Source organism: Oceanococcus atlanticus (assembly GCF_002088235.1).
In the GTDB taxonomy this organism is placed as follows: domain Bacteria; phylum Pseudomonadota; class Gammaproteobacteria; order Nevskiales; family Oceanococcaceae; genus Oceanococcus; species Oceanococcus atlanticus.
Genome location: NZ_AQQV01000001.1, coordinates 1,318,454 through 1,549,139 on the forward strand (window position 1 = coordinate 1,318,454; position 230,686 = coordinate 1,549,139).

At 59.6% G+C, this 230,686-nt stretch carries 203 protein-coding genes and 1 tRNA gene (2 of these 204 cut by a window edge); 89 read left to right on the top strand and 115 right to left on the bottom strand.

Annotated features, from left to right (window positions below; all coding sequences use genetic code 11):
• Nucleotides 1-526, bottom strand: partial view of a uroporphyrinogen-III synthase gene (locus ATO7_RS06205; RefSeq protein ID WP_083560538.1) — the 5' portion only. 290 nt of this gene lie to the left of the window's left edge; the window shows 526 of its 816 coding nt (coding positions 1-526); it begins with the start codon at nucleotides 524-526; its stop codon lies off the left edge, out of view.
• A 21-nt stretch (nucleotides 527-547) separates the two neighbouring features.
• On the bottom strand, nucleotides 548-1,639 hold the full coding sequence (locus ATO7_RS06210; protein WP_083560539.1) for an OmpA family protein: 1,092 nt from the start codon (nucleotides 1,637-1,639) through the stop codon (nucleotides 548-550).
• Nucleotides 1,640-1,813: 174 nt separating this feature from the next.
• Between ATO7_RS06210 and ATO7_RS06215 the strand changes: the two genes are divergently transcribed.
• The 10 genes from ATO7_RS06215 to ATO7_RS06245 all read left to right on the top strand — a co-directional run bounded on the left by ATO7_RS06215 (nucleotide 1,814) and on the right by ATO7_RS06245 (nucleotide 11,339).
• Nucleotides 1,814-2,680 carry a YifB family Mg chelatase-like AAA ATPase gene (locus tag ATO7_RS06215; RefSeq protein WP_083560541.1) on the top strand — a complete coding sequence of 289 codons (867 nt, stop codon included), beginning with the start codon at nucleotides 1,814-1,816 and terminating at the stop codon, nucleotides 2,678-2,680.
• 325 nt (nucleotides 2,681-3,005) lie between these two features.
• Entirely contained in the window at nucleotides 3,006-4,832 is a 1,827-nt protein-coding gene (locus tag ATO7_RS16750; protein ID WP_146680167.1) for a hypothetical protein, read from the top strand.
• 536 nt (nucleotides 4,833-5,368) lie between these two features.
• The gene (locus ATO7_RS06225; RefSeq protein ID WP_146680168.1) at nucleotides 5,369-6,340 is read left to right on the top strand and encodes a hypothetical protein; all 972 of its coding nucleotides are present in this window, start codon (nucleotides 5,369-5,371) and stop codon (nucleotides 6,338-6,340) included.
• Between the two features lie 827 nt (nucleotides 6,341-7,167).
• On the top strand, nucleotides 7,168-7,419 hold the full coding sequence (locus tag ATO7_RS16755; protein ID WP_146680169.1) for a hypothetical protein: 252 nt from the start codon (nucleotides 7,168-7,170) through the stop codon (nucleotides 7,417-7,419).
• On the top strand, nucleotides 7,409-7,555 hold the full coding sequence (locus ATO7_RS16925; RefSeq protein WP_158523072.1) for a hypothetical protein: 147 nt from the start codon (nucleotides 7,409-7,411) through the stop codon (nucleotides 7,553-7,555). The genes ATO7_RS16755 and ATO7_RS16925 overlap by 11 nt, the downstream gene beginning before the upstream one ends.
• A gap of 223 nt (nucleotides 7,556-7,778) precedes the next feature.
• A complete protein-coding gene (locus ATO7_RS06230) occupies nucleotides 7,779-8,312 on the top strand; it encodes a hypothetical protein (RefSeq protein ID WP_083560546.1) in 534 nt (177 codons plus the stop codon).
• A 15-nt stretch (nucleotides 8,313-8,327) separates the two neighbouring features.
• Entirely contained in the window at nucleotides 8,328-9,113 is a 786-nt protein-coding gene (locus ATO7_RS06235) for a hypothetical protein (RefSeq protein ID WP_083560548.1), read from the top strand.
• Between the two features lie 147 nt (nucleotides 9,114-9,260).
• Complete coding sequence (locus ATO7_RS06240; RefSeq protein WP_083560549.1) at nucleotides 9,261-10,013, top strand: hypothetical protein; 753 nt, start codon at nucleotides 9,261-9,263, stop codon at nucleotides 10,011-10,013.
• On the top strand, nucleotides 10,006-10,758 hold the full coding sequence (locus tag ATO7_RS16760; RefSeq protein WP_146680170.1) for a caspase family protein: 753 nt from the start codon (nucleotides 10,006-10,008) through the stop codon (nucleotides 10,756-10,758). The genes ATO7_RS06240 and ATO7_RS16760 overlap by 8 nt, the downstream gene beginning before the upstream one ends.
• Before the next feature lie 329 nt (nucleotides 10,759-11,087).
• Nucleotides 11,088-11,339: a hypothetical protein gene (locus tag ATO7_RS06245; protein WP_083560551.1), complete on the top strand. Its 252-nt coding sequence runs from the start codon at nucleotides 11,088-11,090 to the stop codon at nucleotides 11,337-11,339.
• A 664-nt stretch (nucleotides 11,340-12,003) separates the two neighbouring features.
• Here the strand turns inward: ATO7_RS06245 and ATO7_RS06250 are convergent.
• The 4 genes from ATO7_RS06250 to ATO7_RS06265 all read right to left on the bottom strand — a co-directional run bounded on the left by ATO7_RS06250 (nucleotide 12,004) and on the right by ATO7_RS06265 (nucleotide 23,690).
• Nucleotides 12,004-12,297, bottom strand: coding sequence for a hypothetical protein (locus ATO7_RS06250; protein ID WP_083560553.1), 294 nt, complete (start codon nucleotides 12,295-12,297; stop codon nucleotides 12,004-12,006).
• Nucleotides 12,287-21,166 (bottom strand): RHS repeat-associated core domain-containing protein, encoded by an 8,880-nt coding sequence (locus tag ATO7_RS06255; RefSeq protein WP_083560555.1) that lies wholly within the window; start codon nucleotides 21,164-21,166, stop codon nucleotides 12,287-12,289. Before ATO7_RS06255 ends, ATO7_RS06250 begins: the two co-directional genes overlap by 11 nt.
• A gap of 780 nt (nucleotides 21,167-21,946) precedes the next feature.
• Nucleotides 21,947-23,233: a Y-family DNA polymerase gene (locus ATO7_RS06260; RefSeq protein WP_083560556.1), complete on the bottom strand. Its 1,287-nt coding sequence runs from the start codon at nucleotides 23,231-23,233 to the stop codon at nucleotides 21,947-21,949.
• The gene (locus ATO7_RS06265) at nucleotides 23,211-23,690 is read right to left on the bottom strand and encodes a LexA family protein (protein ID WP_158523074.1); all 480 of its coding nucleotides are present in this window, start codon (nucleotides 23,688-23,690) and stop codon (nucleotides 23,211-23,213) included. The genes ATO7_RS06260 and ATO7_RS06265 overlap by 23 nt, the downstream gene beginning before the upstream one ends.
• A 52-nt stretch (nucleotides 23,691-23,742) precedes the next feature.
• Between ATO7_RS06265 and ATO7_RS06270 the strand changes: the two genes are divergently transcribed.
• The 12 genes from ATO7_RS06270 (at nucleotide 23,743) to ATO7_RS06320 (ending at nucleotide 34,021) form a co-directional block, all read left to right on the top strand.
• A complete protein-coding gene (locus ATO7_RS06270) occupies nucleotides 23,743-24,744 on the top strand; it encodes an SOS response-associated peptidase family protein (RefSeq protein ID WP_206044802.1) in 1,002 nt (333 codons plus the stop codon).
• A gap of 61 nt (nucleotides 24,745-24,805) precedes the next feature.
• A complete protein-coding gene (locus tag ATO7_RS06275) occupies nucleotides 24,806-25,066 on the top strand; it encodes a hypothetical protein (RefSeq protein ID WP_083560562.1) in 261 nt (86 codons plus the stop codon).
• A gap of 439 nt (nucleotides 25,067-25,505) precedes the next feature.
• Nucleotides 25,506-26,333 carry an AbiJ-NTD4 domain-containing protein gene (locus tag ATO7_RS06280; RefSeq protein ID WP_158523075.1) on the top strand — a complete coding sequence of 276 codons (828 nt, stop codon included), beginning with the start codon at nucleotides 25,506-25,508 and terminating at the stop codon, nucleotides 26,331-26,333.
• A gap of 111 nt (nucleotides 26,334-26,444) precedes the next feature.
• A complete protein-coding gene (locus ATO7_RS17005; protein ID WP_206044803.1) occupies nucleotides 26,445-27,122 on the top strand; it encodes a hypothetical protein in 678 nt (225 codons plus the stop codon).
• Nucleotides 27,115-27,768, top strand: a complete 654-nt coding sequence (locus ATO7_RS06285; RefSeq protein ID WP_146680171.1) for a hypothetical protein — start codon at nucleotides 27,115-27,117, stop codon at nucleotides 27,766-27,768. The genes ATO7_RS17005 and ATO7_RS06285 overlap by 8 nt, the downstream gene beginning before the upstream one ends.
• Nucleotides 27,769-27,895: 127 nt before the next feature.
• Complete coding sequence (locus ATO7_RS06290) at nucleotides 27,896-29,137, top strand: GmrSD restriction endonuclease domain-containing protein (protein WP_146680172.1); 1,242 nt, start codon at nucleotides 27,896-27,898, stop codon at nucleotides 29,135-29,137.
• Between the two features lie 326 nt (nucleotides 29,138-29,463).
• Nucleotides 29,464-29,931 (top strand): hypothetical protein, encoded by a 468-nt coding sequence (locus ATO7_RS16935; RefSeq protein ID WP_083560567.1) that lies wholly within the window; start codon nucleotides 29,464-29,466, stop codon nucleotides 29,929-29,931.
• A 118-nt stretch (nucleotides 29,932-30,049) separates the two neighbouring features.
• Entirely contained in the window at nucleotides 30,050-30,379 is a 330-nt protein-coding gene (locus ATO7_RS06300) for a hypothetical protein (protein WP_146680173.1), read from the top strand.
• 63 nt (nucleotides 30,380-30,442) lie between these two features.
• Nucleotides 30,443-30,697, top strand: coding sequence for a hypothetical protein (locus ATO7_RS06305; RefSeq protein ID WP_083560570.1), 255 nt, complete (start codon nucleotides 30,443-30,445; stop codon nucleotides 30,695-30,697).
• 38 nt (nucleotides 30,698-30,735) lie between these two features.
• Nucleotides 30,736-31,104, top strand: coding sequence for a hypothetical protein (locus ATO7_RS06310; RefSeq protein WP_083560572.1), 369 nt, complete (start codon nucleotides 30,736-30,738; stop codon nucleotides 31,102-31,104).
• Nucleotides 31,105-31,430: 326 nt separating this feature from the next.
• Nucleotides 31,431-32,543 (top strand): hypothetical protein, encoded by a 1,113-nt coding sequence (locus tag ATO7_RS06315; protein ID WP_146680174.1) that lies wholly within the window; start codon nucleotides 31,431-31,433, stop codon nucleotides 32,541-32,543.
• Between the two features lie 182 nt (nucleotides 32,544-32,725).
• A complete protein-coding gene (locus tag ATO7_RS06320) occupies nucleotides 32,726-34,021 on the top strand; it encodes a hypothetical protein (RefSeq protein WP_083560577.1) in 1,296 nt (431 codons plus the stop codon).
• Between the two features lie 651 nt (nucleotides 34,022-34,672).
• On the opposite strand, the gene ATO7_RS16765 is transcribed toward ATO7_RS06320, so the two are convergent.
• The 6 genes from ATO7_RS16765 to ATO7_RS16770 form a co-directional block, all read right to left on the bottom strand.
• Nucleotides 34,673-35,620 carry a hypothetical protein gene (locus ATO7_RS16765; RefSeq protein WP_146680175.1) on the bottom strand — a complete coding sequence of 316 codons (948 nt, stop codon included), beginning with the start codon at nucleotides 35,618-35,620 and terminating at the stop codon, nucleotides 34,673-34,675.
• Nucleotides 35,613-38,132 carry a hypothetical protein gene (locus tag ATO7_RS06335; protein ID WP_083560583.1) on the bottom strand — a complete coding sequence of 840 codons (2,520 nt, stop codon included), beginning with the start codon at nucleotides 38,130-38,132 and terminating at the stop codon, nucleotides 35,613-35,615. Before ATO7_RS06335 ends, ATO7_RS16765 begins: the two co-directional genes overlap by 8 nt.
• Nucleotides 38,133-38,223: 91 nt before the next feature.
• On the bottom strand, nucleotides 38,224-39,297 hold the full coding sequence (locus ATO7_RS06340; RefSeq protein ID WP_083560585.1) for a hypothetical protein: 1,074 nt from the start codon (nucleotides 39,295-39,297) through the stop codon (nucleotides 38,224-38,226).
• On the bottom strand, nucleotides 39,294-39,968 hold the full coding sequence (locus ATO7_RS06345) for a hypothetical protein (RefSeq protein ID WP_146680176.1): 675 nt from the start codon (nucleotides 39,966-39,968) through the stop codon (nucleotides 39,294-39,296). Before ATO7_RS06345 ends, ATO7_RS06340 begins: the two co-directional genes overlap by 4 nt.
• Nucleotides 39,969-39,976: 8 nt before the next feature.
• Nucleotides 39,977-41,023 (bottom strand): hypothetical protein, encoded by a 1,047-nt coding sequence (locus tag ATO7_RS06350; protein WP_083560590.1) that lies wholly within the window; start codon nucleotides 41,021-41,023, stop codon nucleotides 39,977-39,979.
• Nucleotides 41,024-41,062: 39 nt separating this feature from the next.
• Nucleotides 41,063-42,103, bottom strand: a complete 1,041-nt coding sequence (locus ATO7_RS16770) for a hypothetical protein (RefSeq protein WP_146680177.1) — start codon at nucleotides 42,101-42,103, stop codon at nucleotides 41,063-41,065.
• A gap of 558 nt (nucleotides 42,104-42,661) precedes the next feature.
• Here ATO7_RS16770 and ATO7_RS06365 point away from each other — a divergent pair.
• Genes ATO7_RS06365 through ATO7_RS06375 form a run of 3 tightly spaced genes read left to right on the top strand, consistent with a single transcriptional unit; the run spans nucleotide 42,662 to nucleotide 46,688 of the window.
• On the top strand, nucleotides 42,662-42,952 hold the full coding sequence (locus tag ATO7_RS06365) for a helix-turn-helix domain-containing protein (protein WP_083560596.1): 291 nt from the start codon (nucleotides 42,662-42,664) through the stop codon (nucleotides 42,950-42,952).
• Nucleotides 42,949-45,933 carry an HsdM family class I SAM-dependent methyltransferase gene (locus ATO7_RS06370; protein ID WP_083560601.1) on the top strand — a complete coding sequence of 995 codons (2,985 nt, stop codon included), beginning with the start codon at nucleotides 42,949-42,951 and terminating at the stop codon, nucleotides 45,931-45,933. Before ATO7_RS06365 ends, ATO7_RS06370 begins: the two co-directional genes overlap by 4 nt.
• Before the next feature lie 2 nt (nucleotides 45,934-45,935).
• Complete coding sequence (locus ATO7_RS06375) at nucleotides 45,936-46,688, top strand: hypothetical protein (protein ID WP_158523076.1); 753 nt, start codon at nucleotides 45,936-45,938, stop codon at nucleotides 46,686-46,688.
• A 217-nt stretch (nucleotides 46,689-46,905) separates the two neighbouring features.
• Here the strand turns inward: ATO7_RS06375 and ATO7_RS06380 are convergent, their stop codons facing one another.
• Both ATO7_RS06380 and ATO7_RS06385 read right to left on the bottom strand, forming a co-directional pair.
• A complete protein-coding gene (locus ATO7_RS06380; protein WP_083560604.1) occupies nucleotides 46,906-47,112 on the bottom strand; it encodes a hypothetical protein in 207 nt (68 codons plus the stop codon).
• 241 nt (nucleotides 47,113-47,353) lie between these two features.
• Entirely contained in the window at nucleotides 47,354-48,313 is a 960-nt protein-coding gene (locus ATO7_RS06385) for a hypothetical protein (protein WP_083560606.1), read from the bottom strand.
• A gap of 246 nt (nucleotides 48,314-48,559) precedes the next feature.
• On the opposite strand from ATO7_RS06385, the gene ATO7_RS16775 reads away from it, so the two are divergent.
• The gene (locus ATO7_RS16775) at nucleotides 48,560-49,084 is read left to right on the top strand and encodes a hypothetical protein (protein ID WP_146680178.1); all 525 of its coding nucleotides are present in this window, start codon (nucleotides 48,560-48,562) and stop codon (nucleotides 49,082-49,084) included.
• A 192-nt stretch (nucleotides 49,085-49,276) separates the two neighbouring features.
• On the opposite strand, the gene ATO7_RS17235 is transcribed toward ATO7_RS16775, so the two are convergent.
• From ATO7_RS17235 to ATO7_RS06405, 4 genes are read right to left on the bottom strand one after another with little or no spacing between them, the layout of a single operon-like run.
• Nucleotides 49,277-50,338 carry a TniQ family protein gene (locus tag ATO7_RS17235; RefSeq protein WP_083560608.1) on the bottom strand — a complete coding sequence of 354 codons (1,062 nt, stop codon included), beginning with the start codon at nucleotides 50,336-50,338 and terminating at the stop codon, nucleotides 49,277-49,279.
• Nucleotides 50,339-51,247 (bottom strand): TniB family NTP-binding protein, encoded by a 909-nt coding sequence (locus ATO7_RS06395; RefSeq protein WP_083560610.1) that lies wholly within the window; start codon nucleotides 51,245-51,247, stop codon nucleotides 50,339-50,341.
• Nucleotides 51,240-53,129, bottom strand: a complete 1,890-nt coding sequence (locus tag ATO7_RS06400; RefSeq protein WP_083560612.1) for a Mu transposase C-terminal domain-containing protein — start codon at nucleotides 53,127-53,129, stop codon at nucleotides 51,240-51,242. The genes ATO7_RS06395 and ATO7_RS06400 overlap by 8 nt, the downstream gene beginning before the upstream one ends.
• On the bottom strand, nucleotides 53,126-53,704 hold the full coding sequence (locus ATO7_RS06405; protein ID WP_158523077.1) for a TnsA endonuclease N-terminal domain-containing protein: 579 nt from the start codon (nucleotides 53,702-53,704) through the stop codon (nucleotides 53,126-53,128). Before ATO7_RS06405 ends, ATO7_RS06400 begins: the two co-directional genes overlap by 4 nt.
• A 135-nt stretch (nucleotides 53,705-53,839) precedes the next feature.
• On the opposite strand from ATO7_RS06405, the gene ATO7_RS06410 reads away from it, so the two are divergent.
• Complete coding sequence (locus ATO7_RS06410) at nucleotides 53,840-54,571, top strand: ATP-binding protein (protein WP_083560616.1); 732 nt, start codon at nucleotides 53,840-53,842, stop codon at nucleotides 54,569-54,571.
• 60 nt (nucleotides 54,572-54,631) lie between these two features.
• On the opposite strand, the gene ATO7_RS06415 is transcribed toward ATO7_RS06410, so the two are convergent.
• From ATO7_RS06415 to ATO7_RS06505, 19 genes are all read right to left on the bottom strand, one after another.
• The gene (locus ATO7_RS06415) at nucleotides 54,632-55,345 is read right to left on the bottom strand and encodes a TorF family putative porin (RefSeq protein WP_083560618.1); all 714 of its coding nucleotides are present in this window, start codon (nucleotides 55,343-55,345) and stop codon (nucleotides 54,632-54,634) included.
• A gap of 38 nt (nucleotides 55,346-55,383) precedes the next feature.
• A complete protein-coding gene (locus tag ATO7_RS06420; RefSeq protein ID WP_083560620.1) occupies nucleotides 55,384-56,358 on the bottom strand; it encodes an ABC transporter ATP-binding protein in 975 nt (324 codons plus the stop codon).
• Nucleotides 56,355-57,332, bottom strand: a complete 978-nt coding sequence (locus ATO7_RS06425) for an oligopeptide/dipeptide ABC transporter ATP-binding protein (protein ID WP_083560622.1) — start codon at nucleotides 57,330-57,332, stop codon at nucleotides 56,355-56,357. Before ATO7_RS06425 ends, ATO7_RS06420 begins: the two co-directional genes overlap by 4 nt.
• Nucleotides 57,329-58,231: an oligopeptide ABC transporter permease OppC gene (oppC, locus tag ATO7_RS06430; RefSeq protein WP_083560624.1), complete on the bottom strand. Its 903-nt coding sequence runs from the start codon at nucleotides 58,229-58,231 to the stop codon at nucleotides 57,329-57,331. The genes ATO7_RS06425 and oppC overlap by 4 nt, the downstream gene beginning before the upstream one ends.
• Complete coding sequence (oppB, locus tag ATO7_RS06435; protein ID WP_083560626.1) at nucleotides 58,224-59,147, bottom strand: oligopeptide ABC transporter permease OppB; 924 nt, start codon at nucleotides 59,145-59,147, stop codon at nucleotides 58,224-58,226. The genes oppC and oppB overlap by 8 nt, the downstream gene beginning before the upstream one ends.
• Nucleotides 59,148-59,160: 13 nt before the next feature.
• Entirely contained in the window at nucleotides 59,161-60,717 is a 1,557-nt protein-coding gene (locus ATO7_RS06440; protein ID WP_206044804.1) for a peptide ABC transporter substrate-binding protein, read from the bottom strand.
• A gap of 32 nt (nucleotides 60,718-60,749) precedes the next feature.
• A complete protein-coding gene (locus tag ATO7_RS06445) occupies nucleotides 60,750-62,642 on the bottom strand; it encodes a DUF885 domain-containing protein (protein ID WP_083560630.1) in 1,893 nt (630 codons plus the stop codon).
• A 10-nt stretch (nucleotides 62,643-62,652) separates the two neighbouring features.
• On the bottom strand, nucleotides 62,653-63,291 hold the full coding sequence (locus ATO7_RS06450) for a MarC family protein (RefSeq protein ID WP_083561031.1): 639 nt from the start codon (nucleotides 63,289-63,291) through the stop codon (nucleotides 62,653-62,655).
• A 35-nt stretch (nucleotides 63,292-63,326) separates the two neighbouring features.
• Complete coding sequence (locus ATO7_RS06455; protein WP_083560632.1) at nucleotides 63,327-64,538, bottom strand: tetratricopeptide repeat protein; 1,212 nt, start codon at nucleotides 64,536-64,538, stop codon at nucleotides 63,327-63,329.
• Entirely contained in the window at nucleotides 64,538-65,170 is a 633-nt protein-coding gene (locus ATO7_RS06460; protein ID WP_083560635.1) for an energy transducer TonB, read from the bottom strand. The genes ATO7_RS06455 and ATO7_RS06460 overlap by 1 nt, the downstream gene beginning before the upstream one ends.
• A 6-nt stretch (nucleotides 65,171-65,176) precedes the next feature.
• Complete coding sequence (locus ATO7_RS06465; RefSeq protein ID WP_083560637.1) at nucleotides 65,177-65,578, bottom strand: ExbD/TolR family protein; 402 nt, start codon at nucleotides 65,576-65,578, stop codon at nucleotides 65,177-65,179.
• Between the two features lie 3 nt (nucleotides 65,579-65,581).
• Nucleotides 65,582-66,103, bottom strand: coding sequence for a MotA/TolQ/ExbB proton channel family protein (locus ATO7_RS06470; protein WP_083560639.1), 522 nt, complete (start codon nucleotides 66,101-66,103; stop codon nucleotides 65,582-65,584).
• A complete protein-coding gene (locus ATO7_RS06475; RefSeq protein ID WP_206044805.1) occupies nucleotides 66,103-67,449 on the bottom strand; it encodes a DUF3450 family protein in 1,347 nt (448 codons plus the stop codon). Before ATO7_RS06475 ends, ATO7_RS06470 begins: the two co-directional genes overlap by 1 nt.
• 17 nt (nucleotides 67,450-67,466) lie before the next feature.
• On the bottom strand, nucleotides 67,467-68,228 hold the full coding sequence (locus tag ATO7_RS06480; RefSeq protein WP_083560643.1) for a DUF3450 domain-containing protein: 762 nt from the start codon (nucleotides 68,226-68,228) through the stop codon (nucleotides 67,467-67,469).
• A gap of 188 nt (nucleotides 68,229-68,416) precedes the next feature.
• The gene (locus ATO7_RS06485) at nucleotides 68,417-69,139 is read right to left on the bottom strand and encodes a TorF family putative porin (RefSeq protein ID WP_083560644.1); all 723 of its coding nucleotides are present in this window, start codon (nucleotides 69,137-69,139) and stop codon (nucleotides 68,417-68,419) included.
• Nucleotides 69,140-69,296: 157 nt separating this feature from the next.
• Nucleotides 69,297-69,788, bottom strand: coding sequence for a c-type cytochrome (locus ATO7_RS06490; protein ID WP_083560646.1), 492 nt, complete (start codon nucleotides 69,786-69,788; stop codon nucleotides 69,297-69,299).
• Nucleotides 69,789-69,859: 71 nt separating this feature from the next.
• Nucleotides 69,860-69,936: transfer RNA gene (locus ATO7_RS06495), tRNA-Arg, on the bottom strand.
• A gap of 106 nt (nucleotides 69,937-70,042) precedes the next feature.
• Nucleotides 70,043-71,734 carry a GMC family oxidoreductase gene (locus tag ATO7_RS06500; RefSeq protein WP_083560647.1) on the bottom strand — a complete coding sequence of 564 codons (1,692 nt, stop codon included), beginning with the start codon at nucleotides 71,732-71,734 and terminating at the stop codon, nucleotides 70,043-70,045.
• A 110-nt stretch (nucleotides 71,735-71,844) separates the two neighbouring features.
• Complete coding sequence (locus ATO7_RS06505; protein ID WP_083560649.1) at nucleotides 71,845-74,562, bottom strand: LuxR C-terminal-related transcriptional regulator; 2,718 nt, start codon at nucleotides 74,560-74,562, stop codon at nucleotides 71,845-71,847.
• A gap of 216 nt (nucleotides 74,563-74,778) precedes the next feature.
• Between ATO7_RS06505 and ATO7_RS06510 the strand changes: the two genes are divergently transcribed.
• Nucleotides 74,779-76,218 (top strand): coniferyl aldehyde dehydrogenase, encoded by a 1,440-nt coding sequence (locus ATO7_RS06510; RefSeq protein WP_083560651.1) that lies wholly within the window; start codon nucleotides 74,779-74,781, stop codon nucleotides 76,216-76,218.
• A 124-nt stretch (nucleotides 76,219-76,342) separates the two neighbouring features.
• On the top strand, nucleotides 76,343-77,248 hold the full coding sequence (locus ATO7_RS06515) for a LysR family transcriptional regulator (protein WP_083560653.1): 906 nt from the start codon (nucleotides 76,343-76,345) through the stop codon (nucleotides 77,246-77,248).
• A 3-nt stretch (nucleotides 77,249-77,251) separates the two neighbouring features.
• Here ATO7_RS06515 and alr read toward each other — a convergent pair whose 3' ends face one another.
• Nucleotides 77,252-78,316 carry an alanine racemase gene (gene alr / locus ATO7_RS06520; RefSeq protein ID WP_206044806.1) on the bottom strand — a complete coding sequence of 355 codons (1,065 nt, stop codon included), beginning with the start codon at nucleotides 78,314-78,316 and terminating at the stop codon, nucleotides 77,252-77,254.
• Between the two features lie 65 nt (nucleotides 78,317-78,381).
• On the opposite strand from alr, the gene mnmD reads away from it, so the two are divergent.
• Nucleotides 78,382-80,211: a tRNA (5-methylaminomethyl-2-thiouridine)(34)-methyltransferase MnmD gene (gene mnmD, locus ATO7_RS06525; RefSeq protein ID WP_146680179.1), complete on the top strand. Its 1,830-nt coding sequence runs from the start codon at nucleotides 78,382-78,384 to the stop codon at nucleotides 80,209-80,211.
• On the opposite strand, the gene ATO7_RS06530 is transcribed toward mnmD, so the two are convergent.
• From ATO7_RS06530 to ATO7_RS06540, 3 genes are all read right to left on the bottom strand, one after another.
• Nucleotides 80,159-82,144 (bottom strand): SDR family oxidoreductase, encoded by a 1,986-nt coding sequence (locus tag ATO7_RS06530; RefSeq protein ID WP_083561033.1) that lies wholly within the window; start codon nucleotides 82,142-82,144, stop codon nucleotides 80,159-80,161. The genes mnmD and ATO7_RS06530 overlap by 53 nt on opposite strands.
• A 104-nt stretch (nucleotides 82,145-82,248) precedes the next feature.
• Complete coding sequence (locus ATO7_RS06535) at nucleotides 82,249-83,058, bottom strand: helix-turn-helix domain-containing protein (RefSeq protein ID WP_083560657.1); 810 nt, start codon at nucleotides 83,056-83,058, stop codon at nucleotides 82,249-82,251.
• Nucleotides 83,059-83,064: 6 nt separating this feature from the next.
• Entirely contained in the window at nucleotides 83,065-83,709 is a 645-nt protein-coding gene (locus tag ATO7_RS06540; RefSeq protein WP_083560659.1) for a TetR family transcriptional regulator, read from the bottom strand.
• Between the two features lie 251 nt (nucleotides 83,710-83,960).
• Here ATO7_RS06540 and ATO7_RS06545 point away from each other — a divergent pair, with 251 nt between their 5' ends.
• Nucleotides 83,961-85,181 (top strand): esterase/lipase family protein, encoded by a 1,221-nt coding sequence (locus ATO7_RS06545; RefSeq protein ID WP_158523078.1) that lies wholly within the window; start codon nucleotides 83,961-83,963, stop codon nucleotides 85,179-85,181.
• A 15-nt stretch (nucleotides 85,182-85,196) separates the two neighbouring features.
• Here ATO7_RS06545 and ATO7_RS06550 read toward each other — a convergent pair whose 3' ends face one another.
• The gene (locus ATO7_RS06550; RefSeq protein ID WP_083560664.1) at nucleotides 85,197-87,971 is read right to left on the bottom strand and encodes a bifunctional diguanylate cyclase/phosphodiesterase; all 2,775 of its coding nucleotides are present in this window, start codon (nucleotides 87,969-87,971) and stop codon (nucleotides 85,197-85,199) included.
• Between the two features lie 58 nt (nucleotides 87,972-88,029).
• Nucleotides 88,030-88,272, bottom strand: coding sequence for an accessory factor UbiK family protein (locus ATO7_RS06555; protein ID WP_083560667.1), 243 nt, complete (start codon nucleotides 88,270-88,272; stop codon nucleotides 88,030-88,032).
• A gap of 200 nt (nucleotides 88,273-88,472) precedes the next feature.
• On the opposite strand from ATO7_RS06555, the gene glnK reads away from it, so the two are divergent.
• From glnK to ATO7_RS06610, 11 genes are all read left to right on the top strand, one after another.
• Nucleotides 88,473-88,811, top strand: coding sequence for a P-II family nitrogen regulator (glnK, locus tag ATO7_RS06560; protein ID WP_083560669.1), 339 nt, complete (start codon nucleotides 88,473-88,475; stop codon nucleotides 88,809-88,811).
• Nucleotides 88,812-88,843: 32 nt separating this feature from the next.
• Entirely contained in the window at nucleotides 88,844-90,109 is a 1,266-nt protein-coding gene (locus ATO7_RS06565) for an ammonium transporter (protein WP_083560671.1), read from the top strand.
• A 235-nt stretch (nucleotides 90,110-90,344) separates the two neighbouring features.
• Nucleotides 90,345-91,694: a Na(+)-translocating NADH-quinone reductase subunit A gene (locus tag ATO7_RS06570; RefSeq protein ID WP_083560673.1), complete on the top strand. Its 1,350-nt coding sequence runs from the start codon at nucleotides 90,345-90,347 to the stop codon at nucleotides 91,692-91,694.
• Nucleotides 91,694-92,932: an NADH:ubiquinone reductase (Na(+)-transporting) subunit B gene (locus ATO7_RS06575; RefSeq protein ID WP_083560675.1), complete on the top strand. Its 1,239-nt coding sequence runs from the start codon at nucleotides 91,694-91,696 to the stop codon at nucleotides 92,930-92,932. The genes ATO7_RS06570 and ATO7_RS06575 overlap by 1 nt, the downstream gene beginning before the upstream one ends.
• Before the next feature lies 1 nt (nucleotide 92,933).
• Nucleotides 92,934-93,722, top strand: coding sequence for a Na(+)-translocating NADH-quinone reductase subunit C (locus ATO7_RS06580; protein ID WP_083560677.1), 789 nt, complete (start codon nucleotides 92,934-92,936; stop codon nucleotides 93,720-93,722).
• Entirely contained in the window at nucleotides 93,722-94,381 is a 660-nt protein-coding gene (locus ATO7_RS06585) for an NADH:ubiquinone reductase (Na(+)-transporting) subunit D (protein WP_083560679.1), read from the top strand. The genes ATO7_RS06580 and ATO7_RS06585 overlap by 1 nt, the downstream gene beginning before the upstream one ends.
• Nucleotides 94,381-94,989 (top strand): NADH:ubiquinone reductase (Na(+)-transporting) subunit E, encoded by a 609-nt coding sequence (gene nqrE, locus ATO7_RS06590; RefSeq protein WP_083560682.1) that lies wholly within the window; start codon nucleotides 94,381-94,383, stop codon nucleotides 94,987-94,989. Before ATO7_RS06585 ends, nqrE begins: the two co-directional genes overlap by 1 nt.
• 18 nt (nucleotides 94,990-95,007) lie before the next feature.
• Nucleotides 95,008-96,228 (top strand): NADH:ubiquinone reductase (Na(+)-transporting) subunit F, encoded by a 1,221-nt coding sequence (gene nqrF, locus ATO7_RS06595; protein ID WP_083560684.1) that lies wholly within the window; start codon nucleotides 95,008-95,010, stop codon nucleotides 96,226-96,228.
• 97 nt (nucleotides 96,229-96,325) lie between these two features.
• The gene (gene nqrM, locus ATO7_RS06600) at nucleotides 96,326-96,517 is read left to right on the top strand and encodes a (Na+)-NQR maturation NqrM (protein ID WP_146680181.1); all 192 of its coding nucleotides are present in this window, start codon (nucleotides 96,326-96,328) and stop codon (nucleotides 96,515-96,517) included.
• A 29-nt stretch (nucleotides 96,518-96,546) separates the two neighbouring features.
• A complete protein-coding gene (locus ATO7_RS06605) occupies nucleotides 96,547-96,948 on the top strand; it encodes a CBS domain-containing protein (protein WP_083560686.1) in 402 nt (133 codons plus the stop codon).
• A gap of 38 nt (nucleotides 96,949-96,986) precedes the next feature.
• The gene (locus tag ATO7_RS06610; RefSeq protein ID WP_083561035.1) at nucleotides 96,987-98,789 is read left to right on the top strand and encodes an ABCB family ABC transporter ATP-binding protein/permease; all 1,803 of its coding nucleotides are present in this window, start codon (nucleotides 96,987-96,989) and stop codon (nucleotides 98,787-98,789) included.
• Nucleotides 98,790-98,791: 2 nt separating this feature from the next.
• On the opposite strand, the gene ATO7_RS06615 is transcribed toward ATO7_RS06610, so the two are convergent.
• Nucleotides 98,792-99,445, bottom strand: coding sequence for an outer membrane beta-barrel protein (locus ATO7_RS06615; RefSeq protein WP_158523079.1), 654 nt, complete (start codon nucleotides 99,443-99,445; stop codon nucleotides 98,792-98,794).
• A gap of 188 nt (nucleotides 99,446-99,633) precedes the next feature.
• Here ATO7_RS06615 and ATO7_RS06620 point away from each other — a divergent pair, with 188 nt between their 5' ends.
• A complete protein-coding gene (locus ATO7_RS06620) occupies nucleotides 99,634-100,767 on the top strand; it encodes a glycosyltransferase family protein (protein ID WP_083560690.1) in 1,134 nt (377 codons plus the stop codon).
• A gap of 15 nt (nucleotides 100,768-100,782) precedes the next feature.
• On the opposite strand, the gene ATO7_RS06625 is transcribed toward ATO7_RS06620, so the two are convergent.
• A complete protein-coding gene (locus tag ATO7_RS06625) occupies nucleotides 100,783-101,553 on the bottom strand; it encodes an NRDE family protein (RefSeq protein WP_083560692.1) in 771 nt (256 codons plus the stop codon).
• A 49-nt stretch (nucleotides 101,554-101,602) separates the two neighbouring features.
• Between ATO7_RS06625 and ATO7_RS06630 the strand changes: the two genes are divergently transcribed.
• Entirely contained in the window at nucleotides 101,603-102,928 is a 1,326-nt protein-coding gene (locus ATO7_RS06630) for an NAD(P)/FAD-dependent oxidoreductase (protein WP_083560694.1), read from the top strand.
• Nucleotides 102,929-102,948: 20 nt separating this feature from the next.
• Here the strand turns inward: ATO7_RS06630 and glnG are convergent, their stop codons facing one another.
• From glnG to glnA, 3 genes are all read right to left on the bottom strand, one after another.
• Nucleotides 102,949-104,409 carry a nitrogen regulation protein NR(I) gene (glnG, locus tag ATO7_RS06635; RefSeq protein WP_083560696.1) on the bottom strand — a complete coding sequence of 487 codons (1,461 nt, stop codon included), beginning with the start codon at nucleotides 104,407-104,409 and terminating at the stop codon, nucleotides 102,949-102,951.
• Nucleotides 104,399-105,472 (bottom strand): nitrogen regulation protein NR(II), encoded by a 1,074-nt coding sequence (glnL, locus tag ATO7_RS06640; protein ID WP_146680183.1) that lies wholly within the window; start codon nucleotides 105,470-105,472, stop codon nucleotides 104,399-104,401. Before glnL ends, glnG begins: the two co-directional genes overlap by 11 nt.
• Nucleotides 105,473-105,622: 150 nt before the next feature.
• The gene (gene glnA, locus ATO7_RS06645; RefSeq protein ID WP_083560700.1) at nucleotides 105,623-107,032 is read right to left on the bottom strand and encodes a glutamate--ammonia ligase; all 1,410 of its coding nucleotides are present in this window, start codon (nucleotides 107,030-107,032) and stop codon (nucleotides 105,623-105,625) included.
• Between the two features lie 347 nt (nucleotides 107,033-107,379).
• On the opposite strand from glnA, the gene glyQ reads away from it, so the two are divergent.
• Together glyQ and glyS are read left to right on the top strand one after the other, a co-directional pair.
• The gene (glyQ, locus tag ATO7_RS06650) at nucleotides 107,380-108,285 is read left to right on the top strand and encodes a glycine--tRNA ligase subunit alpha (RefSeq protein WP_083560702.1); all 906 of its coding nucleotides are present in this window, start codon (nucleotides 107,380-107,382) and stop codon (nucleotides 108,283-108,285) included.
• On the top strand, nucleotides 108,282-110,345 hold the full coding sequence (gene glyS / locus ATO7_RS06655; protein ID WP_083560704.1) for a glycine--tRNA ligase subunit beta: 2,064 nt from the start codon (nucleotides 108,282-108,284) through the stop codon (nucleotides 110,343-110,345). Before glyQ ends, glyS begins: the two co-directional genes overlap by 4 nt.
• A 146-nt stretch (nucleotides 110,346-110,491) precedes the next feature.
• Here glyS and ATO7_RS06660 read toward each other — a convergent pair whose 3' ends face one another.
• The 3 genes from ATO7_RS06660 to ATO7_RS06670 are packed head-to-tail and all read right to left on the bottom strand — an operon-like array spanning nucleotide 110,492 to nucleotide 112,280.
• Nucleotides 110,492-111,229 (bottom strand): nitroreductase family protein, encoded by a 738-nt coding sequence (locus ATO7_RS06660; RefSeq protein WP_083560706.1) that lies wholly within the window; start codon nucleotides 111,227-111,229, stop codon nucleotides 110,492-110,494.
• Nucleotides 111,226-111,981, bottom strand: coding sequence for an enoyl-CoA hydratase/isomerase family protein (locus ATO7_RS06665; protein WP_206044807.1), 756 nt, complete (start codon nucleotides 111,979-111,981; stop codon nucleotides 111,226-111,228). Before ATO7_RS06665 ends, ATO7_RS06660 begins: the two co-directional genes overlap by 4 nt.
• A 41-nt stretch (nucleotides 111,982-112,022) precedes the next feature.
• Entirely contained in the window at nucleotides 112,023-112,280 is a 258-nt protein-coding gene (locus tag ATO7_RS06670) for a ComEA family DNA-binding protein (RefSeq protein WP_083560708.1), read from the bottom strand.
• 163 nt (nucleotides 112,281-112,443) lie between these two features.
• Here ATO7_RS06670 and ATO7_RS06675 point away from each other — a divergent pair, with 163 nt between their 5' ends.
• From ATO7_RS06675 to ATO7_RS06685, 3 genes are all read left to right on the top strand, one after another.
• The gene (locus tag ATO7_RS06675) at nucleotides 112,444-113,763 is read left to right on the top strand and encodes an acyl-CoA dehydrogenase family protein (protein ID WP_083560710.1); all 1,320 of its coding nucleotides are present in this window, start codon (nucleotides 112,444-112,446) and stop codon (nucleotides 113,761-113,763) included.
• Complete coding sequence (locus ATO7_RS06680; RefSeq protein WP_083560712.1) at nucleotides 113,760-114,968, top strand: acyl-CoA dehydrogenase family protein; 1,209 nt, start codon at nucleotides 113,760-113,762, stop codon at nucleotides 114,966-114,968. Before ATO7_RS06675 ends, ATO7_RS06680 begins: the two co-directional genes overlap by 4 nt.
• Nucleotides 114,969-115,144: 176 nt before the next feature.
• Nucleotides 115,145-116,506: a 3-oxoacyl-ACP reductase gene (locus tag ATO7_RS06685; protein ID WP_083560713.1), complete on the top strand. Its 1,362-nt coding sequence runs from the start codon at nucleotides 115,145-115,147 to the stop codon at nucleotides 116,504-116,506.
• A gap of 68 nt (nucleotides 116,507-116,574) precedes the next feature.
• On the opposite strand, the gene ATO7_RS06690 is transcribed toward ATO7_RS06685, so the two are convergent.
• The 4 genes from ATO7_RS06690 to ATO7_RS06705 all read right to left on the bottom strand — a co-directional run bounded on the left by ATO7_RS06690 (nucleotide 116,575) and on the right by ATO7_RS06705 (nucleotide 120,559).
• A complete protein-coding gene (locus ATO7_RS06690; RefSeq protein WP_240499440.1) occupies nucleotides 116,575-117,399 on the bottom strand; it encodes an ion transporter in 825 nt (274 codons plus the stop codon).
• Between the two features lie 137 nt (nucleotides 117,400-117,536).
• On the bottom strand, nucleotides 117,537-119,123 hold the full coding sequence (gene ahpF, locus ATO7_RS06695) for an alkyl hydroperoxide reductase subunit F (protein WP_083560717.1): 1,587 nt from the start codon (nucleotides 119,121-119,123) through the stop codon (nucleotides 117,537-117,539).
• Nucleotides 119,124-119,221: 98 nt separating this feature from the next.
• A complete protein-coding gene (gene ahpC, locus ATO7_RS06700) occupies nucleotides 119,222-119,785 on the bottom strand; it encodes an alkyl hydroperoxide reductase subunit C (protein ID WP_083560720.1) in 564 nt (187 codons plus the stop codon).
• Between the two features lie 246 nt (nucleotides 119,786-120,031).
• Nucleotides 120,032-120,559: a DUF1643 domain-containing protein gene (locus ATO7_RS06705; protein ID WP_206044808.1), complete on the bottom strand. Its 528-nt coding sequence runs from the start codon at nucleotides 120,557-120,559 to the stop codon at nucleotides 120,032-120,034.
• 86 nt (nucleotides 120,560-120,645) lie between these two features.
• Here ATO7_RS06705 and ATO7_RS06710 point away from each other — a divergent pair, with 86 nt between their 5' ends.
• Nucleotides 120,646-120,924 carry an acyl-CoA-binding protein gene (locus ATO7_RS06710; RefSeq protein WP_083560722.1) on the top strand — a complete coding sequence of 93 codons (279 nt, stop codon included), beginning with the start codon at nucleotides 120,646-120,648 and terminating at the stop codon, nucleotides 120,922-120,924.
• Nucleotides 120,921-121,796 (top strand): alpha/beta fold hydrolase, encoded by an 876-nt coding sequence (locus tag ATO7_RS06715; RefSeq protein ID WP_083560724.1) that lies wholly within the window; start codon nucleotides 120,921-120,923, stop codon nucleotides 121,794-121,796. Before ATO7_RS06710 ends, ATO7_RS06715 begins: the two co-directional genes overlap by 4 nt.
• Here the strand turns inward: ATO7_RS06715 and sbcB are convergent.
• The gene (sbcB, locus tag ATO7_RS06720; RefSeq protein ID WP_083560726.1) at nucleotides 121,793-123,220 is read right to left on the bottom strand and encodes an exodeoxyribonuclease I; all 1,428 of its coding nucleotides are present in this window, start codon (nucleotides 123,218-123,220) and stop codon (nucleotides 121,793-121,795) included. The two genes, ATO7_RS06715 and sbcB, sit on opposite strands and share 4 nt — an antisense overlap.
• A gap of 58 nt (nucleotides 123,221-123,278) precedes the next feature.
• Between sbcB and pap the strand changes: the two genes are divergently transcribed.
• The 11 genes from pap (at nucleotide 123,279) to ATO7_RS06775 (ending at nucleotide 134,252) form a co-directional block, all read left to right on the top strand.
• On the top strand, nucleotides 123,279-124,757 hold the full coding sequence (gene pap / locus ATO7_RS06725; RefSeq protein WP_206044809.1) for a polyphosphate:AMP phosphotransferase: 1,479 nt from the start codon (nucleotides 123,279-123,281) through the stop codon (nucleotides 124,755-124,757).
• Nucleotides 124,758-124,784: 27 nt separating this feature from the next.
• Nucleotides 124,785-125,444, top strand: a complete 660-nt coding sequence (locus ATO7_RS06730; protein WP_083560728.1) for a fumarylacetoacetate hydrolase family protein — start codon at nucleotides 124,785-124,787, stop codon at nucleotides 125,442-125,444.
• Nucleotides 125,441-125,647 carry a cold-shock protein gene (locus ATO7_RS06735; RefSeq protein WP_083560730.1) on the top strand — a complete coding sequence of 69 codons (207 nt, stop codon included), beginning with the start codon at nucleotides 125,441-125,443 and terminating at the stop codon, nucleotides 125,645-125,647. The genes ATO7_RS06730 and ATO7_RS06735 overlap by 4 nt, the downstream gene beginning before the upstream one ends.
• Nucleotides 125,644-126,150 (top strand): molybdenum cofactor biosynthesis protein B, encoded by a 507-nt coding sequence (gene moaB / locus ATO7_RS06740; RefSeq protein ID WP_083560732.1) that lies wholly within the window; start codon nucleotides 125,644-125,646, stop codon nucleotides 126,148-126,150. The genes ATO7_RS06735 and moaB overlap by 4 nt, the downstream gene beginning before the upstream one ends.
• Entirely contained in the window at nucleotides 126,150-127,571 is a 1,422-nt protein-coding gene (gene pyk / locus ATO7_RS06745; protein ID WP_083561039.1) for a pyruvate kinase, read from the top strand. Before moaB ends, pyk begins: the two co-directional genes overlap by 1 nt.
• A gap of 186 nt (nucleotides 127,572-127,757) precedes the next feature.
• Nucleotides 127,758-129,359, top strand: a complete 1,602-nt coding sequence (locus ATO7_RS06750) for an electron transfer flavoprotein-ubiquinone oxidoreductase (RefSeq protein WP_083560734.1) — start codon at nucleotides 127,758-127,760, stop codon at nucleotides 129,357-129,359.
• Between the two features lie 84 nt (nucleotides 129,360-129,443).
• On the top strand, nucleotides 129,444-130,187 hold the full coding sequence (locus ATO7_RS06755) for an electron transfer flavoprotein subunit beta/FixA family protein (RefSeq protein WP_083560735.1): 744 nt from the start codon (nucleotides 129,444-129,446) through the stop codon (nucleotides 130,185-130,187).
• Nucleotides 130,187-131,122, top strand: coding sequence for an electron transfer flavoprotein subunit alpha/FixB family protein (locus ATO7_RS06760; RefSeq protein WP_083560737.1), 936 nt, complete (start codon nucleotides 130,187-130,189; stop codon nucleotides 131,120-131,122). The genes ATO7_RS06755 and ATO7_RS06760 overlap by 1 nt, the downstream gene beginning before the upstream one ends.
• A gap of 87 nt (nucleotides 131,123-131,209) precedes the next feature.
• Complete coding sequence (djlA, locus tag ATO7_RS06765; RefSeq protein ID WP_083560739.1) at nucleotides 131,210-131,989, top strand: co-chaperone DjlA; 780 nt, start codon at nucleotides 131,210-131,212, stop codon at nucleotides 131,987-131,989.
• A gap of 114 nt (nucleotides 131,990-132,103) precedes the next feature.
• A complete protein-coding gene (locus ATO7_RS06770; protein WP_158523080.1) occupies nucleotides 132,104-133,192 on the top strand; it encodes a tetratricopeptide repeat protein in 1,089 nt (362 codons plus the stop codon).
• Nucleotides 133,179-134,252: a L,D-transpeptidase family protein gene (locus tag ATO7_RS06775; protein WP_083560742.1), complete on the top strand. Its 1,074-nt coding sequence runs from the start codon at nucleotides 133,179-133,181 to the stop codon at nucleotides 134,250-134,252. The genes ATO7_RS06770 and ATO7_RS06775 overlap by 14 nt, the downstream gene beginning before the upstream one ends.
• A 153-nt stretch (nucleotides 134,253-134,405) precedes the next feature.
• Here the strand turns inward: ATO7_RS06775 and lpdA are convergent, their stop codons facing one another.
• From lpdA to rpmH, 9 genes are all read right to left on the bottom strand, one after another.
• A complete protein-coding gene (lpdA, locus tag ATO7_RS06780) occupies nucleotides 134,406-136,151 on the bottom strand; it encodes a dihydrolipoyl dehydrogenase (RefSeq protein WP_083560745.1) in 1,746 nt (581 codons plus the stop codon).
• Nucleotides 136,152-136,168: 17 nt separating this feature from the next.
• Complete coding sequence (locus ATO7_RS06785) at nucleotides 136,169-137,521, bottom strand: DUF1329 domain-containing protein (protein WP_206044810.1); 1,353 nt, start codon at nucleotides 137,519-137,521, stop codon at nucleotides 136,169-136,171.
• A 98-nt stretch (nucleotides 137,522-137,619) separates the two neighbouring features.
• Entirely contained in the window at nucleotides 137,620-138,918 is a 1,299-nt protein-coding gene (gene aceF, locus ATO7_RS06790) for a dihydrolipoyllysine-residue acetyltransferase (protein ID WP_083560748.1), read from the bottom strand.
• Between the two features lie 5 nt (nucleotides 138,919-138,923).
• Nucleotides 138,924-141,596, bottom strand: coding sequence for a pyruvate dehydrogenase (acetyl-transferring), homodimeric type (gene aceE, locus ATO7_RS06795; RefSeq protein WP_083561040.1), 2,673 nt, complete (start codon nucleotides 141,594-141,596; stop codon nucleotides 138,924-138,926).
• A 125-nt stretch (nucleotides 141,597-141,721) separates the two neighbouring features.
• Nucleotides 141,722-143,032, bottom strand: coding sequence for a tRNA uridine-5-carboxymethylaminomethyl(34) synthesis GTPase MnmE (mnmE, locus tag ATO7_RS06800; RefSeq protein WP_083560750.1), 1,311 nt, complete (start codon nucleotides 143,030-143,032; stop codon nucleotides 141,722-141,724).
• A gap of 6 nt (nucleotides 143,033-143,038) precedes the next feature.
• Nucleotides 143,039-144,808 (bottom strand): membrane protein insertase YidC, encoded by a 1,770-nt coding sequence (gene yidC, locus ATO7_RS06805; protein ID WP_330395401.1) that lies wholly within the window; start codon nucleotides 144,806-144,808, stop codon nucleotides 143,039-143,041.
• Nucleotides 144,789-145,022, bottom strand: a complete 234-nt coding sequence (yidD, locus tag ATO7_RS06810) for a membrane protein insertion efficiency factor YidD (protein ID WP_083560756.1) — start codon at nucleotides 145,020-145,022, stop codon at nucleotides 144,789-144,791. The genes yidC and yidD overlap by 20 nt, the downstream gene beginning before the upstream one ends.
• The gene (gene rnpA / locus ATO7_RS17240; RefSeq protein ID WP_206044812.1) at nucleotides 144,998-145,312 is read right to left on the bottom strand and encodes a ribonuclease P protein component; all 315 of its coding nucleotides are present in this window, start codon (nucleotides 145,310-145,312) and stop codon (nucleotides 144,998-145,000) included. Before rnpA ends, yidD begins: the two co-directional genes overlap by 25 nt.
• A gap of 52 nt (nucleotides 145,313-145,364) precedes the next feature.
• Nucleotides 145,365-145,499 (bottom strand): 50S ribosomal protein L34, encoded by a 135-nt coding sequence (gene rpmH, locus ATO7_RS06820; RefSeq protein WP_083560759.1) that lies wholly within the window; start codon nucleotides 145,497-145,499, stop codon nucleotides 145,365-145,367.
• A gap of 136 nt (nucleotides 145,500-145,635) precedes the next feature.
• On the opposite strand from rpmH, the gene dnaA reads away from it, so the two are divergent.
• The 4 genes from dnaA to gyrB all read left to right on the top strand — a co-directional run bounded on the left by dnaA (nucleotide 145,636) and on the right by gyrB (nucleotide 151,846).
• Nucleotides 145,636-146,946 (top strand): chromosomal replication initiator protein DnaA, encoded by a 1,311-nt coding sequence (gene dnaA, locus ATO7_RS06825; RefSeq protein ID WP_146680184.1) that lies wholly within the window; start codon nucleotides 145,636-145,638, stop codon nucleotides 146,944-146,946.
• A gap of 242 nt (nucleotides 146,947-147,188) precedes the next feature.
• Entirely contained in the window at nucleotides 147,189-148,289 is a 1,101-nt protein-coding gene (gene dnaN, locus ATO7_RS06830) for a DNA polymerase III subunit beta (protein WP_083560764.1), read from the top strand.
• Entirely contained in the window at nucleotides 148,256-149,392 is a 1,137-nt protein-coding gene (recF, locus tag ATO7_RS06835; protein WP_083560767.1) for a DNA replication/repair protein RecF, read from the top strand. The genes dnaN and recF overlap by 34 nt, the downstream gene beginning before the upstream one ends.
• A gap of 27 nt (nucleotides 149,393-149,419) precedes the next feature.
• Nucleotides 149,420-151,846: a DNA topoisomerase (ATP-hydrolyzing) subunit B gene (gyrB, locus tag ATO7_RS06840; RefSeq protein ID WP_083560769.1), complete on the top strand. Its 2,427-nt coding sequence runs from the start codon at nucleotides 149,420-149,422 to the stop codon at nucleotides 151,844-151,846.
• A 204-nt stretch (nucleotides 151,847-152,050) separates the two neighbouring features.
• On the opposite strand, the gene polA is transcribed toward gyrB, so the two are convergent.
• The 8 genes from polA to ATO7_RS06875 all read right to left on the bottom strand — a co-directional run bounded on the left by polA (nucleotide 152,051) and on the right by ATO7_RS06875 (nucleotide 163,534).
• On the bottom strand, nucleotides 152,051-154,744 hold the full coding sequence (gene polA / locus ATO7_RS06845; protein ID WP_083560772.1) for a DNA polymerase I: 2,694 nt from the start codon (nucleotides 154,742-154,744) through the stop codon (nucleotides 152,051-152,053).
• Nucleotides 154,741-155,991, bottom strand: a complete 1,251-nt coding sequence (gene lysA / locus ATO7_RS06850; RefSeq protein WP_083560775.1) for a diaminopimelate decarboxylase — start codon at nucleotides 155,989-155,991, stop codon at nucleotides 154,741-154,743. The genes polA and lysA overlap by 4 nt, the downstream gene beginning before the upstream one ends.
• Nucleotides 155,991-156,116: an LPS translocon maturation chaperone LptM gene (lptM, locus tag ATO7_RS17245; protein ID WP_146680185.1), complete on the bottom strand. Its 126-nt coding sequence runs from the start codon at nucleotides 156,114-156,116 to the stop codon at nucleotides 155,991-155,993. Before lptM ends, lysA begins: the two co-directional genes overlap by 1 nt.
• Nucleotides 156,117-156,185: 69 nt before the next feature.
• Complete coding sequence (locus ATO7_RS06855; RefSeq protein WP_083560776.1) at nucleotides 156,186-159,599, bottom strand: translocation/assembly module TamB domain-containing protein; 3,414 nt, start codon at nucleotides 159,597-159,599, stop codon at nucleotides 156,186-156,188.
• A complete protein-coding gene (locus ATO7_RS06860; protein WP_083560778.1) occupies nucleotides 159,596-161,320 on the bottom strand; it encodes an autotransporter assembly complex protein TamA in 1,725 nt (574 codons plus the stop codon). Before ATO7_RS06860 ends, ATO7_RS06855 begins: the two co-directional genes overlap by 4 nt.
• Complete coding sequence (locus tag ATO7_RS06865) at nucleotides 161,320-162,216, bottom strand: M14 family murein peptide amidase A (protein ID WP_083560781.1); 897 nt, start codon at nucleotides 162,214-162,216, stop codon at nucleotides 161,320-161,322. Before ATO7_RS06865 ends, ATO7_RS06860 begins: the two co-directional genes overlap by 1 nt.
• Before the next feature lie 9 nt (nucleotides 162,217-162,225).
• Nucleotides 162,226-162,864 carry a thiol:disulfide interchange protein DsbA/DsbL gene (locus ATO7_RS06870; RefSeq protein ID WP_083560782.1) on the bottom strand — a complete coding sequence of 213 codons (639 nt, stop codon included), beginning with the start codon at nucleotides 162,862-162,864 and terminating at the stop codon, nucleotides 162,226-162,228.
• A gap of 37 nt (nucleotides 162,865-162,901) precedes the next feature.
• Entirely contained in the window at nucleotides 162,902-163,534 is a 633-nt protein-coding gene (locus tag ATO7_RS06875; protein WP_083560783.1) for a c-type cytochrome, read from the bottom strand.
• 83 nt (nucleotides 163,535-163,617) lie between these two features.
• On the opposite strand from ATO7_RS06875, the gene yihA reads away from it, so the two are divergent.
• Genes yihA through ATO7_RS17185 form a run of 3 tightly spaced genes read left to right on the top strand, consistent with a single transcriptional unit; the run spans nucleotide 163,618 to nucleotide 166,619 of the window.
• On the top strand, nucleotides 163,618-164,253 hold the full coding sequence (gene yihA / locus ATO7_RS06880) for a ribosome biogenesis GTP-binding protein YihA/YsxC (RefSeq protein ID WP_083560786.1): 636 nt from the start codon (nucleotides 163,618-163,620) through the stop codon (nucleotides 164,251-164,253).
• On the top strand, nucleotides 164,250-165,590 hold the full coding sequence (locus tag ATO7_RS06885; RefSeq protein WP_206044814.1) for an MATE family efflux transporter: 1,341 nt from the start codon (nucleotides 164,250-164,252) through the stop codon (nucleotides 165,588-165,590). Before yihA ends, ATO7_RS06885 begins: the two co-directional genes overlap by 4 nt.
• Nucleotides 165,591-165,629: 39 nt before the next feature.
• Nucleotides 165,630-166,619, top strand: a complete 990-nt coding sequence (locus tag ATO7_RS17185; RefSeq protein WP_083560788.1) for a sensor domain-containing diguanylate cyclase — start codon at nucleotides 165,630-165,632, stop codon at nucleotides 166,617-166,619.
• 4 nt (nucleotides 166,620-166,623) lie between these two features.
• Here ATO7_RS17185 and ATO7_RS06895 read toward each other — a convergent pair whose 3' ends face one another.
• Nucleotides 166,624-167,811, bottom strand: a complete 1,188-nt coding sequence (locus tag ATO7_RS06895; RefSeq protein ID WP_206044815.1) for an acyl-CoA desaturase — start codon at nucleotides 167,809-167,811, stop codon at nucleotides 166,624-166,626.
• A 111-nt stretch (nucleotides 167,812-167,922) separates the two neighbouring features.
• Between ATO7_RS06895 and ATO7_RS06900 the strand changes: the two genes are divergently transcribed.
• Entirely contained in the window at nucleotides 167,923-168,342 is a 420-nt protein-coding gene (locus ATO7_RS06900; RefSeq protein ID WP_083560793.1) for a PaaI family thioesterase, read from the top strand.
• Here the strand turns inward: ATO7_RS06900 and ATO7_RS06905 are convergent.
• The 5 genes from ATO7_RS06905 to ATO7_RS06925 all read right to left on the bottom strand — a co-directional run bounded on the left by ATO7_RS06905 (nucleotide 168,339) and on the right by ATO7_RS06925 (nucleotide 172,760).
• Complete coding sequence (locus ATO7_RS06905) at nucleotides 168,339-169,922, bottom strand: peptide chain release factor 3 (RefSeq protein ID WP_083560795.1); 1,584 nt, start codon at nucleotides 169,920-169,922, stop codon at nucleotides 168,339-168,341. The two genes, ATO7_RS06900 and ATO7_RS06905, sit on opposite strands and share 4 nt — an antisense overlap.
• 73 nt (nucleotides 169,923-169,995) lie before the next feature.
• Nucleotides 169,996-170,625 (bottom strand): LysE family translocator, encoded by a 630-nt coding sequence (locus ATO7_RS06910; protein WP_083560797.1) that lies wholly within the window; start codon nucleotides 170,623-170,625, stop codon nucleotides 169,996-169,998.
• A 58-nt stretch (nucleotides 170,626-170,683) separates the two neighbouring features.
• On the bottom strand, nucleotides 170,684-171,235 hold the full coding sequence (locus ATO7_RS06915; RefSeq protein ID WP_083560799.1) for a GNAT family N-acetyltransferase: 552 nt from the start codon (nucleotides 171,233-171,235) through the stop codon (nucleotides 170,684-170,686).
• On the bottom strand, nucleotides 171,214-172,074 hold the full coding sequence (gene ttcA, locus ATO7_RS06920; RefSeq protein ID WP_083560801.1) for a tRNA 2-thiocytidine(32) synthetase TtcA: 861 nt from the start codon (nucleotides 172,072-172,074) through the stop codon (nucleotides 171,214-171,216). Before ttcA ends, ATO7_RS06915 begins: the two co-directional genes overlap by 22 nt.
• A 68-nt stretch (nucleotides 172,075-172,142) precedes the next feature.
• Entirely contained in the window at nucleotides 172,143-172,760 is a 618-nt protein-coding gene (locus ATO7_RS06925) for a LysE family translocator (RefSeq protein WP_083560803.1), read from the bottom strand.
• Nucleotides 172,761-172,831: 71 nt separating this feature from the next.
• Between ATO7_RS06925 and ATO7_RS06930 the strand changes: the two genes are divergently transcribed.
• A complete protein-coding gene (locus ATO7_RS06930) occupies nucleotides 172,832-174,292 on the top strand; it encodes an aminotransferase-like domain-containing protein (protein WP_083560805.1) in 1,461 nt (486 codons plus the stop codon).
• On the opposite strand, the gene ATO7_RS06935 is transcribed toward ATO7_RS06930, so the two are convergent.
• The 9 genes from ATO7_RS06935 to ATO7_RS06980 all read right to left on the bottom strand — a co-directional run bounded on the left by ATO7_RS06935 (nucleotide 174,268) and on the right by ATO7_RS06980 (nucleotide 186,140).
• Nucleotides 174,268-176,163, bottom strand: coding sequence for a hypothetical protein (locus ATO7_RS06935; RefSeq protein WP_158523081.1), 1,896 nt, complete (start codon nucleotides 176,161-176,163; stop codon nucleotides 174,268-174,270). The two genes, ATO7_RS06930 and ATO7_RS06935, sit on opposite strands and share 25 nt — an antisense overlap.
• A gap of 15 nt (nucleotides 176,164-176,178) precedes the next feature.
• Nucleotides 176,179-176,979 carry a glutaminyl-peptide cyclotransferase gene (locus tag ATO7_RS06945; RefSeq protein WP_083560809.1) on the bottom strand — a complete coding sequence of 267 codons (801 nt, stop codon included), beginning with the start codon at nucleotides 176,977-176,979 and terminating at the stop codon, nucleotides 176,179-176,181.
• Nucleotides 176,980-176,983: 4 nt separating this feature from the next.
• Nucleotides 176,984-177,484: a DUF2505 domain-containing protein gene (locus ATO7_RS06950; protein WP_083560811.1), complete on the bottom strand. Its 501-nt coding sequence runs from the start codon at nucleotides 177,482-177,484 to the stop codon at nucleotides 176,984-176,986.
• Nucleotides 177,471-177,806, bottom strand: coding sequence for a DUF2834 domain-containing protein (locus ATO7_RS06955; protein ID WP_083560813.1), 336 nt, complete (start codon nucleotides 177,804-177,806; stop codon nucleotides 177,471-177,473). The genes ATO7_RS06950 and ATO7_RS06955 overlap by 14 nt, the downstream gene beginning before the upstream one ends.
• 60 nt (nucleotides 177,807-177,866) lie before the next feature.
• Nucleotides 177,867-179,753, bottom strand: coding sequence for a tRNA uridine-5-carboxymethylaminomethyl(34) synthesis enzyme MnmG (mnmG, locus tag ATO7_RS06960; RefSeq protein WP_083560816.1), 1,887 nt, complete (start codon nucleotides 179,751-179,753; stop codon nucleotides 177,867-177,869).
• Nucleotides 179,754-179,816: 63 nt separating this feature from the next.
• Nucleotides 179,817-181,214 (bottom strand): pyridoxal-phosphate dependent enzyme, encoded by a 1,398-nt coding sequence (locus ATO7_RS06965; RefSeq protein ID WP_083560818.1) that lies wholly within the window; start codon nucleotides 181,212-181,214, stop codon nucleotides 179,817-179,819.
• 54 nt (nucleotides 181,215-181,268) lie between these two features.
• A complete protein-coding gene (locus ATO7_RS06970) occupies nucleotides 181,269-184,451 on the bottom strand; it encodes a DEAD/DEAH box helicase (RefSeq protein ID WP_083560820.1) in 3,183 nt (1,060 codons plus the stop codon).
• 124 nt (nucleotides 184,452-184,575) lie between these two features.
• On the bottom strand, nucleotides 184,576-185,901 hold the full coding sequence (locus tag ATO7_RS06975; protein WP_158523082.1) for a hypothetical protein: 1,326 nt from the start codon (nucleotides 185,899-185,901) through the stop codon (nucleotides 184,576-184,578).
• Complete coding sequence (locus ATO7_RS06980; RefSeq protein ID WP_083560824.1) at nucleotides 185,835-186,140, bottom strand: DUF962 domain-containing protein; 306 nt, start codon at nucleotides 186,138-186,140, stop codon at nucleotides 185,835-185,837. The genes ATO7_RS06975 and ATO7_RS06980 overlap by 67 nt, the downstream gene beginning before the upstream one ends.
• Before the next feature lie 84 nt (nucleotides 186,141-186,224).
• Between ATO7_RS06980 and ATO7_RS06985 the strand changes: the two genes are divergently transcribed.
• From ATO7_RS06985 to ATO7_RS06995, 3 genes are read left to right on the top strand one after another with little or no spacing between them, the layout of a single operon-like run.
• Complete coding sequence (locus ATO7_RS06985; protein WP_407938455.1) at nucleotides 186,225-186,632, top strand: ATP-dependent zinc protease family protein; 408 nt, start codon at nucleotides 186,225-186,227, stop codon at nucleotides 186,630-186,632.
• An 8-nt stretch (nucleotides 186,633-186,640) separates the two neighbouring features.
• Entirely contained in the window at nucleotides 186,641-187,546 is a 906-nt protein-coding gene (rimK, locus tag ATO7_RS06990; protein ID WP_083560828.1) for a 30S ribosomal protein S6--L-glutamate ligase, read from the top strand.
• Nucleotides 187,543-188,565, top strand: a complete 1,023-nt coding sequence (locus ATO7_RS06995) for a succinylglutamate desuccinylase/aspartoacylase family protein (RefSeq protein ID WP_083560830.1) — start codon at nucleotides 187,543-187,545, stop codon at nucleotides 188,563-188,565. Before rimK ends, ATO7_RS06995 begins: the two co-directional genes overlap by 4 nt.
• A gap of 6 nt (nucleotides 188,566-188,571) precedes the next feature.
• On the opposite strand, the gene ATO7_RS07000 is transcribed toward ATO7_RS06995, so the two are convergent.
• From ATO7_RS07000 to ATO7_RS07030, 7 genes are all read right to left on the bottom strand, one after another.
• The gene (locus ATO7_RS07000; protein WP_083560832.1) at nucleotides 188,572-189,339 is read right to left on the bottom strand and encodes an NAD-dependent epimerase/dehydratase family protein; all 768 of its coding nucleotides are present in this window, start codon (nucleotides 189,337-189,339) and stop codon (nucleotides 188,572-188,574) included.
• Nucleotides 189,340-189,401: 62 nt separating this feature from the next.
• Entirely contained in the window at nucleotides 189,402-190,640 is a 1,239-nt protein-coding gene (locus ATO7_RS07005) for a heme biosynthesis HemY N-terminal domain-containing protein (protein ID WP_083560834.1), read from the bottom strand.
• A complete protein-coding gene (locus tag ATO7_RS07010; RefSeq protein ID WP_158523083.1) occupies nucleotides 190,637-191,857 on the bottom strand; it encodes a uroporphyrinogen-III C-methyltransferase in 1,221 nt (406 codons plus the stop codon). The genes ATO7_RS07005 and ATO7_RS07010 overlap by 4 nt, the downstream gene beginning before the upstream one ends.
• Nucleotides 191,844-192,584, bottom strand: a complete 741-nt coding sequence (locus ATO7_RS07015; RefSeq protein ID WP_158523084.1) for a uroporphyrinogen-III synthase — start codon at nucleotides 192,582-192,584, stop codon at nucleotides 191,844-191,846. Before ATO7_RS07015 ends, ATO7_RS07010 begins: the two co-directional genes overlap by 14 nt.
• 4 nt (nucleotides 192,585-192,588) lie before the next feature.
• Nucleotides 192,589-193,506 carry a hydroxymethylbilane synthase gene (hemC, locus tag ATO7_RS07020; protein ID WP_083560840.1) on the bottom strand — a complete coding sequence of 306 codons (918 nt, stop codon included), beginning with the start codon at nucleotides 193,504-193,506 and terminating at the stop codon, nucleotides 192,589-192,591.
• The gene (locus ATO7_RS07025; protein WP_083560841.1) at nucleotides 193,506-194,264 is read right to left on the bottom strand and encodes a LytR/AlgR family response regulator transcription factor; all 759 of its coding nucleotides are present in this window, start codon (nucleotides 194,262-194,264) and stop codon (nucleotides 193,506-193,508) included. Before ATO7_RS07025 ends, hemC begins: the two co-directional genes overlap by 1 nt.
• A complete protein-coding gene (locus ATO7_RS07030) occupies nucleotides 194,261-195,295 on the bottom strand; it encodes a sensor histidine kinase (RefSeq protein ID WP_083560844.1) in 1,035 nt (344 codons plus the stop codon). The genes ATO7_RS07025 and ATO7_RS07030 overlap by 4 nt, the downstream gene beginning before the upstream one ends.
• 123 nt (nucleotides 195,296-195,418) lie before the next feature.
• Between ATO7_RS07030 and argH the strand changes: the two genes are divergently transcribed.
• Nucleotides 195,419-196,804: an argininosuccinate lyase gene (argH, locus tag ATO7_RS07035; RefSeq protein ID WP_083561042.1), complete on the top strand. Its 1,386-nt coding sequence runs from the start codon at nucleotides 195,419-195,421 to the stop codon at nucleotides 196,802-196,804.
• Nucleotides 196,805-197,071: 267 nt separating this feature from the next.
• Nucleotides 197,072-198,253, top strand: coding sequence for a formate-dependent phosphoribosylglycinamide formyltransferase (gene purT, locus ATO7_RS07040; protein WP_083560846.1), 1,182 nt, complete (start codon nucleotides 197,072-197,074; stop codon nucleotides 198,251-198,253).
• 7 nt (nucleotides 198,254-198,260) lie between these two features.
• Here purT and ATO7_RS07045 read toward each other — a convergent pair whose 3' ends face one another.
• The gene (locus ATO7_RS07045) at nucleotides 198,261-198,890 is read right to left on the bottom strand and encodes a TetR/AcrR family transcriptional regulator (RefSeq protein WP_083560847.1); all 630 of its coding nucleotides are present in this window, start codon (nucleotides 198,888-198,890) and stop codon (nucleotides 198,261-198,263) included.
• Nucleotides 198,891-198,987: 97 nt separating this feature from the next.
• Here ATO7_RS07045 and ATO7_RS07050 point away from each other — a divergent pair, with 97 nt between their 5' ends.
• Nucleotides 198,988-200,430, top strand: a complete 1,443-nt coding sequence (locus ATO7_RS07050) for a cytochrome P450 (RefSeq protein WP_083560849.1) — start codon at nucleotides 198,988-198,990, stop codon at nucleotides 200,428-200,430.
• Here the strand turns inward: ATO7_RS07050 and ATO7_RS07055 are convergent.
• From ATO7_RS07055 to ATO7_RS07065, 4 genes are read right to left on the bottom strand one after another with little or no spacing between them, the layout of a single operon-like run.
• The gene (locus tag ATO7_RS07055; protein ID WP_083560851.1) at nucleotides 200,339-201,766 is read right to left on the bottom strand and encodes a hypothetical protein; all 1,428 of its coding nucleotides are present in this window, start codon (nucleotides 201,764-201,766) and stop codon (nucleotides 200,339-200,341) included. The two genes, ATO7_RS07050 and ATO7_RS07055, sit on opposite strands and share 92 nt — an antisense overlap.
• Complete coding sequence (locus tag ATO7_RS16940) at nucleotides 201,763-201,927, bottom strand: hypothetical protein (protein ID WP_158523085.1); 165 nt, start codon at nucleotides 201,925-201,927, stop codon at nucleotides 201,763-201,765. Before ATO7_RS16940 ends, ATO7_RS07055 begins: the two co-directional genes overlap by 4 nt.
• 39 nt (nucleotides 201,928-201,966) lie before the next feature.
• On the bottom strand, nucleotides 201,967-202,167 hold the full coding sequence (locus ATO7_RS07060; RefSeq protein WP_083560853.1) for a hypothetical protein: 201 nt from the start codon (nucleotides 202,165-202,167) through the stop codon (nucleotides 201,967-201,969).
• A gap of 9 nt (nucleotides 202,168-202,176) precedes the next feature.
• On the bottom strand, nucleotides 202,177-202,716 hold the full coding sequence (locus tag ATO7_RS07065; protein WP_083560855.1) for a DUF924 family protein: 540 nt from the start codon (nucleotides 202,714-202,716) through the stop codon (nucleotides 202,177-202,179).
• A gap of 130 nt (nucleotides 202,717-202,846) precedes the next feature.
• Here ATO7_RS07065 and typA point away from each other — a divergent pair, with 130 nt between their 5' ends.
• Nucleotides 202,847-204,658 (top strand): translational GTPase TypA, encoded by a 1,812-nt coding sequence (gene typA, locus ATO7_RS07070; protein WP_083560858.1) that lies wholly within the window; start codon nucleotides 202,847-202,849, stop codon nucleotides 204,656-204,658.
• Nucleotides 204,659-204,732: 74 nt separating this feature from the next.
• Nucleotides 204,733-206,253 carry an alpha/beta hydrolase gene (locus ATO7_RS07075; protein WP_083560860.1) on the top strand — a complete coding sequence of 507 codons (1,521 nt, stop codon included), beginning with the start codon at nucleotides 204,733-204,735 and terminating at the stop codon, nucleotides 206,251-206,253.
• On the opposite strand, the gene speA is transcribed toward ATO7_RS07075, so the two are convergent.
• Nucleotides 206,216-208,084 carry a biosynthetic arginine decarboxylase gene (speA, locus tag ATO7_RS07080; RefSeq protein WP_083560861.1) on the bottom strand — a complete coding sequence of 623 codons (1,869 nt, stop codon included), beginning with the start codon at nucleotides 208,082-208,084 and terminating at the stop codon, nucleotides 206,216-206,218. The genes ATO7_RS07075 and speA overlap by 38 nt on opposite strands.
• Before the next feature lie 43 nt (nucleotides 208,085-208,127).
• Between speA and speE the strand changes: the two genes are divergently transcribed.
• Nucleotides 208,128-208,997: a polyamine aminopropyltransferase gene (gene speE, locus ATO7_RS07085; RefSeq protein ID WP_083561043.1), complete on the top strand. Its 870-nt coding sequence runs from the start codon at nucleotides 208,128-208,130 to the stop codon at nucleotides 208,995-208,997.
• On the opposite strand, the gene ATO7_RS07090 is transcribed toward speE, so the two are convergent.
• Entirely contained in the window at nucleotides 208,994-209,401 is a 408-nt protein-coding gene (locus tag ATO7_RS07090) for a DUF4124 domain-containing protein (RefSeq protein ID WP_083560863.1), read from the bottom strand. The two genes, speE and ATO7_RS07090, sit on opposite strands and share 4 nt — an antisense overlap.
• A 75-nt stretch (nucleotides 209,402-209,476) precedes the next feature.
• Here ATO7_RS07090 and ATO7_RS17250 point away from each other — a divergent pair, with 75 nt between their 5' ends.
• Complete coding sequence (locus tag ATO7_RS17250) at nucleotides 209,477-209,698, top strand: CDGSH iron-sulfur domain-containing protein (RefSeq protein ID WP_158523086.1); 222 nt, start codon at nucleotides 209,477-209,479, stop codon at nucleotides 209,696-209,698.
• Here ATO7_RS17250 and ATO7_RS07100 read toward each other — a convergent pair.
• From ATO7_RS07100 to ATO7_RS07120, 5 genes are read right to left on the bottom strand one after another with little or no spacing between them, the layout of a single operon-like run.
• Nucleotides 209,676-210,224 (bottom strand): DUF2878 domain-containing protein, encoded by a 549-nt coding sequence (locus ATO7_RS07100; protein WP_083560867.1) that lies wholly within the window; start codon nucleotides 210,222-210,224, stop codon nucleotides 209,676-209,678. The genes ATO7_RS17250 and ATO7_RS07100 overlap by 23 nt on opposite strands.
• A complete protein-coding gene (locus ATO7_RS07105) occupies nucleotides 210,224-211,252 on the bottom strand; it encodes an SAM-dependent methyltransferase (protein ID WP_083560869.1) in 1,029 nt (342 codons plus the stop codon). The genes ATO7_RS07100 and ATO7_RS07105 overlap by 1 nt, the downstream gene beginning before the upstream one ends.
• A gap of 3 nt (nucleotides 211,253-211,255) precedes the next feature.
• On the bottom strand, nucleotides 211,256-212,524 hold the full coding sequence (locus ATO7_RS07110) for an SAM-dependent methyltransferase (protein ID WP_083560871.1): 1,269 nt from the start codon (nucleotides 212,522-212,524) through the stop codon (nucleotides 211,256-211,258).
• Complete coding sequence (locus ATO7_RS07115; RefSeq protein WP_083560873.1) at nucleotides 212,521-213,285, bottom strand: DUF1365 domain-containing protein; 765 nt, start codon at nucleotides 213,283-213,285, stop codon at nucleotides 212,521-212,523. Before ATO7_RS07115 ends, ATO7_RS07110 begins: the two co-directional genes overlap by 4 nt.
• A complete protein-coding gene (locus tag ATO7_RS07120; RefSeq protein WP_083560875.1) occupies nucleotides 213,285-214,532 on the bottom strand; it encodes an NAD(P)/FAD-dependent oxidoreductase in 1,248 nt (415 codons plus the stop codon). Before ATO7_RS07120 ends, ATO7_RS07115 begins: the two co-directional genes overlap by 1 nt.
• Nucleotides 214,533-214,653: 121 nt before the next feature.
• Between ATO7_RS07120 and ATO7_RS07125 the strand changes: the two genes are divergently transcribed.
• Genes ATO7_RS07125 through ATO7_RS07135 form a run of 3 tightly spaced genes read left to right on the top strand, consistent with a single transcriptional unit; the run spans nucleotide 214,654 to nucleotide 216,040 of the window.
• Nucleotides 214,654-215,187 carry a sigma-70 family RNA polymerase sigma factor gene (locus tag ATO7_RS07125; protein WP_083560877.1) on the top strand — a complete coding sequence of 178 codons (534 nt, stop codon included), beginning with the start codon at nucleotides 214,654-214,656 and terminating at the stop codon, nucleotides 215,185-215,187.
• Nucleotides 215,172-215,852, top strand: a complete 681-nt coding sequence (locus ATO7_RS07130; RefSeq protein WP_158523087.1) for an anti-sigma factor — start codon at nucleotides 215,172-215,174, stop codon at nucleotides 215,850-215,852. The genes ATO7_RS07125 and ATO7_RS07130 overlap by 16 nt, the downstream gene beginning before the upstream one ends.
• Nucleotides 215,852-216,040: a CPXCG motif-containing cysteine-rich protein gene (locus ATO7_RS07135; RefSeq protein WP_083560881.1), complete on the top strand. Its 189-nt coding sequence runs from the start codon at nucleotides 215,852-215,854 to the stop codon at nucleotides 216,038-216,040. Before ATO7_RS07130 ends, ATO7_RS07135 begins: the two co-directional genes overlap by 1 nt.
• Here the strand turns inward: ATO7_RS07135 and ATO7_RS07140 are convergent.
• Nucleotides 216,027-216,701, bottom strand: coding sequence for a TetR/AcrR family transcriptional regulator (locus ATO7_RS07140; protein WP_158523088.1), 675 nt, complete (start codon nucleotides 216,699-216,701; stop codon nucleotides 216,027-216,029). The genes ATO7_RS07135 and ATO7_RS07140 overlap by 14 nt on opposite strands.
• Nucleotides 216,702-216,763: 62 nt before the next feature.
• Here ATO7_RS07140 and ATO7_RS07145 point away from each other — a divergent pair, with 62 nt between their 5' ends.
• Nucleotides 216,764-217,738, top strand: a complete 975-nt coding sequence (locus ATO7_RS07145) for a 1-aminocyclopropane-1-carboxylate deaminase/D-cysteine desulfhydrase (protein ID WP_083560883.1) — start codon at nucleotides 216,764-216,766, stop codon at nucleotides 217,736-217,738.
• Here ATO7_RS07145 and ATO7_RS07150 read toward each other — a convergent pair.
• From ATO7_RS07150 to ATO7_RS07175, 6 genes are all read right to left on the bottom strand, one after another.
• Complete coding sequence (locus ATO7_RS07150; protein ID WP_083560885.1) at nucleotides 217,735-219,105, bottom strand: NAD-dependent succinate-semialdehyde dehydrogenase; 1,371 nt, start codon at nucleotides 219,103-219,105, stop codon at nucleotides 217,735-217,737. The genes ATO7_RS07145 and ATO7_RS07150 overlap by 4 nt on opposite strands.
• Nucleotides 219,099-220,349 carry an ectoine hydrolase gene (gene doeA / locus ATO7_RS07155; RefSeq protein WP_083560887.1) on the bottom strand — a complete coding sequence of 417 codons (1,251 nt, stop codon included), beginning with the start codon at nucleotides 220,347-220,349 and terminating at the stop codon, nucleotides 219,099-219,101. Before doeA ends, ATO7_RS07150 begins: the two co-directional genes overlap by 7 nt.
• A 1-nt stretch (nucleotide 220,350) precedes the next feature.
• Nucleotides 220,351-221,598: an aspartate aminotransferase family protein gene (locus ATO7_RS07160; RefSeq protein ID WP_083560889.1), complete on the bottom strand. Its 1,248-nt coding sequence runs from the start codon at nucleotides 221,596-221,598 to the stop codon at nucleotides 220,351-220,353.
• Between the two features lie 49 nt (nucleotides 221,599-221,647).
• Nucleotides 221,648-222,799: a N(2)-acetyl-L-2,4-diaminobutanoate deacetylase DoeB2 gene (doeB2, locus tag ATO7_RS07165; protein ID WP_083560891.1), complete on the bottom strand. Its 1,152-nt coding sequence runs from the start codon at nucleotides 222,797-222,799 to the stop codon at nucleotides 221,648-221,650.
• A 188-nt stretch (nucleotides 222,800-222,987) separates the two neighbouring features.
• Nucleotides 222,988-224,811, bottom strand: a complete 1,824-nt coding sequence (locus ATO7_RS07170; protein WP_083560893.1) for an acyl-CoA dehydrogenase C-terminal domain-containing protein — start codon at nucleotides 224,809-224,811, stop codon at nucleotides 222,988-222,990.
• A 306-nt stretch (nucleotides 224,812-225,117) separates the two neighbouring features.
• Nucleotides 225,118-225,579 carry a DUF4112 domain-containing protein gene (locus ATO7_RS07175; protein WP_158523089.1) on the bottom strand — a complete coding sequence of 154 codons (462 nt, stop codon included), beginning with the start codon at nucleotides 225,577-225,579 and terminating at the stop codon, nucleotides 225,118-225,120.
• 116 nt (nucleotides 225,580-225,695) lie between these two features.
• Between ATO7_RS07175 and plsB the strand changes: the two genes are divergently transcribed.
• Nucleotides 225,696-228,179, top strand: coding sequence for a glycerol-3-phosphate 1-O-acyltransferase PlsB (gene plsB, locus ATO7_RS07180; protein ID WP_083560897.1), 2,484 nt, complete (start codon nucleotides 225,696-225,698; stop codon nucleotides 228,177-228,179).
• Nucleotides 228,180-228,258: 79 nt separating this feature from the next.
• Entirely contained in the window at nucleotides 228,259-228,996 is a 738-nt protein-coding gene (locus ATO7_RS07185; protein ID WP_083560899.1) for an FKBP-type peptidyl-prolyl cis-trans isomerase, read from the top strand.
• Nucleotides 228,997-229,069: 73 nt separating this feature from the next.
• Here ATO7_RS07185 and ATO7_RS07190 read toward each other — a convergent pair whose 3' ends face one another.
• Nucleotides 229,070-230,050 carry a YhdH/YhfP family quinone oxidoreductase gene (locus tag ATO7_RS07190; RefSeq protein WP_206044817.1) on the bottom strand — a complete coding sequence of 327 codons (981 nt, stop codon included), beginning with the start codon at nucleotides 230,048-230,050 and terminating at the stop codon, nucleotides 229,070-229,072.
• Nucleotides 230,051-230,291: 241 nt separating this feature from the next.
• Here ATO7_RS07190 and ATO7_RS07195 point away from each other — a divergent pair, with 241 nt between their 5' ends.
• On the top strand, nucleotides 230,292-230,624 hold the full coding sequence (locus ATO7_RS07195) for an STAS domain-containing protein (RefSeq protein ID WP_158523090.1): 333 nt from the start codon (nucleotides 230,292-230,294) through the stop codon (nucleotides 230,622-230,624).
• A 56-nt stretch (nucleotides 230,625-230,680) separates the two neighbouring features.
• Nucleotides 230,681-230,686: the start of a cellulose biosynthesis protein BcsD gene (gene bcsD / locus ATO7_RS07200; protein ID WP_146680188.1), read on the top strand. Its footprint extends 492 nt past the window's final position; 6 of the gene's 498 nt are visible here — the first part of the coding sequence; the start codon lies at nucleotides 230,681-230,683; its stop codon lies off the right edge, out of view.

The window sequence follows — 230,686 nt, forward strand, 5'->3', positions numbered from 1 at the left end:
CGGCATAGCGATAGGGTGCGACAAAAAAATCGTGGGCGCCCGCCTGGTCAAGAAATGTTTGCAGCGCGGTGTTGGGCGCTTGGCCATACAGCTGCACACCGACGCGACGGTCGTACAAATCATGCGCACTCAATGTCGCGATGATGCCCTGGGTGGTGGGCTGCTCGGCGGCCACGCTGGGGGTTAAACCCAGCTCGCGCAGCGCCTTGGCAGGCTTGGGCCCACGCACAATCGTACGCATCTGCGCCAGCGCTTCCACGAAGGGCTCCCGCCAGCCGTAACGCTCGGCAAAACCAAGCAGGCGTCGCAACCCCTCACCGGTCAGCAGGATCAAATCATCAAACGGGTCGCGGATGCAGGTATCAAGCCAGCAATGCACCTGCTCGGTATTCAGGGTGTCGTGGATACCGACCAAAGGACAACGCAAAACCTGAGCACCGCGCCGCTCAAGCAAGCCGGCCAGAACATCGACCTGACGGGTTTCAGGAATCGCGATAAATCGCCCGGCTAGCGCCTCTTCAGACACAGGCTAAGCTCCAGCCGGCCCTTACTTCGGGCTGGCTCCGTGACCTTGCAATTCAAATTCCACCCGACGGTTCTTGGCCCGGCCGGCTTCGGTTTCGTTGCTCCCAACCGGCTGAGCCTCGCCATAACCGATCACGCTCAGGCGACGCGGGTCGATACCCTGATGCGACTGCAGGTATTCGCGTACCGATTTGGCCCGCGCCATCGACAGCTTCTCGTTATAGAGTGCTGAACCCAGGCTGTCGGTGTGTCCGGCAATGCGGACCTTGATATCAGGCTGACCTTTAAGTGCGGCAGCCGCCTGATCCAGAATCGCCAAAGACCCGGGCGTAAGGCGCGCCGAATCAAGTTCGAAATGAACACCTTGCAAGGTCACGTTCTGCTCGGGGAGCGCGCAGCCTGAGCGATCAACCCGCGTTCCAGGCAGCGTTCCTGGGCAGACGTCGAAGTTATCGAGCACGCCATCATGGTCCGTGTCGACCGGGCGCGGTGGGTAGTCATCCGGTTTTTCAACCGGTGCCTGCTGCACCACCGGAGCGCCGACTTCACGCACCACGATTTCGGCAGGATCAAGCGGAATCTCGATACCGGCACCGATGCGGTAGTCCTCTACCCCACCAAGATAGTCTTCGTAGATACCGCGCGCTTCTATGCGCAGACGGATATCCGAGGCCGTCAATGCACGGCTCAAGATGCCGATGCCGGCGTTGGCCTGGAATACGCCCTCATCCGGATAGGCTGCATTGGCGTCGTTGTAGGCGAAGGCTGCACCGACAAGACCGAACGCAGAGAACTGACCGCGTTTGCCAATCAGATACTGCAGATCGGCACCGAAGCCACCGTTGTAGTTGTCGGCTCCGCCGCCTACACCGTTTTCAAAAACCACACCGAAGGCGCGCAACTCGGCGAAAAACGGGCCGCTGAGTTGAAAACCGAATGCCACGTCGGCGCCACCGCCTTCACGATCCGTTCCACGCTCATCATCCGGATCGTAGAAATAGCCCGCCACGGTAAAGTACTTGTCGCGAAACGAGTCCGCCGCGATGGCCTGCGTCGAAATGCTGCATGCGATAGCGCCCAGCAGGGCGGCTTTAAGCGCGGTTTTCATCCCCATCCCCTGATTCCTGAATCTCCCAAGCAGCGTTATCGCTGCCGTTATCGCCAAGAATAACGCATCTGATATTCAGGCGCGTGAAATTGCCGCGACTTTCATAAATACAAACAGCAACTTGCGATGCATTTTGTCAAGCGTTGACCTTAACCTGGCTATTTCCTCGTATCTCTGGGTATGAGTCTTTCCATTGTTCATTCGCGGGCCGAAGTCGGAATTCAGGCACCAGCCGTGCGTGTTGAGGTCCATGTTGCTGGCGGATTGCCCGGCCTCACCATTGTCGGCCTGCCCAACTCCGGCGTGCGCGAAGCCAAAGATCGTGTCCGCGCGGCCATCCAGACTAGCGGCTTCAAGCTGCCACCACGCCGGATCACAGTAAACCTTGCGCCAGCAGACCTGCCTAAAGACGGGGCCCGCTTCGATCTGGCGATCGCCCTAGGCATCCTGCAAGCCTCCGGACAACTGGACGCGGATCTTGAGGCCTGCGAATTCGTAGCGGAGCTGTCATTGTCCGGCGGCTTGAGGGCCGTCAGTGGCGTGCTGGCAGCAACCCTCGCGGCCAAATCCGTTCAACACGCCATCGTTGTACCCGCGCAAAGCGCCGCCGAAGCTGCCTTGACCCAACACCCGGGTGCACGGCAAGCCGAACATCTGTTGGAGGTGTGTGAAGCACTGACCGGCCAGCGTCAATGGACCACCGCAAAACGCGCCCACGGCCATGCCATTGAGCCGGCTCACACAGCATCTGACTTTGCTGAAGTGCGCGGGCAGTCACGCGCCAAAAGGGCCTTGGAAATTGCCGCCAGCGGACATCACAACGTGCTCATGCTGGGCCCGCCTGGCAGTGGCAAAAGCATGCTGGCCCAGCGTTTTCCGGGCATCTGCCCGGCTCTGACCGAACAACAGGCCATCGAACTGGCCAGCGTGCAGTCCACAATGGGCGCAAGCTTCGACCCGGCGCAATGGCGGCGCGTGCCGTTTCGCAGCCCGCACCACAGCTGTTCGGCCGCGGCGCTGGTCGGTGGCGGCTCCAAATTGCACTAATTAATGAGACTGATCAGCTATCTGAGACTATTCGCAACTGTTGCCGTGTGCCCGCGCTGGAACACGTGCCGCGCCACCGCTAATGTAAACTGCTAAAGCCAAAGGGGCCTCAGTGGTGAGCATAGACTTAGGATACCGAGCACCGACGCGAATCAGTTGACAACGCGTTTCGATAGCGATCGGTCGTCAGGATTCGGCTAATCTACTTGCTCAACAATCGAACGTGACCGCTCCCCCCTGGGGTCGCACAGCCTGATGTTTTCAACCCGACCTAGGTCGAATTAACTAGACTTGAGACTGCTCCGCAATTCTTGAGACTACGTTTGTGGAAACTGCGCCGCCCTCTCATCACTACAGGAAACTCCCAGACGACGACAAGATCTGGATCGTCAACTGGTATGGCAGCGTGCGACCCAACTCGCACGCACCATCACAAAAGATGATCGATGTTGAGTTGGTTGAGCTTTCTAATGGGCGGCGCGAGGAACGCAACTCACAAGTCACGTCGATTGGCGCCGGGGCGCTCCCACAATTTCAACTCGGTAGTGCGTGGTGTAGACAAACACGCATTGGTCGCGCAGTAGCGAATCCGAAAGAATTCAATACAACGCTTGATCTCAAAGCCGATTCATACCAGACGGTAGCCAGCTACGACCGCTACGACCAAAATCGATACCACATACCGCCCCTGGACTATCCGATCAATCGGGCCTTGTCTGCGGCCCGCGTTGCTCGGTTTGAGAGCGTCAATTGCACGCACGTTTACATCCCTTGCACCGAGATAGCCCGGACTTGGTATCTCAGATCAACATTGCTAACAAATCACTTGCTCGCCGGCAGTACCAGCTCAGCGTGGAATGCGCTGGTCGAACATCCACGGTTCGATGATTTGGGAGTCGGTATCGAGTGGAGGACATTGACGCTCAAGTCGAGCTGCCACCCCTCAGTTGCAGGGTTATTGTCACTTGCCGCCTCCAGTGAGGAGTATCGACTCGGGCTAGCGACAGTTGGCAGTCCGATCGTAGTTGCGCGTGCTAACGGCAGGTTCCACGCTGAGCTGGAGGCTCGGCCACCTTTCCGCAGCGGTGAATTTCAGATCGATTGTTCAGCAATTCAATTGCACCGCCCCCAGGGAGAGCCGCGCGCCCTTCTGATAACCCGAATCAATGTCGCAAGTTGCCCTGAATCTGATCATGAAGCACCGAAGTGTAAGATCGGACGCAGGATGCAAATCCCAGCCGCTGCGCTGGACAAGCTGGATGAACTGAGTGGCGAAGACGGAGTAAGTGACCACAGTGGCACGCGCATTCAACTGGCAGTGGATGAATCAGATCTGCCAAACCAGGCCATACGCGGGGTTCGGACGTCCTCGCTCGTTGGCACCCTTAACGGCATACCAGCGCTCGCGACGTGGGACTCGGGAGATAACGATCGCGAGGAGCCGTTCTCTAGCAAAGTCCCCGACACGCAGCTAATGGAGAATATCTCGGCTCAAGGCTCAACCGGCACCGCCAAATCGAGCGGAAAGCACAGGAAGTTAGAGGTCATAGAGAACAAGCGCCGCAAATCACCTCGCATGCCAATCGTGGAGTCGCTGTACACCATCGGACAAGCGATGGAGAAGCTGGGCAGTTGGCGTAGCGCTGAGTTTCTGCACCTGGGACTTGGCGAAAAAGTGGAATTGAAAGATGATCCAGAAGGCGGATTTGCGACAGAGATTCACGTCAGTACCGCAGGTCTGGATGCCAAGCAGGTCAACTGGATCAATGAAGGAGGCGCAAAGCGTTGTATCGCAGCGCTCCGTATCACGCAGAATGACTGGCCGGTCTACCTTGTTGAGGTGGAACCACGCTCTGCCGGATTGACCAAGCCTGTCGCGTTCAAGTTGCTACTTGCACGCCCGTGGCACCAGGTCAATCATGACTGCGACACACTGAGACAGACAGCGCTTGACTGTCGCGGTGTTTGGCCGAAAGAAATCGATGGGTTTGATACTTACTGCTATCTACACACTTGGCCGAATGTCGATCACATAGCGAGGCGCATCGACAAGCATGTGAGCGAATGGGCAACGAAGCCTACAGATATTAACAATGTGCCCATGACGCCATTTGACGAGCCGTTAGCCGATTTAGAATTTCTTCAGCAGTGAGCGCTCACCGAAGCGAACGACGTTGTGACCGCTGCGGTAAGCTGATTGCCAAAGCAAAGCGGGTTTACAAAGGCGACGACTATTGCGCAACTTGCTACACGCGCGAGTTTGAGAGGATTGCATGTATCAGATGCGGTGAACCCGCTCGAATACATCGCAGTGACACCCATAAAACATGCGGTCGGTGCATTCGCGCCGAACGAACTTGTGCCAGGTGCGACTGCGATCTGCCCGTTGCATCATTGATCAGAGATGAAAACGCTTACTGCGGATCCTGCGCTAATAGGCTGCGCTACAAAGGCCCGAAGCCGAAACCGGACCACGCGACCTGTGCAAGTTGCAGGAGGCATCGAAAAGTCGCTGCGAAGACGCGTGATGGCAAGCCAATTTGTGCCAACTGCATAGATCCGAAGAGAGCTGAGATCGAGAAACAAAAACTAGACGACTATTGGTTCGCCCGGCACTACGACGACACTTATCGACTCGCGAGCACTCTGCCTAACGACACACTCCAAGCACTCTTCGTTGAGTTTTCCTTGGAAATCGCAGAGCGTCGCGGCCATTCGGTCGTCACCCTTGATCTGCAGAAGCACCTTTATGCACTGATCCAGATCAACGAGTTGGTTGGTGGGCTTGATGACCCAGTCATGGAGTACTTCTCGAGTAGAGTCGATGCTCAAACCCTCAAGAAGTATTCGCTCTGGTGGGCATTTCTCGAGGGCGAGGGATTCCCTGTACCAAGCAGGGAAGAATCACGTAGGCTGAGTGACTCTCGGCGGATCAGCACCGCGATCCGTGAACTACCTTCCGAGGAATGCCAAATTTTAGCGCGTGACTTCCTGGCTGATCTCAATAAATCGAAGAAGCCACCAACGACCGCGACGCAGCGGTTGTACGTCCGTGCTGCAACCAAACTTCTTCGCGAATACGGACCCGAGTTCGACCAAACCACACTTGAGACCTGGATCAGCAACAACCCGGGGCATCGTGCGTCAATTTTCCGGTTCGTCGCTTACGTGAACCGCATAAACGACACTACATTGAAGGTCTCCAAAAAACCTGGCAAGAAGCGTCCGAGGGGTCATCGAAAGGAAGTGGCGGATTTTGAAACGCTGCTGTACTACCTTACCGAAGCGAAGTCGAAGGAAGCTCGACGCAGTTTGCTTGTTGCCACGATTGTTCATATTTGGGGCATAGATATAACCAGTGCCTGTAGCCTCCCAAGCAGCAGCATCTCCGTTGGCAAAGAGTCGGTTAGACTCAAAGTTCAGAGCACTTGGGTACTGCTGGAAGGCGACCTTGCGGCGGCATTTCGCAGGCACATTTCAGAATGGCGACTCTCCGTTGACCAGGAAAATCGGCCACTGTTTCCCGGCAAGCCCATAACCGAGTCTGTTTCCCCGCAAACCGTGAACTACCATCTGTCCCAATCCGGAGTATCACTGTTAGCCGCCCGTACAGATGCTCGGCGAGACATCAGACGGAAGTTTCGGCGTTCGACTGCTTAGTTCTGACGAGTTCTATGCGGAGCTCCCAGGATTTAGTGGATACCTGGTGTAGACCGCCTCACGGGCTGAGATTCGCTAGCTCAAGGTGGTCAGTTATTGGGGAGGACCCCAGCCGCAGTCGACCCTTCGCAGACGTTCAGCATCCGGCGAGCGCTCTGACAGCGCCAGATCCAGAAAACCCGCGTTCAAGGGCAAAGATGCGAGTCCGGGTGCCAGCCGGCCGAATCTGCTCAGCAGCCGACCAAAGTTTACCCAACAGCAAGGACTCGGCTACCGCCACATGCTCGACAAAGGACGTTTATCTTTCCTATCCTCATTTGTACAAATGAGTGAGGGGAGGCCGTTATGATCGGTTTGTTGGCGTCACCTGGCGTAGTCGCTCCAAACGGTGTTCCTGATGCCAATATCGTCAGTGTGTTACGCGACACAAAGGCGCGAAATAACCCTGTTGCGATTGTTTCAAACCGTGGGGAGCCGTCATAGTTTCAGGGCAGCTTCGCCGGTTCAGATGTTCAGTTCTTACAAACGCGTGGGCGGCAGAATGGAGCTCTGATCGCAGAGAACGCAGAACGCTTAAACCTTGCTCCCCATAACTTCCTCGTTCTTGCGTCAAATGCTGATGATGTTGCCATGGGGAAGAATGGCGGGGCGGTACTAGTGGCAGCCGGCTGGAGTAATGACAAAAAAGTTCGGCAGACAGTGTTGGTGTTGATTCTCCCGCTCAGCTTTCTGAAGTTATCAAGCTCACGGACGGCTGGCCCGGCTGCTGGTTTTCTTCCGCAAGAGAGGAAGCGTTCTCGCCCAAGGCTCTGGCCGACCTCTCAAGCATGGGTTACAAACCCGTTGAGCAGCAAAGGTTTGGTGCGAAGCTGCAAGCAACGGTCAAAACGGGATCTGGAAATTTAACCGCATTGCTGGTCGCTGCAGCGCGCTCATTCCTTGCCGACCAGATTGATCTTTCAAGTCTTGCCTGGGGTGTTTACCCGTCATCTTCTAGCAGCAACAACGACACCGAGGTATTGAGCAACTTTGCGCATCGGCTTCGCACGGCTGTTTCCAGAGTACGCTTTGCAAATTGAAGCAAGTGGTACTCGTCAATATCGCTGGGAGGCTGTTGAAGAGATGGCAGCGAAGCTTGAATTTGACGGTGGTCTTTCCAGATCGGCCGCAGAAAAGGCGGCGCTTGAGGTGCTTAGATTGTCACCTAAAATTTAGAATGAATCGTTTCTCGAAAGGTTCCAGAAATCCTTCCATTCACAGACCGACATTCTCCAGCGCAGGGCGATCAGTTATTGAGGAGGACCTCAACCGTGAGACAAGACTGACATTTACGTGTCGAACTTAGGAAAGACTGAATGAATCTGGCAGGATTATCTGTGAGTTGCGGGCTAACTCACGCCAATAGGCGTTAGGCGCCAACCAAACTTTGGAGGGGATCATGCAGGCAGCAATATTCGGATTGATCGGTACCGCCATTGGCGGGGCGATCACCATCATCGTTGCGATTATCAAGTTCCGTCAGGAAATATCGCTCTGGAAGCAGCAATTCCAACGTCAGAATGAACTTGAGAGGGATAAGCTCAAGTTGGAAAGGTATGCGGGCTTCCTTGGTGCCTATTACTACATTGAAGGAGCGATTGAGGATCTCATAGACATTCTCGATCAAGCGGGAGACGATGCTGCCTCTCGCCTTTCACTTGTCGTTTCTGACCCAACTTTTGAAAAGGCATGTGCGACCATCAACAATGAGAAAGGTTGGATCGCACTCGTTTCAAATAGCGTCGATATCGTTCATAAGATCAATGAGTTAGAAAAGGCTCAAGACCAACTGTTCTCGATAGGATCAAAGGCCAAAACTGAAGGAACCGATCTCAACGAGATATTGCAGGAGATCAGGCTAAAACAGCAGGAAATCAAGCCAATTGCCACCTCAGTTGTTGCCCTCCTAAAAGATGATGCCAAAAGCACCTAACAACACATTGGACCCATGAGAGACTTTGAGGCGCTTGCAGCAGCATACTTCCGAGATTTCGAGAGCTACAGACTTCACGTGGGGTTGCTGAACTGGCGCTCCTTTTCTCTGGTCGCAGCGCTCTCGATCTTTATTTTTGGGTTCATAAGCTCTCTAAAATCGAATGCATCCCTACCTCTAATTGCAACAGAACTTCTCCTGCTCGGAATGTGGGCACAAGTTCAGAGTTACCAACGCACCCAGGTCATGTGCCGTTTAAACGCAAGGTGGGGAACCAATTACACGGCCGTCTCCCAGCTTCAATCTGAGTGGCTTAAGAGGTCTATCGCCGCTCCTGCTACTGAGTACTTCAAAATCGCTAGGGAGTTGAGTGAGTCGGAAAAGCTGTACAAACAGCACAGGACAAAATTCACTATTGAACGAACAGAGTTGTTCAGGTTGGTGTTTGATCCAGAATCAAAAGCTCGAGTGCTTTCCCTCGTTATTTTTCTTCTTTCTTTCTTAACCTTGCTTCTGTTGCGCGCTTACGATTCAGGTCAAGTTCCAGTTGAGATTCTCTGGTCAGATGACTTTCCTAATTACATCAGCTTTGTCATATTCTTGGCTTTCTTGCTTTGGCTGTTACTCGTCGGGGTTCGGGTGTCTTACGATTTTATTTCTTCGTTTGCCCTGGGCGTAAGGGATGCCATAAGCCCAGCAAACACTTCTAGTCGTAGAGCAAAGGATCACTTAATTCAGGCACTACTGAGTAACCATGAAATCCCCAAAATTCGTTACAAAGTCAATACCCAGCACGAATGACTCTAACAGTACTTTGCATGTGAAGTTTGCCCCGCCGCTGACCTTTGCTCTCGCAATGGCAGGCACCGCCCCAAATGCATCTGAACGTGGGCGTTATGCCCTATGGTGGTACTAACGGTGTCAGATTACCGTGAAAGGTGGCCGGAAATGGACATCGAGTTCTTGATCATCTCAACCAATGATTACGTCGTATGTCTCGATACCGCCCTCGATGTGGACTGGAAGACTTCCGATGAGTACGACAAGCGAGGTCACGATGATCCCCAGCAATTCAATCGGATACTGAACGCCGTCACCTTGCTGGAAACCAAACCTCAGCACCACCTATCGTCGGAGATGAAACAAAGCTTTCGAAGGTTGCTTGGAGAGGCGGTTGCTCGCGCTCTGGGAGGCGATTATGGGAACGCGTGTACCGCAGTTGATCAAGCGAAGCAATTCTTAACCGACAGGAGTCGTGAAAAATCTCGGGAGTGGTATTTGATTGCCAGTGGTACATCGGCTGCGATTTTTGCGCTGTGTGGCATAGCTATATGGCTGCTGCGAGAAAAAGCCACCCCTCTACTGGGACAAAGTGCCCTGCTATTTTTGATTTGCTCAGTTAGCGGCGCCTTGGGGGCGTTTGCTTCCATCGCTTTGAGGCTTGGGAAGATGGAGGTTGAAGCACAATCAGGTCGTTTCTTGCATCAGATTGAGGCCTTCGCCAGAGTCGTTTCTGGTGCTATCGGTGGCTTTTTTGGCGCTGTGATGGTCAAGCTAGGCTTGGTATTGCCTTTGTTAGATTCGGGCGAATCCATGTCGTTAACTATGCTGCTTGTCGGCTTCGTCGCGGGAGCCAGTGAGCGACTAATACCTACACTTATCTCGAATGTAGAGGAGTCACAGGTCTCTCTCAATGAATAAGAAAATATTGTTGATCTCAAACCCCGGCGAGCCCGGTGCAGAAAATTACTGTGAGGGGGTTAATGTCGATGTTCGTGAGTACAAAAGCTATTTCACATCACCAATTGGCGGCGCGTGGACGGCAGACGAGATTCGTCATCTCGATCGCCCGAGGGTCGATGATGTACGTCAGGAAATTAGCGCCCTTGCTAATCTCGATTACTCCCTTGTGATTTTTTGTGGGCACGGCTGGTATTCAGCCACTGACAGCTCAACGATTTTGGAACTCCGTGCTGGACAGTCGATGGACGAGGCAGAGCTTCGCTATCAAGGTGCAAAGAGAACAATTCTCCTAGACTGCTGCCGCAAGGTGTATCGTGAGAGTCTTAAAGAAGAGCTTTTGGCCAAGTCCTTGAATTTTTGTGAAGATCACCGTCTGTCTGGTGCGGAATGCCGCAAATACTACGAATCTGCGATCTCCAACGCGTCGGCAGGGTTGGTCATCCTGCATGCGTGCGATGTAAATGAGACAGCGGGAGATGATAGTAAAAGAGGCGGTTACTACAGTGACGGCCTCCGTCGCAGCGCTTTAGATTGGGACCGGGCAACCGCAATTGATCTTAGTCAGAACTACAGAATTTGTAGCGTTGTCGAGTCGCACGGAAACGCTAGTGAGCTTGTGGGAAGGAGAAGCGGAGGACGACAAAATCCACAAATTGAGAAACCCAGAAGCAAACCATATTTCCCATTCGCAGTGTTGGCCTAACAACAAATTGTGTGAGTGGCAAAGCAAATATCGAGCAACCGTCAGCTGGTTGGAGGGTTCGCCTTGGTTAGCGTCAGTTCTTGTGTTGATGCCACAATCGTCGCACGAGGATTGAGTGTCAGCTATTTGCCGGTCACTACCGTTGATCACATGGACAGGTTTTACTAACCCCAAACACTTGGAACAGGTTCACGACTCTATTCCCAGGCTCGCGACCTTAATTCCCCACCACAGTTGGTCAGCCACCGTCGCCGATTGATCATGACCAACAATTTCTGATACCGGCGGAGAGCGGAGAGCGGAGAGCGGAGAGCAATAGAATTGTGGTTATGGACGACGAGCGCTGGAAATACCGTACACACAAAGGCGCACGCTTGGCGATGCTCGAAAGAAACCTTACGCAAACGGTCCGCGAGCGATTGGAAGGAATGCAGGCGCACAATCAACTCGACACGTCGCACGCGCGTGACATGCGCGAGCGCAAACGACGGGACTATTCCCGCTGGTTGTTCTACGACGACTGCTCAAAGCCCGCTTCGAGCATGCAACAGACGACGAAACCCACGTCCGGCGACCAATAGCTCGTAAAGCGAGCCGTCGAGCTCTTTGCTTGCTTGTACGCAGGAGACGAAGTCCCAAGTAACGGTTTGTCGTATAGGTGACGCCCCCCGAGACTTGAAGTTTAAGTTACTCGTAGCTGGACATGGCTGCTCATGTCACGGCGCGCCGATAGCACGGTACGGAGAGTGCCTATTGACGGCCAGATTGTGGGCCGATCTGTTCTTCGCCGAGTTTGACCATGAGGGTTGGATGTACGGAGAAGCAAAATTGCATGACATCCTCAAGGAATGGGATAGCGTCGACGTCCACAAAACAACACCGATTTTATTGACTTTTCGTCCACCGCTGGATGCACATCGGCCAAGCCGAGGAACGAAAGTGGGTCATTTTGCTCTCGCAATACAGCCGCGGCTCGCGTGAGTTGCGCCGGTGCGCCGCTACCTGCGTGGCGCCCTGGACCTAAAGAAAGGAGAATTGGTTGCCCAGTCGCTCAAATGCTTTCCGGGCAGACCGGCAGCTCACCGGAGGATATCCGGGAGCTGATAGTCCAGGGTTAACGGGTCATGTACTGGCCGCAGGCCGGAGCCATGCAAGTTTTGGATGCTGTGCCCGGCATGCGCGAGGTGGTCGAACGTCCATGACGTAGGCCACGGTCATTGTTCTATTTGCAAACTTCCACCACGCTCATCTCGTGGCACCGCCTCCGCAAATGCGGTTCGCCTTGGAGTAGACAAGCATCGACCCAAGAATGAAGACCAGGAAATAGAGAATTCCAAGCATCATGGTCGTTGTCGTCTGGGCAATTAGATTCAGCTTCATAAGAACCAACGGAAATACAGACATCAGGCCACAAACAATTCCGAAGACGCCCGATGGGCGTTGATCTTCGCGCTGAAGATGGCTCCGCCGCCTGGCAAAATACCAGACAGCGCCCAGCAGACCGAGCCCCAGTAGGACGACCTCAATATCAGTTGCCATAGTAGCGGTCCAGTGTGTCGACGGCACTAAGTGTTCCAGCTCCAACCTCCGCCGTTAGACCGGTATTGGTAGCCGTACGGAAAGCAGACACGAAGTCACTGCGAATATGGTTGAAAAGCTTGAAGGCGCCCGGTTGCACGACCGGCCGGAGAAGCCCAAAACCGGAGGAGCCGATGTTCACGACATCCACCGCCAGATTCCCCGCGCTGCCCCCTATTAGAGAAGTCGCTTGGCTACGGACGAATCCAGGCTGTCCAGTCAGGCCTTCCTGTATATTGCTGGCCCCCAGGGTCGCCAAAGGCCCACCGACAGTGCAACCGGCGACCGTCGCGCAGAGAGAACCCCCAAGGAGAACTTGGCCAGCCCCACCGATGGTGGTCGCCGTCCTGAAGACAATATTGCCGCCTTCGTCCAAGACGAAGTTGCCAAGCCGCTGAGCGCGCTGCCGCAAGCTCTCGCGATGCGCTTCATGGTTGAAAGCTTGGATGAACACTCCCGTCACCGCTCCGTTTGCAAACTTACCGCCGCCTAGCGCTGACGCCGTACCCCCGACTATTGCCGCAGCCGAAATACGCGAAAAACTATTCGCCACATTGACGCCACCTTCACCCGTGCCGACAAACGGCGATGCGGCCTGGGTAAAGCCTCCCGATAGAAAACCAGCCCGGAAACTCCCACCGGAAATAGCTTGCCTCTGGCCACCTATCAATCCGTGAGCGACAACCTTCTTGGCAAAATTGGAAGAAAGAAACTTTGGATCTCCATAAACTTCACCCACAGTAAAGCTTAGACCAGCGGCAACGCCACCAACAACCGCCGCACGCAAATCCCCGTCAGATGTAATTAGACCAGCTGCGAACCCTTTTCCTACAGCAGCAAGCTGCCCACCTGGAATAGGTATGAGCGCGATTCCAATATTGGTCAATAAAGGCTCATCGAAAACCTCACCAGCTGTTATCAGAACCGCGGCCGCGATCGCAAAAGGAATCCAATGTCCGCTAGGATCTGTATACGTCAGTGGCGCATTCAACGTGTAGCTGTATCGGTTCAGCCCCTGCGTATTGAGTGGTAATTGCACAATGGGGTCCGGGCTCGTGAAACGACCTAGCAGCGGGTCGTAAACACGCCCGCCCATATGCACTAAGCCGACGCCACCCAATGTCTCATGACCGCCATAGCCTTTCTCGGTTGAATAGCGATCAAAGTAAGTCAGAGAACCATCCGTATCCCGGCTGCCGTCCAGACTCCTCCTCTGCCCAAAAGCGTCGTAGGAGAATCGATCCACAACCAGACCGCTTTGCGTGATTGCAACCACAGACCCGAGATGGTCCTGATGTTGAAAACGCACTTCTCGATCAATAGCGCCTCGCCGGACGACAGTTCCTAACCTTCGGTCTCCCGCGATTATTTGGAAGTGATATTCGGGCTCACCAAAGTCATGTACTTCAAGCACGCCGCCTAAATACTGGACCTTTCCTGACCTGACGCCTTCTTTCACCTGCTCAGAGACACTTCGCTCTATTAGCTCACGGTCAGGTCCGTATTTGAAGCTTTCTGTGTTGGTCCAACTCGAGTGGCAACCCAGCTCGGTGGTTGCTTGACCTGACGGCGTGCCGGGGCAACCATCTACAACGTTAGGTACACCATCTCCGTCCAAGTCCGTGGGGTCTGTGCGACCAACGGAAGAATTCACGAAAACCGTGTTCGGACCAACGTAGGGATCGCTGTATCGATAAACTGGCGAACCATCTGTGGTGTCAACCGTTGCCAGGTATTTCACCCGAACACGGAAGTTATATAGACCGTATTTCAGGTCGCCGACCTGGAACACGATTGGCTGATGAGTCGCATCATCTGAGATAGTTGCAACAGTCTCTCCCACGTAGTCAATCGTTACGGCGGTCAAGGCCACAAGCGTATCAGCCAGTTGCTGAGGATCAGGCAGGTCTCCAGTTGGATCGTTTTGCTCGATAAATTCCTCGACGGCATCGGCCAACTCCTGCACTTCGGCATTGGGATCAAGCTCGCTTATTGCAACTAGGACAGCCATTGCGTACGCAAAGTATTCCGCAATGACCTCCTGTAACTCTCGCGCGACCCTTTCAACCTCCTCCTCAACTTCGTCGCCTGTTTTTGTTGTATCCGCATAGATTTCGGCTACAAGGCTTTCCGCATCTGCTACTGCTTTTCCAATTTCCGGCCCAATCAGGGCCAAAATGTCGACAATAATCTGCTGATATGGAGCTACTACCTCGTTTGGCTCTAAGTCCCCCAACCTCTCGACAAGGCCTTCTACAGTATTAACTGCCGCCTCACCGTAGCCCAATACGATCGGGGCGACTTGTGCAATCACCTCGTTGACCTGACCAGAAGCTCCCTCAATCTCCTGAATTACCTCTTGGTACAGCAACAAGAGAAACTCGGCATATCCGGCGATGATTGCTTGTGGATCGACATCAGAAATGATGCTCACTATAGCCCCAACCATCGGCTCAACATCGTCCATGACGCCATCAGCCGCAGTTTCAATATATTCCTGAATAGCTGAGGCAAGCACCAAAACGTTTTGGACGAAATTCAGGAATACCTCGACAGAGGAGCCGCCCATATCCAACGCATCTTGATATGCGTCATAAACGAGCTCGACGATAACATCCGCCGGTACAGAACCTCCTGGATCATCAATGATGGCAAGAACCAGCGTCGCCCCAAAGAGCATCACGTCGTAGATCGGCGTGTCATAATAGAGCTGCGTGATTAAATCGAAAGTAAGCTCTAGATACGGGTTTGAAATCTCACCAATGGGAGTGATTATTTCATGAGCAATTCCAACAAGAACTTCAGGGTCTGACAGCTCATCAATCGATTCAAGCAACGATGGAACTAAGGTTACTGCCAGGTTGTAGCCATCAATGGCCAGTTCTAAGCTAGGCTCTACCGCCTGCTCACGCACGAATGCAAAGAGAGCATCTCGAATACCGTCAAAATCTCCAGTGGAATTCTCAATAACTTCACTAATGCCTTCGACCAGATTTGCGAGTAGATCTGGATCTAGACTTTCAATCTGATCAATAACCAGAGCATCTACCTGGTTATAGGCTTGATCGAAGGTATCAACAACGAGATTCACCGGATCGGACGCCACGTCGCCGATCAGATCGGCAGCCAATGCTTGGACAATTCCGACGTTACCCACCATTGTTTCTGATAGGTAGTTCAGATAATCCACGAGATACGGAACTACCTCGTCCGGTTCCATAACGCTGGGATTAAGACTTACGACGCTATTGATCGCCCAAGCATAGAGCAACACCGTAATTTCCACGGCCTCCGCCAAGATGTCGGCGACGGGTTCATCGCTTTGAGCTCGAGTAGGTCGATCTTGACCTAGCGCTGACAGCAGAGGCATCAACCGCTGCTGGAGTAGGACATCAGTGTCCCCCGCCATTTCACTGCCAAAATGCTGGCCGACCCACGCGGTTATGGCGCCGACATCACCGTCGCTCTTTTTCAACGCCGCATTAGCATAAATCAAGAGCGCCAAGATTGAGCTGAAATGCGACCCCACGCCGGATCCTTGGTTACTCGACGTTGCTGGAACCGACCCCAAGCCGAGTAATCCGGATACGTCCGACAAGCCGGATGTGACGTCCTCTGCCTGCGCTTCCAAATTCAGATTATCAAGCGGTGTTTCAAATCCGAGCATGGTCCGAGATTGCAGCAAAATCTCGTCGGACCAGTCCGACGCCCGTCCGACCATTAGTTCAATCGCCACGGGCACGAGAAGCTCGTCATTTCCGGGGCACGTATCGCATGCAATCGACGTTGGCCTACTCGCCAATACTTCAACCCAAGGATTAAGCGAAATTTCTGCGATGTACTGCGTGTGAGTGTCGTTTTGCCCCGCTGCCCGCCGCGCCTCCTCGCCTGTTGGTGGCTCAGCGTACGCCGATGCTATTGGCCTAGTGCTCGGGTCGAAATCACTTTCGATATTATACAGACGGGAGATTCGGGACGGTTTATTGAAAGGCGTCCAATCAACCAATGCATCCATGCCATAAAGCATGTTGCCATTTTCGTCATAGTCAAACTGTTGGAGACCGCTTTCATTTTGCACGGCTCGAATGCGATTCCCACCCGAATACAGGTAAGTGCCGACATCCGATTTATACGCAATGTTCCCGCTGTTTGTGTAGTCCAAACTTAGCGACGGACTTCCGTTTAACGTGACCGACGTTAGGCGGTGAAGCCCGTCATAACCGAATTGTTCATCAATTCCACTAACAGGGTCTACTCGCGATTCAAGATGACCTTCTGCGGTCCAGGTTGTAGATTCGCTATGAGCTATGATCGAAGAAGTGATCGCTCGTGTTTCAGTTGATAGTGGGCGACCAGACGCCCTGTCGAAATGGTTATATGTCTTGAAGCCAGACTCGAAGCGCTGCTCCTCTATCTGTCCAAACGCATCTTGGGCAATGGCCTGCCAAAGTATTGTCTCGCCCTCATCTCGAACAATGACAAGATATCCGTAAGCATTGTATCGGTAGCGAAACCATTCCGTGATGCCGTTGATCTCGACTTGTCGGATACCCAACTTGTTCTGAGCATTCCACGTTTGAGTTTCAACGGCAGTTTGTCCACCATGCTTTGTCGTTATCTTGCGCGGTCGAGAATGTTGATCGTAAGCAAACACCTGAGAGTACCCAGGAGCGGTGATTGAGGTTGGCTTTCCGATAGCATATGCAGCGTTATCATAAGTCCAGCTGGCAGTCCCCTCAGGACCAACACGAGTTTTGACTCGCCCCAAACGATCATATTCAAAGGTAGTAGTCTGGTTTTTCGCATCTGTCTGCGAACTCAGCTGTCCAAACGCATCATAGCTATACGACCAGGCGCCAAGGTCCGGGTCGGATAAAGCTTTCTTATATCCAAACTGATCGTAAGAAATTTGTTGCGTAAGACCAGTAGGTCCCGTGGTGCTGATCAGATTGCCGCGAGCATCGTACGCATAGTAAGACACAACAGAACCGCCATCCCGACTCTCTACGACCTTTCCTTGAGCGTTTTTTCTCGTGAACTTGGTCTTTCCTTCTGCGTCGGTCCTGGTAACCTGCAAACCATCAATGGCGTGCTCCACGGTTCCAATTTCGCCATCCTCAGAAATCGGATGTACCTCTCGAATCCGGCGACCGAGAACATCGTACTCAAAAGTGGAATGGTACTTTGGGCCACCCGCAAAATATGGGCGAGAAACCTTTTCAACCCGGCCCAGCGGGTCGTAGTGTGTTTCAGAATAGATCCAATTTCCATCAAATCCGATTGTTGCAGAGACAATCTCGCGTTCATTTTTATTGAAAACCGTGTAGCTCTCTGACCCGTCACTAGCGGTTGTTCTGATCATGTAGACGCCGTCTGCCGGGCAAGTTGAGTCGCACCAGTTGTGCTCAGTTATGACAGTTGAGTTTGTTGGTGAAATCTCTGCAATCACGCGTCCGAACGGGTCAACTGTTTGTCGGGTCACAACATCGTTTGCGTCGGACTGATAGATAAGAACACCAAATTTGCTTTCGTGTTGCATCTCAATCGTATGACCGAGTGCATTGGTCGCCGACTCAACAAAGCGACCTTGGTCATCAAAGACCTGACTTTCAGACCGCGTTTCCCCCTGCGCCTGGCTCTCCGTTGAAATCCTGTTACCAAAGGCATCATGCCTAAAGGTCGTAGAGAGTTGCTTGCTCGTCAATGGATGAATGGTTTCATTAGTAAGCAGGCCAGTCATAGCGTCATAGGAAAACTGAGTTGTGTCTGTGACGCTCGGCTCACCCGACTTATGGTGAGTCACACGAGCCTGTTGCAATCGGCACAGGTACCAATTAGCCACATCATTTTCGTAGACGTTTTGCGTCACCTTTGACGCAAAACTCCCATCTGAGGTCTGGCTTGTTGTGGTGACCGTACCTACACAGCCAAAGTTGTCATAGTCATCTCGGGTAACGGTTGTTCTTAAATATTCTTGGTTTCCTCCGCTATTCAACGTGAATTTTTTCGTTGTTGACCCAGTTGGAACAACCGTATGAACACCATTAATGTATTCAGTCTGGTGACTATGTTCAGTGGATTGAATCGTCACCCAGTTGTTGAAGCGATCCTTAACCTGCTTTGTGGATAGAACAAGCTGGCCCACCTGCGGATACTGAGTCTCGTATTGATCTACGACGCGAGTTTTCGCAGCAACGTCCTCCGTTGTAATCTCCTCAAAGCCCAGAAAGCCGCGGCCTGCCACATGCGCCTTGGCACCTTTATATCGGTAGGTGATCAGATTTTCTGACCCGAGATCGTTTGTCGTCTGATAGGACGCTACGACATATGCCGGTCCCGTGACGTCGCTATAGGGGTAAGCCGCGTCACCAAGCTTTTCATACAAATCCGCATTCGTGAGAGGTTGATAGTTGACTTCAATGCTGGAGCCAAAGCCATTCGTGATGGAGACAAGCAGATCGGGCATACCCCCTTCATTGATATGCGACTGCTCTCGACTGTTGTTCGCGTAAGCAATGTCTAGCAACCCATCGCCATTCAAATCCGAAAGCGATCCAGCCGTAAAACCGCCACTGAAAAATAGATCCAGTGGCGCCTGATATTCAGACCGCTCTTCCCATTTACACTGATGAGATCCACATTCCGCGGTACCTCGATTGATCAAAGTACGATTCACAATCCCCGGCCCACTGATGACCGCATCGGGCAGCTGATCGCCGGAAACGTCTACGAAGAATATTTGACGAGTAACACCGTCATTTGAAAAGACATTCTCCGGTAAGTTGTACGCGGAGGAATACGCATGGTCCCAACCCGTCCCAACATTCAATCGAACTCTGTTTTCATAAATCAGGTCATCAAGGCCATCGCCATTTACATCGGCGAAGTCGCCTAGCACTTCATCCCCTTCTCTGATCAACTCTTGAGGAACGTACTGCGGGGCAGCTTCCCAGCCTTCGCCGGTATTGAAGTAGGCACGTTGAACGGGCAAGGAGCCATCGTACGTATAGGCCGCAACAAGATCGGGCAACCCGTCTCCGTTGAGCTCCACCAGCCGCGCTAGTTTTTTACGATTAGTTGTCGTTAGCGGATGGGGGGTCTTATAGCCTGGATCCTCAGCCCAATAGCAACCTTTCGCTGTGCAGGTGCTCCATGCTCTGTTGAGAAAAGTTGCTCCATCAACGTTGTTGTTATCCAGCACTGAACGAATGTCATCCGGAAGTCCGTCACCATTAATGTCCTGCAATACTGCTAGGTCAACGTCCTGGCGCACAGCCTCAGATGATTCTGTGGCATCAAACTGAATCAGATTGTCATCGAGTCCAGCAAATCCACTCTCGGATCCCATGTAAGCACCAATGAGATTCCCTTGCGCCACAAAATGATCAACATAGCCGTCTGCATCAAGATCGTGAAGAAAGCCGATTCGGTCAATGCCTGCGAACAATGGCGCAGGACCTGTGAATTCTTTGGGCCCAAATCGCCACCCTGGCAGGTGTGAGATCAACCTGTCGGTGTCGGAATTTAGCCAATTCCTATTCTCACAATTTGACCCTCTGTCGTTGCAGTGGAATCTCGAGTTTACCCAGTCAGGTAAACCGTCGCCGTTGATGTCGACCAACTCAGATGATGATGAGAACAGTTCTGGTGGCTTGCCAAATCCTTCGTGTGCCCCGCCGAAACCAAGCAGCTTATCTGTCCAGCTAAAGGTCGTAGGTGCAAAGCAAACCTCGGAGCCACCATCTGGCGCACACTCCTCGATTTGTACCAAGCGCGATTTTCGGGTCCCGCTTAACTCGTAGCCAAAGCGATAAATTTTCGCGACGGCTCCATTTGATATGGTTTCAATCCGTGAGAGTCGCTTGCGATTCGTCTGGTGGAATACCGAATGCGCAACGTAGCGGTTAACGACGTCGGGACGGCTCTCATACTCAAAAACTACTTTGTTATAGGGAACCAATCCAGCCTGAGAGTTACCCGTGTACAAGACCTCTTTCAGCGTGAACTCTCGCCCCGTTTCTATTGAGCTGTGGTGCTCATAATCAAAGGCAATGTAGTTGCCAACGGAATCGACGATTCGATCAATTGACCAAACAAAATACTTGCTATTGGGCTCACTCGAGAACGAAGCATCAGAGCTTCCGTACAGCATTTCAAGGCCGGCCTTGGTCTCCACTCGAAACACATTGGATAAGCCGTTTGTCACACTCGCCAGTTGCGTAATTCGGGCGAACGAGTCGACTTCTGTTCGATATTCGGTACCCGGTTGCCCATAAGAACCGGACACCGCAATGAGGCGCTGGCCATCAAGGCAAAAGCGATCACCCTCGTCATAGTTAATGCCGCCAGCAACGCCGTCAATCGCGACCGTTTTTGCACACCGACTGATACGAGATATTCCGCCCAAAGACCATCCATGACCTAGAACACCGTTACCGTTCAAATTCGAGTATGAAACTGCCAACTGCGGTTCCATACCTGCAGTACCTGGGGGCACGACAATTGGGATGTTGTAATTTGCAGCCCCCCGCGACGATACAGCGAATGTTCCGCTAACGATCCCGGGATAACCGCTCAGAGGCGCCGCATTTGCTGAAAATGAAGATGCACGTGCGGCAGAAATTCGCTCATCCAAGATTCCCTGAATGGTCGTTGTTGGATCCGGTAGAACTTCTACTATCTCCTCAATCCCATAGCCCAACAATGAGACTTTCGAGAGTGATCCAAAGCCGGAAACAGCGCTCTCCGAGTCGTGTGCATCAGCGCCTGCCCAACCAGTTGCACACACGAAAACGGCTGTGCTCACGCACAATAAAATACGACGAAACATTACAGTCCCCCAAGACCATTACAGATTATCTGTCATTGGGGCTGAACTGATAAATACGCTTTAGACGCGCTTACTCGTAGTTGAGAGCCGGATCAAATTTGATCGACGGGCTCGACCGACCCAATAAGACAGCCTAGCACTATACACGGATGATTTTTGATGTCTAGCACCATATGCATAGCTGTATGTTCGCAAGCTGCACCCTCGCCGAAGATCATATGGGCTAAGGAGTTGATAGGGTTCGAGCAAAAAACAATTTAGCGATAGATTATTCATTCTCTGCTGGCGCTAAGCAGGACGAACTTGTCGAACCGGTGCTCGCGCTCAAAATATCACCTGCAAAGTATTGTTAGCGATGTGTTGGGCAGCGATGAAGCGTGACATGCCTAACAGGTGACTATGGTTCAAAGTTGCGGCCGTGTTTGACCATGGCATTGAGGATAGTGATCAATTTTCTCATGCAGACAACCAGGGTCGGCTGGGTTGCTTGCCAACGGCGATGACACCAGGTGAAGCCGGAGATGGCTTTTCATGGACTGAGCGCAGCGAGGTACCGATAGCGAGTACGTGACGTACAGTCACGCCCCGTCACCAATCCCCGATGTTGTCAGCTTCTGTAAAAAATAGAATTGTCACTTAAAACTTAGAGTGAACCGTTTATCGATTGGTCCCAGAATTGGGGTGACGTCACAAGCCAGAACGTCTACCTTTATTGTGTCCCCTTGACGGGGAAGCTTACGGCGGGAAAGTTTTCCGGACGGTGGGTGATCACGATTCGGTCTATCGCGCCAAAAGGAGCTGATTCATGTTCGTCGTGTAGGCCGGCGATAAGCGTGTCTGGTTCATTGACCATGGCCTCGGGCCCGACAGGCGCCCCAGGCATATCGATTCGCGACCAAACCGCCGGTTGATGTTATCCATGGCAGTGGATAACTGGTCACCTCGCTTGGCAATGCGGTCATTGGTAAATAATTCCAGCTGGGCGTTGCCGCGCGGTGACAAACTCATCAGATTCACACCAGCCTTTTTGTACTCGTAGCCGGGCTTGTATAAGTGCTCGAGTGCGCGAACTGCGAACTTTGCGAGCATGGCCGTATCGTCCATGGCATAGGGCAGTTTCAAGGTAAAGCCGGTTGAGTGCTGCGGCTTGTCCGGTCGGAACACATTGGTGCAAACGAACACCTGTAGGGTGCTGGTAAAACTGTTTTGTCGCCGCAGCTTCTCAGCTGCAATCGACACAAAGGCCAGCATGGCCTCTTTGAGTAGCGGTAGTTCGGAAACAGCCGCGCCAAAGGATCGGCTTAACCGAATCTGTTGCTTAGCTGGCGGCGAGATTTCAAGCTCTGTACAAACCTCACCGTTGAGTTCTGCCACGATCCTTTCAGCCACTACACCGAATTGTTGCCGCAGCTGCTTGGGGCGAGATCTCCGCAGATCTGCTGCCGTGCGAATCCCCATCTGCACGAGCCGTCGCTCGGTCCGAAAGCCGATACCCCATACATCCCCGACAGGGATCTTTGCGAGCAGTGCGCTCTGGTCGATCGCGCTCAGCGTTTCGAGGTTGAAGACGCCAGCATGCTCGGGCGATTTCTTGGCCACGTAATTCGCCAGCTTCGCTCTGGTTTTGGTGGTGCCAACGCCAACGCAAACAGTAAGGCCTGTCCATTGGCTCACACGCTGACGAATTGCGTGAGCATGCTGACGAAGTTCACGGATCCCAGTGAGCTCGAGAAAACTCTCATCAATGCTGTACACCTCTTGGCTGGGCGCCATGTCGCCTAGAATCGTCATCACGCGGTTGGATATATCCGCGTAGAGGGTGTAGTTCGAGCTGAAAACTGCCGTTTGCCTTTGAACAGTCGGGTCTACCTGATGCCAGGGTTGAGCCATTTTGATGTTCAGGGCCTTCGCTTCAGCAGAGCGGGCGACGACACACCCATCATTGTTGCTCAGAACAACGACAGGTTTACCTCGCAGTTTCGGATTGAAGACGGTCTCGCAACTGGCGTAGAAGTTGTTGACGTCAACCAGCGCAATCCGGCGTTCAGAGCTTGCGGCCGATCCCACGCACAATGCCCGTCACGACGCCCCAGATGATGTGGTCCTCGTCCTCATCCAAGAACATGGGTTGGTAACGATCAAGCGAGTCGTGGCGGGAGCAAAGCGCCATGCGATTGTTCATCTCATCGAGCACCTTTACGTACACAGAGCCCTGAAAAACAGCCACCACCAGATTGCCGCGGCGAGGCTCTTGCGATCGGTCAACCGACGCAATGTCGCCTGACAATATCCCGAGGTTCTTCAGCGACTCACCCTCAATACGCACAAAAAACGTGGCCGGCGGATTGGTCACCAGCAATTGGTTCAGATCGATGCTGTCTTCGACAAAATCGGCCGCAGGTGAAGGAAAACCCGCCTGCGGGCGGGGCGAAGAGACCAGTGGAAGGGCTAGCGGTGACGGGTCGACCGCGGCGGGGTTTAGCCGTGTGCCGTTTGCGGCGGGGTAGAAGTGCGAACTGTCCATAATGACAGTATTACGCCCGATGTTAGCTTCAGTGCAATAGGCCAGGGCATAAGTGCGTGATTTACAATCGGTCATACCGTTGCTGCCCCGAGTCACCATGTGCTTTTCCGCGCAAGCGAGTTTCGACCTCGACAAACTAAAACGTGAATACGATGCGCTGATCGACTATCAGGTATTTGCGGACATCCTGGAGCAGCGGCTGACCAACAACGCGATCAAGATTCCCAAGGCCATGGAAGCGAACTTCCTGGCACCGACCACTGCGGTGGAGGAACGGATCGCGAATTCAATCTACCAGTTTCGCAAGGCTGAGTCGGAGCGTTTGGAAGCCGAGCTTTTCAAGCAAACTAAGCGCCTAGCGGACGCCGAGCGCAAGTTGCAGTGCAAGACAACGAAAGCTGCTCTGGATAGCCAGCGAATCGCCACCAAGAAGATCACGTGGGCGAAGGGCAAGCTAGCGGATTTGAGACGGGAGAAGGTGGAAGCAAAGGATTCGAGAATTTTTCCCTTCCAGTATGCCGCTGTCATCGTGCGTAAAAGCGGACAGAACTGGATCCGGCCGATGCGTTATCACTGTCGGCCCTCAGGCAAACCCGCCAGCTACGATCGCCGGTTTGACGGTCTCTACAACGCCAGGCGGGACAATCTGCGCGGTTTCTGGAAGGGGCAGTTTGGGAATTCCCACGCCCTGATGAGAATCACCGGGTTTTACGAGAATGTCGCACGACATGATTTTGAACGGCGAGCGCTCAAAGAAGGCGAGAAGCCTGAAAATCTGGTTCTCGCGTTTCACAGTCAAGAGCGTGCCATGACGGTCGCTTGCCTGTGGTCGCACTGGGAACAACCCGACCAGCCACCGCTGGACTCCTTTGCTGCAATTACCGACGAGCCGCCGCCGGAGGTATCCGCCACCGGTCATGATCGGTGTGTAATCGTGTTGCGCGATGAAGCGGCATCGAAGTGGCTTGGGTCCGAGGCCATGGCGCCAGAAGAGATTGATGCCATTCTGGACGACCGCCCGTCTCTCTATTATGAGCACCGAGTAGCCGCGTGATGTCCGGCTTTCCCCAGCGATTGCGTATCTGGTCAGTAAGTAAAACCGACGGAGCGCATCAATGGGCTACTGGATATTCCAAAATGAGGAAAGCAAGCGGTGCATGGCAATTAATGATGATTGTCTAGCTGACGTGGCAATCGGCGACGAGCTAGGGGAGTTGCTGTTCGATGGACCAATGCCGGCGATAATTGCCAAGATGTATGTAGTGAATCACGGTGGACGATTGGTTGAAGCAGCCGATCAGGCTTGGGACATAGGGTTAGATTCAGCGATGCCTGCTTCTTCCGAAGATCACATTCCGGGTGGCCTCCCAACTTAGAGATTTCGGGGGCTGGGATGCCAGGGCGCATTCCGGCGTATCAAGTAAACCGTGGCCTTTGCTCAGTGCGTAAAGTGTGGGAGCGGCGCGTGTTCAGCTTTGAACCAAAACCAGAAGTCCGGTAGCGCGGTAACCTAAGCGCATATCGCTACAAAGCGGAATTTTCGAACACGCGTTGGTCATCGTGCCGTGATTGAATTGTTCGCCTGATTGAAGTTGCCTTGTTGCTGGAGTTAAACAACTCTTGGGGTCGCGGGCTGGCGCGTGAGGGTTCTAGTTCCACTTTTTGCTACGGTTGGTATTTGGGGAAATGCTAAACCGTGAGACAGAACTGGCACTTACATGTCGAGCTTAGGCGAGACTGAATGAATCTGGCAGGACTATTTGTGAGTTGCGGGCTAACTCACGCCAACAAGCGTTATGTGGCTAGGAGAAATGGATGAAGTTCGGGGAACGGATGGGTCTGGTCGAGGTGTCCACCACTATCCAAACATCTGGCATGACATCTGCGCTTCGCAACTCTCTGTGGAATGTGCTGGACGTCTGTGTGTGGGGATCCAATGACTTCGATAAGGGTTGGCAAATTTCCGAAAATCCCTACGTAGACAAATTTAGTACGAACCTATGGTTTCACTTCTTCAAGGAGCGCTTGGACTCACGCTCGAAATATTGTGTTCAGATTTTGGATGTACTTCGAGATTGGTTCTTTAGGGGCACCTGGATTGATGTCTATGACTTTGTTGAGTTCGTCATATCCTACGAAGAAGATTCGGAGCTCGATGGCCTGATTAATCAAGTTCTAGAGCGTGAACTGGCCGGTTTTCGGTTAATTAATAGGCAATTTGTTCCAATCACCGATGAACTTGAGAAGGAGGCTATTGAGGCCGCACTTGCACCAGGACCATTCGAGGCAGCGCGGACTCACTTCAGACAAGCCCTCAACCTACTAGCAGATCGAGAAAATCCGGATTTCCGCAATTCCATCAAAGAGTCCATATCAGCAGTAGAAAGCGTGGCTTGTGAGCTGAGTGGAAAGCCAAAGGCGACGTTGGGTGATGCACTGAAGGTTCTAGAGAAGGAAGGCCAGCTTCATAGTGCCCTCAAGAGCGGCTTTTCATCCATCTATGGGTACACCAGTGACGCTGATGGAATCAGACACAAATTGCAGGAAGAGACCAAGGTTGATGCAAATGATGCGAAATACTTTTTGGTTGCATGCACCGCCTTTGTAAATTATCTGAAATCAAAACATGCAGCCGCCACATAACTACACGTTGCAGGTGACATTTGACCCGCTGCCGATTTTTGCTGCCGCAAAAACGGCCATCGCCTCAAATGCACCTGAACGTGGGCGTTGGGCGTCAAAGACAGGGCACAGATGCTAGCCGATGAAATAATCGACAGAAGCGATGCGCCAGGACTGATCCTGCGCAAGCTATCACCTCACGTGCTCAGTGAGTTGATCCAAGCCATTCTCACTGATGTTCGTGAGCTGAGCCGAATATGTGCCAGGAGTTTTTTGCATTCAACCGGCATCTTTAAGCTTGTTCTCTCAGAATCAACCTACAGCTCATCTGAAGTTAGGTTGCACGTTTGGAAAAGCGGTTGTGTGTTTCCCTCAGGCAGCAATTATGAGAGCGTTCATAATCATAGATGGCACTTCTGCTCTCGGATACTTCAGGGCACATTCTGTAAGGAACTATTTGTCGTAAGTAATGCAGGTCCAGGCAGCTTCTCGCACTATCGTTTCGAAGCGACAGCGCCCGGGCAGCTCAATACCGTGACCGAGCGCGGAAGCTGCGATTTGCAAACCTCCTTTAGAGTTCATCTCTTCCCTGGGCAAACGTACGAAATGGCACCAAGCGCATATCATCTAATAAAGCCAGTAGATGAGAACTTCTCTGCGACCTTGTTTGTTCGAGGTCCATACGAGACAAATGGAACTGACGTCTTTCTGCCGGCTGAAATGTCGTTGCATGAGGCTAGTTCCAAAAGTATTGAGCCCATAGAGCCAAACCAAGTAAAGAATTTGCTGCAGGTGATTCAACGTGACTGAGGACGAGAAACAACGAACTTGGGAAATGTACTTGTCTCTTGGCGAGGGTGAACGACACTTCAATTCCTTGGAAAGTAAGTATCGTACCTTGGCATCTACTTGGCTATTGGCAATGTTTGTCGGAATCGGGTTCATTTTTACGCGGCCGGAAGTATCAAGCCAGTTCGACCCATATCTCGTTTCGGCGGCCGCTGGCATAGTTGCTTGCGTCGGGCTGCTGCTGCTGTGGAACATCGATATTCGAGTGTGTCACCAACTCTTGGATGCTCATTTTGTACAAGCGTTAGTGCTCGAACGAGATCATGATTGGCTCCCACCGATTCGAACCAAAATGGTGTTCTCTCAGTATGTTGACCCCGAACACGTTAGGCCTGACGGTGGTGTAATGCGTCGAATCAAGATGTTCTACGTTGGTATGGTCGGCGCGCCGAGCTTGGTCGCCTCTGTTTCACTCGTTTCGCACATTGCATCGACAAGCGACAATCTGTGTCTCCTGGTAGGTATTTCCGTCATCGCTTTTCTCGCTGCTTGTATCGCTCCGGTCTACGTATGGAAGAACTCGAAAAGCCCGTTGTTAGGTGGCTACATTTCAACTCACAAAGCATCTGCGATTGCTCGATTGAAAGCCGAGCTGCACGCGGATTGACGCCCAACAAATCGCTGCAGGTGACGTTTGACCCGCCACCTACTTTTGCTATCGCAAAAGCAGGCGTCGCCTCAAACGCACCTGAGCTCTGGCGTTGGGCACCTGGTTGGAGAACGAGGAGAATTTGATGCAAATGAACAAAAAACCGTGGCCCCTGAGATCAACACATGGGGTACGGGATCGCATTAACACCAACCCGGACTTTCAGCGACCTGCGGTTTGGAGCAAGGCTCAAAAGCAACTGCTGATTGACACGATCCTCCGAGATTACGACATTCCAAAGCTGTATTGGAGGAAGGTTGGCACCAAGCCTGATATTTATGACGTGGTCGATGGGCAACAGAGACTCCGAGCGATATGGGAGTTCTTCGACGGCGAATTTACGCTCCCGAAAGATGCCGATCAGATCGATGGCGAGGACGTTGCTGGCCTGCTCTACGATAACTTGCCAGACGACATCAGGATGCGCTTCGACGTATACGCACTCGACGTTGTAGTTCTCGAAGATAGTGACGAAGACGAAGTGCGTGAGATGTTTCTCCGGCTTCAAAATGGGACGTCACTAAAGGCTCAAGAAAAACGAAATGCTTACCCGGGCCGAATGCGCGACTTCGTTCGCAAAGCCTCCAAGCATAAGTTTTTTGAATCCGTTGGCTTCGCCAATGCACGGTTCAATCACGACCTTGTGGCAGCACAGCTTGTTGCTTTGGAATTGGCTGGAGGTCCGACAAATGTAAAGAACGCTGACCTCAACCGAATGTACCGCGACCACGCCGACTTCGATGCAACATCTTCGGATGCGAAGGCGGTAAGTAGAACGCTGAATACTCTCCTGGAGATTTTTCCAGAAGTAACGCCAGAACTTACAAGATTCAATGTCGTAGCTCTCTATTGTGTTGTTTCTGAGCTGATGAACCAGTACAGCTTTCAGGATGCGCGGCAACTTATCCACGATTGGTTTCTTGGATTTGAGGAACAACGCCGCATTAACGACGAAAAGCCCGATGATGAGATTGACCCGGAATGGTCAAGCTATAAGGAGAAAATTAGTCACAGTACAGATGCTGCGGACTCGATCCGTTGGCGAATGGAATTCATGCTAAGGCACTTCGTGGACGCAAATCCTGGAATCGAAACGAAAGACAATCAGCGAGCCTTCACTCAGGCACAACGCCTCGCCGTTTTTCGGCGAGACAAAGGGCACTGCCAGCTAAAGATCAAGTGCGACGGGGCAAAGTTGTCCTGGGACGACTGGCATTGTGATCACATAATTCCATGGACTGCTGGTGGGAAAACAACAGTTGAGAATGCCCATGTGGCATGTGCGTCTTGCAACCTATCAAAGGGCGCTTCTCAAGCGGAGGCGTGACGGTGCCCAACAACACGTTGCAGGCGTCATAGGGCAGCGCTTTGCTACTTCCGGAAAAAGATGAGCGCGTCCGGTTCCTGGAGTCGCATCTGGAGCATCTAATCTTTCATGCTCGCGAATGGGTCTCAACCTCCGGTGCTTTAACGCATCTGAAAAGTGGACTCGCGGCAAGGTATTACGTCTTGCGTCATTGTAGGGAGTATTTGGAGCGTACCTGCTACGTCAAAAAATCTGGTCCACTTTCACCTAGTACAGCTACCGAGGCCGCGTTGCATCTGAATGGCTACTACTTGAATCTTCGGGGTGCGTTAGACAACTTGGCTTGGATGCTCCAGTTTGAATTTAAGATCCTTCCAAGCACCACTGAGGAATCCGGCGCCAGAATGAAAGTTCACCTCTTTGGAGACAAGTTTCTGAGCTCCGTCAGAAGCCGATCACCGAATCACGCCAAGCACCTATCCGCGATGAAGGCATGGGGATTGGACCTTGCAGCGTTGAGGGACCCAGCGGCACATCGCATTCCGTTGTACGTCCCGCCTGGCGTGGTTTCGGCCCAAGAGCAAGTTGACGAGTTTCAGCGCCTTGACGCTCTTTCCGGGACGCCAGAAGAGGAACTCGGAGGGAAGCGGCGTATCGAGATCATAATTGAGGCCCAACAAGTTGCATCATTCGCGCCTGTGTTCTGCGTAACCTCAGCAACTGAAAACAAAGTCTATAGCATTCCCAAACAGTTGCTATACGATCATCGCCGGTACCTTCATTTGGCGAGAAAATTGCTGGAGGCGTTCAGATGACGCCCAACAAATCGCTGCAGGTGACGTTTGACCCGCCGCCCACTTTTGCTACCGCAAAAGCAGGCGCCGCCTCAAACGCAACTGAGCTCAGGCGTTGGGCGTCACAGGAGTTCGCAGCATGAGCGAAGAAGCAGCATGGGCACTCATTGGTGCCACTGTCGGCATTTTAGGTAGCGGGATCGTTAACTGGCTGCTACAGGGACGGCAATTTGAGCACGAAAAAACAATGTTCGATCTTCAGCACAGAAGCGCATCTACGGTGAAGGAGATTTTTGACGAGATGCTCAATCATCAAAAATTTGTCGAGCGATCCTTCAAGGCTCTACAGAGTCGCGTCGGAGGCTATACCGACGATGAGCTGAGGCAATTCCTTCTAGAACTCGGCGCTCAGAAAATCGACAAGAATGGTGAGGAGCGTTGGTATCTACGCTCAAGGAAAGACGAATGAATCTCGAATAAATAGCGCGAATGGCCTTAGGAGATCCTGCCCTACAAACAAAGGGGACGCACTATGCAAAAGACGTTGATGACACCTGAAGAGATAGTAAACGCGCTCAACTCTGCGATGGCAAACTCCGGAGCGCTCGACGGCGATTGTAAGGAATGCCAGGTGCGGAGAATCGGCCGCGTTACCGAACAAGAAGCTGGGCAATTGGGACGGAACTGGAACGTTGAAATGGTCAACGGTGAGTGTCTTGGTGAGTGCATGGCGGTTCTCACTGAAGTAGCGAAAGAAGTGGGCCGCAAACTTGACGCTTCCTGGTAACCACGCGTGCCGCCCAACAAATCGCTGCAGCCGACGATGTGCTGACGGCTATCCTTCTTTTTTCGGGCGCCCTTGTCGTCGTCGTGATTGCTGTGTTCGCCATTGATGGGCTTTCGGCGTTCGATACGGTAATTGAGTCTGAGTCCCTGGTGTCGCTCGTCGCGGCCATCCTGTTGCTGACTTTGGCGTTTTACCCGGCATTCGACTATTCGGGCTCGGAGCTAATTGGGCCATCGGTTGCACGTTTGCGGGCATTCTCCATTCCCGCCACGCTCGGGGTATGCTTGGTTGCGCTGCCTAATTGGTTCGGGTCGTTACGTTTTCTGGAGGTATTTGGCGCACGCACCATCCGCAGTATAGGTTGGGGCTGCTTGGGGCTCGGCTACGTTTTTCTGGTGCTTCTATGAGCAGCCGCCCAACAACAGTTTGTGAACTGCTAAATACAAACCGAGAAACCTACTTCCGATTATCGGGCTCGCCTTAGCCAACTTAGGCTCTTGTGTCGATGCCACGATCGTCGCATGTGGTTTTAATTTCAGCTATTGGCTGACAGAAGTCGCCCCAAAGCGAAAGGTGTGGTAACCGCGGCTAAATGCCTGCAAGTATCCAAATGGATCAACACCCTAGCGATTGATGCACTAAACGACCGTGCCCGGTTCAACGGCGTTGCTATTTTTGGGGTAGCAATAACCACGCCCCCCTTGTAGATTCAGTCTCAATGACAGGGGGAGCCATGAATAAATTAGCAGCGGTATGGGGCTTGTACTTGCTCGTGCAGATTTGGCCGGCTGAGGCTCGCACGCTCTGGGTTTTAGGTGGCCGCCATCACGAAGCGATGACTTTCGATGCCATGCACTGCGCGGACAGCGCGCAATCGGCACCGGCCGCCTGTGTACCGCGGCCTGAGGGCTGGGACGTCGCGCTGGATCTTTCGAGCGTGGGGCTTGGTGTGTGGTCGGAGCGCGCAGCAAGAAATGCAGTCCGATGGCCCGATGACCCCGCCTCTGAGCTGAGCTTGGGTAACCCAATGGGATTTGTTCGTTGGTCGTGGAACCTGGTGCTGGGTGGATGTGGTGGCAAGGGAAGCACTCTAACCACGGGGCTGCGGTGCAGTTCACACTACGGAAATCTGCAGTACCTGCATGCAATGAGCGCCAGCAAAGGGGATAGGGCCGAGGATACTAAGGAGAAGATGCTGGCTTGGACCAAATATCTGCTCCTAGTATTACAGGATGCGCCACAAGCGGGCGGCGGCACGTTCATCGAGCAAAATCACTGCACCTACTGGGCGTCAGAACAGCGGCAGGGCAACCCCATTGCCGAGGACATGATGCCCGATGGCCCGACCGGCTTCCCTTGCGTGGTCGACAAAGGCGAACCGTGGATCGTGGCATCACTGTTCGCGTTCTACTGCACCTACAATATCTACACATGCGATGTGAATTTGTCCGAGCAGACGGTCAAGAGCCGCGCGCTAGGAGCGATCCTTCACCTGATCCAGGATTCGTTCACGCAGGGGCATGCCTTGCGTGGTGACTGCTGCATGGGCGTCGAGGATGCGGACTTGGCTGCCTATCAATGCGCCCCTATTCAGCAATTCAACGTCTACGGATTGCAAAATAAGGGGCGTCACAAGGCCGCTGACAAGGAGCCAGTCGCGGGTGAGTCATGTCGAACCGTCGACATGGTGCACGACCCCATTACCAGCGCCGCGCGAATTCTATGGGAGTTGAAAACAAGGGGCGTGACTGACGGAGCTATCGACACGGTGCTCGACTATGTCGACACGGACATCCTGCGGCTGGTCGAGGCTCCGACACCGGGGGATGCCGGAAGCGGCTTTTGATGCGCTGAGCTCCCACAAGAAAACCCCGAAGTTAGGTTGTGCGACGGGTTTGGGGCAGGCGGGTAGTATTCACTAGTAGCGACGAACAAAAGAGGCTTTCTGAGTGTTCCAGGGCTTGTTGATGGGCGGTATACAGGTTCGATGGGCTAAGCAGACGGAAATTAAACTAAGGGAGTGACGGCATGATGAGGCGATTTTCCGGGGCCGTTAGCATGGGATTGATGTTGTTGGTGCTGAGTGGATGCGTGTCTACCCAAGCGTACCGCACACCATATGCCAAGAAGAATCCTGCCCCAAACCACATCATCCTCGGGGACACTGGATCGCGGGCAGACCTGTTCTTCGTCGAATTCGACGATGAGGGTTGGATGTACGGGGACGCCCAATTGAATGACGTCCTCAAGGAACTGGATAGCGTCGACGTCTGCGAAACGCCGCCGATTATTTTGACTTTCGCCCACGGCTGGAAGCACAACGCCAAGCCGGGTAACGAAAATGTCGAACTGGTAAGTGCCGCCGTGGGCGAGTTGGCGCGCTTGGTACCCGACCGACGCGTCATTGCGGTGTACGTTGGCTGGAAAGGTCAGTCGCAACCAATTCCGATTCTCCAAGAATTGGGGACGTTTTACTCCCGCAAGGCAGCAGCCTCTCGCGTGGGTTACACCGGTGCCTCGCTACTGTTTGGCGCCCTGGAACGTAAGAAGGGGGAATTGGTTGCCGATTCGCTCAAGTGCTTGCCGGTCAGTGGGGACGAGAAAAACCGGGTGCCCTTGCCCTACATGGTCAGCATCGGCCACAGCTTTGGCAGCCTGCTGACTTACAGCGCCTATCAGGGTGCTCTTCCCGGACGGATGCAGACGCTGGCTAGCCTCGAGAAGGAGGAAGACAGAGCGGCGTACATGGCGGACAAGGCCAACATGGTAGTGCTGCTCAATACAGCGATGGAAGCGTCTCGCGCCCAGCCTATAATGCAGATCCCCGATTCCTCCTGCAGCGGTCGGTGCAAAACCATGCTGTTAGCGGTCACTGCGAAATCTGATCTGGCTACGCGGTTCGCGTTCATATTAGGGCAGAGTTCAAGTGAGCTGTTCGCGAACGTCGGGCAGCGGAAGTTGGAAGGCCTAAGCCAATGGTGGGCCAGCAGACAAACGCTGGGGCACTACAAACCGTTCGTGACGGGGAAAGTTGACTTCGAGGAATTGCCTGAAGGCAGCGAGCGCTTGGGCAAGTGTTACTTGCAACCGAAAGATCGTGAGGTGGCGCCGATTGACCCCGAAGACGTACCCCGGACCTTCTGTGGCTACACGATCTGGGACCACATCGACAATGCAGCCGTAGACAATCCACGGATTCAGGTGCTGTCTGCCGAGGAAGCCGTTGGCGATGGGCACGGGTTGGAGGTGAACCTGGTCAACCTGATGTACTTGGCGCTGAATGTAATCGCTGAAGAAGAACGGCTTAACTTGAAAAGCCGGTAGGCCATCACTGCCCCGGCGTACTCAGCCTACTTACGTCACGCCGGCAGAGAATTATCGGCGCGAGGCGCGGGTGATATTTCAAAGCGCCTGCACTCATCTTTGCAACGGTCAATGCTCCGCTCTCTCGGCCCACGCGACTTGATGCACCAGGTGGAGTTCAGCTGGGGCAGCTACCACTTTTTTCTGAGTGCTTCGCGGGCTACCTCCTGCTACAACCGGGGCTCCTTCAGAAGCTTTTTCAGCCGCACGTTTTCCCTCTCCAAATCCTTCCGGTGTATTTCGTCCGGAACCTACCCCTGCCGAAGTTGCCACACCAGAGGTAAAAGCCGCTCTGCGAGAAGCCATGCAGGTGGCAGAACTGCTTCAACGGGATTCCCTAATCAGCTTGCTGAGGACTGCTAACGATCTGTTCTTGGCCGTAGCGCTTCTTCATGCTCAATCCCCTGCCTGTGCCGCGACGATTGGACTCCAAAACAAAGTGCTGATCAGAATCGGGGACACCCAATCCTACTGTCGACTTCAATAGTTTTTCGCGCCAAAGGTACTGGAACACACTGAAGATCCTAATCTTTTGTGGAATTCGTGCTCCACGGATTTTCTCGCAATACTGTCGCTTGGTGCTGCCGTGGCGAAATGCCCCGGAATGTTGGGCTAGATCAGCCCATATGCGGCGTCGCGCGCTTCCATTGTGGACAGCTCACGCGCCTTGTAGCGCTGCATGAGCTCGGCATAATGTTCTGGCGTCGCGAGCCCGTGCACGACGCACGCCGTATCCAAGTTCAGCCGCCGAAATAACGAATTGATTTCGGCCAAGATGTGCGTCCTGAGCGTCGCTTTGGCCCACGCAAACTTAAGGCCGTGGTAGACCGCGAAAAACTCAGAGACGTCGCTGTTGAAGTTTCCTGCCCGCATCCAGCCCCAGCATGACGTTGACTGGAATATCAGTTCTTGATCCCGGTTGTGCAGGCGCACATGCCCAAGAACCTCATCAGTGACAAAGCGATGCCGGAAGCCACTGTGGGGGGTGAGGCGATGCTGGCGGAAGCGATGGAGACGCGTCAGTGCCGTGGTCGCTACCTTTTGTCGGCGGTGGCCGCCCAGCGCTTGCGGAACCTCCAATCGCCACACGTCCGCTTTCGGAATGACACAAACTTTTTTGTTCCACCTAGCCCATTCGCTGGGCGGGACAAATTGCAGGACATACCCCATCGCGTGGACGACACCGGTGTTGGGAAAACCGGCAAGGTGCGGTTGGTTGTCCTTGTAAATGATTTCGTGGTGACAAAAACCGTCCAGAAAGATATGCCCGGCCAAGCGGCGCACGACCTCTGCTAGGACACCTTCAATGGGCGTTCCCGGTTTTCGGATCAAGTTTGCCAGCATGTCGCCGGCGATCAACCCATGACTGCGATTTCCATTCATTTCCACGCGGTAACCCTCGGCTTTCCAAGTGGACATCACGCCGTTGACGATGTCGGAGCGCCATTGATGTAACTCTGGAACCGGGTCGAAAGATAAGGATGCCGGCAAATGAGGGACTGTCCGGCGCAGCGGGCCCAGCGAGTCTAAAAATGGTCGGGCTGTTGGTGTCTTAAGCATGATCAAGCTCAAGGGCATTCAGGTCGTCGACCCGGGGGTGTAGCGCGAGATGCTGAAAAGAGGCTTGCCGCGTGACGAAAGCACCGTAAAAAATCTGGAGCATGGAGATCTGATTCCACCATGATTTTTCACGAGCCAGATGCCGAATCAAAGGGCTTGCATGAGACTTATAGGATTCAGGGGCCAACGCGGCTATTGCATCCACTTGCTCGGGCAAATGGTTGAAGCCAAAGATTTCCTCTAGGTCCTCGATTTGCGCGAGCTGACGTGCGAACCAGTCCTGTCGAATGGTGCGTTTGTAGTTATGCTGATCACGGTGAATCGCGTTATAGATCTCCGTCATGAACGATGGTGCGTGAAGAATAAAATCGTCATGCTCAATGCTTGTCCGCCACAGCGCATGTGCCACGCCCTGCTTCCACAGCAGGTTGTTCCCGTGATACTCCGCCATCAGAATGGCTAGCCCTGAGAGTTCCATGATATCGATCAACGGTGCCATCAATTCGAGCGCACGCTCCAGGGACATATCCGGCTCCGCTTTCATGGCATCTTGGGCGTCTTTGGCGCGTTTCGTGCTCGCCGCGAACAAGAAGGCAAAGTTCTCCGTTAAGGTCTGCTTGTCATTCAGGATCAGTGCCTTAACAGCCGCTTTATAGCCAATATCAAAAAACTGACCGGCGTAATCTGGTATGTGACGTGATCGTTTGGTGTGTGCTAACTCCAAAGACTGTGCTGTGATCTCTCTCGTTAGGGCGTCCATGGCGTCAGCCCGGCCGTTGTGGAAGCCAGAGCGATCAAGGCTGGGCCATTGCGGGTCTGGATCGGCTGGAACAGCCAGGTGAATATCCCATTGTTCGAGCGGGTCCGCGCTGCGATCGGCGAGGTCGTTTAAATACTCAAAGCTTGCCGCCCTCACGGCAGCAACACCCCAATCAAACCGGCACGATTCCAGACGGCTAGCCCATTTGCGCATGGCGCTTGGAACCTGTTTCCCCAAAAAGTTGATATGCGCCACGTAGCGTTTCGCCAGGGCGCGCTTGACCGTGCTTTTTTGGGCCCATAATGGCATCACGGGGGCGCCGGTGAGAGCGACCTCTTTGTGTATCTGCTTGGCCAACGCCTCCATAGTTGAAAGAAGGTATGTTGGCGGCTTTGCTGAGTTGTAGATTCCCTCTGGGTTCCTCCAGCGAATGGCGTTCAAATGTAGGCCTAGATCCACGATCCGCAAGGATTCCCAATGTTTGTGAAACCCCCCCAGCAACCACTCTGGCGTTCGTGCAATGGACTCAACAAGGTTTAAGAAAAAGAGTTCCCCGCGAAACGTTTCATCCTGGTCTGTTGCCTGTTGAGTCACATGTTCTGCAATAACCGGAATCAGCGCCTCAAAAACCGCATCCATGACGCCCATGGCGTCCTCAAGCTCGCCGGCAGCGGCAAGTGTTCGCGCGTATTGCTGAATTCGCCAGAGAAGCTGTGCTGCGAGGATGCCTTCCGGTTCCGAGATTACTGACTTGAAACATCTAATCACGATCGGCAGTAGTTTTTGCTCCAACCAATTGTGGTCAATAACCGCGTTTGGCAGAGACCGGAGTCCTGCACTCTTCATTAGGTTTTCTTCAAGGTCCGAGACGTGGCCCCATTCTGGGTGCTCGAATTTACGCGGATACCAGAGACTTTCTGTCGGGATACGGTTCTTATCTTCTTGATAGTTGATTAACAGGTCCACGACGCGGTGCCCAATCTTGCAGATAGGCTCCCCTTTGAGGTGGCTCATACGACGATCGATGATGTTCGTGAGGGTCGCCAATGCGACCAAATACCTATCAGCGCGCTCCCTGCAGCGTCGTTGATGCTCTATGTATTCGAATCGGCGGTGTGGGGCGCTGGTAGCCCGAAAGCTGCCTTGGATTTGCGCGACCATCTGCGTGGACAGCTCAGCCGGATTGAAAAAGGCAAAGATTCGGATACCCAAAATGACGAAACCGATAGCCGACCCGCTTGCGATAAGCGCCATAAACGGCACCGCTATGACAATACGTGGAAGCCCGATCACGGAGGCCGCGGCTAACATAAGCCCAATGGCCGTCATGCATGCCATCCACCCCATGTAATTGTTCCCGACGCGGTCACGGAACAGCTCGTTTCGCAGTGACATGGGAAGCCCAGCGTATGTGGTGCTGGTGATGGTGCCGATCGTTGCGTAGTACAAGCCGATGAACACACCGCCGATACTGCTGATGGTTGTAAGCAGGGCTACGTAGTCTGCCCCGCTAGGGACGTGTAGCCCAAAGTGTTGTGCGAACGGATCGCAGATGGGGCTGATCAGGTAAAGGCCAGCGGTGACCGTTAAGCTGAAACTTAAACCGGCAGCTGTGCGGCCCCATAGTGAGCGCATGGTTTGCTTTTGCAGGGTTGACCACCTAACCCGCAGCGGACCGAGCGCGCCATCAATCCTCTTGTAGGCTCGTTTGATCCGCCACGCAAGGACGTGCCGCGCAATGCGTGCTCTCATCGTGTGCACACCACAGGGTTGGCTGACAGGTATAACCTTTCGCTGAAAGGGATTACTGCAGGTGCCGTTGATTTGCGCGCCTCTGTGTGCATCAGAATTTCAAGGCTCTGGAGAGTTTTGAGAACAGATCCACACAACCGTCATTCTCGCCGAGAAGACTCATTTGCCTCACGGCAAACCGATTGGTGATATCACGCTCCACGACGTCCTTGTCCTCGGTTGAAATGCCCTTGGCCGTGCCAAAGATTCGCGCCTTGCGGATGAGGTGGGCGATGTCCTTGTGGGTGCTATCCGACGGCGGCGTGAGTAACTCCATATTCATGTCATCGAAAGCAAAGCCGAGGAAAACGATACGTTGAGCGATATCGAGGGCATATCGGATTCGTTGCACTGTTGCGTCGCGCGCATGCTCTTCGGTGCTTTCTGAAAACGTTCGAATTTGCTTAGCCAACGCAATCAATTCTGACGGATTGGGGTCGGCGCCGAATGAAACACGCACACTGTCGTTCCCCATCCAGGGCAAATCGCCAACCTTCCCATAGGGGTGGAATATGGTCAGCCTTTCCATGATGGTTGTGGCTGACGCCACATCGATCCGATAGTGATTGATGAGCGCGCTGTGAAGAAAGTGTTCAACGCAGCGGTCGTAGTTGAAAATAACCAGCGTGATCTGTTCAAAGCGGGCGTGCAGGTCATGGACAGCGGCCCCTTTGGTGATCAATTGAAAGAACGGCAGCAGCCACGTGCCATCTAATCCTTCATAGTTGATCCGAGGTTCCCGGTCTTTGCGCTCATAGTTCAGCTTAAGCTTCGATTCCCGTTCCTCACCGAGTATGCAGTAGGCGATGGCCAGCTTGGCGCACAGAGCGATGTTGTGGTTTCCACGGTGCTGGTGTACGTAATTGTCGATCGACTCGGCCGTGGGCATGGACTCCGAGATCGCGTTTGCCGCGGCTTCGAGTTGGGATATCGGTGTGATGTGCTGTGCGTCCAATTGCCTTAATGCGTCTGTGACGCGGTTTCCCCATGCACTCGTACGAGGGTCATCCGGGTCCAGGCGCAACGCAGCGGCGACCTTTTCTTTCAGTTGATACCCAAGAGGCAAGCCGAGTTCAAAGCTCGCGCCAGCACCGATCACAAAAACGTAGCCTGCCTTGTCGGTCATCGGGACTTACTCCGATCACCGTGCGTGACCTTAAGGTAGAGTTTCCCGTACTCGGAAAGCAGGTACCGAAGCTGTGATATCGTGCTGTAGTCCCGAGTGCCCTCTGTGTTGTATCCCTGCGTGGTGAGGAACCCCACCGCCTTCAGACTTTCGGCTTCGGTCGACGTCGTGGTTTTGGGACGAAGAAACGTCGGCAGCTTATCCAGGTCTTCTAGATAGGCGCGATCGACCATCGCGCACAATCTCACCGCTTTATCCGTCGGTAGAAAACCCTCAATTGCGGCGGCCGTAATAATCCCCATGCGGCGTGCCTTTTCGATGCTTTCAGCGCGCTCAAGCAAACTGATGATGGTTTCTCCCAAGCGTTTACGACCCTTGTCGTTGGTGTACTTGGTGACAAACGCTTGGCGTTGTTTCGTGGATGTCTCGCTCAACTCAAATAGGAAAGCGAAAACGCGCTTGGCAAAAAGCGCCTGACGAATGTCGAGGCCGAATTGGCCAATGCTATTCAGTGTTTTGAGAACGGGAAAGTGATCGAACACGGCTGCATCCATGCTCAGCTGCAGCGCGCTGTCCGCGGTATCGGTTAGCAAGTCCCGGAGGTTGACCAACGACAGCGTCTCCTCCATCGCATCGTCAATGTCGGGTGGTGAGCTGTTTTTGGCGGCCATCTCGCCTCCTACCTTAAAAAGAATTCGGTGAACACGCTTGGGCATTTTTCGCTTCCGCGCAGCAAATGCACCTTGTCTTTCGTGGTCTTAAAGGATTGCGAAATTTCGTGCATGATCCGTTGGCGTTGGAAATCGGATACCCCGTAGGCAGTGCCGAACACGTCGCGTCCTTCGTTTTGTGTCATCTCACTGGTGGGCATAATTCCGCGCATGTTCAAAGGGTGAAAGGCAAACCCCAGGAAGGCGATCGCGTCGGCATTGGTGATCGCGAGCTGCGCCTTCACAAAGTTGTCATTGTTTTCGCTGCTTTCAGTGAACGTGCGAATGTTGCTCGCTAGGTGTAACAGATCCGGGCCGCGCAGCTGCCTCCCACCAAAAGCTACCGTTGCAGCGCTTTCGTGCTCCATCCAAGGCAAGGCGCCGACGGTGCCATAGGGATGGATGATGGTGATGAGGTCCATGAAGTGCTTGGCTTTTGCGCTCGTGAAACCGTAATGGGTCTTGAACACGCTGAATAGAAAATGCTCCACGCAACGGTCGTAGTTGAAAATGATCAGTGAGAGATTGCGCAGGCGTTCTTCAAGTTCATGTGGTGTCGCACCTTGCGTTACGGCTTTGAACAATCCAACGATCCATGCGGATTGATTCTGATCTTTCGTGAAATCCACATACTCGGGATCGGCCGGTGCGTTTGGGCTTGGACCCAAACTGGATTCGTGTTCGGCCTTGAGTATGCAATGGACGATCGCCATTTTCGCAACCAGCTCGATGCACGGGTCGCCGCGGTGCTGGTGGACGAAGTTGTCGATGGACTCGGCCGTCGGCATGCCTACAATGATGCGCTGCGTGCCCTTAAAGACGGGTTGCCCGAGCAGCATGTTCGCCTGCTCAACCAGGCGCAACGCCACTGTTAAACGATCTTTTTGTACGGCGTCATCCTGGCGCTCAGTTTGCTTGAGGGCTTGTGCAATGTTTGTCTTCAACGTATCGCCCACGGGCAAACCGAAGTCATTGCTGGCGCCGGCACCAATCACAAATGCAGTGTTTTGTCTCATCTTGCGGTGCTTTCCCTCAGCATGACGTGAACCTTTTGCTCACCGTAAAAAATAGTCCTTAATGAGCGCGCTGCTTGTGTCCTTCTCACTCATCAAGTGAATATGGCTCCGGTCTACGGAGAACCGACCGTAAAGCTCGTCATGGATTTCACCACGACGAAATGCCGACAAGTCAAAAGCGGTACCAAAAATCATTCTGTCCCCCTCAACCGGGACTGTAGATTTTTTCGCTGGCTTGAGAGCATCCAAATTGAGTCGGTGGTAGGCAAAACCCAGAAACGCAATACGCTGCGCATCAGCCATCGCTTGCGCGATCATCTCGCGTTGCCGGGTGTCTTTTTTGATGTTCTCCGTGAAGGTTCGGATGCCCTGGGCCCGTTCTGCGGCGCTTTTCAGGGGGGTGTTTGCACCAAAGGCGAGGTAGGTTTCGTCGGCTGCCACCATCCACGGTAATGGGCCGATCATGCCGTAGGGGTGGATAATGGTGATGAGATCCACGAGCCCTGCGGCCTCCGCGGGCGTGAGGTTGTAGTGGCTCATAAACACCGTGTGCAGGAAATGCTCCACGCAGCGGTCATAGTTGAAGACGATGAGCGTGAGATTGATCAGCACTTCTGCCAGTTCGTGGACGGCCGCGCCCTTGGTGACCGCCATAAACAACGTGTTCAACCAACTGTCTTCGTTGCCTTCGCGGTAGAGGTTTATCGGACTCGCGGTTGGTTGGCCTGGAATGGGATCTGGCTCGCACAGTGTTGAGTCTCGTTCTGCTTGCAAAATGCAATGCACGATTGCCATCTTGGCAACGCACTCAATGTCTTTGTCGTTGCGGTGCTGATGCACGAAGTTGTCGATCGATTCTGCCGATGGCATCGCCGCAATGATCCTCTCGATCGCAAGATCCAGCGGTTGCAGTGGCAACTGGTTGAGCGCCGCACGCAATCGGTTGTGTTCCTGATCATGCTGCGCTCTTTGTGCAGCCCTGAGCTCGTTGGCAATGTCCGTTTTTAACTTTCGCCCTAAGGGGAGACCAAAATCGGCGCTGGCTCCCGCGCCAACGACAAATACCGTTTTCTCATTCATGGTTTGTTATACGTTTTTCGGCCAAAGAATCGGACAACAATGTGCCGCTGTGAGCGTTTATTTTTGAAACAACCATAGCTCCACAGTGGCCATGTTGGCGCACCCCAGCAAATATACTGAGGGCAAGTGCGCCAAGGCATCCACTGCAATGTGCATCCCGTTTACCAGGTGGCCCACCAAATCGCCCCGACAATCCAAGCGCATTTGGGCCGCGCCTTGAAAATACTCATCGCGAATTTTCGCTTGCTGCGCGGATGTCAAGCCGCAGTGACCCCGTGTAAGTGGCGAACCTGGATGTGCCATTTGTGGTCGGCCCGCGCGCCTAGGATCTCTTTAGGGGTCCAGTATGCCGATCTCCAGGTTTAGCCCATAAGACCGAGAGCTTATGCAGGGCTTGCTTCAACACAACAAAGAAGGCGCGGGTTCTCTGACGAAAATTCAGACGCGATAACTTGTCGAGAAGCTCGAATCGATGACGGCTCAGTGCTAGGTTAAAGCACCTTTGCTAAAACTGACTATTTCTCATAATATTATGAGAAATAGTCACAAATCAGAGTAATGGACTACGGTGAATTTCGTCGACACATCGGCAAGGCTGGACTCACAGTCAACGATTTTGCTGGCTATATGGGCGTCTCTCCGAACTCAGTATCGAACTATGCTCGTAGGGGGAATGTCCCGCGGACCTACGCCATGCTCGCCGTACTGATGGGCGATGCAGCTGATCGGGGCATCGATTTTCAGGCCATTCTCAACCGCTTCTCAATTTATCCTCACATCAAGTCCCAAAAAGTCAGCACGATTCCAAGCAGAAAGCAAAACAAAGGACTAGGGGAGGCAGGAAAGTGAATAACCTTTCGCTGCTTCTGGAAATATTGGGGTACGACACATCACGAGGCTGGTTACCCGCTAACGAGTTTGATCAGATCGTTGGGCCCGTTAGCGCGTTGCGTCGTGCTCGTGATCACATGAATGTTTGTGGCGCTTTCGGGACATGGCAGACACTCCGTCGCAGCGATGGGCAACAACGATTCACTCCTTTTCTATTTATCGCTGAAGCGAAGGACGATGACACCGCAAAAACCGTTGTGCACCGCCGTGTTTGGAGCCAAGGCTTAGCTCCATTTCTCATCATTTCCACCCCAAAGTATGTCTATATCAGCGAGGGATATCATTTCTCGCATAGCAATTGGGAACAATCCGTTAAGCGAGTCCAGTGGGAGCAGCTGAAAAGCGGTGTCGACTCAAATGACCGTAAAGTCCTGACGAGGTTTGCAGCCAATCGATTGCTCTCATCGGTTGCATGGCGTGACTTCACCATCAATCCATCTTCTCGAGTAGACCGCCGTTTGCTATCGACTCTGGAAGCCCTTAGCTGTCACGTTACACAACAAAGCGGCGTCAGTGCGCGTTCAGCGAATACACTGATTGGGCGCTTTCTTTATTTCTACATTCTTCATGACCGCGCGCTCATTGACGAAGGTTGGCTCGCAAAATTTGGGGCAGAGAGCGCATTTACTCAGCGCAACGATAATCTCAACACCAAGATGGCATGGGAGGTATTCGACGAACTAGACAAGCTTCTTAACGGATCAATTTTTCCATTAACCAAAGGTGAGCGCAGCCAATTTTCGGACGCCGATGTTCGTTTGTTACGCGACTGTATAAAGCTAGGCGATGAACCCTACGGCAGCCTTCGTCAGCTGAATTTCTTTGACTTTGACTTGTCATGCCTACAAACCGAAACCTTATCAGCCATCTACGAACAGTTCCTCAAAACTGAAGACGCTGAAAAGAAGAGGACCGAGGGTGTCTTTTATACACCTCCATTCCTCGCGGACTTTGTTCTGGATAGAGTTGAAGACGCTGTAGAGTTGAACGATAGCAAGCGCATCATTGATTGCACAGCTGGATCTGGTGTTTTTGTTGTCGGCGCGTATCGACGAATAATTGAAAGCCTGCTTCAGAAGAAAAGGGAAACCTATTTGTCGGCGGCGAAATTGCGAGATACGTTGACGGGCTCTGTCTTCGCTATTGAAAAAAACCCTTCAGCCCATGCAGTAACATCGTTTTCTCTGTATTTGACGATGCTAGATTACGTTGCCCCAAGAGAACTGAACGACTGCCTACACGGTCAGGCTGAAGAGCCCCTGTTTCCTCATCTTGCGAAACATAACATCATCTGCAGCGACTTCTTTACAACGTCACCACCGCAAAATGAATCGCAGCGTTTCGATATTGCAATTGGCAACCCCCCCTGGCAAAAACTGGCCGAAGTAACCTCTGCAGAAGGTATTAAGAACACGACTCGATTTGAGGCACAGGTCGATGCGAATGAAGCAGCAGAACACGCTGTATGGCTACTGCTTGACAAGTACCTACGCAAAGACGGAATCGCCGCACAAGTCGTCCCAACAAAATCACTTGTCAGCCCAAGCGCCAAGCGATTCCCTTTACAACTTGCCCAAAAAGTAGAAGTAATAGGCGTTGTAAACCTAACCCATCTGCGATATCAACTGTTTAAAAATGCCCGACAGGCCGCGAGCGTGGTCATCCTACGCAACAATGAACCAGCGCAGTCATCGACAGCTTGGGTTCTATCACCCACACGAGCCCACTTACCAGGACCCACGGATTTAGGCGCCCCCTGGATGATTCCGTACGACCCTTCTCAAATTCAGAAGGTCCACCAAAGAACCCTTGCCAAAGGCGGTTCCAGTTGGTTTGAGTCGATTATGCTACGACCAATTGATCGTCATATTCGCCGATATGTTGCCGATATAGTAGAACTCAATAGAGTTTGTTCACTAAAAGGTTTTCTTGAAGCGCACAAGTTAAACCTCGCACGAGGTGGCTCTCCTGCGCAGACGGGGCTAACGGCTGCTGCAATTTGCGGAGCCGACAAGAATAGTGCTAATGACTTCAGAAAATTCGAAGGCATTCACTTCATCAGCCCACTAAGGCAAAGGACAACTATTCCGGAGCTCCCATATTCTGGACTGGCATCAGATTGGCAAAAATCGATCAATCAGGCATTTATTAGACGGTTTTCTGGGCACGTACTTATCATCCCAAGAAGCCTACAAGGAATCGCGTATGTCAGAGCTCCGCTTGCATTTAACTCCTCTCTCAACGCGCTTTATTTTAAAAAATATCCACTAACCCATGAGGAATCAGGGTACCAAGAAAGGGTTCTTACAGCCATCGGACGCTATCTTGAGTCCGATGTCGCTCAATATCTTATAGCCATCACTGGGCGGTTATGGATGCTGGATCGAACCCGTCTGGAAAAAAATGACTTACTCAATATTCCGTTGCCGTTTAAAGATATAGACGATGAGCTAATAAATCTTCTACATGATGAGGATCAAGACCGGTTGAGTATGGCACTTCTCAAGCGTTTTGGATTTTCTCAATCAATGACTGAAGTTGTGCTTGAATACAGCAAGTTTAGAAAGTCTTTTGAAGATGGCCAAGTGCCCGTTTTTTTTGCTTCCTCACCCACAAACCAGGACTTTTCGGCGTACAAAAATGCCCTTTCACGCGCGCTCAGATCGCTCTGTGATGAGTCAATTGATATTCATATCTCGCCGATCAACGCTGAGACAAATACATATCGCGTTTCCATTCAGTTAGATGAGAAAAGCGATAGCCGCTTTTTTGTTAGCCGCCAGGCTGGAACCGCAGATTTTTTTGAATGCTCTGCACTTGAACACAATGATGCGCAAACAAGTGTTGAGTTAGTCAAACCTGCAGAAAAATTCCGATGGACCATTGAGAGCGCGTACACCGATGGCGCGAAGATTATTCAGACCTTCTTGGAAGAATAAGATTGATTTCGAAAGGACCACAAAAGAGTTTAGAGGAAATGATCGAGCTTGCTGGTTATAAAAATTCGAAACTCAAGATCATGAATATTGTGGTCAGATGTGCGTTAGAAAGCTTGATCTTTGCAGAATCAAAATTAGCTGATAACTGGGAATCATTTTGCAAGAAAAAAGGCGCCCTTTGTAAGGCTTCAAAATCAATTCAGGGTATAGCCAAGCCTGAGGAGAACGCCGTAACAAACGCTCTAGGCGAGTTCATTGATGAGCACTTAAAAGGGTTGCCCATTGAAGACCCCCTCAGAATGGTCGAGTTTCGCTACGAAAGCCCAAAAAAATCAAAAATACTGGCCGGTTCACATCAAAAAAGAATCGACCTTAAGTTTGAAGCTCGATATCCAAATGGGCCCGAATTTGTAATTGAAGCCAAGCCATTGTTTTCAAAACGCGACATTAATAGCAAACTTTTAGGACCTTCAGGCCTCGGTCGATTTACCCGAACAGAGGAGCCTTACACAAATGACCATCTCGCTGCATTATTGGGGTACGTTGTGGACAAGAAGCTGGATTACTGGAACAACAGTCTGAACGAATCCTTAAGCACTGAGGATCATTGTGAGCAGATGGAAACCGTCATCCTTCCCATCTGGAAAAGTGACATACCATCAACACGCCATGCACGCCCCTCAGGCGTTCAACCAATCTGGATGTTGCATCTATTGGTGACATACCCTGAATCTGCACACCCACATGACGCATGATCTAACCGCTGCAGGTATGCAGACCGTGCAGATAGCTCAAATGGCCAACCCCCGCTGAATCTTGAATCGCAGTAAATGCGATCAACTCTCGCTCGGCCATCGGCAGCAAACCCCAGGTATTCTGGTAAATTCTATGCGGACCTTTTGCTGGCGAGCGGTGGCAACATGCCTTACGAGGCAGTCACTGAAACCCGCCTATGCTTGGACCGGTCTAAAGTCACCGTTTCCCACCGTCGCGCAGAGCCCGCATCTGAGCGAACCGATCACTTAATTGATTGAGCGCCTGCATCTCCTCCAGCCTTTCTCTTACGCTCAACTTCAGATTTCGCTTAATCATGAAATCGCGTGCGCCCTCGTGCGTGCCATAGCGCCAGCGCCAGGCCTGATCATCTGCGCTGAGACCTTCGTCGGGTTTGTCGTCCACGCGTTGACTCTATTCCTGTCGGCTGTTCGACCAAACGGACGCAGCACTTGCCGCCTGCGCTCTCACTACGGGAACAACCACCTTTGTACCGTTAACGAAAAAATCCGCAACGAAATCGGACGCACAGCGGGATCTTCACGCGTGGCACCACACCATAGTGCAGATTGGTGACGCGTGATGGTCAATTGCTTGCTGCACTTACAGATTAGCTCGTGACTCGCTCGCCGCTCCACGTCGAGGCTTATTTTTGCTCTGGAGGGGCTAGCTTCCCGGAAAATTCCTGACGGGCACTGGACCCGAGAAAATCGTAGCTGAACGCAATAAAAAATGCGTGATCATTTCGCGTGTCCAGCGTGTCGATCGCGTTAGCGGCCGGCAGCTCATCCCCCACTTGATAGCCATTAGGCAGAGTAGTGACTTTGCCGAACATTTCACCCAACGTAATTTTGAATTCCCCAAAGCCGAGAGACACGCCGGCCATACGTGTTGTTTCCTCGCCCTGACCTACGCCGATTCCAAAAGTCAAAGCAAAATCCATGTCCAGGGCATCAAAACGAAACTGCGGGTGACTCACGTGGGCGAAAAATCCGGCCCCTGGGCTGATGGCGTCTTCTGCGTTTCCGTTGCGCTGTACCGTGAATACCTGCATGTCCTCCTGGCCTTCGACAGACATCGTCGTTGTGTTGACCGAATACTTCCTGTTGATGAGCTCAGATATGGTGAAGCCGCCAGAAAAGCTCAGCCCCCAACCAACATTCGCAGGTACGCGTAAGATGTACGTCCGATCTTCCAGGGGCGTTGCCTTCCCACCCGCTTGAATGACCTGCAACGCTTTGGTCGAATCTTTACGGGTGACATTCACTACATAGCCTGCATTTTTAGCGGCGTGAATCCATTTCGCCGTAATCTGTTCGCCGGTGCAGGGCGGCGCTGCCAGAGCGCCTTGATCTTTCTGCTGCCCGGCGCCTGGCGGCGGTGTGTATCCCAGGTACTTGATGTAGACGTCGTTTTTGCAAGTATCGATGATTGTCAGCTCGATCTCATCGCCTGGCTTGACGTCGATCTCATATTCGGTGCCGTTGGCATTGGAAATCTGCGATAAGGTCAGCTTGCCGCCGGACAACTCAACAGGTGAGCCACTCCCCCCCCACGCCGACGACCAACCGAATGACAACGCGATAGCTATAGCTATGATTCTCATTGACTCACTCCCCCATGAGCTCACGTTCAATATAGCTACAAACTAAAAGCCAGGTCCAGCACGTCAAGCCCCAGAAATCATCAAATACGAGGTGCAACGCTAGTCGCTCGATACAAGTGGAACTTGTAACAGTGTTGGAATGGTATCTGTGCTCTGGCAATAAGTGAAAACTACGAGTAGGTTGATACTCCGCCTATCTCACGCAGCCCGCTATGACTGTCAACGGGAAGCATTCAGGAGGTTGAGATGACACCGGTTCCAAACAAGCAGTTGTTAGCCCAAGCGGTGGAGCATTTTCAGTTAGAAAAGCCTTGTTTCTATCGAGTGGTGCGAAATTGGCTACTGTTTGCGATACCCATGAAAGCACTGAATAACGAATGGTCCTTCCATATTGCAGGAGATGAGCCGGACGGAAGATACTACGGTGTTGTAAGCAGTCCTGTGCTTGCAGCAAATGCTTTAGGCCATGCCCGCACGCGCTCTCGATGGTATGTGCCTGAAGGCAAACCGGCTCGACTTGTAACTGAGCTCAGCGAAGAGGCCAGGTTTTATCTCGATGGCTACATCACCAAGGAGCAAGCCACAATTGAGCAGGTCTTTGTGATCGCAAATCCGGTTCAGTTCCTCCAAGCACATTGGCCCCTCATTGAAGGTCCACAGCCATCAGGGGCAGGTTCAAGCTTTTCGAACGATGATGTCGTCGCTAGCGTTTTGCCTATGGATTTGCTCGCAGCCCATATGAAGTCGATCGATGATTCCCAGGAAGAATAGGGCGCCGGCGAGCGTCCACCGCAACTCGACCTTGAGGTGCAAGACTCCGCGCTCAGTGTTGCCCAGCTTTTCAGCAGTAGGTTTCGACTACATCGAGCGCTTCCACAATCCCAGGATGCGGCGTGGAGTGAGTGCGGTCGACCAGACGTTTGCAACTCTTATCAAACCGTCGCCGAACCCAAGACACGGGGGCTAATACAATCTACCTCGCGCTCTGTAGATCTCGGTATGTCCTATCGTGTCGCGCTGGAGAACTAAACGTTCTCTTGGTTCTGCAGAGTTCCGCCTCTGATAGGCTCGCCTTTCTGGACCAGGCACCAGATTGATGAACTTCCTTGCAATATCGTCCGAACCTGGGCGCCCTAGGAATTCCTCTAAGAGCAAACTGTTCCCTATCGCCTCACGCAGTAAGTCTGCGATGAATTCACTTCCAGCCTGATAGATCTGCCAAATTATCGGTAACAGTCGAATCCGCTCCACAACTGGCTGAAACACGATTGGGGCACTCAGCACTGGCGGCACCCACGCTGAATACCCTCGCGACTGAATCGCAGAAGCGAATCGATCTGCGTGGCTTGAACGAGCTGACAAGCACCAAAAAAGATGGGCGAACCCACCCCATTCTTGATCATATGAGGCGCGGAACTCCGATTCAGCCTGCGCACGTTGGTACTTCTGGGACCTCGCATCAAGGGAATAACTCGGCGCGTCGAGTAGGCACGCCTCACATTTCGAACACTGTGTAATACGGCAACCTTCAACACGATGTGAAGCAAGCGGAGCGTCGCAACCGTGACACGAGTCCAAAAGCGCGACACTATGGGCAGGGCATGCGACGTTAAGCGCATTTCGCCATGCTCGCCGAAAGTACGGTTCTCGCCCCTCCCTCAGGCAAGCCGGGCAATATTGGAGTGCGTGTCGTGTGCGGTCTCGGTGATTCAATCCTACGACCAACATGACTCTGGTTCGTTGAATCTCATCCGAAGGCAACGACCCGCATCGAAGCAGTTGCAGGATGTAGTCGCCAACATCAACGTCGAGTCTGCGTGCGACCTGAAGTACCTCCTCAGGCCCAAAGCACCGATCGATATCGACGTTCCATATTTCTCGAGCACCAAAATATTGCAAACGAAACTCGTGTGGTGTTAGACCAGCTCGCTTACAAAGCCTTAGGAACCAGGACGAGATCAGCTCATCACCGAACGGAGTCGCGCGGAGGTGCTTTGAGACTATGCTGCCTTCAAGTTCATCCATTCACAACAAGGCGCGCTCGCGCGGCGGCACCCAACCGGATTCGCTGATCATCGCTGGGCACAGCGACTGCTCGCCTTCTCTGAGAGCGTAGCTGAGCATGGCGTCAATGAGTTCAACGAACTCACCAATACAGCCATCAGCTGCTCGATGCAGGGCCTTCGCAAAGGCTGCACTAGCAAGTCCAGAGCGCACTGGTAGCGGAATCATCGCCTCCATTTGAATTAGAAGTCGTTGCCACTCCCTATCGCACTGCCATGCGTCCAAAGCAAGCGTCTTGAAGCGATTGAGGAAAGCGCTATCCAGTTGCATCACACTGCGAATCTGCTTGGTACCGAAGCAGGCAACCGGGACTTTGGTACGAACTGTCGTGTAGCGAACAGCGCTCAAAATCTCACGCTGTTTCTTTGGAGGGCCATTAACTGCGTTGTTAAATTCATCGATGATGATTAGCTTGGTGTTGAACTCGCGCAGAAAGCCTAGGGCACGAGCCTTGTTCCGCACCAGAGGCGCTTCCGGGTCATTCGAGATCCCAAGCGCGGTCAAAAGCTCGCTCCAGTACTCGCGAACGCTCGGACCTTCCATTGCAGGGATGAATGCCACAGGTACGATCGGGCATTGAGTGTCGGGGTCCACGTAGGCCTTGTTGCGTCGCTTAACACTCAGGCCGAGTTGTGTTTTCCCGTTGTTGGATGGCCCCACGATTATCCTGCACGGCATTCTCGACACCTGATCCCGCTTGATGATGTCTTCAAGGTCGCGCGTAATCTCGTTGGCACGCGTGTAGGGAATCCATCGTTCCTGACGGAAGAACGCCAGACGCTCCTGGTCACCTGCCGAAACGATCTCGCCCGCTTTGAAGTGCAGGTGAGGGTATTGCGGGTGCGTGCCGTTGGCGTTGGGTTCAGTCACTCAATGTCTCGATTGCACCTAAATCAAGGTCGTCTATGTTGAGGTCATCCAGTAAGCCGTCATCACCTGGTGCGGGTAGAGGCGCGGACGCAGCGTTTGTCCTCAAAGCCTCAGTGCGATCAACCGATTGTGCACGCGCGACCTTTTTCTGCTGCTCTTTGCGAGCCTGTTTGGTCTTCTTCTGCGATCTAGCCTTACGTCGCTCCATGTCCTCCATGGCACGGAATACTGCATCCTCATCATAATCACGAAGGCCCTGCTCCCGGAGACGGCGGTTCGCCTCTTCGATCTCCCACCAAGAGCAATTGGACCTACCTAGATTTGCGAAATGCAACTCGATGTAGTCGCGTTGCTCGTGGTCGTAGAGATAGACTGGGCTCGCCTTTCGGCGATCTAGCCGGATGATGTACCGCCCGTCGTCAGTATGTGGATTGCGCTGCCCCACAAACCTCTCAATTTCTGGACCGTAAAACCGCACGTTCATGATTTGTACGCCGTACTGCTGCACTGTGCGGTATTCAATAGGTAAGAAATCGCACAGCATCCGTTGCGCGTTCTGCGGGACGTCTGGAATACCACGGCCGACCGTGTTCTCGGCTCCAAGCAGAAGCTCCTGGTGAACAGCAAAAGGAACACGACCACCGAGCCCCCTATGACGCTGCTTCTGGTAGATATTCACGATCCAATGAACCAGCAGTTCTTCGATCTCTCTCATCGTAAAGATCGCCCGCTTCTCCGAGTTGTATCGGACCTTCCGGCGATCTGGTGTCTCAATCTTCCCCGGAAACTGAACAAGTTTCCCGTTTGCAGTACCTAGTAGACGCTCAATATGCCCACCCCATTTCGCACGCTTGACAGGCCTCCATGTCAAGTCAATACCATTGAAGTCACATCCTTTCTGAACGGCCTCAGCGCGAAAGTCCGGCCCGTTGTCGCAGTGAATTGAGTCGGGAATACCCCACACCGGCCACTCGCCTTCCACTCCCAGTTCTTCCAGGTACTGGTCTTTCGGAAAGATGGCGTTATGAACGCACAGAGCGACGGACTGCACGCTCGGCGGGTCAAGCGAAACGAAAACACCACCCACCATACGATCAGATGTATCGATCGCCATGGTCAGATAAGGGCGCCCTGAAAACTCGCGGCCTTCGTCATCTACGATCGCAACGTCCATTGGAGTATGGTCGATCTGATAGATACCCAAATTGGTCTTGTTGTTCGGTAGCGAGCTTGGCGATGCGGTGAACTGCTCTTCGTCTCTTCGCTCTCTGCGAACGCGCGATGTTCCCCTGCCTCTCTCGCGGTCGATTCGGTCCCTTACAGTGTTCGCGGCAGGCTTTCGCAGGCCGAGAACATGGCAGCGCCGGTGAACTTCTTCTATGACGGCGGCGGGACGTGGCGCCTCAACAGTTTTGTACTTCTCACCAATGACGTCAGCAATAACCTGCTCAACACGATCATCGAGCCGAAAAGTTACGTCAGTCCTATCTGTTCTGCCGTCGACAAGCCCGAACAACCCCAACTCTCTATATCTACGCAGGTAGCGATACAACGTGGCTGGCGAACTGTTTACCTCTTCTGAACGTTCTTCCACGTCGGCTCTCGACCTGCGTCGCTGATTAAGCAGAGGTTCGATCAGTTCCAGGCGCGCTTTTGCTTCAGACCATTGTTCGTCCGTGTACTTCGATACATCTTGCCGCTTAGCGGTTAGGCCCTCATTGGGCTTTGTAACGGCGCGCAGTTTCGACGTTTTGGTGATTTCGAGTTCACCTGTAGCCGGGTCCAACACGACACAGCGCTGCAGGTTTATTACCGTTTGAAGAACGACCTCCCGACCGGATACCTCATAGGTGTTTCCGTTGGTAATGGAGAGGACGCTCATCGCTTTGATGCCCGTATAGCCGTGGTGGGCGTTATCGGCTTTAACGGGTCCAGTCGGAGTTGCCCACGCGCTACAAGTGCCCAGAGAGTCGACCAGCACTCCGCCATCTTCAGTGGCTCGATACCCTCTGCTGCTGCCAGCGCCCGAGCCTCAATCCCAGGTGCAGCTTGCACCATGCGTTTGAGCCGTAGCGCTAGCAATTCGTCGTACGAGCGTGTCCGGAAGCTTCGAAGGAAGAGCGCGTTCTCAAGCTTCTGAGTGCGAATAGTCTTCTCGGTCGCCACTTCGAAGTCCCAACCCATCTGCTCACTGTATGCACGTCCAGCCGCGAACTTCATCTCGTATTCGGACTTGTTCCTCTCATAGTCATTCGTCTCTTTGATCTCGTACAGGGTAGGTGCGCGTCCGCTTTCGTCGGAGTAGCTCACAAGAGCATCGGGGTAGTAACGCCGAGATCGACCAGCAGTATCGATAAAGTGAATGCAGACCGGCTGATGACGAACCTCAATCACGTCGAAATCGAACGCATCGATAGATTGGTAGAAGTTGCGCTCTAGTGGTCCTTCGAAGCGCACGGTTGAGCCGCACCGCGTGCGGATTACACCGGTTATAAAGAGATAGTTGCGTCGAATCTCTCGAGCTGGGGAACTGGAGAAAGTAGTCTCATTTTTTAGCGAAAAAAATGAAACAGAATCATCTATTGTTGAGTCATGTCTCGCCATTTGTTGACAATATATCGCATTTCTCAACCTTTAGTACCACCATTTAATGATCTTTGGAGCGGCAGCCACCCCAAACCCGGCGAGATCTCGCTGGCCCATCACGGCACCTTGTTCCTGGATGAGTTACCGGAGTTCAACCGGCACGTGCTGGAAGTGCTGCGTGAACCGCTGGAAACCGGGCAGATTCATCTGTCGCGGGCACGTCAGCGTGTGACCTACCCGGCACGATTCCAGCTCATTGCCGCGATGAACCCTTGCCCGTGTGGCTACCTCGGGGACAGCAACGCACGCTGCCATTGCAGCGCGGAGCAGGTGCAGCGCTACCGTCAGCGTATCTCCGGGCCGTTGCTGGATCGCATGGACCTGCAGCTCAGCGTGCCCAGACTGCCGGGCGCCGACATGCTCAAACCCGACCACCAGGGCGCCGAAACCAGCGCCACGATTCGCCAGCGCGTCGAGGCCGCGCGACAGCGCCAGTATGCGCGGCGGGGCAAATGCAACAGCCAGCTCAGCGCTACGGAACTGGCCGAGGACTGCCGGCTGGACAGCACCACTCAGGCCTTGCTGAGCCAGGCCGCTGAACGCTTGCAGTTGAGTGGCCGGGGGCTGCATCGCGTGCTCAAGGTGGCGCGCAGCATCGCCGACCTGGGAGGCCACGATGACATCAGCAGTGCGCATGTAGCAGAGGCGCTGCAATATCGTCAGATCACAGCGGCGTGACGGCTGATACAAAAACGCCGGCACGAGGCCGGCGTTTCTGGCATGTCCCGAAGCCTTGGCTTACAGGAAACCTCCGAAACTGCGCGACCAGCCAACCGTGAACTGCGGGCGTTCGCTTTCTGCAAACACGCCATTCAAGCCATGGTCTGCATCAATCGTGGTCGCAGTCACGGCCAGAGCAATCTGCCCGGCATCACCGTAGTCCTTGATGAAGCTCACACCGTAATCGACGTAGTTGTCGTCGGCCAGGGCATTGTAGAAATCACCCACCCCCTCGAAATAGCCGACATGCAGCTTGAGCGATGCATCGGCCAGCACCGGCAGCGCGAAATTGACTTCCGCATAGGCCGACTCGTCATCATCCACCGCGGTGCCGCCAAAGTTGTAGTAGGCGTAAGCGTTGAGCGCCTGCCAGTTCACACCGAGATAGAGCTCGCTGTTGTTGTTGGCGGTGTCGCCTTCGGCCGCACTGGGGTCGAAATAGCCAATGGCGCCGAAGTCCAGCGACAGATCCTGGCTCAGCGGCAGGGCATAACCGACGTAAGCGTCGACTTCCTCATTGCCGGCCAGACCGGCGTTGGATACCCACAAGCCGGTGTAAATGCCCAGCTGGCTGAAGGAATAATCAAACGACGCCCAGACCTGGGCCCCGTCGGATTGCGGCACACCACGGAACACATATTCCGAGGACATGCCCAGATTGACTTCGCTGGCGGCGGCGCTAACACCCGACACGCCGGCAAGCAGGGCAAACGCCACAATCTGCTTGTTCATGACAATACTCCGTTGTTCAAGATTTCCAGGTCGTGATTCTACGCGAAGTGACAGGCCACCGCGCCCTGTCCGCCATGGTGCTCACGCAGTTCCGGTACATCCGTGGCGCAAGCCGACTGGGCCTTGGGACAACGGGTGCGGAAGGTGCAGCCCGATGGCGGATTCAGCGGTGACGGCAGGTCGCCACTGAGCGGCGCTCGACTCTTGCCACGCTCGATAACCGGGTCGGGCACCGGCACGGACTCGATCAGGGCCTGGGTGTAAGGATGGGCAGGCGCCTGATAGAGCGCATCACGCTCAGCTTGTTCAGCGACCTTGCCCAGGTACATGACCATGACCCGGTCACTGATGTGGCGCACCACCGACAGATCATGGGCAATGAACAGCATGGTCAGGCCCATGTCCTGCTTGAGCTCCATCAGCAGATTGACGATCTGGGCCTGAATCGACACATCCAGTGCACTGACCGGTTCGTCACACAGCAGCAGTTCAGGCTCCACAACCAGGGCACGAGCGATACCCACGCGCTGGCACTGGCCACCGGAAAACTCGTGCGGGTAGCGGTTGATCTGGTTAGGCAGCAGGCCCACTCGTTCCATCATGGCCTGAGCCTTGCGCTTGCGCTGCAGCGCCGACATCTCGGGGAAGAACACGCGCAGCGGCTCCATGATGGCCTCGCCGATGGTCATGCGCGGATTCAACGATGCCAGCGGGTCCTGGAACACAATCTGCATGCGTTTACGCATGGCCCGCAATGGCTTGGGCGCCATGCTGGTCAGCTCCTGATCGCCCAGCCAGATTTTGCCGTGGGTTGGCGGATGGATACCCAGGATGGCACGCGCCAGAGTCGATTTGCCGCAGCCGGATTCACCCACGATGCCCAGGGTGGTCCCCGGCTCGACCGCCAGGCTGACCCCGTTCACCGCGCGCAGATGACGCGGCGGCTTGAGCAAGCCCTGGGCGATCGGAAAATGCACATGTACGTCCTCAAGACGCAGCAGGGGCTGACTCATCGCAATTCCTCCAGCGGCACGTGGCAGGCGCGCGCATGGCCGTCATGGGCAAACTCAAGCACCGGCCGGTTGTGGCTGCACAGCTCACGCTGATCACCACAACGCGGGCCGAACGGACAACCCGGCGGCAGGTGCATCAGATCCGGCGGATTGCCCGGAATGGTCTGCAAGGCCGAGGCGCCGGCATCATCCAGCCGAGGCACCGAACGCAACAGTCCGCGGGTATACGGATGGGTGGGATTGGCGAAAATCGGTTCCAGTGCACCGTATTCCATCACCTGTCCGCCGTACATGACCATGACGTGGTCGCACAGCCCCGCCACCACACCCAGATCGTGGGTGATCAAAATGATGGCCACACCGAAGTCGTCACGCAGCTCGCCCAGCAGATTGAGAATCTGAGCCTGAACGGTGACATCCAGCGCGGTGGTCGGCTCGTCGGCGATGATCAACTCGGGCTTGCACAACAGGGCCATGGCAATCATCACGCGCTGACGCATACCGCCGGAAAACTCGTGCGGGTAATAGTGCACACGGTTCCTGGCATCGGGAATATGCACCGCATCAAGCACTTCGATGGCCCGTGCCAGGGCATCCTTCTTGGACATGCCACGGTGCAGAATCAGCGATTCGGTCAATTGCTCGCTGATCCGCATGTACGGGTTGAGCGAGGTCATCGGATCCTGAAAGATCATGCCGATGGACGAACCACGAACTCGATTGAGTTCGCGTGCCGGCATACCCAGCAGATCGGCGCCCTGAAAGACCACCTTGCCACCGGCCTTGCCGTTAGCGGCCAGCAGCCCCATCACCGACAGCACGGTCTGGCTTTTTCCGGAGCCGGACTCGCCGACGATACCCAGAGTTTCGCCCGGGGCGAGACTGAAATTGACGCCATTGACGGCCTCAACCTCACCATCGTCGGTCTGAAAACGCACCGACAGGTTATGCACTTCGAGAATATTGTTGCTCATCGATCCTTGGGGTCCAGCGCATCGCGCAGACCATCTCCGATGAAGTTGAAACAGAACAGCGTCAGGGCCAGGAAGCTGGCCGGAAACACCAGCATCCAGAGGGCAGACTCCATTTCCTGAGCGCCTTCATTGACCAGTGCGCCCCAGCTGGTGAACGGCTCCTGCACCCCGAGCCCGAGGAAGCTCAAGAACGATTCCACCAGGATGACCTGGGGAATGGTCAGGGTCACGTAGACGATCACCACTCCGAGCAGATTGGGCACGATGTGGCGGAAGATGATGCGCGGCGTGGACACCCCGCAGGCCACCGCCGCCTCGACAAATTCACGCTGCTTCAGCGAGATCGTCTGCCCGCGCACAATGCGTGCCATATCCAGCCAGTTGATCGCCCCGATGGCGACAAATATGAGCAGGATGTTGCGCCCGAAAAAGACCATCAGCAGGATCACGAAGAACATGAACGGCATGGCGTAGAGGATGTCGACAATACGCATCATCAGATTGTCGATACGCCCCCCGAGATAGCCGGCCGTGGCCCCGTAAGCAATGCCGATGATCAGGCTGACCAGCGTGGCCACAACCCCGATCAGCAGCGAGATGCGCCCGCCGTGCAGGGTGCGCACGAACAGATCGCGACCAACGGCATCGGTGCCGAAATAATGCTGGGTTTCCAGGCTGGGCGGCTCCGACACATGATCCCAGTCGGTGAAATCGAAGGTGTACGGCGACAGCGCCGGTCCGATAAGCACCAGCAAGGTCATGACCAGCAGCAGCACGCCGGCGGTCAGGGCGGCCTTGTTACGGCGCAGACGGCGCCAGGCATCGAACCACAGGCTGCGCCCGCGCACGTCCTCGGCCAGTTCGGCGCTGGCCATAAGGGTTGAGCTTGCTTCAGTCATAACGCACCTTCGGGTCGAGCGCGCCGTAGAGCAGGTCGACGATGAAATTGAACACGATGATGAGCATGCCGTAGAACACCACCACCCCCATGACCAGGGTGTAATCACGGTTCAGTGCGCCCTGAACGAAGTAACGCCCCAGGCCGGGAATGCCGAAAATCTTCTCGATCACCACTGAACCGGTGATCACCGCGGCGCTGGCCGGCCCCAGGTAGGACAGCACCGGCAGGAAGGCCGGACGCAAGGCATGGCGCAGGATGATGCGGGTTTCCGACAGGCCCTTGGCCCGCGCGGTGCGGATGAAGTTGCTGCGCAGGACCTCAATCATGCTGCCGCGCATGAGACGCGAGATATAGGCAATCTGCGGCAGCGCCAGTGCAATCACCGGCATCACCACCTTGCCCAGTCCGTCACCGTCCCAGCCGCCAGCGGGCAGCCAGCCCAGGGTTACGGCAAACAGCAGGATGAGCAGCGGTGCAATCACGAAATTGGGAATCGAGATGCCGGTCATCGCCACCGTCATCACCGCATAGTCGGTGGGCCGGTTCTGACGCAGCGCGGCGATGATGCCGAAGGCGCTGCCGAACAGCACCGCCAGCAGCATGGACAATCCACCGATGGTCAGGCTGACCGGAAAACCCGAGGCGATCAGTTCGTTGACGGTGAAGTCCTTGTACTGAAAGGACGGCCCGAAATCACCCTGCAAGATTTGCAGCAGATAGCGCCCATATTGCTGGATCAGCGGTTCGTCCAGATGGTATGCCGCGTTGAGGTTGGCCTCGATCTCCGGCGGCAGGGACTTTTCCGTGTCGAACGGCCCGCCGGGCGCGATACGGATCATGAAAAAAGCCAGCGTGATCAGCACCAGTAAGGTGGGAATCGCGCCAAGCAAACGTTTGAATGCGTATTGAAGCATGGTGGTCGACCGATCAATGCGCGAGGATGCGCATGTTCTTGGTGTAGTGGTGGTCCATGATGTTGGGCTCGAAGCCGGCCACGTAAGGTTTGACCAGCCGTTTGTTGACGTAGAAGTAGATCGGCATGATGGGCTGATCTTCCAGCATCAGGCGCTCGGCCTTTTCCAGCAGGGCCCGGCGCTTGTCGAAATCGCCCTCGACCGAGGCCTGCTCCAGCAGGGCGTCATATTCGGGGTTGTTGTAGCCCTGATCGTTGATGCCATGCTTGGAATGCAGCAATTCGGAGAAGGTGTAGGCGTCGTTGTAGTCACCAATCCAACCGGCGCGGAACAGCTCGGTCACGCGTTTCTGCTTGCGCGTTTCCAAAAACACCTTCCACTCCTGATTGATCAGGTTGACGCGCACGCCCAGCGACTGCTTGAGCATGGCCGCCACCGCAATGGCCACTTTCTTGTGGTTTTCGCTGGTGTTGTAGCGCAGCTCGATGTGCAGCGGCTTGTCCTTGCTGTAGCCGGCCTCGGCATACAGGCGGCGGGCCTCGGCCAGCTTCTTCTCCTGCGGCCAGCTGGCCCACTCCGGCACCTGCGCGGCGTAATGGCTGATGCCCGGCGGCACCCAGGAATAGGCCGGTTGCTCGCCCAGGCGGGTAACCTTGTTGACCAGAATCTCGCGATCAATTGCCATCGACAACGCCCGGCGCAAGGTGCGGTTGGCCTTGAACGGCGGCTGGGTCAGATTGAAGCCGTAGTAATACGTGCCCAGATAGGTGGATACGTAGAACTCGTCATTGAGATTCTCGCGTATCCATCGGACCTGATTGAGCGGCACCTCATGCGTCCAGTCCAGTTCACCCGCGCGGTAGCGTTTGAGCTCCGAAGACTGATCTTCGGTCGCGTGATAGTAGACCCGCTCAATGGTGGTGTTGGCGTTGTCCCAGTACAGCGGATTGCGCTCCAGCTCGATGTGCGATTGCACCACCCAGTCCTTGAGCCGGTAGGCGCCATTGCCCACCAGATTGCCGACCCGGGCAAAGCGTGCGCCGTGCTCCTGGTAGGCCCGGCGATTGATCGGGAAGGTCGACGAGTGATTGAGCAGCCCCAGGAAATACGGCGTTGGTGCCTTGAGCACGATCTTCAGCGTGTGGTCGTCCAGCGCTTCCACCGCCAACTCCTCGGGGGGCACCTGGCCGGCGGTGACCGCCTCGGCGTTCTTGATCGATGAGAGGATCTGCGAGTAATGCGACAAAGTGGCCGGGTCGGCACTGCGCCGCAAGCCGACCACGAAATCTTCGGCCACAACCGGATCACCATTGGACCAGCGCGCCTGCGGGCGCAGATGGAACACGTATTCGGTGCCATCGGCACTGATGTCCCAGCGACTCGCAGCGCCTGGAATAACATCCCCGTTTGGCGCTTCCGAGGTCAGGCCTTCATACAGGTCACGCATGATGTTGGATGAGGGCACGCCCTCAGCCTTGTGCGGATCCAGAGACTGGGGTTCCGCCCCATTGCCCTTGTGCAAAATCTGCTCAGCGGCCAGTTGCTGTGCCGCAAGGGGCGTTGCAAACATGCATGTCAGCAACGCGGCTATCAAACCTGATCTCATGAAGCTTGGTCCTGCTGTTGGCTTATCCACGCCTCGATACGCGCCTCAAGCACGGGCAGGGGTAAAGCCCCCTGGGCGAGCACCGCGTCGTGAAATGCGCGCACATCGAATGCCTCGCCCAGAGCGGACTCGGCGCGACGGCGCAGTTCGGTAATTTTGAGCTGGCCCATCTTGTAGGCCAGCGCCTGTCCGGGCATCACCAGATAGCGATCAACCTCGGTCGTGACCCGATCCAGGCCATGACCGGTCTGCGCCTGGAAGTAATCGATCGCCTGCTGGCGGCTCCAGCCCATGGCGTGCAGACCGGTGTCCACCACCAGACGCACGGCACGCCACATTTCGAAGGTCAATGCGCCGAAACGTTCCTGCGGGGTGGTGTAGAAACCGATCTCTTCGCCCAGGCTTTCGGCATACAGCCCCCAACCTTCGATATAGGCGGTGAAGTAGGCATTGCGGCGGAAGTCGGGAAGATCACCCTGCTCCTGGGCCAGGGCAATCTGGAAATGGTGCCCGGGCACCGCTTCATGCAGCAGTAAAGCCTGCATCTCGTAGCGCGGCATATCCTTAAGCGTGCTGGTGTTGACGAAGAACGTCCCAGGGCGGCCGCCTTCGCTGGAACCGGGCAGGTAATACGCCACCGGCTGTCCTTCGGCGAGAAACGCCGGCACCGGCTCGACCGCGTAGGGCAAAGACGGATAGCGAGAGAACAGACGTGGCAAAGCCGCATCGGCCTGCTTGGCCAGGGCGCGGTAATCACGCAGCAGATCATCCGCCTGGGTGTAAAAGTTGCGCTTGTCCCGGCTCAGATGGCGCGCAAAGGCGGTGATGTCCTTGCCCTTGAAGCCGGCATCGGCCATGGCCTGCTGCATGGCGGCGCGGATGCGGGCAACCTCATCCAGCCCAATCTGGTGGATTTGCTCTGCCGACAGCTCCAGCGTGGTCATCTGGCTGACACGCCAGGCGTACCAGGCTTCACCATCAGGCAAGGTCTCAAGGCCTGTGGCGGTCACCGTGTTGGGCAGGTAATCCTCTTCAAAGTAGCTGGCAAAAGCGGCCACAGCGGGACGCACTTCATTCAGATACACAGCGCGCGCCTGATCGCGCAGCGCGGCATGGCGCGCGTCATCGCCCAACGCCTGGAACAACGGCCGCATCAGCGGACTGTCGCTGGCTTCTGCCGGATTCAGCGCGCGAATCTGCGCTGCCACCTTGTGCAGGGTCGCCCGTGGCGGGGTGATGCCCTGCTTGAGACCTTGCTCCATCAAGCTGCGGGTTTGTGCCAGCAGTGTGGGAATGGCCTGCACGCGCTGCAGGTAATCCGCCCGCTGGTTCGGCGTCTGCAGCGGCATGGCGCCCAACACCTGGGACATGCCGGCCTGCACCCCATTCATGGCATCCACCGGCATGAGGTCGGTCGGGAAGGCGTGTCCACGGACGCTGCCGCGCAGCTGGAAAAGGAACAGCTCGAGATTGAGCCTGCGCTGCTCGTCCAGGCTTTCCGCATCGATCTGTTCGGCCAGTTGCAAGCTGCGCTGCTCCAGCGCCTGGAGCGCCTGAAGAGCCTGTGGCGTCAGCTCCGACCAGCGGCTGTTCTGCCCCGGATATCCCAGAAACGTGGCCCACTCGGGCTGGGTTTGCATGACCCAGTCCCAGTAGCCGTTGAGCAGAATATCCAGCTGATCGGCATCGCTCAGACCGCTCACGCTGGGGCCTGGCCAGCCAATCAGGCGATTGACCCGTGGCGACATGATCAGGTCCTGGCGCCCTAACTGGTTAAGCACACTGTTGTAGCGCGCATTCGCTTGGTCATTGGTCACCGGCGACGTCTGGGCCTGCCCAACCCCGGCACTCAGCAACAGGACGAGCCCGGCCAGCAGATGTTTGCGCATTACGCGTCTCCTATGTTTTCCCCATCACCAGCCCCAATGAGGCGAGACCAGTGATCACAAACTGCACCGCCAGCGCGGACAAAATGACACCCAGCACCCGCGAAATGACATTCGAGCCAATCTCACCCAGCAGGCGGGTCAGTGCGCTAGCAGCCAGCAACGCGATCAGCGCCATCCCGATCACGACCAGCATGATGCTCATGCCGACACCAATCCGCGTCCAGTCACCGTCAGCCCCGCTGACCATCAGCAGCACCGTGGTGATGGCACCCGGCCCGGCGATCAGCGGTATCCCGATCGGGAACACTGAGATATCCGGGCGGAAGTGAGCTTCTTCGGTTTCGCTCTCAGTGGTTGAGCGCAAACCGGATTGACGCGCAAACAGCATGTCGATGGCGACCAGGAACAGCAAAATCCCACCCGCGATACGCAAAGCCGGCAGACCAATCCCCATGGCATCCAGCAGCACCCCACCCAGCGCTGCAAAACCGATCAGAATGCCCGCCCCAATGAGCGTTCCTCGCACCGCCATCTGGCGCCGAAACTGCGCCGTCGCCCCCGTGGTCAGGCCGACAAAAACAGGCGCCAGCCCGATCGGATCAATCACCACAAAAAACGTGATGAACGTGTCGAGTGCAAAATCAAGCATCAAAAAGACAAACGCCACCGCAAGGTGGCGTCAGCCTATGACTCGTTGGCAGCGGCACGCTCTCCCATCGCGTGCTGCAACCAGGCGGCGGCCTGCGACTTGGTGTCCTCGTACTTCATGGCCACAGAGAACGCTTTGATCGCGGCATCGTGATCACCCAGTTCGGTGGCTGCAATGCCCTGCAGCAGCGCCGTATCGCCCGGTTTATCGACACCCAGTTTGCGCGCCTTTTCCAGCGTCGGGATGACCTTGCTCCAGGCCTCCTTCTCGACATACAGATAGGCCAGACGCAAAACCAGTTCCCCGTCATCGGTGGTTTTCGCCGCTTGCTCCAGAGCGTTGATCGCCAGATCAAACTCCTTGGCGCTCAGCCAGGCATTGGCCAGTAACTCGTAGTTATCAGCCGTTTTCGGCACCTGACCGTCTTGCATGGCCGCACGCAGGGTCTGCCCGGCTTTGTACGGAATGTCCACAAACATGAACAGGTTGGTCAGATTGATCAGTTCCTTGCTCTCATCCAACATGCCCTGGCGTTCGGCCAGCGCCAGAATGGCGAGAGCATCCTGCTCCTTGCTCAGTTCCAGAAACATCCCTGAAAGCTGCTTCCAGTAGTCCTTCTTGACCGGGAAGCGTGCGACCATTTCGAGCAGGGTCTTGGCGCTGTTGGAGTAATCCTTGAGCTCATAATGCATGGCCAGTTTGAGCTGGAACCACGGCTCCTTGGGATCTTTGGACTCTGAGATGGCCTTGCTCAACGGCGGCAACGCATTGCGATACTGGCTCAGCTGTGCATAGGCCGTGGCCAGCAGTACATATGCTTCCGGTGGGACCGGTGTCTTGGCGCTCTTGATGTAGGCATTGAGCACCTTGATACCTTCGCGGTATTCCTCGACCGCGACATGGAACTGCCCCAGGCTGTATTTCATCTGCTCAACCTGAGCATCCGGCAACGCGCCTAGGTCAATGGCTTGCTGGAAATAGCTGGCGGCCTTGCCGTAATCACCACGTTGAGCCCAGATAAACCCGTAGGTTTGCAGCACCATGGCATGTTCGTAGGCGTTACGCCGCACCGAGGCAACCAGCTTGTCCAGACGCTCCAGCCCTTCGGCGTACTGCTCTTCACCAATCAGCTCGTGAATTTTGGACAGGCGCTTGTAGGTCAGCTCGGACATGGTCTGAGCGTGCGCACCGGTGACCAGCATCATGCCGATGGCAAGCACGAGATAGCGTGCACATTTACGCAGCATCACTCACCCCCCATCTTGAACTCGATGGTCTGTACGCCCTGATGGGCAACCGGTTTACCGTCCACAACACGCGGTTTGAACTTCCAGCGCAGTATGGCCCGGCGGGCGGCGCTGTCGAACACGCGGCGAGGCTGTGACTCAACCACGTCCGGATCGCTGACCGTGCCATCCGGATTGATGGTGAAGCGCATCTTCACCCAGCCTTCGATGCCGTCGCGCGCCGCATTGCGCGGATACTGTGGCGCGATACGGACCAGCGGGATCAACTCACCGTCACCGGTGAAATCCGAAGCCTTGGCATAACTGCCCAGGAACGGACCGGACCCGGTGTTGACCGGCAGTTTCACATTCGGAATGTTCATCTGCTGGGGTTGCGGATTGGGCTTGTTCACCTGGGCCGTTTTCATCTTCGGCGGAGGTGGCGGCTTTTTCGGCGGTGGCGGCTTCTTGGGCACCTCGCGAGAGCGTGTTTCCAGGCTCTCGTCACGCTTGAGGCGCACGAACTCGATTCCGCCCAGGTCGTCAGTCTTTTTGACTTCCTTGGCGGAACCGGTGATCAGGGCGTGCATGAACCAGAACAATGTCAGGCCAATCACAACCGCACCAACCGTGGCTATCAGAATACGACGCATCGCAGATCAGGGGTTCTGGGCCGCAATGGAGACGTTGTACACGCCCGCCAGACGGACCTGGTCCATGACCTCCACCAAGGTGCCGGTCTGCGCTTCCTTATCGGCGATGATCACCACCGTGCCTTCGGGATTTTCCGCATGCAGACGCTCAACGTTGGCCCGCACCGCACGCAATTCGACTTTGCGCTTGGCGATCCACACATCACCGTTGGGCTTGATCGCGATCAGGATGTTGCCGCGCTCCTGGCGTTCGGTGGTGCTGGCCTGCGGCCGGCTGACATCGATACCGGTTTCCTTGACGAAACTGGTGGTGACGATGAAGAAGATCAACATGATGAACACGATGTCGAGCATCGGGGTCATGTCGATATCGGCTTCCTCAGCGGTGCCGTGATGTTTCCTTCTCATCTCTTAATTACTCTCATGCACACCCAGCTCGTCGTTCAGGTAGTCGGTTTCACGACGAACGACGTGCGGGAAATGGGTCCCGAAATAGATTCCGGACAACGCCACGACCATGCCGGCCATGGTCGGAATAGTGGCCTTGAAGATGCCCGACGCCATGGCCCGGGCATTACCTGTGCCCAGTGCGGCCATGACATCAAAGACCTGGATCATGCCGGTGACCGTGCCCAGCAAGCCGAGCAACGGACACAGAGCAACGATGGTCTTGATCGCGGCGATATTGCGATTGGCTTCCCGGCTGACCTGCGAGACCTTGGCGCGACGAATTTGCCGCGACTGCCAGGAATCGAACTCAGGGCGTTTGCGCCATTGCTCGATCACCTCGCGGGTCATGCGCGGAAAGTCTGTGCGGAAGTAGGTCAATCGCTCCAGGATCAACCCCCACATCAGAATCGCCGCAAACAGGATCACCCACAGGACACCGCCGCCCGCTTCAAGAAAATCGCGAATGGCCGTGAAGAAGTCCATTAGGCCGCTCCGGCGCTCTCAGAGCGTTCCGCGACCAGACCGGCACTTTCTTCTTCCAGAATCTGGATCAGGGCTTTACTCCGGGCGGCCAGCACGCTGTGCAGGAAGACCATCGGAATCGCCACAACCAGACCCAGCACGGTGGTCACCAGCGCCTGCGAAATACCGCCGGCCATCAGCTTCGGATCACCGGTACCGAACAGGGTAATGGCCTGGAAGGTCACGATCATACCGGTGACGGTACCCAGCAGACCCAGCAACGGCGCCACAGCGGCAATGATCTTGAGCAGCGGCAGCCAACGCTCAAGCGCCGGCGTTTCCTTGATGATGGCTTCGTCCAGCTTGGATTCGACAGTTTCCAGATCCGCGTTACGCACCTGCTCGCCGGCCAGCATCACACGACCCAGCGGGTTGTCGTCACGCGCCTTGTCACCACGCTGACGCTTCATCGCGCCACCGATGCTCATCAGCGCCAGACCACGCCAGACTGCCAGCAGCAGACCAATCGCACCCACGCCAATGATGATGTAACCGATCCACGAGCCCTGATTGATGCGCTCGCCGATACCCGGCGCCTGGACGATGACTGACAACAGTGCGCCACGGGTCGGGTCGATGGCCATGCGTACAGGGCCTTCGCTGGCGCCTTCCAGATCCGAAGCCATGCCCAGGTAGCGGCCCTGCGGCTGGCGCTTCAGTTCGGTCAACTTGTCCGTATCCGGCGGGTAAATCAGGAATTTGCCATCGCTGACCGCGGCAAAGGTACCCACTCGGACAACGTCACGGGCGGTTTCGGTGCCATCCGGGTTGATCACCGGCGCAGAATAGGCCACCACGCGACCGCCTTCGGTCATTTCGCGCTGTAGCTCGAACCACAGACGTTCGAGCTTCTCGATCGACGGCAATTCTTTGCTGCGACCCAGCTCCTCGAGGAAATCTTCACGCCCTTCGGTATCCGGCTGCGACGACACATAAGAGCCGCCGACGATGCCGCGCAGATCACCAGCAACCTGACGAACCACGCCAAACATTTCACCCAGCTGACCAATCTTCTGGTTCAGCGCGGTTTCCAGCTCGGACAGGTCCTTTTCGTTCTTCTCGAAATCAGCGATCAGCTGTTCCGAACGCTTTTCGGTGGCGTCTTTCTCTGCTTTGGCCTGACGCAGCAGGGTGGCCTGCTGGTCACGGTTGGCGCGGAACTCAGCCTCACGGCGCTTGTTCTCTGCCTGCTCTGCAGCACGCGCATTGCGGGTCTGCTGAAGCAGATCCATCAGCGGATCACCCTGTGCCGGAGCCTGGCTTGCGAAAACGCCCAAAAGGGCTGCGATCAAAATTCGTTTGTTCATCATTGTCGCCACCCGCCTCACAGATCTTTCGGCGCCGCAACCGGCACAGTCAGAATGTTCGGCGCAGCCTGTTTGCGTGCAATACGCAATCCGTTACGCACCGGTGCTTCATACGCACCACCGAGTTTGGCCCACTGGCCGGTTTCGGTGTTGTAGTAGCCGGTTTCCTCGCCATCCAGGGTCTGGTACATCAGCGCGATACGGCCGATGCGCAGGAAATCCACCGTGCGGGTCTGGCCCTCGGCATCCAGCTCAGCCTGATAGGCCTCGATGGTGCGGGCGTATTCCATTTCGATCTGATAGGCCTCGACGATGCGACGGTACTTTTCGGACGTCGACACGTCGGCGCGATCCATGATCTCGTGCAGGGATGCCACACGCATGCTGCGCTCTTCCTGCAGGAAGGGGATGTCCAGTTCAATGAACTTGTCGAGCGTATCAATCATGCGCAGCATCATCGGGATGACTTCGCGGCTGACGTCGTTGATTTGCTCCAACTGAGTGCGGATGGATTCCATCTCGCTCAGCTGTGAACCAATCTGGCGCTCCATCTGCTCGTTGTAGCGCTTGAGACTGGTGGTCTCACGCGTCACGTAGCGGTACTCCGCGAGCAGTTTTTGTGCTTCATCATCGAGCTTGTCGATGCGCTTCTGAGAATCCTTGGCGGCCGAGTCCATGCGCTTTTGCTGCTGCATGGCCGAGCCCAGGGTATCTGCCGTGGCCGCAGCTGACAGGGTCAACGCGACCGCCGCAGCTCCGAGGCTAAGAACTTTGAACATTAAATGTACCCACTTGATGCTGGTGCGAGAATCAGCCCTGGCTATAGCAAAAGCCAGGCCAGAATTTCGTTAGAGCCGAAAAATTATACACTTACGCATAATCCTGCAAGTGTGCGCCGCACAAATGCAAGAGCCACAACGCAAAAGGCCCGCCGAAGCGGGCCTTTGCACCAATTTGGCTCAATCAGTTACAGATTAAGCACGATGTCGTAAATGTCGTCAAACGTCATCGAATAGCCGATATTTACGCGCGGACGCTTGTATCCACGAACCGTGTTGCTTTCGAAAATGCTGGTCACACCAACCCACAAACCACTGGCGTGGCTGATTTTGACACCGGCATCAAACATGTCGTCCATGTAGTCCGGGTTGCCGAAGTCGTAGGTCTTGCCGTGGAAGATCGTGTAGCCCATGTGCAGGCTCAGATCGATGGTATCGCTGACCGGTGCGGTCAGGTTGGCATCCAGGTAGATGTAGTCGTCATCGGCACGACCGGCGCTGTTCACACCGTAGTACACGTAACCGGACAGCATGCCTTTGTTGTAACCCGCATAGAGCTCAAGGATTTTGTCCTCACGCATGGTCGGGGAGGCCGGGTACAGGTAAGCAATCGCACCGAAGTCGAAGTCGCCAGCGGTGATGCCCGCGTACAGGTCAACTTCGTTACCGGAGGTGTCGTTACCTACGTTGGACATCCAGGTGCCGGCGTACACGCTGTTGTAGTTCCAGTCCAGTCCACCCGAAACCGCAGCAGAGTTGCCACTGCTCGGCAGGCCGCGGAACACGTATTCGGAGGCAAAATCGATGTTGCCAGAAACGGTGCCAAAGCTCTTACCCTCTCCAGCGTGCGCCATCGAGGACGCCAGCGCCATAGCGGCGACTCCCAAGCCACCTGCGAATGTGATTTTCATGCGAAGTAATCCCTTCAATTTATCGAGTGAATCGGTAGCCGCGCACGCCGCGCGACGTCATCATCAAGCAGTTTACACCGGAAAAGCAAGAAAAATCACGGTCCTGCCGCATCATTTCCAGCTTGTCCCCCATCCTAATTCATGCCGTTTTTACGGCTTATTTGAGCATCGCCTCGACGGCTGCACGCACTTGTTCGTCAGTCAGCGACGCATCACCACCGCGAGCCGGCATCGAACCGACCCCATTGATCGCAGCAGCAACCAATCCGTCAAGGCCGCCGGCGGCGTCCTTGCGGGCCGCCCAGTCAGCAGCATCACCAATCTTGGGCGCGTCCAGCAAACCGGTGTTGTGGCAGGCGCCACATACGTTCTGAACGATCTCTTGGGTGCTGCGCGACGCGTCTGCTTTGGGTGCCGGAGCCGCCGGCACTTGCGATGCATCGGTATAAACCGCGCCGATGGGCTCAAGCCGCTCAGCCGTCCGCTGCAACGCCACGGGCTCCATTTCACCCTCTGCGTCGATCGAATTGGCAATAACACCAATCAGGACAGCAATCCCCACCAGCACCCCCAGCACGGCGAGAAACGTGACCACAAAAATCCGGTCGTGACTATGGTCTTCAACAACAGCAGCTTGATCTGTAGACATCTTAAGTTCCGCTAAGCCGCGCCCCAACGCAGCGTGAACTGGACATTCATGCCCAGCATGAATCGAAAATCTGGTGCGCCCGGCAGGAATCGAACCTGCGACCTTCGGCTTCGGAAACCGACACTCTATCCAACTGAGCTACGAGCGCTATGGCCGGCGGATTTTAGCTCACATGCGTCCGTATGTCGCGCACCGCAAGCGGGGGACACCGAAACCCAGCATCCGCATGCATGGGGCAAGGCCAAGCGTAACGCTCACGCGGCTTGGCGCGGGCTGGCATGCGCGCTGGCCGCGTCTGCACCTGCCTGAGCAGAGTCGCCAGGGCGTGCGCTCTTATGCGGAATGAAGCTCATCGCGCGCTCAGCCAGGGCGGTGATGGTAAGGCTCGGGTTAACGCCCAGATTGGCCGACAGCATGGAGCCGTCCACGACGTACAAGCCACGGTAGTTGAAGATCCGGTTCTGCGCGTCAATCACGCCGCGCTCAGGACTGTCGGCCATGGCACAGCCGCCCATGCAATGCGCGGTCATCGGCACATTGAAGGCAATCTCGCTCATCGACGACAAGCCCACACCGCCGGTGGCCTTGGCGACTTTCTCGGTGAACGCGTTGGCTTCGGGAATGAAGGTCGGGATCGGCTCGCCGTGCGAGGTCAGCGTTTTGCGGAATGGCCAATACCAACGCCGCTGCCAGCGCATGTCGATATGCCCTTCAAGCGTCTGCATGACCAGAAACCCCATAGTCTCTCGCGCCCATCTCCAGGGCAGCAACGCGCGCAGGCCTCGCACCGGGCTACGCAGCAACAGCCTGAGCATCGCACCCAGCCAGTAGGCAACCCGGGCAACACCGGCGCGCCCACCGGTCAGCACGGTGAACAGGGCACTCATTAGATTGGAGCCGTCGGGGTAGCGAAACACCTCGATATGGGTGTGCTCATCAATATAAATGCCGGAGCCGATGGCCACACCCTTGGACAGGTCCTCGCGCGTGCCGGGATAGCGCACCCCCAGGATGGATTCCGCGTTGGTTCGCACACGCTTGCCCAGATCATCCGAGATGTTGGGCAGTGAGCCACGTTCTTTCAGATCAAACAGCAAACCCTGGGTGCCCAATGACGAAGCTGCGAATATCACGTTGGCGGCGGTCACCTGCTGACGTTTTTTAAACAAGCGAGCAAAGGCCGGCACGCTGGTCACGACATAGCCATCGCGGCCGTCGGCCTGACCGTTCAGCGGTTGTACATCGACGACCCGGGTTTGGGCCTGCACTTGTACGCCCTGTTGCTCGGCCAGATACAGGTAGTTCTTATCCAGCGTATTCTTGGCGTCATGCCGGCAGCCAACCATGCACGCGCCACAGCCGATGCACGACTTGCGTGCCGGCCCCTGGCCGTCGAAGTACGGGTCCGGGTACTGCGTCCCGGCAGCATCACCGTCCTTGCCGAAAAACACGCCGACCTGAGTGTAGTAAAAGCTCTCTTCAACCCCGACCATCCGCGCCATCTCACGCAACCGCGCATCGGCCGGCCCCGGGCGTTTGTTTTCAGTGACCCCAAGCATGCGCTTGGCCGTGGCGTAGTGTTCCGGCATGCAGGCCTGCCATTGATCAAGCCCCGCCCAGTTACCGTCCTTCCAGACCGAATCCGGCGGCACCAGCAGCGTCTGAGCATAGGTGATCGATCCACCACCGACGGCATTGCCATGCAGGATCATCACATGCTTGAACAGACGCAGGCTGAGAAAACCGCGCAGGGCCAGCAGCGGCATCCACAGGTAATCCCAGAAGCGCCAATTGGTCTTGGGCAGATTGTCCGGCGTCCAGCGTCGACCCTGCTCGACGACCAGGACCTTGTAGCCTTTGCGGCTCAAACGATAGGCGGACACGCTGCCACCAAACCCTGAACCCACGATGACATAGTCGTAATCGTGCTGCTGTGTCTGCTTCATCTCGGCCTCCCACGGTTCTGCTTTGCTGACGCAAAGCGTAGTCAGGCCGATTATTGGCAGGCGCAGGTGCCCCATCGCCTAACCAAAGTGAGGTTTTTACGGCTGCCGATTCAGATCAGACCCAACTCCAGCGCGCGAACCAGCGCACCGGAGCGGTTCTTGACCCCGAGCTTGCCGTAGATGTTATGCAGGTGCCATTTGAGCGTGCCTTCAGAGACAAAAATGGCCTCGGCGATCTCGCGGTTGCTGAGATCGGATTGCAGGCGACGCAGAATCTGCCGCTCGCGTTTGGTCAGTTCTTCAAACAGTCCGTTCACGCTGGCCGCTGCAACAGGCTTGAGCGGCGTGGCGACCGCGCACTGCGTGAGTCGGCGGAGCAGGTGCGCTGCGGCCTGCTGATCCGGGGTCAGTTCTAGCCGATTGAGCACAGGTTGCAGCACCTCGCCCTCATCCACAAACAAACGCACATAGCCGTGCTCCGCACCAAGCAATAAGGCCTCGGCCAGCCGGTGCTGAGCTTGAACCGGTTTCTCTGCCGCAGACAACGCCAGCACCTGCAGAACCAGCAACTCAGTCTCGCGGCGGGCCAGCCCCAGATCACGACAACGCGTGATCGCCGGGTTCAGACGCTCAGCGGCATCCAGCGGGTCACGCATGAGCTGCAAACGGGCGCAGACACGGAACGATTTCTCCGCATCCAGCGAAACCGCCTTGTCCGGCTCCGGCCAATGATCCAGCTGCAGACGGCGCGCCAACTCATGCGCCTGATCAAGGTGGCCATCACGGCACAACCAATTGAACTGCTCGGTGGCCAGGGTCAGGGCGGCACGCGAGAGCTGAAAACGGTCGGCGATCTCACGCCCTTTGAGCAGGCTCTGATAACCCGCCTCGGCGTCCCCGTCCAGACGCAACAGGCGCGCCCGGGTGATGTGGTGCAGGATCAGGTAATCCGCCTGGGCGTAGCTGTCGTTTTCGCTGATACAGTCGATGTGCTCGCGAGCCGCGGCGATCTCGTCACGCTCATAGTGGACGAAGGCCAGCACGGCATGAGCATGCCCGGCATGCTGATGCATCAAGGACAGGTGCTGGCGCATGTGCTCAAGCAGCTGCTCCGCCGCGCTCGCCGCCGCGCTGAAGTCCCCGCCCTTGAGATGCAGATAACTCTCGATCGCCAGATTCCAGGACATCAGATAGTGCGCATCGGTGCCCTGAAACAGACGCTTGCCCTCGGCGATCACAGCCAGGCCCTGATCGATCTGTGAGTAGCACTTATGGGCAAAGGCCAGCACATTGCGCACCGAGCCCTGATTGACCCGCGGCGCCTGCGGCCAGCGCTGCACCCAGTCACTGGATATGCGCATCATGTCGCCCATCTGGTCACCCAGACCGGCGACATGCGCCTCCTGCATGGCCAGCTCCTGATCCAGCTGGTCGAGCCGCGAACGCGGCAGCTCGGCGCTGGCGGCGAGGCGCTGGCGCAGCGCGGCCAGATTGTCGAGGATCAGGCGCGACTGGTCCGGCTGACCGTTGAGCATGGTCGCGAACGCGTTCTGCAGATGGATTTCGGGGTAGCGATCGGCCCACTCGCGTGGCAAGCGCTTCATCCATTCCATGATGGTTTGCAGGTAGCCCCGCGAGAACACCAGCTCCTCGACATTCTCGGCAAGCCAGCGACTGGCCAAATCCCAGGCCTGGGCACGCATCACGCAATGTATGGCTTCCAGGGGCAGGTTCTGCGCCATCAGATGGCGCGCCCCGCGTATCAATGCATCGCGCGCCAGTTCAGGACACTGGCGCTCACCCTGCTCACGGAAAAACTGCCCGACCAGATGGTGAAAACGGTACCAGCGGCCCTGCGTATCCATGCGTTTGAGAAACAGGTTGCGGGCATGCAGCTCGGCCAGCCGCGCCCCAGCCAGCGGTGCATCACAGGCCGCAGCGGCTAGACCTTCATCAATGCGATTGAACTGGGCGATCACGAAGATCAGTTCGCGGGTGGGCTGATCCAGGTTGTCCAGCAACACCTCGCCGAGGTAATCCATCACGCTCTGCGCATTGCCGGCAAAAGCCCGCACCACCGCCGAGGGATCCTGCGCACCCTCCAGAATCAGTGCAGCCAGTTCCAGTCCGGCCGGCCAGCCCTCGGTACGTTGCACCAGACTGTGGATGTCCGCTGCGGCCAACTGCGCGCGCAGGCGGCTGGACAACAAGGCGGCGGTTTCCTCGTCACTGAACTTGAGCGCCTCGACGCCAAACTCCTGCAGCTTGCGACGCACGCGCAGGCGCCCCAGTGGCACCGGCACATCCTCGCGGCTGCCGAGCACGAACTGCACCTGCGCCGGCGCGTAGTTGACCAGCCAGCGCAGCACCTCGAGTACCTCATCACCGCGCACGAAATGCACGTCATCGATGAACAGCACCAGGCGATGACTGAGTTCGCTGAGCTCGGTGGCCAAGGCCTCCAGCACGGCGCGAATACCACCGGAAAGCAGGGTGTCCTGCGCATCACGCAAGGCCGTGCCGGCATCCAGCCCGCCGCGCCGTAAAGCGCCGCCAAGATAGCGCGCAAATCGAGCAGGATCGCTGTCGTCCTCATCCAGGTTCAGCCAGGTGGTGCGCACGCCAGCATCCTCCAGCGCATGCTGCCATTGAGCCATGACCGTGGATTTGCCGTAGCCGGCCGGGGCAATCACCGTGGCCAGCGAAATACGCCCGTCACGAAAAGCCTCCGGCAACTGCAACTGCGCCCGCACAATCGGCTCGGCCGCGCCAATCGCTGGGCACAGCTTGGTTTCCAACAACGTTGGCAGGGCAGGCGCTGGGTTCATAGTGATACCGCCGGAACCTAACTTAGGGTAGGCGAACCGGACAGGAAAAGGGTCAACACTGTCATGGTCAGAAACTCTGAATGTCTGACGTGCTGAAATGCCTCCTCAGGCCAGAACTTGTTCTAATAGTGGAGGCGGCAAATCTGGCACGCAGTCCCGACGAAGTCCAGAACATGCGAGGCGCCAGTGCGCTGACAAAGACAGGAGACACCGATCATGGCCGTAGTACACCCCCTGCATCAAAATGACACCGCAGCGATGCTGCACGCGGCATTCGACCGCCAGCGCCAGGCCTACCGCGCGGCGCCGGTCCCCACCATTGCCCAGCGCAAACACGACCTCAACCAGCTCAAAGCGCTGCTCAACGACAACCGCGATGCGATCGTTGATGCGATCTGCCAGGACTATGGCAACCGGGCCCGCAACGAAAGCCTGTTCGCCGACGTCATTTCGGTCACCGACTCGATCAATGACTGCATCAAGAAGGTCAAGAAATGGGCGCGCCCGCAAAAGCGCCACGTCGACATGGCCCTGTTCCCTGGCGGTCGCAACCGGGTCATTCCGCAACCACTCGGCTGCGTCGGCGTGATCGTACCGTGGAATTTCCCGGTGTTCCTCAGCTTCGGCCCGCTGGCCGCCGCGTTTGCCGCAGGCAACCGGGCGATGGTCAAAATGTCGGAGAACTCGATCGCCCTGAGTCGCCTGCTGATCGAGCTGGCTCCCAAATATTTCGAGGCCGACAAGCTCTGCTTCTTCGAAGAAACCGGCGATGTCGGCATCGAATTCTCGAAGATTCCCTTCGATCTGCTGTTCTTCACCGGCTCGGGCGCAACCGGGCGCAAGGTCATGGCCGCAGCCGCCGCCAACCTGACCCCGGTGGTCCTGGAGCTGGGCGGCAAGGCGCCGGCCGTAATCGACCCCAAATTCCCGCTTGAAACGGCGGTTCAGCGCATACTCTTCGTCAAGCAATTCAACGCCGGCCAGATCTGCACCAACGTGGATTACGTGTTCGTGCACGAATCGCAAACCGACGACTTTGTCAGCGCCGCACAAGCCTGGGCAGCCAAGCACATCCCCGATATCAACAGCAACGACTACACCTCGGTGATCGACGAGCGCAGCTACCAGCGCCTCATGACCACCCTGGACGACGCCCGCAGCAAAGGCGCCCGCATCGTCAACCTGTGCCAGCAGGAACCGGACCCGCAGACTCGCAAGATCCCGCTGCACCTGGTCATGAACACCACGCCGGACATGATCATCCGCCAGCGCGAAACCTTCGGACCGCTGCTCATGGTGCTGAACTACAGCTCACCGGACGAGGTCATCAACTACGTCCAGGATCATGACCGCCCGTTGGCTTTCTACCCGTTCAGCAAGGACCGCAACCTGGTCGATCGGTACATCAACGACACCATGTCGGGCGGGGTTACGGTCAACGACGCGCTCTACCATGTGGCCCAGCACGACATGCCGTTCGGCGGTGTCGGCCCCAGCGGCATGGGCCACTATCACGGTCACGAAGGCTTTATCACGTTCTCGAAAATGCGCCCGGTGTTCTATCAGGCCCCGTTCAGCGCCATGAAGCTGCTGCAGCCGCCGTATGGCCGCTTTGCCAACTTCGTGTTCAATTTCCTGGTCAAATTCAAGAAATAAGCCGCCAGCGCCCGCCAAGACCGGCGGGCGCTGATCTGCCTCCGCGGACCAGAAGACTATGGTTTTGCAACGCTGACTCGATAGAGTGGCTTCTGGAAGTCCAGCGTCCCACGGAGGCAACGCCATGCAAAACCTGAACGACCTGTATTTTTTCACTCAGGTCGTCGAATACGGCGGCTTTGCCCCGGCGGGACGCGAGCTGGGTATACCCAAGTCCAAGCTCAGCCGACGCATCGCCCTGCTCGAAGAGCGCCTTGGCGTTCGCCTGATCCAACGCTCCTCGCGGCGCTTTCATGTCACCGATATCGGCCGCATCTATCTGCGCCACTGCAAAGCCATGCTGGTGGAAGCCGAAGCCGCTCAGCAGGCCATCGATGCGATCCACTCGGAACCCTGCGGCCTGATCCGCATGAGCTGCCCGACTACGCTGCTGCATGTGCACGTCAGCCCGATGCTGAACCGCTTCATGACCCGTTATCCGCAGGTTCAGCTTCAGCTGGACGCGACCAACCGGCGTGTTGACGTGCTCGGCGAAGGGCTGGATCTGGCCATACGGGTGCGCCCGCCACCGCTGGAGGACAGCGATCTGGTGCTGCGCGTGCTGTCGGCACGCGGACAATGTCTGGTCGCCAGCCCGGAGCTGCTGCGCGCGCACGCCCCGGTGCACAGCCCCGACGACCTCACCGCGCTGCCCAGCCTGGCCCGTGGCCGCCCCGAAGAAGCCCACCGCTGGGACTTGCAGGGCCCGGATGAGGCCCAGGCCTCGATCCGTCACACACCGCGCCTGATCACCACCGACATGCTCAGCCTGCGCAGCGCCGCGCTGGCTGGTCTGGGTATCGTTCAGCTACCCCATCTGATGGTCCACGAACAACTGCAAAACGGCGCGCTGCAGCAGGTGCTGCCGGCCTGGGAGCCACGCGCCGAAATCATCCATGCGGTGTTCCCCTCACGGCGCGGCATGCTGCCGGCCGTGCGTGCCCTCATCGACCATCTGGCCAGCGGCTATGCCGCACTCGAGGACAGCTGAGGCCTAGTCGCGGATCACCCGCTGGACCCGCCCCTTGACCCGGCACAGCAGCTCGTAGCTGATCGTACCCGCGTGCGCTGCCACCTCATCCACCGGCAGGTTGCGCCCCCACAGCGTGACCACCTCACCCACGGCCACATCGCCCGCGGCCGTCACATCCAGCGCCAGCATGTCCATCGACACGCGCCCCGCCAACGGCACCCGCTGGCCATTGACCCAGGCCTGGGCCGACGGCGCGATACGGCGCGGATAACCGTCGCCATAGCCAATCCCCACCGTCGCGATACGCGAAGGGCGAGACGCCACCCAGTCGCCGCCATAGCCGACGGACTGACCCGCTGCGACGTCCTGAAAACCAAGAATCCGTGCCTTGAGGGTCATCACCGGACGCAAATCCAGATCGGCACCGGCGATCGGCGAAGATCCATACAGCATGATGCCCGGGCGTACCCAGTCAGCATGGCTGTCAGGATGGGCGATCACCCCAGCCGAGTTGGCCATGCTTGCCGGCCAGTCAGGCAGGTGCTCAGCATGAGCCTGACGAAACGCCGCAATCTGCGCCTGAGTCAGCGGATTGAGCGGCTCATCGGCACAGGCGAAATGGCTCATCATCACCCCATGCACGCCCTTGTCGCACAGGCGTCTGGCCACATCCTTGAACTGTGATGGGGAAAAACCCAGCCGATTCATGCCACTGTTGAACTTGAGCCACAGCGGCGGCGTATCCGCCATGCGCAGAATCCGCTCCAGCACGCTGTGATCGTGCAGCGTGATCGCTACAGCATGGGCCGCGCACCAGCGCAAAGCTTCGTCATCCAGCGCCGACGCGGTCAGCAACAAGGGCATGTGTGGCAATTCGTTGCGCAGCCTCTCGGCCTCATCCAGTCGCGCCACCGCAATCCCATCCGCCTCCTCGGCCAGCGCACGCGCGCAGGTCAGCAGCCCATGGCCGTAGGCATCCGCCTTGAGCATGGCCATGACACGCGCGCGCGGCGCGCAGGCCCGCACCTGGGCCAGATTGTGACGCAAAGCCGACAAATCAAGCTCGGCCCACACGGTTTGCAGCATGGCAGCGGATTCAGCGAATCAATGGACCTCTATTGTGGCATCGACGCGCGGTGTAATCTGCCCGGGTGAGCAAAAACACCCCGCCACAGCAGCCCCCGTTGACCTGGTCCGGGACCCTGCCGGTTCATCCGCAATATCAGGACAGCTATTACGCGCGTGAGGACGGCGCGGCGGAGTCTCGCCATGTGTTTCTGGACGGCAACGCGCTGGGCGAGCGCTTTGCCCAAACGCAACATCGCTTCAGCGTGGCCGAACTGGGATTCGGCACCGGGCTGAATTTTCTGCTGACCTGGCAGCTGTGGGACCGTCAGCGCAGGCCCCATGCCCATCTGACCTATGTCTCGGTGGAAGCGCAGCCGCTTAGCGCCGATCAGATGCGCCTGGCACTCAGCGCCTGGCCCGAGCTGAGCGCGCGCGCTGACCGGCTGATAGCCGCCTTGCCCGCACCCCGAGCCGGTTTTCAGCACATTCACATCGACACCCATGTGACGTTGCTGCTGCTGTGCGCCGATGTGAGCGAGGCGCTGGCACAGGTTCAGCTGCGCGCCGATGCCTGGTTTCTGGACGGTTTTGCCCCATCACGCAACCCGGCCATGTGGGCGCCAGTGGTGCTTGAGCGGGTGGCGGCGCTGTCGGCGCCGGGTGCCAGCTTTGCCACCTACAGTGCCGCCGGACACGTACGCCGTGCGCTGACGCAGGCTGGTTTCGAGGTGATCAAAGGCCCCGGTTTCGGGCGCAAGCGCGACATGCTGCGCGGCCGCATCAGCACGCCACCGCCGACAAGGGCCGAGCCTGTCTGGGCGCAGCTACCTCAGCCCCCGCCCAGCACCTCGACACTGGCGGTGCTGGGCTGCGGCATAGTCGGAGCCTGTCAGGCTCGCGTGCTGGCCGAGCGCGGCCATCGCGTGGATGTGTTCGGCCGCACCGATGCGGCCAGCCAGCGCATACCGGCCCTGCTGGTCAGAGCGTGGCCGGAAAAGCCCGGCGAACACGGCGTAAGCGCCAGCCAGCGCTACTATCAGCACGCGTTCGAACAGGCCCGTAGTCTCTATGCCCGCTGCTGCCCGCAAAGTTGGGATGAATACGACGACTGCGGGGTGCTGCACGGCCATGACGCGATCCGCCAGTTGCTGGACCATCCCCTGATTCATCACCAGCCTGAGATGATCGACAGTGCACAGCATGATGGGCGCCGGTGGCAGCTACGCTGGGATGCTGGCCAGGGCCACTACGATCAGCTGCTGCTGTGCTGTGGCGAGGTGCCAGCCGCGCTGCGTCATGCCGTGGTTTTGCCAACCCATCCGGTGGCCGGCCAGGTCGCGCACTGCAACGCAGCGTCGAGCAGGCCACGCTGGGGCGCCATCCATGCCTTGCCCCTGGGCACGGGCACCTTGCTGGGCAGCAGTTACCGTCCCGACAGTCGCGACCTGACGCTGCAACAGCACGAATCGCTGAAGCTGGTTGAACAGGCGGCCGCGTGCTGGCCAGAGCGTGGCTTCAGCCATGCCCGGGTGCTCAGCGCGCACAGCGGTGTGCGCATCAGCAGTCCGGACCACCTGCCACTTCTTGGCCCGTGCCCCGATCTCGCATGGTGGCAGAACCACTATGCTGGGCTACGCCACGGACCACGCCATCAGGATTTTGCCCCACCGCAGTACTGGCCCGGGCTGTGGCTGAATCTGGCCCACGGCTCGCGCGGCGCCACCGGCGCCGTGCTGGCAGCCCTGCAATTGTGCAGCCTGCTGGAGAACTCACCCAGCCCGCTGGAGAACGACCTGCAGGCCGCTCTCCATCCCGGGCGTTTCGCCATTCGCCGCCTGCGGCGCGGCCAGACCGTGTGGCCTACAGATGCGAACCGCGCAACAGATAGGCCAGCGCCATGCCTTCGCGACTGAGCTTCTCTTCCGGCTTGCCACCACCCTTTGCGGCCGTCGAGGACGGGAACAGCTGGAAGGCACGTGACAGTACCGAGTCGTTCAGGCGCGGCCACAGGGCGTAACTCAGTTCGGCCGCCTGGCCGAGCACCGTCTTGACCCGCTTCTTGCGATCCACCGCCGCACTGAGCACCAGGTCTGCGGCATCATCCACCGACCAGGCCGGGGCGTAGTCGTACAGTTTGGTCGGTGCGATCATCGGCGTGCGCACCAACGGCATGTAGATGGTGCTGATATCGATGTTGTGCTGCTTGACCTCGGCGGAGAGACAGCGCGAGTACGCATCCAGCGCCGACTTCGAAGCCACATAGGCGGAGAAGCGCGCGGCGTTGGACAAACAGCCGATACTCGAAATGTTGATGACCTGACCACCATTGTGCTCGACCATCGACGGCAGCAGATTCATGATCAGGCGAATGCAACCGAAGTAGTTGAGCTGCATGGTGCGCTCAAAGTCGTGGAAGCGGTCCAGCGACTCAAGCACCGCACGACGGATCGAACGCCCGGCGTTGTTGATCAGGATATCGACCCGGCCCAGATCCTTGAGCACCTGGGCCGACAGCTCATCAATCGCATCCAGGTTGTTGAGATCGCAGGAGTAGTAACGCGCATCGCCACCCTTGGAGCGAATGGTTTCAGCCACCGCTTCCAGTTTGTCCAGGCTACGCGCCACCATGACCACGGTCGCGCCATTGGAGGCAAAACGCTTGGCCGCTTCCAGCCCGATACCGCTGGACGCGCCGGTGATCAGCACCACCTTGCCACCAAGCCGCGCCACATTGCGACGATCGGCCCGCGGATAGTCCATGTGGGTTTCCCAGTAGGTCCAGAGCTTGTCGGCGTAGTCCTTGAGCTGGGGGCAGCGGATCTCCGTATCCTTGAGTGCTTCACGGGTCTGGCTGTCGTCAAACACCGCCTTGTTGCGGACATAGCCCAAGGCAGACAACGGAATTCCGACCGCACGCGACATTTGCTTGGCCGCCATGTCCAGCGGCAGCACCTTGCGCGTTTCCTTGAGCGCGCCAGGGACCACAGCAGGCAGTTCCGGCAACGGATACTTGCGCGCAAAGCCCGGCCCGTGGGCTGCATCGAACATGATCTCGAGCATCCGCCCCATCGAATCCTGCGGTTTCTGGATCAGACAGAACGCCTTGCCATCCTGGCCCTGCTGATGAGCGATCTCAATCATCGCATCGGCCACGTAATCGACCGGTGCCAGTGGCATCTTGCCGCCTTCAAGGCCGAGCAGGGGCAACCACTTGGGCACCTTGTTCCGGATCTGCTTGATCAGCGGGAACATGTAATAAGGGCCGTCGATCTTGTCCATTTCGCCGGTTTCGGAGCAACCCACCACCATGCCCGGGCGATAGACCCGCCACGGCACCTGGCATTCCTCGCGCACGATGGCCTCGGACTGGAACTTGGTGCGGAAGTACGGGTGCGAGGTGTCCTGGCCCTCATCGAACATCTTTTCGGTGAAGTTGCCGACCCACTGCCCGCCGGCCACGGCCACCGAACTCACATGCTGCAAGCACACCTTGCCACCCAGTGCGTTGGCGAACTCGACAACGTTGCGCGTGCCTTCGTTGTTGATGCGATCGCCGGTCTCGTCGTCCATGTTCATGTCATAGACGGCGGCAAGGTGGAACAGGTGATCGATCTTGCCTTTGAGCTTTTTGGTCGTGGCCGCGTCGGTCAGGCCTGCCTGGGTGATGTCACCCCACACCGCGATGAGCTGCTTGTCGTTGGCCCCGAGACGTTGCTTGAGCGCCTCGAACTTGTCACGCGAACTTTCGCGGATCAGCACATAGACCGTGGCGTCTTCACGCCGCAGCAAACGTTCAACAACAAAGCGGCCGATAAAGCCGGTCGCGCCGGTTACAAAGTAGTTCATGTCGTCCCCCATGAAGAGCAAAGCTGTTAGTGGGACTAATCCTACGCCGCTTTATTCCTGATCGTCTTGTCGGCCGCGCTTGTACAAAACGCCTGACCGATGGGTCAGGATGCGATCGGCTCGGCGCAGGGCACCAACAGAACACGTTCGCTGTCCAGCGCACGCGAGGGCGAAAGACCGAACATCTGGTTGGCCGTGCGGTTGGCGTGGGGCAAATCATGAAAGCCAGCCGCATGCGCAGCATCGGTCAGGGTCATACCGGGCTGCCAGTGCAGCATGGTCTGCCACGCCGCTGACCAGCGCGACACCTGAACCAGGTTACTGGCCAGCTCCCGCCGCACCAGACTGCGCAAGCGCGATTCCGACAACTCCACACTGGCCGCCAGCTCGCTGATCTCGATTTCATCAAGACAACGTTCACCCAGCATCTGCAGCACCTGGGCCACACGCGGATCAAGCGGGCGCGAAGCACGCTCAGGCAACAGCGCATCCACCGCCTGCGCATGCAGGGCCTGAGCCTGCGCTGGCGGCAACACCGGCTGCTCGGCCTGGGCCGCAAACAAGGGTTGCAGACGCCCCAGCTGGGCGCTCGACAAACGCGCCTCGGGCCGCCGTTGCAGCACATCCAGCAAGCCGCGATGCTGCAGCGTGCCGGGCGCGACATCGAGTATCCAGACCGCCTCACGCATATCGGCGCCGGCGATACGCAAACCCTGACGGCGTGATGACGGCCCCAGCAACACGCCGCTGCATTGCGTTTCACCCAGGCCCTGGGTGGTGATGCCGAAACCTCCGCTGGCCGCCACGATCAAGGTAACCGAGGCACGTTGGTACTGCCGCACCTGTTCGAAGCGGAAGCTGCGGAGTAGGAAACTACGGGGCCAGTAATAGATCTGCGTGGCGGCGGACGACACAGTGGCTCAGTCGCCTTGCGAGCGCCATTGCGGCACGCCCAGGATGATCAGGCGCAGCTGCTTTTCCGCAATCATGATGAGTTCGTCATCGTCCTGGCCGCGCCGGCGCGAGGACAGCACCTGCTCGACGATGCCGATCATGGCGTTAATCATCAGGCCCGAGACCATGTTCAGGTCTTCGGTCGACCAGGTCTTGAGCACTGGAAAACGTCCCAGGTCAGTGGCCAGTTCGCTTTGCAGCAAGCGCACCTCGGTGCGAATTTCCTCGCGGATCGCGGCCACGCCACCAAAGCGTTCGCGGGCCAGAAACTGAAAATGACGCCGATGCGCGCGTACATAGGTGACAAAGGTCTCGACCGAGCGTCGAATCATTTTCTCGCCGGGCACCGCCGTCTGGCGTGCAACCTTGAGCAGTTCGCGCAGGGTACGGAACGATTCGGCCACCAATTCCAGACCGAGCGACTCCATGTCGCTGAAATGCCGGTAGAAGGTGGTCGGCACCACCCCGACCTCACGGGTGATCTCGCGCAAGCTCAGCCCGTCAAAGCTGTTGTCGCGGTCCATCAGTTCCAGCGCCGCTTCGCGCAGGGCCTGCCGGGTATTCAGCGAGCGGTCTTTGCTGGCGCGGTGGGTCTTTTGCGGCCGGCCCATCTACGCCCCCGGCCCACGCGCTGCGGAAGCCACGCGCCCACTGGGGCCGGGCCAGCGGGTCACACGCTGATATGGAGTCAAGGTCTGGAGCACGACGCGGGGATTGGTGCACATACGTTGCGTCAATATGCCCGAACCCAGATGGCTGTCAATACCTTGAATGAGGCAGAAATGCGCATGCTTTTTGTGTACAAGTGTTGACTTTTGTGCTCGCGGTGCACACCATGCGCTTTCCTGAATGGAGAATCATCATGGCGGATTCCAGCCTGCCCAACGGTGGCTTTACCGGCCTGACGCCGGCTGATATCGAACATGCCCGCAAGCTAGTCGGCCGGGGACTGAGCTTGGTGCATCTGGGCTGCAACCTGGCCACCGACGTGGTCGATGTGGTCGGGCGCATGCACGGCACCATCAGCCGTGTACCGGGACCTTTTTCACGCCTGCGCAACGACGCCGCCTTCGGTATTGCCGGCTTCATCTACCGCCTGATCCGCGGCAGCTTTGACAACCTCAGCCAGGGGTTCGCCGAGGCCGGGCGCGTGCTCGACCAGCCCGCCGCACCCAGCGATGCAAACTGGCTGCACTTTCAGGCCGCACTCAATGGTGTGTTTGGCGATCGTCTGGCCCGTGACAACAGCCCGCTGGCGCTGGGCATGAGCCTGCACCGCACCTTCGAGGCTGCTGGCGCCGGCAGCCACCCTGTCCACCATCAGGTTATTTTTCTGCATGGCCTGTGCATGAGTGAACTGGGCTGGCACAACCCGGCCCACCAGGCACTGTGTGAGCGCTTGCGGGCCCAGGCCGGCACCGATGTGGCCTATCTGCGCTACAACACCGGGCGGCACATCTCGAGCAATGGCGAAGACCTGTCTGCGCTGCTCGAATCAACGCTCTCAGCAAATCAGCAGCTGACCCTGATCGGTCACAGCATGGGTGGCTTGCTGATCCGCAGCGCTCTGCACGCCGCCGAGGTCGCCGGTCACCGCTGGCCCAGTCGTCTCAAGCAGGCCGCCATGCTTGGCAGCCCGCACCACGGCGCACCGCTGGAGCGGATCGGCAACTGGGCCAACCGGCTGCTCAAGATCTCGCCGTACATGACACCTCTGGCCCATCTGGGTGAAATGCGTTCGGCCGGCATCCGCGATCTGCGTTTCGGCAGCCTGACCCGGGGCGACTGGAGCGCGTTGCCACAGGATGATCATGCCGGCGATGTGCGCCTGCCGCTGCCCTTGCCAGCCGGCCCCCGCTATCTTCTGGTTGCGGCCAGCGTGTCGCCCAGCTTGCCCGAAGACCTGTCGCGCGCACGCCATGACTATCTTGTGCCGGTGTCCTCGGCATTGGGCTTATCCACGCAGGCCGGCTGGCAGCTTGAGGCCGATGCGCTCAAGCGGGTCACCCTCGCGGCCACGCATCACATGCAGCTGCTTGATCACGCACCGGTCTACGACGCGTTGAGCGACTGGCTGATTTAATTGCCCAGCGCAGGTTCAGTGCAATTGATCGAGCGACGCCCGACGCGCATCCCCCAGTGCAGGTTGCGTTTGAAATTGTTGCGCTGAGTCGACGAACTCGGTCGAGGTCACCGGGCGCCCGAAGTAAAAGCCTTGCGCCACGTCGCATTGACGCTGGCTCAGGAATTCGTACTGCTCCAGCGTCTCCACCCCCTCGGCCACCACCGCCAGTTTGAGCGAGTGAGCCATGGCGATGATCGCGCTGGCCACCGCCGCATCACTGGCGTCGGTGGTGATGTCGCGAACAAAGCTCTGATCGATCTTCAATTTGTCGATCGGGAAACGGGTCAGATACGACAGGCTGGAATATCCCGTGCCGAAATCATCCACCGCCAACGAAACACCCAGCGAGCGAATTTTGTGCAGCAACTGCACGGTTTCCCGCGAGTTTTCCAGCAGCACACCCTCGGTGATCTCCACTTCCAGCTGGGATGCAGGGAAGCCGGACATGGCCAGGGCCCGATTGATGCTGCTGATGATGTCATTGCGGAAAAACTGTTGCGGTGAAATATTGACCGCCACCTGCAAGGGCTGACCCAGCTCCTGTTGCATTTTTGCCGCCTGCTGGCAGGCGCTGATCAACACCCAATCACCAATCGACCCGATCAAGCCCATTTCTTCGGCCATCGGAATAAACAAACCGGGCGAGACATCACCAAGCTGCGGGTGGTGCCAGCGCACCAGCGCTTCACAGCCGATCAGCTGACCGCTGTGAATATTGATCTGTGGCTGGAAGCGCAATGAGAATTCATCGCGATCCAGCGCGCGTCGCAATGCCGTCTCAGTTTCCAGACGACGCTGGTTGGTGCGCAGCATGTGGCTTTCGAAAAACTTGTAGTTGCCACGTCCAGCCGCCTTGGCCTGATACATCGCGGTATCCGCATGCTTAAGCAAAGCACGCTCGTCCTGCCCATCATCCGGACACAAACACACACCGATGCTGGGCGTGATGATCATTTCATGACCCACCACGGAAATCGGTTGGGCCAGAATCCGGATCAGCTTTTCGACCACCGGGACCACATCATCACGACCGTTGACCGATGGCAGCACGATGACGAACTCGTCGCCGCCCATGCGGACCACGGTGTCGACATCACGGACCGAAGCCTCAAGACGCAACGCAATGCTGATCAACAAGTCATCACCCACGTGATGACCCAGGGTGTCATTGATGCGCTTGAAGTGATCCAGGTCGAGCATCAAGACCGCCACCTTGTTGCCCTCACGCCGGGCGTGGCGTATCGCCTGATCCAACCGATCTTTGAGTACGGCGCGGTTTGGCAAGGTGGTCAGCGCGTCATGGTGCGCGGTGTACTGCAGCTCGGCCTGAATGCGCTTGCGCTCGGTCAGATCGCTGACCATGCCAACGTATTCCAGAGCCCCGCGTGTGGGAATCTTGTTCACCGCCAGCCACAGCGGGAATTCCTCACCATCGCTGCGCAAGCCAACCACTTCCCGGCGCATGCCCAGATTGCGGTGTGAGGCGCTGGTTTCCATGCGCGCAACATAACCATCATGCTGGGCGCGGTAGCGCTCGGGCATCAGCCGCGACACATTATGACCGATGACCTCATCGGCGCTGTAGCCGAATATGGCTTCTGCGGCCTTATTAAAGCTGCGCACGATGCCGCGCTCATCGATGGTCAGGATGCCGTCGGCCGTGTGCTCCAAAATGGCGCGATAGCGGCGCTCGCTAGCGCGCAAGGCATCGGTCATTTCCCAGGCGAGACGCCCGGCCCGCTCTTCCGATGTGCGCAAGCTGAACACCACCCAGGCCAGCAGCAGCGTGGTCACCAGGCCTCCGATCAAAACCGTGGATGCCTGCGAAAGACCGGTAGCCGCGACAACCGGCGGCAAGGCCAGGGACATCGTCCAGGGCCGCCCGGCGACCTGCAGCACGCGTTGAGCCGTGAGTGGCGCTTGCCCAACATCCGCTTGCGGGTCGTTGTCGAACAACAGGTTTTCGTCGCCTTGCTCCAAACCATCGAAGACGCGCAGGCGTACACCGCTCAGATCAGGGCCGAGTATGCCCTGCATCAGATTGTTCATACGAAACGGGCTGTACACCCAACCCAGCAGCGCGGCGCGACGTTGTGCCACGGTCTCCAGCGGGCCGTCCTCGCGATACACCGGCAGATATAACAAGGTGCCGGCTTGCAGATCCTGATCCATCTCCTGCAGCAACGTCACCCGCCCCGACAAGGCCGGCCGCCCGCTGTCACGCGCCTTGGCCATCGCGGCACGGCGAATGGCATTGGAATACATGTCATAGCCAAACGCGCGCTGATTGCGCACATCGAACGGCTCCAGATACAGAATGGCTGATGACGGGCGCGAAGCCCGGTCGGCCTGAGGATGCACGCGATAGTCAGGGAATCCATCGGCCCTGACCGCGCGTTCGTGGGCCATCAGATCATCCGGTCCCAGATTGACGGCATAACCCACGCCCTGAATACCGGGGAACATCTCCTCCAGCATGAGGTGTTCCACATACACGCGCCATTCATTGCGCGACACATCGCGCGAGGCGTGCAGCAGCGCGGCGCCGCCGTGCAGCACCTGCTGGTAGGCGGCAAAACGATCCAGAATGGCGTCGGCGGTGTTATCGACCCGCTGACTGAAGGCCAGGGCGCTGCGCTCATGTTCAACGTCCTGCACAAAACGCCAGGCACCCAGCGTCACCAGGGTCCCAACAACCAAGGTGATGGCAAGCGGCAGGTTTTTGCGGACGGTGGCGTTGAGCAGCATGCGGCAGAAACATGGACGGAATCTGCTCGCTTATCGGCCACCCGCGGGGTGACTTTAGTCAGTCTTTTGCGTTTTCCAGCTCTTGCACCCGCGCCTCCAGCTCAACAAGGCGCTGACGCAGGCGCAGCATCAACTCCTTTTGTACTTCGAACTGCTCGCGGCTGACCAGGTCGAGCTCACTCAGCTGAGCCTGCAGCACTGCACGAAAGTTGTCGCGTAATTCATCACGGACCGACGCCAGACCTGGCGGAAGCACCTGACTCAGGCGTTCGGCGAGTTCCTGCACGGGATTGGGTCTCATAGCGTGTGCACTCTTTTGATGCATGCACCACACAGGTGCATCAATTGCTGGGGCGGCACACCCTCGGGGCGAAACCGTGGGCAGATTATCCCTTTTCGCACAGCGCTCCGCAAAAGTTGGCACGTCGCGTGCTTTGAAGGGCAACGCTTATGGATCGCGGGCAATGCGCCCTCGGAATTCACACATCAGGAGCAATAACGATGAAGTTAATCACTGCTGTCATCAAGCCCTTCAAGCTGGATGAAGTGCGTGAAGCCTTGTCCGACGTGGGGGTCAAGGGCATCACCGTGACGGAGGTCAAGGGGTTCGGCCGTCAGAAGGGGCACACCGAGTTGTACCGTGGCGCCGAGTACGTCGTCGACTTTCTACCCAAGGTCAAAATCGAAGTTGCTGTCGATGATGCCCAGCTCGACGGGGCCATCGAAGCGATCAATGGCGCCGCCAAGACCGGCAAGATCGGCGACGGCAAAATTTTTGTCACGGCCCTGGAACAGGCCATCCGTATTCGCACCGGTGAAACCGGCAGCGAAGCGCTTTAAGCCGCGGAGTCCTCTACAGGAGTTTTTGAATCATGGAAAACAATATTTTTGAACTGCAGTACGCCATAGACACCTTCTACTTTTTGGTCTGTGGCGCGCTGGTGATGTGGATGGCTGCGGGCTTCTCAATGCTCGAAGCTGGCCTGGTCCGGGCCAAGAACACCACCGAAATTCTGACCAAGAACGTCGCGTTGTTCTCGATCTCCTGCATCATGTACATGGTCTGCGGCTATATGATCATGTACGGCGGCGATTTGTTCCTCTCCGGCATCGCCGAAGTGGACGCCGATGCCGTACTGGTTGATTTTGCTGGTCGCGAAGATGGTTTCCGCGGCGGCTCGATCTACTCCGGCGCCTCCGACTTCTTCTTCCAGGTGGTGTTTGTTGCAACCGCCATGTCGATCGTCTCCGGTGCTGTTGCTGAACGCATGAAGCTGTGGGCCTTCCTGGCTTTCGCGGTGGTCATGACTGGCTTCATCTACCCGATGGAAGGCAACTGGACCTGGGGCGGTGGCTCGGTGTTCGGCATGTTCACCCTGGGTGATCTGGGCTTCTCCGACTTTGCCGGTTCCGGCATCGTGCACATGGCCGGTGCGGCTGCTGCTCTGGCTGGTGTGCTGCTGCTTGGTCCGCGTAAGGGCAAGTACGGCGCCGACGGCAAAGTGTCCCCGATTCCGGGCTCCAACCTGCCGCTGGCCACGCTCGGCACCTTCATCCTGTGGATGGGCTGGTTCGGCTTCAATGGCGGTTCCGTGCTCAAGCTGGGCGACATCTCCAACGCCAACGCTGTGGCCATGGTGTTCCTCAACACCAACACCGCCGCTGCCGGCGGTCTGGTGGCTGCCCTGCTGACCGCACGTCTGCTGTTCGGCAAAGCTGACCTGACCATGGCCCTGAACGGTGCCCTGGCTGGCCTGGTGGTGATCACCGCTGAACCGAGCACGCCGACGGCGCTGACCGCGACCCTGTTCGGTGCGGCCGGCGGTGTGCTGGTGGTGTTCTCCATCCTGCTGCTGGACAAGCTCAAAATCGACGACCCGGTCGGTGCGATCTCGGTGCACGGCACCTGTGGTCTGCTCGGCCTGCTGGTCGTGCCTCTGACCAACGACGGCTCGACCTTCAGCGGTCAGCTGATCGGTGCTGCCACGATCTTCATCTGGGTGTTCGTCACCAGCATGATCGTGTGGGGCGTGCTCAAAGCTGTCATGGGCATCCGCGTCAGCGAAGAGGAAGAGATGGAAGGCGTCGATATCGCCGAATGCGGTCTCGAAGCTTACCCGGACTTCACCAAGTCCTAAGTATCAGTCCCGTGCTGTAACCGGGACTTGCTCCCGGTAACACTTGAGGCGGAGGTGGTCACACCTCCGCCTTTTTTGTGTCTGAAGGTGGCTACCAAATGACCAACTTGGCTAGCGCGGAATACCCCGATTGGACTACCATTTGCGGTTGGGAGCCGGTTGGCACACACCCTGCTTTCTCCCTCGCCGCCCCCTGCGGTCCCCTTCCACAAGCCACTACGTCGAATCCGCGCCCATGCACATTCGCATCAAGAAAGGGCTGACGCTGCCAATCAATGGCGCGCCCCGCCAGAGTATCGAGGACGGCCCGGAGGTCACCCGGGTTGCACTGATCGGCCAAGATTATGTCGGTATGAAACCGACCATGTTCGTTGCCGAAGGCGACCGGGTCAAACTCGGCCAACCTCTGTTCGAAGACAAGAAAAACCCCGGTGTCATTTACACCTCACCCGGATGCGGTGTGGTGGAAGCGATCAATCGCGGTGCCAAACGTGTTCTTCAATCCGTTGTGATCCAACTCGACGGTGATGAAGCCGAGAGTTTTGACAAGTTCGACGACGCTGAGCTCGAAAGCCTGGATGGCAACATCGTGCGTCAGAACCTGATCAAGTCCGGCCTGTGGACCACCTTGCGCACGCGGCCGTACAGCAAAGTCCCGCAAATCGACAGCACACCCGCTGCGATTTTCGTGACCGCAATGGACTCCAATCCACTGGCCGCCGACCCGGCTGTTGTGGTCGCCGACGATTCGGCCAGCTTCCACCGTGGGCTGCGAATCCTCAGCACCCTGAGCGACAAGCTCCACGTGTGCAAAGCCGCGGGCAGCTCTTTGCAAGCGCCGAGCGTGAATGGCCTGGAAGTCAGCGAGTTTTCCGGCCCGCATCCGGCAGGCCTGGTCGGCACACACATTCATTACCTCCATCCGGTCGGCGCCAGCCGCACGGTTTGGCACATCAATTACCAGGATGTGATGGCGATCGGCCAGCTGTTCGCGACCGGCCAGTACCCCACTCAGCGGGTTGTCGCCCTGGCAGGGCCGAAAGTCAGCGACCCGCGCCTGCTGCGGACCCGTGTGGGCGCCAGCACGGACACCCTGATTGCGGGTGAACTGATCGACGACGACGATTGCCGGGTTATCTCGGGTTCGGTCTGGGCCGGGCGGCGCGCTGCCGGCTGGGCCAGCTTTCTGGGTCGCTATCACACCCAGATCTCGGTATTGCCGGAAGGCGGTGACCGCGAGTTTCTTGGCTGGGTACGCCCCGGCCCGAACAAGTTCTCGGCCATCAACGTATTTGTCTCAGCCCTGCAACGGGCCAGCCGTAGTTTCGACTTTTCGACCAGTCAGAACGGCAGCCCGCGCGCCATGGTGCCCATCGGCAACTATGAGCAAGTGATGCCGCTGGACATCCTGCCGACTCAGCTGCTGCGTGCCCTTGTGGTCAAGGACACGGACTCTGCGCAGGAACTGGGCTGTCTGGAACTGGATGAAGAAGATCTGGCGCTGTGTTCGTTTGTGTGCGTCGGCAAATACAACTTTGGTCCGTATCTGCGGGCCAATCTGGAACAGATTGAGCGGGAAGGCTAATGTCATCACCACTTCGCGATTATCTCGATCGGCTGCATCCGCTATTCGCCAAGGGCGGCAAATTCGAGAAGTACTACGCCGTTTATGAAGCGGTCGACACCTTTTTCTACTCACCGCCGGATGTGACCTCCGCCGCACCTCACGTGCGCGACGGTATCGATCTCAAGCGTGTGATGATCTACGTGTGGCTGGCGGTCATGCCCTGCGTGTTCATGGCCTGCTACAACACCGGCCTGCAAGCCAATCTGGCCATGCAAGGCATGGGCATTGATCAAGCAGCCAGCTGGCGCGGACATCTGCTCGACCTGTTCGGCATAGGTCACGACCCCGCCAACATCTGGGCCAATTTCTGGCTCGGTTTCTGGTATTTCGTACCCGTTTACTTTGTTACCTTCGCGGTTGGCGGCTTCTGGGAAGTTCTGTTCGCGGCGGTGCGTAACCACGAGGTCAACGAAGGCTTCTTCGTCACCTCGATCCTGTTCGCATTGACCTGCCCGCCGACCATTCCGCTGTGGATGGTGGCTCTGGGCATCAGCTTTGGTGTGGTCATCGGCAAGGAAGTCTTTGGCGGCACTGGCAAGAACTTCCTTAACCCAGCCCTGACCGGTCGTGCCTTCCTGTTCTTCGCTTACCCGGCCGCCATGTCCGGGGATGCGGTATGGACCGCGGTTGACGGTTTCACCGGCGCCACCCCGCTGGGCATGGCCGCTTTGGGCGGCGTTGCCGCAGTGGAAGAGGCGGGCATCACCTGGATGAACACCTTCTTCGGCACCATTCAGGGCTCGTTGGGTGAAACCTCCACCCTGGCCTGTCTGTTCGGCGCCGGCTTCCTGCTGCTGACCAAGGTCGCCTCCTGGCGCATCATGGCCGGTGTGATGCTTGGCATGGTCGCCACGTCCCTGTTGTTCAACGCCATCGGCAGCGACAGCAATCCGATGTTCGCCATGCCCTGGTACTGGCACCTGACGCTGGGTGGCTTCGCTTTCGGCATGATCTTCATGGCCACCGATCCGGTATCCGCGGCCATGACCAACACCGGACGCCTGATCTTTGGCTTCCTGGTCGGCTTCATGGTGGTGCTGATCCGGGTGGTCAACCCGGCCTTCCCGGAAGGCATGATGCTGGCCATTCTGTTCGCCAACATCTTCGCTCCGCTGATCGATTACGGCGTGGTCCGGGCTAACGTCAAACGCCGTCAGCAACGCACCGGCGCGCTGGCTGCAGCGCAGGAGGCATAACATGGCGTTCAAAGATCTGCCCAATGACAGCATCGCCAAGACCATCATCGTGGCCGTGGCGCTGTGTCTGGTCTGCTCGGTATTCGTGTCGGCATCCGCGGTGGTGCTCAAACCGCTGCAGGAAAAGAACAAGCTGCTGGATAAGCAGAAGAATATTGTTCAGGTGGCCGGCATCGACATGGCTGGCCGCAGCGTGCCTGAGGCCTTCGAACAGATCGAGGCCCGCGTGGTCGACCTGCAAACCGGCGAATTCGCCGATCAGGTTGATGCCAAGACCTACGATCATCGCAAAGCCACCAAGGACCCTGAGCAAAGCAGCGAGTTGAGCCCGGACCAGGACATCGCCAGCATCAAGCGTCGCGAACGCTATGCCACGATCTACCTGACCCGTGACAGCAGCGGCAACATCGAAAAGCTGATCCTGCCGGTGCGTGGCTACGGCCTGTGGTCAACCCTGTGGGGCTTCTTGGCTCTGGAAGGTGACGGCAACACGGTGATCGGCCTGTCGTTCTTCGAACACGCTGAAACACCCGGCCTGGGTGGCGAAGTCGACAACCCGAACTGGAAGGCCCAGTGGCAGGGCAAGGAAGTGTACGGCGACGACGGCGATGTTGAGCTGGCTCTGGTCAAGGGCGGTGTGGACGCCTCCACCCCCAACGCCGAGCACAAGGTCGATGCACTTTCCGGCGCCACCCTGACCAGTAACGGGGTGTCGTATCTGGTGAAATTCTGGATGGGCGAACAGGGCTTTGGCCCGTTCCTGCGCAATCTGACGAAAGGACAAGGCTGATGGATAACGCCAAGCAAATCGTTACCGAACCGGTTTTTGACAACAACCCGATTGCGCTGCAGATCCTGGGGATCTGTTCGGCGCTGGCCGTCACCTCGAACATGAACACTGCGGTGATCATGTGTCTGGCGCTCACGGCCGTGACCACCTTTTCCAACTTTTTTATCAGCCTGATCCGCAATCACATCCCGAGCAACATCCGCATCATCGTGCAGATGACCATCATTGCCTCGCTGGTGATCGTGGTTGATCAGGTGCTCAAGGCATACGCGTTTGATGTTTCCAAGCAGCTTTCGGTGTTTGTTGGCCTGATCATCACCAACTGCATCGTAATGGGCCGCGCCGAAGCCTTCGCCATGAAAAACCCGCCGCTACCCAGCTTGCTGGACGGCTTTGGCAATGGCCTGGGTTACAGCGTGATCCTGCTGTTCGTCGGCTTTTTCCGCGAGTTGTTTGGCGCCGGCACCCTGTTTGGCATCGAGATCCTGCCGCTGGCAAAGGACGGTGGCTGGTACGTGGCCAACGGCATGATGCTGCTGCCGCCTTCGGCATTCTTCATCATCGGCCTGTTCATCTGGGCTGTGCGTGTGTGGAAACCGGCACAAGTTGAAAAACCGGATTACCAAATCCATGCCGTGCACCGGACGGAGGTGGTCTGATGGATGCTTTGATCAATTTGTTTCTCAAGGCCGTATTCGTCGAGAACATGGCCCTGGCCTTCTTCCTCGGCATGTGCACCTTCCTTGCCGTGTCGAAGAAGATCTCGACCGCGCTGGGCCTGGGCATCGCAGTGGTGGTGGTGCAAACCATCACCGTGCCGGCCAATAATCTGGTCTACACCTACCTGCTCAAGGATGGCGCACTGGCCTGGGCAGGCCTTCCGGACGTCGATCTTTCGTTCCTGGGCCTGATCTCCTACATCGGCATCATCGCGGCGATGGTTCAGATTCTGGAAATGACCCTGGACAAGTACGTACCCGCTTTGTACAACGCGCTGGGCATCTTCCTGCCGCTGATCACCGTGAACTGCGCCATTCTGGGCGGCTCCTTGTTCATGGTGGAGCGCGATTACAACCTGGCCGAATCGATTACCTACGGGATCGGCTCCGGCGTAGGCTGGGCGCTGGCCATTACCGCACTGGCCGGGGTTCGCGAGAAGCTCAAGTACTCAGACGTGCCCGACGGCCTGCAAGGCCTGGGTATTACCTTCATTTCCGCCGGCTTGATGGCGCTGGGCTTCATGGCCTTTTCTGGCGTGCAGCTGTAAGCCGAAGGACGCAACATCATGCAAGAGATCATTCTGGGCGTCAGCCTGTTTACCGGCATCGTTCTGGCCCTGGTGGCCATCATTCTGCTCGCCCGCTCGCGCCTGGTCGCCAGCGGCAACGTGCAGATTGAAATCAACGGCGAAAAAACCATCGAAGCCCCGGTTGGCGGCAAGCTGCTGGGCACGCTGGCCGATGCCGGCCTGTTCGTACCGTCGGCCTGCGGTGGTGGTGGTACCTGTGCGCAGTGCCGGGTCAAGATTTTCGACGGTGGCGGCTCAATTCTGCCAACCGAGGAATCGCATATCACCAAGCGCGAAGCGCGTGAGGGTGACCGCCTGTCCTGCCAGGTCGCGGTCAAGCAGAATATGAAGATCGAAGTGCCTGAAGAGGTCTTCGGGGTCAAAAAGTGGGAGTGCACGGTGCGCTCAAACCACAATGTGGCCACCTTCATCAAAGAGCTGGTGCTGGAACTGCCGGAAGGCGAGAACGTCGACTTCCGTGCCGGTGGCTATATCCAGATCGAATGCCCGCCGGACGAAATCGACTACAAGAACTTCGAAGTTGAAGATCGCTTCCGCGGCGACTGGGACAACTTCAAGCTGTGGGACCTCAAGTCCAAGCCCAAGGAAGGCGCGCTGCGCGCCTACTCCATGGCCAACTACCCGGAGGAAAAGGGCATCATCATGCTCAATGTGCGTATCGCTACGCCGCCGCCGCGTCAGATGGACTTGCCGCCGGGCATCATGTCGTCCTACATCTTCAACCTGAAACCGGGCGACAAGGTCACCATTTCCGGGCCGTTCGGCGAATTCTTCGCCAAAAAGACCGGGGCCGAGATGGTCTTTGTCGGCGGCGGCGCCGGCATGGCGCCGATGCGCTCGCACATCTTCGATCAGCTGCGTCGCATTCATACCGATCGCAAGATGTCGTTCTGGTATGGGGCTCGCTCCAAGCGCGAAATGTTCTATGTCGAAGATTTCGACATGCTGGCTTCTGAGAACGACAACTTTGATTGGCATGTTGCCCTGTCTGATCCTCAGCCCGAGGACAACTGGGACGGCTACACCGGCTTCATTCATGAGGTGCTGTTCGAGAACTATCTCAAGGAACACCCGGCCCCTGAGGACTGTGAGTTCTACATGTGCGGGCCGCCCATGATGAACGCCGCCGTGATCAAGATGCTCAAGGATCTCGGTGTCGAAGACGAAAACATCATGCTGGACGATTTTGGCGGCTAAGGCACTCATGCCGATGGCCTGCGGTCCAACTGTAAACCCGGGCACAAGCCCGGGTGCAATTGGCTAAACAACAGCAGATTAGGAGTACACTGGCACCATGCTTGCGATGATTCTCGTTACCTTTGTCGTCATGATGTTGGCCGTGGCCGGCATGGCGATTGGTGTGCTGGTTCAGAACAAACCCATCAAGGGCAGTTGTGGCGGCGTCGCCAATCGTGACGGCTATGACTGCGCCTGCGCAGCCGCCGGAAAGCCTCGCATGTGCGAGCAACCCGGCAGCCAGAACTGACAAAACCACTCTGAGGGGAGTATGCGCTGATGCTTCATAAAGCCAGTGTCAGGGATTACATGGCGGCCAATCTGGTCACCTTCAAACCGCAGATGGATCTGCTCAAAGCCATCCACCTGCTGATTGAAAACGGCATTTCCGGCGCGCCGGTCACCGACAGCCTGGGCAACGTGATCGGGCTGCTGTCGGAAAAAGATTGCATCAACGCTACCCTCAAAGCCGCTTACGAGCAGCACAATCAGGGCAAGGTTGAAGATTTCATGAGCCGTGACGTGCACACCGTCGAGGCTGACGACAGCATTCTGAGTGTGGCCAAGCTGTTCATCGACTCACCCTACAAACGCTATCCGGTGATTGACGACAACCGCCTGGTCGGTCAGATCAGTCGTCGGGATGTCTTGCGCGCGATACTGGTTATCGGCCAGAACTAATCTGCGGCCCTAGCGGCCGCCCCGTGCAGGAATGCACCATGCCTCGTCCTGCCACGTCACACGCCGCCTATTACAACGCGGAGTCGTCCGCTGCCGAATGGCGCAGCATCCGTCGGTTGTGGCCTTATCTGAGGCATTTCCCCGCTCGCATCGCAGTCGCCATGGCTCTGCTGATCGGCGCCAAGCTGGCCAGTGTTGCGCTGCCCTATGTCCTCAAGCTGATCGTCGATAGCCTGGATTTAAGCAAAGCGCCGCCGGGCACGGCAGTGGCGGTACCTCTGGCATTACTGTTGGGTTACGGCGCACTGCGCTTTGCCAGCGTTGCTTTCGGAGAACTGCGCGATCTGGTTTTTGGCCGGGTGACCGAGAACGCCATGCGCCGCATCGCGTTGTCCGTCTTCACTCATCTGCACAGGCTGGATCTGGATTTTCATCTGACCCGGCGCACCGGCGGCTTGTCGCGTGACATAGAACGCGGCGTTTCCGGGGTGCGTTTTCTGCTGCGCTTCCTGCTTTTCAACATCATCCCCACCTTGCTTGAGATCGCGCTGGTCGCAGCGATCCTGCTGAGCCAATTCGGCTGGCAGTATGGTCTGATCATCGTATTCGCCGTGATCATTTACATAGCCTGGTCGGTCATCATCACCGAATGGCGCACCAGCCATGTGCGCAGCATGAATCGGCTGGATTCTCACGCCAACACACGAGCCGTGGATTCGCTGCTCAATTACGAGACCGTCAAATACTTCGGCAACGAAGATTTTGAAGCCAGCGAGTACGACAACAATTTGCGCAAGTGGGAAAACGCGATGGTGCAGGGTCGCCTATCGCTCGCCACGTTAAATGCAGGCCAGGCGGTGATCATCGCCACCGCGGTCACCGCCATGCTGGTGCTCGCAGCCCAGGGTGTCGCGCGCGAAGAGATGACGCTGGGCGATCTGGTCATGATCAATGCGTACATGATCCAGCTGTTCGTGCCACTGAATTTTCTCGGCTTCGTGTACCGTGAGATCAAGCAGGCGCTGGCCAATATGGCGCGCATGTTTGCCCTGCTGGATGAACCAGCGCGCATTGTGGATAAGCCGCAGGCTCAGGATCTTCCCGCAGGCCCGGCGACGGTTCTGTTCGACAACATCCACTTTGCCTATCGTGATGGACGCGAAGTCCTGCATGGCGTCGAATTGAGCATACCGGCAGGCCACACCGTGGCGGTGGTCGGCAGCAGCGGCGCCGGCAAATCCACACTTGCACGCCTGCTCTTTCGTTTTTATGACCCTACGCATGGCGCTATCCGCATCAACGGCGAGCCGCTGAGCGCCTATCGCCAGCAAAGTCTGCGCGCCAATATCGGCGTGGTGCCGCAAGACACTGTGCTGTTCAACGACACCATCGCGTACAACATCGCCTACGGCAAACCTGGCGCCAGTGCTGAGGAGATTCAGCAGGCCGCCAAGCTGGCTCATTTGGCTGGCTTTATTGAACAGCTGCCAGACGGCCTCAACACCCAGGTGGGTGAGCGTGGGCTCAAACTTTCCGGGGGCGAAAAACAGCGCATCGCGATTGCCCGCACCATCCTGAAAAACCCGGGCATGCTCATCTTCGACGAGGCCACGGCATCACTCGACTCGGTGTCGGAACGCGCCATCTTGAATGCGCTCAAAGACGTGGCCCAAAGCCGCACAACCTTGGTTATCGCACACCGCCTGTCCACCGTCATCGATGCCGATGAAATTGTGGTACTGGAAGACGGGCGCATTGTTGAGCGCGGTCGCCACAGCGCCCTGCTGGCTCTGGGTGGTCGCTACGCGGAGCTATGGAACCTGCAAAAACCGGCGGACTAGGCTCAGTAGTAGCCGCCGTCGTCCTGCCCGAACACATAGGTCACGGCAAATCCGGCGTCAAACATATCGACATCGTCTTTGTCATAGTGCTGGTTGTATTCGAAAGCCAGGCGCACAGCGGGGGTCAGCTGCAATTGAAGCGCGCCACCCCACGCGAAACCGCTGTCGGAGAAACTGCCGAAACTGGCATTGTCATCATCCGCCGAAGCGTTTTCAGCCCGTTTGATGTCGTAGTCGAAATCGTTGTAACCCAGGCTACCGACCAGCGCGAACGAATCACTGATCGCCAAGCGCGGTTTGAGGTAAATCCCATACAACGCATTCAGCTTGAGCTTCTGACTGTTATCAGCGTTGTCGATGTCGTCCGAATCCAGGGCCAGACCGTATTGAGCCTCAACGCCGAGGAAAGGAAACACCTGCCATCCACCGCGCAGCTGGGCCACCGTGTTATAGCCTGGCTCATCAATACGGAAACCACCGGGATCGTTGGGGCCACCCAGGCGGCGGTCAAGCAGACCGTTAACCTTGACCACATGCAGGCCACCGCCGGCATAGAAGCCGCTCGAACCTGACGACAAATCGAACCATTCGGCATGCGCCTGCGATACCGCAGCACAGCCCAAGACCAGCACGAGCGCGTGAATCTTTCCCTTCATCGTCAATCCTGTGATCAGATTGCCCGGTTCTGAATGACCCGGCGTTATAGTGTCCCCATCGCTTTGCACAGTAGGTAACGACGGAAAAATTGTCAACGTAAACACGTACAAAGCGCATTCGACGCTGTCACACAACTGACCCACAACTGTCATCTGACGCCAACACGAGCGGTTCACAATGCTGGGGCATGAAATCACGTAAAACACGTGTGGCCTACGGGGTCATGGGATATGGGCGCGGGCACGCCATGCGCAGCACGGCGATCCTGCGTGAGCTTCAACAGCGCTACCAGGTCAAGGTCTACGCCGGACCGGACGCCTATGCGGTGATGAAGGACGAGTTCGATTGTGAACTCATTCCCTGCATCCATTACCGCTACGGCAAACACGGCCGTATTGATTCGCTGAAGACCGTACGGGAAAACCTCGGCTCCACCGCCGACCTGCTTTTCGGCGGCGCCGGCACCCAGCAGATTGCGGCAAGCTGGCAGGCCTTCCGACCCGACATCGTGATCTCGGATTCCGAATCGTGGACCCATCGCATGGCCCGGGCACGCCGTATTCCCCGGATCAGCCTCGACCATGTCGGGGTCATGGCCTACTGCAAACCCAGCTTCCCCGCTGGTGACAAGCTCAACGGGCAACGAGACCGGCTGGGCTACTTGGCCATGATGGGTGTGCCCGAGTTCGCCATCGTCTCCAGCTTCTATCCGGCGCCAGTGCGTTACGACAACGTGCGGGTGGTCGGGCCAATTCTGCGTGACGTGGTCAAACAGGCCCGCATCCGCGACCGCGGCCACCTGCTGGCCTATTTCAACAAGGGTGAACACCAGTTTCACGATGGCCTGGAACAAGCCCTGCGCGCATGCGGCCGGCCGGTGATCGTGTATGGCACACCGCGCGAAGGACAGGACGGCAACCTGCTGTTCAAAGCCCCCAGTCAGGCCGGCTTTGTAGCCGACATCGCCAGCAGCAGTGCGGTGATCGCAACCGCCGGGCATCAACTCGCCAGTGAATGCCTGTGGCTGAAAAAGCCGATGCTGCTGCTGCCCGAAGATGCGGTGGAACAGCGCCTCAACGCGCACATGGTCAGCGTCATGGGAATCGGCGAAAAAGCCTCATTGAGCGATCTTACCGGCTACGACATCGAGCGTTTTCTGCGCGAGATCGAGACATATCGCAGCAACATACCGCGCTTTCGGCGCGATGGCGGCAGCGAAGCCCTGACCGCGCTGGAGCACGCCATCGAGCGCGCACTGGACCGCACGAGGACCCGACCGCGCCCGCTGTCGATCCGCACCGCACTGAGCAGCGCCGACTAAGCTAAGCCTAAAGCTTCAGTCCGGCCGCTCCAGCGACAGGCTTTCACGGCTTTCGCCGGCGATCTGACCGGCCGGATCGAAACGCCGCTCGAACATGTCGACGCGGCTCTGGCCCAGGCGCAACCAGGTGCTGTTGCGCGTGCCGTAGGCCGGCGTGCAGATGAACGGCGGGGACAAGAAGCGCTCAAACACCAGCCCCACACCGGTGTCAGGCAAGGTTGCGTCGGGGTAGGGCTCACGCCGCTGCATCAGGGCAAGCAACTCATCCGGTGGCTGCTCTGCGGCCTCCTGCACACACGCCAGACCATCGCGCACGCCCTGCAGTTTCGGCCAAGGCGTGTCGAGCAGCGCGTTGCTCAAGCCATGCGTGCCCGGCGCCACCGGCTTCGGCGTGCTGGGGTCACGGTTGCTCAGATAGATCAGACGCTTGCGATCACCCAGCAGCAGATTGAAACCCGCATAGGCCGCCAGCGGGAGCTGGGCAGCGTAGGCGTTCAAATCGTCCGGCGGAGGCTTTTTCAGGTAGTTCGCCACCAGTTCGCCACGTGATCGCAGACCTTTATCAGCCGCCGGCTCGCGGTAATTGGTCAAGGCGGCAAAGCCGCCATACCGGTTGACGCCCATCCAGGTGCCGCCGGCCTGCAGATCGCGCCCGGCCAGAATATCCGGCGCATCGGGCCAGATACCCAGCTCACGCGTCGGCCGGGCGTGCTGTTCGTCGCGATTCGCGACCACCACCAGCGGCCACTCGGCCTGCGGATTCCATTGCAGCGCGATCAGACACATGGCTCAAAACTACTCCATTAGGGTGAGAGGCATCTGCTATCATGTTGCGATGCACAAGCACAGAATCGTTATCGTCGGCGGCGGTTTCGGCGGCCTGTTCGCCGCGCGCGGACTTTGTGGCTCGGATTATGACGTCACCTTGCTCGACAAGCGCAATTTTCACCTGTTCCAGCCGCTGCTTTATCAGGTTGCCACCGGCATCCTGACGGTTGGTGACATTTCCGCGCAACAGCGTGTGGTCTTGCGCAAGTGCAAGAATGTGCGAACGCTGATGTCGACAGCCTACGACATCGATCCGCAACGCAAAATCATCCACCACGAGCGTGGTGAGCTGGCCTACGACACGCTGATTGTGGCCACCGGTGTGAAGCACCAGTACTTCGGCCACGACGAGTGGCGCCACAACGCACCCGGACTCAAAACCATCGAGCACGCGCTGGAAATGCGCCATCGCATTTTCCGTGCTTTCGAGCTGGCTGAAGGGGAAAGCGACCCGGATCGGCGCCGCCGCCTGCTCAATTTCGTTGTGGTGGGTGCCGGCCCCACCGGCGTGGAGCTGGCCGGGGCGTTGGGCGAACTGGCTCAACGCATCATGGTCGGCGACTACCGCGCGATTGATTCACGCGATGCCCGCATCACCCTGATCGAGGGCGCCGACCGCGTGCTGCCGGCGTTCGATCCGCGCCTGAGCAAGAAAGCCCAGCGTTACCTCGAGCAGCTCGGCGTGGAAGTGCGCACCCAGTGCATGGTGCAGGACATCGCGGCCGGGCGCGTTCAATTGCAGCAGGGCGAAGAGGTCGAAACCCTGGAGGCCGAGACCATACTGTGGGCGGCCGGCGTACAGGTTTCGGCCTTCGGACGGATTCTGGCCAAACGCACCGGTGAGGAAACCGACCGGGGTGGCCGTTTTCTGGTTCAGCCCGACCTCAGCCTGCCCAATCACCCAGACATTCATGTGGTGGGTGATCTGGCACATTTCAGTCTGGGCGAGGGGCGCAGCCTGCCTGGCCTGGCGCCGGTGGCCATCCAGCAAGGTGAGTACCTGGCCAAAACCTTCAAGCGGCGCCTTAAAAACAAGCCGGGCAAGCCGTTCCGCTACTTCGACAAAGGCTCCATGGCGATCATCGGCCGTTACCGCGTGGTCGGCCAAATTGGCGGCATGCGGGTCACTGGCTTCACCGCTTGGTTCTTGTGGGCAGTGGTGCATGTGTGGTCGCTGATCGAACCCGGCCAGCGCCTGTCGGTCACGCTGCATTGGCTGTGGCGATTCATGGGCCGCACCGCCGATCGCCTGATCACCGGCAACCCGCCGAAAACCTCCAACATCCTGAAAGCACGCGGGATCGATCCCAAAACCTTCGAACGCGCGCCGTAAGCGACACGTCCGCCGGGCACTTACATGCCCAGCTCCTTGAGTTTGCGGGTCAGGGTATTGCGGCCCCAGCCTAGCAGCTTGGCCGCATCCTGCTTGTGGCCACCGCTGTGCTTGAGCGCCACCTGGATGAGCAGCTTTTCGATCTGCGGAATGGCCTGATCCAGCACCCCGGTTTCGCCGCGTTCAAGCTGCGCTTCGGCCCAGTGCGCCAGGCTCAGACGCCAGTCACCACCGGCCCCGCTGGTGCCATGAATCACTTCGCCATAGCTGGCCGCCGTCTCGCCTGACAGCGGCGCATCGCCTGCAGGCTCGGCCACGCCGGCGCGCGCTGGCGGCAGATCGCCCGGCAGGTCGTCCAGATGCACTTCGGCACCCGGCGCCATCACCGTCAGCCAGCGGCAGATATTCTCCAGCTGGCGTACGTTGCCCGGCCAGGTCAACGAGGCCAGATGCTGCACCACCTCGGGACGCAGTTGCTTGCTCTCGGCACCGAGTTCACGCGCACAGGCCACCATGAAATGCTTGAGCAGCAAGGGAATATCTTCGGCGCGCTCACGCAACGGCGGCAGGCGCACACGAATCACATTGAGACGGTGGAACAGGTCCTCACGAAAACGCCCCTCGTTGACCGCGGTTTCCAGATCCTGATTGGTCGCCGCCACTACCCGCACATCAACCTTGACCGGCACATGACCACCGACGCGATAGAACTCGCCATCAGCCAGCACACGCAACAAACGGGTCTGCAGATCGGCCGGCATTTCGCCGATTTCGTCCAGGAACAGGGTGCCGCCGTCGGCTTGCTCAAAGCGGCCTTTGCGCTGTCCGGTGGCGCCGGTAAAGGCACCGCGTTCGTGGCCGAAGAATTCGGACTCCATCAAATCTTTGGGAATGGCCGCGGTGTTGATGGCAATAAAGCTGTTACGCGAGCGCGGGCTGTGAGCGTGCAGCGCCCGTGCGACCAGCTCCTTACCGGTCCCGGATTCGCCGGTGATCAACACATTGATATCGGAATGCGACAGCCGCCCAATGGCGCGAAAAACCTCCTGCATGGCCGGCGCTTCGCCAACCAGCACGGTGTTGGTCAGCTCTTCCGTGGCCGCCGGCTTTTCTTCAGCGGCCAGACGCGCGGCACGCCGCACCAGGTCAACCGCATCATCCACATCGAAGGGCTTGGGCAGATATTCAAAAGCCCCGCCCTGATACGCTGACACCGCGCTGTCCAGATCGGAATGCGCCGTCATGATGATCGCTGGCAGATCGGGCTGGACCTTCTTCAGACGCTGCAGCAGCTCGATGCCGTCAATGCCGCGCATGCGGATGTCGGTGACAACCACGTCAGGACAACCGGTTTCCAGCGCATCGAGCATTTCCACGCCGCCAGGAAAGCTCGACACCGCCATACCGGCAGCACCGAGCGCCTTTTCGAGCACCCAGCGGATACTGTCGTCGTCGTCTACAACCCAGACTTCAAGTGACATCGCTACATTCCACGGGCAGGTAAATGGAAAACGTGGTGGCGCCCGGCCGGCTGTCGCATTCGATCAGCCCGCCATGGGTGTGCACCAGGTTCTGCGCAATGGCCAACCCCAGTCCTGAACCTTCAGGCCGGGTGGTGACCATGGGATAGAAAATCTGCTCCAGCATTGCGGGAGGAATGCCCGGCCCGTCGTCGGTGACATCCACACGCAAAACGAAGCGGTGGCGCGTGCCACCAATCGTGAACTGGCGCTGTGAGCGGGTGCGAAACCGGATACGGCCTTCATCACCCACCGCCTCCAGCGCGTTAACGCCGATGTTCAGCAGCGCCTGAATCATCTGTTCAGGGTCAGCCAGCAGCTCCGGCAGGCTGGGGTCGTAATCGCGCTCGACCACAACCTGGGCGGACGCCTGGGCGCAAACCAGCTTGCACACATGCTCGACCACTTCATGAATATTGATCTGGCGCTTCTTCGGCGGCCGGTTCGGCCCCAACAAACGATCCACCAGCGCCTGCAGCCGATCCGCCTCATTGATGATCACATCGGTGAATTCGGTCAGCGATGGATCGTTGACCTGGCGCGCCAGCAACTGCGCGGCCCCACGCAAGCCACCCAGAGGGTTCTTGATCTCATGGGCCAGGCCACGAATCATCTCGCGCGAAATTTGCTGCTGTTTCCACAAGCTGTTGTCGCGACTGATACGCAACTGGCGATCACGCGGCATCAGCTCCAGCAACAATGCCCGATCAACACCGCTGCGCACCGGTGTGGCCGAAACGTCTAGCGTGATGGTGCGTCCGCCTGGACCACGCAGGCGCAGCTCACGCTCGGTAAAGCCTTCGCCGTCGGTCAGTGCTTGGGCCACCCGGCCCACAATCGGCGCCAGCAACGGCAGGGCCGTGTGCAAAGACTCGCCGCAAGCGTAGCCAGCACTAACGCCGAACAGCACCTCTGCCGCAGAGTTCATGCGGTCCACCCGCAGCTGCTGATCCAGGGCAATTACAGCCAGGGTCAGCCCATCGAGCGCTTCGACGGCGGTCAACTGTGGACGTGGGGGAGTCATGGGCATCTTCAAAGCAAATTGTTTGCCAAAAATACAGACCTGTATACGCACTACTTTGGTGCAGTATACGGGCAAAAAAACGCCCCCATACGGGGGCGCTTATGTTTCGACGACCCAACGCGGTGCGTGCACCGCGCTGGCGCAGCCCTGTTACAGGCTGTAGTACATGTCGAACTCGACCGGATGCGTGGTCATCTTCAGACGCGTGGTTTCTTCGCTCTTCAGCTCGATGTAAGCATCGATCAGATCGTCTGTGAAGACACCACCGCGGGTCAGGAATTCGCGGTCCTTGTCCAGTTCGGTCAACGCCTGGTCGAGGCTGAAGCACACCTGCGGGATGTTCTTCTCTTCTTCCGGCGGCAGATCGTACAGATCCTTGTCCATGGCATCGCCCGGGTGGATCTTGTTCTGGATACCGTCCAGGCCAGCCATCAGCAGCGCTGCAAAGGCCAAGTACGGGTTTGCAGTGGAGTCCGGGAAACGCACCTCGATGCGACGCGCCTTCGGATTGGTGATGTACGGAATGCGGATGGAGGCCGAACGGTTACGCGCGGAGTAAGCCAGCATGGTCGGTGCTTCAAAGCCCTTGACCAGGCGCTTGTAGGAGTTGGTGGATGCGTTGCAGAACGCATTCAACGCCTTGGCGTGCTTGATCACACCGCCGATGTAGTACAGCGCGGTTTCCGACAGACCACCGACACCGTCGCCGGTGAACAGGTTGGCGCCGTCTTTGCCCAGCGACATGTGCACATGCATACCGTTGCCGTTGTCACCAACCAGCGGCTTGGGCATGAAGGTGGCGGTCTTGCCGTAACCGGCAGCGACGTTCTGGATCGCGTACTTGAGGATCAGAACTTCGTCAGCCTTCTTCACCAGAGTGTTGAACTTGACGCCAATTTCGCACTGACCAGCGGTAGCCACCTCATGGTGGTGCACTTCGGTTTCAACGCCCATTTCCTCGATCGCCAGACACATGGCGGAACGCAGGTCATGCAGCGAATCCACCGGCGGCACGGGGAAGTAACCACCCTTGACGCCCGGGCGGTGACCCAGGTTGCCATCGGTGTAGACCTTCTCGGTGTTCCAGGAGGCTTCTTCGGAATCGATCTTGTACGAGGCACCCGAGATATCGGCGCTCCATTTGACGTCATCGAACACGAAGAATTCGTTTTCCGGACCGAAGAAGGCGGTGTCGGCGATGCCGGTCGACTTCATGTAGGCCTCGGCGCGCTTGGCCAGGGAGCGCGGATCACGCTCGTAGCCCTGCATGGTGGCCGGCTCGATCACGTCGCAACGCAGGTTCAGCGTGGTCTCTTCGGCAAACGGGTCGATCACGGCGGTTTCAGTGTCCGGCATCAGGATCATGTCGGACTCATTGATGCCCTTCCAGCCGGCAATCGACGAACCATCGAACATCTTGCCTTCTTCGAAGACGTCTTCGTCGATGGTGTGAGCCGGAACAGTGACGTGCTGCTCCTTGCCCTTGGTGTCTGCAAAGCGGAAGTCGACAAACTTCACGCCCTTCTCTTCGATCATTTTCATTACGTCGTTAGCCGACATGCTTTTCTCCCGTTTGGTGAGATTAAAATTCGTGCCGCGCGCCGGGCTCCCGGCAACCTCGCAGTGTACACCGTAAAAGTTGCCGCACGCCGTTACGCTGGCCACAGGCTTGAAAGCGAACCCGTTTGGTGCATTAAGCATATTGCGTGCCAACTTTGGGGCATCGCAAGTCACTGAGTTCCCTTGATCTGCACAGCCAAGTGGCCCGATCAGCGCACCATAAAAGAGCGCTCATGGCCCAAACGCGCCATAAAGCACCAATTTGGTGCGCAACGGATCTGCTACGGGACCGGCCCGACAATCCTCACCCTTGTTAGAATGGGCGTTTTCCCCGAACAGATAAGCCCATGAGCGCTCCGAGCTTCGCCGAGCTCATCGCCACCCTGCAGGATTTTTGGGCCCGGCAGGGCTGCGTGATTCTTCAACCCTTGGACATGGAGGTCGGTGCCGGCACCTTCCACCCTGCGACCTTCCTGCGCTCAATCGGCCCGGAACCGTGGAAAGCCGCGTACGTGCAGCCGTCACGCCGCCCGACCGACGGCCGTTACGGCGAAAACCCCAATCGCCTGCAGCACTACTACCAGTTTCAGGTTCTGCTCAAGCCCTCGCCGGATAACATTCAGGAGCTCTACCTGGAGTCGCTCAAAGCGCTCGGCTTTGACCTGCTTACCCACGACGTGCGCTTCGTCGAAGACAACTGGGAATCACCCACGCTGGGCGCCTGGGGCCTGGGCTGGGAAGTCTGGCTGAACGGCATGGAAGTCACCCAGTTCACCTATTTCCAGCAGGTCGGCGGCCTCGAGTGCCGTCCGGTTTCCGGTGAAATCACCTACGGCCTGGAGCGCCTGGCCATGTATATCCAGGGCGTGGACTCGGTCTACGACCTGATCTGGGCGCGCGATGGCGACAACGTAACCACCTACGGCGACGTGTTTCACCAAAACGAGGTCGAGCAATCGGCGTACAACTTCCTGCACGCCGACACCCAGGTTCTGTTTCAGGCTTTTGATGACGCCGAGCGCATGTGCAACAACCTGATCGAAAAATCCTTGCCGCTGCCGGCCTATGAACAGGTCCTGCGCGCCTCACACAACTTCAACCTGCTGGATGCGCGCTCGGCCATCTCGGTCACCGAACGCCAGGCTTACATTCTGCGCGTGCGCGCTCTGGCTAAAGCCTGCGCTGAAGCCTACTACGCGGCGCGCGAGGCCCTGGGCTTCCCCATGGCCAAGCAGTCGGAGGGCCAAGCATGAGCCAGCACGATCTGCTGATTGAAATCGCCTGCGAGGAACTGCCCGCACGCTTCATGGCGCCGCTGGCCGACGCCCTGCTTGACAGCTTCAGCAACGGGCTGAAAACCGCCGGGGTCAGCTTTGGCGCGACCCGGCGCTTCGCCACGCCGCGGCGCATTGCCGCCCTGCTGCGAGATGTCGCCAGCATGCAGCCTGACCAATCGGTCGAGCGACGCGGCCCTGCGGTTGCTGCCGCCTACCGTGACGGTCAGCCGACCAAAGCGGCCGAAGGCTTTGCTCGCGGCTGTGGCGTTACGCTTGAGCAGCTCAGCACCATCGAGACCGACAAGGGCGAGTACCTGTACTACGCCAGCACGCAACCCGGCCTGCCCTTGGCCGAACTGTTGCAAGGCCTGTTCGATGAAACCCTCAAGCGCATGGATGAACTGGTCCCCAAACGCATGCGCTGGGGTGCCGGCGATGCCAGCTTCGTACGCCCGGTGCACAGTCTGATCGCGCTGCATGGCGACAGCGTTCTGCCGCTTCAGGCCTTTGGCCTGCACGCCGACCGCACCACCTGCGGACACCGCTTCCACGCACCCGACACGATCACGCTGAAGCAGGCCGGTGACTATGAACAGGCGCTGGAACAGGCGTTCGTGCTGGCTGATGCAGCCAGCCGCAAAGCCAAGATCCGCAAGCAGGTCGAAACCGTCGCCCAGGGTCGCGCCCTGATCGACGAAGGCCTGCTGGATGAAGTGACCGCGCTGGTGGAATGGCCAGAACCGATTCTGGGACGTTTTGACGAGGAATTCCTGCAACTGCCGGAAGAGGTTATTGTCACCACGATCCAGGAACATCAGCGCTATTTCCCGGTATATGACGACAAAGGCGCGATCAGCCCCGAGTTCGTCACCGTCGCCAACCTGCGCAGCCGCGATGCCGCCCAAGTCACCGCCGGAAACGAAAAAGTGGTCCGGCCGCGCCTGACTGACGCCCTGTTCTTCTGGCAACAGGATCTCAAAACCGATGTCAGCGTGTGGCTCGACAAGCTGACCAAAGTGACCTACATCAAAGGCCTCGGCAGTCTGGCCGACAAAACCCAGCGCATGCAGGCGCTGGCTGCACGGCTCGCAGCAGCCTTCTCGGTGGAGCCAACGCTAGCCGCCAGGGCCAGCGAGCTGGCCAAGGCGGACCTGGCCAGCATGGCGGTGTACGAGATGCCCGAGCTGCAAGGCATTATGGGCGGCCACTACGCACGCCATCGCGGCGAAGCCGACGCCGTGGCCCAGGCGATTGCACAGCACTATCAGCCGGAAGGCCCTGACGATGCCATTCCGAGCGCCCCGCTTGGCGCCGTCACCGCGCTGGCCGACAAGCTGGACACCTTGATCTGCCTGTTCTCGCAAGACGAGTTACGCCCGACCAGTTCGAAAGATCCGTATGGCGCACGCCGCGCGGCTCTGGGGGTGATCCGGATTCTGGCCGGCTTCAATGCGCAGCTGCCGCTTGATGCGCTGATCGATCAAGCCGGTCAGGACAGCACGCTGCACAAACTTGGTGCACCAGCCCGGGACGAGTTACTCAAATTCCTGCGCGACCGACTGCGCGTCTGGCTCGGCGCCCAGGGCTTTGATGCGCGCATCATCGAAGCCGTACTTAGCGGCCACCAAGCGCTGAATGTCACCGACAGCCTGCAACGCTGTCAGGCGCTCAAGGACATGCAGGACAATCCCGCGTTCGAGCAACTGGCCGCAGCCAACAAGCGTATTCGCAATATCCTCGGCGACAACCGCGATCTGAAGAGCAATCCCGAGGCGCTGATCGAAGCCGCAGAACAGGCCTTGCAGCAGGCCTTGCAAACCAGCCAGGCGCCGTTCGAGCAGGCTTTGTCGGCACGTGATTATGTCGGCGCCATGAATGCGCTGGCCGAATTGTCCGCACCGATTACCCAGTTCTTCGACGAAGTGCTGGTCAATGCGGACGATGACACGCTACGCCAGGCGCGCCACGCACTGCTCGAGGTCTTTGCCCGCCGTTGCAGCGCACTGGCGGACTTTGCCGCACTCAGCAGCGGCTAAGACAGGCGCCCCCGGCTGGCCTTTATCACTTGGGCGGGCCGCGCCTTGCGCACGCGGCTTCAGCCAGCCTGTTGGGGGCACCTGATCGTATTGCAGGGCAAGGCCCCTAGGGGCGTCCAGTTCGGGTGACCGAGGTCACCGGCTGATCACACTTCGTGAATGAAGCGTTCACGCTCGAAGCGGAACTGACGATGATAAAGACCATCGTCGGCGCGTCGCCCAGCGGCCACAATCATCACGATGAAGGCATCACGCGGCAACGGCACGATCTTGCGCACGCGGGCATCGTCGTAGCCTTCCATGGGGCAGGTGTCGTAACCGTGGGCGCGAAACGCGAGCATCAGGTTTTCCGCCGCCAGCGCAGCTGTTTTGCACGCCCACAGCTGCATATCGGTACTGCTGTTGGGCCAGCGCGGCGCCGGTGAGCGGATACCGGTGACATCGCGAATCAACTTCTTCAGACGCCCGAACGGATCCAGCGGCAAGGTGCCGTAGTGCACTCGGGTACCAACGGTGTAGTACTTCTCGACAATCCGCGGCACGGTTTCTTCCGGCCAGTAGTCAAGCATTTCCGCACTGTGCTGTTTCCAGGTGCGAGTGCGCCCGCACACCACGATCAGCTCCGCGGCGGTTTTAGCCGCATTCTGGTTCAAACACGCCGGACCCAGGGCTTTTTTCTTGTCGGGCGACACCACCCGATAGAAATCCCAGGGCTGCAGATTGGACGAGTTGGGCGCCAGCAGGGCCATGTCCAGACAATCATGAACGATGTCGTCGGGAATCGGCTCGTCGGTAAACCGGCGCACCGAACGCCGCGTGGTCACGACCTTGCGGAATTCCTCAACGTCGATTTCAGGCAGCGGCGGTGCGGTGTAACGACTCATTTGGACAGAAACCCGGCGAGACGCTCGGCGCTGTCATCCAGCGCATAGATGCGCGCGTTCTCGTAGGCCAAGCCGGCATCCAGCGACGCCCCTTGAGTCCGCCGATACAGGTCCTTGTATGCGGCCAGCGCCTGCGCACTGTTCGCGGCAATACGCTGACACAGCGCCGCCACATGATCGTCCAGCGCATCACGTGGCACAGCATCACAAGCCAGGCCGATAGTCACCGCTTCTGCGCCTTTGACGGTGCGCGCGGTGAACGACAATTCGCGGGCGCGCTGGGCGCCGACTCGTTGCGGCAGACGCTGGCTCATGCCCCAACTCGGACGCAGCCCCCACTTGGCATGGGTATCACCAAAACCGGCTTCCTCGGCGCAGACCAGCAAGTCGCAGGCCAGGGCCAGCTCCAGGGCACCGGTGTAGCAATGACCGTTGACCTTGGCGATAACCGGTTGCGGCGCGTTCTCGATCGCATCGATGAGGCGCCGCGCCGGGGCATCCAGAATCTCGCCGACCGACCCGTTAACCAACTCGACCTTGCCCAGGGCCTTGAGATCCACACCCGCCGAGAAAGCCTTGCCGGCGCCGGTGATGACGATGACTTTGATCGCCGCATCGCTCGCCAGCGCACGCACATGGTCACCGGCCACGCTGAGCATGTCCGGGGTCAGCGCATTCATCGCATCCGGGCGATTGAAAATCAGGGTGGCAACGGCATCGTCGCGCTCAAGCAGCACAGAGCTCACAGGCATGGTCCTTGGGGATACAGGCCCACGATTGTAACCAAGCCGGCTTAATCCTGAACCTGGATGCGCTGGCGGTTCTTTTCGAAGGTTTTAACCCCGATGTATGGCACATTCTGGATCTCATCCGGCGAACGAAACGGCCCATGCGCCTCGCGGTAGCGCACGATGCGGTCGGCCAGCACACTACCGATACCACTCAACTCCTCGTCCAGACGCTCGCGGCTGGCGGTGTTGATGTTGACGGGCGCAGCCCAAACCCAGGTGTGAATCAGCACCGCCAACAGCATGCTTATGAATCGCCCCATGGCGACACCTCAAAACAGGAAAGCTCATGCACGGTTACGCGGATTCACTGAAAATCCGGACACGCTCGCCCATGGATGACGCCTTGGTCGATCTATGATTCAATGCGGAAAGTCCTCTTTCCTGTTTCATTTCGCTCACCCGAACATCCCGGAGACTGCGCTCATGCCGAAACGGCAACGCGATGTACAAGGCCTGGGGCTGGCGGCGCTCAACCGCCTGGCCGGCTCCAAGGCGCTGGACAGGCTTGGCCTCAAAAAGCCTACGGAGAAAGCCCTCTATCAAGCCAGTCGTACGGGCTTCAAAGTGGCCGGCACAGCCGGACGCCAGTTCAAGGCGGTCAAGAACCTGCTCAGCCCGGCGCGCATGGAAAACCACCAGCCCACCGATCTGTTCGATCTGACACCAACAGAAGAGCAGGCCATGGTGGTCGAGTCGGTGCGCCGCTTCGCCGAACAAGCCTTGCGCCCGGCCGCAGAGGATGCCGAAAAACACAGCGAGATCGCCGAAGAGGTCTGGAGCGGCGCGTTCGAACTGGGCTTAAGCCTGATGGCGGTGCCGGAAGCATTGGGCGGCGCCGGCAGCGAACGCTCACCGATCAGCTCTGCGCTGGTTGCCGAAGCCCTGGCCTGGGGCGACATGGGTCAGGCGCTGGCGCTGATGGCGCCGGTTGGCGTGGCCAATGCCCTGGCCGCCTGGGGCAACAGCGACCAGCAGATGCGGTATCTGGCCGCATTTGCTGAAGATGATCCACCTGACGCGGCACTGGCCCTGCTCGAGCCCACCGCGCTGGCCGACCCCACGCGCCCTGCCTGTCACGGCCTACGGGACGGCAACAGCGCGCACTGGCGGATCAGCGGTGAAAAAGCCCTGGTGCCGCTCGGTCCGTTCGCCGATCTGCTGGTCGTCAGCGCCGATCTGGAAGGCCTTGGCCCACGGCTGGCGCTGATCGAAGGCGACAGCCGCGGGCTCAGCGCCACACCCGAACCGGCCATGGGCCTGCGCGCCGCCAGTCTGGGCCGGGTTGTTCTGGATCAGGTGCGCATCGCCGAAAGCGACATCCTGGGTGATGAGCAGGCCTTTCAGCAGGCCATCGCACTGGCCCGGTTGGGCTGGTGTGCGCTGGCTGTTGGTACCTGCCAGGCGGTGCTCGACTACGTGATTCCCTATGTCAACGAACGCAAGGCGTTTGGCGAGCCGGTCAGCCATCGCCAGGGCGTGGCCTTTACCGTGGCCAACATGGGCCTGGAGCTGGATGCCATGCGCCTGATGATGTGGCGCGCCACGGCGCGTGCAGAACAGGGCCAGGACTTCCAGCGCGAGGCCGCGCTGGCCCACCGCTACTGTGCCGACAAGGCCATGCAGATCGGCAGCGACGGTGTGCAGATGCTGGGCGGACACGGCTACGTCAAGGAACATCCGGTGGAGCGCTGGTACCGCGACCTGCGCGCCATTGCCAATCTGGAAGGGGGGCTGCTGCTGTGATACGTCTCGAAGAACCACGCAAATTCCGCATGCTGGTGCACCAGGCCAACCAGGTCGCCAGCGAAATCTTCCGCCCCAACTCGCGCAAGTACGACCGCGCCGAACACGATTACCCCAAAGAACTCGACATGCTGTCGGCCTTGATGGACGGCATGAATGACGGCGGCGACCGCGGTGCCGGCACCGCCGGCCTGGCCCGCGCGGCCGCGGACAGCGATGGCATCGTTAATGGCGCCAACATGAGCACGGTGCTGGGGCTGATCGAGCTGTGCTGGGGTGATGTCGGTCTGGCCCTGTCACTGCCACGCCAGGGGCTGGGCAATGCGGCCATTGCTGCGGTGGCCAACGACGAACAGAAAAAAGCCCTGCGCGGTTGCTGGGCCGGCATGGCCATCACCGAACCGGGCTGCGGCTCGGATTCAGCCGCCATCCGCACCACCGCGGTGCGCGATGGCGACGAATTCGTGATCAATGGCGAGAAGATTTTCGTGACCGCCGGCCAACGCTGCGACCACGTGGTGGTGTGGGCCTCGCTCGATCCCAAAAAAGGGCGCGCGGCGATCAAATCCTTCGTCGTATCCAAGGACAACCCGGGCATGAAGGTGCTGCGTCTGGAGCACAAGCTGGGCATCCGTTCATCAGATACGGCAACCATCGTGTTCGAGAACTGCCGGGTGCCGCGCAGCGCTTTGCTGGGCAGCGAAGAGATTGACACCAAACAGGGCTTCGGCGGGGTCATGCAGACCTTCGACAACACCCGCCCGGTGGTCGCCGCCATGGCGATCGGCGTGGCCCGGGCAGCGCTGGAGCGCACCCGTGAACTGCTCGAACAGGCCGGACTTTCGCCCGCGGACTACGCCGCCGACCGCTGGCGCATGCCTGCAGCCGTCGCCACCTTCCATGAGCTGGAAGCCGAATGGGAGGCCGCCCGCCTGCTGACCCTGCGCGCGGCGTGGATGGCCGACAACGGCCAGCCCAATTCATTGCAGGCCTCGATGAGCAAGGCCAAAGCCGGGCGCATGGCCACCCAGGTCACGCTGAAATGCGCCGAGCTGGGCGGTGCGCTGGGCTATTCCGAAGATGAGCTGCTGGAAAAATGGGCGCGCGACTCCAAGATTCTCGACATTTTCGAAGGCACCCAGCAGATTCAGTTGCTGATCGTTGCCCGTCGGCTGCTCGGCAAGTCTTCCGCTGAACTGAAATGAAGCCAGACAGATGCTGCGTTTGACGCACCGCAGCATCACTTTTAAAATCCGACAAGTCTTGTTGTCTGATTGGCGGCGCGGGATACTCGCCCGCCAGTCCGTATCGCGGTAACGCAACCGTTTCCACCGCGATCTGAACCCTACCCAATCCGCCCACATCCCTACGGGGGAGCATCATGAGCGACTTTCTTCTGCGCCTGGCCGAGCAGCCGGCAACCCGTTCCCTGATCAAGTCCATCGGCCTGCCGACGCCACAGAAACTGGCCCGTGCTTCAGGCGCCTACGCTGACGAACCGCTGGCCGGCCGTCGCGTGCTGTTTGGCGCAAGCCAGGGCGCTTTTGCCGCCAACACGGTGGAAAACGCCCTCAAGGATGCGGGCGCCGATCTGGACAAATCCGCACCCACCACTCTGGGCGACGAACACAAATTCAACGCCCTGGTGTTTGACGCCACCGGCCTGACCGGCGCGTCCGATCTGCGCCAGCTGTACGATTTCTTCCACCCGGTGATCCGCAAGATCAAAGCCAACGCGCGCATTGTGGTGCTGGCCCAGAACCCGGCCACCGCAGCCGACGTGCACAGCAGCACCGCAGCCCGCGCCGTGGAAGGCTTTGTCCGCTCCATGGGCAAGGAAATCGGCAAGAAAGGCGCAACCGCCAATCTGATCAACGTGCAGAAAGGCGCGGAGAAATACAGCGTTGGTCCGCTGCGCTTCTTCCTGTCGGATCACTCGACCTATGTCGACGCCCAGGCCGTCACCGTGAACAAGCCGAAGAAGGCACCGACCAAGATTGCCTACAGCCAGGCTCTGGCCGGCAAGACCGCGCTGGTCACCGGTGGTGCACGCGGTATCGGCGCGGCAACCGCAGCGCGACTCGCCGCTGAAGGCGCCAAAGTGGTGGTGCTGGATATCCCGGCAGATGCCGAGACCCTGCAGGCCACGGCTGACCGCATCGGCGGCGAAGCCCTGGCCCTGGATATCACCGGTGCCGACACGCCGCAAGCCATTGTTGACTACTTCAGCAGCAAGGGCGGCCTGGACATCGTGGTCCACAACGCCGGCGTGACCCGCGACAAGACCCTGGCCAACATGAAGGAGAAGTTCTGGGACATGGTCCAGGCAATCAACCTGGAAGCCATTCTGCGGGTTGACGATGCACTGCTTGAAGCCGGCACCCTGAACGATCACGCCCGCGTGGTCTGCCTGTCGTCGATCGGCGGCATCGCCGGCAACATGGGCCAGACCAACTACGGCGCAACCAAAGCCGGCCTGATCGGCTATGTGGCTGCACGTTCCGACGAGCTGGCTGCCAAGGGCATCATCTTCAACGCCGCCGCACCGGGCTTCATCGAGACCCGCATGACGGCCGAAATGCCGCTGATGATTCGCGAAGCCGGTCGTCGCATGAACTCGATGTCGCAGGGCGGCCTGCCGGAAGATGTGGCCGAACTGATCTGCTTCCTGTCCACGCCGGGTGCCGCCGGTATCGCTGGCAACGTGGTGCGGGTCTGCGGTCAGAGCCTGATCGGGGCTTAAGCCCGGGCCGGCCTGCGCCGGCACGCCAGATACAACGGCGGGCCCAGTGCCCGCCGTTTTTGTATGCGTCAGGCTTGCTCGCGCTGACGCCTTTCCTGTTCCAGGGTGTGCTGCAGATGCCCCAGCACGCTCTGCATCTGTTCCAGCTGGGTTTGCAGCTCGGCAATCTGTTGCTCGGCCGTGTCCGGCTCATCCTGCTCGGCAAAACGCGCCCGCACCTCATGGATACGCTGCATGGCATCCACGATCACGGCGATGAACAGGTTCAGCACGGTGAAGCTTGAAACCAGAATGAACGGCACGAAAAAGGCCCAGGCCCAAGCGTGCACCTCGATCACCGGGCGGGCGATACCCATCGACCAGCTTTCCAGGGTCATCACCTGGAACAGGGTATAGAGCGAAGCACCCAGCGAGCCAAACCACTCCGGAAAAGTCTGCCCGAACAGACTGGTGGCGATGATCGCGAAGACGTAGAACACCAACACCAGCAGACCGAAGATGGACACAATCCCGGGCACCGCATGGAGCAGGGATTCGACGATGTTGCGCAGGGTCGGCACCATGCGGACCAGACGCAGCAGACGCAACACGCGCAGCACCGAGAACGGCCCGGAGGACGGCACCAGAGCCACCGCGACCACCAGGAAATCGAACACGTTCCAGGCATCGCGCCAGAAACCCCAGCCCCGCGCATACAGCTTGGCCGTGACTTCCAGGGTGAACACCGCAAGGATGAGCATGTCCAGGCCGTGCACCCACAGGCCCACGCGGCCCATGACCACAGTTGAGGTTTCCAGCCCCAGGGTCACGGCATTGATCAGAATAAGAACGACGATGGCCGCCTGAACGCGGCTATTGTCGAGGAAAGCGCGCAGGCGCTGGCGGGAGAACAGGGCGGCAGACACGAAGCACCCACAGTGACGGGTCGAGAGGTGCAGATGGTAGGGGCTGCCCGAAACAATTCAAGCCCCGCGAGGGGGCTTGAACTGAGGCCTTGGGTTGAGGCTGTGGCGCCGTCCGGCGCCGGGGATCAGGCTGCGGCGCGGGCCGCGTCCTGTTCGGGTACGCTGCTGCGTATCAGGTGATCGAAAGCGCTGAGCGAGGCCTTGGCGCCATCACCCATCGCAATCACGATCTGCTTGTATGGCACCGTGGTCACGTCGCCGGCCGCAAACACGCCGGGCAGTGAGGTCTGACCGCGCGCATCGACAACGATTTCGCCACGCTCGCTCAGCTCCAGGCTGCCCTTGAGCCATTCCGAGTTCGGCAGCAAGCCAATTTGTACGAAGATGCCGTCCAGGCTGACGTCGTGCGATTCGCCGCTGCTGCGGTCCTGGTAACGCAGACCGGTCACCTTGCGCCCGTCGCCGAGCACTTCGGTGGTCAAGGCCGAAGTCAGGATGGTCACGTTGGGCAGGCTGCGCAGCTTGTTCTGCAACACCGCATCGGCGCGCAGCTTGTCGTCGAATTCCAGCAAGGTCACGTGGCTTACGATGCCGGCCAGATCAATCGCCGCCTCAACACCCGAGTTACCACCGCCGATCACGGCAACCGGCTTACCCTTGAACAAGGGCCCGTCGCAGTGCGGGCAGTAGGCCACGCCCTTGTTGCGGTACTCGTCTTCGCCCGGCACATTCATCTGGCGCCAGCGCGCACCGGTGGCGATGATCACACTGCGAGCTGACAGCTGCGCACCGCTGGCCAATTCCACCGTGTGCAGACCGGCCTCACCGGGAATCAGCTTGCTGGCTTGCTGCAACGGCATGATGTCGACATCGTAGTCACGGACATGCTGCTCCAGTTGGGCCACCAGCTTGGGCCCTTCGGTGTGCGGCACCGAAATGAAGTTTTCGATACCCATGGTGTCCAGCACCTGACCGCCAAAGCGCTCTGCCGCTATACCAGTGCGAATGCCTTTGCGCGCGGCGTAGATCGAAGCCGCAGCACCAGCCGGGCCACCACCCACCACGAGCACGTCGAAGGGGTCCTTCCGATCGATCTTTTCGGCCTCACGAGCCGCAGCACCGCTGTCCAGCTTGGCCAGGAATTCATCCACGCCCATACGCCCGGATGCAAAAGCTTCACCGTTGAGGAACACGGCCGGCACCGACATGATTTCACGCCGCTCGACCTCATCCTGGAAAGCTGCGCCATCAATCGCGGTGTGACGGATGCGCGGATTGATCACCGCCATCAGGTTAAGGGCCTGAACCACGTCCGGGCAGTTCTGGCAGGACAGCGAGAAATAGGTTTCGAATTCGAAATCACCATCCAGCGCAGCGATCTGCTCGCGCTGCTCGTCGCTGACCTTGATCGGGTGGCCGCCCACTTGCAGCAAGGCCAGCACCAGCGAGGTGAATTCATGGCCCAGCGGGATACCGGCAAAACGCAGGTGGATGTCCTGGTCCGGCGTGGTCAATGCAAACGAGGGCGCACGCAGGCTGCTGTCCTGGGCTTCTTCTACGTCGATCTTCGGCGAAAGCGCGTCGATCTGACGGAGAAGCTGCATCATTTCGGTGGATTTCTCACCACCATCCGTGTTGGCAAGAATGTGCACCGGGCGCGTCAGCTTTTGCAGATAGGCTTGCAGCTGGGTTTCGAGGTTTTTGTCCAACACGGGCTTGCTCCATTCAAAAAAAAGCCGGGGCCGGTTCGGCCCCGGCGGGGGTTGCCGCCGTATGCAGGGGGGAGATGTTCGGCGGCTGCGGGGTCTCGTTAAATTTTGCCGACGAGATCCAGCGACGGGGTCAGGGTTTCAGCACCCTCTTTCCACTTGGCCGGGCACACTTCGCCCGGATGCTCGGCAACGTACTTGGCGGCTTTGACCTTGCGCAGCAGCTCGGTGGCGTCGCGGCCGATGCCGTTGTCGTGGATTTCGCACAGCTTGATCTGGCCTTCCGGATTGATCACGAAGGTGCCACGCAGGGCGATGCCTTCTTCTTCGATCAGCACGTCAAAGTTGCGCGCCAGGGTTGCGGTGGGATCGCCAACCAGCGGGTAGTTCACTTTGCCGATCGCATCGGAGGTGTCATGCCAAGCCTTGTGAGCGAAATGGGTGTCGGTGGACACACCATAGATTTCAACGCCCAGTGCCTTGAAGGCTTCGTAGTTGTCAGCCAGATCTTCCAGTTCGGTCGGGCAGACAAAGGTGAAGTCAGCCGGGTAGAACACCACCACGGACCACTGGCCACGCAGGGTCTGATCGGTGACTTCCACGAAATCACCGTTCTGGAAGGCGGTGGCTTTGAACGGCTTGACTTCGGTATTGATGAGGGACATCGAAATGCTCCTTTGATTAGCGAAATTTAATGAACGAGAAACAGTATACGAACCCACCATGCATAGGTGAAATTTTATTTTTTTAATGTTTGATTAGTTTTAAGTAATCGTGCGGCGGGAACGTTTATAGCATGCACTATCCCGGGCGGATGTACCTTCTATACCGCCCGGCACGCCGCGACGATAGGACCGCTGTGAGTGAGATTGGTTGCCCTGTTGGGGCGCCAGGCACGCGTGCCGTAGCGACTACAAGGGCTGCGGCAAGGCCGAGTAGGGCTGGTACAACGGATGAACCGGCTCACCGACCTGGGACAGCTTGAAGGCATGCAACTCCACGCCCGCCGACTTGAGCATCGCCAGCACATGCCCGCCACGCCCGCCGAGACGACCGTGGTTGCCCCAGGCCGCCACCGCCAGATCTGCTTCGCGAGCCGCCTCGAGTATGGCGGCATCGTTATCTTCGCCGACCGGGTCATCACACAGATAAAGCCCCTGCGGATCGGTGCTGCGCAAGGCAAAGATATTGACCACATCGAGGCGGTCGTAGCCCCACATGCGCGCCCGCCGACAGCAGCGCTCCACCGTGGGGTCGTTCTTGAACTCATCGGCGGTCGACGGGTTGAGCATGATCATGCACAGACGACGCTGCGGTTCGCCCTCACCCCAGATGCGCCAGAGCCGGTAACGATAAGCGCCACAAGGGGAAAAACGCGCCTCGCTGTGGCGCCAGGGTTGCAGTGATGACATGGTCAGGCTGAGATCAATCCGCTGCACAGTGTAACGCCGCGCCCGGCAGATGACCGCTCCGGGCGGCGCTGGTATTCTGCCGGGCACACTGACGTTGACTTACGGGAGACACAATGTCCGATCTTAAAGCCGAATTCGAGGCCGCAGTGGCCAAGGTTCAGTCCGCACCGGCGGATGGTCCGTTCAAACCGTCCAATGACATGAAGCTCAAGATGTACGGGCTCTACAACCAGGCCACCAAGGGCGATGTCAGCGGCAAGCGCCCCGGCATGCTGGACATGGTCGGCCGCATGAAATACGACGCCTGGGCCAAGCTCAAGGGCACCAGCCAGGATGACGCCATGCAGCAGTACGTGAACGAAATCCAGGCCGTCGCTTCACAGTTCGAATGAGCCGGGTCCTGCCGTTTCCCCAGCGTATCCGCGTCGCCAATGACGCAGATGTGCGTTATTGCGATTACGAGGGGTACCGGCTGGCCTATGAGGAATACGGCGCACCGGCGGCCCCGCCGGTGTTCCTGATCCACGGCATTCTGCTTGACTCGGCCTGCAACCGCGACCTGGCCCTGACCCTGGCCAAACGCGGCTACCGCGTGATCCTGCTGGATCTGCTGGGTCACGGGCGCAGCGACAAGCCCGGCCACGCCAAGGAGCTGCGGGTCGATTTCTTCGCCGAGCAACTGCGCACGCTGATGGATCACTTGGGCGTGGACAAAGCCATCATCGGCGGAGTTTCGCTGGGCGCCATCACCAGCCTGACCTTTGCCACGCAGTATCCGCAGCGGGTCAAAGCGCTGTTCCTGGAAATGCCGGTGATGGAACGCGCCACCCCTGCAGCGGCCTTGATGCTGGTGCCGGTGCTGGCCATGGTGCGTTACGCCGCGCCGATACCGCGCCTGCTGGCCCGAGGCGTGCGCCAGCTGCCCCGGCCACGCAGCAATCTGGTGCAGATTCTTTACAACGGCCTGGCCCAGGAACCCGAAGACATCGCCAGCATCATCCACGGCGTGCTGGTCGGACCGGTGGTGCCGCCACGAAGGGAACGTCGCAAACTCGACATGCCGGCCATGATCATCGCCCATGGCGGCGACTGGCTGCACAACATCGAAGATGCGCAGGTGCTGCAGCATGAACTGCCCAACGCGCAGTTGCACATTGCTCGCTCGGTGCTAGAACTGCGCATGAAGCCGCAACGCCTGATGCCCAAGATTCTGGCCTTTTTCGAGCAGGCCGAGCCGCCCGCCGCGGCCGAACGGGGCGTCTAGAGCGCCTCCTGAACCTGCCGCCCCCAGGCGCGCAGGGCTTCGATGATGGGTTGTTGTTCCGGACTCACCGGCATCTGCTCAAGCAAGTTGGTGTAGCTGTTCAGATCGAGGCCACCATCCGCGGCAAATTCCAGCCGACGGCTGAGAAAACGCGCCCACTCGTCACGCTCGGCCTCGTTCAGCGAATCCGGATAGTGACGCGCCCGGTAGCGGAACAGCAACTCATGCAGGCGACGGTCTTCGAACGGCAGGTCCAGGCCGAAGAAACCCTCTGCCGGGGTGTTCAGAACTTGTTCACACAGGCGCCGGTCTGCACTGCTGACAAAACCGCCGTACAGGTTCTGCTCCGGATCGCTGAGCGCATCGAATTCGTTGTCGGCAAACACCTCGGCCAGCACCGGGGCCAGTTCGGGCAGTCGTTGATTCAACAACTTCCAGTGCTGACGGCACTGCTCCAGGTCCAGACTCAAACGCTCCGCCTGAGCCTCGCTCAGGGTTTTGACCGGCGCCAGCACCGGGCAGCGGTTCACATGCACGGCCTTGATCGCGGCCCGTTCCACATCGTCCGGCAGATCCGCACGGGGCGTGAAGATGCGCTCGGCCAGATCCTGGGCCGAAAGCTCCAGCCAGGATGACGGATCGGCACGCAGATCACACACCAGCACCGCGTTCTTGTTACGCGGATGGGCAATCAGCGGCATGACCAGCGACAGGCACCCCAACTCGGCCGGAAAACGCGAAGACACATGCACCACCGGCTCATGCGTGTTCAGATTAAGCATCGCTCGCGCACTGTTTTTGTCGCGGTTTTCGACCACGAAATCGTACAGGCGCGGCTGTTTGTCGCGGATCAGGCGAGCCAGGGCAATGGTGGCATGTACATCGGACAGGGCATCGTGCGCCCGTGCCTGCTCCAGATTGTTGGCCGCAGCCAGATCTTCCAGACGGAAGCTGGGTGCCCCGTCCGGGCGCCGCGGCCACTCAATGCCCTGCGGTCGCAAGGCGTAAGTCAGCCGCACCATGTCGATGATGTCCCAGCGCGAACAGCCGTTCTGCCACTCGCGGGCATAGGGATCGTGAAAATTGCGCCAGGCGGTATGCCGGGTCAGCTCGTCATCAAAGCGCAGGCTGTTGTAGCCGACCCCGCAGGTGCCGGGGCGACCCAGTTGCTCCAGCACTCGACGAATGAACTCCGGCTCCGGGCAACCGCGTGCCTGGGCTTCCTGCGGGGTGATCCCGGTGATCAGGCAGGCTTGCGGATGCGGAAGGCAGTCCAGCGTTGGCTGACAGTACTCCATAACCTCCTGTTCGACGACGTTCAAATCAAAATCGGTGCGAACTCCTGCAAATTGGCAGGGCCGGTCAAAGCGGGGATCAGCCCCGAAGGTTTCGTAGTCGTGCCAGAAATAGGTTGCGGCGGTCATCGGTCGGCATCAGCAAATCCAGCGCTCAGCTTACACGCTGGCCTGCTATGGTTTGGTGGTGAGCGATCAGACCACAGCCCTGAGCATTCCACCTGCGCCACGCGCCAAACTCGGCAAAGCCGAATACAAGCAGCGGGTTGCAGCGGTACGCGCCACCTTGCTGCGTCTGCAGTTCCAGCTGCGCGATGCCGACTTTCCGGTCCTGCTGGTGTTCGGCGGGGTCGACGGCGGGGGCAAGCACGAGACCATCAATCTGCTCAACGAGTGGCTGGATCCGCGCTACCTCAAAACCATGGCCTACACCGCACCCAGTGCGGAGGAGCAGCAGCGCCCACGCCTGTGGCGCTACTGGCGCGATCTGCCAGTGCGCGGCCGAATCGGGCTGGTGCTGTCCGGCTGGTATACCCAACCGCTGCTCGATTTCGTTCACCACCGCAGTGATGCACAGCGCTTCAAGCAGCAGCTGGAACAGGTTCAACAGTTCGAGAAAACACTGGCCGACGACGGCACGCTTATCCTGAAATTCTGGATGCACCTGTCCGCCGAGCAGCAGCAACGGCGCCTGCACAAGCTGGCCGAAAACCCACTGACGATCTGGCAGATCAAACCCCAGGATTGGAAACATCTGCATCTGTATCAACGCTTTATCGAAGCTTCGCGGAGCCTGCTCCAAGCCACCCACGGTGCCCACGCCCCGTGGCAGGTGATTGACGGCAGCCAGGCTCGCGAGCGTCACCTTGAGGTCGCTGAATGCCTGGCCCAGCACCTGCAGCAGGCCCTTGAGCAGCAGCGTCCCGCGCCACAGCGGCGGCGTTTTCGGCCGACCAGCAAACGCCAGCTCAGCCACACAGACCTGAACTCATCTCTGGGCAAGGCCGAGTATCTGGAACGTCTCAAAAAGGCCCAAAGTCAGCTGCTGCGCCTGCAACAGCTGGCCCTGCACACCCAGCAGTCCACAATCATTGTGTTTGAAGGCTGGGATGCAGCAGGCAAGGGCGGCGCCATACGCCGTCTGGTGCGACCACTGGATGCCCGCCAATACAAGCTGATTCCGGTCGCCGCGCCCAATGATGAGGAGCGGGCCCGGCATTATCTGTGGCGGTTCTGGCAACACCTGCCGCGTGCCGGCCATCTGTGCGTTTTCGATCGCAGCTGGTACGGCCGGGTTCTGGTGGAGCGGGTCGAAGGCTTTGCCGCAACGCAGGAGTGGCAGCGTGCCTACCAGGAAATCCAGCACTTTGAGCACGCGTTGGTCGAGTCCGGCGTGCGCCTGATCAAGTTCTGGCTGCACATCAGCGACGAGGAGCAGCTGGCCCGCTTCAAGGCCCGCCAGGCCGACCCACTAAAAAGCTGGAAACTCACCGACGAAGACTGGCGCAACCGCGAACAGCGCGCCGCTTACAGCCAGGCGGTGGAGGACATGCTGGCGCGCACCAGCAGCGCCCAGGCTCCGTGGGTGGTGGTCGCCGCGAACGACAAGCGGCACGCCCGGGTCCAGGTGATCGAAAGCGTATGTCGGCACATGCTGCGTTACTGACACCCACGCCCAAGGTAAGATGCGCCCATGCACTATCAATTGCGCAATGCCGACGGCAGCCATTCGATCTGGACCCCGGGAAAAATCGTCTGCGTGGCGAAGAACTACGCTGATCATGCCGCTGAAATGGCGTCAAGCGTGCCCTCGCAACCAACCTTTTTCATCAAGCCGAACACCGCGCTGTGTGATTTCGCTGGCCCACTGGTGTTCCCCACCGATCGCGGCGCGGTGCATCATGAAATTGAGCTCGGTCTGGTCATCGGACAACGACTGAGCCGCGCCGACCGCATACCGGACAACGCCGTTGCCGCGTATGTACTGGCCATTGACCTGACCCTGCGCGAGCTGCAAACCACGCTGCGCAATCAGGGTTACCCGTGGGATGCGAGCAAGGGCTTTGCCAATGCCTGCCCGATCACGCCCCTGCTGGCCGAGGGTGTGATCAGCGACCCGCAAGCCGCCGACATCGGCTTCAAGGTGAACGGCGAAGCACGTCAGGCCGGCAACACACGCGACATGGTCTACCCCATCTCCCGGCTGCTGGCGGATGCGGCATCGATATTTGTGCTGGAACCCGGCGACATTCTGCTCACCGGCACACCGGTTGGCGTCGGCCCCTTGTGTGCCGGCGACCATTACGAAGCCTGGATCAACTCTCAGAGCTTTCGCGGGGAGGTCGCCACATGACATCACGGGAATGTCACGGCCGCGTGCTCGAATACGACGCACAGCGCGGTTACGGGCGCATACAGGACGATCACGGTGTGACGTATTTCGTGCACTATCGCGACATAATCGAGGATGATGCGGTGAAAATTGGCGAGGATGTCTGTTTCGAAGCGACCCTGCACCGCAAGGGCAACATCGCCCGCCAGGTCCGCCGCCGATGAGCACCCTGCGCCTGAGCGTCCTCACCGTGTCCGACAGCCGAGACCTGGACAGCGACAAGTCCGGCGCCTGGCTGGCCCGCGCCCTGCAGGATGAGGGACATGCCCTGGCCGCGCGCCAGATCGTGCCCGACGACAAGTACATGATCCGTGCCCAGCTGTCGGCCTGGATCGCCGATCCGGAGGTCGACGGCGTGCTGATCACCGGCGGCACCGGGATTACCGGACGTGATGTCACGCCCGAAGCGGTTGAGCCGCTGCTCGACAAAACCCTGGGTGGCTTCGGCGAACTGTTCCGTCAGCTGTCGTTTGCCGACATCGGTGCCTCGACCATACAGTCGCGCGCCCTGGGTGGCGTGGCCAACGGCACGCTGGTGTTCTGCCTGCCCGGCTCCAGCGGTGCGGTCCGCCTGGCTTGGGAACAGATCCTGCAGCCGCAGCTCGACATTCGAACCACGCCGTGCAATTTCGCCATGCTTCTCCCCCGCCTGAAAGAACACGCATGATGCGTCAGACCAAAATTGTGGCCACGCTTGGGCCGGCCACCGATTCCCCGCAAGCACTGCGCGCCCTGGTTCATGCCGGCGTGGATGTGGTGCGACTGAATTTTTCGCATGGCAGCGCCGCCGATCACGCCGCGCGGGTCAAGGCCGTGCGCGAAGCCGCCGCTGCGGAAAAGCGTGATGTCGGCATTCTGGCCGACCTGCAAGGCCCCAAGATTCGCATCGAGTGCTTTATCGATGGCCCGATCCAGCTGGAAAATGGTCAGACCTTCACCCTCGACACCGCACACCCGGCCGATGCCGGCACCGCTCAGATCGTCGGGGTCAGCTACCAGAACCTGCCCAAGGACGTGCGTCCAGGCGATGTGCTGCTGCTGAATGATGGCCTGCTGCGCCTGGAAGTGCGGCACATCAAGGGCACGGCGGTGGAGTGCGAAGTCGAACAGGGCGGCGAGCTGTCCAACCGTAAGGGCCTCAACAAACTCGGCGGCGGCCTGTCCGCCGCAGCGCTGACCGAGAAAGACCGCGCCGACATCAAAACCGCGGTGGAACTGGGTGCAGACTTTCTGGCGGTCTCGTTCCCGCGCTCCGGCGACGACATGAAGAAAGCACGCTGGCTGGCTGAAGCCGCCGGCGGCCAACCGCAGATGGTGGCCAAGATCGAACGCGCCGAGGCGGTCGACAATCTGGCCGAGATCATGCGCGAATCCGATGTGGTGATGGTGGCACGCGGCGATCTGGGCGTGGAGATCGGCGAACCGGCCCTGCCCGGCGTGCAGAAAACCATCATCACCGAAGCGCGTGAGAGCAACCGTCTGGTCATCACCGCCACACAGATGATGGAATCGATGATCGTCAACCCGATTCCGACCCGGGCCGAAGTGCTGGATGTGGCCAACGCGGTCATGGACGGCACCGATGCGGTGATGCTGTCGGCCGAAACGGCGGCGGGCAAACACCCGGTGGCCGCGGTTGAGGCCATGGCGCGCATTTGTGTCGGCGCCGAGCGATTTGACCCGCCCAGCCGATCGCTCAAGGCCTTGGACAAGCATTTTCAACGCATCGACGAAGCCATCGCCATGAGCGCGGTCTATGCCGCCCGCCACACCCGCGCCCAGGCCCTGATTGCCCTGACCGAGTCGGGCATGACGGCGGTCTGGATGTCGCGCATGGACACGCGCATTCCGATCTTTGCGCTGACCCAGCACGAATCCACACGGCGGCGCATGGCGCTGGTGCGTGGTGTTTATCCAATCGAGTTCGTGCCCTCGAACCTGGACGGGATCACGGCCAGCCGCGAAGCCACCCAATGCTTGCTCAAGCTCGGCCTGATCGGGCGTGGCGACCGCGTGCTGGTGACCAAAGGTGATTTTTCCGGCCCCGGCGGCACCAACTCCATGAAGGTTCTGCATGCCGGTGACTGACACCGAATAGTGCATCGCAACATACGCCAGCGTATGTGATACACTTTTGCTGTTTTATCCGCCCCAAAGCGCCAATCCACATCGATAGGCAGGGGCAGATCAGGGCCGCATCGATATAATGCGGCGACCCGTCAACATCATTCGAGATAGAGCCGACTGCCTAGCCAGTCGAGCTGGGAGCACACGATGACTGTCGAACGCGATGTCATGGAATTTGATGTGCTGATCGTAGGTGCCGGCCCGGCGGGCCTGGCCACCGCGATCCGCCTCAAGCAACTGGACCCGGAACGCAACGTCTGCTTGCTGGAAAAAGGCCCGATCGTGGGTGCCCACAGTCTGGCCGGCGCAGTGATTGAGCCGGATGCACTGGATCGCCTGCTGCCCAACTGGAAAGACACGCCGCCTGAAGTGTGCGTGCCGGTGGCCAAGGACGAAGTTCACATGATGACGGAGACCGGGAGCATCAAATTCCCGATCGTGCCGCCGCAGATGAACAACCACGGCAACTACATCATCTCGCTGGGCGCCCTCACCGCGATGCTGGCCGAACAGGCCGAAGCCCTGGGCGTGGAAATCTACCCCGGCTTCCCGGCCCGCGAGCCGCTGTACAACGAGGCCGGCGAAGTCATGGGTGTGCGCACCGGTGACATGGGCGTGGACCTCAACGGCAATCCCAAGGATTCCTACACCCCGGGTATGGATCTGCACGCCAAGATCACGGTCTTCGCCGAAGGCTGCCGCGGCTCCTGCTCCAAGGAACTGATCAAGAAGTTCGAGCTGGACAAGGATGCGGATCCGCAGACCTATGGCATCGGCATCAAGGAACTGTGGTCGGTACCTGAAGGGCAGTGCCAGGAAGGTCTGGTTATGCACACCATGGGCTGGCCGCTGGATTCCAAGACCTACGGCGGCAGCTTCGTCTACCACCTGAACGACAACAAGATCGCCATTGGGTTTGTTGTTGGTCTGGACTACGAAGACCCCGATCTGGAGCCGTTCGAGAAATTCCAGGAATTCAAGAACCACCCCAAGATCAAGCCGATGCTGGAAGGCGGCGAAATCGTATCCTACGGTGCCCGCGCCATTGTCGAAGGTGGCTGGCAGTCTCTGCCCAAGATGGAAATGCCCGGCGCCATGCTGATTGGCGACGCCGCCGGCACCCTCAACGTGCCCAAGATCAAGGGCGTGCACCAAGCCCTGAAGTCCGGCATGGAAGCGGCCGAGCACATCTTCGCCGAGAACAAGGCGGACGGTTACGATGCCCGCATCCGCCAGGGTGAGGTGGGCAAGGAACTGAAGAAGGTGCGCAACCTGCGCCCGGCCTTCCACTTCGGTCTGTGGTTGGGCGTGCTCATTTCCGCGATCGAAACCGTGACCATGGGCTTGCTGCCGTGGACGCTGAAAAACCACGCCGACCACTCGGCGCTGAAGAAACGCGATCCCAGCAAGCCCAAACCGGTCAAGAAAGAACGCGAACTGCCGCCGCGCGACCGCCTCTCCGCGGTGTACTTCGCTGCAACCGAACACGATGAGGACCAACCGGTGCATCTCAAGGTGGCCGACACCAATATCTGTGTCACCCAATGCGCCGAGGAATACGCCAACCCCTGCACCCGCTTCTGTCCCGCCGGGGTTTACGAAATGGTTGAAGAAGCAGAGGGCAAACGGCTGCAGATCAACGCCGCCAACTGCGTCCATTGCAAGACCTGCGACATCAAGGATCCGTACCAGATCATCAACTGGGTCACCCCAGAAGGTGGCTCGGGCCCGAATTACCAATTGATGTAGGCGTATTCCGCCAACCCCCGTATCATTCCGGACCCGGATGAGTTCATGGGCCGGCCGCGTGCCGGCAAATTGGAGTTAGGAAAAATGAAAGCACTTGTACCCATCAAGCGCGTTGTGGACTACAACGTCCGCATCCGCGTTAAGGGTGACGGCACCGGCGTCGACCTCAACGGCGTCAAAATGAGTGTCAACCCGTTTGATGAAATCGCCAACGAAGCCGCCCTGAAGCTCAAGGAAGCCGGCGTGATCAGCGAAGTCGTGGTCGTAACCATTGGCACCGCCAAGGCTGAAGACCAGCTGCGCTCGGAACTGGCGCGCGGTGCCGATCGCGGCATTCATGTTGTCACCGACGAAGAAGTCCAGCCGCTGCAGGCTGCCCGCATCCTGGCCGAACTGGTCAAGCGTGAAAACGCCGATGTAGTCATCGCCGGCAAGCAGGCCATCGATGATGACAACAACCAGACGCCGCAGATGCTGGCGACGCTGCTCGACTGGCCGCAGGCGACCTTTGCCTCCGACATCAAGATCGACGGCGGCAAGGCTACGGTCCAGCGTGAAATCGACGCCGGTGCCGAGACCCTGGAAGTTGACCTGCCGGCCGTAATCTCGGCTGACCTGCGCCTGAACGAGCCGCGCTTCATCAAGCTGCCGGACATCATGAAGGCCAAACGCAAGCCGCTGGACAAGGTCGAGCTGTCGGAATTCGACATCGACGTACCGAAACTGGAAGTGGTTTCCACCTCGAACCCGCCGGCACGTGAGCCGGGCCGCATGGTCAAGAGCGTGGAAGAACTGGTTGCCGCACTCAAAGACAAGGGGCTCGTGTAATGGCCAAGATTCTGATTGTTGCCGAAACCCTCGGCGGAGAACTGCACCCGACCACCGGCAAGGCTGTCGCCTGCGCGGCTCAGATCGGCGGCGAAATCGACATCGCCGTGTTCACCGAAGCTAAAGGCGCCGCTGCTGATGCAGCCGCCAAGCTCGACGGTGTGAGCAAGGTGCTGCAGGTCAGCAACGCGGAGAACGGTGCCATCCGTGCCGCCACGCTGGCCCCGCAGGTTGGGGCGCTGGCCGAAGGCTACACCCACATCCTGGCGGCCAACACCACCACCGGCAAGGACATCATGCCGCGCGTTGCTGCGCTGCTCGGTGTGCCGCAGGTGACCGACATCATGGCTGTGCATGGCGAGCGTGAATTCGACCGCCCGATCTACGCCGGCAACGCGGTCAACCGCGTCAAGGCACCGGGCGACTTCACCCTGGTCGGCACCGTGCGTACCGCATCCTTCGGCAACGTGGCCGAAAGCAACAGCGCCGCTGTGGAAGATGCCAGCGTATCGGCAGATCTGCCGGCGCACACCCGTCTGGTCGGCCAGGAAACCGGCGGCGGCGACCGCCCCGACCTGCAGACTGCAGCCAAGGTTGTATCCGGCGGACGTGGCGTGGGCTCGGCCGAGAACTTCTCGGTGATCTTCTCGCTGGCTGACAAAATCGGTGCCGGTTGTGGTGCATCGCGCGCCGCCGTGGACTCCGGTTTCGTGCCCAACGACATGCAGGTCGGTCAGACCGGCAAGATCATCGCGCCGGACCTGTACGTGGCCGTCGGCATTTCGGGTGCGATCCAGCATCTGGCCGGCATCAAGGACGCGGGCACTATCGTTGCGATCAACACCGACGAGAACGCGCCGATCTTTGAAGTGGCCGATCTCGGCCTGGTTGGCGATCTGTTCAAGGTCTGCCCGGAACTCGAAGCCGCGCTGTAAGTCACAGCAGCAGGTTAAACTGTATGGCCCGCGTCGCTGCACAGCGTCGCGGGCTTTTTCATATCCGCTGAACACTCTCACCAGGCCATGAAAGGAAAATTCATCGCTGGCGCCCTGGGCTTCTTGATGGGCGGACCGATCGGCCTGTTGCTGGGCGTGATCATCGGCCACTGGTTCGACACCTCGGTGCGCCTGTTGCGGCCGCCGAATGTGGCCAAGCAGCAACAGATTGTCGAAAAATGCTTCGAGCTGATGGGCGCGGTGTGCAAAGCCGATGGCCATGTGTCCAAGCAGGAAATCGACGCCGCCGAAAAAATCATGCAGCGGTTGCGCATCACCGGCAATGCGCGGCTGGCCGCGGTGCGCGCCTTCAACCGCGGGAAAAGCGAAGGCTTTGACGTCGACAAGGCCAGCGCCGAACTGCGCAAATTGTGCGGTGGCCGTATTCTTTGGTTGCGCCTGTGCCTGGAAATTCTGCTTTCGGGCGCAGCCGCCGATGGTCGACTGGACCAGGCCGAGCGCGACATGCTGGTGCGCATTGGCGCGGGGCTGGGTATTCCGGCAGCCGAATTCGAGCAGATGCTGGCTTTGATCACCGGTGGCTTTGGTCAGTGGTCGGGGCAGGCCGGTGGTGGCGGCGCACGCCCGCGGCAGGACAATCTTGCCGAAGCCTACAAGGTGCTTGGCATCGAGCCGTCTGCCAGCGATGCTGAAGCAAAAAAAGCCTATCGTCGGCTGATGAGCCGTCATCACCCCGACAAATTGGCGGCACGTGAGATGCCCGAGGCCATGCGTCAGCAGGCCGAAGAACAGGTGCGTCGTATTCGGGCCGCCTGGGACGCGGTGGCTGCAGCGCGTGGTTTGTAAGTTGCAAGCGGCTTGGATCGGCCGGTGCTGCACCGCGGCCAATCAAAAAGCCACAGGCAAACTGTTATGCTTTTGCGTGGTCTTATCCCATTCCCCAGACTCGGAAAATTTGCTGTGAAACGAATCCTGAGCCTCAGTCTGCTGGTGTTCTCCGCTGCGGCCTTTGCTGACAGCCTGGACGATGCCCAGAAAGCGATTAATGTCGGCAATTATGAGCAAGCGCTCACCGACCTGAACAAGTACCTGGATCGCAATCCGGGCAATGCCGAGGCTCGCTTCAGCAAGGGTTTGACGCTGACCATGCTGTCACGCGACGAAGACGCCATCACGGTGTTCTCGGATCTGGTGCGTGACTTCCCGGAACTGCCGGAACCGTACAACAATCTGGCCGTGCTCTACGCCCGTTCGGGCCGCTACGAGGAAGCCCGCGACGCACTCGAAGCCGCGCTGGTCACTCACCCCAGCTACGCCACCGCGCACGAGAACCTGGGCGATATTTACGCCGCCCTGGCCAACGCTGCATACAACCGCGCCATCGTGCTGGATAAGGGCAACAACGACATCGAGTCGAAGCAGGAGCTGGTTGCGCGCATCACAGGTATGCAGAAAACCACGGCGCCGGTTCAGGTTTCGTCCAGCGCACGCCCCAGCGCCGCAACGCCGCGCCCAGCGCCGCCTGCCCCAGTGCGCACCCAGCCCACACCTGCACCGGCTGTGGCGACGCGCCCGGCAGCTCCTGCGCGGACACCGGCACGTCATGCGGTACCGGACATCAACGATGTACCCGACACCTTCAGCACCACGCCCATTCTGCCAGGCGGCTCAGCCGTGGCCAGCAATAGCGGCAAGCTCAGCAGTGCCGATGAAAAAGCCGTACTCGCGCGACTGGAATCCTGGCGCGCCAGCTGGTCCGCGCAGAATGTGGATCAGTATCTGGCCAATTACAGCCCCAATTTCGATCCCGCCACCGGCGTTTCGCGCAGTGTGTGGGAATCTCAACGACGCACCCGAGTGGTTCGCCCGCGTTCCATCGCCATTCAGGTGCTCAGCCCGCGCGTTGGTCAGACCAGCGGCAATCGCGCCTGGGTCGAATTCACGCAGATCTACGAGTCCAACAGCTACTCCGATCAGGTGCGCAAGCGCCTGGAAATGGAAAACGTCGGTGGCCAATGGCTGATCGTCAAAGAAAGTGTTGTCGGTTAAACGATCCGGTTTAATCGCCTGTCTCGCCAGCGCTGCCCTGTTCGGGGCAGCGACGGTTGTCCAGGCACATGGGCCACTGGCCGATCCCGCCCAGCTGGTTCAGACACCGCCCGATTTTCGCTTTGATCAGGTGCTGCGCACGCGTAATCCTGGCGACCGTCAGGCCTGGTCAGCCGAACAATCCGGGCTGCACTGGCGTACGGCACCGAACAGCCTGATCGACGATGGGCTGCAGCCCAACGCCATTCTGGAACTGGATGACAGCGTCGACCATGTGATCCTCGCCGATCTGCACAATCGCCGGGTTTATCTGCTCGAGAACGATGGCGAATTGCGTGTTCTGCGGCATATGTACGCGTCGATCGGCAAGGCCGGCACGCGCAAGCAGATCGAGGACGACAACCGCACACCGGTCGGCGTGTATACGGTGACCCGCTACATCGACGACAGCGCCCTGCCCGAACTTTACGGCGCCGGTGCTTTTCCCATTGATTACCCCAATCACTGGGATCGCGCCCATCAACGCACCGGCTACGGAATCTGGGTGCATGGCGTGCCGCGTTCGCATTATTCCCGTCCGCCCTTGTCCAGCGAAGGTTGCGTGGCGGTCGGCAACAGCGATTTCGACAGTCTCAAACCCTTTGTCACACCAGGCAACACCCGGGTCATCTTCAGCGATCAACTGAGCTGGCTGACGCCGGCCGAGCTGAACGACGAACGGCAGCGTTTCAAAGCCCAGGTCGAAGCCTGGCGCAGCGCCTGGAGCGCGCGCGACACCGAACGCTACCTGGACTACTACGCGGAAGAATTCAGCACCGACGACATGGATCGGCAGGCATTCGCCGAGCACAAACGGCGGGTCAATGCCGGCAAGAGCTTCATCGAAGTCGAACTTGCCGACCTGAACATCTTCAACTATCCCGACGGCGACAAACTGCGTCTGGTGGAATTTGTTCAGCACTACCGCAGCGACAACTACGCCTCAACCGATCGCAAGCAGCAGTTCTGGCGTCAGCATGACAACGGACAATGGCGCATCATCCGGGAAATATCCTTATAGTCAGGCGCAGGCTCGAAGGGCGAAAGCCTTAAAGCCTTAGTCAGCACATTGCGAGACGGTCAGAGGCCTGGATGGCCGATGACAAGCGCTACATGGACGTACTTGAGCGGGTCTCGGAATGTGCTGACTAAGGCCTTGGACTACGCAGCCAAACTAGCGCTTGGCTTTCTTTTTCGGAATATAAAGATCAGTAAGCGTCCCCGCAGCCGCCTCGGCGGCCATGCCGACCGATTCCGAGAGGGTCGGGTGCGCGTGGATGGTGAGGCCGATATCGTGGGCATCGGCACCAAACTCGATCGCCAGGCCCATTTCGGCCACCAGCTCACCGGCATTGGGCCCAACCGCGCCGCCTCCCAGCAAACGACCAGTGGACTTGTCGAACAACAGCTTGGTCACCCCATCCTGATAAGCCATGCCGAGTGAACGGCCATTGGCCGCCCACGGAAACTGGCCCTTGTCGTAATCCACACCTTGCGCCTTGGCTTGCTGCTCGGTCATCCCGACCCAGGCCACTTCCGGATCGGTGTACACCACCGACGGGATACAACGCGCATCGAACGCGGTCTTGTGACCGGCGATGACCTCCGCGGCCACTTTGCCTTCATGCGTAGCTTTGTGCGCCAGCATGGGTTGGCCGGCGATATCTCCGATGGCAAAGATGTGCGGCACGTTGCTGCGCATCTGTCGATCAACCGGGATAAATCCGCGCTCGTCGATCTCCAGACCAGCAGCCTGGGCGTTGATCTGATCACCGTTGGGGCGCCGCCCCACCGCAACCAGGACCTTGTCATAGGTTTGCGGCTCGGGTGCCTGCTCACCTTCAAACGATACCGTCAGGCCGTCATCGTCCGGTGTCACGGCGGTCACTTTGGTACTCAACCAGATGTGACCCAAACGTGCTTTCATGCGCTTGGTCAGCGGCTTGATCAGATCGGGGTCCGCCCCGGGTACCAAGCCATCGCTGAGCTCGACCACATCGACGCTGCTGCCAAGCACCGCATACACATTGGCCATTTCCAGGCCGATAATGCCACCACCGATGACCAGCAAACGCGATGGTATGTCGCGCAATTCCAGTGCACCGGTGGAATCGATAATGCGCTCGTCATCATCCGGCAGGCCAGGCAGGCGCAGCGTGCGAGAGCCCGCCGCCACGATGGCATGTCGGAAACGAATCTGGCGTGAATCATCGCCCTGAGTCACCTGCACGCTGTGCGCGGCGCTGAATTCAGCATGACCGTGCACCACCTCAACCTTGCGCTGCTTGGCCAGGCCGACCAGACCTCCTGTCAGCTTGTCGACCACCGATTGTTTGAAGCCACGCAGTTTGTCGAGATCGATCTGCGGCTCACCGAAGCTCACCCCATGCTCGGCCATGGCTGCCGCTTCGTCGATGACATGCGCGGTGTGCAGCAAAGCCTTGGACGGGATGCAGCCCACATTCAGACACACCCCGCCGAGTGCGGCGTGGCGCTCCACCAGTATGGTTTTCAGGCCCAGATCAGCGGCCCGAAAGGCTGCGCTGTAGCCACCTGGACCGGATCCCAGGACCACAACGTCACAGTCTGCATCGGTTTCGGCCTCGCTGGTGGCGGCGGCCTCGCGCTCCTTGCCCGCTGCTTGCGGGTGGCTGCTTTGCGAGGCCGGCGTGTCGTCTTGCGCGCTTGATGCATCGATGCGCGCGATAACATCGCCCTGGGCGACTTTGTCACCCACGCTGACCAGCACTTCGGACAGGGTGCCGCCCAGTGGGGACGGCACCTCCATCGTCGCCTTGTCTGATTCAAGCACGATCAGGGGTGTTTCGGGTTCCACCTGGTCACCTGCGGAGACCAGCACATCAATGATTTCAACGGCGTCGAAATCGCCGATATCGGGAACGCGAATATCCTGACTCATGATGAATCGTTCACTGGCTATCGGGTGGCGCGGCGGGCCACCTTGTTGGGTTCGAAATGCTTCTCTTCAAACGACACGGTGAAGTCGTTGGGCTTGTCTTCGTTGATCATGGCGGTGGCGAAGTACACCCGTGACTGCAGGTCGTAGATGATTTCCGGCACCGTGCTGCAACTCAGAATCGTCGGCAGGCAGACCAGATGACCTTCCTGGAATTTGTAGAACTCGTCGCGGTGATCGTAGTTGTCGATCATCGTTGCGGTCCAGGTGTCTTCATCGAAATAGATCGTGCGCTTCTTGAAGGTGTGGCGCACTTCAGGCCGGTTGTTGGCCTCGACCACCCACATGCGATGGATTTCGTAGCGGGCCACGTCCTGATTGATGTGCAGACCCTGCAGGATGTCCTCGTACTTGAGCGCCTTTGAGTTGATCGCCGCACTGTTGTAGGGGGTGATCATCGGCTTGCGACCGAGCAGTTTCCAGGTGAAACGGTCGAGCTTGCCGTTGACCATGTCGACCTGATCATAGAACTGCTGACCATCAGTGCCTTCGTACGGGTTGTCATAACCCACTGACGGCGCACGACGAATGCGGCGCAGGCCCGGGTTGTACAACCAGGCGCTGCGGTAGTCGGCATGCTCCCAGGCCAGTAGCAGCTGACCCGCCATACGCGGCGGTGCCTTGGTTTCGGACAGGTACCACAAGAAGATGTCATCAGGGCCGTTCATGCTGCCCGGTTCATTGAGGTTGGCGTATTTGAACTTCACCTCCTCAACGATCTTGGTCAGCTGGAAGCTGCCGTCACCCTGCACAATCGCCTGGTTGTTGTAGCGCACGGCGTCATTGCCACGCCATTTGAGGCGGTGGTTCCACCACGGGTGTGCACCGGTGGTCGGAATGGGGAAGGGGAAGCCCAGCGTGGTTTCGCGAATCTTGTCCGGATCGCCACCTTCCAGATGAGCGGTGGTGGCGTTCTTGATCGTCGCCTCGTAAATGTCCTTGGGCCAGGCGGCATCGCGATGCGAAGGGTAGACCTTGATCTTGTAGCTGTCGTAGCGCTGCAGCAGCTGCTTGTGGCCTTCCGAGAGCATGTCGGCGTACTGCGCCATATTGGCTTTGGTCACCACGAACAGAGGTTGTTCATCCTTGTAGCGATGCTCAACCCAGGTCGCTTCGCGGATCATCTTGTCACCGTGGGGGGTGTACGGCGTCCACTCCGGAACATGTTCACCGTCGCCGGCGCGAATCGCACCCACCGGTGTCAGTTCGGTTCCGCTGACACCAAGCTTGGCCGCTTCTTCCGGCGAAACCTTGGCCTGGCTCGCAGCGCTGACCAGCAACAGGCCGGCTGCCATTCCTGCAATTATCCGCATGACGATCTCCTTAATATTCGCACTCAGGGTGTTTTCGTTTTTAGAAAATGGGAATTACGATGCCGCAATTTCTGGCCCAAGTCCATGCGTAATGCGGCTTACAGGCAGAGCCGCCGGATATCGCTGAGCAACTCGGACAATGCCACGGCGAAACGGGCCGCCGCCGCGCCATCGATCACCCGGTGGTCATAAGACAGCGATAAGGGCAGCATCAGGCGGGGCTGAAAGGTCTGACCATCCCAAACCGCTTCCGTTCGAGCCCTGGACACCCCGAGTATGGCCACTTCCGGTGCATTGACGATGGGGGTGAAGTGCGAGCCGCCGATGCCACCCAGACTGGAAATGGAAAAGCAGCCGCCCTGCATCTGCGCCGGACTCAGCTTACCGTCACGCGCAGCCGCAGCCAGTTCGCTGGCTTCAGCGGCCAGTTCGCTCACGCTTTTGCGATCCGCATCTCGGATCACCGGCACCACCAGACCGTTGGGCGTGTCGGCGGCAAAACCCACGTGGCAGTATTTTTTGATGATCAGCGCGCTACCGTCGGGCGCCAGTGAACTGTTGAACTCGGGATAGCGTCGCAGTGCCAGGCACACCGCCTTGATCACGAAAGGCAACAGCGTGAGCTTCAACTCACCGCGCGCGGATTCCTGCTTGCGAAAGGCTTCAAGCTCGGTGATGTCCGCTGATTCAAACTGGGTGACATGAGGTACGACCAGCCAGTTGCGATGCAGATTGGAAGCCGACAGTTTGCGGATACGAGGCAGCTCGCGCACTTCGGTTTCGCCAAACTTGCTGAAGTCGATGTGCGGCATGCTCGGCAGACCCTGGCCAGCCGGCCCCGAGGCCGGAGTGGCCAACCGCGTCTTCACGAATTGTTGCACATCCTCGCGCAGGATGCGTCCCTTGGGCCCTTGACCCTCGACCTGGCGCAGGTCCACACCGAGTTCACGGGCGAACAGGCGCACCGAGGGACTGGCATGAGGAATATCCTCGCCCGGGGTACTGGCTGATGACGGCGCTGGTGTGGGTGCCGGCGCCTTGTCGGCTTGCGGGGCCGGCTTTGCTGGCGCCTGGTCGCTGTCTTTTTGTGTGGCTGTAGCGTCCTCCGACTGCGCAGGCGCGGCGGGTTGTGATGCCGACTCGGATGTCTGGGCCTGCTGATCCGCACTGTCGAGCACAGCGATCACATCACCCTGAGCGACCTTGTCGCCAACCTTGACCTTGACCTCGCTGAGGGTCCCGGCCAGCGGGCTGGGCACCTCCATCGTGGCTTTGTCGGATTCCAGCACCAGCAGTGCCTGCTCGGCTTCAACCGTATCGCCGGCGCTGACCAGCACCTCGATGATCTCGACCGCGTCGAAATCACCGATATCTGGAACTTTGATGTCCTGACTCATGGGGCTTACACCGTCGTCGGATTGGGTTTGTCGCTGGAGATGGCGTACTTGTCCAGTGCCTGACGCACTGTGGCAGCCTCGATCACACCCTGGTCAGCCAGTGCCTTGAGCGCGGTGATGGTGATCCAGCGACGGTCGACCTCAAAGAAATCACGCAAATGCTCACGCGTGTCGGAGCGTCCGAAGCCATCCGTGCCCAGCGTGTAGTAGGGGGCTGGCACCCACGGACGGATGAACTCGGCGTAGGTTCGCTGGTAATCGGTGGCGGCAATCACCGGGCCGTCGCCCGCTCCAAGGCAATCCTGCACATAGCTGTTGTGGGCCGGCTGCTCCGGATTCAGGCGGTTGCGACGTTCCACCGCCTGACCTTCGCGCATGAGCTCGGTAAAGCTGGGCGCGGCCCAGATGTCGACGCTGACATCCCAGTCCTGCTGCAACAGCTCAGCAGCTTCCAGGATCTCGCGAAATATCGCCCCGCAACCCAGCAGGCGGACGTGCCGCGGTCCGGGCGAGTCACTCATACGGAAGGGGTAAAGCCCCTTCATGATGCCGTCTTCAACGCCCTCTGGCATGGCTGGATGCACGTAGTTTTCGTTTTCCAGCGTGAGGTAGTAATAGTGATCCTGGTTCTCGGCGTACATCAGCTGCATGCCACGGTGCACGATCACCGCGATTTCGTAGGCGAAGGTGGTGTCGTAGGCACGGCAGTTGGGAATCGTCGAGGCCAACACGTGGCTGTGGCCGTCTTCGTGCTGCAGCCCTTCGCCATTCAGGGTAGTGCGGCCAGCCGTGCCACCGAGCAGAAAACCGCGGGCCCGCATGTCGCCGGCGGCCCAGGCCAGATCACCGATGCGCTGAAAGCCGAACATCGAATAGAAGATGTAGAACGGGATCAGCGCCGTGTTGTGATTGGAGTAGGCCGTGGCTGCAGCAATCCATGACGACATGGCGCCGGCTTCGGTGATGCCTTCTTCCAGCACCTGGCCCTTGACGTCTTCGCGGTAGAAGGCGAGCTGGTCCGAATCCTCGGGCTTGTACTTCTGACCCACCACCGAGTAGATACCCAGTTGGCGGAACATACCTTCCATACCGAAGGTGCGCGCTTCATCAGGCACGATGGGGACCACACGCTGGCCCACGTTCTTGTCCCGGATCAGGGTCTGCAGCAGCTGCACAAAGGCCATGGTGGTGGAGATACTGCGCTCGCCGGTGCCTTCGAGCTGGCGCTTGAAGGTCTCCAGTGGCGGGATGCTCAGCGGGTCACAATGACTGCGCCGAGCCGGCAGGTCACCGCCCAGGTCGCGGCGGCGCTGTTTCAGATACGTGATTTCCTCAGAGTCATCGTCCGGTTTGTAGAACGGAGCCTCGGCAATTTGCTCGTCGGAGATCGGAATCTGAAAGCGGTCGCGGAATTCCTTGAGCGCGGCTTCACCCATTTTTTTCTGCTGGTGGGTGATGTTCTGGCCCTCGCCAGCCTCACCCATGCCGTAACCCTTGACCGTTTTGGCCAGAATCACGGTGGGCCGCCCATCGGCCTGATTGACTGCGCGGTGATAAGCGGCATAGACCTTGTGCGGATCATGTCCGCCGCGGTTCAGCCGAGCGATGTCTTCATCGGACATGGAGGCTACAAGCTTGGCCGTTTCCGGATACTTGCCGAAGAATTCATCCCGCGTGTAGCGACCACCCTTGGCCTTGTAGGCCTGGTATTCGCCATCCACGGTTTCATCCATCAGGCGTCGCAGCATGCCGTCGCCATCACGTGCAAGCAGGGCATCCCAGGCGGCACCCCAGATCACCTTGATGACGTTCCAGCCGGCGCCGCGGAACGAACCTTCCAGTTCCTGGATGATCTTGCCGTCACCGCGCACCGGCCCATCCAGGCGCTGCAGGTTGCAGTTGACCACGAATACCAGGTTGTCGAGCTTTTCGCGTGCCGCGATGTCGATGGCGCCGAGCGACTCGGGTTCGTCCATTTCACCGTCGCCGCAGAAGCACCAGACCTTGCGGTCACCAATGTCGGCAAGGCCGCGGCTGTGCAGGTATTTCATCAAGCGCGCGTGATAAATCGCCTGAATCGGACCCAACCCCATACTGACCGTCGGAAATTGCCAGAAGTCCGGCATCAGCCACGGGTGGGGGTAGGATGACAGGCCCTTGCCGCCAACTTCGGAACGGAAGTTGCGCAGCTGTTCTTCGTCCAGTCGGCCTTCGAGATAGGCCCGCGCGTAGATACCCGGCGCGGAATGGCCCTGGATATAAATCAGATCGCCACCGCCGGGGTGATCTTTGCCGCGCCAGAAATGGTTGAAGCCCACATCGTAGAGGGTGGCGGCGGAGGCAAAGCTGGCGATATGGCCGCCTATGCCATCATGTGCGCGGTTGGCCTGAATCACCATGGCCATGGCATTCCAGCGGGTCAGTGAACGGATTTTCCATTCCAGCGCATGATCACCCGGAGCCGGCGCTTCGGCATGCGGCGGAATGGTGTTGACGTACGCCGTATGTGGCCGAAACGGGATGTAGGCACCGGAACGACGCGATTTATCGATCAGCGTTTCAAGCAAAAAATGCGCCCGCTCGGGCCCCTCACGGGCAATCACCGCATCCAGGGCGTCGAGCCACTCCTGGGTTTCTGTCGGGTCACTGTCCTGGGTGTTCGGGGTGTCTTGCGTCATCGCCTCACTCTGCATGGGTGATCCACCAACACAGCATCGGTGGTTTGCCTGAACCAATCAAGCACCTGTGCATGTTAGTGAGCGGACAGGCGGATAACCCCGTCCGTTATGACGATGGGATGGGTTTACTTACCGATGCAGAAACTGGAGAAAATGCGCCCCAGCAGTTCATCACTGTGCACCTGACCGGTGATTTCGCCCAGTTCACGCTGCCCCAGCCGCAGCTCTTCGGCGGCGATGTCGCCAGCGCCTTGCTGCAGACACTGCCCAGCTTCCTGCAGATGGCGACCGAGCCGGACAAGCGCATCAACATGACGCTGACGGGCGCTGAAGTCACTCTCTCCAGCATGCCCGACCAGCGCTTCGATCAAGCTGTCCACGCCTTCACCGGTGCGCGCCGACAGTCGAATCTGGCTGTGCTGCGAATCCATCCAGCCCACCGGCTCGGCGCCGAGGTCGGCCTTGTTGTGCACGGTGATGATCCGCGCCTGGGTCTGTGGCACCGGGCTGTCGGGGATATCCGGCGCGCGCACGTGCAGCAGAAAGTCGGCACTGGCGATGGCTTTGGTGGCCCGTCGCACACCTTCCTGTTCAACTGGGTCGTCGCTGTTGCGCAAGCCCGCGGTATCGATCAGCGTGACTGGCACACCGGCCAGTTGCACCGCGCTACGCAGCAAATCGCGGGTGGTGCCAGCTATGGCGCTGACAATGGCCGTCTCATCCCGAGACAAGTAGTTGAGAAGACTGGATTTTCCGGCGTTTGGCGCACCCGCAAGCACGACCGTCAGACCCTGGCTGAGCTGCACACCATGACGGGCATCTTCAAGCAAATGTTGATGTTCCACGTGGAGCGCCTGCCAACGCGCCATCAGTTCCGGATCGGACAAAAAATCGATGTCTTCTTCGGGAAAATCGATTGCCGCTTCAAGCCGCATGCGCAGATCGAGCAGGGCTTCGTGCAGCGCATGGCAACGGCTTGAAAACACCCCGCTGAGGCTGCGCTGAGCCGCCCGTACGGCCTGATCCGAACCGGCTGAAATCATGTCGGCGATGGCTTCAGCCTGAACCAGATCCAGCTTGCCGTTGTGAAAAGCGCGCTCGGAAAACTCGCCGGGACGGGCCCCCCGAATCGGGTGTTCGCGGCACAGGCACTCCATCAGACGCGCCAGCAACCAGGGCCCGCCGTGGATCTGCATTTCGATCACGTCTTCGCCAGTGAAACTGTGTGGTCCGGCGAACGCCAGCACCACACCTTCGTCGATCAGCTCGCCCTGTTGATTGCGCAGACGGGCAAAGCGGACACGGCCAACCTCAGGCGGATGACCACTGAGCGCCTGGGCCGCCGCAAACGCGGCCGGCCCGGAGATACGAACGATACCGACGCCGCCCTGACCGGCCGGCGTTGCAACCGCGGCGATGGTCTCGGACGTCGTCATGCCAGGTCAGCGTTTCTTGGGCTGCGCGTGCTCTTCGTGTTCCAGACGTTTGGTGATCACCCATTGCTGGATGATGCCCACCAGGTTGCTGACGAACCAGTACAGCACCAGACCTGCCGGGAAGAACGCGAAGAAGATAGCCAGACCAATCGGCATGATCGTCATGATGCGTTGCTGCATCGGCTCCATGGTCATGGCCTGACCCGACAGCTTCTGCTGCAGGTACATGGAAATGCCGAACAGCACCGGCAACACGTACAGCGGATCGGGGCTGGACAGATCATTGATCCACAGCGCGAAATCGGCCTGACGCAGCTCTACCGATTCAAGCAAAACCCAGTACAGTGCGATGAACACCGGAAACTGCACCAGCATCGGCCAGCATCCGGCCAGCGGATTGAAGCCTTCTTTCTTGTACAGATCCATCATCGCCTGATGCAGGCGCTCACGATCGTCGGCGTAACGTTCCTTGATCGACTGGATGCGCGGGGCGAACTTCTTCATCCGTGCCATGGAGCGGTACTGCGCTTCGGACAGTTTGTAGAAGGCCAGCTTGATCAGCAGGGTCAGCAGGATAATCGACCAGCCCCAGTTGCCGGTCAGGCCGTGCAACTTGTCGAGCACCCAGAACAGCGGCTGGGAAATCGGCGTCAGCAAGCCGTAATCAACGGTCAGTTCCAGACCCTTGGCCACCGTTTCAAGCTCCTGCTGGAGCTTGGGCCCCATGTACAGGCGCAGGTTGATCTCACGACCGGCTTGCGGCGCCACATCGACCCGTTCACCCACATATTCGCCGATGAAGCCGAAGCGCTTACCGGGGCGCAGATAAAACCGGTTGAGTTCGGTGGGTTCAGGCAGCACGGCAGCCACGAAATAGTGCTGCAGCATGCCCAGCCAGCCGCCTTGCTGCTCCAGCGTGACGCTTTCCTTTTCCAGGTCGCCGGCGTCGTATTTCTTGTATTTGTACTGCCCGTCAGAATCACGGGTGTAGACCGCAGCGCCGATAAAGCTCTTGATAAACGGCGGCTCTTCACCGGCCTTGTTGGGCGTCCGCCACATCCGCAGGTAAGGGCTCAACTGGCGCTGCTCTGCCGTGTCGTTGCTTACCCGATAAAGCAGATTGACCTCGTAGCTGCCGCGGGTAAAGCGGTAAACCTTTTCGACCGTGAGGCCGTCCGCACCGGTCCAGCGCAGCGGTACAACCAGATCTTCATCCTGCTCGGCGAGCGTGTAACGGCTGCGCTCGGCCTGGTACACGGTGTTGTGGTCCGGTGCCGAACCAGCATTGCTGACCAGGCCGCTTTGCAGCACGAAGAAGTGCGGCAGTTCATCGTTGAGCAGCGGCAGCGGCTGATCCGGATGAGCTTTGGCGATCGGATAATCAAGCAGTTCCAGGCGCCGAATATCGCCACCGGCCAAGTCAATGCTGACGCGGTAAACATCGGTGGTGATCTCGATCGTCTGGCCCGGCTGTGCGGATACCGCCTCACCACGCTCGCCCTGTACCGGCGGGACGCTGCCCGGTGCATCGGCACTGGCGCCCAGCGAGGGCACGCCTTCGTCATCACCGGAGGAAGTCGTAGCAGACGTTTCACCCGGCACACTGTCCAGCGGAGAGGCCAGTGGAGACGCACTCGGCGCCTGGGCCTGCTGTTGCGGATAGTCCTTCTGCCACGCTTGGTACATCAGGAACAACACGCCCGCCAGTGCGGCGAACAGGACCATGCGGAGATTTTCCATTTTCGTCGGAGCCGATTTATTCCGGGACCGGGTCATGCCCACCAGGGCAACCCGGATGACAGCGAATGATGCGCTTGAAACTCAGAGCCAGACCGCGAATCACCCCGTGACGCTGCAAAGCTTCGATCGCGTATTGCGAACAGGTGGGATGAAAACGGCAACGTGGTGGCAGCAGCGGGCTGATCACCACCCGGTAGAGCTTGACGAACGCGATGAGCAGGTATTTTAGTCCGTTGCTAAGCGTAACCATAGCGCTTCGAGCCGATTGCTCATGTCCGCAGGTACGCCGCGGATCTTTCCGCCACGCAATGTGACTACAACATCAAGCGGCGGCAGATCCGCCGCCTGATGCCGAAATGATTCGCGAATCACGCGCTTGGCGCGATTGCGATCCACCGCTCGCGGCAGAATGCGCTTGGCGACAGCCAACCCAAGCCGGGCGTAGCCCGCTTCGGATGGCGCACACACAATCTGCAAAGACCCCGCTGAAATTCGACGCCCTTGGCGAAAGACTCGCGTAAACTCGTCTGGCCGGGTCAACCGGCGGCTGCGGGGGAAAGCGAAAACGGTGAAACTCGTCAGCGTGAACCGATCAGACGGTCAGGCTGTGACGGCCTTTGGCACGCCGAGCGTTGATCACGCGACGACCGCCCTTGGTTGCCATACGGGCACGGAAACCATGGGTGCGCTTGCGCTTGATCACGCTGGGTTGAAAGGTGCGTTTCATGATTGAATACTCTTTTTTGAGGTACTGAACCGGTGAATTTTAGCTGCCGGTGCCTACCTTGCGCAAGTCATTCTTAGCCAAGCGCTGAGCTGTCAAGATGCGCGTTTCCCCAGCAACCCAAGACCACGACAACGCTGTGACTGAATCGATCTGGAACAAAACCATTCGCTGGCTGGAATCCGACCTTTCGGAGACCGACATCAACACCTGGCTGCGACCGCTCAAAGGCATCAATCACGGTCAATGGTTTGAACTGGTGGCGCCCAACCAAGTGGTGCTTGAGCAGGTCAAAGGGCGCTATCAGGATCGGATCTTCGAAACCCTACGCGACATCACCGGCGGGCGTATTCAGGAAGTACGCGTGCGAGTTGGCGATGACAGCGAGGAGCCCGCCAAGAAAGGCAACACGGCGCGCAACCCGTTCCAGGGCAGTCGGCTCAACGCCAAGTATGTGTTCGACAATTTTGTCCGTGGCCAGTCCAACCAGATCGCCAAAGCCGCTGCCGAACAGGTCGCGGCCAACCCCGGTCAGGCCTACAACCCGCTGCTGATCTGCGGCAGCACCGGACTGGGCAAAACTCACCTCATGCACGCCATCGGCAACGCACTGCGTGAAAACAACCCCAACTTTCGCGTGGTTTTTCTTGCCGTAGAGCGTTTCGTGCACGACATGGTCAACGCCCTGCGCCACGACCGGATCAACGAGTTCAAGGATTTCTACCGCACCGTTAACACCTTGCTGATCGACGATATTCACCTGTTCGCCAACAAGGAACGGACCCAGGAAGAGTTCTTCCACACCTTCAACTCCTTGCTTGAAGACGGTCATCAGATCGTGATGACCAGTGACAAGTACCCACGTGAGCTCGATGGCATCGATGAGCGACTGAAAAGCCGTTTTGCCGGCGGCATGACCGTCTTTGTCGAACCGCCGGAGCTGGAAACACGGGCGGCCATACTGCTCAAGAAGGCCGAACTCGAAGGCATACAGCTCAATGAGGATGTGGCTTTCTTCGTCGCCGAGCGTATTCGCTCACATGTGCGTGAGCTCGAGGCCGCGCTGAAAACGCTCAAGGCGAACCACATCGTGACGGGCGACCCCATCACCGTCGACTTCGCTCGCATGGCCCTGCGCCACATGCTCAGCTCGCACGACAAAGTCATCACCATCGAGAATATTCAGAAGAAGGTCTCTGACTTCTATGGCATTCGGCGTGACGATCTGATCTCTAAGAGCCGTCGGCAAACAGTAGCCCGGCCCCGGCAAATCGCCATGGCGTTGTGCAAAGAGCTCACCCGACACAGCCTGCCAGAGATTGGCGATGCCTTCGGTGGCCGCGACCACACCACAGTCCTGCACGCCTGCCGCAAGGTCACCGAACTTCGCAACGATCAGCATCAAATTGAAGAAGATTTCAAAACCTTGCTGCGCAGTTTGAATCAGTAGTGGTTAACTCATCAACAAAACTGTGGATAAGCCATGGACAACGCAAAAGCGGCAAAACTGTACAATTCACAACACAGCTTATCCACAGATGACAAGGGTCTTTTTCCGGTCACGTAAGCACATCTTGGCCAGATAAGAAATTTATTTAAAATCAAAACCTTAACTTAGTTGTCCACAAGGCAAACCCGCGCCTACAACAATAATAACAACAAGATAAGGAAGATATATTTATATTGATTAAGATGAAGTTCAGCGCAAACCGAGACGACATACTCTCTACCCTTCAGGCCATCATTGGCGTCGTTGAGCGACGTCAAACCATGCCCGTGCTTTCCAACGTGTTGCTAGAGTTGGACGACAACCAGCTGCGTATGACCGGCACCGATCTGGAGCTAGAACTGCGTGCTGACACCCTGGTTCATGGTGAGGCCTCAGGACGTACAACTGTTCCTGCACGAAAGCTGCACGACATTTGCCGCGGTTTGCCTGACGGCTCAGAACTTCAATTCCAGATGGATGGCAATCGCCTGCGCGTTCGGAGCGGTCGCAGTAAGTTCCTTCTGGCAACCTTGCCGGCTGAAGAATTTCCAGCGCAAGACGGTTTGGACGCCGGACGGCAATTGGCGCTCACACGACAACAACTGTCGGAACTCATTCAGCGCACTCAATTCGCAATGGCACAGCAGGACGTTCGGTTCTACCTCAACGGTCTGTACTTTGAATTTGCTGATTCAGTCATTCGCAGCGTTGCGACCGATGGGCACCGCCTGGCCATGGCCGAAGTCGAGATCGCAGGCGGTAACAGCGAAAAAACCAGCATCATCGTGCCACGCAAAGGGGTGACCGAGCTGCAACGCTTGCTTGGTGCCGGTAGCAGTGATCTGCAGTTTAATTTCACCGACAACGCGTTACAGATCCATCTTGGCAATATCCGCCTGACCAGCAAGCTCATTGAAGGACGCTTCCCCGATTATGAGCGTGTGATTCCCACACAAAGCGACAAATGGGTCACCGGTGATCGCGACGAGCTGCGTGCAGCACTTCAGCGCGCGGCGATTTTGTCGAATGAAAAATTCCGCGGTGTACGCCTGCTTCTCGAAGACCGGTCTTTGAAGTTGCAGACACATAACCCCGAGCACGAAGAAGCCGAAGAAGAGTTGGAAGTCGAGTATGTCGGCGAAAAGCTCAGTATCGGATTCAACGTCAACTACCTGCTTGATGCCCTGTCTGCACTAAGCACCGAACAGTACAGCTTGGGACTTTCTACGCCGGATCACAGTGGTTTGTTGCTTGAACCCGGCAATGATCAATGCAAATACGTGATCATGCCGATGAGGCTGTAGGTCAGCAGGCTTTCACGAAACAGCTTGTGTACCTGGACTCCCTTTCGATACAAGGGCTGCGGTGTCTTGAACGCGTAGAACTGTCACTGGATAGCAAGCGCAATGTGTTTATCGGCGATAATGGCGCCGGCAAAACCAGCTTGCTTGAAGCGATATATCTCCTGGGCCGAGGGCACAGTTTTCGCACTGCGAATTCACGTCGCCTTATTCAAGACGAACGTGATCAGTGTGTTGTCAGAGCACAGGTTCAGAATGCGCATGGACGATTGCCCGTAGGCATTTTGAAGACCGCAGACGCGACCCGCGTGAAATTAGGCCAAGACACTGGCATCAAGCTCAGTGAGCTAGCGCGGGCGTGTCCCGTTCTTGTGCTGGAGCCTGGGCAACACCGGTTAGTAGAAGATGGGCCAGTGCTAAGACGGCGTTTTCTTGACTGGTCAGTGTTTCACGTGGAACACGCTTACCACGAAGAATGGCGGCGCTTCTCGAGGGCGCTTAAACAGCGCAATGCCCTGCTTCGCACTGCTCAGCACGCCATGCTCCCAACGTGGACACGTGAGTTGGTCTCTGCAGCATTGAAGGTGGATCAATTTCGACGGCAAGTGTTTCAGGAACTACTGCCGCTGATTAACCACCTGCTTACGTGTTTTCTAGGCGAAGAGCATGGCCTTCGCATTCAATACCGTTCGGGGTGGCTTGCAGACAGCAGTCTTGAGGAGCAGTACGCCAAACAGTTAAGTCAGGATGTTGAACGAGGATTTACCCAGAGCGGCCCTCATCGTGCGGAAATCCGTGTCAGTGTGGAGCGCCATGCGGCTCGGGACAGTTTGTCGCGTGGTCAGCAGAAACTACTGATTACTGCGATGTTGCTGGGGCAAGCACAGCATTTTGCCCAACGTAACGGTATCTCGCCGATACTTCTGATCGATGATCTCGGGTCGGAGTTGGGGCAAGGTGCGCGCGCCACGCTGTATGAATTCTTGAAAAGCTACTCAGGCCAGATCTTCGTGACAGCGCTCGACGCTGACCAGATTCCTGATGAATGGAACAAGGTTGCGAAAATGTTTCACGTGAAACATGGCTCGATCGAAGCGATGGTATAATTTGTTTTTGCAAGGGTTTTTGGTCGAATGACAGCCTCTGACGCGAACGCCAACTACGATTCCTCGAACATCCAAATCCTCGAAGGGCTGGAAGCCGTCCGCAAGCGGCCCGGTATGTACATCGGGGACACGCAAGATGGAACAGGCCTCCACCACATGGTGTTTGAGGTGGTTGATAACTCCATCGATGAGGCTTTGGCCGGGCATTGCTCCACGATTGAAATCATCATTCACGCTGATCAGAGCATCACGGTTAAAGATGACGGTCGCGGTATCCCCGTGGACATTCATGAAAAAGCCGGTGTGTCCGCGGCGGAAGTGATCATGACCACCTTGCATGCCGGTGGGAAATTTGACGACAACTCGTACAAAGTCTCCGGTGGTCTGCACGGTGTGGGTGTTTCGGTTGTTAATGCCTTGTCCAAATCCTTGCGCCTGGACATTCACCGCGAAGGCAAGCATCACCGCCAGGAATATCGTGATGGTGTGCCCGTGGGACCGGTTGAAGTTGTGGGTGAGTCCACGCGTCGCGGTACGGAAATTACATTCCGCCCCTGCGAAACCATGTTTGGCCATGTGGAATTTCATTACGACATTCTTGCCAAACGTCTGCGCGAGCTGTCTTTCCTCAACTCCGGTGTACGTATCTGCTTGCGTGAAGAAGCGGGCGAGCGGGAAGATGTCTTCGAGTACGAGGGCGGTATTCGTGCCTTCGTAGAACATCTCAATCAGGGCAAGACGGCCCTGCATCCGACGGTGTTTCACTTCACCGAAGAGCGTGAGGGTTCGACGGTTGAGGTGGCCATGCAGTGGAATGACACCTACCAGGAAAATGTCTTCTGCTTTACCAACAATATCCCGCAGCGCGATGGTGGTACGCACCTTGCGGGATTTCGTGGTGCTCTGACACGCAGCCTGAACAGTTACATTGAAGCGGAAGGTCTGGCGCGCAAAGAAAAAGTCACACCCAGTGGCGATGACTCGCGTGAAGGCCTGACAGCGATTGTTTCGGTCAAGGTGCCAGACCCGCAGTTTTCCTCGCAGACCAAGGACAAGCTGGTTTCACAGCATGTTAAGTCCTTGGTGGAATCTGTGCTGTTCGGCAAGCTGCAGGAATTCCTGGATGAAAACCCCAAGGAAGCGCAGGTTGTTGCCAGCAAGATTATTGACGCTGCGCGAGCCCGTGAGGCAGCACGCAAAGCGCGTGAAATGACGCGTCGTAAAGGGGCGCTGGACATTGCCGGCTTGCCCGGAAAGCTTGCCGACTGCCGTGAGCGCGACCCGGCTAAATCAGAACTGTTTCTGGTCGAGGGTGATTCCGCCGGCGGTTCGGCCAAACAGGGGCGTGATCGTCATTTTCAGGCGATCCTGCCGCTCAAAGGCAAAATTCTTAACGTGGAGAAAGCCCGCTTCGACAAGATGTTGAAGTCGGATGAAGTCGGCACGCTGATTACGGCTCTGGGCTGCGGTATCGGTCGCGATGAGTTTGATCCCGAAAAGCTGCGTTATCACCGCATCATCATCATGACCGACGCCGACGTTGACGGTGCGCATATCCGAACCCTGTTGCTGACATTTTTCTACCGCCAGATGTACGCGCTGGTGGAACGCGGCCACGTATACATCGCACAGCCCCCGCTTTATCGGGTAAAGGCAGGAAAATCAGAGCGTTACGTCAAAGACGACGCTGAGCTCGAACGTTTTCTGCGAGATTCGGCCACCAACAACGCCTCATTGGTGCCTGCAGCCGGTGCTGATGCAATTGAAGGCGATGATCTCAACGACTTGCTGCATGAAATCAACAATGTGGACGACATCATCGGCCGTATGACACGACGTTACGACGAATACGTCCTCAAAGTGTTGCGCGACATGCCCAAGCTGGATGAGAAAACCCAGCACGACCCGGTGGGTCTGGAGGCCTGGGCCCAGCAATTGCAGGATCAGTTGCGTATCCACGCGCCTGAAACGCACGCCTATACCGTCAACGCGGTGGCTGCGACGGCGGAGTCACGTTTCTCGTTTCAGACCGTGTGCACCAGCCACGGCAGCGATCACTACGTGAACTGGCCCACGGAGTTCTTCAGTGGCGCTGAATACCAACGCATAACGGCCCTGGGTGAGCGTATAAAGGCGATCTGGGGTGACGGTGCGGTCGTACGTCGTGGTGAGCGCGAACAGGCTGTGACGCACCTGAGAGAGGCTGTGGCATGGCTGGCCAAAGAGGCCCGCCGAGGTCTGAACATCCAGCGCTACAAAGGCCTGGGTGAGATGAATCCCGATCAGCTGTGGGAAACCACGTTGGATCCGGCTACCCGCCGCCTGTTGCAGGTGCGCGTGGAGGATGTCATTTCGGCGGATCAGATCTTCACCACCCTGATGGGCGATCAGGTCGACCCGCGGCGCGATTTCATCGAAAAGAACGCCCTGCTCGCGGAAAACATCGATATTTAGGCATTAAAAAAAGCCTCAGCGATTGGGGAGACCGCTGAGGCGTCTGACTCCGGTTTGGGGGAACCGGATGGCATGTCCGCCCAGGGAGTGGAGGCGGATGCGAACGCCGTTGCAGCGTTCGGTATCTATGACTGGGGGTGCGAGGAAAAGTTCCTCCGCGTTAGCCGCGATTTTTCGACCGTTTGTCGGCTCGCTGTTTAGGTCCTAGCCGTGGGCCTGATCCCAGTTGCTGCCGACGCCGCCTTCGACTTTCAATGGTACGCTCAGTTCGGCGACGTTTTCCATCCGCTGCTGCAGTTTGGGTAACCACTGCTCAACCGCGTCTTCACGGATCTCGAAGACCAGTTCATCGTGCACCTGCATGATCATGCGCACCGCCTGCTGGCCTTCAAGCTGTTGGTGTATGTCGACCATCGCCAGCTTGATAATGTCCGCCGCTGTGCCTTGCAGCGGCGCATTGATCGCGACCCGCTCGGCGGCCTGGCGCCGGCTGCCATTGCGATCATTGATTTCCGGCAGATAGAGTCGCCGCCCGTACAGGGTTTCGACATATCCGCTGTCGTGGGCCTGCTGCTTGCACCGTTCCATATACTCGGCGACGCCAGGATAGCGATTGAAAAAGCGCTCCATATGGCTCTGTGCTTCGCTGCGGGCAATACTCAGATTGCGGGCCAGCCCGAACGCAGAGATGCCGTAAATCAGGCCGAAATTGATGGCCTTGGCAGCACGCCGATGGCTGCTTTCGATCTGATCCAGCGGGATATCAAACACCTCGCTGGCGGTCCGGCTGTGAATGTCCTGGCCGGACAGGAACGCATCCTTCATGCTCGCATCGTCGGACATATGCGCCATCAGGCGCAGCTCGATCTGGGAGTAGTCGAGCGCGACGATGCGCTGGCCTTCAGACGCCACAAAGGCTTGTCTGATGCGTCGACCGTCGTCGTTGCGAATGGGAATATTCTGCAGATTGGGGTCGGATGACGACAGCCGCCCGGTCGCTGCGACCGCCTGATGGTAGGAGGTGTGCACCCGACCGGTGTGCGGGTTGATGTTGCCCGGCAGCTTTTCGGTGTAGGTCGAACGCAGCTTGGCCAACCCGCGCCAGTCCAGGATCATCTGCGGCAACTCGTGCTGATCGGCGAGCTCCTGCAGCACATCCTCGGCCGTTGACGGAGCGCCTTTGGGTGTCTTTCTCAGCACCGGCAATTCCAGCTGATCGAACAGGATGTCCTTGAGCTGGGCTGGCGAATTCAGATTGAACGGTGCGCCGGCGATCTCGTGCGCACGGCGTTCCATCTCGTCCATGCGCTCGGCGAATTCGCCACTGGCCTGGGCAAGCAAGTTGCGATCGACCAGCACCCCATTGGCCTCGATGGCCGCGAGCACCTCGATCAGCGGTTGCTCGATCTGTCGATAGACTTTGAGCAGCTTGTCGTCGGCCTGCAGTTCGCCACCGATGCGCTGGTGCAGTGCGAAGGTGACCGCGGCATCTTCACCGGCGTACTCGGCCGCCTTGTCGAGATCAATCTGGTTGAAGGTCAGCTGCTTGCGACCACTGCCCGCGATGTCTTTGAAGCTGATCGTGTCACGATCAAGATAAAAGCGCGCTAGCGAATCCATGTCATGGCGACTGGCTGTGGCATTCAACACATAGGATTCCAGCATGGTATCCCAGGCCACACCGCGCAGCGGCATGTCATGGCGACGCAGCACATGCATGTCGTATTTGCCGTGCTGGGCAATTTTGGCCCGCGAGGTGTCCGCCAGCACTTCGGCCAGTTCGTTGCGTACCGTATCCAGGGGCAGTTGCTGCGGCGCGCCGAGATAGTCATGTGCAACGGGCAAGTACCAGGCCTTATTGTCGGCGGTGGCGAATGACAGTCCCACAAGCCGCGCCTGCTGCGGATCCAGACTGTCGGTTTCGGTGTCCACCGCGAATAGCTCGGCGGCCTTGAGCGCATCCCTGAGCGTGATCAGGGCTTCTTCGTCCAGTACCGTTTCAACCTCGATGTGCTGCTGCGGCGCTTTGTCCTTGGCGGCGCGTACCGAGCCTCCCCCGGCAACCTGTTCCACCCAACGATTGAAGCCGAATCGGCGCGCAAAGGCGGCAAAGCCATCGCTGTCCAGCGCTTTACGCGTGAGGCTGTCGATGCCGGTTGGCAGTTCCAGTTCATCCTTGACGGTGACCAGCTCGCGCGACAGCGGCAGTTGATCAAGATGGGCGCGCAATTTCTCGCCAATCTTGCCCTTGATCTCATCGGCATGCTCGATGATCGCATCCAGCGTGTCGTAGCTTGCGAGCCACTTGGCCGCGGTTTTCGCACCCACCCCGGGCACGCCGGGTACATTGTCGGAGCTGTCACCCATCAGGGCCAGCCAGTCGACGATCTGATCCGGGCGTACCGCGTACTTTTCCTTGATGCCGTCGGCGTCGTAGAGGGTGCCCTTCATGGTGTCGAGCAGCTGCACCTGGGGGCTGACCATCTGGGCCAGATCCTTGTCGCCACTGACCACCAGGACCTCGCGGCCATCCTCCGCCGCCTGCCTGGCCAGTGTGGCAATGACATCGTCGGCTTCAACCCCGGCAACCTGCAGACGCGGCAGACCCAACACATCGATCAATTCACACAGTGGCTCGAACTGTGCGGACAGTTCCGGCGGCACCGGCGGCCGATTGGCTTTGTACTCAGCGTACAGCTCGTGGCGAAAGGTCTTGCCGCGCGGGTCGAAAATCACCGCGATGTGTTGCGGGTCGTAGTCTTTGAGCAGCTTCTGCAGCATGTTGCCCATGCCGAAGATGGCGCCAGTGGGTTGACCATCCGGTGAGGTCAGTCGCGGGAGCGCATGAAAGGCGCGGTACAGCCAGGACGAACCGTCAACCAGGATGATCGCACTCATTTCGGAAGAACCTTTTCCAATTCAAAGAGTTGCTCAACTTTCTCTCGCTCGCGGACCAGATGAACCTGAGCGCCATCCACCATGACTTCGGCCGGGCGTGGCCGCGAGTTGTAGTTTGAGCTCATGGTAAAGCCGTAAGCACCGGCCGAGCGGACGGCCAGTAGATCGCCCTGGCTGATGGCCAGTTCACGTTCCTTGCCGAGCCAGTCACCCGACTCGCAAACCGGGCCTACGATATCCCAGGTTTTTGTTGTGGCCTGCCGGTTCTTGTGCGTCGGTACGATGTTCTGCCACGCGTTGTACAGCGTTGGCCGGATCAACTCGGACATGGAGGCATCGACAATCGCGAAATTTCGGTGAGGCGTAGGCTTGAGGTATTCAACCCGCGTCAGCAACAGGCCGGCATTGCCGGCAATGGCCCGGCCCGGTTCCATCAGAATCTGCAACTTGCGACCGCCCAGCAACGGCGTTAGCGCACGCGCATAATCGGAAGGATGAGGAGGTTGTTCACTGTTGTAGCGAATACCCAAACCACCACCCACATTGAGATGGTGTATCTCCACCCCGCGCTGGCCGAGTCGATCAACCAACTCCAGCATGCGCCCCATGGCGTCGAGCAAAGGCTGCAGTTCGGTCAGCTGCGAGCCGATGTGGCAGTCCATGCCGCTGACTTTCAATCCTGGCAGCTCATTGGCTTTGAGAAACAGGCGCTCGGCCTGACTCATATCAATCCCGAATTTGTTCTCCTTCAGGCCGGTGGAAATGTAGGGATGCGTTTTCGCATCGACATCCGGATTGACCCGCAGCGCAACCGGGGCGCGAACGCCTGCACGGGCTGCGATATCACTGAGTCGTTCAAGCTCTGCTTCCGACTCCACATTGAACGACCGAATACCGGCCTTAAGCGCCAGCTCAATTTCGTCGACGCGCTTTCCGACGCCGGAAAAAACAATCTTGGCGGGATCACCGCCAGCTGCCAGAACACGCTGCAGCTCGCCAGCAGAGACAATGTCGAAACCCGCACCCAAACGCGCAAGCACGTTCAGCACTGCGAGGTTGCTGTTGGCTTTAACGGCGTAGCAAACCAGATGGTCGACCCCTTCCAGCGCATCGTCAAACGCCTTGAAATGGCGCTCCAGCGTTGCCCGAGAGTAAACAAACAGAGGCGTGCCGTAACGCTCGGCAAGGTCACGGACCGCGACATCTTCAGCGTAGAGATCGCCGTCGCGGTAATCGAAATGATCCATCAGTGGTCCTGTGGGGCTGGTGTTGTGGTGGTTGCGGGGCTTTCCGGCAGGTACAGATCGCCGCTCTGTCCGCAGGCGGCAAGCAAGTACACGATCACGAGGATAGGCAGAAGTATGAGACGCACCGGCAGCGGGTCTACGACAAACAGCCCTCTATTGTACGGACAGCCATCGTTTGCGGCATCCGCCGCAGATCAGCGTTCGATGGTGTAGAACAGGTCCCCACCCGACTCCACGCCGGATTCGGTCTGCAAGCTCCATTTGCTTGAAAGCTGATAACGCAGGCGGAAGGTGTACACCGGCTCGAACAGCCCGATGCCATAGCTGACGTAAATATCCGGACTGAGATACTTGCCGAGCACCAGACTGGCCTGGTTGGCTTGTTCGCCGGGCTGGGTGCCGATCGAGACCTCGTCCAGCCCCAGTTTGCCTTTGAAGCGCTTGGCCAGGAAATCGCCGCCTTTCAGTCCCAAAGCCAGCGCCGCATTGTTGAGCATGGCCTGATCATCTTCGCTGCGTGCTTCTGCAGCACGCCCAAGCACCAGATAGCTGAGCTGATCCGTTTCCCGCATACCAGGTTCGGAATACAGACTGACCTGCGGTTTGTCCAAAGGCCCGCGGACGATGACCCCGGCACGAATGTCTGTGGTGGCCTGCCGGTAGGCCTTGATATCCAGCCCAGGCTCGGTGAGTGGCCCGCCGCTGAAAATAAGCCGCCCGCGTTCGATCTGCAGGTTCTGACCATAGGCTTTGTAACGCCCGTCACGCAGGCGCAGATCGCCTTCGCCGGTGGCTGCGCGTCCCGGCCGCAGGCGTGTTTTCAGCCGACCATCCAGATCCGTGGTCAGCCCAAGTCCTTCAAAATGGACTTTGCGCCCCAGCACCAACTCAATTTCACTGTGAACCTGAAGACCGCTGCGGGTTTGCGTGTCCTGGCCGACAATAATCTGGTCCGCGTCCGGTGCTATGGCACCGCGGCTGCTGATCTCACGCGGACGAATATCCGCGCTGGGGACAGTGATCCGACCTGACAGGTCGAGACGCGGCGGCGATACTTTCAGCTTAAGGTCCGGACTGACCAGTACCCGTGCTTCCGGAATATCCACCGCCAGAAAGTTCTCGCCGCTGACGCTGGCATTGACCTGAGCTTGAGCAGCGGACCAATCGACCTTGCCAAGAACCTGCATGTGTCCGTCACCGGAGTGTGTGGAAGCTTCAAGATCCAGGGTATTGTCGCCACCGCCGCTCAAGCGTATGCGTGTTTGCTGCAGATGGATATCGGGAGTGTCGAGGTGAAAACGACCGTCATCAAGCAAGATATCGCCACCCAGCGCCGGCTTTGCAAGCGAACCTTGCAGGCGCAGTTGACCGTTGATCGCACCCTGCGCGCTCAGCACTTCCGGAACAAAGGCGCTCACCACCGACAAATCATCAAGGCTTACCCGCATCTGACCATCCAAAGCCTGTTGCGTATCCAGTTTGAAACGGCCGCTAAAGCCGCCCGGGCGACCATCATCCAGCTGTAATGGAAAATCCCACTGCGCATCAACCGCCAGCCCCTGCGTATTGGCACGCAGTTCACCGGGTAGCAAGGTCAGCAGTGGGACGTCGTCCTGCTCCTGACGAGTGGCAATCTGGATGTCGCTGGTCCGTAGGGACAACCGTGCCTTGGGTTGATCCAGCGGTGATGGCGCGAGAGCCAGATCCAGCTCAACCTCGCCATCAATGCGGCTACCGGGTGGCAGTAGGCGGCGCAGGCGATTGAGGTTGTATCCGCGCAACTCAAGTTTGGCGCTGGCCTGACGTGTATCCCAGCTTCCTTCAAGGCAAGACGCGGCATCGCGACTCCGCCAGCAGTGCCGGCTGAGCGTCAGTCCATTAGATTTCGACCACCTCAAGTTGGCCCCGGGATCAGCCGTCCAGGCCATAAATGGCGGGCGCGGCGCCGGGCCGAAACGCCATTCACCCTGGCTTAGCTCGACGCGCAGTTGCTGTTTGCGCTTGTCCCAGGTGCTGTTGAAACCGAGGCTGCCTTGGGCGCGCGATTCGACCACGGTGAGTTGGCTGCGGATGTTGTCCAGGTGTCCTTTGCTGCTCAGCTCTAGCTGCTCCAGATACAAGCCGGATCCGGACAGATCCTCGGCTAACAGGGTTAGGTCAACACGGCTTGCAGACACATCGCCTTTTGACGCCAGGCGCGCAAGACTGAAACCGGCGGCTTGTATGTCGTGCCCGTCGAGCGTCCAGTTAAGCGTTGGCAGTGCATCGCTGCCGCTGACCGCAATGTTGGCACTGACACGCCCTTGAAGTTGTTCATCCAGCTTGGCCAGATCCGGTGCGCGCAGCTGCAGATTGCCTTGCCAACGTTGGGCCCGCCGCACATGTCCGTTGAGTTGTGCATCGGCCCAGTTCAGCTTGAGCTGCTGGGCGTACCAATCTTGCGGGCTGGCATAAGCGCCATGGGTGGTCAGCTGTATGGGTTGGTTGCGCAAGCTGCCATCCAGCTTGATACGTGGGAACTGGGCCGAGAATCCCTTGCTCATATCGACATGTGCGATCACCTGACCGTTCAGGGATGATGGCCACTGCTCAGCCCACAGCGCGGTATCTACACGGTCCAGATCCAATGTGGCCTTAAGTTTCTGTGAGGCTGCGTTGTACAGCACATCCAACTTGATCTGGGCTGGTTCTTGGTCTGCCGGGCGGGAACGATCGGGAATCTGGTCCCATTGGCCCTGAACGGACCACTCGCCGTCCACGTCCGGGCTGCGCACGGTGACGAAAAGGCGTGACGACGGCAACTGTTCACCGTCCAGTTCGGCATCAATCAGGGCGTGGGCCTTTTGCTCAATCAAGGCTAACTTGGCTTCGCCACTGGGGCTGGACCACGTGTTGCTATCCAGCGGCCAGCGCACGGCGTTCCAGCTCAGATTGGCGTCGCAGTCCAGGGCTGGCCATGGGCATATGGCATCAGCTGCAAGATACAGTGGCTCACTATGCAGCCCCTGAACGGTCAGTTCATCAACGATGATTTGCTGCGGCGAAATCTGAGCCGAAAGTTGTGCCTGCCACTGCCCGTAGTCGCTCAGATCCAGGTTCTCCAGCGTCATCCGCAGGCTTTGATCGGACAATGTGGCTTGGGCCTGGGCCTGATTTACCGTGATCACCTTCTGACCGTTGCTGAGGTAGCGCACGTCACGCAATTTCAATGCGCTGATGGTGGCGTTAGGCAGTTCAGGCAAACTCGCCGCTCGCGGTGTTGCTGGTGGCGGATCGGTGGCCGGTCGCGTATCGATTTGAGCACCGACCAAAACCACCTCATTGAGCTGAATACGGCCACGCAGTAGGGCCGCCGGAGACCAGTCGACCCAAGCCTGCTGGGCCGAAACATCCAGTGTTTCACTGTGGTATGCCAGCCCCTCGACCTGGATTCGGCCGATCAGGCGGCCGCTGACGCGATCGATATTGAGCGCTGCCGGGAGATACGGCTGGGCTTGCTTCCACAGCCATTGCAGACCCGTCTCGGAGGTGATCAACACAATGGCTGCGAGTACTGCGGTCAGCAGTACATAAAACGGTATAAAGCGGTACAAAAGCCAGCGAATCACAGCTCGGCTCCGATGCCGATATGCAGGCGAATCCCGCGCTCATTGCCATCCAGCGGGTGGGCGAAGTCGGCGCGAACCATACCGATAGCGGTGCGCCAGCGGAGCCCGGCACCAACGCCGCGATACAAAGATTCGCCAGGCTGGTCGCTGGCACCGCCGTAGTCGAAGAACAAAGCCAGGCCGTAATTGCGAAACACGAGCCTGTCCAACTCGATGCTGGCGACACTGAGATACTGGCCGCCAATCACTTCACCCTCGTCGTTGGTTGGTCCCAGTGATTGATAGGAATAGCCGCGCACCGACTGGTCGCCACCGGCGAAAAATCGCTGGGACAGTGGCAATTCGGAGATCTCGCCCACGATGCTGTAACCGGCTTGGCCGCGCAGCAACAGACGACTCTTGCTGCCCAGCGGCAGAATCAACCGGCTTTGTACCAGCATTTGCAAGAAACTGTCGCTTGAGACCACGCTGCTGTGGGCACCGTGAACATCGGCAAAAACTTTGTAACCACGGCGCGGATTCAAGTCGCTGTCGGTGCGTCGCAGGGTCAGACTGGTGCCGGGCATCAGCAATTTTGTCTCGCTGCGCGGATCTTCGCCGACACGAAAGGATTCAATTTCGTAACCGGTGTAGTACTGCCAAAGACGCGGGCCGCTGACCTCGGTCAGCGCCAATTGCCACTGCCAGGCTTCCGATTTGGCGTCGCCGAACTCCTCTGCGGTGTAGCCGACTTTTAGCGACCAGTTTGTGCCGACCTCGTTGCCTGTCGGGATCAGGTAACGGGCACTCCAGTCCTGCTGCTTTTCGGCCACCCGCAGATCGCTGCGCAAACGGTGACCGCGCTTGTTGAGGTGGCGAAACTCGGTGGCCAGAGACGCACGAGGCCCGGTATCCGTGCCAAAACCCAGCCCAAGCTGATAACGCTGCGGTTTTCTTGGTGTGGTCTGGATATCGATATCGATGACGGCCTGTTCTTCGTCCGGCCTGCCTGTGGACACATCCAAGGTCTGGAAATAATCCAGATCGGACAGCCGTAACTGCAGTTCAAGCAACCTGTCTGCATCGAAAACATCGCCACTTTCTATCTTTACGTAGCGGCGCAGAAAAGCGTCCGAAAGGATGTCCTGCTCGATCTGAATCTGACCAAAGCGAAATTGTGGGCCGGTGTTGATTTCGAGTTCGATATCCGCCGCCGCTTCCTCAGGGTGAATGCGAAGCTCGGCACGACTGATTTCGGCATCTATGTAGCCGCGATTCACGGCCACATTGAGCAAGCGGTCCTTGAGTGCGCGATACTTATCGTGATGCAGAGGCAGGTCAGTCAGGCCGTCCTGGCCATAGCGGGCTTGCAATGCATCCGCACCCGGCCCGACGAAACGGATCGTGGTGCTGCGCACCTGCGTGCGCGGCCCCGCATCGATATCAAAACGGGCTTGCCATTGGCCCTCGCCGAAATCGAGTTTGCGATTGATTTGAGGGCTGTAATAACCCAAGGCTTGCAGCGCGCTGTGTATTTCTTTGTCGGCTTGACGGAAGCGTCTAAACACCACGCTGCGGGCGGCATCTTCGGGTAATCGTGACAAGCTCAGCCAAGCCACGACATTGTCGCGTTGGGCTTTGTCCAGCCCTTCAATCTGAACGTTGGCCTGGGCGGTGTTCAGGGCCATTGCCAGCAACAAGGCGCTGCTGCAGCGCCAGCGTTTTGGCGCGCTCCACAACATCAGGGTGTGTCTTTGGCTGCGTGCTGGGTGGGCTGGTTGATCTTTTCGTCCAGCCAGGTCAACAAATCTTGCCAGATTTTGTCTTGCTGCCTTGCGCTGGGCATGCTGCCGGCCGATGCCAATTCCACCGTGACCACCGGGATGCCACGGACCACGCCTGCGTAATTACCCAATGAGCCCGGATAGGTACCAAGCAAATTGAGGTAGAGATGCCCCAACTTCTTCGGCGGGATGGATGGGCCATCAAAATCGACGATGCCGTAAGGCGCATGAACGGCCACGATCACGTGCGGTTGGAATTTCTCGATTTCCGCAAACAGCCAGCGCGACTCGGGTTCCGAAAGTGGTTCGGGACCAGGATAGCGACGGGGGTTACGGTGTGTGCGGTCAACCCAGTATTTGCGCGATTCTTCTTCCCAGTTGGGGGTTGGAAAATTGCGGTTGAGGTCGACCCCGTTGGCATTGGTGCGCTGTGCATCGGGGCGCAACAGACCGTCCGGATTCATGCTCGGCGTAATACGCCAGTGAAACGGCTGCGGAGTGAGCGTTTTCAGCTCGCGCATCCAGGCGAACACGATGCTGATCGAGCTCAGCTCGTCGCCATGAATGCCGCCGACCACCAACACCCGTGGGGCGTCGGCCTGGCTCGCGGGGAAATCGCGCAGAAGAATCGGCTCACCGGAGACCGAAGAATGGCCGCTGAAGTAAAAGCGGTCGTCCTGGCAGTCACTGACATACACACTGCCCAGCCGGTCAGCATATTTCTGGCAATGCTCGCGGGCCTGAGTGTCCGGCAAAGACGACTCAGCCTGTGCGGTTAGCGCGCACAGGCTGAGCAATGCAAACAGGGGGGCGCGTAGCCGTCCGCCCGAGCGGCTAGCCGGGACCGCTGGCATACGCGACCGTTACTTGCTGTTGCCGCGTGACTGTTCGGTCAGAAAATCGACCACATCCAGCATGCCCTGGAAACCGCCGGCCTCGCGACCACCGGTCCAGTATTTCAGATCCACGCTCATGGCCGGAACAGAATTCAGGCCCAGTTTGCGGATCGTTGCTTCGGCCTGCTGCACTTTGCTTTCAACGGCAAAGCTGTTGAAGGTTTCGCTGAACACGTCTGGCATGACGCCACCTTCATCCACGAACACCTTTTGAATGGCGGCCTCTGAAGCCAGAGGGTTGCGCTTTTCGTGAATCGCGGCGAACAGAATCGGATGCATCTTGTCGAGAATGCCCAGACTTTCCGCGGTGTAGAACGCACGGCTGTGCAGCAGACCCTGCGGGCGGCCCAACGAGAATGGCAGACGCTGGAAATTGACGTCATCCGCTTTACCGCCTTTCCACGTCTCGACCAATGGGTCGAAGTGATAGCAATGCGGGCAGCCGTACCAGAAGATTTCGAACACATCCGGTTGGCTGGGATTCGGGTCACTGATGGCCGAACGCGACGGCTGATAGTGCTCCTTGTAGCGGTACTTGGCTTCTTCCGCAGCGCTGCACGCGATGGGCAGTGCGGCGCAGGCAACTATCAGTAACTGGCGAAACATGTATTGGAATCCCGTAGATGTGTTCAACGACGAGCGATCAGTGCAGACCGGACAAGTAGGAAGCCAGGGCTTCGATGTCCGCGTCGCTCAGCTCGGTGGCTACCTGTGACATCATCTTGGCCATGTCGGTTCCCGCCCGCTCACCGCTACGGTAAGCCTTGAGCTGTGCGGCGGTGTATTGCGCATGCTGACCGTGGATCGCCGGATAGCCGGCAGCGGCGTTCCCGGCACCTTGCGGCCCATGACACGCGGAGCAGGCCGGGATACCGGCTTCGGCACGACCGCCCCGGTACAGCGCTTCAGCCTGCTTGGCCAGATCGGGGTTAGCGACACCCGGTTTGAGCGGCTGTGCTGCAAAATAAGCGGCCAGATCCTTCATGTCCTGGTCGGACAGTGACATCACCTGGCCCATCATGATCGGATTTTTGCGCTCGCCGGATTTGTAGGCGTGCAACTGGTTTTCCAGATAACTTGCGTGCTGACCCGCAAGCTTCGGCCATTCGCCATTCGTGCTGTTGCCATCCGCGCCGTGGCAGGCTGCACACACGGCCGACTTAGTTTTGCCGGCAGCAGCGTCGCCGCCCTGGGCAGCGTGCGAAGATTCAGCGGCCATGGCCGTTGTGCATCCCAGACCCAGGATCAGGGCCGTCACCAGCGAAACGCGCGTCATCGTGAAGAAACTCCTAATAGCAACGCGGTGACCACGGCCACCGGTTTTTCAATTATTGTGATGAAGATGCGAGATTTTAACCTATGAGTGAAGCTGCGAGAAACGCAGAACTTGCGCGCCTGTGGCGCAGCGCGGCTTTTGTGCTGTCGGCGGCGCGTTTGCCGGACCTGCCGCGCGGTGGTCGTGAGGTCGCCTTTGCCGGACGTTCCAATGCTGGAAAGTCGAGCGCGCTGAACGCGCTAACCGGGCAGAACAGTTTGGCCCGGACCAGTAAAACACCCGGACGCACACAGCTGATTAACCTGTTCACGCTGGGCGAGGTTGGCCATCTGGCTGATCTGCCTGGTTACGGTTTCGCTGCAGCGCCTAAGGCCATCAAGGTGCAATGGGTCAATTTGATCGAGCGCTATTTCGGTCATCGTGATGAGTTGGCCGCAGTCGTGCTCATCGTGGATATCCGGCGTGGTCTGGGGGAGCTCGACCAGCAGCTGCTCAACTGGGTTACGCCGCGCTTTCTGCCGGTGCATGTGTTGCTGACCAAAGCCGACAAGCTCAGCCGCAATGCGGCAAAGCAAGCGCTATTTCAGATAGAGCGAGAGCTCAAAGCGCAAAACCCGCTGTATACCGCGCAGCTGTTCTCGGCCACCGCGAAACAGGGGGTGGATGAGGCGCGGGCGCGCATTTCAGACCTGCTGCGCGGCGAGGTTGCCGCTTCGTGACATTCAAAGTGGCGGTGACGGGCCAGCGGCGCCGCGAGATCCTGGCTTTGGCGTTGCCGATCATCGGCGGCATGACCTCGCAGAACATTCTCAATCTGGTCGATACAGCCATGGTCGGCCGGCTTGGTGCGGAAGCCTTGGCTGGCGTTGGCATGGTCAGCTTTCTGGCATTCCTGTCGGTGGCTGCGGTGACCGGGATGTCGTCGGCGGTTCAGGCCTTGGCAGCACGCAGGGTGGGTGCCGGGGATTCGCGTAACAGCGCGGTTTCGCTCAACGGCGGGCTGCTGGTTGCGCTGGTTTACGGGATTCCGGTGAGTATTCTGCTGTGGTTTGCGGCAGCGCCGATCGTTGCGGCCCTGCTCAGCGATGCCAACGCGGCCCGGGAGGGCGCGCAGTATTTCGAGATGCGGGTGCTGGCGATCATCTTCGTGGGCATGAACTTCGCGTTTCGCGGTTTCTGGAGTGCGGTCGGTCAGACCCGCCTGTACATGCGCACCCTGGTGATCATGCATGTCATCAACGTGTTCCTGAATTACGCGCTGATTTTCGGGCATTTCGGCTTTCCCGCGCTGGGCACTCAGGGCGCCGGGCTGGGCACAGCGATCAGCATGATGATCGGCACCGGCATCTACTTTTACCTGGCTTTGCGGCATGCCCGCAGCAGCGGCTTTCTCGAGCGCATGCCCTCGCGCGAGCAGATGGCCGGGTTGCTGCGTCTGGGCTTGCCGGCATCAATACAGCAGGTGCTATTTGCCGGTGGCTTCGCCGTGTTGTTCTGGATCATTGGCCAGGTTGGTGTGCGCGAGTTGGCGGTGGCCAATGTGCTGATCAACATCACCCTGGTGGCGATATTGCCGGGCATGGGTTTCGGTATGGCTGCGGCCACGCTGTCGGGTCAAGCGCTGGGGCGCGAGGACCCGGATGATGCCTACCGCTGGGCCTGGGATGTCAGCCGGGTCGGCAGCATTGTGTTCATCGGCCTGGGCCTGCTGATGCTGGTACCAACCCGTCACGTGCTGGCCCTGTTTCTGGCCGACCCCAGCCTGGTTGAGCTGGGCGTGTGGCCGCTGCGCTTGGTCGGCATCGGTATTCTTATCGATGGCATCGGGCTGATCCTGATGCAGGCCCTGCTGGGGGTTGGCGCCAGTGGTGTTGTGATGGTTGTCGGCGTCGGCATGCAGTGGCTGGTGTTCCTGCCACTGGCCTATCTGCTGGGACCGGTGCTGGGTCACGGCCTGCTCGACATCTGGCTGGCCATGAACGTGTATCGTGCCCTTCAGGCGGGCATCTTTGCATGGGTGTGGCAACGCCGCCGCTGGCAGCACATCCAGATCTGAGCGCGCCACCCAACTGTTCATAGGACGAACGTTACGGCAATGGAACTCCTGCTTAACCGACTGGCTGATCAGGTCGCGCAGTCTTACGATTTGGAAAGCCTGACCCGGCCTATGCTCGAGTTGCTTGAAACAGTGACCGGGCTGCAGTCGACCTATCTTACGACCATCGATGAGCATCGCGGGGTGCAGCACATTCTGTACGCGCGCAACAGCCACGCTTTGCAGATTCCGGAAGGTCTCTCGGTGCCATGGGGCGACACCTTGTGCAAACGCGCGCTGGACCAGGGGCAGCCTTATGCCAGCGACGTGGCCAGCCGTTGGGGCGATTCTGATGCGGCCCGCACGTTGGGTATAAAAACCTATGTGAGTCAGCCCGTTCACACGGCCGACGGCACCCTTTACGGAACACTGTGCGCAGCCAGTGGTGACTGTGTAAACGTGATGCCTGCAACACTCAATGTGCTGGCCCTTTTTGCTCGTTTGATTGCCCAGCAGATTGAGCGTGAGGCGCTGCTTGAGCGCCTGCGCCAAAGCAATCAGGAATTGAGCTCGCGCGCGACCACCGACACCCTGACCGGCGTGGCCAACCGGCGTGGTTTGTATGAAGCCTTAGGCCGGATGCTGGCGCATGCGCGCCGTGAGAGCGTGGTTGTTCAGTTGGCGTTCATTGACCTGGATGGTTTCAAGCCGATCAACGATCAGTTCGGCCATGCGGTTGGTGATCGTTTTCTCGTGCATATCGCCAGCCGTCTGCTCGCAAGCGTGCGCGCCAGTGATGTGGTGGGCCGCTATGGCGGCGATGAGTTTGTGGTGATCGCGATCGGTGATCAGCCCGAAGAACTGGCTCAGCGTCTGGAACAGGCCATTCAAGGCATATTCATGGACGGTGAGATCGTGCTCGATTACCCAGGCGCGAGTATCGGTGTGGTGAGCGCGTCGCCTGATGAAGGCGACGCAGAGGCGTTGATCCGTCGCGCTGATCAAGTCATGTATCAGATGAAGACGCGGCGCAAGGCAGCCCGCGCCTGAAGAATCAGACCGGTAGTGGCCCTGTGCGCATCAGGTTGCGATTGAGTGCATCGGCCAGCTGTATGCGCGCTCGCGCGATGATGTCGTCCATGGCTGGCGAGCGCGCGAACATGGCTTCGGCCTTGCTGCGCATTTCATCCAGGCTGGGCAGTTCCGGCAGATGCAGCTGGTCGAGTGACTCGCGGCCTTCAACCACCGCCTGATCGATGGCCAGCGACAGGCGCTGGCGGAATTCGTCCCAGGCTACGCGTCCACGGGCACTCTCTTCTTCCCAGCGCAGGCGCAGATCTTTGACCATGCTGTCGATGCAGAACGTCTGGGCCAGGCGGCCGGCGATACGTTCCTGGATTTCCGGTGAAATCTTGCGCTGCCCATCGCGCACATGCGCCGGCGGTTCCTTGAGGTCATGCACCAGGCCCAGCACCTGCAGGCCTTTGAGCAGGTAGTAGGTGATGTCGACTTCCCACCAGTAAAAGCCCTGGCGCACAGAGGCCATGTAGTAATGGTGGTTGTTGTGCCAGCCTTCGCCCAGGGTGAGCAGGGCCAGCCACCAGTTGTTGCGTGAGTCGTCCCCGGTCAGGTAACGCTGCTTGCCGTAGACGTGAGCCAGCGAGTTGATGGCGAAAGTGGCATGCCACAGCAGCACCGTTGAGAGGCAGAAGCCGATGACCAGACCGGACCAGCCGGCGACCATCCAGATGGCCACGCCAAACAGCGCACCGGGCAACCAGTGGTATTTGTCGAGCCAGACCAGTTCCGGGTAGCGGGTCAGATCAGGCACGTTGCTGTAGTCGCTGTGCTGAGCCTTTTGGTTGAAGATCCAGCCCAGATGGGCAAACCAGAAACCGTACTCGCGCGGCGAATGCACATCCTTGGGGGTGTCTACGAACTTGTGGTGATCACGGTGCTTGGAGGCCCACCAGATCAGCCCGCTTTGCAGTGAGCTCTGCGCGATGAAGCCGAGAATGAACTGGAACACACGGCTGGTTTTGTATGCCCGGTGGGCAAAGTAGCGGTGATATCCGGCCGTGATGCCGAACATGCGCAACCAGAAAAAGCCCAGGCAGATCGCGATATCGACAGGATTAACGCCCGTCAGAAACACTGCGAAACAGGCCACATGCATGGCAATGAACAGCGAGAACATGGGCAGGCTGGAAGGGTCAACGGAGCGTTTAAGGCGTTCAGTCATTGGATTCCGCGGTGGTCACAGGTTTTGGCGCGCAGCCGAAGCGATGATTATACGATTGTATATTTGAAGCTTCCGTGAAGCCTCGCGCAATCGCGCATAATCACCCGGATCATGACACACGAAGACCACATCAAAGCCTTTCTGGCGCGCGACTTTCCGCAGTTCAACGGTGAAGTGCTCAATGCCGGCCCGAGCCTGTCGCGCATCCGTATCGACATCGGTGATGCTCACCTGCGCCCCGGTGGGACGGTGTCCGGACCCACCCTGATGGCCGCTGCCGACGCGGCGCTGTATGTCGCGGTGCTAGCTGCCGTGGGCATTATCCCGCTGGCTGTCACCACCAATCTGAACATCAACTTCCTGCGCAAGCCGGCTGCCGATTGTGCGGTCATCGCCGAGGCGCGTCCGCTCAAGGTTGGCAAGAGCCTGTTTTACGGCGAGGTCTCGCTGTATTCCGAGGGTTTCGAGCAGCCGGTGGCCCATGCCACCGGAACGTACTCGATTCCGCCGCGGTCGGATACCGGCAGCTAGCCGTGTTCGCGGGTCGCCTCGAACCGCACGTCGGGATGGCGATCGATGGCCATATCCAGATTGACCCGGCTGCTTGAGAGGTAGACCAGCGCGCCGGAGTGGTCTTCGGCGAGCTTTTCCTGCTGCTTGTCCTTGAACTGACGCAAGGCTTTGTCGTCCTTGGCATAGCACCAGCGGGCGGTGTGGATCTGCGCATTCTCGAACACGCAATCAACCCGATATTCATCCTTCAGGCGGTTCTGCACCACGTCGAACTGCAGCACACCCACGGCGCCCAGGATCACATCGTTGCCCATCAGCGGCCGAAACACCTGGGTGGCGCCCTCCTCGCACAGCTGATCCAGACCCTTGTTCAAAGCTTTGGCCTTGAGCGGGTCCTTGAGCACCACACGACGGAACAGTTCCGGGGCAAAGTTGGGTACCCCGGAGAAGCGCAGGTTCTCGCCTTCGGAGAAGCTGTCACCGATGGCGATGGTGCCGTGGTTGTGCAGACCGATGATGTCACCGGGGTAGGCGGTTTCCGCGGCATCGCGTTCGGAGGCGAGGAAGGTCACGGCATCGGAAATGCGCACCGATTTGCCCTGCCGCACGCTGTACAGCTGCATGCCCTTCTTGTACTGCCCGGAGCACACCCGCATGAAGGCGATGCGGTCACGGTGATTCGGATCCATATTGGCCTGGATCTTAAAGACAAAGCCGGTCAGCTTGGGGTCATCGCAGGGCACTGGGCGGGTGTCGGCTTCGCGCGGCTGCGGCTCCGGCGCCCATTCCACAAAGCCATTGAGCAGTTCGCGAACGCCGAAATTGCTGATCGCGGAGCCGAAGAACACCGGGGTCAGGCGGCCGGCGCGGTATTCCTCCAGATCAAACGGGGTGCCGGCTTCCTTGATCAGTTCAACTTCATCCATGAAGGTGGCGTAGGGTTCGCCCAGCTTGGCTTCGATGCCATCGGCGTGCAGCCCCTCAACCGTTTCGATCTCGGAAATCTTGTCGCCCTTGCCGCTGTACAGGTAATAGCGATCTTCAAGCAGGTGGTAGACGCCCTTGAAGGCGCGCCCGATGCCGATCGGCCAGGTGATGGGCGCGCAGCGGATGTTGAGCACCTCCTCGATTTCATCGAGCAGGGCCATCGGTTCCTGACCTTCGCGGTCGAGCTTGTTGACGAAGCTGACAATCGGCGTGGTGCGCAGGCGACACACTTCCATCAGCTTGATGGTGCGGGTTTCCACGCCCTTGGCGGCGTCGATCACCATCAGCGCGGAGTCCACTGCGGTCAGCGTGCGGTAGGTGTCCTCGGAGAAGTCCTCGTGGCCCGGGGTGTCGAGCAGGTTGACGATGCGCTCCTTGTAGGGGAACTGCATCACCGAGGTGGTGACCGAAATCCCGCGCTCCTGCTCCATCTTCATCCAGTCCGAGGTGGCGTGGCGGGCCGCTTTGCGCCCTTTCACCGTGCCGGCAAGCTGGATGGCACCGCCGAACAGCAAGAGCTTTTCGGTCAGGGTGGTTTTCCCCGCATCGGGGTGGGAAATGATGGCGAAGGTGCGACGTTTGGCCGCTTCTTGCGCGATGTTGGCCGGCATGAGTCTAGGCAACGAGGAAAACCGCCCATTCTACGTGAGTTGGTGCGGCGCCGAACGAGCCGGGCATTCGGCGCTACAACGCACGCCAGGCTTGTATCAGCAAAACGCTGCCGATGCCGAGCAGCAGCGCGGCACCCAGCCGATTCATCGTGCGCTGGAACCCGCGGCTTTCGATCAAGCCACTGGCGCGCCCCGCCAGCCACGCATAGCTCAGCTTGACGCTGCAAATGGCCAGGGTGGCGGCGAGCAAGATCAGCAACACATCGCGGCTGCCCAGCTGCGACAGGTCGGTGAATGCGGGCAGCAGAGCCATATAGAAGAGCACCGCTTTTGGGTCGGCCAGGGTCATCAGAAACCCGCTCAGGATGCTGGACGCGCCGCGGGCGGGTGTTCTGTCCGTGGTCGCCGGGTGCGCCGTGGGCTCGGCGCGCAAGCTGACCAGACCGAGCCCGACCAGAAACAGGCCGCCGAGCAGCTTGAGCCAGGTGGTCAGGCCCTGAATCCACCCGTCCAGGGCCGCGACTGAGGTGATCGCGACCATAATCAATAGCGCATCGGCGATGACGATCCCCGCGACCATCCACACGGCCTGTCGAAAGCCGGCCGATACCGCGCGTGCCACAACCGCGAGGTCGCTGGGGCCTGGGACCACCGCAAGCACAAACAATGCGCTGAACAATGCGATGGTGGTGTCCGCGTTCATGTGCGCTCAGTCGGTCAAAGGAGCTGGCTCAACACCGCATGGCTTGCGCCAGTGCGGATTACAGCTTCAGCACCATGTGGATGTCATCGACGCAAACCCGGCCAAAGCGAAACTGATCGGGGGTGGTGCCGATGGTCTGGAATCCCATGCGCTGATAAAGCGCGATCGCCGGGCGGTTGTTGCCAAAAACCCACAATTCGACCCACTCCAGGCCGACTTGCTGACGGGCGAAGTCGAGCGCTTGCTGCATCAGTCGGCGCCCGACGCCGGCGCCCCGGTGGCTGGCCTCGATACCGATGCCCAGCGTGCAGCGGTGGCGGGCGGTGCGCAGACGATCGCCACGCAGATCGAGGTGACCGACGATGCGCCCGTCGGGCGCCTGGGCCACGAACCAGCGCTGCCAGCCGGGCTCATCCAGAGGCTGCTCCAGTGCCGCTAAGTCGGCGCCGCGCGGCCCTTGGTCGCTGTCCGCAAGATAGGGCATGAAGTGGATGCCATCACGGCCGGACTCGGCCTTGTGGCGGGCAAAGTGCGCGCTCAGAGCCGCCTGGTCGTGCAGGCTCATGGCGCGCACGGTGCAGGTCGCTGTCACCCCTTGGCGTTCAGCCATGTCACCGCTTGCTCGCGCGCTTCGGCGTGGGCCGGTTGTGTGCTGAGGTTCGCAAAATCAAACAGTTGCGTATCCGCCAGCTGTGAGGGCGCGACGTTCTGCAGGGCTTTGAAAATCTGCTGGGTGCGCCCAGGATGGTTGCGTTCCCATTCGTCCATCATGCGCCGGACCTGAACCCGCTGCAGATTGTCCTGCGAGCCGCACAGATTGCACGGAATGATCGGGTACTCGTGGATGGCGGCGTAATGCGCGATATCGCTTTCGCGGGTGTAGGCCAGCGGCCGGATCACCACGTTGCGTGCGTCGTTGGAGCGCAGTTTGGGCGGCATGGCGGCCAGCCGTGCGCCGAAAAACAGATTCAGGAACAGGGTTTCGACGATGTCGTCCATGTGGTGACCCAGCGCGATCTTGGTAAAGCCTTCGGCTTCGGCATAGCTGTACAGCGCGCCGCGGCGCAGGCGCGAGCACAGGCCACACTGGGTTTTCCCTTCCGGCACCACGCGCTCGACCACGCTGTAGGTGTCCTGTTCAAGGATGTGGAAGGGAATGCCGCGCCCGCTCAGATAATCCGGCAGAACGTGCTCGGGAAAGCCGGGCTGTTTCTGATCCAGATTGACCGCGACCAGCTCGAAGTGCACCGGGGCGCTGGCCTGCAGATTGAGCAGGATGTCGAGCATGGTGTAGCTGTCCTTGCCGCCCGACAGGCAGACCATGATCTTGTCGCCCTCTTCGATCATGTTGTAGTCGGCGATGGCCTGACCGACCTGACGGCGCAGGCGTTTGGCCAGCTTGTTCTCTTCCAGCTTGACCCGACGGGGATCTGTGGCGGCTTGGGACATCGCGAAGAAACGCTCGAAAAAAGCCTATTTTACGGCGTTTGCGAGCATGCTGCCGAGGGTCGGCGTGGCTACGCCAGCATGATCATGGCGGCGGTGGCCAGCAGCATGGCACAGACCGTAACGTTGAAAACACGCCGTGCGCGGGGTGTGGTCAGCAGTCTGAGCATCACCACCCCGAACATGGCCCACAGCAGTACGCAGGGAAAGGCGATGGCGCAGAACAGCGCGATACCGAAGGCGGCGTCGCTCAGCCCGACCTGCCCCAGCGTGGTGGCCACGGCCAGGCCCATCATCCAGACCTTGGGGTTGATGACCTGAAACACCGCAGCCTGGCGCCAGGTTAACGGCTGTGCGCCGGCCGCGCTGGTGTTCTGCTGGCCCGGCGTCTGTTGCGCCAGGGTCAGGCGCCAGGCGAGATAGCACAGGTAGCCGGCACCGGCGAACTTGAGCAGATTGAGCAATGGCGCCCAGGCCAGCATCAGTGCGCCGAGACCGACCACGTTGAGGGTCACCATGCTCAGCGTGCCGGCCAGCACCCCGCCCAGATGCGGCAGCGTGCGACGCAGGCCGAAGCGGGCCGAGGACGCCAGCAGCATCAGATTGTTGGGGCCAGGGGTGATAGCCGAGCTGAAGGCCAGCAGGCTCAGAGCCTGCCAGGCGAAGCCGGATTCAAGTGCACTGTTCATGGCGCGCAATTTAGGTCAGCACACAAAACCAGTACAGGTACAATAAAACTGAATTTTGACCAGTACAGAACATGGATGCGGCTTACCAGCGCATAGCCGATGACATCGCCCGCCTCATCAACAGCGGGCACATCGCAGCCGGCAGTCAGCTGCCTTCGGTGCGTGAGCTTGCGGCGCAGCGTGGTGTCAGTGCGACCACCGCGGTGAGCGCGCTGCGCGTGCTGGAACAGCGTCAGCTGGCCGAGGCGCGTCCGCGCCTTGGTTATTTCGCACGGCGAGCGCCCGCGCCCATGGCCGAACCGCAGTTTCGCCCACCTCAGTCGCACAGCCGTGCCGTGCGCATCAGCGATGTCATTACCCAGATGTTTCCTGGTGAAGCGCCGTCGCCGCCACGCGCGGCCCCGCTGGGCGCCGCCCTGCCGGACCCGGAGCTGCTGCCGATCCAGGCTTTGCAGAAAGCCACCGCACGACTGGCGCGCACCAGGCCGCAGCTGCTTAGCGGCTACGGTCCGCTGGATGGCTCGCTGCGCCTGCGCCGCTGGCTGGTGGCGCATTACCTGCGCTGCGAAACGGTGCTCGATCCATCCGAGTTACTGATCACCAACGGGGGTATGGAAGCGCTGGAGTTGGCACTGGGCGCGGTGTGCCAGTCCGGTGACAGCGTGGCCGTCGAATCACCCTGCTATTTCGGCTTTCTGCAGGTTCTGGAAACGCTCAAACTCAAGGCTTGCGAGGTTCGCACACACCCGCGCAGCGGTCTCTCGGTCGAGGCTCTGGCCGAGGTGCTGCAAGCACCGGGCGGCGAGCGCATCAAAGCCTGTCTGCTATGTCCCACAGTGAGCAATCCGTTGGGCGCAACCCTGCCCGATGCCGACAAGCAAGCCCTGGTTGCGCTGTGCCAGCGGTATGGCGTTGCGCTGGTCGAGGACGATCTGTACGGCGATCTGCATTACGCGGCGCAGCGGCCACGACCGTTGCGCCATTTTGACGCCCGCGCCGAAGTTATCGTGTGCGGCTCGTTCTCCAAAACCCTGGCGCCGGGTGCTCGGGTGGGCTACATCGCTGCCGGGCACCATGTCGAGCGCGTCCGTGCGCTGAAATTCGCCACCTCGGTGAGCACCGCACCGCTATTGCAGGCGGCTCTGGCCGAGGTGCTTGAAGGCGCCGTGTACGTGCGTCACATGCGCCGCCTGCGGCAGGCCTGCCAGGATCAGGTCGAGCAGGTGATGGGTTGCATAACCGAGCACTTTCCGCCTGAAACACGGGTGGTTCAGCCCAGCGGCGGTTTTCTGCTCTGGCTACAGCTGCCGGCGGGCAGCAACAGCCTGGAGATCTACCGGGCTGCGATCAGCGAGGGTCTGGAGTTCGCGCCGGGTGCTTTGTTCAGTGCCAGTGGCCAGGGTTTTGCCGATTCATTGCGGCTAAACTGCGGCCATCGCATCACGCCGGCCATGCAGGCGGCAGTGGCCCGTCTGGGTGCGCTGTGCCGCCAGCATCTGGCGCAGTCTCAGTCGGCCAGCCACTCGCCTTGAGCCGCTCGTCGCAGTGACAGACTGACGCGCTCGACGCCGCTGCTCTGTTTGACCTGCTTGAGAATCTCGTTGTCCAGGCCATGGCGTGGCGTGGCCCACAAGTAGGGGGCTGTGCAGCTGTCGGCGATGCGCCAGCGGGCCAGGTTCAAGGCATCCTCAAGCACCACGGCCTGTTGCGGGTCGGCACAGGCTTTGAGCGCCGGGGCGTTGGCGGCGGCCACCGCCTGAAAGTGGCCGTTCGCGTTGTGCACGGCCCGCAGTGGGCCCTCGCTTTGAGCCGGTTCACCCACATCCCAGCTCCAGATCAGGGCTTGCATGCGGCCATCAAACGGCAGCAGATGATCGAGCGAAGGCATGTTGATATTGCAGCGGGCCATCTCGGTCACTTCGGCGATATTGGCCTGTCGGTCCACCCCGGTCAGTGCACCGACCAGCGTGCCGTCTTCGTAGTAACGCACCCATTTGGTGTCCAGATCGGTGAGGCTGAAGCCGCAGGCCTGCGGCGCCTGGATGCCGATATAAGAGCCACCACCGCGCTGGGTGTGAGTGCCCTGGGTGCTGAAGACCAGATTGGCGCCCTCGGCCGTGCCGTAGTTGCAGTCGCCGTAAATGATCAGCTGTTTGCCGGCGGCGCGCACCTCGGTCACGCTGACATCCAGCGGTTGGCCTTGTTCACAGGTGTGCGGGGTGTCGATGCCGGGACGAAACAGCCGTTCGCCGACCGTGGCTTCGATGTCGGCCGAGGCGGCGGCGTATTTGCCATCGCCCAGATACTCATCAAACGGTTCGCTGAAGCGGGTTTCCAGGCCGATGATCACCACCTCTTGCGGGTTGGCATCAAGCCAGCCGCGCAGTTCGCTCAGCTCCTCGCGGAAGCTGCGCTCATAGGTGCAACCCAGATGCTGAACGTTGCCATGGCATACCGTGGGCCGAAAGCCGCCATCGATGAGCGAGGGCATCCAGTGCACATCAATTTCCAGGCCGCGCACGTCCATGCGCAGCTGGTCGACGATGACATAGCGCTGGTTGGCATCCGAGCCGGACAGGGTCGGTGGGGTGTTGGCGGCGGTGGCGTTGTAGCTGTTGTGGGTCGACACGTACAGGGTATGCCGCAGTGGCAGAGATGCCGCCAGTTCGCGCTGCAGGCGATGTGCGGTGTGCAAGACCGAGGCCTGATACTCCTGGATCACGCTGTCCGCGATCAGGCTTTCGGACATCAAACTGCACAGCTCGGGCGGCGCGCCCGGCAGCTGGCGGCAATACGCCGCGGCGCCGGACACCAGGGTATCGGCAATCTTGCAGAAGCTGCGGGTCTGATCGCCGAACAGGGCCTGGCCGTCGCGGTAGCAGGCGTGGACCAGGGCATACAGATTGCCGTTCAGGGTCTGACAAGCCGCTGAGCCGGTGGCGCCATCACACTGCGTGGCCAGCTCGGCGGTGGCTTTGCCCAGCTCGGTGCACAGTGGCGCCAGTGCATCCGGCAGCCCGGCGGTGCAAACCTGATCCAGGGTCACCAAAGGCATGTCCTGAGTCGCACCGGGTGTGCTGCTGGGTGAGGGTTGGGGCGAAGGCGTGGGTGATGCGCTGGGTTGCGGGCTTGGGCCGGCGCTGGGGCTTGCACTCGGGCTTGCGCTTGGGCTCACGCCGGGGCTGGCCGTGGGCGATGCGCTCGGCTGCGCTGTCGGACTGGCGCTGGGCGTGGGTTGTGCGCTGGCCTGCGGTGTTGGGGTCGCGCCGCGCGTGGCGTCAGTGATGTGCGTGCTGGTGTCGCCACAAGCGCCAAGCAGGCTTGTCAGCAAGACCAGCACGACGGCTGGCAAGCGCGTGCCACGGCTCGACCGGCCTTCGGTCAGGCAGTTCAGGTGGGGCATGTGTCGTCCTCAATATCATTTTGTTTTTATGCGTTCGCCGTGCTCCGCAACGCTTTTCAGCGCCGGAACATCCAGGCGGTAGATGCGCGGCCAGTTTTTGCCGGTCACCCACAATTCTTTTCGCCCAGCATGCCATGCCATGCCATTGAGCACATCCGCGTGATCCGGGCGGATCGCTTGCGGCCACAGGCCGCCAAGGTCAAGCCAGGCATCGACACAGCCGCTATCCGGATCAATCCGCGCGATGCGTTCGCTGAACCAGATGTTGGCCAGCAGGTGCCCGTTGGCCCACTCCAGCTCGTTGAGCCGGGCGATCGGGCGTTCGCCCTCGCGCACGTTCAGCTGGCCCATGGGCTGGAAATCCGCGCTGTGGTGAAAATGCAGCGTGGCGCTGCCATCGCTGCGGATGAAACGCTGGCCATCATGAGCCAGGCCCCAGCCCTGGCCGCTGTAGCGCAGGGTTTTTTCCAGAGCCAGTGGTTGCAGGGTGTAAACGCGCAGCTGACCGGCTTTCCAGCTGAGCTGCCACAAGCGCTGGTTGTGCAGGGCCAGGCCCTCGCCAAACAGGCGCTTCGGCAGATTCAGGTGTTCACGCCCGCCGGGCTGATGCAGGATGATCTGCGAGCGTCCGTACAGGCCGGTGCTCTCGGCCAGCACAGTGTCGACGAACACCAGCCCCTGGGTGAAGTAACGCCCGTCGCGGGCGGTGTGATCAATAACGGTGTAGGCCAGGCTGCTTGCGGGCGGGCAGCTTTGCGCCTGGGCCGGGCTGATCAGCATCAGCCCGATCACGGCCAGTACAAGCCGCCCCGGCACGGATTCAGCCCTGTTCGGTCAGATAGTCGCGGATTTTCTGCGCGCTGTGTTCAAAGCCGTCGCCGACTTTGTCGAGCAGCATTTTTTCGATGCGTTTGCCGACCAGCGGGATGCGCGCCTCGACCTCGCCGTGACCTTGCAGGGTCGAAGTGCCATCGCCGTTATCGCGCAGGCTTAGACGGGTCAGAATGTGCCCGGGCAGACCCTGAAGCTCCAGGTGCAGTTCGCCGGTGTACGGCGTCGCCGACCGGTCCCAGAACTGCGTTTGCACGATCGTGACGCGATCACCGGTGAATTTGCGGGCAAAACTCGGAACCCGGTCGGTGCCGGCATGGCGGACCACGCGGCTTTCGAAACGCGTCGGCGAGTCTTCGCGAATCTCGATCTCGTAGTGCTCCACACCGGCTTCGTCGTAACGGTAGTGCAGATAGGTTTCGCTGGCGATGGCCGCAATCACCGCGTCGGCCGGTGCCGGCAAAGTGCTGTTCCGCTCAAAACGCTGCATGACGTTCCTCGGCTTCCATGCGGCGCAAACGCGCCCACAGGAACAGCGGCAGGGCGCAGGACAGACCAACAAAACAGTTGAGCAATACCCACAGCCACGGTTTGCGCATGCCCAGCCGGGCCGATTCGCTGAAAACGAACAGCCAGAACACCAGGGAGGCCCAGGCCAGATCAGTGAATGCCGCGCCACTGCCCACATTGGCGTAGAGCGCCTGTAACCAGTATTGCGGCTGAGGCAACGGCTCGCCGCCAAACACCCCGGCCAAGGCCAGCATGGGCAGTGCCGCGCCCGCTATGGCGAGCAAAAAATAGACGTTCTTCATGAATCTCCCCCGTGTGTCGCCGGATTATCCCGCGCCGACCCGGGGGATGCCAGCCGTGTGTTACGAGGCGCGTTGAACCTTGCCCCGGCGCAGGTGGATCAGCAGCAGCGAGATGGCAGCCGGGGTCAGACCCTCCAGACGCGACGCCTGGCCGATGCTCAGCGGTCGGGCTTTGCTCAGCTTGTGGGCAACTTCCTTGGACAGGCCCTGCACCGCGTCGTAGTCCATGTCTGCCGGAATGGCGGTGTTTTCCAGCGATTTGAGGCGCTCGATCTCGGCATCCTGGCGTTCGATGTAGCCGGAGTAAGTGGCTTCGATGTCGATCTGTTCGGCGACCTGATCGTCGTGATGACCCGCACCCAGGCGTTCGATGCGATGCAGCGCGCGGTAGCTCACACCGGGCCGGCGCAGCAGATCGAAAGCCATGTATTCGTGACGCAACGGCTCGCCAAACAGATCGGCGGCCAGATCGGCATCCACATCCTGCGGCTGGATGCAGGTCTTGTGCATGCGCTCAAGCTCCTGGTGCACGCCCTGCTGCTTGGCTTCGAACGCGTGCCAGCGGGCGTCATCGACCAGCCCCATGCTGCGGGCGATCGGGGTCAGGCGCTGATCCGCATTGTCTTCGCGCAAGCGCAACCGGTACTCGGCGCGGCTGGTGAACATGCGGTACGGCTCGGCCACACCGCGGGTGATCAGATCATCGACCAGCACACCCAGGTAGGCCTCATCACGACGCGGATGCCAGGCGGTCTCACCGCGTACCGCACGGGCCGCGTTCAGCCCGGCCAGCAGGCCTTGCGCCGCGGCTTCCTCGTAACCGGTGGTGCCGTTGATCTGGCCGGCGAAATACAGGCCCGGCATGTGGCGGGTTTCCAGCGAGTAATTCAGATCGCGCGGATCGAAATAGTCGTACTCGATGGCGTAACCGGGGCGCGTGATGTGGGCCTGCTCGAAACCGGCGATGGAGCGCACGAATTCGACCTGCACATCAAACGGCAGCGAGGTGGAAATGCCGTTGGGGTAGACCTCGTGGGTGTTCAGGCCTTCGGGCTCGATGAAGATCTGATGGCGGTCCTTGTCGGCGAAACGCACGATCTTGTCTTCCACCGAGGGGCAATAGCGCGGTCCCACGCCCTCGATCTTGCCCGAATACATGGGTGAACGATCCAGCCCGCTACGAATGATGTCGTGGGTTTTCTCGCTGGTGTAGGTGATATGGCAGGACACCTGGGGCGGATGGTCGGCCTGTGAACCCATGAAGGAAAATACCGGGCGCGGCTGATCGCCGGGTTGTTCCTCCAATTGTGAGAAATCGATGCTGCGTGCATCGATGCGCGGCGGCGTGCCGGTTTTCAGGCGGCCGACCCGGAATGGCAGCGCGCGCAGACGCTCGGACAATAGATTGGATGGCGGATCGCCGGCCCGACCGCCCTGGTAGTTGGACAGACCGATGTGGATGCGTCCGCCCAAAAAGGTGCCCACGGTGAGCACCACCGCGTGGGCACGCAGCGGCAAGCCCATCTCGGTCATGACACCGGCGGCGCGGCCATTTTCGACGATCAGGTCAGCACAGCTTTGCTGGAACAGGGTCAGGTTCGGCTGGTTTTCCAGGGCCTGACGCACAAATGCGCGGTACAGCGCTCGGTCAGCCTGGGCGCGGGTCGCGCGAACAGCCGGGCCCTTGCGTGCATTCAGACGGCGGAACTGGATACCTGCAGCATCGGCGGCGCGCGCCATCAGGCCGCCCATGGCGTCGATTTCCTTGACCAGGTGGCTCTTGCCGATGCCACCGATGGCCGGGTTGCAACTCATCTGGCCCAGGGTTTCGATGCTCTGGCTCAGCAGCAGGGTGCGCGCACCACTGCGCGCAGCGGCCAGCGCGGCTTCGGTGCCGGCATGGCCACCGCCGACGACGATGACATCAAAGGTTTGCTGCAAATTCATGGGGCTGACCCCGGGCAAGGCGAACCCTTAATTATAGGTGATCAATTCTTGACCACCCAAATCTCAGTAACTGGCGTAGCCCAAAGCGCTTGCCACATCACGCAGATCTTTGTCGTAAGGCTCGACCATGTTGACGATGATGACCTGTTCTTTGCCCATCTCGCGTGCTTCGCGTGCAGCCCAACCCACGGCGTAGGCGGTGCGGATCGGCAAAATAAGCCCTTCATCGCGTGCAAAGCCCTTGAGTGCAGCCTGGGCATCACTGCTTGAGCCCTTGGCGTACTCCACCCGACCGCTGTCTTTGTACTTGGCATGCTCACGACGCACCGCCGGGTATTCGGAACCCTCAAGAATGGTCTCAGCTTGCTGCAGCTGAGAGGCGCTGAGCTGCACATTGCGTTTGAACGGGTCTTTATCACCACCCGAGTCTGCTTGCAGGGTGTCGCGGGCCTCGACCGCCACCAACCGGGTGCCGGATTGGTCAAGATAGGGATCAAAAAAGCCGAAGGCATCCGCTGTATTGCTGCCGCGGCTGACCAGCAGATCCGGCGTGCGCTTGAACATGGCCTGACTCTGGCTTCGAACCTCGCGCCCCAGCGCACTGATCAGCTGCTGGTTCAGTTCCGGGAAAGGTGCAGGGGCCGCATCAACGCCCATGACCAGGAAGTGATGGTCTTCACTGCGTATGCAATCGTCGACCGCCTCATCGCGCGCGGTTTGCCGGCCGTCGACACTCTCGATGCGCGCGCCAACGCAGCGCATGTGCAGGATGGCGGCGGAATTCTGCGTGGCCAGACGTTCGTTGACATAGACCACGGCACCCAGACCCAGACGAGCCGCCATCGAGGCCATCAACACACCGGTACGCAGGTTCTGACTACCGGTGACCACCACCTTGTAGCCGAGCAGGCGAGCCATAACCACCTGGCCGGTAACCGCCATGACCAGCTTGCTGCCGCTGCCCATCAGATCTTCGCGTTTCAGCGCGATTTGGGCGCCGCCGTTGCTGTCAGAGAAGCGCTGTGCATGCATCAGCGATGACGGGCGATTGAAGTTGCGCAGCAGCACGCGGTCCAGCGCCTGTACAAGGCTGGCCTTGCTGCTGAGTTCGCGATAGCGCTCTTCCAGATGCAGGAAGTAATCGCGAGAGGCTTGATCTTCGCCCAGACGACGTTGATGCCCGGCGTCACCGCGTTTGCTGATCAGTTCAGCGTCGACGCCCAGTTTGCTGGCCAGATCAGCAATCTGGATCAGCGCCGGGTGCTTCTTCTCGCCCTTGACCAGTCGATAAACCACCTGAGCTTCGCCCAGGAAAGCATCTTTACGTTTGAGCTGTGCGTGAACCCGGGCCAGGCGCAAACGCAGTTTCAGATCATCAGGGTTAAGCAGCAACTGCTCGCTGAGCATGCGCTCGAGTTCTTCAACCAGCGCATCTTGTCCGCCGATTTGATCATGTTGCATTGCCGTGCTCCTTCGGCCGGGTTCCTCTGGGGATACTAAACAATTTTACGGGCCTTATTGACGCGCATCCTGCACCGGTTGCAAGAGCCATTCCAGATCATCTTCGCCCAGCGCATTGTCCTCAGCCTGGAAAATCTGCTGCGACAAAGCACGCTTGCGCTCCTGCATGAGCTGGATACGTTCTTCCACGGTGTTCTCACAGATGAGTTTGTACACGAAGACCGGCTTGTCTTGCCCGATTCGGTGAGCACGGTCACTGGCCTGATTCTCCACCGCCGGGTTCCACCAGGGGTCATAGTGGATGACGGTATCGGCTGCGGTCAGGTTGAGGCCGGTCCCGCCAGCCTTGAGCGAGATCAGAAACAGCGGTGTCGTGCCTTGCTGGAAAGCATCGACAAGTTCCTGACGATTGCGCGTAGACCCGGTCAGCTTCAGGTACGGCAGCTTGCGCTGATTGAGCTCATCTTCGATCAGGGCGAGCATTTCGGTGAATTGCGAGAACACCAGAACACGGCGGCCTTGCGGAATCAGATCGCCAAGCATGTCCATCAGCGCCTGAAGTTTGGCGGACTCGCAGGCCTGGATGGCTTGTTCGAGCTTGACCAGGCGTGGGTCGCAGCAAATCTGGCGGAGCTTGAGCAAGGCATCCAGAATGACGATCTGGCTGCGCTCCAGGCCCTGTTGGTGGACGGCGTCGCGGATACGTTGCTCCATCGACAGGCGAATGGTCTCGTACAGTTCGGCCTGCTCGTCACCCAGAGTGACGGTACGCAGAATGTCGGATTTAGGCGGCAGTTCGGTCGCCACCTCTTCTTTGCGACGGCGCAGCAGAAAGGCTTGCACACGGCGGCTAAGCTGGGCTGAGCGCTTTTCGTCGGCGTGCTTTTCGATTGGCGTGCGGTAGAGCTGCTTGAAGCTGCGCGCGTCGCCAAGAAAACCCGGGGCCAGGAAATCGAACAGGCTCCACAGCTCACCCAGATGGTTTTCCATCGGCGTGCCGCTCAAGCACAGCCGCTGCTGGGCTTTGACACGTTTGACGCAGCCGGCGATCTTGGCGCGCGGGTTCTTGATGGCTTGAGCTTCGTCGAGCACGATCAAGCGCCAGCGCATGTGCTCCAGCGTTTTTTCGTCACGCAGCAAGGTGCCGTAGCTGGTAATGACCAGATCGGCGTCGCGCAGGCCATCGCCATGGCGTTCCTTGCCGTGCCACAGCAGCACTTTGAGATCCGGGGTAAAGCGGCGTGCTTCGGCGCGCCAGTTTCCGATTACGCTGGTTGGCGCCACGATCAGGCAGGTGCCGCGCGGTTCGCGAGTCTGCAGGGCGGCAATGTGGGCCAGCGTCTGCACGGTTTTGCCCAGACCCATGTCGTCGGCGAGCAGGCCACTGAAGCCGTGCCGATCAAGATTCTGCATCCAGGCCAGACCAGCCTGCTGGTAGCCCCGCAGCTCGCCGGTGAAGTTGGCCGGAATTTCGGCCTGAGGTGGTGCTTCGCTGAGGCTGCGGGCGAAGGCGCGCAGGTCATCCGGTGGGGTCCAGCTCCAGTCTTCGCTCCAGTGCTCCAGCCGTGCCAGGTCGAGCTTGTGCAGCTTGAGACTGCCGGCGCGGTTGAGGGGGTGTTCACGGAACAGTTCCACCAGGGTGTTGAGCACCCGTGCAATGCGCTCATGCGGCAAGCGCAACATGCGGCCACCGCCAAGGTCCACGATCAGCGGTTTGCCGTCGGCGGGCAGTACTTCGCTTGGGTCGTCTGCCTCACGCAGCAGTTTGACCAGCAGATCAAGCAGGTTGTGATTTTCGCCGTCGACCTTGAAACCGGCGGACAGCTCAAACCAGTCGTTGTCGCGACTGCGGGTCTGCAGCTGCCACTGCTCCGGCTCAATCAAGGCCAGGTCGAAGGAGTCGCGTTGTTCAATCTGCCAGTTCTGCTGTTCCAGCCTGGCCATGCGGTGATCAAGGAAATCCGCCCAGGCACTGGGTCCGTCGTAGGGGGTAAGGATGCGCTGCTGGTTGCTGTGCCCGTTGGGCAGGGCAACGTCGTGAAACTCGGTGAGCTCGGCGAGCAGGTCACGCTCTGCTTTGAGGTCGCGGCGAATGCGCAGCAGCTGATTGCCGTTCTTGCGCAGGACCACGTCCTCACCTTCGCCGGGGTTGAAACCAAAACCCTGGTAGCAGGCCTGCAGTCGCGCCACATAGATGTCCGGCACAAAGCCGTCACCGCGTTCGACCAGATCGTCGATGTGCATCAGCTCCAGGCGTGCTTGCGGCGTGCTGACGCTGACATCGCGGGCGCGTGGCAGCGCCGGGCGTGGCACACCGCTGAGCCCGCGTTGATCCAGCAGTTCGATGAACTCCTCAACCTGATGTGGCGCAATGCGCGGGGCCCGGTTGAGCAGCGGCAGGATGGCCGGGCTGAGGTCGGTGGTGATCGGGCCGGCTACATGCTTGCGCGTATCCAGGTAGCACGGGGGCTCCAGCGGCAATACCTTGATACCTGGTCCTATGCTCAGGGTCAGGCTCTGGCTACCGTCCTCGTGCAATTGCCATTGCGCTTCGGCCTCGCGGGGCTCGCCCTGGCGCAAGGCGCGGCGGCTGTTTTCCCAGTGACAATGGCCGCTTTTGACCAGATCTTCGAGCAGCGCGCCGGAGCCGGCATCGTGCAGGCGCGCGGTGTAGGGGCTTTCGTCGGCAAAGCCGCGCAGGCGATTGAACAGACCACGAATTTCGGCGTTCTGTATATGCCCGCGTTGCCAGCGTGCGTTGAGCGACATGGGTTTGCCGCCGTGGCCCATGCGCTGCACGCTGACGGCCAGATGTGGCTCGGGGTGTGAGGGCAACGTGCAATGAAAGCTCAGCCCGCCTGGTTCACGCTCAGTGCCGCGCTTGGCCGGTTTTTCGTCCTGGTGCAGTTCGAATAAATCGTCCACCCAGGCGCTGATGTCGGCACCCAAGGCCTCTTTGGGCGGACGTTCCAGTGCGGCCAGCAACAGGGCGACGGCATGTTTGCACTGGCTGCGGACCGAACAGGTGCAGCGCGACGAGAAGCGCCGTGCGTCCTCGCGCAGCTGCACTTGGGTGGAATAGGGCTGACGCACTTCGCCGCGCACACTGCCGCTGAGGATGTGGCCATTGTCGGCACTTTCCAAACGTAGCACCCGGCCTTCTTCGAAGTAGCCCAATCCGCGCCGGAAGGTGGCCGGGTCAAAGGCTTTGCGGATATCTGCGACGGTGTACTGCACGGCGCCCTTTCGGATAGACAATCTTTCAGATTACCAGCGTGCAAGGGCATCGTCACGGCACTTTTGTACCGCGCTCGGCACGGTTCCTGGTTGCCTCAGCCTGGCCTTTGATTTTAAAGACGTTTCAGGGCTTGCGCGGGCCCTGCTGTGGATCCAGCACGATCAGTAGCCGGTCGCGCCCGTCCGTTTGCTCTTCAACCCAGCCCTGCTGCTTCAGGCTGTGATAATCACGTGGCAGCCCGGTCACGTAGTTCACGAAGCTTGCTGCTGCATGCCACCACGCAGACAGATGCTGCGGTGGCGCAACGATGTCGACGCGGCCCTGCAGCGCGCGGCGCCATTCCATGGGATGCATGGGCGGCCGGCGTGTCTGCGCCGTGACGGCCAGATTCACGTCGATATCGGCCTGGCCATGCAGCAGCGGGACATCGCTGGCGTGCAGCGTGAGTGCCGGGTGCTCGGCAAAAAAGCCCGGGCCATGCACGCTGTACAGACTGAGCAAACCCATCATGCGGGCGGCGCCGCTGACCTGATTGGACAGCAGCCGTGGCAGTTCACTGATGAAGGCGCGGGTCGCGGTGAGGTTGAGACGTTCCACGTGGAGCGCTGCGCTGACCGCGCCGTGCTCTGGCTGGTCGCCCAGCCGGCCTTTGCTCAGCGCCAGACGCAGATCAAAATTCAGATTGTGGGTGATGCCGTACTGGGTGTAGTCCAGCGCCAGCGAGCAGCCTTGCCAATCCCATGGCGCGATGGCCAGCGTATCAAGCTCGGCTTCGAGCATCAGGCGATCGGCCGCCGCTGCTTGCAGCGCCAACTGATCGAGTGTCAGCCACAGGGTGTCGTCGCGTGTGAGCGTCAGGCGCGGGCTGGACAGGGTCAGATGGCCGGGGCGAATCTGCCCGGCCACGCCACCATGCTCGATCTGCCAGCGGTGTGTTCCGGAATCATAGCCATGCGCCGAGGCGTCCAGGGCCAGGGTGGCGCGCAGGGCCGGCGTGAGCCCGTCGCGCAAAGCTTGCTGGGCTCGCATGCGCAATGGCGGCAGGGCGGGGTCGAGTGGCAGCTGCGGCCAGCTCAGCGCGTAGTCGGCGCTGGCCAGGGCCACATCACCGCTCAGCAGCGCGCCCAGGCCGTGCCGTATAACGCCCTTGTAATCAAGAACATCGCAGCCTTTGCAAAAACTGTCCGCGAGTCGCAGGCGGCCCTGGCTGTGCGCGTTCAGCCAGCCGGCATCGAACTGCGAGGATTCGTCCTCGGCCAGCCCCGAGGCTTCGACCTGCGCCATCAGCACATCATGCAGCTGAGGGCTGAGCCGTGCTATCCAGGTGGTCGCGCCGAGCAGGACAAGCAGCGCAAGGCCCAGCAGGGTCAGCGCTGCACGCTTCAAAACGGGATTTTGCCGGTCCACATGTCCTTGTACATCACCCAGTCGCCCATGAAGCTTTTCCACGGGTATTTGAAGGTGGCGGGCTTGTTGTGCTCAAAGAAGAAATGGCCAACCCAGGCGCAGGCGTAGCCGAACACCAGGCCGCCCAGTATCCACAGCGGATTCATCTGCACCAGGGCCAGCGCCAAGCACAGCAGGCCGCCGGTGGAGCCCACAAAATGCAGGCGCCGGCAGGTCCGATTGCTGTGTTCTTCGAGGTAATACGGGTAGAACTCGGTGAACGTGTTGTATTCCTGACTCATCAGATGCGCTAACGTTCGAATGTCTGTGCAGTATAAGGAATCCACGTGGAGCCGAGAGATTCGCTCACACAAAATCTGAGCGCTGTGGGCTGGCGCGAATGGGTCGGCCTGCCCGGCCTGGGCATTGGCCAGATCAAGGCCAAGGTCGACACCGGTGCGCGCACCTCGGCTTTGCATGCGTTCTACACCGAGCGCTTGCGTCGCGACGGGCGCGATCTGGTGCGTTTTGGCGTGCACCCGGTCCAGGATGATGTCGAGACGGTCATCACTTGCGAGGCACCTTTGCTCGACACCCGCCAGGTCACCGACTCCGGTGGGCACAAGGAGCAGCGTTTCGTGATTGCCACCCCGTTGCGCCTGGGGGATGACGAATGGGAGATCGAAATGACCCTGACCGACCGTGATACGATGAAATTTCGCATGCTGCTCGGGCGCACGGCGATGGAGGGCAGACTCTTTGTCGTCCCCGGCTGCTCCTTTTTAACCGCCTAGGCTTGGGCATGAAAATCGCTGTACTTTCGCGCAACAAAAATCTTTATTCCACGCGGCGTCTGGTCGAGAGCGGGCGTGAACGCGGGCATGAGGTGCATGTCATCGATGCCTTGCGTTGCTACATGAAAATCGTCTCGCACAAGCCGGAGATTCACTACCGCGGCGAGAATCTGGACGGATTCGATGCGGTGATTCCGCGCATCGGCGCATCGATCACCTTTTACGGCACCGCCGTGCTGCGCCAGTTCGAAATGATGGGCGTGTATCCGCTCAACGAATCGGTGGCCATCACGCGTTCACGTGACAAGCTGCGCGCCCACCAGTTGCTGGCGCGCAAGGGCATCGGCATGCCGGTGACCGGCTTCGCCCACTCACCCGATGACACCAAGGACCTGATGCAACTGGTCGGTGGTGCGCCGCTGGTGATCAAGCTGCTGGAAGGCACTCAGGGCGTGGGTGTGGTGCTGGCAGAAACCCAGCAGGCCGGCGAGTCGGTGATCGAGGCGTTTCGTGGCCTCAACGCTTACATCCTGCTGCAGGAGTTCATCAAGGAAGCGGGCGGCGCCGATATCCGTTGCTTCGTGATTGGTGAGAAAGTTGTGGCGGCGATGCGCCGGCAGGGCAAGGACGGTGAATTCCGCAGCAATCTGCACCGCGGTGGTACCGCCGAGAAAGTGCGTATCACGCCGGAGGAGCGCTCCACTGCGGTGCGCGCGGCCAAGATCATGGGCCTGAATGTGGCGGGTGTGGACATCCTGCGCTCCAATCACGGGCCGGTGGTGATGGAGGTGAATTCCTCGCCCGGCCTGGAAGGCATAGAGACCATCACCGGTAAGGACGTGGCGGCACTGATCTATCAATTCATCGAGCGCAACGGAAAATTCGGTCGCACCGGCACCCGGGGGCGTGGATGAGCGCACTGATGGTTGGCGGTCGCGCGATTGAGCGTGGCCAGCGGTATTCCATCGACCTGCCCATCGCCCAGCTGTATACCCACGCCCCGTTGACCATGCCGGTGCAGGTGCTGGCGGGCAAAAAGTCCGGCCCGGTGCTGTTTGTTATCGCTGCGTTGCATGGTGATGAAATCAACGGGGTGGAGATCATTCGCCGCCTGCTGCGCATGCCGTTGATGAATCGGCTGCGTGGCACGCTCATTGCGGTGCCGATCGTGAACGTGCCGGGTTTCATCCAGCGCTCGCGCTATCTGCCGGACCGGCGTGACCTCAATCGCAGTTTTCCCGGCAGCCCCACCGGTTCACTGGCCGGGCGCATCGCCCATGGCCTGATCGAAGAGATTGTGGCCAAGGCCGATTACGGCATTGATCTGCACACCGGCGCGGTGCACCGCGCCAACCTGCCGCAGATTCGCGCCAATCTGGACTCCGAAGCCAACGCGCAGCTGGCCCATGCCTTCGGTGCCCCGCTGATCCTGGATTCCAAACCGGCCGGTGGCACACTGCGCGAATACACCAGTGCCAACAAGATTCCGCTGTTGCTGTACGAAGCCGGTGAGGCGCTGCGTTTTGACGAGCCGTCGATCCGGGTCGGGCAGCGCGGCATCGTCAACGTGATGCGCCGGATTGGCATGCTGCCCAAGGCCTCGCGCCCGCATCGGCAACGTCAGCCGGTGTTCGCCAGCTCCAGCCAGTGGGTTCGTGCGGAGGCCAGCGGCGTCCTGCGTACCGTGGTGGCGCTGGGCGAGAAAGTCTCGCGCGGTCAGCTGCTGGGTTATCTCTCCGACACTCTGGGCGAGTCCGAAACCATCCTGGAGTCGCCGGTCAGCGGACTGGTCATCGGCAAGCTCAACCTGCCTTTGGTGTTCGCCGGCGAAGCGGTGTTCCACATCGCGCGTACTCGTCAGGCCGGGGTCGCCGCGGCAACCTGGGAAAAACTTCAGGAAGTCGAGGACCTGCCCGAGCCGGCTATCGTCTAGGCTCGTCTAGCAGGCAGCAAGGCCTTCCAGCAGATTCGCATAACGCGGTTCGAAACCCAGTTCACGCCTGGCCTTGCGGATGTCGAGTTGGCGCGATTCGCGGTAGAAACTGAGTAGCGCCGGACTGAAGGTTCTCTGCGCCTCATCCCAATCCACCAGTGGTGGCTGCGGTAGGCCGAGATGCTCGGCTACGCGCAGGAAATACAGGCTCATGCTGTCTGGCGTGCCGTCGCTGATGTTGTACACACCATCACCATGCTCGGCCGCCAACCACAGCGCCTGAGCCAGGTCTTCGGCATGAATGCGGTTGCTCACCGGCGCCTGGGCCGGATCCAGCACTGGGCGGCCTTCACGCAGGCGTTGTTCGGGCAACCGGCCGGGGCCGTAGATGCCGGGTACGCGCAATATGGCCAGGCGTGCGCCGCTGCGGGCGGCCCAGCCCTGCAACTGCAACTCCGCATCGAGGCGACGCTTGGCCCGTTCGGTCAGCGGCGCCGGCGGTTGTTGTTCGTCGATGCGCTGGCCGGCGCAATCACCGTAAACCCCGCTGGTGCTGATGTAGACCACCACTTCGACATCAAGCAGCGCAGCGATCAGGTTGCTCATGCGCGGATCATGCACGCCCTCGCGCGGAGGCGGTGCGCTGATGATCACGCGGCCGGAGATCTGCGGCAGACTGTCGGGCTTGTCCAGGTCACCGACCACTTCGGTCAGGTGGCTGAGGGCCTGTGTGTCCTTGCCGGAAAAATCACGCGACAGGGCCTGAACGGGCAAGCCCTGGGCATCCAGTTGCCGGGCCAGGCGTGCCGCGACATCGCCGTAACCGACCAGCCAGTTCAGGATGGCGAACGCTCCTTGGGCAGCAGTTCTGCGCTGGGGCTGGCAATGCCCTTGGGCGACAGGCTGCTTTCCAGGCCCTCGCGGAACAGTTCCAGCGCGGCGGTTTCATCCTCGCCCTGCTGGATCAGTAGCTTGCCCAGTTCCAGTCGGATTTCCGGCGACGGGTAACTGCGCAGGCAGGCCTCGAAGTAACTGCGCGCGCGGCCCCACAAGCGATTGCGCAGGCACAACCGGCCCGCGATGATCAGCAGCTCGGCTTTCTCGCCGTGCTGTTTGATCCATTCCTCAACTTTGGCCAGCTGGCGCACCACATCGCCACCGTCCAGCTCGCCATAAACCAGCGCCAGTTCGGCATGCCAGTGATGGCGCAGCTCGGCCACAATCAGGCGCAGACCGTCGACGTCGATGTTCAGGTCGTGGCACAGCCGTGCGTAGTGGGCAATCAGTTCGGGGTCATGCTGCAGGCTCTTGTCGACGTCCTGCCATGCGCTGCGCAGCGTATCGACGCGACCGCTGGCCCGCGCCTGGCTGAGCAGCGCGGTGTGGGCGTGGCGCGCGCTGCTTTGGATCAGCTCGGCATCGACCACGTTACGTGCGGCCGGCAATGCAGCCTTGAGCTCCTCGAAACGGTTGAGCTGCTGCAGCAAGTTGAGCCTGAGGGACATGGCGCCGGCGTGACGCGGCTGGGCGGCGAGCAGGCTGTCGACCGCATCCAGCGCTTCGCTGTGGCGTCCGTCATCGGCCCACATCTGGGCCCGCCGCAGCAGCACGGCGGCATGATTGGAATCATCCGCCTGATCGGCCAGGGCGAGATACTCATCGCGCCGTTGCGGATTATTCTGCCGATGCGCCGCCTCGGCGGCGTAAAGGTAGTTGGCGCCGGGGTCCTCGCTTTGCGAGATGCGCTTGAGCAGTTCCGCCTCGGCCTTGTCGAACTGGCCGGCTGCCAGTTGCTTGAGGCCCAGATGCAATTGCTTGCGGGCCTGTTCCAGGCGTCGTTCCTGAACCAGCTCGCTGACCTGACCCGGCAGGCGCACGCTTTTGGCGATGAGGCGACCGGCCAGCGAGATCAGGGCAATCACCACCAGTCCGATCAGGATCAGGCCGGTCAGGCTGCTTTCCAGCGTGTAACCGGCGATCTGGATCAGCACATAACCGGGATCGTCACGCAGGTTGGCCGCGACCAGCCCGCCAATGGCCAGCGCCAGGGCTGGCAGGATGAGCCAGCGAATCATGCGTCACGCCCCACCGCACGCAGCGCGTTGAGGCTGCCGGAAATGTCGGGCAGCGCCGGTTTGATGAGCTGTCCCTGCAGGTCGGCCAGCGCTGCACGCGCTGCCCGGGTGGAGGCTTGCTCGGTATTAAAATACTGCTGCAACCACTCATCCGCCTGACGCAGCGCGACCTTGAAGTTGGCGCTGTCCTGCTTGAGCAGGGCCAGACGCGCGCTTTCCAGCTGCAGGCGCAGGTTCTGTTTGAGGTAGAAGCCCTGATCCGGCGGCAACAGCGGTTCGCGTCGCTCCACGTCGCGGCGCACCGAGATCAGGCTGCCGACGGCTTCATTGAGCGAGACCCACAAGCGCTGATGCCACGGTGCTTCCTGCGGCCCGGTGGTGAGCTTGAGCTCGTTGCTGAACGCGCCACGCGCGGTTTCCTGGATCTCCAGCGCATCGACCTGATCGACCAGGCTGCTCAACTTCAGGGCCAGCGCCTGCACATCCGGTCGCTCGACGCTGTCGAGACGGGTCAGCTCACGACTGATCTGCTCACGCACGCGAAAGTAAGCCGGGTTGGCCAGACTGACCAAACGCTCGTCGGCCAGTTTCAGGGCGATCTGGGCGCCATCGACGTCCTGCTGCAGTTGCAGTCTGGTGTTGGCGACCAGTAGCAGGTGTTCGATCTCGGCCCGTTGCCAGGCGTGCTGCCCACCCTGAACCTGCTCGGCCAGGGTTTTCAGTGCGCCGTCGACGCGCTGCTGATGGCTACGGTTGTCGTTCTGGGCACGCTGCAGATCCTGCTGGCTGCGTTCCAGTTCGCGGGTTCGTTCGGCCATGCTGTCGAACCATTGGCCACGGCCCTTGCTGTCGACACCCAACTCCGAAACGGTGGTGTTGAGTTTGTCGAGGCGGTTTTCCAGGGCGAAACGCTGATGCTCGAAGTTCTGCACGATCAGATAGCCGGCCGCGCTCAGGCCAGCGATAGCCAGCAGTGCGATCAGCACCAGGATCAGCGCGGCAATGCCGCTGCGCGAGCCGGAACGTTCGTTGCTCACCACCACCGGCGGTGCAGGCGGCGGCAGGCTGGCGCCGGGCGTTGGCGCGGCTTGCGGCGCAGCTTGGTCTTCGTGGCCTGCATCAGGCTGGTCTTGCGCTGCTTCGGTTGGTGTTTCGCGGATGTCCTCGTCGTTGGCGTCCTGGTTGCCTTCCGCTACGGTTTTTTTATCGTCGGTCATGAGTCCACTCATTGAGGGCAGTCAGCAGGGCGTCATCGCTCATGGTTGGCAGCGCCCTGAGCGCCGCACCAAATCCCAGCTGACGGGCCAGTTTACACAGCCGGGGGCTGGCGACAAGCGTGTCCAGAGTCAGTCCCTGGGCAAGCTTGTGAGCCTGCATCAGGCGGGCCCATTGACGCAGGCCATGGCCACTGCTGAACACCAGCTTGGGCCGCAAATCCAGCAGTGGGTTCAGTTCTGCTGCGGCATAGTCGATGCCCACGCGGCGGTAGAGCAAAAGTTTGCGGACCTCGCAGCCGCGCGCACGCAGTTGCTGCTTGATCTGTCGGCGTCCGCCACTGCCCGCCATCAGGGCGACACGCCCTTGCAATGACGGTGCCGTGGGGTCGCCGAGCAGGGATTCGCTGGAACCACCCGGAGGTGTCCAGTGAACCGGCCAGCGCTGCGCGTGCAGTTGCGCGGCGGTGGCTTTGCCGATGGCGATGATGCGGGCCTGCGGTGCTGTGGGCCAGATCGTGCACGCCGCATCCACCGCGTTGCGGCTGGTGAAGATCCACCAGTCGGCCTGCTCGGCCCATCGACAGTCGGCCTGGCGAGGCTGCCGCGCCGGTGGTGCAATGCGGGTCAGCGGCAAGGCGCGGGTGGTGTAGCCGGCGGCCTCAAGGCGTGTTGCCGTGGTCTCGATCTGGGCCGCGGGGCGGGTCAGCAGAATGTGTGGGCTGGCCACGACCTCAGGCGTTTTGCAGGCGCTGAAGTATCGCGTCGCCGCCCTTGGCCAGCAGGTTTTCGCCCAGTTGTGTGCCCAGTGCCACCGCCTGATTCAGCGGAGCGCGGCCTTCATCGCGCAACACTTCGCCGCTATTGGGGTCGCCCATCAGTGCGCGCAGCCACAGCGTGTCGTCTTCGATAACAGCGTAGGCCGCCACGGGTGTCTGGCAGCTGCTGCCCATGCAGTGGCCTACGGCACGCTCGGCTTCCACGCGCAGGGTGGTCGCCGGGTCGGCCAGCGGTGCGATCAGCTCGCGCACACGGCTGTCATCCAGGCGGCATTCCACGCCCAGCGCGCCCTGCCCGATGGCCGGCAGCATGTCTTCGGGTTCGAGTATGCGGTCGATGCGGTTGTCATAGCCCATGCGTTTGAGGCCGGAGGCGGCCAGCAATATGGCGTCGTACTCACCGGCTTCGAGTTTGCCCATGCGGGTCTGGATGTTGCCGCGCAGTAGCTTGATCTTGAGGTCCGGGCGCTGTGCCACCACTTGCAGCTGGCGGCGCTGGCTGGCTGTGCCCACCACGGCACCGTGGGCCAGGTCATCCAGGGTGCTGACCCCGAGCAGGGCGTCACGGGGGTCGTGGCGCTCAAGAATCGCAACCAGCCCCAGTCCGTCCGGAAAATGGGCCGGTACATCCTTCATGGAATGGACCGCGATGTCGGCCTGGTTGTCGAGCAGGGCCTGTTCCAGTTCCTTGACGAACAGCCCCTTGCCCCCGAGCTGTGACAGTGAGGAGCGCAGCCACTGATCGCCCTTGGTTTCCATCGGGCAGATCTCGATCTGCAGTTGCGGGTGCAGCTGGCGCAGGGCGTCGGCGACAAAGTCGGCTTGCCACCGCGCCAGGGGGCTGCGGCGGGTGGCGATACGAAGCGTGGACATCAGATTGGTGTGCTCTTGAACAGCAGGCGGCGAATTTCGGCCAGTCGGCGGCGGCTGACCGGGAGTTTTTCCCGGCTGTGGCGCACAGTGAGCGTGGCACCGTGCAGACCATGGGTGTCGCTGCGTTCCAGCCCGACGATGAATTCGGTATTGACCAGCACCTTGCGGTGCACGCGGATGAACTGCGGCGCCAGGTCATCTTCCAGGTGACGCAGTGATTCCTCGATCAGGACCTCACCCTGTAGATGATAAACCGTGGTGTACTTCTGGTCGGCCAGAAAATAGATGATGTCTTCCACTGCGATACGGACCTGGCCGTCGCGGGTGGTGGCCACGATGTGGCTGCGATCGCTTTGAATCTGCGCCGGGCGCTTGTGGCTCAGCGTGTCCATCTGCGCTTTGCTGGGGCGGCGCGCGTTGTGCAGGGCTTCGCCCAGCTTGTCTTTCTTGATCGGCTTGAGCAGGTAGCCCGAGGCGATGGTGTCGAAGGCGGACAGGGCGTGTTCGGAAAACGCTGTGGTGAAGATGATGGCCGGCGGCAGTGCGCTTTTGCTCAGGCTGCGGGCAACCTGCAGGCCGTCCAGCCCGGGCATGCGGATGTCGAGCAACAGGATGTCCGGTTGCGTCTCTTCGATGAGTTGAAGGGCGCTGGCGCCATCGCCCGCTTCACCGGCCAGCTCAAACCCCGGGAAATGTGCGAGCAGGCCTTTGAGGCGCTCGCGCGCCAGCGGCTCGTCATCGACGATCAGGACTTTCATACCGGTACACGCAATTCCGCGCGATATCCCTCCTGCGTCTGCCTCGTTTCGAGACACCCTCGGTCATCGTATAACAAACGCAGACGCTGGCGAATATTGTCCTGGGCGATGCCGCTGCCGCCGTCATGCTCAACGTGCTCCGCCACCGGGTTGCTGACCACGATGATCAGCATGTGCTTGTGGCGGCGTATATCCACCGAAAGTTTGCCACCGCCGGGAATGCACTCGATGCCATGATAAATGGCGTTTTCCAGCAGCGGTTGCAGGCTGAGCAGCGGCAACTGCAGTTCTTCCAGGCCATCTTCAACCTGCCAGTCCTGGGTCAGCCGCTCGCCCAGCCGGATCTGTTCCACGCGCAGGTAGGTTTTGCCCAGTTCGATCTCATCGGCCAGCCGGTTGAACGGGGCCCGGTTTTTCAAGATGGCGCGGAACAGATCGGACAAATCTTCGATCAGTGATTCAGCCTGTTCCGGTCGGGCGGGAATCAACGCGGCCACGCTGTTCAGGCTGTTGAAGAAAAAATGCGGTCGTATACGCGCCTGCAGCGCGGCAAAACGCGCCTCGGCCGAGGCCTGAACCTGGCGTCGCCAGGCATGAATCACGTAGAAGTAGCGCAACACTGCGGCGGCAACGATGCTGCAGATCAGTGCGTTGCGGGCCAGAAACAGCATGTGGGCGTTGGGCCGCAGAAACTCCTCCCAACCCATGAAGCGACCCACGTGATAGGCCATTTCACTGACCAGCAATGTGATACCCAGCAATACAAAGAAGGCCACCCCGGCCAGCGTGCTGACAGACATGCGGTCGAGATGCCGGCGCAACCAGCACAAGGCGGCAGCGGACAGCAGGCTGATCCAGTGCAGGTAGAGCGACACCACCACCAGGCGCGGCCCCACAATGAGCTCATGGGCCGGTGAGGCCAGTACCAGTAAGCAGGCCACGATCTGGCTGATCAGCAGCAAGCCCAGCACCGCCGGTGTGCGGCAGAAGTCAGGCAAAAAGCCCTGTGGCGTGATGGGCTCGGGGTTCATACCCCAAGCATACTCAAACTTTAGCCACCATGGCCGGCCTGCAACTTATTAATGAAACAGGCCGGTTTGCTATTATCCGCAGCCATTTTCCGGGGCCTTGTGGCCTCTCAACGGGTTGCGAACATGAGTGGTGAGAAAGGCAAGCTCTGGGGCGGGCGTTTCGCCGAAGGAACCGACGCATTGGTCGAGGCATTTTCGGCGTCCGAGCATTACGACCGGCGCTTGTATGCCCATGACATCCGGGGTTCCAAAGCCCACTCCGCCATGCTCGCCAAAGTGGGTGTGCTGAGCGCGGATGAGGTTGAGGCCATCCATCTGGGATTGGACGATATCCAGCGCGATATCGAATCAGGTGTGTTCCCATGGGACCCGGCGCGTGAAGACGTGCACATGAACATCGAAGCGCGGCTGACCGAGAAGGTTGGTGACGCTGGCAAGAAGCTGCACACCGGGCGCTCACGCAACGATCAGGTTGCGACCGATATTCGCCTGTACCTGCGTGATCAGGTCGATGCTTTGCTCGTCAGCCTCAAGAGCCTGCGCGCGGCGCTGATCGATCTGGCCGAGCGCGAGGCCGACACCATCTTCCCGGGTTACACCCACCTGCAGCCGGCTCAGCCGGTCACCGCCGGGCACCATCTGCTGGCCTGGGAAGCCATGCTCACCCGCGACACCGGTCGTCTGGCCGATCTGCGCAAGCGTCTTAATCTGAGTCCGCTGGGTGCCGCCGCCCTGTCCGGCACCAGCTATCCCATCGACCGCGAGATGACCGCGGCGACGCTGGAATTCGAGGCGGTGATCGACAACTCACTGGATGCCGTGTCGGATCGGGATTTCGCGATCGAGTTCTGCTCGTTTGCCAGCATCCTGATGATGCACTTCTCGCGCGTTTGCGAAGAGCTGGTGATGTGGGCTTCGCCGCAGTTCGGCCTGATCGCCCTGCCCGACCGCTACTGCACCGGTTCGTCGATCATGCCGCAGAAGAAAAACCCCGACGTGGCCGAGTTGACCCGCGGCAAGACCGGGCGTGTGTACGGCGCCCTGACCGCCCTGCTGACCCTGATGAAGGGCCAGCCGCTGGCTTACAACCGTGACAACCAGGAAGACAAGGAACCCTTGTTTGATGCTCTGGACACGGTTTCGGCCGTGCTCGGCGTGATGAACGGCATGCTGCCGGCCATCGTGTTTCGTGCGGATGCCTGTCGCGCCGCTGCGGGCAAGGGCTATCCGACGGCGACCGAGCTGGCCGATTACCTGGTGCGCAAGGGCGTGCCGTTCCGCGATGCACATGAAATGGTTGGCAAGACCGTGGCCCTGGCGGTGGAAAAGGATGTGGATCTGGCCGAACTGTCGCTGGATGAGATCCAGTCCAATGCGCCGCTGGCCGAAGCTGATGTGTTCGACGTGCTGACCCTGGAAGGGGCCGTGGCCGCGCGCGACCACATTGGTGGCACGGCGCCCAATCAGGTTCGCGCCGCGTGTGAGCGGGCTCGGGCTCGACTGGACTAAAAAGTTGCTTGTGGACGGGTGCGCAGCTTGCAGCGCACTGGTCAAGGAGGAGCGCTGTAAGGTCGAGTTGCGACTTTGGCAATCGGCCTGGATGGCCGATTGAGGTTTGCCGCGACAGGATGTCGCTTCAAACCGTCCACACCAAGCAAGTTGACCTGAAAGGGATCGTGTCGCTAGGCGAAACGACGCGGGGGACACAGTGTGCTGCAAGCTGCGTCGCCCGTCGTGGCACTCGGTTACGACCGGGATGAAAAACGGAGAGTAGCAATGAACGTAATCGGAACCCCCTTATCTGAAACCGCCACCCGCGTGCTGATGCTGGGTTGTGGCGAGTTGGGCAAGGAAGTGGTGATTGAGTTGCAGCGCTTCGGGGTCGAGGTGATTGCGGTGGATCGCTACGCCAATGCGCCAGCCATGCAGGTGGCCCATCGCGCCCACGTGATCGACATGCTCGACGCCACGGCGCTGCAGGCGACAATCGAAGCGGAAAAGCCGGACCTGATCGTGCCCGAGATCGAGGCCATCCACACCCCCACCCTGCTGGAGCTGGAAGCCGAGGGTTTCAGCGTTATTCCGACGGCCCGCGCGGCACGTCTGACCATGGACCGCGAAGGCATCCGCCGACTCGCGGCCGAAGAGCTCGGCCTGCCCACCTCAGCCTATGAATTTGTCGACAGCCTTGAGGACTTTCAGGCTGCGGTCGCGCGCATCGGCATGCCCTGCGTGGTCAAGCCGGTGATGTCCTCGTCCGGCAAAGGCCAATCGCTGATTCGCAGCGAGGCGGATGTGCTCAAGGCCTGGGATTATGCCCAGACCGGCGGGCGCGCCGGACAGGGTCGTGTGATCATCGAGGGCTTTGTTGATTTCGACTACGAGATCACCTTGCTGACCTTGCGGCACCGTGATGGCACGTCGTTCTGTGCGCCCATCGGGCATACCCAGGAAGACGGTGACTACCGCGAATCCTGGCAGCCGCAAGCCATGAGCCCGGCGGCGCAGGCCGCTGCCGAAGATATCGCCGGGCGCATTACCGAGGCTTTGGGTGGGGTCGGCATCTTCGGTGTCGAGCTGTTCGTCAGCGGTGATCAGGTGTGGTTCTCCGAAGTGTCGCCACGGCCCCACGACACCGGCCTGGTCACCCTGGTCTCGCAGGAGCTGTCGCAGTTTGCCCTGCACGCCCGGGCCATCCTCGGCTTGCCGGTTCCGTTGATCCGCCAGCATGGGCCCTCGGCATCCTGCGCCCTGTTGGTCGAGGGTGATCAGCAGGCGCCGCGCTTTGCTGGCCTGGCCCAGGCATTGGCCGAGCCGGACACCCAGTTTCGGTTGTTCGGCAAGCCCGAGGTCAAGGGCCGACGGCGCATGGGTGTGGCGCTGGCGCGCGCTGACAGCATTGATGAGGCGCGGGCCAAGGCGCGCAAGGCCTGTGCGGCGGTCAAGACGACGCTGTAGTTGCGGTTCAGAGCGTGTGACGCGCGCGCAGCCCGTCCATGAGCAGCGCCAGACTGCGTTCGATGTGTTGCGCGGCGAGCAGCTTGTGCAGTGAGCCGAAATCGCGGTTGAGCTGATTCAGATGCGCGGCGTCGCTCGGGTCGATCAGCGCGTCCAGCCGGATTTGCTGCAAACCCAGGCTGAGGCAGGATGCGCCCACGCTGATATGCACCACGGCGAAAAAAGCCGAGGCGGCATCGTCAGCAGAAAAACCGGCCTGTCGAAGATGAGCGAGGCTGTCGAGCAGCACACCCAGGCCGCCGCTGCGAATCTGCACGCTGCCGAGCAGCCCGATCCAGGCCGGTTCCTCGACCTGCGCCCGCCACATGCGCAGACCCAGCTGGCTCAGCCATTCATCCCATGGCAGATCACGCGCCGGCATGACGTCGGCCTGACGAATGAAGCGATCCAGCAGTGCGCTGAGCAGCGCATCCTTGTTCTCGATATGCCGGTAGATGGCCATCGGGCTGACCCCCAGCTTGCTCGCCAGTTTGCGAATGCTGATGGCGTCAACGCCCTCCTCGCGCAGGGTTCTGGCCGCGGTGGCGAGAATTCTTTCTGCGGACAGCGGGCGTTTTCCGGTGGTCGGTGTGGGCATGCGAGGGACGGCGGGGCTGAAGGTTCAGTCTAGCAAGGCTTGACCCCGAGTGTACGCTGTATACACTCCATGCGTACGGTGTATACACGGAGGTGATATGCAGCCCCTGATGAATGCGCGACGGGTGATGCTGTCATGCTTGCTGGAAGGTTTTCTGTGGGGCATGGCGGGCTTGCTGTGGCCGTTGTCGTGGCGTCGCAAGCGCCCGCTGCCGGCGCATCCGCAGCAAGCCGAGGATCTGGACCCCACGCAGGCGGCGCGCATCGAAAACCCCTATCACTACTACCGTGTGCTGCGTGATCAGCATCCCCTGTATCGTCCGCCCGGACAGGATTTCTACTGCGTCAGCCGTTACCACGATATTCAGGCTGTGGCGCGTGATACGCGCAGCTATTCCTCCAACATCGTCAATGTGTTGATGAGCAAATCGCTGGGGCGGCAGAGCGCGCCTGCGCCGGGCACCGGCAGCCAGCGCAACTGGGGCGTGGTGCCGGTCGACGTGCTGGCCATTCAGGATCCGCCCGCGCACAAGTATCAGAAACTGCTGACTCATCAGATCATGTCGCACGACTTTGTCACCGCGCTGGAGCCGGACGTGAGCAGCCTGGCCGGGAAACTGGTCGATCAGGCTCTGCAGCGGGGTGAGATCGAGTTCATGGATGAGATCGCCTGGTATCTGCCAATGTGCATGGCGCTGCGTCTGGTCGGGTTTCCCGAGGCCGATTACCCCCAGGTCAAACGTGGTTGTGCGGCGGCCATCCGCCTGCTGTCGGGAACCTTGTCGGCCAGTCAGTACATGGCGGCCTCGGCCCGCGCGCTGGCCTTGTATCGCTATTGCTGGTCACGCTACCGGCACCTCAAGCAGGCCGGTGGTGAGGACCTGGGCGCTTTGCTGGCGCGCGCCGCGCAGGACCCTGAGCATCCGCTCAGCGATGACGAAGCGGTCAGCATCATTCTGCAGATGCTGATTGCCGGGAGTGATTCGTCGGCCAGCACCATGGGCAATGCGGTGCGGCTGCTCGCGCAGGACCCGGCCTTGCAGCAGCGCTTGCGTGAGCAGCCGGCGTGTCTTGCCGATTTCATCGAGGAGGTCTTGCGCCTGGAATCGGCCTTTCAGGGCCATTTCCGCGTGGTGACCCGCGAGGTCGAGATGCACGGTCAGCGCCTGCCACCGGGCACCCGGGTGTTTCTGTTGTGGGCCTCCGGCAACCGTGATGAGCGCGTCTGGGATCAACCCGAGGTGCTGGATATTGATCGCGACAAGCGTACCCGCCACCTGACCTTTGGCCATGGGCTGCATGCGTGCCTGGGGCGCGAGCTGGCGCGCATGGAGATTCGCATCGTGCTCGAGACGTTGCTGCAACGCAGTGCCGCGCTGCATATCAGCGGGCCGACACCGCATGTGGCCAGCCTGTTCACCCGTACCCTGCAGCGCCTGCCGCTGCGCCTCAGTCGCCGGTCTGAAAATGCCAGATCATGGGCTGAGCCAGACGCGCCTTGGGCGCATTCGGGCCGCGTCGGTCGTACAGCTGCGAGGTGATCGTGACGGTGTAGCGGTGCTGTGGTTTGAGCACCTTGTCGAGCAGCTCGATGCGCATGCCGTGGGCGCTCATGGGGCTGGCCCAGGGCGGCAGCGGGGTCAGCCGGCTGGCCAGCTTGTTGCCCTGCTCGTCGAACACCGCCACCGCATCTTCCAGCTCGGAGAAATCGCTGCCCGGGCTGGCTGAAAGTGCGAAATAGATATAACGGTCGGCGATGGGCCGCCGGGTGTTGTCCTCACAGGCCGCAAATGGCTCGGCCAGACACGGCGCCGTGGGCAGGTTGCGCTCGCCAGGGCGCGGATGCACCCCCACAACAAACGGTGGCGCGGCGTTGATCGGGCCGTTGACCACCCGATCCCACAGGTGTTCGTAGTAACCGGCGATGTACTGGGCCACATCATGAATCCCGCCGGAGCCGGTTTCGTAGTTGCTCACCGCATAGGGCATGACATCGCGCACCCGCACATAGTCGACCGCGGCAGCCACCCGCTCGGCACTGACCAGCAAGCGCGTGCCAGCCGCGGCCCGCTGTATGGCCAGGCCATCGTAGTCCAGCCCAAGTCGTGCGAAGGCCGCGCTCAGGGGCGCCGAAGGCGGGAACACTAGGGCGGGAATTTCATCCCAGGCGAACTTGTCCCGGATGGCGATCACATCCATGGCGTATTCGACCCCGTTGATGAACTCGAAGCCGGCCGCCAGTGCATCAAAGGCCGCATCGCCCAGGGCTCCGCGCAGCAAGGTGCCGACGCTGGGGTCGGCGCCCGGTGGCAGGCTGTCGAGCAGATAGCCCGGCGAGCTGTGGTGCATCTCGCCGCGCTGATAGACCGAGGGTTCGAACAGCGCATCCCACACTTCATCGCCCATGCCGTGGGCCGCGATGCCCATCAAAAAGGCGACCAGCGTGCCGCAGTCATCGGCACTGCGCAGTGAGACGATCGGCAGTTCGCGGGCCAGCTCATCCGCAGCCCAGTCGAAGGTGCCGCCGAGTATCGGCAGGCTGTCCCATGGATCGGCGGCGCCGGATATGTCGGCGCAGCCTGCTTCATGGGCCACGGCGGCCAGGGCGTCGGTGTAGCTGTCCCAGTGCGCGGTTTCGGCCAGATCACGGTCGCCTTCGAACGCAGCGCCGGTGAAATAGCCGCCATCCGGGAACATGGCCCCGGCGATCAGTGCGGCACGATGGTGCTGCAGCACGGCGATCAGCGGATGCTCGGGTGGCAACTTGTGGCGCGCCACATCCGCCATCATGGCGTGCGTGGTCATGCCGGCCGCGAAACCGTTGCCCGCCGTCATCAGCAGGGCGCAAGCTGCCCAAGTGCGCAGTGTCTTGATCATGAGGGCTCATCCGCAAACTGATTGAAGTGCTGGAACAGTTGTTCGGCCTCGCTGGACGCAGGCTGCTCGCCGTCCGCCGCGCTCTCGCCGCCGGGTGAGTCGACACGCCCGCCGTTGCAGGCGCCAAGCAGCAAGGCGGCACTGAGCACAATGAATTTCATCAACGCAGTCTAGTCGCTGAGCATGACGGCGTGGTGACGTCAGTCGTGCGTCTGCATGCTGTCCTGACGCTCCCGTTCATACTGCTCGTATGGCATGCGGGCCTGGTCCAGACAGGCTTCGCGGGCATGCTCGTCGAGGTTTTCGCAATACTGCTCGCGCATGTCCTCGCTGGATTCGTACATGCGCTGATGGGAACAGGCACCCAGACACAACAGGCCGATGAGCACAAAGATACGCATGAGTCTCTCCTAGAAGCTTGAGCCGGGCTGCTCAAGAAAGGCCAGCTCTTCATCGGTCGAGCGGCGACCGAGAATGGCATTGCGGTGCGGGTAGCGGCCGAAGCGGTCAATGATGCGCTTGTGCTGGTGCTCAAAATCCAGGTTGTACTCCAGACCGGGCTGGTCGAACAGCCTGACCGCCTGCTCATGAATGAGCGCCGATTCGCTGTGCATGTAGGGCAGGTACAAAAAGGCTTTTTGTGACGGGTTGAGCGCGGCGTCCATGCCCGCGCGGACCGCTTCCTGGGCCAGCGCCAGCGCCAGGGCGTCCTGGGCAAAGGACTGGGCCTGATCACGGTGGATGTTGCGGGAGAACTGATCCAGCACGATGATCTCGGCCAGACGCCCCAGGGCGCTGTCACGCCATGTGAACAGCTCGCAAGCCGCCGCCTGTTTGAGCAGTGTGCCGAAGCGCGTCTCGATCATGCGGTCGAATGCCGGGTCCTTGGCCCACCATTGTTCGGGGCTGAGTTGCTCGAACCAGAAGTCGATGATTGCCTGTGCCTGCATGCCGTTCCCTCGTCTTGCAATGGCGCAGAGTGTAGCGTGCGGATGTTGCCAAACATCGCAAAACAGTGGTTGACAATCCGGCACTCCTGTAGACTTCGCCGCCTTTTGCCTTTTCACCGGATTCCTTCCGATGCTTGAGAACCTCCGTAACATCGCCATCATCGCACACGTCGACCACGGCAAGACCACGCTTGTCGACTGTCTGCTCAAGCAATCCGGAACCCTGGATGCCCGCAAGGACCATGGCGATCGCGTCATGGATTCGAATGCGCTGGAAAAAGAGCGCGGGATCACCATCACGGCCAAGAACACCGCGATCCGCTGGAATGACTACCGCATCAACATCGTCGACACGCCTGGTCACGCCGACTTCGGTGGTGAGGTCGAGCGCGTCCTGTCGATGGTCGATTCGGTGTTGCTGGTGGTTGATGCGGTTGACGGGCCGATGCCGCAGACCCGTTTCGTGACCCAGAAAGCCTTTGCCCTGGGCCTCAAGCCGATTGTGGTGGTGAACAAGATCGACCGCCCGGGGGCGCGCCCGGACTGGGTCATTGATCAGGTCTTTGACCTGTTCGACAAGCTCGGCGGCACCGACGAGCAGCTCGACTTTCCGGTGGTTTACGCCTCCGCGCTGAATGGCTATGCCGGCGAAGATGACAGCGTGCGCGATGGCGACATGACGCCGCTGTTCCAGACCATCATCGACAAGGTCTCGGCGCCCAATCTGGATGGCGACGGCGCGTTCCAGATGCAGATCACCTCGCTGGATTATTCCTCTTATGTGGGGGTGATCGGTACCGGTCGCGTCAGCCGCGGTACGGTCAAGCCGGGTTCGCAGGTCATGGTGGTGGCGCGCGATGGTGCCATGCGCAGGGCCAAGATCCTGCAGGTGCTGGGCTTTATTGGCTTGGACAAGGTTGAAGTGGAATCGGCCTCGGCGGGTGACATCATCGCCCTGACCGGGATTGAGGATCTGGGTATCAGCGAGACGGTCTGCGATGTGGCCAACCCGGAAGCCTTGCCCAGCCTGGACGTCGACGAGCCGACCATGTCCATGACCTTCGAGGTCAACAAGTCGCCGTTTGCCGGCAAGGAAGGCAAGTTCATCACCTCGCGCCAGATTGGTGATCGTCTGCAGCGCGAGCTCAAGACCAACGTGGCACTGCGGGTCTCGCCGACCCAGGACCCGGACAAGTTCCGCGTGTCCGGGCGTGGTCTGTTGCATCTGTCGATCCTGATCGAGAACATGCGTCGCGAGGGTTACGAGCTGGCGGTGTCGCGCCCGGAAGTGATCCGCAAGGAAGTCGGCGAAGAGATCCACGAGCCGTTTGAAACCCTGACCGCCGATGTGGAAGAAGAGCATCAGGGCACGGTGATCCAGAAGCTCAACGAACGCGGCGGGCGCATGACCAACATGCAGCCCGATGGCAAAGGCCGTATCCGTCTGGAATACGAAATTCCGTCGCGCGGGCTGATCGGTTTCCAGACCGAATTCCTGTCCATCACGTCGGGCACCGGCCTGCTGGCGCACAACTTCGACCATTTCGGCCCGGCGACAGAAGTGGCGGTGGGTATGCGCCACAACGGCGTGCTGATCTCCAATGATCAGGGCAAGGTGCTGGCTTTCGCGCTGTTCAACCTGCAGGAGCGTGGTCGCATGATGGTCGAGCCGGGCGCCGAGGTTTATGAAGGTCAGATCGTGGGCATTCACAGCCGCGACAATGACCTGGTGGTCAACGCCCTGCGGGCCAAGAAACTGACCAACATGCGTGCCTCCGGCAGCGATGAGAACGTGATCCTGACGCCGCCGGTGCGTCTGACCCTGGAGCAGTCGCTGGAATTCATCAACGACGACGAGCTGGTTGAGGTCACCCCCGAGTCGATTCGCGTGCGCAAGCGCTTCCTCAAGGAACACGAGCGCAAGCGTTCCAGCAAGAGCTGAGGCGCAGCATCGCGCAGATCGTAATTGCGCAGCCGAGCGTGTAAGTTTCCCCCATAACATTTGGGGGAGACACCATGAGCGCAACGCGCCTATTCGGCGTGGCCGCACTGCTGGCCGCGTCACAGCTTCATGCCATACCGGAGGGGCCGGAACCCGGCACCGCGCAGTGGCTGGCCCGCGAAGCGGCCAATTACGCCAAGGTGCTGGAAGCCGATCTGGAGCAACAGCTCTCGCCGGCCTTCCAGCTGCGCTGGAACATCCAGAGCGTGGCCAACGAAAGTGCCTGGCTGCAACGTTCGCTGAACGATCCCAGCTGGCTGTCGCCACAGACTGGCAACACCCAGCTCACACCGTTATGCACCAGCTGGGCTTTGCCCTGCACTGGCGACCCCTTCCGTTATCCCGGATACGACAGCTTCTACGAGGCTGAGGGCGAGGTCAGTCCGTTTGTCGTTTATGACGCGCAGTGCGCCCGCATATCCGGGCGGGTTTGGGCGCCGATCGACAGTGCGGCGGGTGCCATGCTGCCCACGGTGGTGATCGAAAACGGTTCGGTCCAGGCGCCGGAAACGCTGTACTGGTGGGCGGCCCAGGCCCTGGTGCGCGCGGGTTACGTGGTGCTGACCTTTGATCCGCGTGGTCAGGGGCGTTCAGACATGCAGACCCCGGATGGCGAACAGGGCGGCAACTTCAATTCCACCGTGTTCTGGGATGGTCTGGTCAATCTGATCGACTTTTTCCGCTCATCGCCAAGCGCCCCGTACCCGCACAACGCAAGCTGTGCTGACACCTATCCCACCGAGGTTACGCCGTTCAACCCGTTCTGGGATCGCATGGACCCGCAGCGCCTTGGTCTGGCCGGTCATTCTCTGGGCGCTGCCGGGGTGACCCGCGTTCAGGCCTATGGCGCGCCGGGCGCTGAACCCTGGCCGGGTCTGCTCGATGCGGACAATCCGGTCGATGTGATCGTGGCCTGGGACAAGCTGGGTGACATCAGTGGTGAAGCTGGCCCGGTGCAGCCACGGGTGCCGGCCATGGGGCACACCTCCGAATACGGTCTGGCGCCAGTGCCGCATCTGAGCGCTCCCGACCCCGAGGCGCACAAGGCCGCCTATCGCGGCTGGCAGGATGCCGAAGTGCCGGTGTTTCAGCTGACCATACAGGGCAGCGCGCACTATGAGTGGTCGTTGATCCCGGGTTTTCCCGCCACCTTCTGGTGCCCGGACCCGGCCAGCGGAAGCTGTGAGGGTGGCTGGGCCCAACCCATGGCTGAGCATTACACCGTGGCCTGGTTTGATCGCTGGCTCAAACAGCCAGGCGAGCCGGGATATGCCGATGCCGATGCGCGCCTGCTCGATGACGCGCAATGGCAGGAGCGCTACAGCTTCTACTACCGCTCGGCCCGCGATTTTCCGGACCGCAGCGGGCAACGTCAGCTGTGCGAAGACATTCGCGCCGGCTGTGCGGCGCCGCAGCAGGGACGTGCCGATGGGCTTGCCGAGTCGCGTGGTGGCGGGCTGGGTGGCGGGCTGTTGCTGTTCCTGCTGGCGGCCGCGTTCAGGCCAGGTAGGTGTAGCCGCTCAGCCCGCTCTTGAGTGCGCCAAGCGCGGCCTCGCGCGCTGGGCCATCCAGCTGCGCAGCAGCCAGCTTGTCCTGATAGTGCTGAATCAGTTCGGCCGCCGACAGATGCACGTAGTCGAGCAGTTCGTCGACCCGGTCGCCACGTTCGATCTCGCCCAGTGACCAGTGCCCGTCGGCGTTGATGTGCACGTTGACCGCATCGGTGTCGCCGAACAGGTTGTGCATGTCGCCGAGAATTTCCTGGTAGGCACCAACCATGAAGAAGCCGAGCAGATAGTCCTGCCCCTCGCGCGGGCTGTGCACCGGCAGCGAGGAGTCGACCCCGTCGCGGTCAACGTAATGGTCGATACGGCCGTCGGAGTCGCAGGTCAGATCGCGAATCACCGCGCGCCGGTCGGGGCGCTCGTTGAGGCGGCTGATCGGCATGATCGGAAAGACCTGCTCGATGGCCCACACATCCGGCACCGACTGGAACACCGAGAAATTGCAGAACAGCTTGTCGGCAAAGCGTTGCTGCAGTTCATCCAGGGTTTCGCGGTGGGCGCGCACGCCGGAATCCAGGCGCTGCATGCACAACGCCGAGATCGCGCGGTGCAGGTTCTCTGCGGCGGCGCGTTGGTCCAGGCTCAGCTCGCCCAGGCCGAACGCCGCCAGCAACTGCTCCAGCAGGGTGTCGGCATCGGCCAGGGTTTCCAGCGGCGGGATGTCGTCACCGTGCTGATGCAGCTGCCACAGCTCGTGCAGGGCGGCCGGATCATCCTCGGCAGGTTCCATCAGCGCAGGCACATGGGCTCGCTCGGCATCAATCACGTTGGTGATCAGCACCGCGTGATGGGCGGTCAGCGCGCGCCCGGATTCGCTGATGATGTGCGGACACGGCTCGCCGGCCTGGCGTGCCGCATCGGCAAAGGCGTCGACCACCGCGCGGGCGTAGTCGGCCATGGTGTAGTTCATCGAGCAGTAGCTGCGTGAGCGGGTCCCTTCGTAGTCCACACCCAGCCCCCCACCGACGTCGATGGTGTCGATCGGCGCGCCGGCGCGGCGCAACTCGACAAAGTAGCGCGCAGCCTCGCGCAGGCCACGGCGGATGTCGCGCAGATTGGCCACCTGGGAGCCCAGATGGAAATGCAGCAGATGCAGGTGTTCCAGCATGCCGTGGCCGCGCAGCTGGGTGACCGCGTCACTGACCTGCTGGGCCGACAGGCCAAACTTGGATTTCTCACCGCCGGTGTTCTGCCAGTGGCCGGCGCTGATGCTGGCCAGGCGCACGCGCAGGCCCAGATCCGGGTTCAAGCCGCTGGCTTGTGATTCGCTGACGATGTGATCGATTTCGGACAGCTTCTCCAGCACCATGGTGACGCGGTGGCCGAGTTGCTGGCCGATCAGGGCCAGGCGGATGTATTCGCGGTCCTTGTAGCCGTTGCACACCACCGGTCGCCCGGCCGGCAAAAGCCCGAGCACGGCCAGCAGTTCCGGCTTGCTGCCGGCCTCAAGGCCGATCTCGCCACCGCGCAGAATCTCGCGCACCACGTCGGCCTGCTGATTGACCTTGATCGGGTAGACCGGGGTATAGCGCGCCGGGTATTCGGCTGCGGCAATGGCCTGATCAAAGGCGCCCTGCAGGCGCGCGACCCGGTCACGCAGAATGTGCGAAAAGCGCAGCAAGGTGGGCACCCGCAGCGGCGCGCCGTCGCCGCGCTCGAGGATTTCGCGCAGGGCGATCTTGTGGTCACCCGCGGTGACGCATAGATCACCCTCGGAGCCAACGGAAAAATACCCGGAACTCCAATGAGTTACGTTATAGAGCCTTGCGGCATCAGCGGCGGAAAAACCAGTCCCTCGCATGCGCTTTATACTTCCGGTTTTGGATCAGTCACAGAGTAGCGGGATGGTAAACGAGAACGAGTGGTTTCTGGAGCCGATGGAGTCCAAAGGCACGCTGTTCGGCCTGAAACTGGACGGTGAACGCCTGCATGCGGAGCAGTCCGCGTTTCAGCACATTGAGATTTACCAGACCGAAACTTTCGGCAAGTTGATGGTGATTGACGGTTGCGTGATGCTCACCGACCGCGACAATTTTCTCTATCACGAGATGATTGCTCATCCGGCCCTGTGCCTGCATCCCAATCCGCGGCGCGTGCTGATCATCGGCGGCGGCGATTGCGGAACCCTGCGTGAAGTGTTGCGCCATCCGCAGGTTGAATCTGCGGTGCAGGTCGACATTGATGAGCGGGTAACGCGGCTGGCCGAGGAGTACTTCCCGGCGCTGTGCGACAGCAATGATGATGCCCGCGCGCAGTTGTTGTTCGATGACGGCATCGCCTATGTGCGCAACGCGGCTGATCAGGCGTTTGACCTGATCATCGTGGATTCCACCGACCCGGTTGGGCCGGCTGAAGGTCTGTTCAATCGCGCCTTCTATGCCCAGTGCCACCGCGCGCTGGCGGATGACGGCATTTTGGTGCAGCAAAGCGAATCGCCGCTGATTCACCTGGAATTGATCCAGCAGGTGCATGCGTCGATGAAAGGCGAAGGTTTTGCCGCAACCCGGCTGGTCAATTTTCCCCAGCCGGTTTATCCGTCGGGCTGGTGGTCGGCCACCCTGGCCTTTAAGCAGGCCGAGGGCGCGCAGCGTCAGGCTGACAGTGCCCGGGTTGAGGCCATTTCGGCCGACACCCTGTACTTCAATGCGGCAACCCTGAACGGCGCCCTGGCGCTGCCCAATTTTGTCGCTAAAGCGTTAGCTGAAAAGGCCTAAGGTGTTTCCGCCAGGGCGCAAGTCTCGTCGGCGCGCGTCTTGGTGGTGTTGATCAGGTTTTGGCGTTCTTGTGCGGACATCATGCGCTGTTCGCCATCCTCGCCGCGCACCGCCAGATGTGGTGTGCTGTTGTAACGGGCAAGCCGGCTTTTATATTCCTGGCAGGCCTCCGCTGCGCTCATTTTTCCGGAGCGTGAGGCCGGTTGTTGCGGTGTTGCTTCGGCCTCCTCTTCGCTCTCCCGCTGTCCGGCTTGCGCAGGCGGCGGCGGTGCTTTCAGGCGCTGGGCGCCAGCGGGCGGGCGGTCACCGTAGTGCACTTTGCCTTGCTCATCGACCCAGCGATAGGCTGCGGCGTTGGCCAGAAAACTGGCGAGCATCAGACCTGTGAGGAGCAAGCTGCGCATGCGGACATTCCGAACTGAACACCTGCTAAATGTGACATCTGTATGGGCTGACGTCCACCCCGGATGGTGTGCTCCATGAGTGAGACGGTCAGACCCCAGATCCTGAGCCTTGTGGGCGGTGACCACGCATTGCGGCGCGACGCGTCAGGCCAGTGGGAAATCTGTACGCCGGACCAGGCGCAAGCGACCCTGAGCCTGCCGCGCGGCCAGATTGTGTGGCTATGCCGCTGTGGAAAATCAAGGCAGTGGCCGCAGTGTGATGGTCAGAGTCATTTCAGCGCTTCGGCGGTGCGCTAAGCCAGGCCAGCACGGGCAGGATGAGCATCCAGCATTGCGCCACGATGAGCAGAGCCAGCCAGGTCGGCTGGGCCAGGCTGGCCGCGCCGAGCGCGCTACCGCTGAGGTAAGCACAGGGCGCTGATAGCAGTGCGATCGGTATGCTGAGCCAGCGGCGCCGGCTCAGTATGCTCAAGCTGTGGTGGAACAACAGGGCGAAGTTGACCCACATCGCGTAAATCCACAGCGGGGGTAGCCCCGCGGCCAGGCTGACACCGTTGTAGTTAATCAGCCCCAGACGCATCAGGAGCAGGTCGCAACACGGGCCGAGCAGCAGCGCGCCAATGATCACGCGCAACTCGCTGCCAGCGTGCCGACTGAGGTGCAGATGCACGGGCACCCAAAGACACAGCAAGGCTACTGCGAAAACGTCGGACTGTTTGGCGGGGCTCAAGATCAGCGCAGCGGCAAGCAGCTGAAAGGCCAGCACTTTGGCCCACGCTGGCAGACCGACGGCTGGGGCGCCCGACCATGCCACCGGTTGCATCAGTCGGCGCGACGGGGCTTGAACAGGTAGTGGCCCACACCCCACTCGCGACCTTCGTCGATACCGAAGAATTCGGCCACGGCGAGGAAGAACATGCGCCAGCGTTGCAGGCGCAGCCGGCCCTGTTCGCCGCCGCCAAGAATCTCGATCAGTTCGTCGCGCTGCGCATCGCTGCGCTGCAGCCAGGCATTCGAGGTTTTCTCGTAGTGATGGCCGTCGACCCACCAGCGTTCGACCACGCTGAGATGCTCGTCGTAGCGGGTGAACAGGTCATACGACGGCATCATGCCGCCGGTGAAGAAGTGGCGGCTCATCCAGTCGTCGCCGCCACGATCTTCGTAGGCGTAGGTCAGGGTGTGATGGCAGAACACATGGGCGAAGAACTGGCCATCGGGCTTGAGCCAGCTGGCAATGCGCTCGAACAAACGGGCGTGGTTGCGTACATGTTCGAGCATCTCGACCGAGACGATACGATCGAACTGCTGGTCCGGTGCGAAGGCGTTGATGTCGGCGGTGATCACGCGCACGTTGCTCAGGCCACGCTGGCGCGCGGTGGCTTCAATGAATTCCCGTTGTGGCGCCGAGTTGGACATGGCGGTGAAGCGTGAGCCGGGATAGGCCTGAGCCGCCCACAGGGTGAACGAGCCCCAGCCACAGCCGAGATCCAGCACCTCCTGACCATCGCCGATGCCGGCGCGCTGCGCGGTGATCTCCAGCATCAGCCGCTCGGCCTCGTCCAGACTGGCCGTGGTGTCATCCCAGTAGCAGCAGCTGTATTTCAGATGACTGCCCAGAGCGCGCAGGAAAAAGCCCGGTGGGACCTCGTAGTGCTGATCATTGGCCGCCTGGGTTGCCAGCGCGATAGGCCCATTGCGCCATTCACGCACACGCGCTTCCAGGGTGATCTGCAATTGCTGTGGATCGAGCTTGCCGTCCTCGGCCAAACGCCGGCGAGACAGGCGCCTGGCGCCAAAACGGATCAGGGGGTCAGGGATGTAGCCTTTTTCGCACAGGGTGATGATGTTCATGATCTACTCGAAGTCGTGGCGCTCGCGCGCACAGGCCGGTTTGGTGAAATGGGCATGGACCACGCTGGTGGTGGCCTCGCGGAAGCCGGCTTCGCAGGAGGCCAGGTAGAAATCCCACAGGCGGCAGAACTCGTCCGAGTAGCCCAGATTGCGGACCTGCGGCAGCGCAGCCACAAAGGCGCGGCGCCAATGCTCCAGGGTGCGGGCGTAGTCCTGGCCGAAATCCTCCAGATCGAACAGGCGCAGTTGGGTGTGCTCGGCGGTGACACGCAGCATCTCGCGCACGCAAGGCAGGTGACCGCCGGGGAAAACGTGCTCACGGATGAAGTCGGTGCCGCGGCGCATCTGTTCGTAATACTGATCCTGGATCGTGATGGCCTGGATCAACGCTTCGCCATGGGGAACCAGCAAACGCTCGATCTGGCGGAAATAGGTGGGCAGAAAGGCGTGGCCCACCGCTTCGATCATCTCGATCGAAATCAGTTTGTCGTAGCGGCCTTCCAGCGTGCGGTAGTCCTGCTTGAGCACGTGAATGCGCCCGTCCAGGCCGGCTTCGTGCACGCGTTGCGTGGCCAGCGCGTACTGCTCTTCGGAGATGGTCGTGGTGGTTACGCGGGCACCGAAGTGGGTCGCCGCGTGCAGGGCCAGGCCGCCCCAGCCGGTGCCGATCTCGAGCACGTGATCATCGGCACCCAGATTGAGCTTGCGGCAGATCAGGTCGTATTTGGCGTGCTGTGATTCGGCCAGTGTGGTGGCCTGGTTGGCAAACACACCGGCGGAGTAGGTCATGCTGTCGTCGAGGAACAGCTTGAAGAAGTCGTTGCCCAGATCGTAGTGGGCCTGAATGTTGCGGCGGCTGCCCTCGACGGTGTTGCGACGGCGCCATTCCAGTCCCTTGTACAGCGGCGCGCGCAGCCAGGTCAGGGCGCCGGTGTCCATGGCCGCCAGAGTATCGCGTTCGCGCAGGAACAGGCGGGTGACGGCGACCACGTCGGGCGCATCCCAAAGCCCCAGGATCCAGGCCTGCCCAGCGCCGGTTGAACCACCGAAGGCAAGGTAGGCGTAAACATTGCGGTCGAGCACCGTAAGCTCGTGGCAGGGCGTGCCTGCCGCGCCGAGCTGGGTCACGCTGCCGTCAGGCTCGGTGATGCGCAGCTGACCACTGCTCAGGCTTTCGAGCGTCCGGAACAGCGAGCGGCGCAGTACACGCAGCAGCGCATCGGGCAGCCGGGGTGTCGACAGCGGTTCAGCAAGCGACAACGTGGTGGTCATCGGGGCACTCCTGAGGGTTTGGCGGTGTGACGGCCCGGATAGGGCACGTAAGGCACACCTTTGAGTTTGATGCGCAGGGCCTGGAAGTAGATCGCTGCGGCAATCTTCAGCGTCATCAGTGGTGTGCGCAGCAGCAGGCCGGTCAGGCTGCGCAGATTCAGCGGTTTGAGGTCCAGCTTCAGGCTGGCGGCGAACACCCGTTCGCCAGCGCGATGGTTTTCCAGCCCGATCACCAGGCTCTCGCCCGGCGCCTGACGCAGGCGCAGGCGGTAGCTCATGTCCATGGGCATGAACGGCGAGACATGCATGAGCTTTTCGAAGTCGACGCTACCCGAGGACGGCCAGCGCAGGATGTAGGCGTGCTGTTCATCCCACGGCGTGTTGTGGACCTCCAGTAGCAGCCAGTCGAGCGTCTGGCCATCGGCCGACCACACGAAGTAGATGCTGACCGGATTGATGCAGTAGCCGAAGTAGCGCGGCTGGGTGAGCAGGCGGATGGGGCCTTGCGGACGTTCGCCGGAGAAGGCCTCGATTTGGTCACGCACCGCGCTGGCCAGATCGTCGGCGCCGCCGCGCAGATGATCGCGCCGCAGGACGCACGCCACATTGCGGCGCTGATATGACCACAACGGGTGCTTGCGCAGCAGGTCTTCGGCCTCGTCGAGATCGAGATACAGCATCGACAGGCGATAGCGGAAATCATGCACACGTGGCGAGAAGCGCCGGTGCCGAACCCAGCCATATGCCGCCGCGCTGTGCATCACCAGCCGCCTCCCAGTGCCTGTGCGACGTCCAGGGCGCTGCGCGCGCCATCTTCGTGGAAGCCGTTGTACCAGTACGCACCACAATACCAGCTGCGTTGCTGGCCATTGATCTGAGCACGCTGCGCACGGGCCTGATTCGAGTGCGGGGTGTACAGCGGGTGGGCGTAGCGGTAACGCTCGATGACGCGGGCCGGGTCGATCCGGTCCGACTGATTCAGGGTCACACAGAACTCCACCGGCGCCTCCAGGCCTTGCAGGCGGTTCATGTGGTAGGTGATGGCGGCGGCGCGACCGCGATCCGGGCTGACGCGGAAATTCCACGAGGCCCAGGCGCGCGGGTTGTGCGGCAGGATTGAGGCGTCGGTGTGCAGCACCACGTCGTTGTCGACATAAGGCAGCGCGCCCAGGATGGCTTGTTCCTGAGCGCTGGGGTCGGCCAGCAGGCTCAGGGCCTGATCGCTGTGACAGGCAAACACCACCTGATCGAACTGTTCGCTGCCGGCGCTTGAGCGGATTTCCACCCGCTCCGGGTGGCGTTGCACCGATTCCACCGGGCAGCTCAGGCGCAGTTCGGCGCTCAGACGCTCCTGCAGGCGCTCGACGTAGCTGCGCGAGCCGCCGGGCACCACCCGCCACTGCGGGCGGTCGCGCAACTGCAACAGCCCGTGGTTGTTAAAAAAGCGCGCGAAATGGTCAGCCGGGAAGTGCTGGGCATCCAGGAGAGAAGCGGACCAGATCGCGGCGCAAAGGGGTAACAGGTAACTGTCGCGAAAGGTGTCGGAATAGCCTTCGCCAGCGAGGAATTCAGCCAGCGTGCGCGGGTCGTCGCGACCGACCAGCTGCCGCGCCTGGCGGTTGAAGCGCAGGATTTCCCGCAGCATGTTCAGGTGCGCCACGGAAAGCAGGCGTCGGCGTTGCGCGAACAGGCCATCAAGGCTGTGGCTGGCGTATTCCAGCGACCCGTTGGCGACCGAAAAGCTCATGTCGGTGGCCTGGCCTTGCAGCCCCAGCTGACCGAGCAGACGAATAAAATGCGGGTAGGTGGCGTCGTTGAAAACGATGAAACCGGTATCCACGGCATAGTTGTGGGTCGCCCCCGATGCCAGCGTCAGCGGCACATCCACCGTGTGGGTATGCCCACCCAGCCAGTCGGCTGCTTCAAACAAAACCACGTCGTGGTGGGCATCAAGGCCGTAGGCTGTCGCCAGACCTGCAATCCCGCCGCCGATAATTGCGATACGCAAGACCCGCTCCGAATCTCTGAGATATCCCATTTACGCGGTTGCGTGGAGATTGGATGCAGGCGGGCGAAAATATTTTGTCCGGCGTCTTGCCTGACCCGGATACGCTTGGCATGCTCGCCGCATGAGCGCTCCTTTCCCCGAACAGGCCCAATCGCTGCTGGCCCAGGTTGCCCTAGGCAACCGGGATGCGTTTCGGCAGTTGTACGAAATGACTGTGGCGCATCTGTTTCCGGTTGCGCTGCGTATCTTGAGGCAACGGGACAAGGCCGAAGAGGCATTGCAAGATGCGTACATACAGATTTGGAACAAGGCCGGCGAGTTTCACGCCGAGCGCGGGTCAGCCGGGGCCTGGATGAGCACCATCGTGCGATATCGGGCGCTGGATGCGGTGCGTAAGGCGCCGCGCGAGCACACCTTTGATGAGCTGCCGGATGCTGCAGACGAGTCCGATGCCATCGGCCGTCTGATGACCGGTAGCGATCTGCAGGTGTGCCTGGATGATCTGAGCGAAGAGCAGCGCCGCACCATTGCCATGGCCTACATCGAAGGCCTGAGTCATTCGGAACTGAGCGAGCGCCTGGCGTCCCCGCTGGGTACGGTGAAAAGCTGGATACGGCGCGGCCTGCAGGCCTTGCGGGAGTGTCTGAGCCGATGAATCTGGAGCGCAGCCCACTGCGGGAACAACTGGCCGGCGCCTATGTACTGGGCACCTTGCGTGGCCCGGCGCGGCGCCGTTTCGAGCGCGCCATGGCAGACAGCGCCAGCGTGCGCGAGGCGGTGCGTTTCTGGGAGCAGGCTTTTGCGCCCTTGTGCGCCCTGCCCCCGCAAAAACCGGCGCGCAGCCTGCTGCCGGCCATCGAGGCGCGGCTGGGCTGGGCGCGTGGTGAGGATGCGGTGCGTCGCCTGCCCTGGCTGCCGGCACTGGGCTTTGCCGTGGTCGCTGCGGTCAGCGTCATGCTGTGGGCGCCGTGGACGCCGACCATCACCCCGGACTTCGCGGTCACGCTGGCCACCGAAGAAGGCCAGGTGCGCTGGCAGTTCGCGGTCGACAAGACCCACAACTGGATCGATGTAAAGGTGGTTTCCACGCCGGATCTGACCAGCCAGCAGGACCTGGAGCTGTGGCTGCTGGTTGACGGCAGTGCACCGAAATCCTTGGGTCTGATCAGTGAAGTGGATGGTCAGCGTCAGCGCATCGAAGCACGTCTGCCGCTGTCCGAGGGCATCGGTCTGGCGGTTAGTGTGGAGCCGCCGGGCGGTTCGCCGACCGGTCAGGCCACCGGCCCGATCATCGCCATCGAGAAATTCCCCAGCGCTTGATGCCTGACGCGCTGCAGGAGAGCGAGGGCGTTTGCCCATGGTGTGGTGAAAGCATCAGTCTGCTGATCGATGGCAGTGTCGAGCAGCAACATTATGTTGAGGATTGCTTTGTGTGCTGCCGGCCGATCGAGGTCACGGTGCACTTTGATGCCACCGGTCAGGCCGAGGTGTATCTCAGCGCGGAGTAGTGCCGAGTTCGCGCGCGCCGACGATCAGGGCCTCGAACATGCCGCTGACCTCACGCGATATCGCTGCCGCATCCAGTCCGGTGTCGCCGGTCAGCCATTCCGCGATCAGCTCATGGGTGGCGCCGACCAGTGCCACGGCCGGCAGGTGGTAATCGCGGTCCGGCAACTGGCCGGCTGCGACCAGATCATTGGCGGCAATGGTGATGAGCTGGGCGAACTGGCGCACTGACTTGCGCCGCAATGCTTCCAGTCGCGGGCTGACGCCGACCGATTCGACACTACCGATGCGGGCACGACGCGGATCGCCAAGGTAGTAATCGACAAACGCCTGAACCGTGAGCATGGCCCGCTGCATCGGGTCACTGCGTTTCTCCATGGCGTTGAGCACCACCGCGGTGACTTCCTCACGCAGCCGCGCCAGCAGCGCCTCAAGCAGCGCCTCGCGGTTGCGAAAATGCTGATAGAAATGTCGCGTGGTGACCTTGGCTTCGCTGCAAATGCGTTCCACCGTGGTGTTCTGGTAGCCGTCGCTGGTGAACAGCTCGAAGGCCGTGTTCATCAGACGTTTGCGGCGCTCTCGCTGGCGTTCCTCGGAGCTCTGTCCGGCATAGCGGCGGGCCGATTTACGCAGCGGGTTGGGCAGTGAAGTGTTCAGGGCCATGGTGCAACGATAAGCGATCCGCGCCACGCTCAACACCCGTGAGGGCGCGATAGAATGCCGGCATGAATGCTTTTCGCCCGATCGACAACGCATTGCCGGGAATTGCCGCGCATCTGCCCTGCGCCGGATTCGCCCATCTGCCGACCCCGCTGCAGCGCGTCGAGATCGACGGGCGCGCGGTGTGGATCAAGCGCGACGATCTGAGCCACCCCGACTACGGCGGCAACAAGGTTCGCAAGCTGGAATTCATACTCGCCGCAGCGCAGCGTGCAGGCCAGCGTCGGGTGGTCACCTTCGGCGCCACCGGAACCCACCATGGCCTGGCCACGGCGCTGTTTTGCCGCGCATTGGGCCTGGAGTGCGAAGTGCTGCTGTTCGATCAGCCGGATTCCGCGCATGTGCGTGAAAACCGCGCCCGTCTGCAGGCCAGCGGCGCGATCTGCACACCCTGCGGGTCGCTGGCGCGCACGGTGGCGCGGTTCTACCTGCATCCACGCCGTTTGCGCCGCGACACGCTGTTCCTGTTTGCCGGTGGTTCGGGTGAGCTGGGCACGCTGGCGTTTGTGAACGCGGCGCTGGAACTGGCCGAGCAGGTTGATGCCGGTGAAGCGCCACGGCCGGCGCGGATCTACTGTGCGACCAGTTCGGGTTCAACCCTGGCCGGATTGACCCTGGGGGTGGCGCTGGCCGGTTGGGACACCCAGGTGATTGGCGTGCAGGTTGCCGATGCCCGGCTGGGGCTGTTCGATGCGTGTACGCCGAAAACCATCCAGGCCTTGATGCGTCGCAGCCTGTGCTGGCTTGAAAGGCACGAGCTGTGCTGGCCGGCAGATTGTCCTGAAGTGCTGCTGGATGATCGTTGGCTGGGACCGGGTTACGGACACCCCACCGTGGCTGCCGAGCAGGCCGCGACGGCGTTTGAGCAGGCCGTAGGCGTCGCGCTGGATCTGACCTACACAGCCAAGGCCTTTGCTGCCTTGCGTGCCGATACAGCACCCGGCGAGGTGCTGTACTGGCACACTCTGAGCAGTACCTAGGTTTTCACCGGGCCGACCCAGACCTGCTGGGCGTTGACGAAGGCATGAATGCCGTGTGGTCCCAGTTCGCGGCCGTAGCCGGAGCGTTTGATCCCGCCGCTGGGTAGCCGTGGATCGGTTTTGACGATGCCGTTGACCGCGACCTGACCGGCGCGAATTTTTGCCGCCAGGGCTTCGCCCCGGGTGGCGCTGCTCCACACGCTGGCAGCCAGCCCGTAGGGGGTGTCATTGGCCATGTCCAGCGCATGGGCTTCGTCATCCGCGCGGATCACCACTGCCACCGGGCCGAAAGTCTCTTCGCGGAAGGCGGCCATTTCGGGCGTGACATTGGCGAGCAGCGTGACCGGGTAGAAAAAGCCCGGCCCCGGCGGCACTTCACCACCCAGCAGGCAGCGTGCGCCGGCCTCGATGCTGAGCTGAACCTGGCGGGCCAGGTTGTCGCGCAGATCCTCACGCGCGATCGGGCCCACATCGGTGCTCTCCTCGCGCGGATCGCCCATGACCAGCTTGCTCAGCCGTTCGGCCAGGCGTTCGACCATGGCGTCGTAAACCGGCGCTTCAACGATGATGCGTTTGGCTGCGATGCAGGACTGGCCGGCGTTGATGATGCGCGACAGGGTGATGATGTCCGCCGCTTTGTCGAGGTCGGCGTCGGCCAGCACGATGCAGGGATCGGAGCCGCCCAGCTCCAGCACCGAGGGTTTGATTTCCGAGGCCGCCATGGCCGCGACCTGCGCGCCGGCGCGATCCGAGCCGGTAAACGACACCGCGTGGATGCGCGGGTCGCGGATTGCCGCCTCCACATCCGGGTTGGCCAGCGGCAGATTGAGGTAGATGTCCTGCGGCGCGCCGGCCTTGTCAAAGCTTTCGGCCAGTGCCTGGGCACAACCCGGCACATGCGGGTCGTGCTTGACCACGCAGGTGTTGCCGGCCATCAGTGCCGGCGCACAGAAGCGAAAAGCCAGCCACATCGGGGCGTTCCACGGCAGGATGCCGAGCACCGGGCCAAGCGGCAGGTGCTGCACGTAACTGTGGCTGGCGTCCGAAGCCAGGGTCAGCGGTTTGAGGTAATCCTCGGCGTGCTCGGCATAATGCTCGGCACACCAGGTGGCTTTGTCGACTTCGGCGCGGGCTTCCTTGATCGGCTTGCCCATTTCCTCGGTCATCAGCAGCGCAAGGTGCTCGCGATCCTGGCGCAGCTGGTTGGCCACGGCGCGCAAGACCTCACCGCGCTGGGCAAAGCTGCGCGTCGCCCAGTCCGGCCAGGCCGCATCCGAGCGGGCCAGCAGCTGCTCGCGCTGGGCCTGGCTCAGGGTTTCGATTTCGCGGATGACCCGAGCATTGCTGGGATCGGTTGCGATCAGCATGTCTGAACCTCCTTGGCATCGTTGTCGCTGGCGGGTTTGCCGTTGCCGCTGTGCTTGCGTTTGGTGGGCGGCGTGGCGTGCTCCGGCTTGCACACAAAGTCCTCGTCCAGGCTGAAAAAGGACGCGCAGCCGGTGTCGGTGACATAGATCGTGTCGGAAATGCCGCAGGTCTTGTTGCCGTCGACCGCCCACATCCAGGGGATGATGTGGAAGGTCATGCCCGGACGCATGACACGCGAATCACCCTGCTTGAGGCTGACGATATAGCCCTCGTCCCAGCTCGGCGGGAAGGCAATACCGATGGAATAACCCGAGCGCGTGATCAGATCGGCACCGATGTCATTCTCGGTGATGATGTCGCGGACCAGGTTGTCGGCATCGCTGACGGTCAGGCCCGGGCGCACCGCGGCCTTGATCTCGCGCAAGGCCAGCTTCATCCGCTCCTGGGCCTTTTCCATCGATTTGGACAGGCCATCCAGCACCACGGTGCGCATCATGGCGGTGTGGTAGCGCCGGTAGCAGCCGCCGACCTCCAGAAAGATGTGCTCGCCGGGTTGCACGCTGCGGCCTTCCCAGGTGGCGTGGCCGATCATCGTGCGCGGGCCGGAGGTCACATAGGGCATGACGGCCGGGGGTTCGCCGCCGGCGCGGAACATGCCCGAGCTGATCGCTGCACCGATTTCGTTTTCGGTGACGCCGGCTGCACAGGCTTCAAAGCCTGCCTGCATGCCGGCTTCGGTGGCGGCTGCGGCCTTGCGCATGATCTGCAGCTCAGCCTCTGACTTGCAGATGCGGCCTTCCTCGACAATGCCAAAGCAGTCGAGCAGCTTGCCGTTCTTGAAGGCGGTGCGAATGTAGTCCTGGTGGTAGGCCGGGAAGAAATAACTGTTGCGCTCGTACCCTACGTATTTGTCGGCCAGGCCGAATTCGCGCAGTGATTCCAGCAGCATCTGGATGGCATCGCCGGTGTCCGGATACGGGCGCACGATTTCCACCCAGGTGCGGGCATGCACATTGGTGGCTTCGAGCTTGCGCGTGATCATGAACGGCTCTTTGTCCAGCGGCACCACCAGCGCCTGAAAGAACGAATACCCGGTGGTCTGATAATCGGTCAGATACATCAGGTTTTCCGGGTCGGTGATCACCACCGCATCGAGCAGCCGCTGTTGCATACGCTGACGCAACTCGCCGATGCGCCGCTCGTATTCCTCGAACGGAAAGGTCATATCGTCACGGGCATGCATGTCAGGCCACCTCGCGGACGATGGTTTCCAGGGTTTTGAGGCCGGCGTCGAGGTCCTCATCGGGGATGGTCAGCGGCGGGATCAGCTTGATCACCTTGCCGCCGGTGCCGCAGGGGCCAACTAGCAGGCCGGCTTCAAAACAGCGCTTGGCGATCTCCTTGCCACGCGCACCGTCGGCCACGTCCAGCGCCTGGATCATGCCCGCGCCACGCGCTGCATAACCTTTGTCGGCATTGGCGCTGGCCAGGCTTTCGACGCATTCGGCCATGCGCTGGCCTTTGCGTTTGACCTCGCTCATCAAGGCCTCGTCTTCAAAGTAGCGCAGCGCCTCGCGCCCGGCCACAAAGGAAATGTCCTGGCCGCGGAAGGTGCCGGTGTGCTCGCCCGGATTCCAGTGCTGGTCGTGTTCTGGCTTGATCAGGTTCATGGCCATCGGGGTGCCGAAACCGCCGATGCCCTTGGCCAGGGTGACGATGTCCGGGTCCAGATCCAGCCCGTCAAAGCTGAAATACGAACCGGTGCGCCCGCAGCCGACCTGGATGTCGTCGATGATCAGCAGCGCGCCGGTTTCGCGGGCCAGGTCCTGGACCTCATGCAGCCAATCACGGGTGGCGATGTTGACCCCGCCCTCCGCCTGAATCACTTCGAGCAAAAAGGCGGCCGGGGGCTTGAGCCCGCTGGAGGCATCAGCCAGCAGGGCGCGGTAGGCGGCCAGGCTGTCAGCACCGTCGAGCTCGGCGCTCTGATACGGCAGGCGCTGCACATGCTCCAGCGGTACGCCGGCGGCGCCGCGGAAGTAATCGTTGGCCGTGCAGGCCAGCGAGCCCAGGGTCATACCGTGAAAGCCGTGGCTGAAGGCCACCACCTGGGTTCGGCCGGTAACCCGTCGGGCCAGTTTGAGCGCGGCTTCCACCGCATTGGTCCCGGTTGGGCCGACAAACTGCAGCTTGTGGTTCATGCCGCGCGGCTTGAGCACGGTTTCGACAAAGGCGGTGACGAATTCGCGTTTGGCCGTGGTGTACATGTCGAGGCTGTGGGTTACGCCGTCAGCCTGGATGTAGTCGACGATGGCCTGTTTCATCTGCGGGTTGTTGTGACCGAAGTTGAGGACCCCGGCACCGGCAAAAAAATCGATGTAGGTGTTGCCCTCTTCATCGGTCTGGCGGGCGTTGCTCGCGGTTTTGAAGACCGTGGGCCAGGCCCGGCAATAGCCGCGAATGTTGGATTCCCATTGTTCGAATACGTCCATCGAGTTTCCTTCACCGCCCGGCGGGCAGCATGGTGGTTGGCGTGAATGGTCAGGCCAGGCCGGCGAGGCGGCTGTAGATCCTGACCATGGGTGCGATCAGTGCATCGTTGAAGTCGTAATGCGGGCTGTGACATGGCCACGCAGTTTGCGTGCCAGTGGCGCTGCCGACGAGGGCGAAGGCGCCGGGAATCTGCTGCAGGTAGTAGCTGAAATCTTCCGAGGCCATGATCGGAATGTCGATCTGCTGGTGTTCCCAGGCTTGACCGAATTCGCAGGCCAGGGCCTGGCGGTATTGCTCCGCGCAGTCGGCGTGGTTAACCGTCGCGTCGTAACGCCGGATGTGTTCAACCTCGGCGCGAACGCCATAGGCGTTGGCGGTGTGTTCGGCGATCTCGCTGATGGCTTGCTCCAGCGGCTCGCGCAGGGCCGAGTCAGACAGCCGGATGCTGCCGCCCAGCAGCGCCTGATTGGGGATCACGGTATCGCCGCTGGCGGCGTCGATGCTGGTCAGGCTCACCACAGCCGCCTTTTGCGGCGCAATGCGGCGGCTGACGACCTGCTGCAAGGCCAGCGTGATGGCGGCGGCGGCCAGCACCGGGTCCCGGCACAACTCGGGTTGACTGGCATGTCCGCCCTGGCCGATCACGCGGATGCGGAACGTGCCATTGGCCGACATCACCGGCCCGTCGGGGCAGACCGCTTGTCCCAGCGGTATCGCCGGCCAGTTGTGCCAGCCGAATATCGCATCGACACCATCCAGGGCGCCGTCTTCGATCATCTTTTTGGCGCCATGGCCGCCTTCTTCGGCGGGCTGAAACAGCAGCGTGACCGGACCCGGCAGACTGGCTTCATGCTGCTTGAGCCAGCGCGCGGCGCCGATCAGCGTGGCGGCGTGGCCGTCATGCCCACAGGCGTGCATGCAGCCACTGTGACGCGAACTCCAGCTGGCTCCGGAATCTTCCTCGATGGGCAAGGCGTCGATGTCTGCGCGTAAAGCGATGTGACGACCGCTGGCCTGGGCGTTGAGCGTGGCTACGGTGCCGGTGTCGGCACACACCCGCCAGGCGATGCCCAGCGCATCGAGTTGCTCGCGCAGGCGTTGGGCGGTGGCGTGTTCAGCCCAGGGCAGTTCCGGGTACTGATGAAGCTCCCGACGCAGGGTGGTGGCGGCTTCAACCAGATTGTCCCACGGCTGCGACATGGGTCTCCCAGTTGGGGGCGAAGCGTGAGGCTTGCTCCGCGCGGAATGTGGTCGGGGCGTTGACCATGCCCTGATCGCTCCAGACCATGCAACGCCGTCTAACCTAAGTCAACGTTCGCCGCCGGAAATTCCATCGCGCACAAAAAAGCCCCGCCGAAGCGGGGCTTGGTATCGCGCGGGGCGCGCGCTTATTCGAACACGAAGCTGTCGTTGTCCAGCGACATCAGCGTACGCGGGCCGTTGGTCAAGGCTTCGGCGTGAGCCATCTGGCGCGGCAGGATGCGGTCCAGATAGAACTCGGCGGTGCGAATCTTGGCCTTGTAGAACTCCGGCGTTTCGTTACCGCCATGCTCCAGCTTGTCGTAGGCCACGGCGACCATCTGGGCCCAGAAGTAGCCCATGGTCACGTAACCCGAGAACATCATGAAGTCGTAGGCAGCGGCGCCGACGGCATCGCGGTCGGTGCGTGCAGCCATCAGGATACGACCGGTGATGTAGTTCCACTTGACCGCCAGCTGCGACAGCTCGGTGACGTAGCGACGCAGCACACGACGCTTGCGCGAGCCGGTGATCGGGTTGTGGTGGCCGCAGAAACGCAGGATTTCGCCGGTGTATTCCGGCACAGCCTTGCCGCGGGACAGAATGATGACCTTACGGCCCAGCAGGTCCAGCGCCTGGATGCCGGTGGTGCCTTCGTACAGGGTGGAGATGCGCGCGTCACGCACGATCTGTTCCATGCCCCACTCACGGATGTAGCCGTGACCACCAAAGACCTGCATGCCGTGGTTGGCTGATTCCAGGCCAAGCTCGGTCAAGAAACCCTTGAGAATCGGGGTCAAGAAGCCCAGCTTGTCGTCGAACTGCTTGTAGTCTTCGGGATCACCGGTGGCCATCAGGTCGGCGAACTTGGCAGCGTGATACAGCATCGCGCGACCGCCTTCGGTAATGGCCTTCTGGGTCAGCAGCATGCGTCGCACGTCGGCATGGTAGATCAGCGCATCAGCGGGCTTCTCGGGCTCTTTCTTGCCCGACAGCGAACGCATGGAACGACGTTCCTTGGCGTAGCGCAGGGCGCCCTGGAAGCTCAGCTCGGAATGCGCCACACCCTGGATCGCGGTGCCGATACGGGCGGTGTTCATGAACGTGAACATGCATTCCATGCCCTTGTTCTCCGGCCCGAGCATCACAGCTTCGGAGCCGTCGAAGTTCATCACGCAGGTGGCCGAGGCCTTGATGCCCATCTTCTTTTCGAGCGAGCCGCAGGTCACGTTGTTGGACTCACCCACGCTGCCGTCGGCGTTGATTTTCATCTTCGGCACGATGAACAGCGAAATGCCGCGGGTGCCTTCCGGCGCGCCGGGCAGACGCGCCAACACCACGTGAATGATGTTGTCGGTCATGTCGTGATCACCGGAGGAGATGAAAATCTTGGTTCCGGTGATTTTGAAGGTGCCGTCGCCGTTGGGCTCAGCCTTGGTTTTGACCTGGCCGAGGTCGGTGCCGCACTGCGGTTCGGTCAGGCACATGGTGCCCATCCATTCGCCCGAGACCAGCGGGTTCAGGTATTTCTGTTTCTGCTCATCGGTGCCGTGGATGAAGATGGTGTTCATCGCACCGATCGACAGACCCGGGTACATCGACCATGACCAGTTGGCGGTGGCCATGATCTCGTGCTTGATCAGGCCCAGCGACATGGGCAGACCCTGGCCACCGTACTCGGTCGGGTGGCTCAGCGACGGCCAGCCGGAATCCCGGTAGGTGTCATAGGCTTCCTTGAAGCCTTTGGGCGTGGTGACCTTGCCGTCTTCGAGCTTGCAGCCCTCTTCGTCACCGGATTGGTTGATCGGTGCGATTTCGCTTTCGGCAAAGCGCGCGGATTCTTCCAAAATCGCGTCGACCACGTCCGGCGTGGCTTCTTCGCCGTTGGGCAAGGTGGCGTAGTGGCTGTCGTAGTCAAAGACTTCGTGCAGCAGGAATTTCATGTCGCGCAATGGCGTTTTAAATTCAGGCATTCCAATTCTCCTGGTCAGGGCGCTGGGGGTTCGCGCCTGGAATCTTTTTGAGCGACGCGCTCAGTTCAAACAATAGGGCCGAATACACTAGCACCAATCAATACTCCACCGTATGGTCGTTTGGATGCGCGGCCTCGGGCTTGCGTGTACAAGTGTTTTCTAATGGCTTGTTTTTCCAGCTATTTCGGGTGTTTGCAGAACACTTGTATAGGCTGGATAAATCCGACTAGAAGCCTAGTCAGATGATGCTGCACTGCGCAAAAACGGCTCCGAATGGGGGTTTTGTCGGGCTTTATTCCGGGTTGATCAGCGTGCTGAGGGGGTGCTTAAGAACCAGGCCAGTATGGCCACCAATACAAGTGCCGCCAGCGCCAGCCACAGCCAGCTTCGGCCCCGGGGCGGAGGCGGGCGGCGGTCTTGCTCATCCATCCAGTCGATCAGAATGCGCCGGTTACGCTGATTGGCCTGCCACATCACGTCAAAGGCATCACCAAGCACGGGCACAATGCCGATGACACCTTCGATAATCAGGTTAAACAGCATCTTGAGCTGCAGCGGCAGGGGCGCACGCGCGCCGCGTGCCTGCCAGATCATCCACAGACCCAGGGCGACGCCGAACACGTCGCCGATGCCCGGAATCAGGCCAATCAGGGCATCCACACCGAAGCGGATGCGTGTGCCGGGTATGCGAAAAGCGCTGTCCAGCAGGGTGGCCAATGTGCCGATACGTTGACGCACGGCCTCACGGCGAGCTTGGGCTTCAGGCAAAGTTGCAGGGTCCATTCCGTTAAACTACACCGATTGCACCCCCTTGGGTGCGCCGGACAAGAGCGGGCCCCAGGCAGGCCGCCGCCGGACATTTCAGTACGGCTTTGGGAAGACCTATGCTGGGCAAAATCATCTGGTTCCTCACCTGGTGGCTGCGCAAGCCGCTGCTGGCCATGGTGCGAGCAACCATTTCACCGACCCGATTGCACGAAACCCTGGCTTTGGACCCGGATATACCGGTGTGCTACGTGCTGGCCTATCGCAGCTATGTGGACCGCTGGGTGCTGGAGCATTTTGTTGCGCGCGAAGGCCTCGTGCCGGTGCGCAAGAGCCGCAACAAGCTGCCCGACAAGGGCAAGGCGGTGTGTCTGTATCTGCCGGTCCTGCTCGACAAGAAAGGCCAGTTGCGTGAGCTGCATCGTCAGGCCTGCGAACAGCAGGACTTTGATCTGCAGCTGGTGCCGGTGTCCTTGTTCTGGGGGCGTGATCCGGGCAAGGAAACCTCGCTGTTTCGCATCTTGTTCTCAGATGCGGAAAATCCGGGCTATCTGCGCAAGTTTCTGATCATCCTGGCCAACGGCCGCAACATCGTGATGAATTTCGGCAAGCCGGTGCGCTTTCGCGAATTCATTGGTGAAGCTCAGGATTACGATCGCATCACCCAGAAGCTGGTTCGCGTTTTCCGTTTTCACTTCCGGCGTCAGCGCAACGCCACGCTGGGGCCGGCGCTGTATACCCGCAACCAGGTGACCCAGGCCGTGCTGGCCAATCCGGGCGTGCGCGCCGTGATCAGCGAAGAGGCTGGGCGCACCGGCGAACGCCCGGCGGTGCTGCGCGACAAGGTGCGGCGCTATGTCGACGAAATCGCGGCGGTGTATTCCACCACCACGCTGAGGGTGTTGTATGTGCTGCTGACCTGGGTCTGGAACCGGGTCTACAACGGGGTCGAGATCCATCGCATCGAGCGCGCTCGGGATGCTGCGGCCCAGGGCGGTGTCATCTATATGCCGTCGCACCGCAGCCACATGGATTATCTGCTGCTGTCCTACGTGCTGTATGACGAGGGCCTGGTGCCACCGCATATTGCCGCCGGGATCAATCTCAATTTCTGGCCGGTGGGTTCGATTCTGCGCCGTGGCGGGGCGTTTTTCCTGCGCCGCAGTTTTGGTGGCAATAAGCTCTACACTGCGGCCTTTCGTGCCTATCTGGATTTCCTCATCTCACGCAGCTTCCCGATGAGTTTCTATCCGGAAGGCGGGCGCAGCCGCACTGGTCGATTGCTCAAGCCCAAGACCGGCATGATGGCCATGGTGACGGAGAGCTATCTGCGTGGCAGCGACAAACCGGTGACGGTGATTCCGGTTTATATCGGCTACGACAAGGTCGCCGAGGTCAACAGTTACTTCAAGGAGTTGCGCGGCAGCAAGGTCAAGAAGGAATCGGTGTGGGAGTTCCTCAAAGTCCGCAAGGTGCTCAGCCGCAACTACGGCAAAGCCTATCTGTCCTTCGGTCAGCCGCTGGAGCTGGGCAACTACATCCGCGAGCATCAACCCCAGTGGCTGGATGATGCGCCGTACAAGGCAGGTCAGCAGCCGGAGGGCCTGGCGCCGTTTGTCGAGCAGATGAGCCTGCGCGTGATGACACGTATTAACGGCGCCGTGGTGCTGAGTTCGTCGGGCCTGAGCGCCATGACCTTGCTGGCCACGCCGCAACGGGCTATCGCCGCAGACGAAATGGTCGAACAGATCGACAGCTGGCTGGCCCTGCAGCGTGCCGCGCCGTACGGCCCCAATATCGTGCTGCCGACACTTTCGGCGGAGGAGCTGGTTGCCGAGGCTGAACCGGTGGTGCCACTGAATCGGGTGGCGCATCCGTGGGGCGATTTGCTGGTCGCGGAAGCGCGCGATGCAGTGCTCATGACCTACACCCGTAACAGCGTGCAGCATGCTTTCGCCCTGCCCTCCCTGCTGGCCAGCTTCTTCCGCTTCCGGCCCGGGGTCGAGCGCGATGATCTGATTGCCGCGGCCACCGATTTGTATCCGTTTCTACGTACCGAGCTGCACCTGCGCTGGCCGCTGGAGAATGTGGAAACCCAGATTGCGGCGTTGATCGATGCCATGCTCAAACTGGGCTTGCTGAATGAAGATGAGCGCTACGGCCTGGTTGCGCCGCCAGTCAGCACGCGAGAGTTTGCCACCCTGGCCCGGCTTGGCAACATCCTGCGCGAGACCCTGGAGCGTTACGCCCTCAACGCCTTGCTGCTGCAGGCGCGCATGAGCGAAGGGCATATCCACAGGCTGGCTTTTGAAAAAGAATCGCAGCTGATGGCTGAGCGTCTGGCTATTGTCAGCGGGCGCGATGCACCGGAGTTTTTCGACAAAGCGCTGTTCCGTGGTTTCGTCGATACGCTCAAGCAGAAAGGCTGGCTCATACCGGTGGCCGCAGACGATCTGGAGAAGGGTGATGAGCGCCTGGCTATCGACATGCGTGTGGGCCAGCTGGCAGATCGTTCGCTGGGCATGCTCGGAACGGACATCGGACAGGCCATTCTGCAGTTGGTTCATCGCCCGCGCAGCGTGGGCTCACGCACCGAAAACTGAGTCCTGCGCAACCTTGCGTTTGCGCCTGACGAGGGATAAGGTGCTGCGCCTTGTCATTTCACAAAAGCGAGACAACCCAATGACTTTCAAGCCTCTGGCAGGAACCCTGGCGCTGGGTGGCGCGCTGCTGATCAGCGCGTGCCAGCAGAATGGCGCTGCACCGGCCGGATCGGCGGGTGATGCCGCCCTCGACACCGATGCGCAGAAATTCAGCTACTCGGCCGGTTACGAGATCGGCTCGCGTCTGGGCCAGATGGGCGAAGTGGACGTGGACCTGGGCGCGCTGACCGCCGGTTTGTCTGATGCGTACAACGAAAAGGACGCCCGCCTGAGTGATCAGGAAATGGCCGAGGTCAAGCAGAAGATCTACAAGCAGGCCGCCGAAAAGCGTAATGCGGAGCGCGCCGAGCAGGCCGACGCCAATCTGAGTGAAGGTCAGGCCTTCCTCGAAGAAAATGCGGCCAAAGACGGTGTGAAGACCACCGAATCCGGCCTGCAGTACCTGATTGTTGAAGAAGGTGAAGGTGATGCCCCGGCCGCAACCGACACCGTGGTGGTGCATTACACCGGCACGCTGCTCGACGGCACCGAGTTTGACAGCTCGCACAAGCGCGGTCAGCCGGCCACTTTCAAACTCAATGGCGTGATCAAGGGCTGGACCGAAGGCCTGCAAATGATCAAGCCGGGTGGTAAAGCCAAACTGTTCATCCCGCCGGAGCTGGCCTACGGTGAGCGCGGCGCGGGCGCGATGATCGGCCCCAACCAGACCCTGATCTTCGATGTTGAACTGATCGAAGTGAAGCAAGCCGAGGAGTGATCCTCGGGGGGTAACCCAAGAAAGAAAAAAGCCGGTTTCGACCGGCTTTTTTATTGTCTGCAGATTTTTCCGATCAGCCCATTTTAACCAGATAGCGTCCGTGAACCTGGCCGTCCATCAGCTTGCGACACGCAGCCGGGACGTCTTGCAGGCTAATGGTTTGGTGCACGAAACGCTCCGGGTCAGCCAGCCGCCAATCGCCGAAAATGCGGGCCCAAGTGCCTTGACGCAAGGCTGTGGGGATATCGACCGAGTGTATGCCCAGCAGGTTGATGCCGCGCAGCAGGAACGGCGCAACCGTGGTGTTGAGCTTCATCGATTGGGCCAGACCGATGCTGGCGATGTTGCCGTGCGGCCGGGTGGTCGCGATCAGCCAGGCCAACATGTCGCCGCCCAGATTGTCGATGGCTCCACCCCAGCGAGGTTTCATCAGTGCGCCCTCCGGCTTGCCGCAGTCTGTGGCGTCCACAACTTCGGCGGCGCCCAGGCCGGTCAGATACTCGGCCTGATCCAGTTTGCGGGTAATGGCCGCCGGTGCGAAGCCGGCGTTGGACAGCAGTGCGATGGCAATCGAGCCGACTCCGCCGGTGGCGCCGGTGACCGCAATCGGTCCCAGATCCGGGCTCTGCTCATTGCGCAGCAGCTTGACCATCGCCAGTGCTGCGGTGAAACCGGCGGTGCCATAGATCATGGCTTCGCGGGTCGAAAAGTCATCGGGCAGGGCGACCAGTGATTCGCCGTCAACCTGGGCCATCTCGGCCAAGCCGCCGTCGTACAGCTCGCCCAGGTTGGCGCCACAGGCCAGCACCTTGTCGCCCGGCGCGTAGCGCTCATCGCGCGATTCGGTGACCACGCCAGCCAGATCAATACCTGCCGTGCAAGGCAGCGTGCGCATGATCGGACTGCTGGCGGTGACGCCCAGAGCATCTTTGAAGTTGAGACAGGAATACTCGACCTCAATGCTGACCTGACCGGCTTCCAGCGGCTTGAGGTCAACTGTTTCAAAGCTGGCTTCAGCGCCTTTTTCCATTACGCGCAGTGCGGTGTAACTCACGTTCCGACTCCTTATGCCATTCGCAGTGGGGGCGCTGACTGTACTCTGCGCGCGTAGGCCCGGCTAGCAGCTTGGAGGTGAAAAAGTTGCAATTTGCGAAAACTTGCTCAAGCTAGTTTGCGAGCAAGACCGCGTGCTGCCGGGGTGTGCGGTTTGCCCAATGCGACAGGGATGCGCGGCGTGTCGCGCCATCAGCGCCACCGCAATGCAATGCGTTTCATTCAGGCATGGCCAACTCACAATGAAAATCGAACAAGAAACCTTGCAAGGGAGCACGATCATTGCGCCACACGGCGAGCTGGATGCTGCCAATGTGCCAGCGTTGCGACGCGTTTTTGAGCAGGTGTTGAGGGAGAGGCCAAGCCGGGTTGTGATGGACCTGGGTGGTGTGAGTTATCTGGATTCAACCGGCGTTGGCCTGTTGGCATTCTGTTACCGCAAGCTCAAGCAGCAGGGGGCGACCTTGCTGCTCGCCGCCGCGCATGATCAGCCGCTGGAAACCCTCACGCTGCTGCATTTCAATAAGGTTGTGACTCTGTGCGCCAGCCGTGACGACGCCTTGCGCGCGGCCTGAGAGGTCTTCCGCAGCGCGCTACACTGACGTCATCCTTTTTCTGCGGCAGGGTGACCGTGGCT

What these genes read in the sequence shown, in the direction of transcription:
- ATO7_RS06935 (WP_158523081.1), bottom strand. Translation starts at nt 176,163, where the DNA reads ATGCCCCACCTGAACTGCCTGACCGAAGGCCGGTCGAGCCGTGGCACG.
- ATO7_RS06465 (WP_083560637.1), bottom strand. Translation starts at nt 65,578, where the DNA reads ATGAGAAGGAAACATCACGGCACCGCTGAGGAAGCCGATATCGACATG.
- ATO7_RS06440 (WP_206044804.1), bottom strand. Translation starts at nt 60,717, where the DNA reads ATGTTTGCAACGCCCCTTGCGGCACAGCAACTGGCCGCTGAGCAGATT.
- ATO7_RS06255 (WP_083560555.1), bottom strand. Translation starts at nt 21,166, where the DNA reads ATGTTTCGTCGTATTTTATTGTGCGTGAGCACAGCCGTTTTCGTGTGT.
- speA (WP_083560861.1), bottom strand. Translation starts at nt 208,084, where the DNA reads ATGCGAGGGACTGGTTTTTCCGCCGCTGATGCCGCAAGGCTCTATAAC.
- plsB (WP_083560897.1), top strand. Translation starts at nt 225,696, where the DNA reads ATGCTGGGCAAAATCATCTGGTTCCTCACCTGGTGGCTGCGCAAGCCG.
- yidD (WP_083560756.1), bottom strand. Translation starts at nt 145,022, where the DNA reads ATGGTTACGCTTAGCAACGGACTAAAATACCTGCTCATCGCGTTCGTC.
- sbcB (WP_083560726.1), bottom strand. Translation starts at nt 123,220, where the DNA reads ATGACCGCCGCAACCTATTTCTGGCACGACTACGAAACCTTCGGGGCT.
- ATO7_RS07125 (WP_083560877.1), top strand. Translation starts at nt 214,654, where the DNA reads ATGAGCGCTCCTTTCCCCGAACAGGCCCAATCGCTGCTGGCCCAGGTT.
- ATO7_RS06585 (WP_083560679.1), top strand. Translation starts at nt 93,722, where the DNA reads ATGGATAACGCCAAGCAAATCGTTACCGAACCGGTTTTTGACAACAAC.
- rimK (WP_083560828.1), top strand. Translation starts at nt 186,641, where the DNA reads ATGAAAATCGCTGTACTTTCGCGCAACAAAAATCTTTATTCCACGCGG.
- ATO7_RS06470 (WP_083560639.1), bottom strand. Translation starts at nt 66,103, where the DNA reads ATGGACTTCTTCACGGCCATTCGCGATTTTCTTGAAGCGGGCGGCGGT.
- polA (WP_083560772.1), bottom strand. Translation starts at nt 154,744, where the DNA reads ATGAGTGCGATCATCCTGGTTGACGGTTCGTCCTGGCTGTACCGCGCC.
- ATO7_RS06400 (WP_083560612.1), bottom strand. Translation starts at nt 53,129, where the DNA reads ATGAGCGTCCTCTCCATTACCAACGGAAACACCTATGAGGTATCCGGT.
- ATO7_RS16760 (WP_146680170.1), top strand. Translation starts at nt 10,006, where the DNA reads ATGAATAAGAAAATATTGTTGATCTCAAACCCCGGCGAGCCCGGTGCA.
- doeA (WP_083560887.1), bottom strand. Translation starts at nt 220,349, where the DNA reads ATGCATGCCCGTGACGATATGACCTTTCCGTTCGAGGAATACGAGCGG.
- ATO7_RS06235 (WP_083560548.1), top strand. Translation starts at nt 8,328, where the DNA reads ATGAGAGACTTTGAGGCGCTTGCAGCAGCATACTTCCGAGATTTCGAG.
- rpmH (WP_083560759.1), bottom strand. Translation starts at nt 145,499, where the DNA reads ATGAAACGCACCTTTCAACCCAGCGTGATCAAGCGCAAGCGCACCCAT.
- nqrE (WP_083560682.1), top strand. Translation starts at nt 94,381, where the DNA reads ATGGATGCTTTGATCAATTTGTTTCTCAAGGCCGTATTCGTCGAGAAC.
- argH (WP_083561042.1), top strand. Translation starts at nt 195,419, where the DNA reads ATGAGTGGTGAGAAAGGCAAGCTCTGGGGCGGGCGTTTCGCCGAAGGA.
- ATO7_RS06620 (WP_083560690.1), top strand. Translation starts at nt 99,634, where the DNA reads ATGAAATCACGTAAAACACGTGTGGCCTACGGGGTCATGGGATATGGG.
- ATO7_RS06505 (WP_083560649.1), bottom strand. Translation starts at nt 74,562, where the DNA reads ATGAACCCAGCGCCTGCCCTGCCAACGTTGTTGGAAACCAAGCTGTGC.
- ATO7_RS06910 (WP_083560797.1), bottom strand. Translation starts at nt 170,625, where the DNA reads ATGAACGCGGACACCACCATCGCATTGTTCAGCGCATTGTTTGTGCTT.
- ATO7_RS16775 (WP_146680178.1), top strand. Translation starts at nt 48,560, where the DNA reads ATGACACCGGTTCCAAACAAGCAGTTGTTAGCCCAAGCGGTGGAGCAT.
- ATO7_RS06730 (WP_083560728.1), top strand. Translation starts at nt 124,785, where the DNA reads ATGCACTATCAATTGCGCAATGCCGACGGCAGCCATTCGATCTGGACC.
- ATO7_RS07045 (WP_083560847.1), bottom strand. Translation starts at nt 198,890, where the DNA reads ATGCCCACACCGACCACCGGAAAACGCCCGCTGTCCGCAGAAAGAATT.
- ATO7_RS06555 (WP_083560667.1), bottom strand. Translation starts at nt 88,272, where the DNA reads ATGAGACCCAATCCCGTGCAGGAACTCGCCGAACGCCTGAGTCAGGTG.
- ATO7_RS06500 (WP_083560647.1), bottom strand. Translation starts at nt 71,734, where the DNA reads ATGAAGCAGACACAGCAGCACGATTACGACTATGTCATCGTGGGTTCA.
- ATO7_RS06275 (WP_083560562.1), top strand. Translation starts at nt 24,806, where the DNA reads ATGGGCTACTGGATATTCCAAAATGAGGAAAGCAAGCGGTGCATGGCA.
- ATO7_RS06900 (WP_083560793.1), top strand. Translation starts at nt 167,923, where the DNA reads ATGACACACGAAGACCACATCAAAGCCTTTCTGGCGCGCGACTTTCCG.
- typA (WP_083560858.1), top strand. Translation starts at nt 202,847, where the DNA reads ATGCTTGAGAACCTCCGTAACATCGCCATCATCGCACACGTCGACCAC.
- ATO7_RS06735 (WP_083560730.1), top strand. Translation starts at nt 125,441, where the DNA reads ATGACATCACGGGAATGTCACGGCCGCGTGCTCGAATACGACGCACAG.
- ATO7_RS16765 (WP_146680175.1), bottom strand. Translation starts at nt 35,620, where the DNA reads ATGCTTAAGACACCAACAGCCCGACCATTTTTAGACTCGCTGGGCCCG.
- ATO7_RS06480 (WP_083560643.1), bottom strand. Translation starts at nt 68,228, where the DNA reads ATGTTCAAAGTTCTTAGCCTCGGAGCTGCGGCGGTCGCGTTGACCCTG.
- ATO7_RS06575 (WP_083560675.1), top strand. Translation starts at nt 91,694, where the DNA reads ATGTCATCACCACTTCGCGATTATCTCGATCGGCTGCATCCGCTATTC.
- ATO7_RS07050 (WP_083560849.1), top strand. Translation starts at nt 198,988, where the DNA reads ATGCAGCCCCTGATGAATGCGCGACGGGTGATGCTGTCATGCTTGCTG.
- nqrM (WP_146680181.1), top strand. Translation starts at nt 96,326, where the DNA reads ATGCTTGCGATGATTCTCGTTACCTTTGTCGTCATGATGTTGGCCGTG.
- ATO7_RS06760 (WP_083560737.1), top strand. Translation starts at nt 130,187, where the DNA reads ATGGCCAAGATTCTGATTGTTGCCGAAACCCTCGGCGGAGAACTGCAC.
- ATO7_RS06250 (WP_083560553.1), bottom strand. Translation starts at nt 12,297, where the DNA reads ATGGCAACTGATATTGAGGTCGTCCTACTGGGGCTCGGTCTGCTGGGC.
- ATO7_RS06230 (WP_083560546.1), top strand. Translation starts at nt 7,779, where the DNA reads ATGCAGGCAGCAATATTCGGATTGATCGGTACCGCCATTGGCGGGGCG.
- ATO7_RS07055 (WP_083560851.1), bottom strand. Translation starts at nt 201,766, where the DNA reads ATGATCAAGACACTGCGCACTTGGGCAGCTTGCGCCCTGCTGATGACG.
- ATO7_RS07060 (WP_083560853.1), bottom strand. Translation starts at nt 202,167, where the DNA reads ATGCGTATCTTTGTGCTCATCGGCCTGTTGTGTCTGGGTGCCTGTTCC.
- ATO7_RS07160 (WP_083560889.1), bottom strand. Translation starts at nt 221,598, where the DNA reads ATGGACGTATTCGAACAATGGGAATCCAACATTCGCGGCTATTGCCGG.
- aceF (WP_083560748.1), bottom strand. Translation starts at nt 138,918, where the DNA reads ATGAGTCAGGACATCAAAGTTCCAGATATCGGTGATTTCGACGCGGTC.
- ATO7_RS06365 (WP_083560596.1), top strand. Translation starts at nt 42,662, where the DNA reads ATGGACTACGGTGAATTTCGTCGACACATCGGCAAGGCTGGACTCACA.
- ATO7_RS06665 (WP_206044807.1), bottom strand. Translation starts at nt 111,981, where the DNA reads ATGCCTGTGAGCTCTGTGCTGCTTGAGCGCGACGATGCCGTTGCCACC.
- ATO7_RS06245 (WP_083560551.1), top strand. Translation starts at nt 11,088, where the DNA reads ATGGACGACGAGCGCTGGAAATACCGTACACACAAAGGCGCACGCTTG.
- ATO7_RS07195 (WP_158523090.1), top strand. Translation starts at nt 230,292, where the DNA reads ATGAAAATCGAACAAGAAACCTTGCAAGGGAGCACGATCATTGCGCCA.
- ATO7_RS06410 (WP_083560616.1), top strand. Translation starts at nt 53,840, where the DNA reads ATGTCTCGCCATTTGTTGACAATATATCGCATTTCTCAACCTTTAGTA.
- ATO7_RS16935 (WP_083560567.1), top strand. Translation starts at nt 29,464, where the DNA reads ATGCTCCAGTTTGAATTTAAGATCCTTCCAAGCACCACTGAGGAATCC.
- ATO7_RS06565 (WP_083560671.1), top strand. Translation starts at nt 88,844, where the DNA reads ATGGAAAACAATATTTTTGAACTGCAGTACGCCATAGACACCTTCTAC.
- ATO7_RS06415 (WP_083560618.1), bottom strand. Translation starts at nt 55,345, where the DNA reads ATGAACAAGCAGATTGTGGCGTTTGCCCTGCTTGCCGGCGTGTCGGGT.
- ATO7_RS06995 (WP_083560830.1), top strand. Translation starts at nt 187,543, where the DNA reads ATGAGCGCACTGATGGTTGGCGGTCGCGCGATTGAGCGTGGCCAGCGG.
- nqrF (WP_083560684.1), top strand. Translation starts at nt 95,008, where the DNA reads ATGCAAGAGATCATTCTGGGCGTCAGCCTGTTTACCGGCATCGTTCTG.
- ATO7_RS06630 (WP_083560694.1), top strand. Translation starts at nt 101,603, where the DNA reads ATGCACAAGCACAGAATCGTTATCGTCGGCGGCGGTTTCGGCGGCCTG.
- dnaN (WP_083560764.1), top strand. Translation starts at nt 147,189, where the DNA reads ATGAAGTTCAGCGCAAACCGAGACGACATACTCTCTACCCTTCAGGCC.
- glnA (WP_083560700.1), bottom strand. Translation starts at nt 107,032, where the DNA reads ATGTCGGCTAACGACGTAATGAAAATGATCGAAGAGAAGGGCGTGAAG.
- ATO7_RS06510 (WP_083560651.1), top strand. Translation starts at nt 74,779, where the DNA reads ATGGCCGTAGTACACCCCCTGCATCAAAATGACACCGCAGCGATGCTG.
- ahpC (WP_083560720.1), bottom strand. Translation starts at nt 119,785, where the DNA reads ATGTCCCTCATCAATACCGAAGTCAAGCCGTTCAAAGCCACCGCCTTC.
- ATO7_RS07010 (WP_158523083.1), bottom strand. Translation starts at nt 191,857, where the DNA reads ATGACCGACGATAAAAAAACCGTAGCGGAAGGCAACCAGGACGCCAAC.
- ATO7_RS06925 (WP_083560803.1), bottom strand. Translation starts at nt 172,760, where the DNA reads ATGAACAGTGCACTTGAATCCGGCTTCGCCTGGCAGGCTCTGAGCCTG.
- ATO7_RS07170 (WP_083560893.1), bottom strand. Translation starts at nt 224,811, where the DNA reads ATGCCTGAATTTAAAACGCCATTGCGCGACATGAAATTCCTGCTGCAC.
- ATO7_RS06545 (WP_158523078.1), top strand. Translation starts at nt 83,961, where the DNA reads ATGGCGGATTCCAGCCTGCCCAACGGTGGCTTTACCGGCCTGACGCCG.
- ATO7_RS07090 (WP_083560863.1), bottom strand. Translation starts at nt 209,401, where the DNA reads ATGCGCAGCTTGCTCCTCACAGGTCTGATGCTCGCCAGTTTTCTGGCC.
- ATO7_RS06530 (WP_083561033.1), bottom strand. Translation starts at nt 82,144, where the DNA reads ATGAACTACTTTGTAACCGGCGCGACCGGCTTTATCGGCCGCTTTGTT.
- ATO7_RS06490 (WP_083560646.1), bottom strand. Translation starts at nt 69,788, where the DNA reads ATGTCTACAGATCAAGCTGCTGTTGTTGAAGACCATAGTCACGACCGG.
- speE (WP_083561043.1), top strand. Translation starts at nt 208,128, where the DNA reads ATGGTAAACGAGAACGAGTGGTTTCTGGAGCCGATGGAGTCCAAAGGC.
- ATO7_RS06670 (WP_083560708.1), bottom strand. Translation starts at nt 112,280, where the DNA reads ATGGGGCGATTCATAAGCATGCTGTTGGCGGTGCTGATTCACACCTGG.
- yihA (WP_083560786.1), top strand. Translation starts at nt 163,618, where the DNA reads ATGAGTGAAGCTGCGAGAAACGCAGAACTTGCGCGCCTGTGGCGCAGC.
- ATO7_RS06350 (WP_083560590.1), bottom strand. Translation starts at nt 41,023, where the DNA reads ATGAGACAAAACACTGCATTTGTGATTGGTGCCGGCGCCAGCAATGAC.
- ATO7_RS06455 (WP_083560632.1), bottom strand. Translation starts at nt 64,538, where the DNA reads ATGCTGCGTAAATGTGCACGCTATCTCGTGCTTGCCATCGGCATGATG.
- ATO7_RS06345 (WP_146680176.1), bottom strand. Translation starts at nt 39,968, where the DNA reads ATGGCCGCCAAAAACAGCTCACCACCCGACATTGACGATGCGATGGAG.
- ATO7_RS07135 (WP_083560881.1), top strand. Translation starts at nt 215,852, where the DNA reads ATGCCTGACGCGCTGCAGGAGAGCGAGGGCGTTTGCCCATGGTGTGGT.
- ATO7_RS07025 (WP_083560841.1), bottom strand. Translation starts at nt 194,264, where the DNA reads ATGAAAGTCCTGATCGTCGATGACGAGCCGCTGGCGCGCGAGCGCCTC.
- ATO7_RS06955 (WP_083560813.1), bottom strand. Translation starts at nt 177,806, where the DNA reads ATGAAGAACGTCTATTTTTTGCTCGCCATAGCGGGCGCGGCACTGCCC.
- ATO7_RS06930 (WP_083560805.1), top strand. Translation starts at nt 172,832, where the DNA reads ATGGATGCGGCTTACCAGCGCATAGCCGATGACATCGCCCGCCTCATC.
- ATO7_RS06685 (WP_083560713.1), top strand. Translation starts at nt 115,145, where the DNA reads ATGAGCGACTTTCTTCTGCGCCTGGCCGAGCAGCCGGCAACCCGTTCC.
- ATO7_RS06715 (WP_083560724.1), top strand. Translation starts at nt 120,921, where the DNA reads ATGAGCCGGGTCCTGCCGTTTCCCCAGCGTATCCGCGTCGCCAATGAC.
- ATO7_RS16770 (WP_146680177.1), bottom strand. Translation starts at nt 42,103, where the DNA reads ATGAATGAGAAAACGGTATTTGTCGTTGGCGCGGGAGCCAGCGCCGAT.
- ATO7_RS07115 (WP_083560873.1), bottom strand. Translation starts at nt 213,285, where the DNA reads ATGCACAGCGCGGCGGCATATGGCTGGGTTCGGCACCGGCGCTTCTCG.
- ATO7_RS06675 (WP_083560710.1), top strand. Translation starts at nt 112,444, where the DNA reads ATGCCGAAACGGCAACGCGATGTACAAGGCCTGGGGCTGGCGGCGCTC.
- ATO7_RS06710 (WP_083560722.1), top strand. Translation starts at nt 120,646, where the DNA reads ATGTCCGATCTTAAAGCCGAATTCGAGGCCGCAGTGGCCAAGGTTCAG.
- ATO7_RS07105 (WP_083560869.1), bottom strand. Translation starts at nt 211,252, where the DNA reads ATGAACATCATCACCCTGTGCGAAAAAGGCTACATCCCTGACCCCCTG.
- ATO7_RS06280 (WP_158523075.1), top strand. Translation starts at nt 25,506, where the DNA reads ATGAAGTTCGGGGAACGGATGGGTCTGGTCGAGGTGTCCACCACTATC.
- glyQ (WP_083560702.1), top strand. Translation starts at nt 107,380, where the DNA reads ATGAGCGCTCCGAGCTTCGCCGAGCTCATCGCCACCCTGCAGGATTTT.
- doeB2 (WP_083560891.1), bottom strand. Translation starts at nt 222,799, where the DNA reads ATGTCGCAGCCGTGGGACAATCTGGTTGAAGCCGCCACCACCCTGCGT.
- lpdA (WP_083560745.1), bottom strand. Translation starts at nt 136,151, where the DNA reads ATGAGTCAGGATATTCGCGTTCCCGATATCGGCGATTTCGACGCCGTT.
- ATO7_RS06605 (WP_083560686.1), top strand. Translation starts at nt 96,547, where the DNA reads ATGCTTCATAAAGCCAGTGTCAGGGATTACATGGCGGCCAATCTGGTC.
- ATO7_RS06950 (WP_083560811.1), bottom strand. Translation starts at nt 177,484, where the DNA reads ATGCAGCGTTTTGAGCGGAACAGCACTTTGCCGGCACCGGCCGACGCG.
- ATO7_RS06905 (WP_083560795.1), bottom strand. Translation starts at nt 169,922, where the DNA reads ATGCCGGCCAACATCGCGCAAGAAGCGGCCAAACGTCGCACCTTCGCC.
- mnmE (WP_083560750.1), bottom strand. Translation starts at nt 143,032, where the DNA reads ATGACGACGTCCGAGACCATCGCCGCGGTTGCAACGCCGGCCGGTCAG.
- hemC (WP_083560840.1), bottom strand. Translation starts at nt 193,506, where the DNA reads ATGTCCACGCTTCGTATCGCCACCCGCCGCAGCCCCCTGGCGCGGTGG.
- ATO7_RS07030 (WP_083560844.1), bottom strand. Translation starts at nt 195,295, where the DNA reads ATGAACCCCGAGCCCATCACGCCACAGGGCTTTTTGCCTGACTTCTGC.
- ATO7_RS06965 (WP_083560818.1), bottom strand. Translation starts at nt 181,214, where the DNA reads ATGCAACATGATCAAATCGGCGGACAAGATGCGCTGGTTGAAGAACTC.
- oppB (WP_083560626.1), bottom strand. Translation starts at nt 59,147, where the DNA reads ATGCTTCAATACGCATTCAAACGTTTGCTTGGCGCGATTCCCACCTTA.
- ATO7_RS06895 (WP_206044815.1), bottom strand. Translation starts at nt 167,811, where the DNA reads ATGACTGAACGCCTTAAACGCTCCGTTGACCCTTCCAGCCTGCCCATG.
- ATO7_RS16755 (WP_146680169.1), top strand. Translation starts at nt 7,168, where the DNA reads ATGGGTTACAAACCCGTTGAGCAGCAAAGGTTTGGTGCGAAGCTGCAA.
- ttcA (WP_083560801.1), bottom strand. Translation starts at nt 172,074, where the DNA reads ATGTCCCAAGCCGCCACAGATCCCCGTCGGGTCAAGCTGGAAGAGAAC.
- glnL (WP_146680183.1), bottom strand. Translation starts at nt 105,472, where the DNA reads ATGACTCCCCCACGTCCACAGTTGACCGCCGTCGAAGCGCTCGATGGG.
- ATO7_RS07005 (WP_083560834.1), bottom strand. Translation starts at nt 190,640, where the DNA reads ATGATTCGCTGGCTCATCCTGCCAGCCCTGGCGCTGGCCATTGGCGGG.
- gyrB (WP_083560769.1), top strand. Translation starts at nt 149,420, where the DNA reads ATGACAGCCTCTGACGCGAACGCCAACTACGATTCCTCGAACATCCAA.
- aceE (WP_083561040.1), bottom strand. Translation starts at nt 141,596, where the DNA reads ATGACGCAAGACACCCCGAACACCCAGGACAGTGACCCGACAGAAACC.
- ATO7_RS06335 (WP_083560583.1), bottom strand. Translation starts at nt 38,132, where the DNA reads ATGAGAGCACGCATTGCGCGGCACGTCCTTGCGTGGCGGATCAAACGA.
- glyS (WP_083560704.1), top strand. Translation starts at nt 108,282, where the DNA reads ATGAGCCAGCACGATCTGCTGATTGAAATCGCCTGCGAGGAACTGCCC.
- ATO7_RS06860 (WP_083560778.1), bottom strand. Translation starts at nt 161,320, where the DNA reads ATGTTGTGGAGCGCGCCAAAACGCTGGCGCTGCAGCAGCGCCTTGTTG.
- ATO7_RS06610 (WP_083561035.1), top strand. Translation starts at nt 96,987, where the DNA reads ATGCCTCGTCCTGCCACGTCACACGCCGCCTATTACAACGCGGAGTCG.
- ATO7_RS17250 (WP_158523086.1), top strand. Translation starts at nt 209,477, where the DNA reads ATGAGTGAGACGGTCAGACCCCAGATCCTGAGCCTTGTGGGCGGTGAC.
- ATO7_RS06785 (WP_206044810.1), bottom strand. Translation starts at nt 137,521, where the DNA reads ATGCGGATAATTGCAGGAATGGCAGCCGGCCTGTTGCTGGTCAGCGCT.
- ATO7_RS06980 (WP_083560824.1), bottom strand. Translation starts at nt 186,140, where the DNA reads ATGAGTCAGGAATACAACACGTTCACCGAGTTCTACCCGTATTACCTC.
- ATO7_RS06660 (WP_083560706.1), bottom strand. Translation starts at nt 111,229, where the DNA reads ATGAGTCGTTACACCGCACCGCCGCTGCCTGAAATCGACGTTGAGGAA.
- ATO7_RS17005 (WP_206044803.1), top strand. Translation starts at nt 26,445, where the DNA reads ATGCTAGCCGATGAAATAATCGACAGAAGCGATGCGCCAGGACTGATC.
- pyk (WP_083561039.1), top strand. Translation starts at nt 126,150, where the DNA reads ATGCGTCAGACCAAAATTGTGGCCACGCTTGGGCCGGCCACCGATTCC.
- djlA (WP_083560739.1), top strand. Translation starts at nt 131,210, where the DNA reads ATGAAAGGAAAATTCATCGCTGGCGCCCTGGGCTTCTTGATGGGCGGA.
- ATO7_RS06485 (WP_083560644.1), bottom strand. Translation starts at nt 69,139, where the DNA reads ATGAAAATCACATTCGCAGGTGGCTTGGGAGTCGCCGCTATGGCGCTG.
- ATO7_RS06445 (WP_083560630.1), bottom strand. Translation starts at nt 62,642, where the DNA reads ATGCGCAAACATCTGCTGGCCGGGCTCGTCCTGTTGCTGAGTGCCGGG.
- ATO7_RS06315 (WP_146680174.1), top strand. Translation starts at nt 31,431, where the DNA reads ATGAATAAATTAGCAGCGGTATGGGGCTTGTACTTGCTCGTGCAGATT.
- ATO7_RS06320 (WP_083560577.1), top strand. Translation starts at nt 32,726, where the DNA reads ATGATGAGGCGATTTTCCGGGGCCGTTAGCATGGGATTGATGTTGTTG.
- ATO7_RS07145 (WP_083560883.1), top strand. Translation starts at nt 216,764, where the DNA reads ATGAATGCTTTTCGCCCGATCGACAACGCATTGCCGGGAATTGCCGCG.
- ATO7_RS16940 (WP_158523085.1), bottom strand. Translation starts at nt 201,927, where the DNA reads ATGAAATTCATTGTGCTCAGTGCCGCCTTGCTGCTTGGCGCCTGCAAC.
- ATO7_RS07185 (WP_083560899.1), top strand. Translation starts at nt 228,259, where the DNA reads ATGACTTTCAAGCCTCTGGCAGGAACCCTGGCGCTGGGTGGCGCGCTG.
- ATO7_RS07065 (WP_083560855.1), bottom strand. Translation starts at nt 202,716, where the DNA reads ATGCAGGCACAGGCAATCATCGACTTCTGGTTCGAGCAACTCAGCCCC.
- glnG (WP_083560696.1), bottom strand. Translation starts at nt 104,409, where the DNA reads ATGTCACTTGAAGTCTGGGTTGTAGACGACGACGACAGTATCCGCTGG.
- recF (WP_083560767.1), top strand. Translation starts at nt 148,256, where the DNA reads ATGCAAATACGTGATCATGCCGATGAGGCTGTAGGTCAGCAGGCTTTC.
- glnK (WP_083560669.1), top strand. Translation starts at nt 88,473, where the DNA reads ATGAAGTTAATCACTGCTGTCATCAAGCCCTTCAAGCTGGATGAAGTG.
- ATO7_RS06615 (WP_158523079.1), bottom strand. Translation starts at nt 99,445, where the DNA reads ATGAAGGGAAAGATTCACGCGCTCGTGCTGGTCTTGGGCTGTGCTGCG.
- ATO7_RS06420 (WP_083560620.1), bottom strand. Translation starts at nt 56,358, where the DNA reads ATGAGTCAGCCCCTGCTGCGTCTTGAGGACGTACATGTGCATTTTCCG.
- ATO7_RS06515 (WP_083560653.1), top strand. Translation starts at nt 76,343, where the DNA reads ATGCAAAACCTGAACGACCTGTATTTTTTCACTCAGGTCGTCGAATAC.
- ATO7_RS06755 (WP_083560735.1), top strand. Translation starts at nt 129,444, where the DNA reads ATGAAAGCACTTGTACCCATCAAGCGCGTTGTGGACTACAACGTCCGC.
- ATO7_RS06305 (WP_083560570.1), top strand. Translation starts at nt 30,443, where the DNA reads ATGCAAAAGACGTTGATGACACCTGAAGAGATAGTAAACGCGCTCAAC.
- alr (WP_206044806.1), bottom strand. Translation starts at nt 78,316, where the DNA reads ATGCTGCAAACCGTGTGGGCCGAGCTTGATTTGTCGGCTTTGCGTCAC.
- ATO7_RS06625 (WP_083560692.1), bottom strand. Translation starts at nt 101,553, where the DNA reads ATGTGTCTGATCGCGCTGCAATGGAATCCGCAGGCCGAGTGGCCGCTG.
- lysA (WP_083560775.1), bottom strand. Translation starts at nt 155,991, where the DNA reads ATGGATCATTTCGATTACCGCGACGGCGATCTCTACGCTGAAGATGTC.
- ATO7_RS06300 (WP_146680173.1), top strand. Translation starts at nt 30,050, where the DNA reads ATGAGCGAAGAAGCAGCATGGGCACTCATTGGTGCCACTGTCGGCATT.
- ATO7_RS06460 (WP_083560635.1), bottom strand. Translation starts at nt 65,170, where the DNA reads ATGCGTCGTATTCTGATAGCCACGGTTGGTGCGGTTGTGATTGGCCTG.
- ATO7_RS06915 (WP_083560799.1), bottom strand. Translation starts at nt 171,235, where the DNA reads ATGGCTGAACGCCAAGGGGTGACAGCGACCTGCACCGTGCGCGCCATG.
- ATO7_RS06450 (WP_083561031.1), bottom strand. Translation starts at nt 63,291, where the DNA reads ATGCTTGATTTTGCACTCGACACGTTCATCACGTTTTTTGTGGTGATT.
- ATO7_RS06385 (WP_083560606.1), bottom strand. Translation starts at nt 48,313, where the DNA reads ATGAGAATCATAGCTATAGCTATCGCGTTGTCATTCGGTTGGTCGTCG.
- moaB (WP_083560732.1), top strand. Translation starts at nt 125,644, where the DNA reads ATGAGCACCCTGCGCCTGAGCGTCCTCACCGTGTCCGACAGCCGAGAC.
- ATO7_RS06540 (WP_083560659.1), bottom strand. Translation starts at nt 83,709, where the DNA reads ATGGGCCGGCCGCAAAAGACCCACCGCGCCAGCAAAGACCGCTCGCTG.
- ATO7_RS06865 (WP_083560781.1), bottom strand. Translation starts at nt 162,216, where the DNA reads ATGCCAGCGGTCCCGGCTAGCCGCTCGGGCGGACGGCTACGCGCCCCC.
- ATO7_RS06570 (WP_083560673.1), top strand. Translation starts at nt 90,345, where the DNA reads ATGCACATTCGCATCAAGAAAGGGCTGACGCTGCCAATCAATGGCGCG.
- ATO7_RS06340 (WP_083560585.1), bottom strand. Translation starts at nt 39,297, where the DNA reads ATGACCGACAAGGCAGGCTACGTTTTTGTGATCGGTGCTGGCGCGAGC.
- mnmG (WP_083560816.1), bottom strand. Translation starts at nt 179,753, where the DNA reads ATGAATTTGCAGCAAACCTTTGATGTCATCGTCGTCGGCGGTGGCCAT.
- ATO7_RS07110 (WP_083560871.1), bottom strand. Translation starts at nt 212,524, where the DNA reads ATGACCACCACGTTGTCGCTTGCTGAACCGCTGTCGACACCCCGGCTG.
- ATO7_RS06265 (WP_158523074.1), bottom strand. Translation starts at nt 23,690, where the DNA reads ATGGACAGTTCGCACTTCTACCCCGCCGCAAACGGCACACGGCTAAAC.
- ATO7_RS06750 (WP_083560734.1), top strand. Translation starts at nt 127,758, where the DNA reads ATGACTGTCGAACGCGATGTCATGGAATTTGATGTGCTGATCGTAGGT.
- ATO7_RS07100 (WP_083560867.1), bottom strand. Translation starts at nt 210,224, where the DNA reads ATGCAACCGGTGGCATGGTCGGGCGCCCCAGCCGTCGGTCTGCCAGCG.
- ATO7_RS06210 (WP_083560539.1), bottom strand. Translation starts at nt 1,639, where the DNA reads ATGGGGATGAAAACCGCGCTTAAAGCCGCCCTGCTGGGCGCTATCGCA.
- ATO7_RS07150 (WP_083560885.1), bottom strand. Translation starts at nt 219,105, where the DNA reads ATGCTGATCGCAACCGATCCCAGCAATGCTCGGGTCATCCGCGAAATC.
- ATO7_RS17235 (WP_083560608.1), bottom strand. Translation starts at nt 50,338, where the DNA reads ATGGATGAACTTGAAGGCAGCATAGTCTCAAAGCACCTCCGCGCGACT.
- ATO7_RS07140 (WP_158523088.1), bottom strand. Translation starts at nt 216,701, where the DNA reads ATGGCCCTGAACACTTCACTGCCCAACCCGCTGCGTAAATCGGCCCGC.
- ATO7_RS06475 (WP_206044805.1), bottom strand. Translation starts at nt 67,449, where the DNA reads ATGAACAAACGAATTTTGATCGCAGCCCTTTTGGGCGTTTTCGCAAGC.
- ATO7_RS07075 (WP_083560860.1), top strand. Translation starts at nt 204,733, where the DNA reads ATGAGCGCAACGCGCCTATTCGGCGTGGCCGCACTGCTGGCCGCGTCA.
- ATO7_RS06290 (WP_146680172.1), top strand. Translation starts at nt 27,896, where the DNA reads ATGCAAATGAACAAAAAACCGTGGCCCCTGAGATCAACACATGGGGTA.
- ATO7_RS06425 (WP_083560622.1), bottom strand. Translation starts at nt 57,332, where the DNA reads ATGAGCAACAATATTCTCGAAGTGCATAACCTGTCGGTGCGTTTTCAG.
- ATO7_RS06870 (WP_083560782.1), bottom strand. Translation starts at nt 162,864, where the DNA reads ATGTTTCGCCAGTTACTGATAGTTGCCTGCGCCGCACTGCCCATCGCG.
- ATO7_RS06550 (WP_083560664.1), bottom strand. Translation starts at nt 87,971, where the DNA reads ATGCTGCTCAACGCCACCGTCCGCAAAAACCTGCCGCTTGCCATCACC.
- oppC (WP_083560624.1), bottom strand. Translation starts at nt 58,231, where the DNA reads ATGACTGAAGCAAGCTCAACCCTTATGGCCAGCGCCGAACTGGCCGAG.
- yidC (WP_330395401.1), bottom strand. Translation starts at nt 144,808, where the DNA reads ATGACCCGGTCCCGGAATAAATCGGCTCCGACGAAAATGGAAAATCTC.
- purT (WP_083560846.1), top strand. Translation starts at nt 197,072, where the DNA reads ATGAACGTAATCGGAACCCCCTTATCTGAAACCGCCACCCGCGTGCTG.
- ATO7_RS17185 (WP_083560788.1), top strand. Translation starts at nt 165,630, where the DNA reads ATGGAACTCCTGCTTAACCGACTGGCTGATCAGGTCGCGCAGTCTTAC.
- ATO7_RS06240 (WP_083560549.1), top strand. Translation starts at nt 9,261, where the DNA reads ATGGACATCGAGTTCTTGATCATCTCAACCAATGATTACGTCGTATGT.
- ATO7_RS06215 (WP_083560541.1), top strand. Translation starts at nt 1,814, where the DNA reads ATGAGTCTTTCCATTGTTCATTCGCGGGCCGAAGTCGGAATTCAGGCA.
- ATO7_RS06875 (WP_083560783.1), bottom strand. Translation starts at nt 163,534, where the DNA reads ATGACGCGCGTTTCGCTGGTGACGGCCCTGATCCTGGGTCTGGGATGC.
- ATO7_RS06580 (WP_083560677.1), top strand. Translation starts at nt 92,934, where the DNA reads ATGGCGTTCAAAGATCTGCCCAATGACAGCATCGCCAAGACCATCATC.